The 218,379-nt window shown below is 64.0% G+C and carries 235 protein-coding genes, 1 tRNA gene and 1 pseudogene (2 of these 237 cut by a window edge); 129 read left to right on the top strand and 108 right to left on the bottom strand.

Translation table 11 applies throughout. From position 1 onward, the window contains the following. Positions 1–280: the 5' portion of a phosphopantetheine adenylyltransferase gene (locus tag DVK00_RS04605; RefSeq protein WP_101351085.1), read on the bottom strand. The gene continues 245 nt to the left of window position 1, outside the view; only the first 280 of its 525 coding nucleotides appear in the window; the start codon lies at positions 278–280; the stop codon falls past the left edge of the window. Between the two features lie 137 nt (positions 281–417). On the opposite strand from DVK00_RS04605, the gene DVK00_RS04600 reads away from it, so the two are divergent. The 3 genes from DVK00_RS04600 to DVK00_RS04590 all read left to right on the top strand — a co-directional run bounded on the left by DVK00_RS04600 (position 418) and on the right by DVK00_RS04590 (position 3,871). Continuing rightward, entirely contained in the window at positions 418–1,407 is a 990-nt protein-coding gene (locus DVK00_RS04600) for a VOC family protein (RefSeq protein WP_121577327.1), read from the top strand. Positions 1,408–1,489: 82 nt separating this feature from the next. Next, positions 1,490–1,861 (top strand): hypothetical protein, encoded by a 372-nt coding sequence (locus DVK00_RS04595; RefSeq protein ID WP_101351083.1) that lies wholly within the window; start codon positions 1,490–1,492, stop codon positions 1,859–1,861. A gap of 249 nt (positions 1,862–2,110) precedes the next feature. Next, entirely contained in the window at positions 2,111–3,871 is a 1,761-nt protein-coding gene (locus tag DVK00_RS04590) for an alpha/beta fold hydrolase (RefSeq protein ID WP_101351082.1), read from the top strand. Between the two features lie 84 nt (positions 3,872–3,955). Here DVK00_RS04590 and DVK00_RS04585 read toward each other — a convergent pair whose 3' ends face one another. Beyond that, the gene (locus tag DVK00_RS04585) at positions 3,956–6,238 is read right to left on the bottom strand and encodes a nitric-oxide reductase large subunit (RefSeq protein WP_101351081.1); all 2,283 of its coding nucleotides are present in this window, start codon (positions 6,236–6,238) and stop codon (positions 3,956–3,958) included. 175 nt (positions 6,239–6,413) lie between these two features. On the opposite strand from DVK00_RS04585, the gene DVK00_RS04580 reads away from it, so the two are divergent. After that, positions 6,414–6,986: a YbhB/YbcL family Raf kinase inhibitor-like protein gene (locus DVK00_RS04580; protein ID WP_121577326.1), complete on the top strand. Its 573-nt coding sequence runs from the start codon at positions 6,414–6,416 to the stop codon at positions 6,984–6,986. 196 nt (positions 6,987–7,182) lie between these two features. Beyond that, positions 7,183–7,362: an HVO_0416 family zinc finger protein gene (locus DVK00_RS04575; RefSeq protein WP_004515335.1), complete on the top strand. Its 180-nt coding sequence runs from the start codon at positions 7,183–7,185 to the stop codon at positions 7,360–7,362. A gap of 273 nt (positions 7,363–7,635) precedes the next feature. Here the strand turns inward: DVK00_RS04575 and DVK00_RS04570 are convergent, their stop codons facing one another. After that, positions 7,636–8,133, bottom strand: a complete 498-nt coding sequence (locus DVK00_RS04570) for a PadR family transcriptional regulator (RefSeq protein ID WP_101351079.1) — start codon at positions 8,131–8,133, stop codon at positions 7,636–7,638. A 132-nt stretch (positions 8,134–8,265) separates the two neighbouring features. Here DVK00_RS04570 and DVK00_RS04565 point away from each other — a divergent pair, with 132 nt between their 5' ends. From DVK00_RS04565 to DVK00_RS04555, 3 genes are all read left to right on the top strand, one after another. Beyond that, a complete protein-coding gene (locus DVK00_RS04565; RefSeq protein ID WP_004515333.1) occupies positions 8,266–8,616 on the top strand; it encodes a helix-turn-helix domain-containing protein in 351 nt (116 codons plus the stop codon). Positions 8,617–8,644: 28 nt separating this feature from the next. After that, a complete protein-coding gene (locus DVK00_RS04560; RefSeq protein WP_053967137.1) occupies positions 8,645–8,944 on the top strand; it encodes a hypothetical protein in 300 nt (99 codons plus the stop codon). Positions 8,945–9,025: 81 nt separating this feature from the next. Further along, positions 9,026–10,867: a UvrD-helicase domain-containing protein gene (locus DVK00_RS04555; protein WP_121535573.1), complete on the top strand. Its 1,842-nt coding sequence runs from the start codon at positions 9,026–9,028 to the stop codon at positions 10,865–10,867. 14 nt (positions 10,868–10,881) lie between these two features. Here the strand turns inward: DVK00_RS04555 and DVK00_RS04550 are convergent, their stop codons facing one another. Beyond that, positions 10,882–11,994 carry an RNA ligase gene (locus tag DVK00_RS04550; RefSeq protein WP_101351077.1) on the bottom strand — a complete coding sequence of 371 codons (1,113 nt, stop codon included), beginning with the start codon at positions 11,992–11,994 and terminating at the stop codon, positions 10,882–10,884. A 98-nt stretch (positions 11,995–12,092) separates the two neighbouring features. Here DVK00_RS04550 and DVK00_RS04545 point away from each other — a divergent pair, with 98 nt between their 5' ends. Then, on the top strand, positions 12,093–12,767 hold the full coding sequence (locus tag DVK00_RS04545; RefSeq protein WP_101351076.1) for an RNA ligase partner protein: 675 nt from the start codon (positions 12,093–12,095) through the stop codon (positions 12,765–12,767). Here the strand turns inward: DVK00_RS04545 and DVK00_RS04540 are convergent. Next, a complete protein-coding gene (locus DVK00_RS04540) occupies positions 12,764–13,015 on the bottom strand; it encodes a hypothetical protein (protein ID WP_101351075.1) in 252 nt (83 codons plus the stop codon). The genes DVK00_RS04545 and DVK00_RS04540 overlap by 4 nt on opposite strands. A gap of 110 nt (positions 13,016–13,125) precedes the next feature. Here DVK00_RS04540 and DVK00_RS04535 point away from each other — a divergent pair, with 110 nt between their 5' ends. Further along, positions 13,126–13,617 carry a metallophosphoesterase gene (locus tag DVK00_RS04535; RefSeq protein WP_101351074.1) on the top strand — a complete coding sequence of 164 codons (492 nt, stop codon included), beginning with the start codon at positions 13,126–13,128 and terminating at the stop codon, positions 13,615–13,617. A gap of 3 nt (positions 13,618–13,620) precedes the next feature. Here the strand turns inward: DVK00_RS04535 and DVK00_RS04530 are convergent, their stop codons facing one another. Beyond that, entirely contained in the window at positions 13,621–14,685 is a 1,065-nt protein-coding gene (locus DVK00_RS04530) for a type II glyceraldehyde-3-phosphate dehydrogenase (RefSeq protein ID WP_101351073.1), read from the bottom strand. Between the two features lie 192 nt (positions 14,686–14,877). On the opposite strand from DVK00_RS04530, the gene DVK00_RS04525 reads away from it, so the two are divergent. After that, a complete protein-coding gene (locus DVK00_RS04525) occupies positions 14,878–15,831 on the top strand; it encodes an aminopeptidase (RefSeq protein WP_121535570.1) in 954 nt (317 codons plus the stop codon). A 186-nt stretch (positions 15,832–16,017) separates the two neighbouring features. On the opposite strand, the gene DVK00_RS04520 is transcribed toward DVK00_RS04525, so the two are convergent. After that, positions 16,018–16,434: a DUF1648 domain-containing protein gene (locus tag DVK00_RS04520; RefSeq protein WP_121535567.1), complete on the bottom strand. Its 417-nt coding sequence runs from the start codon at positions 16,432–16,434 to the stop codon at positions 16,018–16,020. 110 nt (positions 16,435–16,544) lie between these two features. Between DVK00_RS04520 and DVK00_RS04515 the strand changes: the two genes are divergently transcribed. The 3 genes from DVK00_RS04515 (at position 16,545) to DVK00_RS04505 (ending at position 18,616) form a co-directional block, all read left to right on the top strand. Then, the gene (locus tag DVK00_RS04515) at positions 16,545–17,198 is read left to right on the top strand and encodes an HVO_0476 family zinc finger protein (protein ID WP_101351070.1); all 654 of its coding nucleotides are present in this window, start codon (positions 16,545–16,547) and stop codon (positions 17,196–17,198) included. A 1-nt stretch (position 17,199) separates the two neighbouring features. After that, positions 17,200–17,823 (top strand): protein-L-isoaspartate(D-aspartate) O-methyltransferase, encoded by a 624-nt coding sequence (locus tag DVK00_RS04510; RefSeq protein WP_121577325.1) that lies wholly within the window; start codon positions 17,200–17,202, stop codon positions 17,821–17,823. Between the two features lie 61 nt (positions 17,824–17,884). Next, positions 17,885–18,616 carry a protein-L-isoaspartate O-methyltransferase gene (locus DVK00_RS04505; RefSeq protein WP_121511354.1) on the top strand — a complete coding sequence of 244 codons (732 nt, stop codon included), beginning with the start codon at positions 17,885–17,887 and terminating at the stop codon, positions 18,614–18,616. On the opposite strand, the gene DVK00_RS04500 is transcribed toward DVK00_RS04505, so the two are convergent. Then, complete coding sequence (locus DVK00_RS04500) at positions 18,613–19,059, bottom strand: Ig domain-containing protein group 1 domain-containing protein (RefSeq protein WP_101351067.1); 447 nt, start codon at positions 19,057–19,059, stop codon at positions 18,613–18,615. The two genes, DVK00_RS04505 and DVK00_RS04500, sit on opposite strands and share 4 nt — an antisense overlap. Before the next feature lie 75 nt (positions 19,060–19,134). Between DVK00_RS04500 and DVK00_RS04495 the strand changes: the two genes are divergently transcribed. After that, positions 19,135–20,199, top strand: coding sequence for an ATP-binding protein (locus DVK00_RS04495; RefSeq protein ID WP_101351066.1), 1,065 nt, complete (start codon positions 19,135–19,137; stop codon positions 20,197–20,199). A gap of 12 nt (positions 20,200–20,211) precedes the next feature. Here DVK00_RS04495 and crcB read toward each other — a convergent pair whose 3' ends face one another. From crcB to DVK00_RS04480, 3 genes are read right to left on the bottom strand one after another with little or no spacing between them, the layout of a single operon-like run. Continuing rightward, the gene (crcB, locus tag DVK00_RS04490) at positions 20,212–20,571 is read right to left on the bottom strand and encodes a fluoride efflux transporter CrcB (protein WP_101351065.1); all 360 of its coding nucleotides are present in this window, start codon (positions 20,569–20,571) and stop codon (positions 20,212–20,214) included. Beyond that, complete coding sequence (locus tag DVK00_RS04485; RefSeq protein WP_121511357.1) at positions 20,571–20,954, bottom strand: CrcB family protein; 384 nt, start codon at positions 20,952–20,954, stop codon at positions 20,571–20,573. Before DVK00_RS04485 ends, crcB begins: the two co-directional genes overlap by 1 nt. A 2-nt stretch (positions 20,955–20,956) precedes the next feature. Further along, positions 20,957–21,304 (bottom strand): hypothetical protein, encoded by a 348-nt coding sequence (locus DVK00_RS04480; RefSeq protein ID WP_004590827.1) that lies wholly within the window; start codon positions 21,302–21,304, stop codon positions 20,957–20,959. A 305-nt stretch (positions 21,305–21,609) separates the two neighbouring features. Here DVK00_RS04480 and DVK00_RS04475 point away from each other — a divergent pair, with 305 nt between their 5' ends. The 4 genes from DVK00_RS04475 (at position 21,610) to DVK00_RS04460 (ending at position 26,924) form a co-directional block, all read left to right on the top strand. Next, a complete protein-coding gene (locus DVK00_RS04475) occupies positions 21,610–23,571 on the top strand; it encodes an archaea-specific SMC-related protein (RefSeq protein WP_121535562.1) in 1,962 nt (653 codons plus the stop codon). A gap of 44 nt (positions 23,572–23,615) precedes the next feature. Further along, positions 23,616–24,233 carry a rod-determining factor RdfA gene (rdfA, locus tag DVK00_RS04470; protein ID WP_101351062.1) on the top strand — a complete coding sequence of 206 codons (618 nt, stop codon included), beginning with the start codon at positions 23,616–23,618 and terminating at the stop codon, positions 24,231–24,233. A 218-nt stretch (positions 24,234–24,451) separates the two neighbouring features. Next, on the top strand, positions 24,452–25,555 hold the full coding sequence (locus DVK00_RS04465) for an aminotransferase class V-fold PLP-dependent enzyme (RefSeq protein ID WP_101351061.1): 1,104 nt from the start codon (positions 24,452–24,454) through the stop codon (positions 25,553–25,555). A gap of 73 nt (positions 25,556–25,628) precedes the next feature. After that, positions 25,629–26,924 (top strand): NUDIX domain-containing protein, encoded by a 1,296-nt coding sequence (locus DVK00_RS04460; protein ID WP_101351060.1) that lies wholly within the window; start codon positions 25,629–25,631, stop codon positions 26,922–26,924. 24 nt (positions 26,925–26,948) lie between these two features. Here DVK00_RS04460 and DVK00_RS04455 read toward each other — a convergent pair whose 3' ends face one another. Continuing rightward, positions 26,949–27,695, bottom strand: a complete 747-nt coding sequence (locus tag DVK00_RS04455) for an MBL fold metallo-hydrolase (protein ID WP_101351059.1) — start codon at positions 27,693–27,695, stop codon at positions 26,949–26,951. 97 nt (positions 27,696–27,792) lie between these two features. On the opposite strand from DVK00_RS04455, the gene DVK00_RS04450 reads away from it, so the two are divergent. Both DVK00_RS04450 and DVK00_RS04445 read left to right on the top strand, forming a co-directional pair. Then, on the top strand, positions 27,793–28,929 hold the full coding sequence (locus DVK00_RS04450; protein ID WP_101351058.1) for a site-2 protease family protein: 1,137 nt from the start codon (positions 27,793–27,795) through the stop codon (positions 28,927–28,929). Between the two features lie 97 nt (positions 28,930–29,026). Beyond that, positions 29,027–29,881 (top strand): ZIP family metal transporter, encoded by an 855-nt coding sequence (locus DVK00_RS04445; RefSeq protein WP_121577324.1) that lies wholly within the window; start codon positions 29,027–29,029, stop codon positions 29,879–29,881. Positions 29,882–29,887: 6 nt separating this feature from the next. Here the strand turns inward: DVK00_RS04445 and DVK00_RS04440 are convergent, their stop codons facing one another. The 5 genes from DVK00_RS04440 to DVK00_RS04420 form a co-directional block, all read right to left on the bottom strand. Further along, positions 29,888–30,187 (bottom strand): CPCC family cysteine-rich protein, encoded by a 300-nt coding sequence (locus DVK00_RS04440; protein ID WP_101351056.1) that lies wholly within the window; start codon positions 30,185–30,187, stop codon positions 29,888–29,890. Between the two features lie 68 nt (positions 30,188–30,255). Next, positions 30,256–30,540 carry a DUF6360 family protein gene (locus DVK00_RS04435; protein WP_058994208.1) on the bottom strand — a complete coding sequence of 95 codons (285 nt, stop codon included), beginning with the start codon at positions 30,538–30,540 and terminating at the stop codon, positions 30,256–30,258. A 34-nt stretch (positions 30,541–30,574) separates the two neighbouring features. Then, positions 30,575–31,735: a nicotinate phosphoribosyltransferase gene (locus DVK00_RS04430; protein WP_121577323.1), complete on the bottom strand. Its 1,161-nt coding sequence runs from the start codon at positions 31,733–31,735 to the stop codon at positions 30,575–30,577. A 154-nt stretch (positions 31,736–31,889) separates the two neighbouring features. Further along, positions 31,890–33,248 (bottom strand): Hvo_1808 family surface protein, encoded by a 1,359-nt coding sequence (locus DVK00_RS04425; RefSeq protein WP_121577322.1) that lies wholly within the window; start codon positions 33,246–33,248, stop codon positions 31,890–31,892. Beyond that, on the bottom strand, positions 33,241–34,698 hold the full coding sequence (locus DVK00_RS04420) for an Hvo_1808 family surface protein (protein ID WP_121577321.1): 1,458 nt from the start codon (positions 34,696–34,698) through the stop codon (positions 33,241–33,243). The genes DVK00_RS04425 and DVK00_RS04420 overlap by 8 nt, the downstream gene beginning before the upstream one ends. Positions 34,699–34,843: 145 nt before the next feature. Here DVK00_RS04420 and DVK00_RS04415 point away from each other — a divergent pair, with 145 nt between their 5' ends. Both DVK00_RS04415 and DVK00_RS04410 read left to right on the top strand, forming a co-directional pair. Beyond that, positions 34,844–35,416: a cysteine hydrolase family protein gene (locus tag DVK00_RS04415; protein WP_121511366.1), complete on the top strand. Its 573-nt coding sequence runs from the start codon at positions 34,844–34,846 to the stop codon at positions 35,414–35,416. Between the two features lie 3 nt (positions 35,417–35,419). After that, the gene (locus tag DVK00_RS04410) at positions 35,420–35,902 is read left to right on the top strand and encodes a DUF4385 family protein (RefSeq protein ID WP_101351051.1); all 483 of its coding nucleotides are present in this window, start codon (positions 35,420–35,422) and stop codon (positions 35,900–35,902) included. Here DVK00_RS04410 and DVK00_RS04405 read toward each other — a convergent pair whose 3' ends face one another. Continuing rightward, positions 35,903–36,757 (bottom strand): hypothetical protein, encoded by an 855-nt coding sequence (locus tag DVK00_RS04405; RefSeq protein WP_101351050.1) that lies wholly within the window; start codon positions 36,755–36,757, stop codon positions 35,903–35,905. 228 nt (positions 36,758–36,985) lie between these two features. Here DVK00_RS04405 and DVK00_RS04400 point away from each other — a divergent pair, with 228 nt between their 5' ends. Together DVK00_RS04400 and DVK00_RS04395 are read left to right on the top strand one after the other, a co-directional pair. Next, entirely contained in the window at positions 36,986–37,669 is a 684-nt protein-coding gene (locus tag DVK00_RS04400) for a lipoate--protein ligase family protein (RefSeq protein WP_121511367.1), read from the top strand. 24 nt (positions 37,670–37,693) lie between these two features. Continuing rightward, entirely contained in the window at positions 37,694–39,025 is a 1,332-nt protein-coding gene (locus tag DVK00_RS04395; RefSeq protein WP_101351048.1) for a dihydroorotase, read from the top strand. On the opposite strand, the gene DVK00_RS04390 is transcribed toward DVK00_RS04395, so the two are convergent. The 5 genes from DVK00_RS04390 to DVK00_RS04370 all read right to left on the bottom strand — a co-directional run bounded on the left by DVK00_RS04390 (position 39,017) and on the right by DVK00_RS04370 (position 45,917). Then, positions 39,017–39,382, bottom strand: a complete 366-nt coding sequence (locus DVK00_RS04390; protein WP_121511369.1) for a hypothetical protein — start codon at positions 39,380–39,382, stop codon at positions 39,017–39,019. The genes DVK00_RS04395 and DVK00_RS04390 overlap by 9 nt on opposite strands. Next, positions 39,382–40,311: an ABC transporter permease gene (locus tag DVK00_RS04385; RefSeq protein WP_101351046.1), complete on the bottom strand. Its 930-nt coding sequence runs from the start codon at positions 40,309–40,311 to the stop codon at positions 39,382–39,384. Before DVK00_RS04385 ends, DVK00_RS04390 begins: the two co-directional genes overlap by 1 nt. Beyond that, positions 40,308–41,390 carry an ABC transporter permease gene (locus DVK00_RS04380; protein ID WP_101351045.1) on the bottom strand — a complete coding sequence of 361 codons (1,083 nt, stop codon included), beginning with the start codon at positions 41,388–41,390 and terminating at the stop codon, positions 40,308–40,310. The genes DVK00_RS04385 and DVK00_RS04380 overlap by 4 nt, the downstream gene beginning before the upstream one ends. A 20-nt stretch (positions 41,391–41,410) precedes the next feature. Continuing rightward, positions 41,411–43,147 (bottom strand): ABC transporter substrate-binding protein, encoded by a 1,737-nt coding sequence (locus tag DVK00_RS04375; RefSeq protein ID WP_101351044.1) that lies wholly within the window; start codon positions 43,145–43,147, stop codon positions 41,411–41,413. Positions 43,148–43,244: 97 nt separating this feature from the next. After that, the gene (locus DVK00_RS04370; protein WP_121535541.1) at positions 43,245–45,917 is read right to left on the bottom strand and encodes an ABC transporter ATP-binding protein; all 2,673 of its coding nucleotides are present in this window, start codon (positions 45,915–45,917) and stop codon (positions 43,245–43,247) included. Between the two features lie 86 nt (positions 45,918–46,003). Between DVK00_RS04370 and DVK00_RS04365 the strand changes: the two genes are divergently transcribed. Further along, positions 46,004–46,522, top strand: coding sequence for a hypothetical protein (locus DVK00_RS04365; protein WP_101351042.1), 519 nt, complete (start codon positions 46,004–46,006; stop codon positions 46,520–46,522). A gap of 17 nt (positions 46,523–46,539) precedes the next feature. On the opposite strand, the gene DVK00_RS04360 is transcribed toward DVK00_RS04365, so the two are convergent. After that, positions 46,540–46,980: a hypothetical protein gene (locus DVK00_RS04360; protein WP_101351041.1), complete on the bottom strand. Its 441-nt coding sequence runs from the start codon at positions 46,978–46,980 to the stop codon at positions 46,540–46,542. Positions 46,981–46,991: 11 nt separating this feature from the next. Beyond that, complete coding sequence (locus DVK00_RS04355; protein WP_101351040.1) at positions 46,992–47,723, bottom strand: DUF5806 family protein; 732 nt, start codon at positions 47,721–47,723, stop codon at positions 46,992–46,994. Positions 47,724–47,846: 123 nt separating this feature from the next. On the opposite strand from DVK00_RS04355, the gene DVK00_RS04350 reads away from it, so the two are divergent. After that, on the top strand, positions 47,847–48,218 hold the full coding sequence (locus tag DVK00_RS04350) for a universal stress protein (protein WP_101351039.1): 372 nt from the start codon (positions 47,847–47,849) through the stop codon (positions 48,216–48,218). Beyond that, complete coding sequence (locus DVK00_RS04345; protein WP_101351038.1) at positions 48,215–48,736, top strand: GNAT family N-acetyltransferase; 522 nt, start codon at positions 48,215–48,217, stop codon at positions 48,734–48,736. The genes DVK00_RS04350 and DVK00_RS04345 overlap by 4 nt, the downstream gene beginning before the upstream one ends. Here the strand turns inward: DVK00_RS04345 and DVK00_RS04340 are convergent. Beyond that, positions 48,733–49,167, bottom strand: a complete 435-nt coding sequence (locus DVK00_RS04340) for a universal stress protein (protein ID WP_101351037.1) — start codon at positions 49,165–49,167, stop codon at positions 48,733–48,735. The two genes, DVK00_RS04345 and DVK00_RS04340, sit on opposite strands and share 4 nt — an antisense overlap. Before the next feature lie 123 nt (positions 49,168–49,290). On the opposite strand from DVK00_RS04340, the gene DVK00_RS04335 reads away from it, so the two are divergent. The 4 genes from DVK00_RS04335 (at position 49,291) to DVK00_RS04315 (ending at position 54,061) form a co-directional block, all read left to right on the top strand. Further along, positions 49,291–49,755 carry a universal stress protein gene (locus DVK00_RS04335; RefSeq protein ID WP_101351036.1) on the top strand — a complete coding sequence of 155 codons (465 nt, stop codon included), beginning with the start codon at positions 49,291–49,293 and terminating at the stop codon, positions 49,753–49,755. Positions 49,756–49,851: 96 nt separating this feature from the next. Beyond that, a complete protein-coding gene (locus DVK00_RS21580; protein WP_199722441.1) occupies positions 49,852–52,161 on the top strand; it encodes a PAS domain S-box protein in 2,310 nt (769 codons plus the stop codon). Between the two features lie 84 nt (positions 52,162–52,245). Then, the gene (locus tag DVK00_RS04320) at positions 52,246–53,337 is read left to right on the top strand and encodes a DHH family phosphoesterase (protein ID WP_101351034.1); all 1,092 of its coding nucleotides are present in this window, start codon (positions 52,246–52,248) and stop codon (positions 53,335–53,337) included. Between the two features lie 286 nt (positions 53,338–53,623). Beyond that, positions 53,624–54,061 carry a hypothetical protein gene (locus tag DVK00_RS04315; RefSeq protein ID WP_101351033.1) on the top strand — a complete coding sequence of 146 codons (438 nt, stop codon included), beginning with the start codon at positions 53,624–53,626 and terminating at the stop codon, positions 54,059–54,061. A gap of 7 nt (positions 54,062–54,068) precedes the next feature. Here DVK00_RS04315 and DVK00_RS04310 read toward each other — a convergent pair whose 3' ends face one another. Then, a complete protein-coding gene (locus DVK00_RS04310) occupies positions 54,069–54,500 on the bottom strand; it encodes a DUF5807 family protein (protein WP_121577320.1) in 432 nt (143 codons plus the stop codon). A gap of 104 nt (positions 54,501–54,604) precedes the next feature. On the opposite strand from DVK00_RS04310, the gene DVK00_RS04305 reads away from it, so the two are divergent. Further along, complete coding sequence (locus tag DVK00_RS04305) at positions 54,605–55,030, top strand: dCTP deaminase (protein ID WP_121577319.1); 426 nt, start codon at positions 54,605–54,607, stop codon at positions 55,028–55,030. A 24-nt stretch (positions 55,031–55,054) separates the two neighbouring features. On the opposite strand, the gene DVK00_RS04300 is transcribed toward DVK00_RS04305, so the two are convergent. The 10 genes from DVK00_RS04300 to cheB all read right to left on the bottom strand — a co-directional run bounded on the left by DVK00_RS04300 (position 55,055) and on the right by cheB (position 65,441). Beyond that, on the bottom strand, positions 55,055–56,950 hold the full coding sequence (locus DVK00_RS04300) for a hypothetical protein (RefSeq protein WP_121577318.1): 1,896 nt from the start codon (positions 56,948–56,950) through the stop codon (positions 55,055–55,057). Then, positions 56,947–57,429 (bottom strand): hypothetical protein, encoded by a 483-nt coding sequence (locus tag DVK00_RS04295; protein ID WP_101351029.1) that lies wholly within the window; start codon positions 57,427–57,429, stop codon positions 56,947–56,949. The genes DVK00_RS04300 and DVK00_RS04295 overlap by 4 nt, the downstream gene beginning before the upstream one ends. An 83-nt stretch (positions 57,430–57,512) precedes the next feature. Further along, the gene (locus DVK00_RS04290; protein ID WP_101351028.1) at positions 57,513–58,391 is read right to left on the bottom strand and encodes a CheF family chemotaxis protein; all 879 of its coding nucleotides are present in this window, start codon (positions 58,389–58,391) and stop codon (positions 57,513–57,515) included. 100 nt (positions 58,392–58,491) lie between these two features. After that, complete coding sequence (locus DVK00_RS04285; RefSeq protein ID WP_101351027.1) at positions 58,492–58,920, bottom strand: hypothetical protein; 429 nt, start codon at positions 58,918–58,920, stop codon at positions 58,492–58,494. 5 nt (positions 58,921–58,925) lie between these two features. Continuing rightward, a complete protein-coding gene (locus tag DVK00_RS04280) occupies positions 58,926–59,312 on the bottom strand; it encodes a 30S ribosomal protein S6e (protein ID WP_053967184.1) in 387 nt (128 codons plus the stop codon). A 66-nt stretch (positions 59,313–59,378) separates the two neighbouring features. Further along, a complete protein-coding gene (locus tag DVK00_RS04275; protein WP_101351026.1) occupies positions 59,379–60,242 on the bottom strand; it encodes a CheF family chemotaxis protein in 864 nt (287 codons plus the stop codon). 59 nt (positions 60,243–60,301) lie between these two features. After that, positions 60,302–61,534, bottom strand: coding sequence for a HEAT repeat domain-containing protein (locus DVK00_RS04270; RefSeq protein WP_121535529.1), 1,233 nt, complete (start codon positions 61,532–61,534; stop codon positions 60,302–60,304). A 6-nt stretch (positions 61,535–61,540) separates the two neighbouring features. Then, positions 61,541–62,350 carry a protein-glutamate O-methyltransferase CheR gene (locus DVK00_RS04265; protein ID WP_121577317.1) on the bottom strand — a complete coding sequence of 270 codons (810 nt, stop codon included), beginning with the start codon at positions 62,348–62,350 and terminating at the stop codon, positions 61,541–61,543. Further along, on the bottom strand, positions 62,347–64,329 hold the full coding sequence (gene cheA, locus DVK00_RS04260) for a chemotaxis protein CheA (RefSeq protein ID WP_121577316.1): 1,983 nt from the start codon (positions 64,327–64,329) through the stop codon (positions 62,347–62,349). The genes DVK00_RS04265 and cheA overlap by 4 nt, the downstream gene beginning before the upstream one ends. 2 nt (positions 64,330–64,331) lie before the next feature. Next, complete coding sequence (gene cheB, locus DVK00_RS04255; RefSeq protein ID WP_101351022.1) at positions 64,332–65,441, bottom strand: chemotaxis-specific protein-glutamate methyltransferase CheB; 1,110 nt, start codon at positions 65,439–65,441, stop codon at positions 64,332–64,334. A 170-nt stretch (positions 65,442–65,611) separates the two neighbouring features. On the opposite strand from cheB, the gene DVK00_RS04250 reads away from it, so the two are divergent. The 17 genes from DVK00_RS04250 to flaJ all read left to right on the top strand — a co-directional run bounded on the left by DVK00_RS04250 (position 65,612) and on the right by flaJ (position 81,087). Then, on the top strand, positions 65,612–66,046 hold the full coding sequence (locus tag DVK00_RS04250; RefSeq protein WP_101351021.1) for a chemotaxis protein CheW: 435 nt from the start codon (positions 65,612–65,614) through the stop codon (positions 66,044–66,046). Between the two features lie 88 nt (positions 66,047–66,134). Next, positions 66,135–66,860: an ATPase domain-containing protein gene (locus DVK00_RS04245; protein WP_101351020.1), complete on the top strand. Its 726-nt coding sequence runs from the start codon at positions 66,135–66,137 to the stop codon at positions 66,858–66,860. A gap of 156 nt (positions 66,861–67,016) precedes the next feature. Continuing rightward, on the top strand, positions 67,017–67,352 hold the full coding sequence (locus tag DVK00_RS04240; protein ID WP_101351019.1) for a helix-turn-helix domain-containing protein: 336 nt from the start codon (positions 67,017–67,019) through the stop codon (positions 67,350–67,352). Between the two features lie 83 nt (positions 67,353–67,435). Beyond that, positions 67,436–67,711, top strand: a complete 276-nt coding sequence (locus tag DVK00_RS04235; protein ID WP_004590763.1) for a hypothetical protein — start codon at positions 67,436–67,438, stop codon at positions 67,709–67,711. Between the two features lie 362 nt (positions 67,712–68,073). Continuing rightward, positions 68,074–68,679, top strand: coding sequence for an archaellin/type IV pilin N-terminal domain-containing protein (locus tag DVK00_RS04230; RefSeq protein WP_121577315.1), 606 nt, complete (start codon positions 68,074–68,076; stop codon positions 68,677–68,679). 90 nt (positions 68,680–68,769) lie between these two features. Then, entirely contained in the window at positions 68,770–69,345 is a 576-nt protein-coding gene (locus DVK00_RS04225) for a hypothetical protein (RefSeq protein ID WP_121577314.1), read from the top strand. A 129-nt stretch (positions 69,346–69,474) separates the two neighbouring features. Then, on the top strand, positions 69,475–69,957 hold the full coding sequence (locus DVK00_RS04220; RefSeq protein ID WP_121577313.1) for a hypothetical protein: 483 nt from the start codon (positions 69,475–69,477) through the stop codon (positions 69,955–69,957). Then, a complete protein-coding gene (locus DVK00_RS04215; protein ID WP_101351015.1) occupies positions 69,954–71,957 on the top strand; it encodes a hypothetical protein in 2,004 nt (667 codons plus the stop codon). Before DVK00_RS04220 ends, DVK00_RS04215 begins: the two co-directional genes overlap by 4 nt. 86 nt (positions 71,958–72,043) lie before the next feature. Beyond that, a complete protein-coding gene (cheY, locus tag DVK00_RS04210) occupies positions 72,044–72,403 on the top strand; it encodes a chemotaxis protein CheY (protein WP_004515265.1) in 360 nt (119 codons plus the stop codon). Continuing rightward, a complete protein-coding gene (locus DVK00_RS04205; RefSeq protein ID WP_101351014.1) occupies positions 72,404–73,621 on the top strand; it encodes a chemotaxis protein CheC in 1,218 nt (405 codons plus the stop codon). After that, positions 73,621–74,142, top strand: coding sequence for a chemotaxis protein CheD (locus DVK00_RS04200; protein WP_101351013.1), 522 nt, complete (start codon positions 73,621–73,623; stop codon positions 74,140–74,142). Before DVK00_RS04205 ends, DVK00_RS04200 begins: the two co-directional genes overlap by 1 nt. Positions 74,143–74,383: 241 nt before the next feature. Then, positions 74,384–76,015: a FlaD/FlaE family flagellar protein gene (locus DVK00_RS04195; RefSeq protein WP_121577312.1), complete on the top strand. Its 1,632-nt coding sequence runs from the start codon at positions 74,384–74,386 to the stop codon at positions 76,013–76,015. Further along, complete coding sequence (locus DVK00_RS04190; RefSeq protein ID WP_101351011.1) at positions 75,999–76,436, top strand: flagellin; 438 nt, start codon at positions 75,999–76,001, stop codon at positions 76,434–76,436. The genes DVK00_RS04195 and DVK00_RS04190 overlap by 17 nt, the downstream gene beginning before the upstream one ends. A 1-nt stretch (position 76,437) precedes the next feature. After that, a complete protein-coding gene (locus DVK00_RS04185) occupies positions 76,438–76,890 on the top strand; it encodes a CARDB domain-containing protein (RefSeq protein WP_121511387.1) in 453 nt (150 codons plus the stop codon). Next, positions 76,887–77,648 (top strand): ATPase domain-containing protein, encoded by a 762-nt coding sequence (locus DVK00_RS04180; RefSeq protein ID WP_053967200.1) that lies wholly within the window; start codon positions 76,887–76,889, stop codon positions 77,646–77,648. Before DVK00_RS04185 ends, DVK00_RS04180 begins: the two co-directional genes overlap by 4 nt. Before the next feature lie 14 nt (positions 77,649–77,662). Next, positions 77,663–79,336 carry a type II/IV secretion system ATPase subunit gene (locus tag DVK00_RS04175; protein ID WP_053967201.1) on the top strand — a complete coding sequence of 558 codons (1,674 nt, stop codon included), beginning with the start codon at positions 77,663–77,665 and terminating at the stop codon, positions 79,334–79,336. Positions 79,337–79,338: 2 nt separating this feature from the next. Further along, the gene (gene flaJ / locus DVK00_RS04170) at positions 79,339–81,087 is read left to right on the top strand and encodes an archaellar assembly protein FlaJ (protein ID WP_101351009.1); all 1,749 of its coding nucleotides are present in this window, start codon (positions 79,339–79,341) and stop codon (positions 81,085–81,087) included. Between the two features lie 261 nt (positions 81,088–81,348). Here flaJ and DVK00_RS04165 read toward each other — a convergent pair whose 3' ends face one another. After that, positions 81,349–82,446, bottom strand: a complete 1,098-nt coding sequence (locus DVK00_RS04165) for an aminopeptidase (RefSeq protein WP_101351008.1) — start codon at positions 82,444–82,446, stop codon at positions 81,349–81,351. 272 nt (positions 82,447–82,718) lie between these two features. Between DVK00_RS04165 and gnd the strand changes: the two genes are divergently transcribed. Next, the gene (gene gnd / locus DVK00_RS04160) at positions 82,719–83,618 is read left to right on the top strand and encodes a phosphogluconate dehydrogenase (NAD(+)-dependent, decarboxylating) (protein ID WP_121577311.1); all 900 of its coding nucleotides are present in this window, start codon (positions 82,719–82,721) and stop codon (positions 83,616–83,618) included. A gap of 54 nt (positions 83,619–83,672) precedes the next feature. Here the strand turns inward: gnd and DVK00_RS04155 are convergent, their stop codons facing one another. Next, entirely contained in the window at positions 83,673–84,119 is a 447-nt protein-coding gene (locus DVK00_RS04155; RefSeq protein WP_121535502.1) for a type IV pilin, read from the bottom strand. Positions 84,120–84,264: 145 nt separating this feature from the next. Here DVK00_RS04155 and DVK00_RS22365 point away from each other — a divergent pair, with 145 nt between their 5' ends. From DVK00_RS22365 to DVK00_RS04125, 6 genes are all read left to right on the top strand, one after another. Beyond that, positions 84,265–84,849 (top strand): 2Fe-2S iron-sulfur cluster-binding protein, encoded by a 585-nt coding sequence (locus DVK00_RS22365; protein ID WP_121511391.1) that lies wholly within the window; start codon positions 84,265–84,267, stop codon positions 84,847–84,849. Positions 84,850–84,894: 45 nt separating this feature from the next. Then, a tRNA-Arg gene (locus DVK00_RS04145) sits at positions 84,895–84,967 on the top strand. A 266-nt stretch (positions 84,968–85,233) separates the two neighbouring features. Beyond that, on the top strand, positions 85,234–86,118 hold the full coding sequence (locus DVK00_RS04140) for an NAD(P)H-binding protein (RefSeq protein ID WP_101351004.1): 885 nt from the start codon (positions 85,234–85,236) through the stop codon (positions 86,116–86,118). Positions 86,119–86,178: 60 nt separating this feature from the next. After that, the gene (locus DVK00_RS04135) at positions 86,179–87,081 is read left to right on the top strand and encodes an NAD(P)-dependent oxidoreductase (RefSeq protein ID WP_121577310.1); all 903 of its coding nucleotides are present in this window, start codon (positions 86,179–86,181) and stop codon (positions 87,079–87,081) included. A gap of 112 nt (positions 87,082–87,193) precedes the next feature. Beyond that, the gene (locus DVK00_RS04130) at positions 87,194–88,591 is read left to right on the top strand and encodes a selenium-binding family protein (RefSeq protein ID WP_121577309.1); all 1,398 of its coding nucleotides are present in this window, start codon (positions 87,194–87,196) and stop codon (positions 88,589–88,591) included. Positions 88,592–88,613: 22 nt separating this feature from the next. After that, positions 88,614–88,931, top strand: a complete 318-nt coding sequence (locus DVK00_RS04125) for a 2Fe-2S iron-sulfur cluster-binding protein (RefSeq protein ID WP_101351001.1) — start codon at positions 88,614–88,616, stop codon at positions 88,929–88,931. An 11-nt stretch (positions 88,932–88,942) separates the two neighbouring features. On the opposite strand, the gene DVK00_RS04120 is transcribed toward DVK00_RS04125, so the two are convergent. Both DVK00_RS04120 and DVK00_RS04115 read right to left on the bottom strand, forming a co-directional pair. Next, the gene (locus tag DVK00_RS04120; RefSeq protein WP_101351000.1) at positions 88,943–89,179 is read right to left on the bottom strand and encodes a hypothetical protein; all 237 of its coding nucleotides are present in this window, start codon (positions 89,177–89,179) and stop codon (positions 88,943–88,945) included. Between the two features lie 38 nt (positions 89,180–89,217). Further along, positions 89,218–90,285 (bottom strand): zinc-dependent alcohol dehydrogenase family protein, encoded by a 1,068-nt coding sequence (locus tag DVK00_RS04115; RefSeq protein ID WP_121577308.1) that lies wholly within the window; start codon positions 90,283–90,285, stop codon positions 89,218–89,220. 87 nt (positions 90,286–90,372) lie between these two features. Between DVK00_RS04115 and DVK00_RS04110 the strand changes: the two genes are divergently transcribed. Both DVK00_RS04110 and DVK00_RS04105 read left to right on the top strand, forming a co-directional pair. Continuing rightward, a complete protein-coding gene (locus DVK00_RS04110) occupies positions 90,373–90,705 on the top strand; it encodes a hypothetical protein (protein WP_101350998.1) in 333 nt (110 codons plus the stop codon). 57 nt (positions 90,706–90,762) lie between these two features. Continuing rightward, positions 90,763–92,091 (top strand): M28 family peptidase, encoded by a 1,329-nt coding sequence (locus DVK00_RS04105; RefSeq protein ID WP_101350997.1) that lies wholly within the window; start codon positions 90,763–90,765, stop codon positions 92,089–92,091. A 451-nt stretch (positions 92,092–92,542) separates the two neighbouring features. On the opposite strand, the gene DVK00_RS04100 is transcribed toward DVK00_RS04105, so the two are convergent. Continuing rightward, positions 92,543–93,232 (bottom strand): hypothetical protein, encoded by a 690-nt coding sequence (locus DVK00_RS04100; RefSeq protein WP_101350996.1) that lies wholly within the window; start codon positions 93,230–93,232, stop codon positions 92,543–92,545. 246 nt (positions 93,233–93,478) lie between these two features. On the opposite strand from DVK00_RS04100, the gene DVK00_RS04095 reads away from it, so the two are divergent. From DVK00_RS04095 to queC, 4 genes are all read left to right on the top strand, one after another. Then, positions 93,479–93,769 (top strand): hypothetical protein, encoded by a 291-nt coding sequence (locus DVK00_RS04095; protein ID WP_101350995.1) that lies wholly within the window; start codon positions 93,479–93,481, stop codon positions 93,767–93,769. A gap of 214 nt (positions 93,770–93,983) precedes the next feature. Continuing rightward, complete coding sequence (locus DVK00_RS04090; RefSeq protein WP_101350994.1) at positions 93,984–94,433, top strand: 6-pyruvoyl tetrahydropterin synthase family protein; 450 nt, start codon at positions 93,984–93,986, stop codon at positions 94,431–94,433. Continuing rightward, complete coding sequence (locus DVK00_RS04085; RefSeq protein WP_101350993.1) at positions 94,433–95,215, top strand: 7-carboxy-7-deazaguanine synthase QueE; 783 nt, start codon at positions 94,433–94,435, stop codon at positions 95,213–95,215. The genes DVK00_RS04090 and DVK00_RS04085 overlap by 1 nt, the downstream gene beginning before the upstream one ends. Positions 95,216–95,236: 21 nt before the next feature. Further along, complete coding sequence (gene queC / locus DVK00_RS04080) at positions 95,237–95,935, top strand: 7-cyano-7-deazaguanine synthase QueC (protein WP_101350992.1); 699 nt, start codon at positions 95,237–95,239, stop codon at positions 95,933–95,935. A 30-nt stretch (positions 95,936–95,965) separates the two neighbouring features. On the opposite strand, the gene DVK00_RS04075 is transcribed toward queC, so the two are convergent. From DVK00_RS04075 to DVK00_RS04065, 3 genes are all read right to left on the bottom strand, one after another. Continuing rightward, on the bottom strand, positions 95,966–96,349 hold the full coding sequence (locus DVK00_RS04075) for a methylglyoxal synthase (RefSeq protein ID WP_101350991.1): 384 nt from the start codon (positions 96,347–96,349) through the stop codon (positions 95,966–95,968). A gap of 58 nt (positions 96,350–96,407) precedes the next feature. Further along, entirely contained in the window at positions 96,408–96,686 is a 279-nt protein-coding gene (locus tag DVK00_RS04070; protein WP_121577307.1) for a HalOD1 output domain-containing protein, read from the bottom strand. A 206-nt stretch (positions 96,687–96,892) separates the two neighbouring features. After that, positions 96,893–97,552, bottom strand: a complete 660-nt coding sequence (locus tag DVK00_RS04065) for a helix-turn-helix domain-containing protein (RefSeq protein ID WP_101350989.1) — start codon at positions 97,550–97,552, stop codon at positions 96,893–96,895. A gap of 301 nt (positions 97,553–97,853) precedes the next feature. On the opposite strand from DVK00_RS04065, the gene DVK00_RS04060 reads away from it, so the two are divergent. Next, positions 97,854–99,725 (top strand): type IV pilin N-terminal domain-containing protein, encoded by a 1,872-nt coding sequence (locus tag DVK00_RS04060; RefSeq protein WP_158598758.1) that lies wholly within the window; start codon positions 97,854–97,856, stop codon positions 99,723–99,725. Between the two features lie 14 nt (positions 99,726–99,739). On the opposite strand, the pseudogene DVK00_RS04055 reads toward DVK00_RS04060, so the two are convergent. Then, a pseudogene (locus tag DVK00_RS04055) lies at positions 99,740–100,222 on the bottom strand (deoxyuridine 5'-triphosphate nucleotidohydrolase); the annotation flags it as partial. 141 nt (positions 100,223–100,363) lie between these two features. Between DVK00_RS04055 and DVK00_RS04050 the strand changes: the two are divergent. The 8 genes from DVK00_RS04050 to DVK00_RS04015 all read left to right on the top strand — a co-directional run bounded on the left by DVK00_RS04050 (position 100,364) and on the right by DVK00_RS04015 (position 106,922). Further along, entirely contained in the window at positions 100,364–102,337 is a 1,974-nt protein-coding gene (locus tag DVK00_RS04050) for an aconitate hydratase (protein ID WP_101350986.1), read from the top strand. A 580-nt stretch (positions 102,338–102,917) separates the two neighbouring features. Beyond that, positions 102,918–103,415, top strand: coding sequence for a ribosomal protein S18-alanine N-acetyltransferase (gene rimI, locus DVK00_RS04045; protein ID WP_101350985.1), 498 nt, complete (start codon positions 102,918–102,920; stop codon positions 103,413–103,415). Between the two features lie 152 nt (positions 103,416–103,567). Beyond that, on the top strand, positions 103,568–104,032 hold the full coding sequence (locus tag DVK00_RS04040) for a DUF5810 domain-containing protein (protein WP_121577306.1): 465 nt from the start codon (positions 103,568–103,570) through the stop codon (positions 104,030–104,032). A gap of 23 nt (positions 104,033–104,055) precedes the next feature. Further along, the gene (locus tag DVK00_RS04035; RefSeq protein WP_121535487.1) at positions 104,056–104,469 is read left to right on the top strand and encodes a DUF5809 family protein; all 414 of its coding nucleotides are present in this window, start codon (positions 104,056–104,058) and stop codon (positions 104,467–104,469) included. Then, positions 104,469–104,882, top strand: coding sequence for a hypothetical protein (locus tag DVK00_RS04030; protein ID WP_101350982.1), 414 nt, complete (start codon positions 104,469–104,471; stop codon positions 104,880–104,882). Before DVK00_RS04035 ends, DVK00_RS04030 begins: the two co-directional genes overlap by 1 nt. Further along, positions 104,879–105,421 carry an NUDIX hydrolase gene (locus tag DVK00_RS04025; protein WP_101350981.1) on the top strand — a complete coding sequence of 181 codons (543 nt, stop codon included), beginning with the start codon at positions 104,879–104,881 and terminating at the stop codon, positions 105,419–105,421. The genes DVK00_RS04030 and DVK00_RS04025 overlap by 4 nt, the downstream gene beginning before the upstream one ends. Before the next feature lie 38 nt (positions 105,422–105,459). After that, positions 105,460–105,846 (top strand): rhodanese-like domain-containing protein, encoded by a 387-nt coding sequence (locus DVK00_RS04020; RefSeq protein WP_121535484.1) that lies wholly within the window; start codon positions 105,460–105,462, stop codon positions 105,844–105,846. Positions 105,847–106,136: 290 nt separating this feature from the next. Next, the gene (locus DVK00_RS04015; protein ID WP_101350979.1) at positions 106,137–106,922 is read left to right on the top strand and encodes a hypothetical protein; all 786 of its coding nucleotides are present in this window, start codon (positions 106,137–106,139) and stop codon (positions 106,920–106,922) included. Positions 106,923–106,964: 42 nt separating this feature from the next. On the opposite strand, the gene DVK00_RS04010 is transcribed toward DVK00_RS04015, so the two are convergent. Continuing rightward, positions 106,965–107,969: a phosphate uptake regulator PhoU gene (locus tag DVK00_RS04010; RefSeq protein ID WP_101350978.1), complete on the bottom strand. Its 1,005-nt coding sequence runs from the start codon at positions 107,967–107,969 to the stop codon at positions 106,965–106,967. 331 nt (positions 107,970–108,300) lie between these two features. On the opposite strand from DVK00_RS04010, the gene DVK00_RS04005 reads away from it, so the two are divergent. The 7 genes from DVK00_RS04005 to thiE are packed head-to-tail and all read left to right on the top strand — an operon-like array spanning position 108,301 to position 116,637. Then, positions 108,301–109,455 (top strand): substrate-binding domain-containing protein, encoded by a 1,155-nt coding sequence (locus tag DVK00_RS04005; RefSeq protein WP_101350977.1) that lies wholly within the window; start codon positions 108,301–108,303, stop codon positions 109,453–109,455. Positions 109,456–109,507: 52 nt separating this feature from the next. Next, on the top strand, positions 109,508–110,629 hold the full coding sequence (gene pstC / locus DVK00_RS04000; RefSeq protein WP_101350976.1) for a phosphate ABC transporter permease subunit PstC: 1,122 nt from the start codon (positions 109,508–109,510) through the stop codon (positions 110,627–110,629). Then, positions 110,626–113,280 carry a phosphate ABC transporter permease PstA gene (pstA, locus tag DVK00_RS22375; protein ID WP_101350975.1) on the top strand — a complete coding sequence of 885 codons (2,655 nt, stop codon included), beginning with the start codon at positions 110,626–110,628 and terminating at the stop codon, positions 113,278–113,280. The genes pstC and pstA overlap by 4 nt, the downstream gene beginning before the upstream one ends. Next, positions 113,273–114,214, top strand: coding sequence for a phosphate ABC transporter ATP-binding protein PstB (gene pstB, locus DVK00_RS03990; RefSeq protein ID WP_121577305.1), 942 nt, complete (start codon positions 113,273–113,275; stop codon positions 114,212–114,214). Before pstA ends, pstB begins: the two co-directional genes overlap by 8 nt. 3 nt (positions 114,215–114,217) lie before the next feature. Then, positions 114,218–114,895: a phosphate signaling complex protein PhoU gene (phoU, locus tag DVK00_RS03985; RefSeq protein WP_121577304.1), complete on the top strand. Its 678-nt coding sequence runs from the start codon at positions 114,218–114,220 to the stop codon at positions 114,893–114,895. Between the two features lie 2 nt (positions 114,896–114,897). After that, complete coding sequence (locus tag DVK00_RS03980; RefSeq protein WP_101350972.1) at positions 114,898–115,959, top strand: phosphate uptake regulator PhoU; 1,062 nt, start codon at positions 114,898–114,900, stop codon at positions 115,957–115,959. A 42-nt stretch (positions 115,960–116,001) separates the two neighbouring features. Further along, positions 116,002–116,637 (top strand): thiamine phosphate synthase, encoded by a 636-nt coding sequence (gene thiE / locus DVK00_RS03975; RefSeq protein WP_121535478.1) that lies wholly within the window; start codon positions 116,002–116,004, stop codon positions 116,635–116,637. 50 nt (positions 116,638–116,687) lie between these two features. On the opposite strand, the gene DVK00_RS03970 is transcribed toward thiE, so the two are convergent. Together DVK00_RS03970 and DVK00_RS03965 are read right to left on the bottom strand one after the other, a co-directional pair. Further along, positions 116,688–116,987 (bottom strand): hypothetical protein, encoded by a 300-nt coding sequence (locus tag DVK00_RS03970; protein ID WP_121535475.1) that lies wholly within the window; start codon positions 116,985–116,987, stop codon positions 116,688–116,690. A 74-nt stretch (positions 116,988–117,061) separates the two neighbouring features. Next, a complete protein-coding gene (locus DVK00_RS03965; RefSeq protein ID WP_101350969.1) occupies positions 117,062–117,316 on the bottom strand; it encodes a glutaredoxin family protein in 255 nt (84 codons plus the stop codon). Positions 117,317–117,400: 84 nt separating this feature from the next. Between DVK00_RS03965 and DVK00_RS03960 the strand changes: the two genes are divergently transcribed. Together DVK00_RS03960 and DVK00_RS03955 are read left to right on the top strand one after the other, a co-directional pair. Next, positions 117,401–118,342, top strand: a complete 942-nt coding sequence (locus DVK00_RS03960; RefSeq protein ID WP_121535472.1) for an oxidoreductase — start codon at positions 117,401–117,403, stop codon at positions 118,340–118,342. Between the two features lie 191 nt (positions 118,343–118,533). Continuing rightward, complete coding sequence (locus tag DVK00_RS03955; protein ID WP_121577303.1) at positions 118,534–119,610, top strand: hemolysin family protein; 1,077 nt, start codon at positions 118,534–118,536, stop codon at positions 119,608–119,610. Between the two features lie 209 nt (positions 119,611–119,819). Here DVK00_RS03955 and DVK00_RS03950 read toward each other — a convergent pair whose 3' ends face one another. Next, the gene (locus DVK00_RS03950) at positions 119,820–121,052 is read right to left on the bottom strand and encodes a hypothetical protein (RefSeq protein ID WP_121577302.1); all 1,233 of its coding nucleotides are present in this window, start codon (positions 121,050–121,052) and stop codon (positions 119,820–119,822) included. A 152-nt stretch (positions 121,053–121,204) separates the two neighbouring features. Between DVK00_RS03950 and DVK00_RS03945 the strand changes: the two genes are divergently transcribed. Then, positions 121,205–121,384: a ribbon-helix-helix protein, CopG family gene (locus tag DVK00_RS03945; RefSeq protein WP_101350965.1), complete on the top strand. Its 180-nt coding sequence runs from the start codon at positions 121,205–121,207 to the stop codon at positions 121,382–121,384. A gap of 28 nt (positions 121,385–121,412) precedes the next feature. Here DVK00_RS03945 and DVK00_RS03940 read toward each other — a convergent pair whose 3' ends face one another. From DVK00_RS03940 to DVK00_RS03930, 3 genes are all read right to left on the bottom strand, one after another. Beyond that, entirely contained in the window at positions 121,413–122,648 is a 1,236-nt protein-coding gene (locus tag DVK00_RS03940) for an MBL fold metallo-hydrolase (RefSeq protein WP_101350964.1), read from the bottom strand. 409 nt (positions 122,649–123,057) lie between these two features. Continuing rightward, on the bottom strand, positions 123,058–123,363 hold the full coding sequence (locus tag DVK00_RS03935) for a hypothetical protein (protein ID WP_101350963.1): 306 nt from the start codon (positions 123,361–123,363) through the stop codon (positions 123,058–123,060). 306 nt (positions 123,364–123,669) lie between these two features. Continuing rightward, positions 123,670–124,533 carry a sulfurtransferase gene (locus DVK00_RS03930; protein ID WP_121535466.1) on the bottom strand — a complete coding sequence of 288 codons (864 nt, stop codon included), beginning with the start codon at positions 124,531–124,533 and terminating at the stop codon, positions 123,670–123,672. A gap of 264 nt (positions 124,534–124,797) precedes the next feature. On the opposite strand from DVK00_RS03930, the gene DVK00_RS03925 reads away from it, so the two are divergent. Next, a complete protein-coding gene (locus tag DVK00_RS03925; protein WP_101350961.1) occupies positions 124,798–125,592 on the top strand; it encodes a sulfurtransferase in 795 nt (264 codons plus the stop codon). Positions 125,593–125,619: 27 nt separating this feature from the next. Here the strand turns inward: DVK00_RS03925 and DVK00_RS03920 are convergent, their stop codons facing one another. From DVK00_RS03920 to DVK00_RS03910, 3 genes are all read right to left on the bottom strand, one after another. Then, on the bottom strand, positions 125,620–126,624 hold the full coding sequence (locus DVK00_RS03920) for an AI-2E family transporter (RefSeq protein WP_101350960.1): 1,005 nt from the start codon (positions 126,622–126,624) through the stop codon (positions 125,620–125,622). A gap of 64 nt (positions 126,625–126,688) precedes the next feature. After that, positions 126,689–127,771 (bottom strand): geranylgeranyl reductase family protein, encoded by a 1,083-nt coding sequence (locus DVK00_RS03915; RefSeq protein ID WP_121535460.1) that lies wholly within the window; start codon positions 127,769–127,771, stop codon positions 126,689–126,691. 54 nt (positions 127,772–127,825) lie between these two features. Continuing rightward, on the bottom strand, positions 127,826–128,251 hold the full coding sequence (locus DVK00_RS03910) for a DUF5518 domain-containing protein (RefSeq protein WP_101350958.1): 426 nt from the start codon (positions 128,249–128,251) through the stop codon (positions 127,826–127,828). 45 nt (positions 128,252–128,296) lie between these two features. Between DVK00_RS03910 and DVK00_RS21300 the strand changes: the two genes are divergently transcribed. Both DVK00_RS21300 and DVK00_RS03905 read left to right on the top strand, forming a co-directional pair. Beyond that, positions 128,297–128,443, top strand: a complete 147-nt coding sequence (locus tag DVK00_RS21300) for a hypothetical protein (RefSeq protein WP_157829434.1) — start codon at positions 128,297–128,299, stop codon at positions 128,441–128,443. 64 nt (positions 128,444–128,507) lie between these two features. Next, positions 128,508–128,894, top strand: a complete 387-nt coding sequence (locus DVK00_RS03905; protein WP_101350957.1) for a hypothetical protein — start codon at positions 128,508–128,510, stop codon at positions 128,892–128,894. Positions 128,895–128,951: 57 nt separating this feature from the next. On the opposite strand, the gene DVK00_RS03900 is transcribed toward DVK00_RS03905, so the two are convergent. From DVK00_RS03900 to DVK00_RS03890, 3 genes are all read right to left on the bottom strand, one after another. Further along, positions 128,952–129,926 carry a hypothetical protein gene (locus DVK00_RS03900; RefSeq protein WP_121535454.1) on the bottom strand — a complete coding sequence of 325 codons (975 nt, stop codon included), beginning with the start codon at positions 129,924–129,926 and terminating at the stop codon, positions 128,952–128,954. A gap of 41 nt (positions 129,927–129,967) precedes the next feature. Beyond that, positions 129,968–130,396, bottom strand: coding sequence for a hypothetical protein (locus DVK00_RS03895; protein WP_233560752.1), 429 nt, complete (start codon positions 130,394–130,396; stop codon positions 129,968–129,970). Positions 130,397–130,471: 75 nt separating this feature from the next. Next, complete coding sequence (locus tag DVK00_RS03890) at positions 130,472–131,239, bottom strand: hypothetical protein (RefSeq protein ID WP_121535451.1); 768 nt, start codon at positions 131,237–131,239, stop codon at positions 130,472–130,474. A 123-nt stretch (positions 131,240–131,362) separates the two neighbouring features. Between DVK00_RS03890 and DVK00_RS03885 the strand changes: the two genes are divergently transcribed. Both DVK00_RS03885 and DVK00_RS03880 read left to right on the top strand, forming a co-directional pair. Next, complete coding sequence (locus DVK00_RS03885; RefSeq protein ID WP_101350954.1) at positions 131,363–131,659, top strand: UPF0175 family protein; 297 nt, start codon at positions 131,363–131,365, stop codon at positions 131,657–131,659. Next, positions 131,656–132,183 carry a DUF3368 domain-containing protein gene (locus tag DVK00_RS03880; RefSeq protein WP_101350953.1) on the top strand — a complete coding sequence of 176 codons (528 nt, stop codon included), beginning with the start codon at positions 131,656–131,658 and terminating at the stop codon, positions 132,181–132,183. Before DVK00_RS03885 ends, DVK00_RS03880 begins: the two co-directional genes overlap by 4 nt. Here DVK00_RS03880 and uvrA read toward each other — a convergent pair. Beyond that, the gene (uvrA, locus tag DVK00_RS03875; protein ID WP_121577301.1) at positions 132,180–135,152 is read right to left on the bottom strand and encodes an excinuclease ABC subunit UvrA; all 2,973 of its coding nucleotides are present in this window, start codon (positions 135,150–135,152) and stop codon (positions 132,180–132,182) included. The two genes, DVK00_RS03880 and uvrA, sit on opposite strands and share 4 nt — an antisense overlap. A 135-nt stretch (positions 135,153–135,287) precedes the next feature. On the opposite strand from uvrA, the gene DVK00_RS03870 reads away from it, so the two are divergent. Beyond that, positions 135,288–135,866 carry an LURP-one-related/scramblase family protein gene (locus DVK00_RS03870; protein WP_121535445.1) on the top strand — a complete coding sequence of 193 codons (579 nt, stop codon included), beginning with the start codon at positions 135,288–135,290 and terminating at the stop codon, positions 135,864–135,866. Between the two features lie 45 nt (positions 135,867–135,911). After that, complete coding sequence (locus DVK00_RS03865) at positions 135,912–137,327, top strand: LVIVD repeat-containing protein (RefSeq protein WP_121577300.1); 1,416 nt, start codon at positions 135,912–135,914, stop codon at positions 137,325–137,327. Between the two features lie 24 nt (positions 137,328–137,351). Here DVK00_RS03865 and DVK00_RS03860 read toward each other — a convergent pair whose 3' ends face one another. The 3 genes from DVK00_RS03860 to DVK00_RS03850 are packed head-to-tail and all read right to left on the bottom strand — an operon-like array spanning position 137,352 to position 139,329. Then, positions 137,352–138,752, bottom strand: a complete 1,401-nt coding sequence (locus DVK00_RS03860; RefSeq protein WP_121577299.1) for a DUF402 domain-containing protein — start codon at positions 138,750–138,752, stop codon at positions 137,352–137,354. Then, complete coding sequence (locus DVK00_RS03855; RefSeq protein ID WP_101350948.1) at positions 138,749–139,123, bottom strand: hypothetical protein; 375 nt, start codon at positions 139,121–139,123, stop codon at positions 138,749–138,751. The genes DVK00_RS03860 and DVK00_RS03855 overlap by 4 nt, the downstream gene beginning before the upstream one ends. A 44-nt stretch (positions 139,124–139,167) precedes the next feature. Further along, positions 139,168–139,329, bottom strand: coding sequence for a preprotein translocase subunit Sec61beta (locus DVK00_RS03850; protein WP_053967263.1), 162 nt, complete (start codon positions 139,327–139,329; stop codon positions 139,168–139,170). Positions 139,330–139,444: 115 nt separating this feature from the next. Between DVK00_RS03850 and DVK00_RS03845 the strand changes: the two genes are divergently transcribed. After that, positions 139,445–139,711: a co-chaperone YbbN gene (locus DVK00_RS03845; RefSeq protein WP_101350947.1), complete on the top strand. Its 267-nt coding sequence runs from the start codon at positions 139,445–139,447 to the stop codon at positions 139,709–139,711. A gap of 1 nt (position 139,712) precedes the next feature. Here DVK00_RS03845 and DVK00_RS21295 read toward each other — a convergent pair whose 3' ends face one another. The 5 genes from DVK00_RS21295 to DVK00_RS03825 form a co-directional block, all read right to left on the bottom strand. Next, positions 139,713–139,883: a hypothetical protein gene (locus DVK00_RS21295; RefSeq protein WP_158598757.1), complete on the bottom strand. Its 171-nt coding sequence runs from the start codon at positions 139,881–139,883 to the stop codon at positions 139,713–139,715. A 112-nt stretch (positions 139,884–139,995) separates the two neighbouring features. Next, complete coding sequence (gene npdG / locus DVK00_RS03840) at positions 139,996–140,664, bottom strand: NADPH-dependent F420 reductase (RefSeq protein WP_101350946.1); 669 nt, start codon at positions 140,662–140,664, stop codon at positions 139,996–139,998. Positions 140,665–140,713: 49 nt separating this feature from the next. After that, positions 140,714–141,103, bottom strand: coding sequence for a hypothetical protein (locus DVK00_RS03835; protein WP_101350945.1), 390 nt, complete (start codon positions 141,101–141,103; stop codon positions 140,714–140,716). Positions 141,104–141,181: 78 nt separating this feature from the next. Next, positions 141,182–142,054, bottom strand: a complete 873-nt coding sequence (locus tag DVK00_RS03830; RefSeq protein ID WP_121511429.1) for a TIGR01548 family HAD-type hydrolase — start codon at positions 142,052–142,054, stop codon at positions 141,182–141,184. A 19-nt stretch (positions 142,055–142,073) separates the two neighbouring features. Next, on the bottom strand, positions 142,074–142,487 hold the full coding sequence (locus DVK00_RS03825) for a UPF0146 family protein (protein ID WP_101350943.1): 414 nt from the start codon (positions 142,485–142,487) through the stop codon (positions 142,074–142,076). A gap of 30 nt (positions 142,488–142,517) precedes the next feature. Between DVK00_RS03825 and DVK00_RS03820 the strand changes: the two genes are divergently transcribed. Then, the gene (locus DVK00_RS03820; RefSeq protein WP_004514915.1) at positions 142,518–143,039 is read left to right on the top strand and encodes an archaemetzincin family Zn-dependent metalloprotease; all 522 of its coding nucleotides are present in this window, start codon (positions 142,518–142,520) and stop codon (positions 143,037–143,039) included. 68 nt (positions 143,040–143,107) lie between these two features. Continuing rightward, the gene (locus tag DVK00_RS03815) at positions 143,108–143,323 is read left to right on the top strand and encodes a hypothetical protein (protein WP_121577298.1); all 216 of its coding nucleotides are present in this window, start codon (positions 143,108–143,110) and stop codon (positions 143,321–143,323) included. Between the two features lie 18 nt (positions 143,324–143,341). Here the strand turns inward: DVK00_RS03815 and DVK00_RS03810 are convergent, their stop codons facing one another. Next, positions 143,342–145,171 (bottom strand): ribosome biogenesis/translation initiation ATPase RLI, encoded by a 1,830-nt coding sequence (locus DVK00_RS03810; RefSeq protein WP_101350941.1) that lies wholly within the window; start codon positions 145,169–145,171, stop codon positions 143,342–143,344. 2 nt (positions 145,172–145,173) lie between these two features. Then, a complete protein-coding gene (locus DVK00_RS03805) occupies positions 145,174–145,470 on the bottom strand; it encodes a hypothetical protein (protein ID WP_053967272.1) in 297 nt (98 codons plus the stop codon). A gap of 125 nt (positions 145,471–145,595) precedes the next feature. Between DVK00_RS03805 and DVK00_RS03800 the strand changes: the two genes are divergently transcribed. Further along, positions 145,596–145,859 (top strand): MarR family transcriptional regulator, encoded by a 264-nt coding sequence (locus DVK00_RS03800; RefSeq protein ID WP_101350940.1) that lies wholly within the window; start codon positions 145,596–145,598, stop codon positions 145,857–145,859. Positions 145,860–145,974: 115 nt separating this feature from the next. On the opposite strand, the gene DVK00_RS03795 is transcribed toward DVK00_RS03800, so the two are convergent. The 4 genes from DVK00_RS03795 to DVK00_RS03780 all read right to left on the bottom strand — a co-directional run bounded on the left by DVK00_RS03795 (position 145,975) and on the right by DVK00_RS03780 (position 151,725). Continuing rightward, the gene (locus DVK00_RS03795) at positions 145,975–146,538 is read right to left on the bottom strand and encodes a cysteine hydrolase family protein (protein WP_121535436.1); all 564 of its coding nucleotides are present in this window, start codon (positions 146,536–146,538) and stop codon (positions 145,975–145,977) included. After that, a complete protein-coding gene (locus DVK00_RS03790; protein WP_101350938.1) occupies positions 146,538–147,359 on the bottom strand; it encodes a YqcI/YcgG family protein in 822 nt (273 codons plus the stop codon). The genes DVK00_RS03795 and DVK00_RS03790 overlap by 1 nt, the downstream gene beginning before the upstream one ends. Positions 147,360–147,443: 84 nt before the next feature. Further along, the gene (locus DVK00_RS03785) at positions 147,444–149,321 is read right to left on the bottom strand and encodes a PINc/VapC family ATPase (RefSeq protein ID WP_121535433.1); all 1,878 of its coding nucleotides are present in this window, start codon (positions 149,319–149,321) and stop codon (positions 147,444–147,446) included. Positions 149,322–149,514: 193 nt separating this feature from the next. After that, entirely contained in the window at positions 149,515–151,725 is a 2,211-nt protein-coding gene (locus tag DVK00_RS03780; RefSeq protein ID WP_121577297.1) for a histidine kinase N-terminal 7TM domain-containing protein, read from the bottom strand. Positions 151,726–151,846: 121 nt separating this feature from the next. On the opposite strand from DVK00_RS03780, the gene DVK00_RS03775 reads away from it, so the two are divergent. The 5 genes from DVK00_RS03775 to DVK00_RS03755 all read left to right on the top strand — a co-directional run bounded on the left by DVK00_RS03775 (position 151,847) and on the right by DVK00_RS03755 (position 156,950). Continuing rightward, positions 151,847–152,926 (top strand): M20 family metallopeptidase, encoded by a 1,080-nt coding sequence (locus DVK00_RS03775; RefSeq protein ID WP_101350935.1) that lies wholly within the window; start codon positions 151,847–151,849, stop codon positions 152,924–152,926. A 98-nt stretch (positions 152,927–153,024) separates the two neighbouring features. Further along, complete coding sequence (locus tag DVK00_RS03770) at positions 153,025–154,527, top strand: carboxypeptidase M32 (RefSeq protein ID WP_121577296.1); 1,503 nt, start codon at positions 153,025–153,027, stop codon at positions 154,525–154,527. 89 nt (positions 154,528–154,616) lie between these two features. Further along, positions 154,617–155,591 carry a methyl-accepting chemotaxis protein gene (locus tag DVK00_RS03765; RefSeq protein ID WP_101350933.1) on the top strand — a complete coding sequence of 325 codons (975 nt, stop codon included), beginning with the start codon at positions 154,617–154,619 and terminating at the stop codon, positions 155,589–155,591. Between the two features lie 82 nt (positions 155,592–155,673). Continuing rightward, entirely contained in the window at positions 155,674–156,489 is an 816-nt protein-coding gene (locus DVK00_RS03760; RefSeq protein WP_121577295.1) for a molybdopterin-synthase adenylyltransferase MoeB, read from the top strand. An 89-nt stretch (positions 156,490–156,578) separates the two neighbouring features. After that, positions 156,579–156,950, top strand: a complete 372-nt coding sequence (locus DVK00_RS03755; protein ID WP_101350931.1) for a DUF5658 family protein — start codon at positions 156,579–156,581, stop codon at positions 156,948–156,950. Here the strand turns inward: DVK00_RS03755 and DVK00_RS03750 are convergent. Next, positions 156,947–157,858, bottom strand: a complete 912-nt coding sequence (locus DVK00_RS03750) for a cobalamin-binding protein (protein WP_121577294.1) — start codon at positions 157,856–157,858, stop codon at positions 156,947–156,949. The two genes, DVK00_RS03755 and DVK00_RS03750, sit on opposite strands and share 4 nt — an antisense overlap. A gap of 91 nt (positions 157,859–157,949) precedes the next feature. Here DVK00_RS03750 and DVK00_RS03745 point away from each other — a divergent pair, with 91 nt between their 5' ends. Then, the gene (locus DVK00_RS03745; protein WP_101350929.1) at positions 157,950–158,474 is read left to right on the top strand and encodes an RNA-binding protein; all 525 of its coding nucleotides are present in this window, start codon (positions 157,950–157,952) and stop codon (positions 158,472–158,474) included. A gap of 22 nt (positions 158,475–158,496) precedes the next feature. Here DVK00_RS03745 and DVK00_RS03740 read toward each other — a convergent pair whose 3' ends face one another. Further along, entirely contained in the window at positions 158,497–158,916 is a 420-nt protein-coding gene (locus tag DVK00_RS03740) for a hypothetical protein (protein ID WP_101351482.1), read from the bottom strand. 145 nt (positions 158,917–159,061) lie between these two features. Here DVK00_RS03740 and sepF point away from each other — a divergent pair, with 145 nt between their 5' ends. The 3 genes from sepF to DVK00_RS03725 all read left to right on the top strand — a co-directional run bounded on the left by sepF (position 159,062) and on the right by DVK00_RS03725 (position 161,253). Beyond that, on the top strand, positions 159,062–159,421 hold the full coding sequence (sepF, locus tag DVK00_RS03735; RefSeq protein WP_101351481.1) for a cell division protein SepF: 360 nt from the start codon (positions 159,062–159,064) through the stop codon (positions 159,419–159,421). Between the two features lie 123 nt (positions 159,422–159,544). Beyond that, entirely contained in the window at positions 159,545–160,489 is a 945-nt protein-coding gene (locus DVK00_RS03730; RefSeq protein ID WP_101350928.1) for an ABC transporter ATP-binding protein, read from the top strand. Further along, the gene (locus DVK00_RS03725; protein WP_101350927.1) at positions 160,486–161,253 is read left to right on the top strand and encodes an ABC transporter permease; all 768 of its coding nucleotides are present in this window, start codon (positions 160,486–160,488) and stop codon (positions 161,251–161,253) included. The genes DVK00_RS03730 and DVK00_RS03725 overlap by 4 nt, the downstream gene beginning before the upstream one ends. 333 nt (positions 161,254–161,586) lie before the next feature. Here the strand turns inward: DVK00_RS03725 and DVK00_RS03720 are convergent, their stop codons facing one another. Together DVK00_RS03720 and DVK00_RS03715 are read right to left on the bottom strand one after the other, a co-directional pair. Further along, positions 161,587–161,979: a DUF5611 family protein gene (locus DVK00_RS03720; protein WP_053967287.1), complete on the bottom strand. Its 393-nt coding sequence runs from the start codon at positions 161,977–161,979 to the stop codon at positions 161,587–161,589. Between the two features lie 38 nt (positions 161,980–162,017). Next, positions 162,018–162,869: a hypothetical protein gene (locus tag DVK00_RS03715; protein WP_101350926.1), complete on the bottom strand. Its 852-nt coding sequence runs from the start codon at positions 162,867–162,869 to the stop codon at positions 162,018–162,020. A gap of 149 nt (positions 162,870–163,018) precedes the next feature. Here DVK00_RS03715 and DVK00_RS03710 point away from each other — a divergent pair, with 149 nt between their 5' ends. The 3 genes from DVK00_RS03710 to DVK00_RS03700 all read left to right on the top strand — a co-directional run bounded on the left by DVK00_RS03710 (position 163,019) and on the right by DVK00_RS03700 (position 166,088). Continuing rightward, complete coding sequence (locus DVK00_RS03710) at positions 163,019–164,350, top strand: PKD domain-containing protein (RefSeq protein WP_121577293.1); 1,332 nt, start codon at positions 163,019–163,021, stop codon at positions 164,348–164,350. A gap of 397 nt (positions 164,351–164,747) precedes the next feature. Beyond that, positions 164,748–165,422: a hypothetical protein gene (locus DVK00_RS03705; protein WP_121577521.1), complete on the top strand. Its 675-nt coding sequence runs from the start codon at positions 164,748–164,750 to the stop codon at positions 165,420–165,422. Positions 165,423–165,794: 372 nt separating this feature from the next. Beyond that, positions 165,795–166,088: a DUF6432 family protein gene (locus DVK00_RS03700; protein ID WP_101350923.1), complete on the top strand. Its 294-nt coding sequence runs from the start codon at positions 165,795–165,797 to the stop codon at positions 166,086–166,088. Between the two features lie 21 nt (positions 166,089–166,109). On the opposite strand, the gene DVK00_RS03695 is transcribed toward DVK00_RS03700, so the two are convergent. Beyond that, positions 166,110–167,288, bottom strand: coding sequence for an MBL fold metallo-hydrolase (locus DVK00_RS03695; protein ID WP_121577292.1), 1,179 nt, complete (start codon positions 167,286–167,288; stop codon positions 166,110–166,112). Positions 167,289–167,358: 70 nt separating this feature from the next. Here DVK00_RS03695 and DVK00_RS03690 point away from each other — a divergent pair, with 70 nt between their 5' ends. Next, entirely contained in the window at positions 167,359–167,961 is a 603-nt protein-coding gene (locus DVK00_RS03690) for a transcription antitermination protein (RefSeq protein ID WP_121535419.1), read from the top strand. Here the strand turns inward: DVK00_RS03690 and DVK00_RS03685 are convergent. The 4 genes from DVK00_RS03685 to DVK00_RS03670 form a co-directional block, all read right to left on the bottom strand. Further along, positions 167,958–169,568 carry a hypothetical protein gene (locus DVK00_RS03685; RefSeq protein ID WP_198560189.1) on the bottom strand — a complete coding sequence of 537 codons (1,611 nt, stop codon included), beginning with the start codon at positions 169,566–169,568 and terminating at the stop codon, positions 167,958–167,960. The genes DVK00_RS03690 and DVK00_RS03685 overlap by 4 nt on opposite strands. Further along, positions 169,565–170,305, bottom strand: a complete 741-nt coding sequence (locus tag DVK00_RS03680) for an ABC transporter ATP-binding protein (RefSeq protein WP_101350920.1) — start codon at positions 170,303–170,305, stop codon at positions 169,565–169,567. Before DVK00_RS03680 ends, DVK00_RS03685 begins: the two co-directional genes overlap by 4 nt. Before the next feature lie 69 nt (positions 170,306–170,374). Further along, positions 170,375–171,745 (bottom strand): ribonuclease R family protein, encoded by a 1,371-nt coding sequence (locus DVK00_RS03675; protein ID WP_121577291.1) that lies wholly within the window; start codon positions 171,743–171,745, stop codon positions 170,375–170,377. Positions 171,746–171,811: 66 nt separating this feature from the next. Beyond that, entirely contained in the window at positions 171,812–172,096 is a 285-nt protein-coding gene (locus DVK00_RS03670) for a hypothetical protein (protein ID WP_101350918.1), read from the bottom strand. Positions 172,097–172,225: 129 nt separating this feature from the next. Between DVK00_RS03670 and DVK00_RS03665 the strand changes: the two genes are divergently transcribed. The 4 genes from DVK00_RS03665 to DVK00_RS03650 all read left to right on the top strand — a co-directional run bounded on the left by DVK00_RS03665 (position 172,226) and on the right by DVK00_RS03650 (position 176,830). Beyond that, positions 172,226–173,806, top strand: coding sequence for a bacterio-opsin activator domain-containing protein (locus DVK00_RS03665; RefSeq protein WP_121535415.1), 1,581 nt, complete (start codon positions 172,226–172,228; stop codon positions 173,804–173,806). Between the two features lie 256 nt (positions 173,807–174,062). After that, positions 174,063–175,034 (top strand): phytoene/squalene synthase family protein, encoded by a 972-nt coding sequence (locus DVK00_RS03660; RefSeq protein WP_101350916.1) that lies wholly within the window; start codon positions 174,063–174,065, stop codon positions 175,032–175,034. Positions 175,035–175,082: 48 nt separating this feature from the next. Next, positions 175,083–175,808, top strand: a complete 726-nt coding sequence (locus tag DVK00_RS03655) for a lycopene cyclase domain-containing protein (RefSeq protein ID WP_101350915.1) — start codon at positions 175,083–175,085, stop codon at positions 175,806–175,808. Next, positions 175,799–176,830 (top strand): Brp/Blh family beta-carotene 15,15'-dioxygenase, encoded by a 1,032-nt coding sequence (locus DVK00_RS03650; protein ID WP_121577290.1) that lies wholly within the window; start codon positions 175,799–175,801, stop codon positions 176,828–176,830. The genes DVK00_RS03655 and DVK00_RS03650 overlap by 10 nt, the downstream gene beginning before the upstream one ends. Positions 176,831–177,021: 191 nt before the next feature. Here DVK00_RS03650 and DVK00_RS03645 read toward each other — a convergent pair whose 3' ends face one another. Then, a complete protein-coding gene (locus tag DVK00_RS03645; RefSeq protein ID WP_121577289.1) occupies positions 177,022–177,612 on the bottom strand; it encodes a 50S ribosomal protein L15e in 591 nt (196 codons plus the stop codon). A gap of 257 nt (positions 177,613–177,869) precedes the next feature. On the opposite strand from DVK00_RS03645, the gene DVK00_RS03640 reads away from it, so the two are divergent. Further along, positions 177,870–179,816 carry an aldehyde ferredoxin oxidoreductase family protein gene (locus DVK00_RS03640; RefSeq protein ID WP_101350912.1) on the top strand — a complete coding sequence of 649 codons (1,947 nt, stop codon included), beginning with the start codon at positions 177,870–177,872 and terminating at the stop codon, positions 179,814–179,816. A gap of 36 nt (positions 179,817–179,852) precedes the next feature. Then, positions 179,853–180,218 carry a hypothetical protein gene (locus DVK00_RS03635; RefSeq protein ID WP_101350911.1) on the top strand — a complete coding sequence of 122 codons (366 nt, stop codon included), beginning with the start codon at positions 179,853–179,855 and terminating at the stop codon, positions 180,216–180,218. On the opposite strand, the gene DVK00_RS03630 is transcribed toward DVK00_RS03635, so the two are convergent. The 3 genes from DVK00_RS03630 to DVK00_RS03620 all read right to left on the bottom strand — a co-directional run bounded on the left by DVK00_RS03630 (position 180,202) and on the right by DVK00_RS03620 (position 181,312). Next, complete coding sequence (locus tag DVK00_RS03630; protein ID WP_101350910.1) at positions 180,202–180,570, bottom strand: hypothetical protein; 369 nt, start codon at positions 180,568–180,570, stop codon at positions 180,202–180,204. The two genes, DVK00_RS03635 and DVK00_RS03630, sit on opposite strands and share 17 nt — an antisense overlap. Before the next feature lie 10 nt (positions 180,571–180,580). Beyond that, a complete protein-coding gene (locus DVK00_RS03625) occupies positions 180,581–180,835 on the bottom strand; it encodes a hypothetical protein (RefSeq protein ID WP_004591078.1) in 255 nt (84 codons plus the stop codon). A gap of 108 nt (positions 180,836–180,943) precedes the next feature. Beyond that, a complete protein-coding gene (locus tag DVK00_RS03620) occupies positions 180,944–181,312 on the bottom strand; it encodes a hypothetical protein (RefSeq protein ID WP_101350909.1) in 369 nt (122 codons plus the stop codon). 91 nt (positions 181,313–181,403) lie between these two features. On the opposite strand from DVK00_RS03620, the gene DVK00_RS03615 reads away from it, so the two are divergent. Beyond that, positions 181,404–181,805, top strand: coding sequence for a MoaD/ThiS family protein (locus tag DVK00_RS03615; RefSeq protein ID WP_101350908.1), 402 nt, complete (start codon positions 181,404–181,406; stop codon positions 181,803–181,805). Positions 181,806–181,829: 24 nt separating this feature from the next. Here the strand turns inward: DVK00_RS03615 and DVK00_RS03610 are convergent, their stop codons facing one another. Continuing rightward, positions 181,830–182,102: a ubiquitin-like small modifier protein 1 gene (locus DVK00_RS03610; RefSeq protein WP_053967310.1), complete on the bottom strand. Its 273-nt coding sequence runs from the start codon at positions 182,100–182,102 to the stop codon at positions 181,830–181,832. A gap of 164 nt (positions 182,103–182,266) precedes the next feature. Here DVK00_RS03610 and DVK00_RS03605 point away from each other — a divergent pair, with 164 nt between their 5' ends. Further along, positions 182,267–183,229, top strand: coding sequence for a C-terminal binding protein (locus DVK00_RS03605; protein WP_121577288.1), 963 nt, complete (start codon positions 182,267–182,269; stop codon positions 183,227–183,229). Positions 183,230–183,298: 69 nt separating this feature from the next. Next, on the top strand, positions 183,299–184,078 hold the full coding sequence (locus DVK00_RS03600) for a hypothetical protein (RefSeq protein WP_121577287.1): 780 nt from the start codon (positions 183,299–183,301) through the stop codon (positions 184,076–184,078). Between the two features lie 15 nt (positions 184,079–184,093). Here DVK00_RS03600 and DVK00_RS03595 read toward each other — a convergent pair whose 3' ends face one another. Further along, positions 184,094–184,495, bottom strand: a complete 402-nt coding sequence (locus DVK00_RS03595; RefSeq protein ID WP_101350905.1) for a hypothetical protein — start codon at positions 184,493–184,495, stop codon at positions 184,094–184,096. A 95-nt stretch (positions 184,496–184,590) separates the two neighbouring features. On the opposite strand from DVK00_RS03595, the gene DVK00_RS03590 reads away from it, so the two are divergent. Together DVK00_RS03590 and DVK00_RS03585 are read left to right on the top strand one after the other, a co-directional pair. Next, positions 184,591–185,376, top strand: coding sequence for a helix-turn-helix domain-containing protein (locus DVK00_RS03590; protein WP_101350904.1), 786 nt, complete (start codon positions 184,591–184,593; stop codon positions 185,374–185,376). A 230-nt stretch (positions 185,377–185,606) separates the two neighbouring features. Then, entirely contained in the window at positions 185,607–186,626 is a 1,020-nt protein-coding gene (locus DVK00_RS03585) for a transcription initiation factor IIB family protein (protein WP_101350903.1), read from the top strand. A 68-nt stretch (positions 186,627–186,694) separates the two neighbouring features. Here DVK00_RS03585 and DVK00_RS03580 read toward each other — a convergent pair whose 3' ends face one another. Then, on the bottom strand, positions 186,695–187,021 hold the full coding sequence (locus DVK00_RS03580) for a cupin domain-containing protein (RefSeq protein WP_121511453.1): 327 nt from the start codon (positions 187,019–187,021) through the stop codon (positions 186,695–186,697). 467 nt (positions 187,022–187,488) lie between these two features. Here DVK00_RS03580 and DVK00_RS03575 point away from each other — a divergent pair, with 467 nt between their 5' ends. Continuing rightward, positions 187,489–188,448: a S49 family peptidase gene (locus DVK00_RS03575; RefSeq protein WP_198560188.1), complete on the top strand. Its 960-nt coding sequence runs from the start codon at positions 187,489–187,491 to the stop codon at positions 188,446–188,448. Beyond that, positions 188,441–189,496, top strand: coding sequence for a DUF4350 domain-containing protein (locus tag DVK00_RS03570; RefSeq protein WP_101350900.1), 1,056 nt, complete (start codon positions 188,441–188,443; stop codon positions 189,494–189,496). Before DVK00_RS03575 ends, DVK00_RS03570 begins: the two co-directional genes overlap by 8 nt. Before the next feature lie 33 nt (positions 189,497–189,529). Here the strand turns inward: DVK00_RS03570 and DVK00_RS03565 are convergent, their stop codons facing one another. After that, a complete protein-coding gene (locus tag DVK00_RS03565) occupies positions 189,530–190,060 on the bottom strand; it encodes a hypothetical protein (protein ID WP_101350899.1) in 531 nt (176 codons plus the stop codon). A gap of 195 nt (positions 190,061–190,255) precedes the next feature. On the opposite strand from DVK00_RS03565, the gene DVK00_RS03560 reads away from it, so the two are divergent. Beyond that, entirely contained in the window at positions 190,256–192,601 is a 2,346-nt protein-coding gene (locus DVK00_RS03560; protein ID WP_121577286.1) for a PAS domain S-box protein, read from the top strand. 39 nt (positions 192,602–192,640) lie between these two features. Here the strand turns inward: DVK00_RS03560 and DVK00_RS03555 are convergent, their stop codons facing one another. From DVK00_RS03555 to DVK00_RS03520, 8 genes are all read right to left on the bottom strand, one after another. Beyond that, the gene (locus tag DVK00_RS03555; protein WP_121535403.1) at positions 192,641–193,957 is read right to left on the bottom strand and encodes an ABC transporter ATP-binding protein; all 1,317 of its coding nucleotides are present in this window, start codon (positions 193,955–193,957) and stop codon (positions 192,641–192,643) included. Then, positions 193,950–195,152: an ABC transporter ATP-binding protein gene (locus tag DVK00_RS03550; RefSeq protein ID WP_121577285.1), complete on the bottom strand. Its 1,203-nt coding sequence runs from the start codon at positions 195,150–195,152 to the stop codon at positions 193,950–193,952. The genes DVK00_RS03555 and DVK00_RS03550 overlap by 8 nt, the downstream gene beginning before the upstream one ends. Continuing rightward, entirely contained in the window at positions 195,152–196,189 is a 1,038-nt protein-coding gene (locus DVK00_RS03545; RefSeq protein WP_101350895.1) for an ABC transporter permease, read from the bottom strand. The genes DVK00_RS03550 and DVK00_RS03545 overlap by 1 nt, the downstream gene beginning before the upstream one ends. 3 nt (positions 196,190–196,192) lie before the next feature. Beyond that, complete coding sequence (locus DVK00_RS03540; protein WP_121577284.1) at positions 196,193–197,146, bottom strand: ABC transporter permease; 954 nt, start codon at positions 197,144–197,146, stop codon at positions 196,193–196,195. Between the two features lie 9 nt (positions 197,147–197,155). Beyond that, the gene (locus DVK00_RS03535) at positions 197,156–199,105 is read right to left on the bottom strand and encodes an ABC transporter substrate-binding protein (protein ID WP_121577283.1); all 1,950 of its coding nucleotides are present in this window, start codon (positions 199,103–199,105) and stop codon (positions 197,156–197,158) included. 356 nt (positions 199,106–199,461) lie between these two features. Beyond that, complete coding sequence (locus DVK00_RS03530) at positions 199,462–199,788, bottom strand: NifU family protein (RefSeq protein WP_121511460.1); 327 nt, start codon at positions 199,786–199,788, stop codon at positions 199,462–199,464. 168 nt (positions 199,789–199,956) lie between these two features. Then, entirely contained in the window at positions 199,957–200,373 is a 417-nt protein-coding gene (locus tag DVK00_RS03525; protein ID WP_121577282.1) for a metal-dependent transcriptional regulator, read from the bottom strand. Between the two features lie 644 nt (positions 200,374–201,017). Then, positions 201,018–201,926, bottom strand: coding sequence for a serine/threonine-protein kinase RIO2 (locus tag DVK00_RS03520; RefSeq protein WP_121577281.1), 909 nt, complete (start codon positions 201,924–201,926; stop codon positions 201,018–201,020). 739 nt (positions 201,927–202,665) lie between these two features. On the opposite strand from DVK00_RS03520, the gene DVK00_RS03515 reads away from it, so the two are divergent. Continuing rightward, positions 202,666–203,898 carry a DolP-mannose mannosyltransferase gene (locus DVK00_RS03515; protein WP_101351479.1) on the top strand — a complete coding sequence of 411 codons (1,233 nt, stop codon included), beginning with the start codon at positions 202,666–202,668 and terminating at the stop codon, positions 203,896–203,898. Here the strand turns inward: DVK00_RS03515 and DVK00_RS03510 are convergent. The 4 genes from DVK00_RS03510 to DVK00_RS03495 all read right to left on the bottom strand — a co-directional run bounded on the left by DVK00_RS03510 (position 203,895) and on the right by DVK00_RS03495 (position 207,804). Next, positions 203,895–205,079, bottom strand: a complete 1,185-nt coding sequence (locus DVK00_RS03510; protein ID WP_121535395.1) for an AI-2E family transporter — start codon at positions 205,077–205,079, stop codon at positions 203,895–203,897. The genes DVK00_RS03515 and DVK00_RS03510 overlap by 4 nt on opposite strands. A gap of 82 nt (positions 205,080–205,161) precedes the next feature. Then, positions 205,162–205,581, bottom strand: a complete 420-nt coding sequence (locus DVK00_RS03505) for a thioesterase family protein (protein WP_101350888.1) — start codon at positions 205,579–205,581, stop codon at positions 205,162–205,164. Continuing rightward, positions 205,578–206,102: a peptide-methionine (S)-S-oxide reductase MsrA gene (gene msrA, locus DVK00_RS03500; RefSeq protein ID WP_101350887.1), complete on the bottom strand. Its 525-nt coding sequence runs from the start codon at positions 206,100–206,102 to the stop codon at positions 205,578–205,580. The genes DVK00_RS03505 and msrA overlap by 4 nt, the downstream gene beginning before the upstream one ends. A 64-nt stretch (positions 206,103–206,166) precedes the next feature. Further along, positions 206,167–207,804: an NADH-quinone oxidoreductase subunit D gene (locus DVK00_RS03495; protein WP_121535391.1), complete on the bottom strand. Its 1,638-nt coding sequence runs from the start codon at positions 207,802–207,804 to the stop codon at positions 206,167–206,169. An 88-nt stretch (positions 207,805–207,892) separates the two neighbouring features. Between DVK00_RS03495 and DVK00_RS03490 the strand changes: the two genes are divergently transcribed. The 5 genes from DVK00_RS03490 (at position 207,893) to katG (ending at position 212,889) form a co-directional block, all read left to right on the top strand. Then, positions 207,893–208,570, top strand: a complete 678-nt coding sequence (locus DVK00_RS03490; protein WP_101350885.1) for a helix-turn-helix domain-containing protein — start codon at positions 207,893–207,895, stop codon at positions 208,568–208,570. 136 nt (positions 208,571–208,706) lie between these two features. Then, entirely contained in the window at positions 208,707–209,183 is a 477-nt protein-coding gene (locus DVK00_RS03485; RefSeq protein WP_101350884.1) for a cupin domain-containing protein, read from the top strand. 196 nt (positions 209,184–209,379) lie between these two features. Continuing rightward, positions 209,380–209,511 carry a hypothetical protein gene (locus DVK00_RS22200; protein ID WP_255410808.1) on the top strand — a complete coding sequence of 44 codons (132 nt, stop codon included), beginning with the start codon at positions 209,380–209,382 and terminating at the stop codon, positions 209,509–209,511. 155 nt (positions 209,512–209,666) lie between these two features. Beyond that, complete coding sequence (locus DVK00_RS03480) at positions 209,667–210,461, top strand: biotin/lipoate A/B protein ligase family protein (RefSeq protein WP_101350883.1); 795 nt, start codon at positions 209,667–209,669, stop codon at positions 210,459–210,461. A gap of 280 nt (positions 210,462–210,741) precedes the next feature. Then, the gene (gene katG / locus DVK00_RS03475; protein WP_101350882.1) at positions 210,742–212,889 is read left to right on the top strand and encodes a catalase/peroxidase HPI; all 2,148 of its coding nucleotides are present in this window, start codon (positions 210,742–210,744) and stop codon (positions 212,887–212,889) included. 21 nt (positions 212,890–212,910) lie between these two features. Here katG and DVK00_RS03470 read toward each other — a convergent pair whose 3' ends face one another. Continuing rightward, positions 212,911–213,660: a helix-turn-helix domain-containing protein gene (locus tag DVK00_RS03470; RefSeq protein WP_121577280.1), complete on the bottom strand. Its 750-nt coding sequence runs from the start codon at positions 213,658–213,660 to the stop codon at positions 212,911–212,913. Positions 213,661–213,874: 214 nt separating this feature from the next. Between DVK00_RS03470 and DVK00_RS03465 the strand changes: the two genes are divergently transcribed. The 3 genes from DVK00_RS03465 (at position 213,875) to DVK00_RS03455 (ending at position 215,978) form a co-directional block, all read left to right on the top strand. After that, a complete protein-coding gene (locus DVK00_RS03465; protein ID WP_121577279.1) occupies positions 213,875–214,189 on the top strand; it encodes a hypothetical protein in 315 nt (104 codons plus the stop codon). Positions 214,190–214,308: 119 nt separating this feature from the next. Next, positions 214,309–215,142 (top strand): deoxyribonuclease IV, encoded by an 834-nt coding sequence (locus tag DVK00_RS03460; RefSeq protein ID WP_121577278.1) that lies wholly within the window; start codon positions 214,309–214,311, stop codon positions 215,140–215,142. Between the two features lie 89 nt (positions 215,143–215,231). Continuing rightward, the gene (locus DVK00_RS03455; RefSeq protein WP_121577277.1) at positions 215,232–215,978 is read left to right on the top strand and encodes a methyltransferase domain-containing protein; all 747 of its coding nucleotides are present in this window, start codon (positions 215,232–215,234) and stop codon (positions 215,976–215,978) included. On the opposite strand, the gene DVK00_RS03450 is transcribed toward DVK00_RS03455, so the two are convergent. The 4 genes from DVK00_RS03450 to DVK00_RS03435 form a co-directional block, all read right to left on the bottom strand. After that, complete coding sequence (locus DVK00_RS03450) at positions 215,956–216,540, bottom strand: hypothetical protein (protein WP_101350877.1); 585 nt, start codon at positions 216,538–216,540, stop codon at positions 215,956–215,958. The genes DVK00_RS03455 and DVK00_RS03450 overlap by 23 nt on opposite strands. Continuing rightward, positions 216,533–216,964 carry a CopD family protein gene (locus DVK00_RS03445; RefSeq protein ID WP_101350876.1) on the bottom strand — a complete coding sequence of 144 codons (432 nt, stop codon included), beginning with the start codon at positions 216,962–216,964 and terminating at the stop codon, positions 216,533–216,535. Before DVK00_RS03445 ends, DVK00_RS03450 begins: the two co-directional genes overlap by 8 nt. Before the next feature lie 39 nt (positions 216,965–217,003). Continuing rightward, positions 217,004–217,819, bottom strand: a complete 816-nt coding sequence (locus tag DVK00_RS03440) for a hypothetical protein (protein WP_121577276.1) — start codon at positions 217,817–217,819, stop codon at positions 217,004–217,006. A gap of 348 nt (positions 217,820–218,167) precedes the next feature. Beyond that, positions 218,168–218,379, bottom strand: the end of a protein-coding gene (locus DVK00_RS03435) for a hypothetical protein (protein WP_101350874.1). 439 nt of this gene lie beyond the right edge of the window; the window shows 212 of its 651 coding nt (coding positions 440–651); its start codon lies beyond the right edge, outside the window; it ends in the stop codon at positions 218,168–218,170.

Here is a 218,379-nt window from a genome sequence, read left to right as displayed (position 1 = left end):
GGACAATCTCATACGTGGCGGTATACGGCTCACCCAACTGGTCCAGCTCGGACGCGAGCGCGCTTCGACGGTCATCGTACGCACCCAACTGTTCGACGTGTGTCGGGTCACTACGCGTCTCTGTGGCCAGTTCAGGGCTGGTCAGACCAACGATGACGTGACCATCGCCGCTCCCGTCGTGACTTGCGGTCTGAAACGCCTTATGCAGGAGCGCCCGGTGGCCGTTGTGAATTGGTGTGAAGGTCCCGCCGAGAATCGCTGTCCGGTCCGCGTCTGCCATACGCGAATGTCCCACCAGCGTCATATATAATTGCTGTCCGTCGCATAACTCCTCAGTCCCAACGGTCTCTACCGACAGTAACCCGGTAACACTCGCGTCAGCAGTCATTGAAGTAGTTTCGGCACGTATCGATACCAATGACTAACGTCACCCCGACACCGGGTATCCACCACGTCACGTGTATCGCGAGCGACCCACAGCAAAACATGAACTTCTGGGTCGAAACACTCGGTCTCCGGCTCGTCAAGCGCTCGATCAATCAGGACGATCCCAGTACGTACCACTTCTTCTTTGCCGACGCCGAGGGGAACCCAGGGACGAGCATGACCTTCTTCCCGTGGGAAAACCACGCACAGGGCAAAGTCGGCTCCGGACAGGTCTCACGCACAGCGTTCCGCGTGCCGGAGGGCAGCCTCGACTACTGGGAGGACCGCTTCGAGGAGTACGGTGTCGACTACGACGACCGCGTCGAGCGGTTCGGTGAGACTGTCCTCCCGTTCCGCGATCCGGACGGACTGCCGGTCGAACTGGTCGAAGTCGAGATTCCTGACGACGACCCGACCGAGCCGTGGACGGCGTTCGTCCCCGAAGACGCCGCCATCCGTGGCTTCCACTCTGTGACGCTGTGGCTGGCTGACCCCGAACCTACGGAGGAGCTGCTCCGGACGATGGGCCTCGAAGAAGTCGGTACCGAGCAGGCACAGGGCGACACGCCCGGCGACGAACGGACTCGATTCGCCGCGCCGGGGGCCGTTGGGACGTACGTCGACGTGTTGCCGACCATCGAGGGCGGGCGGCAGGGCCACGGCACGGTCCACCACGTCGCCTTCCAGACGCCGACCGACGAGGACCAGCAGTCGATGCGCGAGGCCGTCCGCGGGGCGGGGCTGCGCCCCACGTCGCAGATAGACCGCCACTGGTTCCGGTCGGTGTACTTTCGTGAGTTCGGCGGCATCCTGATCGAACTCGCCACCAGCGACCCCGGCTACGACAGCGACGAGCCACTCGACGACCTTGGTGGCCGGCTGGTGCTGCCCGGGAAGTTCGAGGACCGACGCGAGGAAATTGAGGCGGGGCTCACAGACGTGACGATTCCCCAGCCAGCGGCCGCCGAAGCCGGCGACTAACGCAGACGAGACGACTGGTATCCGCTTCATTCTATCTGTTAGCCTGCGAGTAAATATGCGTGCCCGGGGTGTCTCGTGTTATATGTCCACAGAGGGACAGGAGTACGTTATCGCGCCGTGGGGGGAGAGTAAGTGTGAGACGACCGACGTGACGGTCGACCTGCCGTCACGAGACATTGCGGCGCAACTGGAAGTCCCGACAAGTGTGCTAGACCGAATGGCACAGCTCGGCGACGAGCACGACATCCCAGTGACGCAGGCGCTCGGGGAGCGACTGGAGATTAACCGGGCGCGGGTGTCGCTCTATGCCGCGAAGTCGGTTGATGATGTGGTCGCCGTCAAGCAACACCTCACTGACGCCCGCGAGTACCTGTCCGGTGTCGAGGCGCTCGATACGGCCGACATCGAAGCCGACATCGACCACCTCTGGACCGACGAACTCGGCAGCGCGTAACCTCGTCGGTGGGGTGGGTACCGGAGTGAGAGCGGCTATCTGTTGCTCTCGTTGCATAGAAAGCCGGTTTATCAGCAACTCCCAATAGACGGTAATGAATGACGGTACGATACGTGATATAGAGAGCTTCTCCCCTTTTCAACGGGCTAGCGTCCTATTTCCAGCTGCTCTCTCAATTCTTTACCGTCAGTCCGGAGTTTACAGTAACTTTAATTCCCTGAGTGTCTCACCTGTTCCCGTGGAATTATAATGAACAATAACAGACAGCTGTGGATCGTAGCTGCAGTGTCGTTGCTCCTGATATTCGGCGGCAGCGGCCTCGCGTGGACAGTACAGACCGACGGCGGGTCCGTGGAGGTCCGCGACGTGCGGTTCTCTGGGACCAACGGAACGATGATGAGCGGAACGCTGTACATCCCTGAGGAAGCCAGCAGCGCGTCCCCGCAACCAGGGGTGTTAGCCGTCCACGGGTACATCAACTCGAAAGAGACCCAGTCCCCGTTCGCTATCGAGTACGCACGACGGGGTTTCGTTGTCCTCGCTATCGACCAGACCGGTCACGGCTACTCTGACCCACCGGCGTTCAAGAACGGGTACGGTGGCCCTGATAGCCTCGAATACCTCCGGTCGCTGGACTACGTCGACAACGAAAACATCGGCCTCGAAGGGCATTCGATGGGCGGCTGGACCGTCGTCACGGCGGCCGCGGCCCACCCAGACGGGTACGAGTCGATGGTTATCGAGGGGTCATCGACTGGATCGAACCGCGCTCCTGAAGGCACTGATTCGTTCCCACGGAACCTCGCCGTCGTGTTCAGTGAGTACGACGAGTTCTCCCCGCTGATGTGGGGGACGGCGAGTGCGTCCGACGTTGAGCAGAGCGACAAACTCCAGACGGTGTTTGGGACGGACAGCGCCGTCACGGAGAGTCGCACCTACGGGAGCGTTGATGACGGCACTGCACGGCGGCTATACACGCCGGCAACGACTCATCCCGGCGACCACTTCTCGACCGCAGCCATCGGCGCGTCCATCGAGTGGCTCCAGCTAACACTTGAGGGCGAGGACGAGATGGATCCGAGCAATCAGGTCTGGTACTGGAAGTCGCTGGGCACCTTTATCGCCCTCATCGGTGGTGTGCTGTCACTGTTCCCGGCTGGTGGTCTGCTCGTCGAACGGGCATCGACCGACAGACTCCGGCGCGAGTACCCTGAAGGGAAGGGGATGACCGGCGCGAAACGCTACGCGGCGTCGCTACTTGCCGCCACCATTCCGATTGTGACGTACTTCCCGCTACAGGACGCCGCACCGGCGATAATCGGGCTCAGTTGGCTGTTCCCACAGCAGATCAACAACGGCGTGATCGTCTGGGCACTGGGGAACGCGGTCATCACGGCGGTCCTGTTCGCGGTGTGGCATTACACGACCAACGCTGACGACCCGTCGGTTTCGCTGGCGAACTACGGGCTTGATACGGGCGACGGCGCGCGGACGGTCGGCGTCTCGGTCCTAGCCGGCGTCGCTACCGTCGCCGTGCTGTACCTGCTGGAAGCCGTCGTGGCGTTCCTGTTCCAGACGGACTTCCGCATCTGGGTGTTTGCCATCAAACTCCTCTCCCCGGCGCAGTTCCGGATCAGCTTCTCGTATCTCCTGCCACTGTTTGCCTTCTTCGTCGTCCTCGGCGCACTCTTGCACGGTCAGCTCCGTCCCGAGGGTGAGTCCCGGTCGCTCCGCCGTGCAATGGCGACGAACTGGCTCATCGTCGTCGGCGGGTTCGTCGTGTTGTTGGCGGTTCAGTACGTCCCGCTGCTGTCCGGCCGGCCACTGCCGCTTGGCCACCCGTTGCTGACAATTCTGGCGCTACAGTTCGTCGCCCTGCTCAGCATCGTATCCTTCGTTAGCACCTACTTCTTCAGGAAGACGGGTCGGGTCTGGGTCGGCGCGACGATCAACGCCGTCCTCGTGACGTGGGTTATTGTCGCCGGAACCGCGACGCAGTTCCCCGTCTAGATCCGGCGTTTCACTTTCTTCTCGGTTCTGTCCGCCAAGTCGTGTTTCGGTTGTGACGACGCACAGCCGAAATCCGACAGTGGTTCAGTCGTCGCTCATCACACCCTCGGCGACGGCCATGTCCTCGACTGTGGGGTCGTCCTCGGATGCCCGGAGGACGAATCGCTTGCGGATCAGGTCGGCCGCGTAGATGGCTGTCCCCAGAATGATGAGCGTGTCACCGGGGAGTCGCGCCCAGAACAGCGTCTGGACGAGCGGCTGGTTGTAGAACGCTACGCTCCGGGCTGCGGCATAGCTGCCGGTGAACGCCGCCTCCAGCTGGAGGAAGCCAACGGGCAGAACAGAGACGAACACCATCAGCGCCAGACCGACGTTCCAGCACCAGAACGCCGCCCGGAGCCAGGACCCGTCCCAGCGACCGGGTTTGATGGCGAGCTGGAGCATGTAGGTGACCATCCCCAGCGCGAGGAAGCCGAAGGCCCCGAACATCGCGGCGTGGGCGTGGCCGACGGTGAGGTAGGTGCCGTGCTCGTAGTAGTTGATGAGCGGGAGGTTGATGAAGAAGCCGAGCACGCCGGCCCCGACGAAGTTCCAGACCCCGCTGGCGATGATGAACATGAACGGGAGTTTGTAGGGGAACCCGCCGGTCTCGGACATCGCCCGGTACTGGCCCAGCGCCTCGTAGAGGATGAACACGAGCGGGAGCAGTTCAAGTGTCGAGAACACGCTCCCGATGGGGACCCACATGTCGGGCATGCCGACCCACCAGTAGTGGTGGGAGACGCCGATGACGCCCGTACTCATCACCAGCAAGGCCTGAAGCATGACTGCCTTCTCGGCGCTACGGCGGCTGAGCAGGTTCATCGACACTAGCGTCAGGCCAATGATGGCGACGATGAAGAACTCGAAGGCTCCTTCGACCCACATGTGGACGACCCACCAGCGCCAGAACTCCGTGACGGCGATGTTGGTCTCCGGAGTGAAGAAGAACCCGGCGGTAAACAGCAGTGCGATGGAGCCGCCAGCGTACAGGATCATATGTGCGAGGCCGAACACTGGCTCGCGGTCCAGCAGCGGCTTCAGACCGCGAATCGAGAGGACGGCCCACAGACCGAAGCCGACGAGCAGCCCGACCTGCCAGACCTTCCCGACTTCGAGGTACTCTAGCCCTTCGTTGCCGACGAGCCACCAGAGGTCGCCGAAGTAACCGTGCGAGCCGAGCCAGATGCCGCCGAGGCCGCCGACGGTGACGACGACAATCGCGACGAGCAACGCGTCGATGTAGGTCGACTGGCGTTTGGGTTCGTGGCCGGTCAGCAGCGGCGGGAGGAACAGGCCCGCGCCGAGCCAGGTCGCGGCTATCCAGAGGATGCCCAGGTCTATGTGCCATGTCTTCGCCATAGCGAAGGGCAGTAGCTGGAGGATGTGGACGCCGAAGATTTCCTCGATGCCGAAGAAGCCGGCCCGTTCGATGTAGAAGTGCGCAAGCAACCCACCGAGTAACACCTGCGCGAGGAACAGCCCGGCGGCGACCGGGATGAACCGCAGGGCGGCCCGCTGGCTGGGGAAAATGCTCACGTCGCCCGGCTCGGGCACCGAGAGGTCTCCGGCGGACGGCTCAGGGAGGCTGACGGCGTTGTAGAGCCAGATTCCGCCACCGGCAGCACCGACGAGGAGGACCATCGCGATGACGCTCCAAGTCATCGCCGCGCCGGTCGCATCGTTCCCGGCGGCGGGCTCGTACGGCCAGTCGTTCGTGTAGGAGTGTTCGCCGCCCGGACGGTCGGTGTGGGAGAACCACGCCGTCCACATGGCGAAGTCGGCGAACTGCCGGGCATCGGCTTCAGAGTCAATCATCTCCTCGGGGACGCCCCGCTCGTGGCTCCCCTCGTGATACCGCTCGACGTACTCCTGACGGACCTGCTGGTGGGCGTACAGTTCTGCGGCGGAGTACTCGATGTTCCCGCCGTCGTACTCCCCGCTGAGGTCCTGTTTGACGTCATCGTCGACGGCAGCCTGTTCAGCCGTCGACAGCGAGTCGTACTCGGTCCCGTAGCGTTCCTCGGCGTAATAGGTCCGCATGTGCTGGGTTTTCAACTCCAGCGCGTCGGCGGTGTAGTCCGCGCCGTAGTACGCGCCGTTCCCGAGAATCGACCCGTGGTTCATCAGTCCGTTCTTCTGGAACGTCTTCTTGCCCTCCCGGATGTCCGCACCCGTGAGAACGGTCTCGCCGTCGGGTCCGACGACTTCCTCAGGGATTGGCGGCGCTTCCTGGTACGCGATCCACGCGCCGGCCCCCATGACGACGAGGTTGAAGACGAACGCGGCGGCGATTACCTTCGCGATTGTTTTGCGTTTGAGCTCCATGTGGTTGGAACTCCAGTACCCCAAAATAAGAAGGGGGTAAGACGTTCCCAGTCGCTGGCGACGGGGGAGAACATGTTCGCCCTGACAGGGACCAGTGGTGTTCTGTCCCCGGATTCGACGTGGGACGTAGCGGGGTATCACAAGGCAGATTACTACCTGCCACTCTCACTCTGGTATGCGCCGTCGCCGCTTCGTCCAGACGCTCGGGGCGTCTGCACTGGTCTGGAGCGCAGGCTGTACCGAGCAGTCGGACGACACAACACCGGCCTTCGAAGTGTCGAGCCCCGCGTTCAGTTCCGGGGACACGCTTCCGCCCCGATTCACCTGTGACGGCGAGGGCGTTTCGCCTCCATTTGTCATAGAGCGTGTCCCGGAGCCGACGGCGGCGCTGGCGGTCACGGCTGAGTACGACGGCGGCGTGTTCAGCCAGCCGGTGTTCTGGACGCTGTGGAACGTCCCGCCGGAGACCGAGCGGATTCCGGCCGGACTCCCCCGCAAACCGACCCTCGATACGCTCGGCGGCGCTCGACAGGGAACACAGCCCCCAAACGAGCCGGGGTATGAGCCGCCGTGCCCACCGGCCGGACAGCCCTACGAACACCGGTTTCAGGTGTACGCACTCGGTGAGAAACTCTCTATCGAGGGCGGAACCGAACAGGAAGAAGCGTCAGAGACCATCGCGAACGCGCTTATCGCAAGCACTCGTCTCACTGTTGATTACACCCACCCGGCCGGGACCGACAGCTAACGTGTGAGTTCGCGGCCCACCCGAATCCAGTACATCGTCTGAACGACTGCCTATCTGCTGTCTGCCGTTTGGACGGCTCTTGAGTGACACGGCTCGCTGTGACCGACCAGTGCATGCTGTGTGGCGCGCAGCTAATTGTGGCAATGGTTCACAATACCATTAAACCTATATACTGATGTGTTATACCATATCATGTATGGCGTCCGCACCGAGTAGTGACGATATGTTCGACGAGTTCCTCTCCCAGCGTGGCCACGACGTGGACCAGAGTGGTTGGGAAGAGAGCTATAACAAGAAGCAGTGCCCTGATTGCGGCGGTCTTCACGAGTCGACAGCGGCACAGTGCTCGGTGTGTGGCTGGACACCGGTACGGTAAGGATACTCCGTTTTTCGGTCTTCCACCTTCATCCAGCAGCGGCAGTAGCGACCGGCAAAACCGGCAGTTTGCTCTCTGTCGAGTCGCACCTCACGCCGTCGCTTGTCGGGACAGCACCGGTACAGACAGTCGGAACTGCGCTACAGTGTAGAAGGAAATGGGGAGTCTTTGCGTGGCCAGCCGACGGTTGGGGGGTCGTGTGCCGGCGGGCCGACCGGTTCAGAACCGACAATTGGGGGGTCGTGTGTCGGCGGACTGACCGGCCTGTGGTGGTTACAGCGAATCAAGCGCCGCATGGAGGAACAGCCCGAGCGCGAGATGTTGGTACGCAGACGTCGCGATCTGCTCTTTCGCAGCCGCATCGTCCGCGATTCCGTACTGTTTCGTCTGGACGAGTTCGTGCATCTGGAGCGTGCCATCCGCTTCTAACTCGTGCAGCCGGGGGTACACTGTCCCCGGACTCAGTTCGGCACCGAACTGGGCGTCCAGTTCCTCCATCAGTCCGGTCCCGTGGGTGCCACCATCGGCGACTGCGATCATCGCCAGTAGAATCTCTTCCAGACTCTGTGTGACGATTCCGTCATCAACCGCGGTTTCGCCGTTGACGACGTCGTCAATGACCGGGTCCAACAACGACTCCGTGATGGCGTCACGACTGGGTGGGTCATGCGATTCCGGGCGCTCTGTATCGCCGAGAGGGGTCACTCGCTCATCGGCGCTCTGGCCCTGCATCTTGCCCGTCGTCACGCGACGGAGGTTGTCTCCGGACATCGTCTCACCTGAACGCAATCCGCAGTGAGTGCTACAGGGGCTATCATAATATAAACGGGGCAGTGTTTTCTGAGCGTGAAATCACCACAGTGCTCGAAAACGCTTATATAATATGACGCGAATCTTGGTGTAGTGGCTGAGGAACAGAGCATCGAGGAGATTCTCGATACGATCGGCGACCAGCACGCACGCCGTGTACTCGCCGCGATCAGCCGAGAACCGCAGTCGGCGAAGGAACTCGCGGAGGAGTGTGACCTCTCATTGCCAACGGTGTATCGACGTATCGAACTGCTCGACGAGTACGACCTCGTCACCGACCGGACGCTCGTCGCCGAGGACGGGAATCACTACAAGGTGTACGAGTCCAACTTCGAGTCGACGGTCATCTCGCTCGAAGACGAGGAGTATAAAGTACGCATCTATCGGGAAGAGAACCTCCCGGACCGGTTTAGTCAGCTCTGGGACGAGCTGAACCCGGAATGAGCGTGTCGACCAGTGGACGGGTGACCACATGACGACCGGCGTGACTATCGCACGTAGCGCGCTCATCCTGATGCGGATGGTGGTGTTCGGGCTGACACTCGGTATCACGCTGATTAGCTTCCAGGCCTACCGGAAGCGGCCGTCGGAACGCCTCCAGTACGCGTTTGTCGGGTTTGCGTTCATCAGTATGGGTGTCGCCATCTCCAGCGTTATCACACAACTGAGCGCCGGCGAGACCGGTGCCATCGTTCGCGTGTTCTTCCAGATGGCAGAGACGATCCCGTTCATCATCGGGTTCGCGATGCTGTACGTGTCGCTGTACCGGTGAGAAATCCGTTCGGGTGCACCGGTCAGTTGTCGTCCCGGTAAAGCACGTTGTTTATTTGGCCGCGGTTCCACTACATGTTCAATGACTGATTCGACCACCGAGGTTGTCCGCCTGTTCGGTGGGCCCGGTAGCGGGAAGACGACGGCGCTGCTCGACCGCGTGGACGAACTGCTGGAAGACGACGACGTAGACTTCCGTGATGTACTGGTTGTCTCGTACACGCGTGCGGCGGCCGCCGAGATCCGTGAGCGACTCGCGGACCGACTCGGCCTGTCTCCTCGTGCTCTCCGCGGGAACGTCTGTACGATGCACGCGAAGGCGTACGAACTGCTGAACCTCTCCCGTGGCGACGTCGTCGGCGAAGACGACAAGGAGGCCTTCTGCGAGGAGTTCGGTATCGACTACGAGGATGAGTACGAGGGGTCTCGGCGTCGGTCGGCCCGCTCGACCACCCTCGGGAACAAGATTATTGCGACCAGTCAGTGGCTCCAGCGGACCCGTCGCGACGTGGCCGACTGGTACGACGTCCCCTTCAAGTGGGACGACGAGGAGGTCCGGCTCCCGCCGGAAATCGACGACAACGCCCAGACCGGCAACAAGTACACGCCGACCTGGCCGACCGACGACGACCGCGTCGATGTCCCCAGCGCCATTCGCGGCTGGCGCACCTACAAGGGCGAGAACGACCTGACCGGCTTCGCCGATATGCTCGAGCGGGTCGCCCAGCGCTCGCTGCTCCCCAACGTCGATTACCTCATTATCGACGAGTTTCAGGACATCACGACGCTGCAGTATGACGTGTACGACGAGTGGAAACCACACATGGAGCGGGTGCTCATCGCCGGCGACGACGACCAGGTCGTCTACGCCTGGCAGGGCGCTGACCCAGACCTCCTGCTTGAGGAAGTCGTCACCCAAGACGAGGTGCTGCCCAACTCCTACCGGCTCCCCTCGCGCATCCTCAACGTCGTCAACCGCGAGGTCCGCCACATCGAGAAGCGCCAGGAGAAAGACCTCAATCCGCGCAAGGAGGGCGGTCGCGTCGAAGCGGTCCAGAACCCCTCGATGTTCGACCTCTCGCGGAACGTCACCCGGACCATCGAGCAGTCCGACGAGACGGTGATGGTCCTGTTCCGGGCCCGCTACCAGATGTTCCAGTTCATCGACGAGTTCATCGACAACGGAATCCCCTTCTCCTGTCTCACCGACCAGCGGATGTGGACCGACCGGCTCACCCAGTACGTCAACGGGCTCGAAGCCGTCGAGGCCGACGAGCCGCTGACGGTGCTTGAGGCCCGCCGCCTCGCCGACATGCTCGTCGACTCCGCGTTCGGCACCGGCGAGCGCGACGACCTCTTCGACGCGCTCGAAGAGATAGACGAGGCCCACGAGGACCAGGACATCGCCGACATCGAGATCGAACCCGACGTGGTCCATGAGCACGTTCCGTTCCTCCCCGACGCGGCCTCGGCGGGCGATATGCTCCGGAAAGTGACAAACTTCCAGGAGCGGACCGTCGACGCGTACTTCAGCGGAGACTACACCGGGATGGACGCCGACCGCGTCCGCGTGGGCACCATCCACTCCGCGAAAGGTCGCGAGGCCGATCACGTGTTCGTCGCGACGGACCTCACGGAGAAAGTCGTCGAGCAGATGGCCGCCACGGTCGACCAGCAGGGTATCGAGGTACCCGGTATGGATGAGTTCACGAAACACACCAGTCCCGTGCCGACGCTGACCGACAACGAACGGCGTGTGTTCTACGTCGGGATGTCCCGCGCTCGCGAGCGACTCGTGCTACTCGAGAACCTCGTCGACGGCGCGCCGACGCTCCCTATCGACGTCTTGCTGGAAAACGAGCCAAGCGACCGCTCCATCGAGCAACTGCTTGACGACGCCAGTGAGACCATCGCGGCCGACTGAAGCGGTCACTCTTCTCACTCGTCGATGGTCCCACCCTCTAGGTAGTATCGCGTCTTGTCACGCGTCGACTGGGCGACCTTGGTAAACGTGACAACCCGCTGGTTGCCATCCGTCTCGTCACGCTCGATATGGAGTTCCAGGCCCTGATCGCGGAAGTACGACAGCAGGTCGGCGATGGTTTTCGGGTCGCCACGAACGGTGTGTGTTTCGCCGACCGGGTCACCTCTGTCTACCGCCCGTATTGTTTCGACTGCAGGCTGAAGAATGGCTTCACCCAACTCCTGTGCCCGCTCGCGAATCGTTGCCGGCGACTCGCCGCGCTCGACGGCCTGGAAAGCCTCCCGTATGACGCGGGTGAAAACGAAGTCTCGCCCGTAGTCGAATGGTAGTTCGAACGCGTGTTCAAGATCGGCCCGATGGATCGCGCTCGTCGTGTACTTCAGCGCCGTCTTCCCGTCCGTCGATTTCAAGACAACGCCTTCCCGGTCGCGAGCGTTCAGATCATCGATCCGTTCGCGGGCGACGTCGACGGCCGCTGCCGGGGTGTAGGTCCCGTAGTGGTCGACGCTTTCGAGGCCGTAGGTCTCACACCGGTCGAGGCGCCGTTCGACGCCCATCGGCGTCCCGCTCTCGCGGTGGCGGATCCCAAACACGTAGAATCCGACCTCCTCGACCTCGCTGTACTCGTGGTCGGTGTAGGGGTTCTCCGGCCCGACGAGTTCGCCACACAGCATGTGCTCGGGGTGGTCGTCGAAGAACGCCTCGGCGTCGAGCAGCGCCTCGACCTTCCGCGTGGTGTAGGGACAGACGAACCCGCTCCGGGTGAACGCGAGTAGGTCCCCGTCGATTCGGGCGACCCTGACGTTGTAGCCGTTGAGTTTCTCCTCGATGGCGACGGGTCCCTCGAAGGTCTCCCGAACCGCCGGTTCGAGGACGAGCGCGCGCGGCATCGACGGGTAGCCCCGGACGACCACGTCGTCGACGAGCGCCGTCCCGCGCTCGATGCCGTGGCGCTCGTCGCTGAGGTGTCGGTACCGCTGGCCGCGGAACCACTCGGTGTCGAAGTGTTCCAGCAGGTCCGCGGGGTCGGCGTCGACGTCGAACAGCGACCCCCAGTCTCTCGACATACGTGAGGGTTGTTGACATGACACCAAAATTCTGCTGGCGCGTCCCGCCCGGCGGGACTCGCCAGAGGGCATTAGTTACCGGCTACCGTAGCGCCGGTATGGTCGACCGCCCGCTCAAACAACGGTTCGTCCTCGACACGTCGCTGTTTCTCACCCCGGAAATCAGGAGCGGCGACGAGGACCTGGAGGCGGCCTGCCTGGAACTGCTCGACCTCATCTCGGAGGCGAAACTGGTCCACAACATCTCCTGTTACATGCCGCCGTCGATACAGGCGGAACTGACGACGATGCTCGAAGACCGGGCCATCAGCGACGAGGTGCTGACGAAACTGGACACGTGGGTCATTACGAAGTCCCCGGCCCACCACGAGGTACGGATTCCGGCGGCCCACGTCTACGAGTTCATCGACGAGATGTCCGAGCGGGTGGACCGCGGTCTGCGCGTCTCCGAGAAGGCCGTCCGGAAAGCCGAGGAGTCGCGGGCCGAAACGGTCGAGGAACACGACCACATGACGGAGGTGGACAAGGTCATCTCGGACCTGCGCGACGAGTACCGGGACACGCTCCGGCAGGGCGTGCTCGATTCCCGCGAGGACTTCGACCTCCTGATACTCGCACAGGAACTGGACGCCGGCGTCGTCACGGAGGACCAGGGCATCATCAACTGGGCGGAGGACTTCGGCCTGCGGTATCTCAAGGGGCGGAACTTCCCGTCGCTTCTCAGGGAGTACCTCGCGGCCGACGACCCGGACCGCTGGCGCGACGAGACCTAATCGTCGTCACGGTCCGGCGAGTTACCGCCGGGGAGCGCGCTGCGCGCCCGTCCGACGATTGCGCCGGGGATGTCCGTCGGGGAGGGGGCGACCCACTCGATGACCAGTAAGGCGGCGGCTAACCCGAGAAAGACTGCACCGATTGTCGTCTGGCCGCGGGCGATGTTGTCGACGCCGAGGAGGGTGACCCGCGCGGCGAGTACGACCGCGACCATCAGCTCGATTGTCCCGATGAGCCCCCGTGCCATCGGTCGCTGTAGACGGTGCCCGAACAAAAGCACCGCGCCTGCGTGACGCCCGCGGCCACACCAGTTCGTGGGACATACGTTCAAGTCGCTGCCGGCTAAACGTCGCTGGTATGCTAATCGGCATCGTCTCGGACACACACGACAACGTGTCGCAGGTCGAAGCCGCAGTCGAGACATTCGTTGATGCGGGCTGTGAGACGGTCGTTCACTGTGGCGACTTCGTCGCTCCGTTCTCGGTGACGCCGTTCGACCGCAACTGGTCGTTCTACGCCGTCCGCGGCAACAACGACGGCGAGTGGGCGGTCCAGTCCACCGTCGCGGACTTCGGCACGTACTTCGGCGAGATGGGCGAGGTGACCGTCGACGGCCACGACATCGCGATGTACCACGGCACCAGCGGCGAGATCGTCGACGCGCTGGTCGAGTGTGGCACCTACGACTACGTGCTCCACGGGCACACCCACGAACGCGGCCACGAGGAGCGCGGGGGGACGGAACGAATCAATCCCGGCGGCATCTCGATTCCGCCGGCCCCTGAGCCGTTCTCGGTTGCGACGCTCTCGACGGTGACCGGCGAGGTCGAATTCCACGAACTGGGGTGAGAATCAGTCGTCGGCGTGACTGTCGACGCGCTGTGGGCTGCCGTCGTGTTCGACGAGGCCGCGACCGACGCCGAGAGCTTCGTCGGTGCGTCGGATGCTCTTTTCGGCGCTTGCGGTCCGCTCGGAGAGTGCGCGGACGGCGTCGATATTCTCGGGCACCACGTCGGCTTCCTGGTGGATGGCCTGGAACAGGTAGAGGTCCCGTCCTTCGACCGTGATGGATTCGGCCCAGATACAGTTCTCCCATACGTCACCGCGCGGACGACCGGCGTCGCGAGTGTACTCCTTGAGCTTCCCCGCACCGTCGATACCAAGCGTCTCAGGGATAAGGAACAGGCGCGACTCGTCGGCGAGGAGGGACGTGACTTCTTCCGTCGTTGGCTCGCTTTCCAGCGTGACATTGACGCTGTGGGTATGCATCTGCGTCGTCGGGACCTTCATTCCCATCGTGTCGATGTCGAGGTCGGGAAAAATCGTCTGGACGTCAGGACCGTGGTGGGAGGGGATTTCGACGGGGTCGGGAAGTGTATCGTTGATCGGGCCGCGACCGGTCTGGCCCGGGTCAGCACCACGCCGGACCAGTGTCACACGTGATTTTTCAACGCCGTATGATTCCTTGAGCGGTGCGAGGAGGCGTGACAGGCCTGTTGTATTACAGGAGACAACGCGGGCCGTGTCAGCCCCGACCGCATTTTCGTAGTTGGCGCGAGCATTGAAGCTCACATCTGCCACAGCAGCGTCTTCCCCACCTTGGAAGATGGCTGGCGTGTCGTGCTCGGTATACAGCGACGCGTTAGCCGCGCCGACGCCACTTGGCGTGGTGTCGACGACCACGTCGCTCGTCTCGATGAGGTCATGGACCGTCCCGGCCGTCGCGAGGTCGGCGTCCTCGAACGGTTCGCGGCCGTCCGCGGCGTAGAGGTCGTAGCCGCGGTCGTCTGCGATAGTTGCCTCGAAGTTCGGCGAGCGCTTTGCGACGCCCGCAACTGTCATATCTGGCTGGACACGCACCGCGTCAGCGACGCGTTTCCCGATGGTGCCGAAGCCGTTGATGCCCACGTGGAGCATACACGTCCTTTCCTCCGGGGAGAGTATATTCTTTGTGATTAATATACGGAGAAATTAACTCAGATAGTTGTACCTCTGGACATTGTGAACTTTTAACACAAATTATCAGAAAACACTGAGCTGTAGTGTGTTTCGGCGGCGTACGCCGGCAGTCTATCAAGAGTTATTCAGGCGGAGTACGCACTTAGTTGTATGGACAACTCGTCGCTTCGCGCGCCCGCCGAGACTGCCGTCAAACAGTGTCTGAACCTCCAGCCTGACGAATCGTGTGCGGTCGTCACTGATGACCAGCGGAACTCAATCGGCGAAGCGCTGTATCGCGTCGCCACAGAGATTACTGACGACTCCGTTTTCGTTCGCTATCCGCCGGGTGAGCAACACGGCGCAGAGCCGCCCGCGCCGGTCGCCGGCGCGATGAAGACCGCTGATGTCGTACTCGCGCCCACGACGAAGAGCCTGAGCCACACAGAAGCCCGAACCGACGCCAACGAGGCCGGTGCCCGCGTCGCGACCCTGCCCGGGATTAGTGAGGGCGTGTTCCTCATGGGGTTAGACGCCGATTACCACCGTATCGAACAGCACTGCGAGGACGTGCTGGCGCAGGTCGAAGACGCTGAGGAAATTCGCGTCACGTCACCCCAAGGGACCGATATCACGTTCGGCATCGGTGCGCGCGAGTGGCACATGGACACCGGCATTGTCCACGAGGCTGGCGAGATGTCGAACCTCCCCGCTGGCGAGGTGTTCCTCGCCCCTGAGACGGCCGACGGCACATTCGTCGTCGACGGGACGATGCGCCCCCACGGCAAACTCGACGGGAAGCGTCTCACCTTCGAGGTTGAGGACGGCTACGTCACGGACATCGACGACCCCGATATCCGCGCACAGGTCGAGGACGCTGCCGAGGAAGTCGGCCAAGACGCGTACAATCTCGCAGAGCTGGGTATCGGCACGAACGTCGCTGTGACCGAACTCGTCGGCTCTGTTCTTCTAGACGAGAAGGCCGGCGGCACTGTCCACATCGCTATCGGCGACGACCACGCAATGGGTGGCGACGTGCACGCGCCGATCCATCTGGACGGAATTCTGACGGAGCCGACCGTGTATGCGGATGGGGAGGAAGTGGAACTTCCTCGGGTAAAGTGAGCGGCAACGCCGCGAACACGGGGAGGTCGTAGACCTCCCGGAGCCGAGCGGTGAGTAAAATGAACCGCGAGGCAGATGTGGCAGTGACATTTCCTCGTGTAGAGTGACCGACCCGGGGCCAGAACGGAGTCACGACAGACAGGAATGGAAGCGTGGGTCGCCCATGCCGACCGCTGATGGTTTCTCCTACTCGTGTTCGTATTCCATCTTCACAGCATATCCGACGATGAGCACCGCCCAGACGAGAGATCCGACGAGGACGAGGTCGAACGGGACTTGGTAGCCGAGGTTCCAAGCGAGCACGAGTCCGTGTATCGCCCCCATGAACGCCATCGTTGCGACGGTGACCGTGGCCGCTACTTGCGGCACGTCCGGCGGGTCGTAGCGGAACGCCCCTTTCAACACAATGAGGGTTCCGAGCATCAGCGCCGGCATGAGAACGACACCGACCGGCTTCGAGACGTAGTTATCGGGCGTGCCCGACGCGGAGAAGTGAACCGCGACTTCGGCGGGGAGGCGAGACCAGACCGCCACACCGGCCATGGCTGTCAGGGCGATGATGGCACCGCTTACGATGTCGGCACGGCTCTGTCGGCGCGCCATACCTGTCGTTCGATCCGGCGGCTCAAGAAAGGCAGCGTGACTATGCGAGACAGAACCACGAGCAGCGCCGTGGCGACGACCATTTACGGGAGCGCAGTCAACGCCTGCATATGACAGACGCTACACCGGGCGACCGCATCGCCCTCCCGTGTCCGGCCTGTTCGCCGGACCTGGAAACGGTTCACGAGGTGCTGAAGCCGGGCGGCCACGTGACGGTCCGCTGTACGGACTGTGACCACGTCCACAAGGAGCAACTGCCAGAGGAGGAGACACTAGAGCGAAGCGTTGTCGTCTCACAGGACGGCGACTCCTTCACCGCAGAGGTCGACGTGCCGGCCGAAGAAGAGCTGTCCGTCGGCGAGGAGTTCTTACTGGAGACCGAAGAGGCCGTCGTGACCGCCCGCATTACCAGTTTAGAGACCGCGGACGGCCGCGAAGACGAGGCGGCCGCCGAGGACGTCGAAACCATCTGGTCGCGGGCCGTCGGCAACGTCTCGGTCAACGTCACGATGCACCCGAAAGACGGCACGCACGACGAGACCGAGAGCTTCAAGCTCCACGTCCCCGGCGACTACGAGTTCGTGGTCGGCGAAACCGAGGAGTTCGGCGAGGAGGAGTTCACCGTTGAGGGGATTCACGTCCGCGACGACGCCCACGGCTACGACCACGAGAACATGGACCACGACGGCGACATGGGTATCGCGAAGGACATCAACCGGCTGTACGTCAGAGACGAGTCGACCACGGCGTGGTCGGCGTGGTAGGATGGCGGACTGGGACCGACAGCGGTCGCGACTGTCTGACCGTCTCCGAGAGCGGGTCGCCGACGAGACCGTCCTCGCGGCGATAGCGTCGGTCCCCCGCCACCGGTTTGTCCCGACCGACAGGCGACACGACGCCTACACCGACCGCCCGCTCCCGATTGGGTCGGGCCAGACGATTTCTGCGCCGCACATGGTCGCAATCATGGCCGAGTTACTCGACCTATCTCCCGGGGATCAGGTACTGGAGATTGGTACGGGATGTGGTTACCACGCCGCGGTGACCGCCGAACTAGTCGGTCCCGAGAACGTCTACAGTGTGGAGTACCACGCATCGCTGGCTGACGAGGCCCGTGATACACTCGAAGTGACCGGTTACGGAGACGTCTCCGTTCGCGACGGCGACGGCAAGCAGGGGTGGTCCGAACACGCGCCCTACGACCGAACGTACCTGACCTGCGCCGCGCCGGAGTTCCCCGGTCCGCTCGTCGACCAGACCCGCGACGGCGGCGTCCTCCTAGCCCCGCTCGGCGACGGACAACAGCGCCTTATCCGGGCGGAGAAACAGGCTGACGGCACGCTCAACAGAGTCGACCACGGCGGGGTTCGATTCGTCCCGCTCCAGTAGCGGTTTCGACAGACGTGGCCGTTGTCGCGCCATTGATATAGCTCTGGCCGAATATAGTGATATGGATCCGGCGGTACTGCGGGACGACATGGTCGACAGCCTGCAACACGACAGTAAGGGTGTCGTCCGGAGCGCGTGGCTGTCGACAGCGATGCGCGCCGTCCCCCGCGAGGCCTTCGTCGGCGAGCAACAGGCCTACTCCGACCGCCCGTTCGAACGCCTTGGCACGCGCGTGCTCTCGCCCAGCACCGCCGGCCGAGTGCTCGAAGCCCTGTCGCCCGAAGAAGACGACGACGTGCTCGTGGTCGGTGCCGGCGTCGGCTACACGGCCGCGGTGCTGGCAGAACACGTTGGCGCGGCCAACGTACAGGCGATAGACATCACGCGGCGGCTCGTCGTCGAAGCGCGCCAGAACCTGGCCCAGGCGGGCTACGACGCCGTCCTCGTCGACCGCCGCGATGGGGCCGACGGACTGCCCGAGTACGCGCCCTACGACCGAATCCTGCTGGAAGCCGCCGCAATCGACCCGCCCAGGGCGCTCCTCCGGCAACTGACCGACGACGGGCGGCTGGTGATGCCGCTGGGAACCGGCGAGCAGTCGCTGGCCGTCGTCGACGCTGACGGGTCGGTCGAGCGACACGGCACCGTCGCCTTCCAGCCAATGCTCGTCGAGGGCGAGCAGGCCGACACCGTCGAGCGCAACCGGACTCACCGCGAGGACCGCGAGCACGCCCGCCGGGCGGCCCAGTCCCGCGCTGGCTGGGAGCAGGAGTGGATAGACTGGGACGGCTAGGGCGACCTGACGACGAGCAGGTCGGTGTTCGAGCGGGCGTCCTCGTAGCTGCTGCCCGCCGGCGGTTTCACCTCGAACGTGACTGTGCCGTCCTGTTGATTCGGCCCGAGCGACGGCGACAGCGAGAGGGTCGCGTTCCCTGCACTACCTGTTTCGCCGGTCTTGACTGACGAGAGCGTCGCCGTCCCGCTTTTGGCGACGACCGTTGCGCCGGAGACGGGTGACCCTTTCGAGTCGACGACAGTGACAACGATGTCCTGTGACCCCGGATTCGCCACTTCCGGGTGTGGCTCAACGTCGATCTCCGTCACTTGTAGCGTCTCGATTCCCGAAATAGTACTCATCATCACGGAGAGGCAGGCGACGCCGACCACCAGCGCGATAACGAGGCGAATCGGCAGTCCCTCGATAGCACGTTCGTCGCGCCACAGCGAATCTGACATGGACAGGCGTGGTTCCGAACTCGTATTTGAACCCTTGGACGAACGTTCAAATACCGGAAGGGGTCAACCGCCGGCATGGTCGTTCTCGGGCGCGGGGAAGCGACGGGGGCAACGACGCGGCTGGGCCACTATCGGGCCCGCGATGGAAGCAGCAGTGCTCCAGTCAATCTCGATGTCGACCGGCCACACGTCGGTCTCGTCGTTGGCAAACGTGGGTCGGGGAAGACGTACACGCTCGGCGTCTTCGCCGAGGGACTGATTGCCGCTGAGGGGGTCGCCCCGGTCGTCATCGACCCGATGGGGGCGTTCACGCCGCTCGGAACTGCGGATGTGTCTGCGACGGTCATACATCCCAGCGTTTGCGCGAACGCGCTTGACCCGCGCCAGTGGTGTACGGTGCTCGGCCTCGACCCGGAACGAGGTGCAGGCGCGCTTGTGTGGCGAGCGGCGAGCGAGTGTGTGACACTCGACGGGATGCGCTCGTGGGTAGCCGATGCGGATGCGGCGGCGAGTACCGCTCGCGCGGCAGCGAACCATCTCGCGCTCGCCGCGTCATGGGACATCTTCGATGCTGCGGGTATCGAGACAGAAACGCTGTGCAGCGATAGCCTGACAGTGTTCGATCTGTCGGGACTGGCCTCTCGACCAGCCAGCACGGTCCTCGCTGCTGTCGCGACTTCGCTGTACGACGTTCGGGTGGCCGAGCAGACGTGCCGACTGCCGTGGCTATTGGTCGACGAAGCCCACGCGTTTACTGACGGCGTTGCCCGGCGTCCGCTTCGCCGTCTCGTCACGCGAGGCCGCCAGCCCGGTGTGAGTTGTGTGCTGGCGACACAGCGACCCAGCGCGGTCCCGGCGACAATCGTCTCTCAGACTGATCTGCTCGTCGCACACCGACTGACGAGTACGGCTGACATCGACGCACTACAGGCCGCCCAGCCGACGTATCTCGACGGCGATTTCGCGGCCCGGCTTCCGGAGACGACCGGTGACGCGCTCGTTGTTGACGACGGCACCGAATCCGTCCATCACGTGACTGTCCGCGAACGGCGGACGCCCCACGGCGGCGAGACCCCGCGGGCAAGTGACCTCGGCGCAGACAGAGAGCAGGACTGCTCTGTGGCACGTTCTGAAAAATGACGACTCTATGAGTCACACGGCCCGCACGAGGCCCCAGGCCAGTCCGATTCCAGCCAGCGCACAGACGAGGTTCCCGACAGCGTTGCCCACAGCCAGCCCTACGTAGCCGTCCTCCCACAGTCGGACTGTCTCTACCGAAAACGAGGAAAACGTCGTGAACGATCCGCACGCACCGACACCGACAAGCAACGCCGCGTCACCGGTCACACCAGCGAACGTGACCAGTCCCAAAACGAAGCTTCCGACTGCGTTCACTGTGAGCGTCCCGAGCGGGACCGGTTCTCGCTGGACCGCTCCCGACAGATAGTGGCGACAGAGTGCCCCGAGTGCCCCACCGGCCCCGACCAGATGCGCCGATTCGATAGCGACCATCAGCGCTCGCCTCCGGTGAACAGCCGGACGGTTTCACGGCCGACAAGGACGCCGGTAAACCCCAACGCGTAGCTCCCAACGACGTTCGCAACAGCCCACTCAGGCGTCAATACTGTCTCTACCGCGAACGTGCTGTAGGTGGTGAACGATGAGAGGAAGCCGGTCGAAGCGGCCAGTTTCGTCTCGCTGGCCAGTGCACCGACCTGCAGTCCCTCGTACACGAGCACACCGAGCGCGAAACTGCCACAGACGTTGACCAGCAGCGTCCCCTGCAATCCCGGAAAAAAGAGGCCGACGAAGTACCGAAGGTTCGAACCGGCGAACCCCCCGAGGCCTACGAGGACGATAGTTTCGACCGTTACTAGCGGGTTGGTATCCGCCATTTTTACTCTCCGAGTATCTCCGCCAGCCGTGCTTCACCGAGTGTGTCGACGAGCTGTGCGAGTTCGATAACTCGCTCTTCGCCGAGCGTATCCACGAGTTCACGGATTTCTGCCGGGTCGAACGTCCGGGCGACGTAGCCGAGATTCTCTACCATTCGCGTGGTCCGGTCTAGCGTCTCTTCGTCGGGGCGTAGCGTTAGCGGTCGGTTCGTGAATTTCCCGTTTTCATTGAAGTAGCAGAACCGCAACTCGGCGGTGTCGCTGTCATCCGGATCGACAATCTGCAAGACACCGTACCCACTGTCCCACTCGTCCAGTTCGACCTCAAGTAGCGTTTCGTAGCGGGTCACAGGACTTGATTCCAAACACATCGACTTATAGATTGGCATGTCGAAAACAAAAACAAGCGATATAAGTTACAGATCATAACAAAACAGAAGATATTCGAGAACGATCCGAACTTCCTCGGCGATAACGCTGTACCGGAATAATATTGGTACAGATGTTATTCCGGAATCGCTGTCGGCGTATCGACGGTCTGGTGTATCCCATCGTGCCGAGTCTTCCGTAGTAACCCATCGTCGGAGACACCAATGGCTAAAATGGTTTTCGGCAATGAAATTATTTTTATAGCCGCTCCAACTACGGCAGAGCAATGCCAGAATCAAAACAGGGATCTAGTGTCGCCCATTTTGATGTCACCAATATCGGTGGGATCGATGAGACAGCAGTCGATATACCACCGGGCGTGACTGTCCTGACGGGGAAGAATGCCACAAACCGGACATCGTTTCTACAGTCTATTATGGCGGCGATGGGAAGTACGCAGGCCACACTGAAAGGCGACGCCGACGAGGGGAGCGTTGCCCTCACGTACGGCGATGAAGTGTACGAACGGACGCTCACGCGAGCGGGGGACGCTGTCCAGTTTGACGGTGAGAGTTACCTTGACGATCCATCGGTCGCCGACCTGTTCGCGTTCCTCCTCGAAACCAACGAGGCACGTCGGTCGGTGGCTCGCGGCGACGATCTCCGCGAAATCATCATGCGGCCGGTCGACATCGACGCGATCCGCTCGGAAGTCGAACAGCTGGAAGCGGAGAAAGGCGAAATCAACGACGAACTCGCCACGGTTGAATCCCGCCAGCGCGACCTTCCGGACCTCGAACAGCGCCGGACCGAACTCCGCGAGCAGATCGAAGAGAAACGCGAGAAACTGGCCGAGCGCGAGGAGGAGATAGACAACAGCAGCCGGGATATTGAGGAGAGCCGTCAGGAACAGGATGTCCTCGAAGAGAAGCTCGACGAGCTCCGCTCGACGCGGTCGGACCTCGAATCTGTCCGCCGGGACATCGAGGCACAGGAGGAGAGCATCTCCTCGCTGAAACGCGAACGGGCTGACCTCGAAGACGAACTGGAGGAACTGCCAGAGACGCCGATGGGCGACCAGCAGCACCTCGAAGACGAAATCGCAAGCCTGCGTGACCAGCGTCAGCGGCTGAACAGCGAGATATCCGACCTCCAGAGCCTGATCCAGTACAACGAGGAACGGCTCGAAGAGGAAGACTACGACGTCATCCAGTCGCTCGAAGACGCGCCCGAAGGCTCCGGAGGCGCGGTGACAGAGCAACTTCTCGAAAGCGAGGACGAGGAATCTGTCGTCTGCTGGACGTGTGGCTCGACGGTCGACCGCGAGCAGATCGAAGACACGGTCGACCGTTTGCAGGATCTCCGCCGGCAGAAAGTCGAGGACCTCAACGACATCAAGTCGGAACTCGACGACCTCAAGACCGACCAGCGCGAAGCCGAAAAGAAGCAGCGCCGCCGCGAGAACGTCGAACGGAAGATACAGGAGACCGAAACGGAGATCGAACGCCGCGAAGAGCAGGTCTCCTCGCTGAAAGACCGGCGCGAGGAACTGACCGAGGATGTCGAGTCGCTGGAAGACGAGGTCGACAACCTCGAATCCGAGGACTTCGACGAGATCCTCGCGCTACACCGGGAGGCGAACCAGCTCGAGTTCGAGATCGATAGTCTGGAGTCCGACCTCGATGACGTGTCCGCTGAGATTGAGGAGATCGAGGAGCTGGTCAATCGGGCCGACGACCTCCGTGAAGAGCGCGACGCCCTCGTCGAGGAACTCACCGACAAGCGGACGAAAATCGACCAGATCGAAGCCAACGCCGTCGACCAGTTCAACGAACACATGGACGCCATTCTCGGCATTCTGGAGTACGAGAACCTCGAACGAATCTGGATCGAACGCATCGAGCAGACCGTCCGCGAGGGGCGACAGAAGGTCGACCGAACGGTGTTCGAGCTCCACATCGTTCGAACCACCGAGAACGGTGCGGCTTACGAGGACACCATCGAGCACCTCAGCGAGAGCGAACGCGAGGTGACCGGCCTCATCTTCGCCCTCGCGGGCTATCTGGTCCATGACCTCCACGAGAGCGTTCCGTTCATGCTGCTTGACTCGCTGGAAGCCATCGACTCGGCGCGGATCGCCGAACTCGTCGAGTACTTCGCTGACTACGCTGAGCATCTCGTCGTGGCCCTCCTACCGGAGGACGCGCAAGCGCTGGACGACGACTTCAACCGCATCACCTCGATCTAACCCCGTAGTCTTTTATTTCCGGTTACCGTACGTGGGACCAACAGATGGCGAATACGACAGACGGCCGGCCGTCGAGCAAGGTCGCTCGACTTATCGACGAGTATGAACTTGATGGACTCGGTGCGGAGATGGAGGCTCGCTGGACGGGTGACGGTGAAGAGCGGATGAGTCTCCGTGATCTGGCGGAGTTTTTCAACAAGCGTCTCCTCGAACGTGAACTGGTTGATGCGGGCCTGAGCGCGCTTGAAAGTGACGTAGAATCGACCTACGAGAACCTCACTGGTGACGACATCAGTACGGGTGTTCGGACTGACACCGTCAATCGACTCGAGCGCAATGGCGTCGATGTCGACCGTCTCGAAACCGATTTCATCACCTATCAGGCCATCCGGTCATATCTGAAGGAATGGCGCGGCGCGGAGTATCAGGGGCTGTCCGACGACGAGAAGATCGAAAAGGACCTTGAAAGTATTCAGCGACTCTTGACCCGAACGCTGTCGGTCACCGACCAGCGTATCGAGAAACTGCGCGATACGGGCCGCATCGACATCGAGGACTTCGAGGTATTTCTGGACGCACAGGTGCTGTGCCAGTCCTGTGGCAGCCAGTACGCCGTCGCGGAGTTTTTCGACCAGGGCGGCTGTGAGTGCCACCAGGACTGAGTCGACACTTTGGACTCTCTCTGACTACGCCGAGGTACCCGCAACGACGCGTCGGCAGTAGAACAACCGATAGCAATTGTGATATCCAACGGAACAAACGATTCGAGGACACCGAGCTGCCGTAGAAATAGAACCGTACTGCCGTCCCGGGAATCCGCCGTCGTAGCTGCTTACTGGGGCACACAGGGCTGAAGACATCGGGGGCCATTGGAACGGTCATGGACCCAGGCGACCTCCGAGCGTCGATTCCGGCACTCGAACGGTGTACGTATTTCAACACAGGAGCAAGCGGGCCGACACCCCGCCCCGTGGTCAACGCCGCAACGTCGTTTCTCGAACGTCACGCTTTCGACGCGCCCGCGGCTGAGGGGCCCTATACGGTTGCGTGGGACGCTATCGCGGCGGCCCGCGAAGTCGTCGCCGATCATATCGGGACCGACGCCGCCAACGTCGCGTTCACTCGCAGTACCGCCGACGGAGTCAACACGGTCGCAGGGGCCATAGACTGGCAACCCGGCGACGTGGTAGTCCGGACCGACCTTGAACACCCTGCCGGCACGCTTCCGTGGGATCGACTGGCCGACACCCACGGTATCGAGGTCCGGGTGCTGGAAACAGACGGCGGACGACTCGACATGGCAGACGTGACCGACGCCGTGGCCGACGCCAGACTGGTGGCGCTGAGTTCACTCTCTTGGACTCACGGGACCAGACTCCCGGTTTCGGCCGTCGTCGACGCGGCCCACGACGCGGGCGCACAGGTACTCGTCGACGCCGTCCAGTCTGTCGGGCAACATCCCGTCGACGTGACGGAATGGGGTGCGGACTTCGTGGCCGCGGCGGGGCACAAGTGGCTGCTGGGCGTCTGGGGCGGCGGGTTCCTCTACGTCAACCCGGACGCGTATGACCGACTCCATCAGACCCGCATTGGCTATCGAAGCGTCGAAGACCCCGGCGCTGACGGTTATGACTACTACGAGGGCGCGCGCCGATTCGAGGTCGGCACCACCTCTCCAGCTCCCTACGTCGCGCTCGCACATGCCATCGAAACGGTCGAGGCCGTCGGGTTCGACACGATCCAGCCCCGCGTCGAACGGCTGACCGACCGGCTCAAGGACGGGCTTGGTGACCGACTGCTGAGTCCCCGTGACTACGAGTCGGGACTCGTGACGTTCACCGCCGATGACCCCGAGGCGACCGTCGAGCGACTCGCGGCTGAGGGCATTATCATCAGGTCACTCCCTCATCCTGAGGCGCTCCGGGCGTCCGTCCACGCGTTCAATACGGCCGACGACATCGACCGCTTGCTCGACGCGCTATAGCTTTCACAGCACCCTGTTGTGACTGGCGTTACAGCCCCGGACTTTCTTGTCTCGACCGGCCGTTCTTCCTCGCATGGCGACACGCCCCGTCGTGACGTGCTTCCTGCGTAGCGAAGGCGAGGTGCTGCTGTTGCGCCGGAGCGGTGCGGTCGGCTCGTATCGGGGCCAGTGGGGTGGTGTGGCGGGACACGTTGCCGACGACGCCGGGCGGGACCGGGACCCGGAGACGGCTGCGCGGGCTGAAATCGACGAGGAGACCGGGTTGGCCGACGCGGTGACGCTCGTCCGGCGCGGCGACTCATTGCAGGTCGCAGACGACGATCATGGGGTTCGCTGGCAGGTTCACCCGTTTCTGTTCGACTGCGAGGCCCGCACAGTCACGACGAACGAGGAGACGACCGAGACCGCGTGGGTCCACCCGCCTGAAATCCTGACCCGTGAGACGGTCCCGCGGCTGTGGACCGCCTGGGACCGCGTTCGGCCGCGAGCGGCGACCGTTCGCGAGGACCGAACCCACGGTTCGGCGTGGCTGTCGATCCGGGCGCTGGAGGTGCTACGCGACGAAGCTGCCCTGGCCGACGCCGGACGGAGTGACGACCTGGAGACGGCCGAGCGGGGCGGCGACGACTGGAGCGCGCTCGCCGCCCTCGCCGCCGAAATCCGCGAGGCCCGTCCCTCAATGGTCGTCGTCGCCAACCGGGTCAACCGAGCGATGGCTGCTGTCGCCGACCAGTCGCCGGCGGCCGTCGAGCGGGCCGTTACGGAGTCGCTGAACCACGCGGTTACCGCCGACCGCGTGGCCGCCGCCGTCGCCGCCGAACACGTCGGCGACCGCCTTGCCACGCTGTCTCGGTCTGGGACAGTCCGCGCAGTGGTCGACGCCACTGCGCCTGAGGCCGTGCTCGTCGCCGAGTCACGGCCCGGGAGTGAAGGCGTCGGCGTCGCAGAGACACTCGCTGGTAGCACTGCCGTGACACTGACCACCGACGCGGCCTTCGGCCACGAATTGGATGCGTGGAGCGCCGACACGCTCGTTGTCGGGGCCGACCGCGTCCTTCCGGACGGCCGCGTGGTCAACAAGGCCGGAACCCGCTCGGCGGCGCTGTCGGCGGCCGCCGCGGAGGCGGACTGCTACGCGGTGTGTGCGGCGGACAAGATCGCACCACGCGCTACGTGGGACAGCGAGGAGCGAGAGCCACAGGAGGTGTACGACGGCGACACAGACATCGCCGTATTGAATCCGACTTTCGACGTGACGCCGGCGTCGGCAGTGACGGTCGTCACCGAACGCGGCGTTCTGGAGACGAACGATATTGAGGCAATCGCAGACGCCCACCGGGAACGGAGCGAGTGGACCGAGCGCCGGTGACATCCGAGACCGAAAGTCGCTTGCTCAGTGCTCGTCTAGCACGACCGGCACACCAGCTTCGGCCACGTCGGCGGCGAACTCACGGGAATCGGCTTCGAGGTTCGAGAAGGTGTTGTAGTGGACTGGCATCACGAGGTCCGGGTCGATGGTTGCGGCAAGGGCAGCGGCCTCGTGGCGGTCCATCGTCGCCCGCGGGCCGATGGGCGGACACAGTAGCGAGACGTCGAGCGTTCGGTGTCCGGGCAGCACGTCCGAATCCCCCGGATAGAAGGCTCTGGTCTCCTCGACAGCGATCATGAACCCACAGCCAAAGCCCTCCGGGTGGTACGGGCTGCCATCTGGCCGCGTGTGTGGGCCGTCCGGTTCGTTGTACGCTGGCGTTGACCATATCGGCACATCCCCGACTGTCGTCTGTGATTTCATTCCGACTTCGACAACGTCGTAGGGCAGCGAGGACAGCGGCGGGAGGTCCCGGTCACCGACGCGCTCATCGATACCCTCGTAGGCAACAACGGTCGCGTCCTCGCTCGCGACGCGCTCGATACCATCAGGGTCATAGTGGTGGACGTGGGTCACACAGACAACGTCGCCGTCTTCCGCACGGTAGTCGCTGCTCGGTGGATGACCGATCCCGTCCGTGTGGGGTTCCCACTCGCCGGTGAGGACGCCGTAGCGGCCCGGGTCGACATACACCACCGTGTCGTCGCCGGCGAACCGGAGCGTCGCGTACCCCAGCCAGTCGACGGTCAGCCCGTCGTGTCGAACTGTCATTGACTGTCGATACGCGTTACACCCTGAATAAGTCAGCTACTCGTGGGCGTCGCCACTCGGCAGAAGATATACCCGAGCGCTGCCCGTCTGCTCGCCCGTGCGAAACTTCCACATCACGACGGTCTGGGGCATTCCGATACGGGTCAACATCTCACTGCTGATTTTCCTGCCGGTGCTGGCCTGGATTATCGGCAGCGGAGCACAGATATCTGTGTATGCCGGTATCGTGAGTGCCCTGTCGGGCGTGCCACTCGACCTTACGGTGCTGACCGCGGGCCAGACACCGTGGCTCATCGGCACCGCCGCGGCCGTGGGCCTGTTCGCCAGCGTCGCCCTCCACGAACTGGGCCACGCATGGGCAGCGATGCGCTACGACCTCCGGGTCGAGTCCATCACGCTCTGGATTCTTGGCGGTCTCGCCAACCTCGAAGCCATGCCCAAAGAGTGGAATCGGGAACTCGTCATCGCGCTGGCCGGCCCGGCCGTGAGTATTCTGACCGGGCTTGCCTGCTACGCCGCACTGTTTGCCTTGCCGGCGAGTGCGCAGGTGACGCTGTTCGTTATCGGCTGGCTAGCCGTCACGAACATCTTTCTCGCTGTGTTCAACATGCTGCCGGCCTTCCCGATGGACGGCGGCCGCGTGCTCCGGGCACTGCTCGCACGAAAGCGGCCGTACGCGACGGCGACCCGAATCGCCGCTCGGGTCGGGACCGGGTTCGCCGTGCTGTTCGCCGTCGTCGGCGTCCTCTCGTTCAGCCCGCTGTTGCTGCTGCTCGCGCTGTTCGTCTACGGCGCCGCATCGAGCGAATCCCGTACCGTCGCCCTGGCAGCGCTGCTTGAGGGGCTGACCGTCGATGACGTGGCTAGCCCACTCGACGCGACTATTGAGGCCGACGCAACTGTCGAGGATCTCGTCGACCGGATGTTCGCTGGTCGGCGGACCGAGTTCGCCGTCACGCGCGGCGGCGACGTAATCGGCGTCGTCACAGTTGGCGACTTCAGGGCACTCTCGAAGACTGAACGCGAAGCCGACACCGTCGCCGACCTGATGGACACTGACCTGCCGCGCTTTGCCTCAGAGACGGCAGCCTTCGATGCGCTCGTCGAACTCGACACCGCCAGAGCCACTGCCGCATTCGTCGACGGCCCCGAGGGAACCCGCGTTGTCTCCCGGGACGACTTCGCCAGCGCGATGGAGATGCGGCGGCTCGTCGGCTCGCCGGAACCGTTCTAGCAGCGTGGCTGAGGCATCGAGACGTTTTCGAATTGGGTCAGCGCTCCCGCTCTAACGGTCGGTACACACAAGAGGGGGCGACGTGCACTACTGGACAATGCAATCCGGGTTTGTCGACCTGTTTGTCGACCTCGTCGGCACCGACCCGCTGATAAACGGCCTCGTCGGCGGGGTCATCATCGCGACGATGAACCTCTTCGGCGCGTCGCTCGTGCTGGTCTGGCGTGACCCCTCTGAGCGGGCGCTGGACACGGCGCTTGGGTTCGCCGCCGGCGTGATGCTGGCCGCTGCGTTCACGAGCCTCATCATCCCCGGCATCGAGCAGTACTCGGGCGGCAATCCGATTCCGACGCTCGTCGGCGTCGCGCTCGGAGCGCTGTTTCTGGATCGCGCGGACGGGCTCGTCCCGCACGCCCACTACCTGCTGACGGGAAGCCGCCGGTCGGACGCGGCTAACCCCGGCCAGGACCTCCCGGTCGACGAGGCCAAACTGACCGGCGTCGTCCTGTTCATCCTCGCCATCACGCTGCACAACGTCCCGGAGGGGCTGGCCGTCGGCGTCGGCTTCGGCGCGGCCGCCGGCGACCCGCTCCAGTTGGGGAGCGCGCTCTCGCTGATGCTCGCTATCGGCATCCAGAACATTCCCGAGGGGCTGGCCGTCTCCGTCGCGGCGACAAACGCGGGGCTGGACCGCCGGCTCTACGCCGTCTTCTCCGGGATTCGCTCCGGCGTCGTGGAAATCCCGCTCGCAGTGCTCGGCGCTGTCGCCGTCGTGACCGTCGAGCCACTGCTCCCCTACGCGATGGGCTTTGCGGCGGGCGCAATGTTGTTCGTGATTTCCGACGAGATAATCCCCGAGACGCACCAGCGCGGCTACGAGCGGGTCGCCACGCTCGGGCTGATGGCCGGCGTCATCGTCATGCTGTACCTTGACATCGCGCTCGCGGCCTGAACCGCGTCACTCGTCGTAGGGCCAGTTCGGGTCGCGGTCGAGGTCCGTCGGCGTCTCGCAGTCCCCGGCTTCGTCGGGCGAACACGCCCCGTGTTCGCGGAAGTTCTCCCGCGCCTCGGTCAACGAGACGTGGTTCGTATCGCTGACGAACTCCGCGTCCCCGAACTGGATGGGGTCGTCGAGCCAGTGACACACCGGACACATCTCGTAGGACCCGGGCCGGCCCTCCGGGAGCGTCTGGTAGCCACAGCACGGGCAGTAGCCGAGCTCCCGTGCGGCTGGATTACCGGGCGTCTCGGTTGACATATTTCGTGGTATGTGTCTTCACACCATAGAATTATCGAACCGCGATGCATGACTATTGCCGTGACGGACTACTCCGACTGTGCGTCCTCGACTTTTTCGGCGTACTCCTCCAGTTCGGTGGCCAGTTCGCGGGCCTGGGCCGCCGACAGCGTCACCGAGTCAGCGTGGGGCTTCACCGCGTCGAGGTCGGTGTTGTCCATCTCCAGTTGGAGTTCGACGTGGTCCGGGTTCTTCCGCGGCGCGGTCACGTTCAGGACGGCCAGGGCCTCCTCCTCGAAGCCGTGGCCCTCTACCTCACCGTCGAGCAAGTCGAAGGTCGTGTACGCGTTGACCTTCATGATGCGGTCGACCATACGCCGCGTAGGCGGGCCGGCGACTTAACGCCCGTTACTCGTCCCCGACGCCCTCGTAGCCGACCCGCTCGGCGTCCGACGCCGCGCGCTCGATGGCAGAATCAAGATCGAACTCCCGGACGACTTCGCCGTCCCGAACCAGTGGCCTCATGAGCGACTCGGCCTCGGCCGGTCCCTCGCGGTCGGCCAGCCCGACGTGGTGGCCGCCCGATTCGGTCCGGTACACCGACTTCTTGCCGGTGAGCTTGCCCCGCTTTGCCGCCGGCTCGCCGTCCACCTCGACGATGTCCAGCGCGAAGTCCAGCGGGTCGGCGTTGGCGACGTAGCTCCCGACGCCGAAGCCGTCGGCCACCTCCCGGAGTTCCCGGAGCGTCGTCGGCGTCAGCCCCCCGGAGAGGAACAAGTCCACGTCCTCGTGGCCGTAGGCGTCCAGCGTCCACCGGACCTCGCGGACGATGTGCCGGAAGTCGCCGCGGCGGGACCCGGTGGTGTCCAGGCGGACGCCCGCGAGGTCGTCGATGGCCTCGGCCGCCCGCAGCGCCTCGTCGGCCTCGTCGCTGTAGGTGTCGGTCAGCGCGATGCGGGGCGTCTCCTCGGGGACTGCCTCGTCGAACGCTCGCCACGCCGCCTCCTGGTTGCCTCGGCCGAAACATATCATCAGCGCGTGGGGCATCGTCCCGCCGGCCTCGCGGCCGATGACCTCGCCGGCGGCGACGTTCGAGATGCCGTCGAGGCCACCCAGTAGCGCCGCCCGCTCGACCATCGCCCCTATCGAGGGGTGGACGTGGCGCGAGCCAAAGGATAGCACCGTCGACTCCGGCGCGGCGTGGCGCGCTTCTAACGCCCGCGTCGCGATGCCTGTTGGATGTGAGAGAAAACCGAGGAGCGCGGTCTCCAGCCGACAGAACTCCCGGTAGGACCCCTCGATTCGCATCACTGGACCGCCGTCGAACAGCTGTCCTTCGGGGAGCGCGTCGGCGTCGACGGCGCGCCCGTCGAGCAACCGCGCGGCGTCTTTCAGCCCGGCCAGCAGTTTCCAGGTCCCCGTCGCGAACTGGTTGGCCGTCACTTCGGCGACCACGTCCGGGTTCTTGCCCGCGTGCTCTAGCGCCTCCATCGTCCGGTCGAAGTAGGCGTCGGTCGCCCGCCCCTCGCGGATGGCCGCGGGCGTGACGACGTCGAACTCCTCGGTCATTGTCCCGTGTTCGGCCGTGCGAGGGAAAAAGCGGTCCGGTCGACGGTCGCGCGCCGGCGCTCGCGGGACGCGCCGACGGAGCGCCGTCCCAAACGCTTTCCACGCCGCCATCGACTTCAGCCGGTTCGCGTACCGACGGGTCGTCTGAGGCCCGCTACTCTTCGGCCCGGTGGATGTCGTTCAGGTCTCCCACTGTCGGTCCGTTGACGATGCGGACGGTCTTGCCCGACCGGACCACGCGGAAGGCGTCGTTGAACTGGTCGTCTTCTGGGACGACGTAGACGTTACTGCGGGGCTGGCTGGCGTCGTGCTCCTCTGTCAACGCCGCCCGGTAGGCCTGTTCGAACTCCCTCGCGTCTTCCTCGGTATCCCAGCGGGTCTCCCAGACGTAGCCGTAGCCGCCCGAGCCGTTGCGGTAGGGCACGACGAGGTCACCGCCCCAGCCGGCCGAGATATCGCTCTCATAGCTGTAGCGGTCGGCCTCCACCTGCCCGTTGTGGTACATCATCGCGTAAATCGAGGTCTCTCCAACCGTGTCGCCGACCGGGTCGTGGTCGAAGCGACTCCACTCGTCGGACGAACGGTCGGTGACACTGACGTTCACGGGCTTTTCGTCGGGGTACTTGTCCGGGTGGAGTACCTGCTCGGTGCTATCCGGGAAATCGTCGTGCAGCTCGTCGACAGCGCCCCAACCGCCGTCCGAACGCATCTGATCGACGAACCGCGGCCCGGTGACGTAGGGCTGGTAAAGGACGGTGAACAGCCCCTCGTTGTAGCTCGGCTCCTGGCTCCCGCCGTCGCCGTCGTCGCTGCCGCCCCCGCTGTTCGTCCGGTCGGGGAGCGCGATGCAGCCCCAGCCGTCGCCACAGCGGCGCTCGTAGAGGATGCGGACGTAGTTAGCCTCGCCCTCTGTGACACCCTGTCGTGACAGCTGCGTGTCCTGCGTCTTTGCGGAGCCGTTCAGCCCGAAGTGCTGGTCCTGCAGGGCGTGGACCAGTTCGTGTGAGAGCGTCCGCCGGTCGATCTGTGGCGTCTCTGTCGGGCTGACGATGACAATCTCGTCCCGACTCGGCGAGTAGTAGCCCTGAACAGTCGTCGACAGCGTGTTGTCGATTTCCTCGCTGCTGCCCGAGTCCTCACCGATGAGCAGGAGCGCCTCCCACACCTGGTCGTTCCAGGGGTCCTGTGGACGGCTGCTGCCGCCGCTGCCGTTGCCTCCAGAGCGATTCTGGTACTCGGCTCGGGAGATAACCGAAACCGGGACCGAGTCTTTGAACTCCAAGTCGCGGACCTGCTCGACGCGGGCCATTGTCCGGGCGACGACGGCCTCCCGCTCGCTCTCGTTTAGCCCGTCGCCGGTCGTCACCGACACCGGGTCGTCGTACCAGTAGCCGTTCTCGTAGCCGATGGCGTCCCCGCCGGTCGGCGTCTCGGGGTGGTCGCTGCCGCCGAGGGAGGGGACCGTACAGCCCGCCAGGACGACCGCCAGCGCAATGAGCAGTTCCTTACGCATCGTGGACCTCGCTCAGTTCGTCGGCTGTCGGTGCGTTCGCGACGGTGACGGTCTGCCCGTCGACCCTGACCGAAACAGCGTCGGTGTAGGGGCTGTCTTCCGCTATTATCCAGTGCCCCTCTCCGGTTCGAGTGCCGCCCCAGTGAGCGATGACCGCCGTCCAGGCATCGGCGAACTCGCGAGCGTCGGCCTCGCTGGCCCAGGTTGTCTTCCAGACGTACGCCGTCTCGTCGCCGCTCTCGTAGACGTGCATCCGACCGCCCTGCCAGCCGTCGGTGGCGGGCAGGTCGTAGTTGTACGGGTCGTCACTGTCCAGCGACCCGTCCTCGTAGTTGATGACATCTCGCGTCCGGACGACGCTCGACTCGTTGTAGTCATCGGCGATGGTGTACGCCATCGACCCCGCGATAGCTGACGGGCCGACGACGGCGTAGTCGGGACGGTTGCGGTCAGTCGAGGGTCTGACCCGCTCCCAGTCGCCGCTGGACTGGTCCGCAAGCGAGACTGACTCGGGTTCCCACTCGGGGTAGCGCCCGGGGTAGGTCACTTCGGCGGCCCCGTCGGGATAGTCGTCGTAGGCGTCGTTGACGGCGCTCCAACCGCCGCGTTCTCGAAGGTCGCCGACCAGTCCGGGCCCGTCGCTGTAGGGGAAATACTGCATGAAATTGATGCCGAAGTGGCGAGCACCGCCGCCACCGCCGCTCTGGGCAGGCCTGTCGATACAGCGCCATGCCTCGCCACAGCGGTCGGTGTAGGTCTGGGTGACGGCGACGGCGTCGCCTTCGACCACGCCGTTCCGACCCTGCACCTGATCCCGCGTCCGCGCGTCACTTCCGAGGCCAAAGTGCTGGTCCTGCAGCGCATGGACGAGTTCGTGGGCCAGCGTGCCCCGGCTAATCGTCGGCGTTTCGGAGTCGCTGACGATGACGATTTCACCGCGCTGGCTGCTGTAGTAGCCCAGCACGCTCTCCCCGCGATTGCTGTTCTGGACGGCGATGGAATCGCGGTCCTCGCCGATGAAAAACAGCGCCTCGAACTTCGCGTTGTCGAACCGGCGCAGCGAATCGCCGACCTCGCCGCCGCCCGTGTTGTTGCGGTACTCAGCCCGTGAGACGACGGAGACCGGGACTGTCTCTTTGAACTCTAGCCCGCGAAGCCGCTCGACGCGGGCCATCGTCCGGGCGACGACGGCGTCCCGCTCCGTCTTGTTCAGTCCGTCCTCGGTCGTTACCGACAGCGATTCGTTGTACCAGTAGCCGTTCTCGTAGCCCAGCCGGTCCGTCGCAGGCGCTGCCGGAGCGGAGCCGTTGTTCCCGTAGTCGGTCGCGGGTTCGATCGGCGTCAGATCGACGGTGCTCGACTCCGCCTCTGGCGACGCGGTGGGTGCCTGACACCCCGCAAGTAACAGCACAACGGCACAGAGAACGACGAGGGCGAAAGGGCGGCGCATCTACTTCCACGGTAGGTTACCACAGTGAAAAGTCACACGCTCACTGTGGACACATTCGTCCGGCAGAACGAATTTGTGCGTCTGTTTGCGCGTCTGAACTACCGTCGGAGTAACTTTCGTAGTCTCGCCCCGCCAAAGCTCCCGTATGGAACTCGACCCAGCACAGACCGCCCTGGTCGTCGTCGATATGCAGAACGGCTTCTGCCACCCCGATGGAAGCCTCTACGCACCGGACAGCGAAGCGGCCATCGAGTCCTGCACCGAACTCGTCGACCGTGCCCGTGACGCTGGCGCGAAGATTGTGTTCACCCGCGACGTGCATCCGCCCGACCAGTTCGAAGACACCCACTACTACGACGAGTTCGACCGGTGGGGCGAACACGTCGTCGAAGGTTCTTGGGAGACTGAACTCGTCGAGGACCTCGACCCGCAGGACGAGGATCTGGTCGTCGTCAAGCACACCTACGACGCCTTCTACCAGACGGAACTCGAAGGCTGGCTCGACGCCCACGGGGTCAAGGACCTGGCTATCTGTGGCACGCTCGCGAACGTCTGTGTGCTCCACACCGCTTCCAGTGCCGGCCTGCGCGACTACCGCCCGGTCCTCGTCGAGGACGCCGTCGGCTACATCGAGGAGGAGCACCGCGAGTACGCACTGGACCACGCCGAGTGGCTGTTCGGTGAACTGACTGACCGTGACGACCTCACGTTCGCCTGACCGATGGGCGAGGACCCGGTCCACGGCGACGTCGGCGAGGTCGATGACGGTCCCGAGTACGACCTGAATTTCCGCAACCACCCAGAGCACTACCGACACACGGCCGATGAGCAGGGCGCATTCAAAATCGAACCGTACAAGAGCGAACTGCTTCCCGACTGGACAGTCGCCGACCTCGACGGGGCGACGACGGCCGCCGAATCTATCCACGACCGCTACCGTGAGTACCGCGACAATGGAGAGTTCGTCGGGATGGACATGGCTCGCAAGTACCTCCAGATGGGGTGGACGCGGGCGATGCGCTACGCAAAATATCCGGGCGGGCAGAAATACGTGGACGGCGAGCAACGCGAACCGCAGGAGTGGTACGACCCGGAGAAACGCGAGATAGCGCTGGCGTACAAGGAGCACCTCGATGCGGTCCGCGAGGACCCGGCTTACGAACAGGCGAGGCAGGCCCACGCCGAGCGCTACGGGGAGTCGTAGCTACGCGGCGTCGTCGCCAGTCGTGTCCCGTTCGATACTCACCCGCACCTCGTCGCCGACGGCGAGGTCGACCTCCTCGCCGACGAGCTTCGCGCCGAAACGCTCGCGGCCACAGAACAGCGCGATACCTGTTATTGGGTCGCCGTTTGCCAGTACGGTCAGGTCGTCCCACGCGACCGTGCGGCCGTCGGCTGTCCCGACACCCGCTCCGGCGATAGCGGCGGCCGTTGTCCCGTCACTGGACAGCAATCCCCCGCCCGAGTAGTGTGGCAAGCCGCCGTCGAGGACGCCTGAATTGTCGCCGTCGATATCGTTAGCGATGCCAGCGAAGGAGTCACCGGGTGCTGGATGGACCGGCTCGTCGAGTCGGACCCACGTTTCGCCGCCGGCGACGACGGTCCCGGTCCCGTCCCACGACAGCGGCGTCACGTCCACTGCCACGTCGACCGGCAGCGACCCCGACGCCCGGTAGGGGTTCGTGCCGGGGTCACGGAAGCCGAGATGGATGTGGTTCGGGACCCACGGGGCGAAAAAGCCCGCCCGGACCAGTTCTCCGAGGTCGTCGCCGACGGTAACCGTCTCACCGGGTTCGACGGCCGGGTCGACGTGCAGTAACCGCGCTACAGTATCGCCAGTATCAATCACGATGAGGTGGTCGTGCTCGGCGGCGTAGGCCTTCGGTGGGGCCTGAACCGTCTTCGTATCGACGACCTCGCCGGCGACCGGCGACGGCGCGCGCTCGCCGTCGGGGTAGAGGTCGATGGCACACCCCTCGTCGTGGGCGTCGAACGGCGAGTTGTACAGGGAGAACCGGTAGTACTGGAAGAGCACGTCTCGCGATATCGTGACGACCATCGGCGGCGATTAGGCGTGTACCGGTATGGCTCTGTCGTCCAAGCGTTCAAGACGGATGACGTGACCACTGGTTCGTGTGCGCTGACGACCACCGCGGCGGGGGCAGCGGGTGTGCGACACGTCCCGCCGCGACGGCCACGTGTCGCCTGTTCGCTCTCTGCCGTCGAGAGAGATTCGTCTGCTGAACTGGCGGACCGTTTTAATCCCAAGGGTCCGTACAGTCTGCCTATGCGTCTGCTGCGGGGTCGCACTGCCGACCCCGAAACCGACTTCGAGCGGACCCGTGAGATGGCCGAGACGGTCGCCGAAGACCGCGAACCAGCCCTGCGAGCCTGGCGACCGCACAGACAGGTCGCGTTCGGCCGCCGTGACGCGAACAGCGACGGCTACGACCGAGCGTGCCGGGCTGCCCGCGACCAGGGGTACACCGTCATCGAGCGCGCTGTGGGGGGCCGCGCCGTCGCATACACCGGATCGACCGTTTCGTTCTCTCTCGCCGTCCCGACCGAGGACCCGCGAGGGACGATCGACGACCGCTACGAGTGGACCAAAGCCGCTGTAAAACGTGCCCTCGATGACTGCGGTATCACCGCTCGGACCGGGGAACCAGACGCCGCGTTCTGTCCGGGGAGCCACTCGCTTCAGGCTGACGGCAAAATAACTGGACTCGCCCAGCGCGTCCGCCAGTCTGTCGCCGTTGTCGGCGGCATCGTCGTCGTTCGAGACCACGAGGCCATCGCAGGGGTGCTGGCCCCAGTCTACGAGGCACTCGATGTCCGGTTCGACACACAGAGCGTCGGGAGTGTCGCTGATGCTGGAGGCACCGACGACCCTGACCGAGTCATCGCGGCGCTGGAGCAGTCGCTGGCTGACGGCCGCGAGGTGTCGGTGAGCGCTATCCGAGAGACTTAGGGGTGCGCCCGGCCGACAGGGCGTATGCTCATTCGTAACGCGACGCTGCCGGACGGCCGCCAACGCGACGTTCGGGTGCGTGGCGAGTCAATCGTCGAAGTCGGCCGCGATCTCGCCGCGTCCGACGAGCACGTCATCGAAGCGACCGGCAAGCGGCTGTTTCCGGGAATGATCGACGCCCACGTCCACTTCCGCCAGCCCGGCTACCCGCACAAGGAGACGTGGGAGAGCGGGTCGCGGGCCGCGGCAGCCGGCGGCGTCACAACCGTTGTCGACCAGCCAAACACCGACCCGCCGACTATCGACGGCGAGTCGTTTGACCAGAAAGCCGAGTTCGCTGCTGACTCTATCGTCGACTGGGGTATCAACGGCGGCGTTACGGCCGACTGGATTCCGAACGTCCTCCTGCGCCGTCGCCTGTTCGCACTCGGCGAGGTGTTTCTCGCGGATTCGACCGGCGACATGGGTATCGAGGCCGACCTCTTTGCCGATGCGCTGAACGCTGCCACCGACAACGACGTACCGGTCACGGTCCACGCCGAGGACGCCGACTACTTCAACGACGATGCCAAGGCCCGCGATGACGCCGACGCATGGAGCGCGTTCCGGACTGCAAAGGCCGAAGAGAAAGCCGTCGAGCGGGCCTGTGCAGTCGCGAAAGAGCACGACGCGACGATACACATCGCCCACACGTCCACGCCGGAGGGCGTCGACATCGCCAGCGAAGCCGGGATGACGACCGAGGTAACGCCACACCATTTGCTGCTTTCCCGGCGTGACCTCTCTGAGCTGGGGACCTTCGGGCGGATGAATCCGCCCCTGCGCCGCGAGAAGCGCCGACAGAAACTCTACGAGCGCGTCGTCGACGGCACCGTCGATATGATTGCGACGGACCACGCCCCACACACTCGCGAGGAGAAAGACGCCAGCATCTGGGACGCGCCCTCGGGCGTCCCTGGCGTCGAGACGGTCCTCCCGCTCCTACTGGCCGAAGCCCGTGACCCGGACAGCGGGCTCACCTACGAGCGCGTTCGCGACCTCACCGCACGCAATCCTGCCGACGTGTTCGACATCCAACAGAAGGGGGCCATCGAAGCCGGAAAGGACGCCGACCTCGTGCTCGTTGACACGACCGAAACGAGCGATATCAGCGGTGAGACGCTCCACTCGAAATGTGGCTGGACGCCGTTTGAGGGCTACGATGCGGTGTTCCCTGAATGGACGATGGTCCGGGGTACAGTTGTCTACGAGCGCGGCGACGCGCTGGACGCTGCCGACACAACAGCCCAGGAAGATGTGTTCTACGATCATCAGGGCGAGAACGTCCGGGGCGCGGACAGCGAACGACTAGAATAACGCCGCGACGACCGACGTCCCGACCATTATCCCGCCGCCACCGCCACAGAGTCGTGCCATCGCCCGCCGCGAATCGCGCTCGGTCCAGTTGCTCCGTGTGTCCATGTGTTCCTGCATAGCTTCGATGCCGCGGCCGGCGAGTATCGACCCTGACCAGCCCAGCAGGCCAAAGCCGAACACCAGTGCGCCGAGAGCGAACACCGTCGCTTCACTCGACCGTGCATCACCGGTGTACAGCGTCCAGCCCGCCATGCCGAGGCTGCCAAGCAGGAAGCCGACGCCCAGCCCACTCCCAACCAGTCGCGCCCGGGCCGCGACGTACTGCCGGAGCCGCGGTGGGTCACCGCGCTGGGCCATCAGTCGACCGCTTCGCGCATCCGTGGATCGAGTGCGTCGCGCATTCCGTCACCGAGCAAGTTGAACCCTAGCACGGTGATAGCGAGGAACAGCCCCGGGAAGAAGGAGAGCCACCACTCCCCTGTCAGGAGGCCGTTCTCGACACCACGGGATAGCATCAGGCCCCACGACGGCGTCCCTGCCTGCGCACCGAACCCGAGGAACGACAGCGCCGCGAGGTCGATGATGGCGAGTCCGAAGTTCAGCGTGGACTGGACGGTAATCGGCGCGAGCGTGTTCGGCAGGATGTGCCGGACGAGAACCCGCGGATCGGTCGCGCCAAGCGCGACCGTGGCGTCGACGTACTCGTCTTCGAGCACTTTGAGCGCGGCCCCACGGACGACCCGGGCGAACCGCGGCGTGTACACCAGCACGAGCGCCACCACGGCCCGCCAGAGACCGAGGTCCCGCGGGAAGATGGCGACCAGCGCAAGCGCGAGCAACAGCGGCGGGAACGCCAACAACACGTCCATCGTCCGCATGATGACGTTATCGGTCACGTCGCCGTAGTACGCCGCGATAATCCCCAGACCGACGCCCACGGTTGTCGAAGTCCCGACTGTGATCGTCCCGAACTTCAGGGCCAGCCACGCACCGTACAGGCTCCGCTTGTAGATGTCACGAGCCGCCGCGTCCGTGCCGAACAGCTGCTGGTTCGCGGGCGCTGGACCGAGCCAGCCGGGCGGCGCGCGGTCGGCAATCTCGGTGCCCAACTGCGAGCTCGTGAGCGCGCCGAAGTCGTATGTCACGCGGGCGTAGATGGCGACGGCCGCCATGCTGAGGATAATCGTCAGCCCGACGACGGCGAGGCGGTTCGTCAGCAGGTCGGCGAGGAACGGAGACGCTCGCAGGCGTCCCAGCGTGCCCCGTGTCTCGGTGTCCGTACTCATTGTTGAATCCGTGGGTCGAGGTAACTGTAGGTGACGTCAACGAGGAGGTTCACGAGCGTGAACAGCAGGGCAAAGGTGAGCACTGTGCCCTGAACCACCGGGTAGTCAGAGACGCCGATGGCGGTGACGATGGTCAGCCCCATCCCGTTGATACCGAACACGGTCTCGGTCAGGACTGCCCCGCCCAGCAGCGTGCCGAACTGGATACCGATGACGGTGACGACCGGAATCAACGCGTTCCGGAAGCCGTGTTTCATCAGCGTGATCTTCGCACCCTGCCCTTTCGCCCGCGCGGTCCGGATGTAGTCCTGCCGGATGACTTCGAGCATCGAGGAGCGCATCATCCGGGAGATGAGCGCCGTCGAGTAGACGCCGATGACCACTGCCGGCAGGAACAGGTGATGGATCGCCGAGAGGAACGCTTCGGTGTTCCCGAGCAGAATCGTGTCGACGGTTATCATCCCAGTCAGGGGCAGTTCACGGCCCAGCAGCGTCCAGGTATCGGGGAGGAATAGCGTCGATTTGATACGGCCGCTGGTCGGAAACACGTCGAGATAGGTCGAGAACAGTAGGATGAGCAGCGGTCCGGACCAGAATATCGGCACGGAGATGCCGGTCAGCGCACCGATTCGGGTGACGTGGTCCGTCAGCGAATCCTGCTTGACTGCCGAGATAATGCCCAGTGGCAGACCGAGCAGGATGCCTGCCGCCTGGCCGTATATCGCGAGCTCGAGCGTGATTGGGAGCCGGTCTGCGATGACCGAACGAACGCTGTTCCCGCGACTGATGCTGTAGGACTGGCCGAAGTCGAACCGCGCCGCGTCCCACAGGAAGCTCAGGTACTGCTCCCAGAGCGGCCGTCGAAGTCCCAGCTCAACACGTATCTGTTCTAGCTGTTCGGCCGACGCTCGCTGGCCGGCGATGACGATAGCCGGGTCGCCCGGGGCCAGGTGGAGAATCGCGAAGACGACCGACGCCACGCCGAACAGCACAGGGATGAGCAACAGCAACCGCTTGATGACGAACCGTGGCGGTACCACCGGCTCGATCAGCCTGAAAAGAAACTGTGTCCAGTTCATTCGAAAGTTCTCTTGAAGCGCTACTGCAGCTCGACCGTGTTAAGATACGGGCCACCGACGGAGCTGACCGTGTAAGAATCTTCGACGACAGCCTCGTTGACCGCCCGGAGCGTCTCTGCGTAGTCGATGAACACCCATGGTGACTCGTCGTAGGCGATCTGTGCGGCCTCCTCGTACATCGTCTCGCGGTCGCCTTCGGCGTAGGTCCGCTGGGCCTCGCGGACGAGCTCCATGTAGTCGGTGTTGGCCCACCCGGAGACGTTGAGCGTCGAGTACCCCTCGGTGTCGAAGCTGACCCAGTCCTGGCCGTCGGGGACGGCGTCCATCTCGACTTTCGGGTCAAGCAGGACGTACATGAAGTTGTCCGGGTCGGCGTTGTCGGTGTACCAGCCGAGGAAGCAGGCGTCGTGTTTCCCGGCGGAGGTGTAGTCTAGGTACGGTCCGAAGTTGGAGAACTGGTTGATGTTGACCGTCAGGCCGATGTCCTCCAGGTCGGATTTCACCTGGTTTGCGGTCTGGACCGGGCTGGGGTTGTATCCCCGGGGATTCGAGAACGTCGCGAGTTCGAACTCGAAGCCGTCACCGTAGCCCGCCTCTTCAAGCAGTGACCGGGCCTGGTCTTTGTCCGTCGAATACGGGTCGAGGTCGTCGTTGTGCCCGAGCACGTCGGGTGGGAGTGGCTGGGAGGCCTGCGTTGCAAAGCCCTGATAGATCTGGTTGACGATGGCCTCGGTGTTGACGGCGTGGGCGATGGCCTGGCGGACCTGCCGGTCCCGGAACGGCTCGAACCGGGCCATGTTCATCGCCATGTAGCCGTGGTTGATGCCGTTCTTCCGCAACAGCGTCGCCGTCCCGCTCTCCTCTGCGCGCTGGAACCCGGAGGAGTCGAGGTTGTCCGTGATGTGTGAGGCCCCGTTGATGACGTCCTGTACCCGCGTGCTGTTTTCGGTGATTGTCTTGAAAATGACCGTCCCGACGTTCGGACCGTCGCCCCAATAATCGCCGTTGGCTGTCAGTCGGATGCGCTCGTTCGGATTATCGAGCGTGTCGAACTGGAAGGGGCCGGTCCCCGCAGGTTCGGCTCCGAGGTCAGCCTGACTGTCGCCCATCGCTTCGATCTGGGCCTTCGAGAGGACGGCCGCGGCGAACATCGCCAGGTTCCGCAGGAACGGGGCGTACCGTTGCGTGAGTTCGATCGTCAGTTCGTAGTCCTGGCTCGCGTCGACGCTCTCGATCCAGTCGCCCAGCGTGAACGGGCCGTACCCCGACCGCGTCTCGTCGCCGAGGTAGTACTGGTAGTCGCTCTGGGTGAACCGCTGCCAGGTCGCCTTGAAGTCCGACGCGGTGAACTCCTCGCCGTTGTGGAACATCACACCCTCTCGGAGCGTCAGCGTCGCGGTGGTTCCCTCGAGAGAGTAGTCGGTTGCGAGCCCATCTTCTAGCTGGCCGCCGCTTCCGGCCGCAAACTGGATGAGCGTATCGAATATCTGGTTTGTGACTTTCGCGACTTCACCGCTAGTCGTCTGCTGTGGGTCGTAGTTCTCCGGGTGGTCGCCGCGGGCGTACACGAGCGTCTGGTCGCTGCCCCCGTCGCCGCCGTCGCCACCATCGCTTCCAGTGCCGTCGCCACCGTCTCCACCTTCGGTTCCGCCACCATCGCCGCCGTCGCCGGAACAACCTGCGAGCGTTGCGGCCGCCGCGGCACTGCCGGCCGCGGTAAGGAAGCTCCGTCTGTCCAGAGAATCACCGGATGACATGGGACTTTGTTCAAACAGATCTATTATAATTGTACCGGATAGAACAATGATTCTGTTATATATCTCCTGAGAGTTATGTGCAGCTAAGTAATATTACTCAGGTGCTGTCGCCGTCTTCCTGTTCGTAAAGGTGACAGGCTGCTGGGTGGGCGTCCGGCTGGAGTTCGGGATGTTTCGTCTCACAGACGCTCTCGAATCTATCGCGTAGCACCGACGCGGCGGCGTCCCAGTCTCCGTCCGCGAGATGCTCGATCGACGTTTCGACGACGCGACGATTCTCTCCGGTCAGGCTCGTTTCGAAGAACCGGTCGACCATTGTCTGTTTGAACGCTGCCACCGGCACCTGTTCTGTACCGTTTGGCGCTTCAGCGAGGTCCGCGCCACCGTCCGTCGCCGCTGTGGCGCTGTCGGCTTTGCCGGCCTGCTCCCGAACCGCATCGATGGCGATGGCCTCGTCCTCAACCCGCTGCCGGTAGTCCATTACCTCGCGGTAGGTCTCCTGTTCGATATCGATATCTGGCGGGATGACCTCGGGACAGCGAGTTCGGAAGTGACAGCCCGACGGCGGGTCAATGGGCGACGGGACATCGCCTTTCAGCAGTATTCGGTCGGCCTCGACGGTCGGGTCCGGCTCCGGGATCGCCGACATGAGCGCCCGCGTGTAGGGGTGTTTCGGGTCCGCGAACAGGTCCGGCGTGTTGGCGATTTCGACGACCTCACCGAGATACATCACGGCGACGCGGTCACAGATGTGGCGCACCACACTGAGGTCGTGGGCGATGAACAGGTACGTCAGGCCGAACTCATGCTGGAGGTCTTCAAGGAGATTGATTATCTGGGCCTGCACGCTCACATCCAGCGCCGAAACGGGTTCGTCACAGACGATGAAATCGGGGTCGACGGCGAGCGCGCGAGCGATGCCGACTCGCTGGCGCTGCCCGCCCGACAGTTCGTGTGGATAGCGGTCGTACTGGTCTGGGTCGAGCCCCACTGCCTCCATGAGGTCGGCCACCCGTTCGACACGCTGCTCGCGGCGGGAGCCGTCCCCGGTGTCCGCCGGGAGGTCGTGGATTTTCAGCGGCTCCATAATCGTCTGGCCGACGGTCATCCGCGGGTCGAGGCTCGACATCGGGTCTTGGAAGATCATCTGCAGGTCCCGACGGACTTCCCGCAGACCGCCCTTGTCGAGCTCCGAAAGGTCTTGTCCGGCGAAAACAACCGTTCCGTCTGTCGGCTCGAGAAGCCGGAGGATGGTCCGGCCGGTCGTCGATTTCCCACAGCCGGACTCGCCGACGAGTCCCAGCGTCTCGCCCTCGTAGATGTCCATCGAAACGCCGTCAACGGCTTTGACTGACTCCGGTTCGTTGCCGATGTACTTGTCCAGCAGGTCGTCGGCCCGCGAGAAGTGTTTTTTCAGCCCGTCGACCTCCATGAGCTGTCTGTCCGTTCGCGTCGTCTCCGTCGCGGCAACACCGGCGTCGCCGGTGCCGTATTCGTCCGTATCGAACGATTCGAGGATACATTTCGAGCGGTGGGTGACGTCGTCCGGCCCGTGCTGGAGATATGGAATTTCGCCCTCACGACACTCCGGCTGAGCCCACGGACACCGGTCGGCGAAGTGGCACCCTTCGGGCATGTCGATGAGGCTGGGGACGTTCCCCTCAATCGGAGTTAGCCGGTCTGTCCCCTCGCCGGGTATCGATTCGAGTAACGTGTACGTGTACGGGTGTGACGGGTTCTGGAAGATCTCCTCGACCGGTCCCTCTTCGACGATCTCGCCGGCGTACATCACAGCGACACGGTCGCAGGTCTCCGCGACGACGCCGAGGTCGTGTGTGATGAACAACACCGACATCCCGAGGTCCGCCTGCAGGTCGTCGATGAGGTCCAGAATCTGGGCCTGAATCGTCACGTCGAGCGCCGTCGTCGGCTCATCGGCGACTAGCAGCTTCGGTCGGCACGCCAGCGCGATAGCGATGAGCACGCGCTGGCGCATCCCGCCGGAGAACTCGTGGGGGTACTCGTCGACGCGGTCGGCCGGTTCCGGGATACCGACCTCTTCCAGCAGTGAGATGACATCCGAACGGATCTCCTCGTCCATTTCGCCGCTCCGGCTGATCGAGGGCGTGATTTCACGGACGGCGTTGAACCACGAGTCGTTTCGCTTGTTCCCGTAACGGTGGAGGCGAAGGCTCTCCGCGACCTGTTCGCCGACTGTTATCGCGGGGTTCAGCGATGTCATCGGGTCCTGGAATATCATTCCCATATCGCCGCCACGGATGTCCCGCATCACCCGCTCCGGGGCTGCCGTCAGATCGACGTAGCCGTCGGTAATCGTGACGGGCGCGTCGCCGCTCTCCGAGAGAGCTTTCTTCGGGGCTTCCCGGATGAACTGTGTGGCGAGTGTCCTGTCGTCGGCTGTCGTCTCAACCGATTCGGGGAGACGACTCCGGTCGACCGTCGCCGCGTCGATAGTGATGAAACCGCTGTCGCTGTCCTCTGTCCGTACGGCTTTGGGATACTGCCGGGACAGCCGCGTGACGGTCTCAACTGCGCCGAACCGGATCTCCCCACCGGCGATGTGACCGGGGTCATCGACGATATCCATCGCTGATAGCGCTGTGACGGATTTCCCCGATCCGGACTCGCCGACCAGACCGACGGTTTCCCCCTCCCTGACGGTGAGGTCGATGCCGTCGACGGCTTTGACGGTGCCGCGGTCCGTCTCGAACTGGGTTCGGAGGTCAGATAACGTTAAGAGGTCGCGCATCTGTCCCCCACTTCTCAAAATACCAGTAAAACTGTTGTGCCACTATCCCACCAACAATTTATCCCGGCCGCCGCCACACTCGACGTATGAACGACCCTGCCGACCCCGAATCTAACCCCTTCGGCCGTGTCGTCGGTCACTGGGAGCAGGTCATCGACGACATGGCGGCGACGGCAACACAGTACCGCGACGACGGCCGCGAGGCTATCGAACTCCACCCTGGCGACGTGACCGTGCTGACCGGTGAGCCGCGGACAATGGCCGAACAAACCGGCGAGTACGAGCCAGAGACCCGGCGACTCGGCTTCGATGTCGTGGTTTCCGGCGACGAATTCCGGCGGGTCGCCGACGCGCTCGAAGACCGAACCGTCGACCGCTCCGAGGTGTTCCGGGCGACCGGCGACGGGATGGTGTTCCTGCTCGTCGCGCTGGAATGTGGCGACGACCTCGCCGTGCTCGTGCCGCTGTACTACGACCAGACCGACCGCGCGGACCTCTCGCAGGTCGCCGACGACCACGGACTGTACTCACATATCCGCCCGCTTACCGACGACGAGGTGGTCACCGTCAGCCACGAGGACCCCGAGCCGTTTTTCCCAGGCTGAACCCCGTCCGAGAGCGGTCACCGACTGCGCGACGGCGACCTCTCTCGGACTCGGGTCAGCCGGTACGCCGGCACGTCGAAGACGATGCCATAGAGCAGTCGGTTGCCGATGACACCGACACCGAAGCCCGAGAGGACGGCCGAGAGTACGAGCGTTATCGGCGACCCGGAAAGCGTTACGAGGCCGGCGACAGCCCCGGCAAGCACGATGAACGACGCCAGTGCAGCGACCTCCGGGTAGACACCCGGGACCGCGTCGTGTTCGACGACCGCCATCGCGATTCCCGTCAGGAGTCCGAACCCGACAACCACCGCCAGTACATCGACCAGCGCTGTCCCTGCCTCCGCATAGCCGAGCACCGCGCCGCCGATGCCGATGGCCAGGTCCGTCCGTAGCACTTTCTGTGTCGCTTCGTGGGCCGACATCGACGGCTGTGCATCGGGGTCGATGTCGTCCATCTCAGCCCTGCCTACTCGTCGACCTGGAACTCATTGCCACACTCCGGACAACACACCTCGTCGTGTCGCAGCGCCGCCGACTGCTCGCGGACTTCCCGCATCACCGAGGAAATCCGGTCTTCAGCCTCCATCTCGTCCTCGACGGCGAGGTCGACGCCCTCAACTTCGAGGAGGAACTTCGCGACCTCGGTCGCCTCGTACATCACGTCGTCGAGGTCCTCAGCGGTGAAGAAGTCACACATCGCACCGTAGAGGAACGTCGCCCCGGCCTTCCGGACCTTGTCCTCGAAGGCCGCGCGGGCCTGATTGACAGCCTGTGGGGTGTACGTGTCCGTCATGAACGGGACGAGTTCGGGGAGGTTCTCTCCGATCTTCGTCATCTCGACGCCCGTTTCGGTCCGGAAATCGGCACAGAGACGGGCGATAGCCCACTCACGGGCGGTGATGTACGTCCGGTCCCGGAGAAAGTCGTTTGCGCGGTCGTAGGTCCCGCCCTCAATTTTCTTGAATCGGTCGTACTTCTGTACGTCCGACGGGATGTCACCGGCTTCCGACACCGGCGTCTCGCTGCCTTGATCGGACGGGTCTGACTCTTCAGTGGCCGACTCGGTGGGGCTGCTTCCCGTGGTGTCGCCATCGTCGGCCCCGTCGTCCGCGGCCGCCGCCTCGCCCGGCTGGTGGCCGGCCGAGCCATCGTCTGCCGCCTCGACATCCGTCTCGTCCGGCGGTGCGCCCTCAGTCATAGCCGAGCATGCGTGCCCGCGGCGAAAAAGGGTATCGCCGTATCGCCGCCGTCCCGCTGTCGTTGTCTTCTTCCAACAGTTCAGCCGGGTGGCTTTTTTACCGCTCCCATACATGGCCCGAGTATGAAAATACTGCTCGGTGTCGGGGGCAGCGACCTGTCCTACCAGGCACTGACCGAAACACTCGAACGCGTCGCCGAAACAGGTGACGAGCTGACTGTCGCTGTCTTCGAAAACGAAGACAACGACGCCGATATCGAGGCGGTCCAGCAGCGGATACAGGAGCACATCGACGAAAGCGGGCTCGAACCGGCGCTTCGACGCGTCGAAGGCACTTCTCCTGGAAGTGAGCTGGTGAACATCGCCGAGAGCGAGGGGTTCGATAGAATCGTCCTCGGTGGCGGCGGTCGCTCGCCGCTCGGGAAGATACAGCTCGGCCCCATCGTCGAGTTCGTCCTCCTGAACGCACAGACGCCGGTGACTCTCATCCGATGACTCGCACGTACCCAGACGAATCCGCCGAAGCGTTCCCACAGCCACCGCGGACGCTCACCGACCGTGAGGACCGTTCCATCGACGTCATCCCTGCCGACGACGCCGACACGCAGAGTCTCGTCGAGATGTATCTCGACTTCGACCCCGCCGACCGGGCGCAGGGTATCCCGCCGGTCAAAGAGGAAGCTATCCGCGAGTGGCTCGAAACGATTCTCGACGGCGACTGTGTCAACGTCGTCGCCAAACACGATGACACTGTTGCCGGCCACGCGACGCTGGTCCCGGACAACGAGGACGAGCACGAACTCGCTATCTTCGTGTTACAGAGCTACCAGGGCGCTGGTATCGGAACGGCACTGGTCGAGACGCTGCTGGGGTACGGCCAGGCCGAAGGTATCGACCACGTCTGGCTCACCGTCGAGCGGTGGAACGACCCGGCGATATCGCTGTACGAGAAGGTCGGGTTCGAGATCAGTAGCGCCGAGAGCTTCGAGATAGAGATGGCGATCCGGCTTTAAACTGTAAGGACCGGCTGGCTGGCGTACTCGATGACGTAGGTCGCCGCGCGCCCGACGGCCTCTTCGCTTCCCTCCTCGCGCGGGACGACGATGAAATCCGCGTTGACGTCCTCTGCCACGTCGAGGACGACACTGCCCGGTGTTTGCATCAGTCGCGTCTCCGAGAACGCGGTCGCGGACGACGTTTCGAACGCACCGTCGTGGGCGTCGCGGAACCGCTCTCGGATGCTCTCAGTGAACGCTCGATGCTCCTCGGCGATCGCGGTCGCGCTCACGTTGCCGCTGTCGATATCCCGGTGGAGCCGTTCGTCGATGACGAACAGCAGGTGGAGATCGGCGTCATACCGCTCCGCGACGGCGATCGCGTACTCGGCCGCTCGTTCCGACTGGTCGCTGCCGTCGACCGGCGCGAGTACGAGGTCGATGTCCATCACTCGCCACTGTGACCCCGGCCGGCAAAAATCCACCGAGGTTCGCGCCACCCCGCAGTGGCATCCGGAGCGTCCCTCGCCGTGACCAACAGTGTATTTAGTCGCGGCTTCGATGCGTGGTGTATGTTCGATACGGTGGTCATCGCCACGGACGGCTCCGGCAGCGCAGAGCGGGCCGTCGAAGCGGCGCTGGACCTGGCGGCGCGCTTCGACGCAACTGTCCACGGGCTGTACGTCGTCGACACCGGCGAGGTTGAGACGACTCCCGAAGAGGTTCGCGAGGCGCTGGAGCGCGCGCTGGCGACCACTGGCGGCCGCGCCCTCTCGTTTATTCTGGAGGCCGCTGACGCCGAGGCAGACGAGGAGCTCGTCACTGCCGTCCGTGAGGGCGACCCGGCCGACGAAATCTCCAAGTACGCGGTGGAACACGACGCAGATGTCATCGTCAGCGGGACCCGCGGCCGCCACGGTGAACACGGGTACCTGCTGGGGAGCGTCGCCGAAGAACTCGTGCGGGAGGCCCCGATGCCGGTGCTGACGGTCCGTCAGCTCGAAGGCGAGCCGAATCCCGAGCGAACCGAGGTCTGACGCGCTGCTCGAAGCGCCACGGCATAGGCCACACCGTCCGATCGACAGAATATTTGACAGTAAGGTTATTGTTATCTGCCGCGTATAAATGCTGAGATGCATCGGCAAGTCCGCGTACTCCACGTCGACGACGACCCGGAGTTCGCTGAGGTAGCCGCCACGTTTCTGGAACGCGTGGGCGACGGCTTCAGTGTCGAGACGGCGGCGAACGTGAGCGAGGGGCTCGCGCGTCTCGCCGAGGCGTCGTTCGACTGTGTGGTTTCGGACTACGATATGCCTGAGACGAACGGTATCGAGTTTCTGGAGGCCGTCCGGGCGGAGTATCCGGACCTGCCGTTCGTTCTATTCACCGGGAAGGGAAGCGAGGAGGTCGCCAGCGAGGCTGTCTCCAAGGGTGTCAGCGATTACCTCCAGAAGGGACGCGGCACCGAGCGGTACACCTTGCTCGCGAACCGAATCCAGAACCTCGTCGCGCAACACCGCGCGGAGGCGGGGCTGGAGTCACGTATCGAACAGCAGTCGGTCCTGGCGGCGTTGGGAGAGTCTGCCCTCTCCGGCTGTGGGCTACAGACGCTGTTCGAGGAGACAGTGGCACTCGTGTCGGACGCCCTCGGCACGGAGTACTCCAAGGTGCTCGAATACCGCTCCGACAGCGACGACTTCCTGTTGCAGGCCGGCGTCGGTTGGCAGGACGGACTGGTCGGGAACGCGGCCGTCGGGGCCGACGAGGAGTCCCAGGCCGGGCATACGCTTCAGGTCGGCGGCCCGGTCGTCGTCGAGGACCTGCGCACAGAAGATCGCTTCCGCGGCCCGCCGCTGTTACTGGACCACGGCGTCGTGAGCGGTATCAGCGTCGTCATTGGCGAGACCGACGACCCGTGGGGCGTCTTCGGCACTCACTCGACCGACCAGATCACGTTCACCGACGACGACGTGACGTTCGTCCAGAACGTCGCCAACCTGCTGGGGACCGCTATCCAGCGCCAGCGGTCCGAGCAGCGCCGACGCGAGAGCGAGCGCCGGTTCCGCGAGATAGCGGAGGTCAGCCCCGACACGATATTCCGTCTGGACACCGACGGCGTATTCACCTACGTCTCCCCGGTCATCGAATCGCTGCTCGGCTACGCCCCCGAGGACCTCGTCGACACTCCATTCCAGACATACGTTCCGGACGAGAGCATGGAAACGGCGTTCGACGGGTTCTCTCGGGTCGCGGCCGGCGAAACCGTCCGCGAATTCGAACTGCGTCTTATCGACGCCGACGGAGACTTGATTGATGTTGAGGTCAGCGCCAGCCCGGTCACGCACGACGGATCCGTTCGGTTCGTACAGGGACTCGTGCGGGACGTAACCGAGCGGACGAAACGCGAGCGCCGCCTCCAGCGACTCAAAGCGCAGTACGAGACGCTTATCGAGAACCTCCCCGAGATGGGTGTGTTCCTCTTTGACCGCGACTGCCGGTACACCGTTGCTGGCGGCGGTGAACTTTCGTCTGTCGGCCTCACATCTGCCGACTTCGAGGGAGCGACGGCACACGACCTGTTCCCCGAGGCGATTGCCGACGAACTCGAACACTACTACCGCGAGGCGCTGGACGGCCGCTCCCACCGGTTCGAACAGCAGTACCAGGACAGGCAGTATCAGGTGCAGACGCTGCCCGTCCGGGACGACGACGGCGAGGTCATCTCCGGGCTGGCGGTCTCGGAAGATATTACCGAGCGGCGAGAGCGCCAGCAGGCGCTCGAACGCCAGAACGAACGCCTCCGGGAGTTCGCTGGCGTTGTCAGCCACGACCTCCGGAACCCGCTGAACGTCGCCCAGGGGCGGCTCGAACTGGCCCGGACCGAGTCTGACAGCGACCACCTCGACGACGTCGCCGCGGCAATCGAGCGGAGCCACCGGCTCATCGACGACCTGCTGACGCTCGCCAGCAGCGGCGACGAGGTCACCGAGACGGAGGCGCTCGACCTCGGGGCACTCGCCGAGGGGTGCTGGCGGAACGTCCCGACCGGCGACGCGACGCTTTCGGTCCGGACCGAACAGACGGTCGTGGCCGACCGGAGCCGGCTCGAACAGCTCCTCGAAAACCTCGCTCGGAACGCCGTCGAACACGCACGCCCCCAGTCGGCGATGTCGTCGGACGACACAGACGGGAACGCAAACGACCTGACGGTGACCGTCGGTGCGCTTGCGGGCGGGTTCTACGTCGAGGACACCGGCCCCGGAATACCGCCAGAGGAGCGCGACGAGGTTTTCGAGGCAGGCCACTCGACTGCCGTGAACGGAACCGGGTTCGGGCTTCGAATCGTCGAGCAGATCGCCGACGCCCACGGGTGGACGGTCACCGTGACCGACAGCGAGTCCGGCGGCGCACGGTTCGAATTCCACGGTGTCGAGACGGCGTGACCGACGCGCCGACACACCGCCGTGGCAGCGTCCTGTCACGGTCGAACCCGACGGCTTCTTGACGCCACGTCCGCTTGCTGGGGCATGGACGATTGGCTCATCGACGACGACCGCCTCTCTATCGGCCGCAAATCCGTACTCCCCGGTGAGGGGTTCTTTATTCCGGATTCCTACGAGGAAGAGCAGGCCGAGGCCGAAGCCGCCGAGACGCTGGACGACGCTGGCGTCATCGTTATCGCCGACCCGGACGCCGACGGGCTGGCCTGTACTGCACTGATTCGTGAGGCACACGGTGAGGGCGCACTGCTGCCCGCCGGCCCGCACGAACTCACGGAGGCGCTCGAATGGACCGCCGAGTACGCCGACCCCGGCGCGACCGTCTTCGTCTGTGACCTCTGTCCCGACCGCGAGTCCGACATCGCCCCGCTCGGCTCGCTGGTCGACACCGCCCAGCGGGTCGTCTGGTTCGACCACCACCAGTGGCCCGATGACCTCGCAGACGACGTGGATGCGGCTGGTGTCGAACGCACCGTCGGCGACTCCGACGAGGTGTGTACTGCCGACGTGGCGCTGTCGGAGCTCGACTACGACTTCGACGACCAGTGGGCCGACCTCGCCGCCGTCACCCGCGACCACGACCTCTGGATACGGGACGACCCCCGAAGCGACGACCTCGCGGACCTCTCGTACTGGAGCGAACCCGAGGAGTACATCGAGGCAGTCCGCGACCACGGCCCCGACCTCTCTCCGGAGTACCACGACTTCCTCGACGAGAAGCGCGTTGAAAAAGAGGCGCTCATCGAGAAGGCCGTCGAGCGGGCGGAACTCCGCGAGGTCGGCGAGTGGACGGTCGGCGTCACCTACGGCCGCTGTTCACAGAACGAGGTCGCCGAGGCCCTGCGCGAGCAGGGGGCCGACGCCGCCGTCATCGTCAAGCCCGCCGGCTCCGCCTCCATCCGCGGCACGGAGAACTTCGAGCGCGCCCACGAGGTCGCCCAGCAGGTCAACGGCGGCGGCCACCCGAAGGCCGCGGGCTGTAAGCCCGACATCTACGACGACATGATGGACTACGCTCACCACTGGACGACACAGGGCGCGGTGGCGAAGCAGGCCATCGTGGACGCGTTCCGACGGCTTCCCGAGGAAGGGGAAGAAGGCGTAGACACCGACCGCTGAACCGCGCTCGAACATCGAGAGAGCGCGGCCTTTTTCGCCCACGTTTTTGCCGCGAGTGGTGGCCGGAGGCCACCCGAGCGGGAAAAAGGTGGACTCGGACGACACAGGGCGCGGTGGCGAAGCAGGCCATCGTGGACGCGTTCCGACGGCTACCGGAGGAAGAAGCGGAAGGCGTCGACACCGAGCGCTGAGTCGGTAGAACCCGACAGGCGGACCCGCGAGCGAAGTGCCGGTGAGTCTTGCCCGACGCAACGTTGATTTATCTCTCCGCCGTCACTGCCGGGTGATGCCCGAGTCCCTCCACACGCGAATCGTACGCGAGACGGCCCTGCGACGGCGACTCGGAAGCGCCGTCGCCGTCGGCGCGACGCTGCTGGTCCTCGATGGCTCGATACGGTACGCAACGGCCGTGGCCGCGATGGCCTTCTGTGTCTGGCTCGCCGCCGACTCCGCGCAGGTCGTTGTCGGCGACTACGCCGACCACGTGGTGTTCGGACTGCTCGTCTTCGGTTTCGTGGCGTACACGGCCGCGGCCGCCGGCCCAACGTGGGTCGTCGTCCCCGGGGCGCTGCTCGGCGGCTGGTTCCTCCTCGACGGTATCCAGCACCTCCGCCACGGCGTCACCCGCGACGAGGTCGGGGTGCCGTACTCACACGACGGCGGCCCCGTGACCGGCCTGCCCAAGGCACTGCTCGTCCGGCTGGCCGAACCGTTCCTGCTGTAACTGCCGGCTACTCCCCGACGACCCACTTGTCGCTGTACCGTTCCCCGCAGGCACACACCGCGTAGGCGTGAATCACGTCGCCCTCGGCGTAGAGGCCGCCCACGTCCTCGTTCTGTTCCTCGGCGAAGGCGAAGACAAAGCGGGTGGTGTGGTCGACGTCCGGTTCCTCCTCGCTGACCGGACAGACCGCGCCGGTCAGGTCGTCGCTGATGTCGCCCTCGGTGCCCATCGCCTGCTGGGCAAGCCCCATCGGGTCGATACCGGTCGCCGACTGGAACGCGTTCCGGCCGTCCTCGCCCGGCAGGACGAGGACGTGGCCGTCCTCGACCTCGTCGGCGTACTCTGCCAGCGCGCCGGGGTTCGAGACGGCGTCCTCGTGGAGGAAGAAGAGCACGTCTTCGGGCCGCTCGCCCGCCAGAAACTCCGTGTGTTTGGTCATGCAGACAGGGAGTCACTCGCCGGGCAAAAGTGCCGCGTTCCTCCCGCAGGCCACCGCCCCGTCGTAGCCTCACTTTTAGGCACACTCACGGCATACAGTCACACATGACCGACTTCGCGGAGTACGTCACGGACATCGTCCACGAACCGACCCAGACCGAGGGCCAGGGGTTCGACCTGACAGTGGCCTCGGTGTACGAAATCGTCGAACCGGGGCGCATCGACTTCGGCGGCGGCGAACTCGAAACGGCCGGCGTCGCGCCCCATTCGAGCGAGAAACGAGACCCGGCTGACGACTACGAGTGGTGGACGCTACGGGGTGGCCAGTACCTCGTTGAGTACAACGAATCGCTGACCGGCGAGGCGACGGTGACGCTCCAGCCGCGGACGGAACTGCTCGAACGCGGGGCGACCCATCCGACGCTGCACGTTGACACGCTTTCGCGCGTGCCGCTGTCGGTCGGCGGCGCAGGGCTGAAGCTCAAGGAAAACGCCCGAGTCAGCACGATTGTGGCGGCAGACGAGCAGTGACCCATCCGGTCCCGACTGCTGCTTCTACCAGTACGACGGCGTGCTTCCGTACAGCCGCATAAAGTGAAACCGTTCGCTCACGGCCCGCGAGAGCGGGAGGAGAAAGTCACCAGTATCGGGGAACAGCGTGACACCGGAGATGAGGAGATAGACCGCTGTCAGCCCAGCCGCGGCACCGAGAACGGCAGCTCCGGTTGACTCGAACCCGCCGACGGCTGTGTCGAGGAGTACCCAGAACCCGACGACGGCAGCGACCGTCAGCGCGGTGAGCGCGTACAGCTGGACGGCCTCGCCGAGGACTAGATCACCGACCGCAATCGCGCTGAGATAGAGCGGGACGCCGGCCAGGACCGCAGTACCGAAGCCGACCACGGCCGACCGCCCGGCGGTTTCGAGGGCGCGCCGAACTACCGGTATCCGTATCATCCAGTAGACGCCGACTGCGTAGAGCGGGTGGAGATACCGCATCGTGAACATATGGTGTAGCGGGAGTGTCGTGAGCGCCAGCCCGAGTAACAACAGGACGTACACCACGGTGAACGCATCGACGACAGTAACAGGGGCCGTCTGTCCGGCGAGACGTGGCCGCCGGAGACTGGCCCCGCGAGCGAGTCGACGGGCGGCGAGCAGGGGATAGACCACGACGGCACCGAGCAGCGGCATCGATTCGAGGACACTGAGATTTACCGCGGCGTCCTGTGGCGGCAACAGACTGTCGGTGTACCCGTGTCGAATGAATATTCGACCCATCCGTTCGGGGGCAAGTAGGACGGCGTAGGACGCGCCGAACTGGCCGAGAATTCGCGACAGCACGCTGCTGCCGGAACCGGACTGCCCGCTGTTGGCGTCGCTCCCGGCCGTCACGCCCGCTCCGCCGTCGCCGCTGAGCACGTCACCGCTGTATTCTGGCAGTAGCCGGGGTGGTTGCAGCGGCTCGCCGGAGATGGCCAGGTTCGTCAGGAAAAACGGGACCAGCGAGACAGACAAGGTGAGTCCGACCACCAGCAGCTCCCGGGGGTCGTTGGACCGGGCGGTCGGCAGGTCGACGGCCGCGATGGCCACCAGCAAGAAGAACCCCTCGGGTGCGTGAACCCACGTCACGGGGCCAACCCAAGCGTAGGTGAGCGCCCTGAAGCGTCTGGCGACGGTCGCGGACGCAGCCTCCCGGCTTCGGTAGAGAGTGTAGAGCACACAGACCACAAACAGCGCGGTGACGCTGTGGCGCTTCGGCAGGCTCGCCCAGAACCCTATCGGCGTCGCGAACGCGGCCGTCAGCCCGGCAACCACGCCCAGCCGGTCGGTGTACAGACGACTGACCAGCCGATAGAGGACGACGGTAGTGAACGCCGCTGCCAGCGCCGTCGTACACTGCAGCGCCAGTAGCGGGTACCAGTACGGCGACAGCGGCGTCGCAACGAGTAGGTTACCGACGAAGGCGACGGCTCCGACGGCGGTCCCGATTAGGATACATAGCCGTCGTCGGTCAAGCCAGACGCCGGCACCGGCCGCCGCTCCAATGACGACGAACGACCAGAGACCAACCACTACGACCCGGACATCCGCCACCAACGAGACGGCTTCGAGTGCAAGCAGCCAGGCGGCGGAGACGACCACAATGCCGTAGTTCCGGCCGTACACGCGGCCGTCGACGAGGTACGTTCCCGGTGAGGCCCCGGACGCGGGGCCGTACACTGCCCGATCGATGAACAGGTGGCCGTCGGCGACGCCGACGAGCGTATTCGCGAACGTGAACTGGTCGTTCGAGAAGAACCCGAGCCGCCAGTAGAGTCCGAACCACGCGAGCGCAGCGAGACAGAGTGTTGCCCCGATGTAGTTCCCGAATGCCACACGGAGCACTGCGACCCCGAAGGTGTCGGTATCGACGCCGGTGTCAGGCGTGAACCGCTCGCGGACGCTCATTGCTGGACCTCGATTGTTATTTGCTTCACTGTGATCTGGCGCTCCCTGTCGCCTTCCCGGATCCATATTGTCAGAACCGCGTCGTAGCTACCCCGGTTGATCCGTTGTGGACTGATGCCGATGGGCTTCGGCCGGAGTCCCATCCGCGTCCCTTCGGTCCCGGCCAGCTCGTACCGGCTCGTCGCGGTGATCCACAGCGACGGAATGTCGATGGTGTACCTGACGGCTGGGTTCCCAGCGACACGATCTACGGTCAGCACTGCTGGCGGTGCGTCCAGATGGTACCGGCCGGACCCGAACCGTCCCCGTTCGAGGGTAACCTGTTCGGTCGGCACAGAACCGACGGTCACGGCGGTGCTTCCGTCACCCACCGGCGGTCCCTCCTGTGTGACGTCCACCGCGCCAACGAGTGGTCCCGACGCGACGGCGAGAATAGACACGAAGAGCGCGAACGTGGCCGGCACCACCCACTCAGTCATGGCGTACCCGACATTGACTACCGTCGTATTTGACTCTACGGTAGTGATTATCGCTTTGGATAACGCGGCTCGGAGACAAGCAGTCAGGCGTTCACGTCTTCGAGGTGGCGGCTGGCGACGATCTTGCCAGTTGGCGTAAGCGTCGGGCCGTCAGAGCCGTCCTGTACGAGTCCATCGGCGGAGAGGTCCTGAAGAATCATCGACACCTGTGAGGAATCTTTGCCGAGAATACTCGCCAACGGCATCCCGTCCATCTCGCCGGTCGAGTACATGGCGACCAGCACCTCCTTCTTGTCCTTCGTGAGCTCGACGTCTTTGAGCTCCTCCATGAGCTCGGCGTACTCGCGGCGGAGATAGCGCCCGAGGATGGACATCTTTCGGTTCGACGCCATCGCAGCCAGCGTCGTCATGGCCGTGCCGTCTTTCATATGCCGGACTGTCAGTACCGGCCGGCTCTTGCCGTTAATTTCCCGCGTGTTCCGGTCGAAGTCCGACACCGTCTTGAGGTCGACAGCGAACGACCCGTCGCTGCGCCGGAACTCGACGTTACCGGGCGTGAGAAACAGCTTCGCCGTCTTGAACGCCTCGTCGGTGACGCGACCACCGACGCGGGCGCGCTCTTTGACCGTCGTTTCGGTGCCGTTGATGATCGCCTTGAACAGCACCGTCCCAAACTTCTCGATTTTTTCGTCGCCAGCTTCGATGGCTGCGACGAGTCGCTTCCCTTTTCGCTCGAAGGCAATGGTCACCGTCGAGTCGAAGAAATCGCCCAGGTCGGGCGGGACCTGCCCGATGGCGATATCGAAAATCGAATCCAGTGGGATCGTCAGCTTGTCGTCTTCGCTCGCGGCCAGCACCAGCCGCTTCTGGGAGAGGACGATCCGACCCTTGATTGGGTCGCCCCGACCGGCCACTTCGGAATTGAATTTGCCGACGAAATCCGCGATCACTGATTCCGACATTCGTCCGTTACCTGATGTACATCAGCACTGATATTGAGCGTTTCGCGCGAGTATCAGCAGCAAAAATCGGGTTCACTCGGGAAAACAGGGACCACTGACGTCAATTATCGAGATTTCGAGCGATATCTGACAGCGAGGCGTCCGGTCCGCCGGTCGCTGTATAGACGACGCGCTTGCCGGGCGTCCGGAGGCCGTACTCGGTTCCGTCGGTGACCACGTCGAGGTGCGCCGAGCCGCCGAGCGAGATACCGCTGTTAGCAACCCACTCCGCGAGGCGGTTCGTCCCGTCCCGTTCGCGAGCCAGGCGGCGGTTGTCGGCGACGTGTGAGATGACCGGCTCGCCGTCGAGGTTCGTCTCGACGACAGCGTGGTACCGGTCGCCGTCCAGTGCAAGACGGACGGTGTCGCCGTCGTCGAAATCGAGTTCGTCCGGGAGTACAACCCGCGGTCGGTCGGTTCGGCCGACCGACTCGACGGGAACGCGATGCGTCTCGACGGTTTCGTGGTCACTGGGAACGCGGTCCGGCACGTGACTTACTCGTCGTCGCCGAGAAGGTCGGCCACGTCGTCGCTGCCGCGGGCCGTGATCTTCGCGTTGATCTGGCGCGTGTCATCGCTGACCTCGCGGCCGCGGACGGTGATCCGCTTGCGCTCGCCGTCGGTGGTCGGCTCGAAGCCGACGCCGCCATCGGACATGATCTCTTTCGTCATGACGCCGCGAACGTCAGGTCGCATCGGTCGGCCGGAGGTGTCCGAGCCGCCGGTCAGTTCGAGCGTGTACCCGTCGAGCCCGACGGCCCCGCCGTCGACCTCGTCGCCGAGCTCGCGGCCGATGAAGCGATTTGCGTCCTGTCCGTCAACGTCGATCTGGTAGGTGTGGCCGTCCTCCGGGTCGGAGACGGCGACCGTGAATTCTGCCATACCTGTTCTCAATCAACCGCGCTTCAAAAACGCGTCGAACCGTCCGTCCCGGCCACACGGTCTCGTTTACTGGTCAGCCATCGCATCGCTCGCAATCGAGCGGCCACGGGCCTCCAGCTGTACCTCCCGGCGTGTCCGGACCGGTTCGAGGATATCGGCCTCGATCAGCCTGTCGTACACGGCTTCGACTTCCTCGATCTCCATGTCGACGAAGTCCGGGATCTTGAACGGTGAGATGCCGGAGTACAGCGCCATCAGCACCTGCGTCTCTTTGTCGGAGAGGTCCACGTCGTCGGCGATATTGCGCTGCTCGCCCTGCCGGACGAGCCCCTCGATGAGCGAGACGTGACGCGGCGTCCCCGAGATGTGGGTCTCGACGCTGGTGCCCTCGATGGTGTGTTCGACCTCCAGCAACGGTCGCTCGTCGCCCCGAATCGTCTTCTCCTTGGCTTCGACGGTCCCAACGTCGTCGATGTCCAGTTCGACGAACGTACCGCTGGCGATGGCCAGATTGATGCAGTCGCCGTCGAGCTTGAGCCGCCCCTTCTCCCAGCCGCCGTCCTGAACAACGCCACCCTTGACTGCGGGGTGGTTGACGAGGACAACGGTCTGGTCGAGCAGCGTACTGTACAGTTTCTCCTGGAACTCCTCGGCCTTCTTTGCCGAAATGAGTGTCACGTTCCGGCCAGCCTGCACCTTGATGTAGCTGTCGACCTGTGCGAGTGGCTGGTTCATCTGGCTGGCCGTGACGCTGCTGACCTTCGATAGCGGGATGGTCCGCTTGCCGTCGTTGGTTGCAAGGACGAGCCGCTTGTTCGAGAGCAAAATTCGACCGGGTAGCCACTCGATGTCGTTGCGTTTGCGCCCGTCCGAGACGACCTGGACGAACTTCCCCTTCGTATCGACCAGTGCGTGTTCTCCGTCACTCATCGGTTAGCCAGCTATCGCTCTCGTGTACGCCCCGCCGCGTCTTAACCCACTCGGCTGATTCATCCGCGGCCACCGAGCTTCGAGATAGCCGAGAAGGCCTTCTTCCGGACTACGTCGTGTTCCGTCTCGTCGATGAGTTTATCCAGCGTCTTCCGGGACCGCTCACCCCCGACCTTCCCGAGCGTGAAGATGGCCTGTCCGCGGACCTCGGGGTCGACGTCGTCGTCCTGCACGATTTTGAGGAGCCGCCGCTCCACCATGTTGTCGTCGCCGCCGAGTTCGGCGAGGCTCGTGGCGGCGAACTGCCGGAGCATCTGGTCGTCGTCGCTGAGCGCATCGACCAGCGATTCGATGACGCGGTCTCGTTCCTCCTGACTGGTGACTCGGCCAAGCATCCAGGCGGTGTTGCGACGCTGGGCGGCCTGCGTGCTCTCTTCGAGAATCTCGACCAGCGGCACGACGACGCTCCGGTCGTCCGTGTTCGAGAGCTTCTCGACGACGGTGTCCCGTATCTCGTGGCTCTGGTCGGTCGGGACGTTCGACAGGAGCTCGATGAGCGAGTAAACGGCCGTCCGACGGACTGCGGCCGAGTCGTCGGAGAGTGCTTCGATGAGATAGTCGACCGGCCGGTCGTTGCCGAAGTTCCCGAACGCGCCGACGGCGATACGCCGGACCCGCTCGTCGTCATCCTCGTACAGCGGCAACAGCGCCTGAAGCGCCTGGCGGTTCCCGATGTTGCCCAGTGCGTCGGCAGCTTCGCGCCTGACGCCGGCCTTCGGGTCCGACAGGACCGATTCCAGCGGTGTCGTTGCCCGCGAGTCGCCGATCTTTCCGGCCGACCGGGCCGCCCGCGCCCGTACTCGCGGGTCGGGGTCCTCGAAACGCTCGGCGAGCTTCGGGACCGCGTCGGCCTGGTCCAGGTTTCCGAGACCGTTCGCTGCTGCCATCCGGAGTTCCGGTACGTCGGCGTCGAGGACCTGCATGTACGCTTTCGCCTTCACCCAGTCGGCGGCGTCGTCTTCGAGGTCGACGCCGGCCATACTCCCGATGAGCTGTGTGATTGCGTCGCCACCGAGTTCGTCAAGCGAGTCGATAGCCGCGCCGGTGATCGCGTCGCTGTCGCTCTGGGCCGCGTCCACGAGTGCGTTGACAACGTCGCGCCGGTCGTCGTGGTCGTCGAAGTTTCCCAGTAGCTCCGCGGCACGGGTCTTGACTCGCTCGTTGTCGCTCTCTCTGAGGAGGCGGATGAGTTCCTGTGCCTTGCCGTCCCGTTCCAGTTCGTAGAGGCTCATTGGTCGCTACACACGCCGGTAGATGCGGTGTCGTTTGTCGACCGCGTCGAAGGAGTCTCGACACTCCGCGGGCAGCGTCTCGGTCATGCCGATCATGAGATATCCGCCCTCGCGGAGCGACCCGCGTATCGTCTCGAAGATGGGGACCTTGAACTCCGAGTCGATGTAGATGAGGAGGTTCCGGCAGAACACCAGATCGAAATCGCGCTTGGGGTCGCCCCGGATGAGGTCGTGTTGCTCGAACGTGACCATCTCCTTGACCCGGTCCCGAACCTCAAACGTGTTGCCGTCCTGCTCGATGTACTTCGTGTAATCGTCCAGCGGCTCCAGCTCGTCTGCGATGTCGGTCGTCTGGGAGGTCGCATACGTCCCATCGCGGGCTTCTTCGAGGATGTCGGCGTTGATGTCCGTCGCCGTGATCTCGACCCGGCGGGCGTCAATCTCGGGGTCGTCGAGTGCCAGCATCGCCGCCGAATACGGCTCGCGGCCGTCGGCACTCGGGGCCGACCAGAGCCGCACGCGACGGTTGTTCTCCGTGAGTTCTTGCAGGACAGGCCGCAACCGCTCCCACGCCTCCGGGTTCCGGAAGAAGCCGGTGACGTTGATCGACAGCGAATCGAGCAACTGCTCACGCTCGCCGTCGTCGCGCTCCAGCAGTCGCTGGTAGGACTGGTAGTCCTCGATGTCGGTCCGCCGCATCCGTGCGGTGATGCGTCGGTCGAGATACGAGTCGTTGTAAAAGCCCGACTCGAAGTCCATCTCTTCGCCGATGAACTCCACAAGGTCGTTGAAGGTGCGCTCGTTGCCTTTGTTCATAGCGTCACCACGTCGAGGATGTGGACGATGTTCCCGTCGCCCAGCACGGCCGTGCCCGAGAGGCCGGGCGTTCCCGAGAGGATGCCCTCAAGGGGCTTGACGACGACCTCTTCCTGACTGTTGACCGAATCACAGTGGAGCGCGACCTGCCGCTCGGACTCGCGGATGCGGACGAGCATCCCGTCGCCGTTGGCCGTCTCTCCTTCGATATCGAAGGTGTCGTCGAGGTGGATGACCGGGTAGATCTCGTCGTTGTGTTTGATGACCTCCTGTCCGTTGACCTGCTTTGCCTCCTCCGTCCCCGTAATCTCGTCGACGTTCTTGATGGGGACGCCGTACTCCTCGCCGCCGACCTTGACGAACAGCACCTTGACGATCGCCATCGTCACCGGGAGGCGCAGTGAGACAGTCGTTCCCTCACCCGGTTCGGAGTCGACGCTGACCGACCCGTCGAGCTGGGAGACCGTGTCGTGGACGACGTCCATCCCGACGCCGCGCCCGCTGGTGTCGGTCACTTCGTCGGCCGTCGAGAAGCCGGGATGGAACACGAGATCATACACCGCGGAGTCGTCCATCGCGTCCAGTTCCTCGGGCGAGCGGACGCCTTTCTCGATGGCCTTCTCTCTGATTCCATCCACGTCGAGCCCGGCCCCGTCGTCTTCGACTTCGATGATAACGTGGTCGCGTTCACGGGATGCCCGGAGCGTGATGTGGCCGGTCCGCGGTTTGCCCGCCTGCTCGCGCTCCTCTGGCGGTTCGATGCCGTGGTCGACGGCGTTTCGGAGGATGTGCATCAGCGGGTCCGAGATCTCGGTGAGGATCGTTCGATCGAGTTCGATGTCCTCCCCCTCGATCTCGAACTCGATGTCTTTGTCGAGTTCGCGTGCGAGGTCCCGGACGAGTCGCGGGAACTTCCCGACGACTTTCTTCAACGGGATGAGCCGCATGTCCATCACCGTGTTCTGGAGGTTCGCCGTGATCTTGTCCAGTTCGTTTAGTGTCTCACTGGTCGAGTCGAGGTTGTTCTGCTCAACGCCTCGCCGGAGCTTGATCCGGCTCGTGACCAGTTGCTCGACGAGGCCGTGGAGGTCGTCGAGCTGGTCGACGTCGACCCGCACGGACTTGATTTCGTCGACGCTGTGTTCCTCTTCCGCTCCGGGGTCGGGGTCCGCGCTTGCGTCCCCGCCCGAACCGCTATCGCCGTCGTCGGTGTCTCCGTCGCTCACCAGGTCGTCGGTCACGTCGGTCACGTCGAAGTTGTCGACCTTGCCGGTCGTCCCGAGTTCGGCGTCGACGGTTGCCGCATCGGGGCCGTCGAGATACAGAACGAACGTGTCCTCGAACTCGCCGTCCTCGATATCGGCGCGGCTCGGACTCGAATCGAGAACGTCGAATCGCTCCTCGATGGATTCGACGGCCAGCATCGAGTCGACGCCGAGCATGTCCGACTCCCCGACGCTGATTTCGGCCTGCAGGACCTGCTCGTCGACGGCATCGCCATCGATGTCGACATCGCTGACGCTCGCATCCGTGGTGAGCGACTCGTCGCTGTCCGACGAGTCGCCGTCGTCTCCCGCCTCCGTGCCGCCCGCGGCGGCGGCCCCCTCTTCGAGGACGGCGCGGAGCTCGTCGACCATCTCGTCGGTCTCCGTCTCCGATTCGCCGTGCTCTTCGATCTCACCGACGATGACCTCTATCTGGTCGACGCCGGCGAAGACGAGGTCCATCAGGTCCGGTGTGACCTCCATCTCGCCCTGGCGCATCTCGTCGAGCAGGTCTTCCATCGCGTGCGCGAGATTCGCCGCGTTGTCAAAGCCCATCGCTCCGAAGTTGCCTTTCAGCGTGTGGGCTGTCCGGAAGATCGAATCCATCGCCTCCGTGTTGGAGGGGTCGGATTCGAGTTCGAGCAGTGAGTTGTTGAGTTCGGTAATCGCTTCTTCACTTTCACGGATGAATGCGTCTAGATACTGGTCGTCCATTGTCAGGTCACCTCAGTAGTAATCGTGTCGATGATGCCGTCCGCAATGTCGTCGATCGGCAAGACAGTGTCCACACAGCCCGTCTCGACGGCGCGTTTTGGCATGCCGTACACCGCGGACGTGGCCTCGTCCTGTGCGATGGTCTTGCCACCGGCCTGCTTGATCCGCCGAATCCCGTCCGCGCCGTCCTCACCCATTCCGGTGAGGATGAGCCCGACGAGCGGGTCGTCGATTGTCTCTGCGGCCGTTCGCATCGTCACGTCGACGGCCGGACGGACGCTGTTGACCGGGTCGTCCTGTGTGAGCTTTGTCCGCAATCGCCCGTTCCGGTAGTTCTTGACCTCCATATGTTGGTCACCGGCGGCGACAAGGCCCTCACCGCCGCCGATGCGCGCCCCATCGGTGGCCTCCCGGACCTCGTACTCGCTTCGCGTGTTGATCCGCTCGGCGAACCGGCCGGTGAACCCCTCCGGCATATGCTGGATGATGAGCACCCGGAGGTCTGCCTCGATGGGGAGGTTCTCCATTACCTTCTCTACCATCTTCGGGCCGCCGGTCGAGGAGCCGATAACGAGCGTCGGGTTCGCAACGGAGGCTGTCTGACCTGACGAACCCCCGGTTTCTGTCCGGTCAGTAGCTGAACCGCCGGCTGTTGTCGCTGTCGCTCCACTGTCGCTACTTGTCCCGCCGTGGCTGCGCGTCGCGCCAACGTCGACCGCCGCGACGGAGCTGACCATCTCGACCAGCTGGTCTTTTAGCCGTGACATCTCCATCGACACCTCACCACCCGGCTTGGTGAAGAAGTCGACCGCACCCTTATCGAGCGCTTCGAACGTCACGTCGGCGTTTTCGTCGGTGTGTGCCGACAGCATCAACACCGGTGTCGGAGACTCAGACATGATGCGCTCCGTGGCTTCGATGCCGTTCATTACCGGCATCTCGACGTCCATCGTCACGACATCGGGTTGGTGTTCGACAACGGCTGACACTGCCTCCTCGCCGTCACGCGCCTGCGCAACAACAGTAATACCGCCATCACTGAGGATATCAGAGATGACACTCCGCATGAAGTGAGAGTCGTCTGCGACCACCGCGCGGACACCATCTGCCATATCACCAACGCTCCCGTCGGATAGGAGACATTGGCGAACGAGACATCCTCATACCTACTTCGAAATCCCGTTCGGCCCCGAAATAAATACTCCGCCCACGTAATCAAAGTTGATAGCCCAGCAGGCACCTTTATGCGCTCCTATCTGCGACAGTGTGGATAAGAACCGCAATGGCAGCACAGTCAGCCACCACCGGCCAGGTACTCGAGTTCCAGCTCGGATCGGAAACGTACTGCGTGAGTATCGACTACGTGACTGAGATCGTCGACATCGGCGAGCTCACGTCCGTCCCGAACGCCCCGGCGCACGTCCGTGGTGTCATGGACCTTCGCGGGCGCACGACATCGATCGTCGACCCGAAGGTCGTCTTCGGTATCGAGGACGAGGGTGCGGAGAAGCGTATCATCGTTTTTGACCCGGAAATCGTCGAAGAACAGGGCGCGGCCGGCTGGCTCGTCGACGAGGTGTATCAGGTAGTGCAGGTCACTCCGGAGCAGGTCGACCGGTCCCCTGCGAACGACGCGGGCTCGATTCGCGGCGTCATCAAGCGAGATGACAGTTTTGTTATCTGGGTGGACCCCGCCATCGTCCACGCTGGTGACTGATTCCGGTCTGTTTAGCGACACACCAGCAAGACTTTTTAACATTCCCGACAGAGAAGTATCTAATCAACTTCCAGTTCCTTCCGAAACTATGATTGAGCAAACCAAAACGGGGATCGAGGGCCTCGACGACATTCTGAACGGCGGCATTGTAAAGAACTCGACGACACTGGTGAGCGGCAACCCCGGCGCCGGGAAATCGATCCTCTGTCTCCAGTACATCTACAACGGCGTCGAAAAGTACGACGAAAAGGGCATCTACCTCTCTTTCGAGGAGGATGAGTCGGACCTCCGAGAGGCCGCCGAATCCCTCGGCTTCGAAAACTGGCAGGACCACGTCGACAACGGCGATATCAAGGTGTACGACAAGCAGGTCCTCCTGCGTGAGAACGACTTCACGTCCTCGCTGGATATTCTGCTGGAGGAACTCGAAGACGGAGACTACGACCGACTGGTGCTTGATTCGCTTGCCATGTTCGAACTGTTCTTCGAAAATGAAAAGGAAAAACGGACCTACCTCCTGAAATTCACCGACATTCTCAGTGACAGCGGCCTCACGACGCTGATGACCAACGAACAGGGGGCCGTCTTCCCGGATACCGAAATCGGACTCGAGAATTATCTGACTGACGGCAACATCTATCTCATCCAGACCCCGACCGACACCGGCGTGAACAGATACGTCTGGGTCGCCAAGATGCGAAAGCAGAACATTGAGACTGACATCTATCCGATGGAGATTGACCGCGGCGGCATCGATGTCCACCAGAACGCCAGCGCCTTCTCGATGATGAGCGAGGAAGAATCACCAATTTAACGATAGGATAGAGCCATTATTACTCCGTAGAACGACGGGTACAGCGACATAGAACGGCGTTTCTGTACGAACGCACTGCAGCGCGTGTTTGTCTCCCTTTCACTCGATATCACAGGCGATAGCTTTATTATCGACTGAATTTATTATTTGATAACGATGGATTCAGGGGAGATTCTTCAGACGCTTGGCAATAAATACAGTGCCGAAATCCTTGACGCGACAGATGAACCGGTCTCCGCACAGGAGCTCAGCGACGAACTCGGAATCCCCATCGCGACGTGTTACCGACGCATCGACGAACTGACCGAACACGACCTCCTGGAACTACACGACAACATCCTCTCTGACGACCGCCGGCGTATCAAGGTGTACCGGCGGAACGTCGACGAGGTCCGGGTCGACTTCGACGACGAACTGACTGTCCATATCGAAGAACGGTCGGAAGTGACCAACAAACTCGACGAGGCGTGGCGGACCCTATCCGAGCCGTAGAACGTCTCCTCTCGACGTTATCACGAAAGATATTTTCGAGCGTGGATTTAATAATGGGTTCGCTGTAGCACTGTACAGTGCTGATGATAGAACTTCTCTATGCCATATCGACGCTGGTGTTCGTCGTCGCCGGACTGACAATGGTGGGGATGGCCATGCGGGCATACATCCAGACGTCTCGGCAGGCGATGCTCCACCTCTCGGTGGGGTTTTCGCTCGCCATCGCGGGCGCGGCTGCGACGATGATTAGCGCGTTCATCAACGACTTCGAGGGTGTCCGCTCGTTGCTGTTAGTCAACAGTGGGTTGACGACCTTCGGCTATCTGTTCGTGATGTACAGTCTCGTCACGTACGAGTGACTACGCGTTTCGGCTACACCAACTGACCGACCAGCCTGCGACTGGAGCCTCTCTCTGTCGACGATGGTCTCGATGTACATTTTCTATCTACCGAGCCCCAACCAGGCCAAATGTACCACACCTCTCGACTACACACCAGACGACCATTTCCATCGCTGATACCAACTTACGGAAGCGATTAAATCTGATTCTTGCAAGCGACGTGGCTTGCCTATCTTCTTCAGGTCAAATGATAGGCGTTCTCTAGGCAAATCCCTCTCACAGCCCCTCAAAACCTCATTATCAGGTTGTATAATTTGGGGGGAGGTATTATTACTGGCGAAAAGAACGGTTGCATAGGGTCAGACAGACCCGGATCAACAATGCTAACGGAACTAACGAACGACGACGACCGCGGGCAGGTCGGTATCGGCACCCTGATCGTGTTCATCGCGATGGTGCTGGTGGCGGCAATCGCTGCGGGCGTCCTGATTAACACGGCTGGCTTCCTCCAGAGCAGCGCCGAGGAAACCGGACAACAGAGCAGTGACCAAGTGACGAACCGACTGCAGCTCGTCAACGCCGTCGGTGAAGACATCACTGATACTGGTGTCGGTACGGTGAACCTAACGGTCAAGCGTGCCCCCGGTGCAGCCAACATCGATATCGGAAGCACGATTGCTCAGTGGGTCGACTCCTCAGGCTCGTACGACCTGACTGTTGAGGATGGTGCTGAAAGGACGGCAGACGGAGAAAACTTCGGCGTCACCCAGGTACAGGACGACGACGGCTCCATATCTGAGAGCCAAGTGCTGAACGACCCGTCTGACCGAGCCCGACTCGAGTTCGATACGTCCGCCATCCGCGGCAGCAATCTTGCGGAAGGTTCAACGGCAACTGTCCGACTGAACACCCAGTCTGGTGGTACGACGACCGTTCGACTGGTCGTTCCGGAGACCCTGTCTGGTAACTCCGCAGTCAGCCTCTAAATTCGGTCATCTATTCGGTTTGACGCAGTTCTCTTTTCACCCACCCTGACCAGCGACGGAGTTATACGATAGCCTCACACACTAGTAGCTATGGCTCGGCGGTCAGACGAACCGAATCCGGAAGAGGGCAAGGTACTTTCGCCCGAAGAGCTCGATATCGCCGACGACGAGCACGTCACTGAAATCGACGAGGGTCGCTACGTTGTTTCGTCGGATGTCCGCACCGATGACACCTACGGGAACCAAGTTTCGTCGGATTCGGCGTCTGAATCACCGCCGTCTCCTGCACCAGACCCGGAGCCGTCGACGCCTGAATTCTCCGACGCGAACGTCCACGAGTGGCTTGCCGAACAGATGGCCGACTCGAACGCCAGATACGGCTTCGACGTGACTGCGAAGTTCGACGGCGACGTCGACCAGCAACAGCTTGCTTCCAACGACATCGTCACTGTGTTCGAGAGCTTCATGCTCTGGTACGGTCGGCAGATGGACGGGTCGACACCGGTCGAAGAAGTGCTGGGTATTCTGCTGTCGGAATCGAACGTTCCGGTTCGCTACCCGCCAGCGGTCATCAAGCAGCTCGTCCGGTCGACACAATTGACGCCGGACGATTCCATCGCTGATCTCTTAGAGGCCGTCGAAGATGCCGACGGTGCCGAACTCTGATACGGGCCGCCTATACGTGATTGCCAAACAACGACCTGCACTCGAGTAGCTGTCGCGGCGAACAGGGACAGCAGTCTGTCCAGCCGACGGGGGATTTAAATCCGGGCGCAGCAGTGTGTAGGGTAGATAATGGTCCTGCGTCAGCCGCCGACGGTCGTTGCCCTGTTTGTTCTGGTAACACTCGTCGTGACGGGGCCGCTCGTCGGCGTCGACGCTGTCAGAACGCAGCCGACGACTATCGGTGACGGGACGGCGGTCATCAGTTCCGTCCAACTTCCCACATCGGAGATACGGATTACGGACGGCCGGTTCGGCACGGACGTTGCGTATCTCCGGGTGCCCGATGCCAGCGTAACCGTCGATTCCGTCACGGGCCGCCCGAGGCTGCTGTATCAGGTCGCGGTCCCTGCGCTCGATATCTCCCGCGAAGACGAGCAGGTCCTCTCGGAGGGCCAGTCTGGAATATACCGACTCGCACCGGGTGACAGAGCGGTACGACCGTCGTCGCTGGAGCGGGACGTGTACAGGGGCACCGTTCGGCTTCGGGTCCAGAGCTTCGAAACTGCTGAGACAATCGTTGCTGAAAACGTGACAGTGCAGGTGAAGCGATGACCCGAGACACCGAGTGGTTCACCGGTCGCTGTCGACAGTTCGGAACGGTTGTGTTCGGTGACCGCTACGGCTATGTCCTCTGGCTCGGTCTGCTCGTTACGTTTGGGCTCTACTGGCGTGTCGGCATTTTCATCACCGACACGTACACCACTGCCAACGCGCTCGTCGCTGTGTCGAACGGGCAGCTCCACATCACAGAAACGCCGTACACCCTGACACTCGGCGCACAACCGGGCCTGCACGAGTCCGGCGGTAGGCTGTACGGCCGAAACTACGGCCAGATCCTGCTGGCTGTCCCGCTGGTCTGGATACTTCAGGCACTGTCCGCGTTCATAACCCCCCGGCTATTGCTTCTTGGACTCTGGTCGGGCACTGCACTCGCTTTCGTGTCTCACGTCAGCGTGCTCGGACAGCGCCACACCAATACCGCGAGACGCACTGTTCTGTGGGTCGGTAGCAGTGTCGTCGCCGTCCTGTTTCTGACCGGCGCGCTGACAGCGACAGCCCTTCCGGACACTGCGCTCCCGATAGCTGCGTTCCAGATTTCAACGATGCTTGCAGCGGCGACGACCAGTGTCGTTCTCTACCGCCTTGTCGGAATCTGGCACGACCGCTCGGTTGCTCTGGGGGCTGGTGCTGCAATCGGTATCGCCACGTCTGTCGGATTTTGGGCTTCGCTTCCGAAACGGCACGTCATGGTGGGACTGTTGCTACTGACGTCGGTGTACCTGTTCGCTCGGAGCCGACTTGCGTATGCTGACGCTATGTTTCAGAGGGGGCTCGGCTTTCGCGCCGGTGCGTACGCCACCGCTGGACTGGTCACCTGGACCCATGCCTTCGAGGGATTCTTCCTCGTGGTGACACTGGCCATCATAGACCTTGTCACCGCAAAGCGGAATTCGCTCGTCCACCTCGCTGGTATTGGCCTCGCGCTCTTCCTCGGATCGCTCCCGATGCTCGTGACGAATCTCCTTATCTCCGGTAACCCGGTCAAACCGCCGCGGTTGCTTTCCGCTGTGGGGGGTGCAAACGTCGAGTTTACACCCGGCGGTGATACCGGAACGGGTGGCAAGAGCGCCGCTGGCGGGACTGAGGGTGCTGGTGCGGACGGCGGGGCTGGCGGGACTGGCGGGACTGGTAGTGGTGGTTCCACTGTGACGGGCGGTGAATCCGGAACGTCGATACTCACCCCGATTCTCGGCCTGTTCGACCGGATCATGGGACCTGCGGCCCCCGCGATGGTGTTCGTCTCGGATGCGGTCAGTCATGGCCTTGACGTGCTAACTACGCCAAAGCGAATGTCCCAGATATTCCTGCGGAGCGGCTCCGCGCCACGGATCAACTACGCCCCTAATTCCTACGAAGCGATCGAACTCACGATGCTCGAGGCCGTCCCGCTTTTCGGCGCAGTCGCGGCACTCCCTGCGGTCCTGGTCCGGTCAGCTAATCAGCGCATGCGGCAATGGAGTGTCCGTCCGTCACAGTACTCGCCCCGAACACAGACTGATCTGCTCGTTACGGCTCTCGCCGCTGTGTTCACGCTCATCTATCTGAGCCGTCTGCCGCTGCACACACAACTCACTGTTCGATACCTGCTGCCGACGGTCCCGCTCGTCATGTACGGCGTCGTTCGGATACCCGCAGTTCACGAAACCGTCAGCGACGCGAAGGAGTGGCTTGCCGGCGGGTACGCTGCGAGTACAATCGGAGGTCTTATTTTCGGACTCGGTGTCGTTGCTGGACTCGATCTGGCGCTGGGAGAGTCGGTACAGTTTCACGCTCTCCTCAATCTCGGTGGGGCAGCAGTCTGTGGCGGGACTGTGCTGGGTCGCACACTCGCTCCTGAACGGGTCCCGTCCAGAGCGGTCGCACTGGGCTTGGCACTCCCGGCAGGACTAACGACAGCGTACCTCCTCCTATCGGGGCTCGTGTACTTCCAGTATGGCTCCTTCGCGCTCGATTTCATCCGCGTTCTCACACGCCATCTCCCTGCGGTGTAACTGGGTTTCGGGACCCACCGATATCACACGCGATAATTTACGGGACACCTTTATCTAACTCATCACGATATGTAGGCTTGATAGGCATGCCAGACGTACTGATCGCCGACGATTCAGAGTTTATGCGTAACCTCCTCCGCGAGATTCTCGAAGAAGACCACGAGATCGTTGGGGAGGTCGAGAACGGTGTCGAAGCTGTCGAAGTGTTCAAAGAAGAAGGGCCGGACCTGGTGATGATGGACATCGTGATGCCCATCCGGGACGGCATCGAAGCCACGGACGAGATCAAATCCTCCAATCCCGACGCGAACGTCATCATGTGTACAAGCGTCGGTCAGGAAGAGAAGATGAAGGAGGCCGTGAAAGCGGGGGCTGACGGGTACATCACCAAGCCGTTCCAGAAACCCAGCGTGATGGAGGCTATCGAGGACGTCGTTCCCTCATAGATGAACGTCGATATTCAGTCGCTGGGCACGTTCAACCAACTCGCTCACGAGGGGGCCGAACAGGCCACGCAGTCGATGGGCCAGATGACGGGCATCGACGCCGTCGTCGACGTAACCAAGATTACGCTGCTCGACAGAGCAGATGTCGGCGAGGAACTGGCCGGCCGGGACTTTGTCGGGGTCGAGTTCTCCTTCGATGGCGTACTGGAGGGCGATACTGTCCTTGCCTTCGACGTGGACAGCGCCGGAACGATCACCGAGGAGATGATGCCCGGCAGCAGCGACGATGAGGCAATGGCCAGGAGTTGCATCAAGGAGATCGGCAACATCATGATGAGCGGGTTCATCGATGGATGGGCCGACTACGTCGGTGCGACCATCGACCATTCGCCGCCAGAGTATATCGAGGAGTCTGGCGGTGGCGTGCTCCCTGATACGCCCGTGGACGCCGACCACCAGCAGGTGTTCGTGTTCAAATCGGAGATCGAATGGATCGACGAGTCGGTGAACTTCTACATCTACATGCTCCCTGAGTACGAGTCGCTCACGGAGATGATGGTGGAGCACGTCGACACGGACGGCGACGCGATTCCCATTGACAAGCTCCAGACGTTCAACGAGATGACGACTCGGGGCACTCAGAAAGCCGCTGACAACGTCGAAATGATGACCGGTATTCCGACTGAGTCGGAGGTGACACAGATCAGCTTCGCTCCCATCGAGGACGTGCCAAAGCAGATCGGGACGGAAACGTTCGTCGGGACGGTCGTTGAGTTCACCGGGACGCCCAGTGGCTACCTTATGGTGTTGTTCGATGAAGTCTCTGCAATCAATGTTGCGGAGGCGATGATGCCAATTGAGGTGGACAGCGACGAGCTAACCGACCAGCACAAGGCCGCCATCGAGGAACTGGGGAACATCATGACGAGCGGGTTCGTCGACGGCTGGGCGAACGTCCTTCAGACGTCGGTCGAACACACGCCACCACGGGTCGTCCACGACATGGGTCGGGCGATTATGGATCCGCTTGCAGCGCAGGTCGGACAGTATCAGGAGCACGCGTTCATTATCGACTCCCAGATGCAGACCGACGACATCGAGTTCCAGGCTGAAATTCACGCCCTGCCCAACGAGAAAGAGTTGCGCGCCGCCCTCAACGACCTCGATGTCGAGCGGGCGACCGAGACGGGCGCGGATGTCGAACAGATATTCAAATAATGAAAGTATACGATGGTAGCCAAACAGAGAGCCCCGAACAAGGTACGCCCGAACGTATCAAGGTCGGCATCGCCGAGTACAAGGTGGCCACGGAACCGGCCGTGCTGACCACGAGTGGGCTCGGCTCCTGTATCGGGATCGCGATATACGACACCCGCAAGACGGTGGCCGGGCTCGTTCACGTTATGCTTCCGTCGGCGGCTGATATCGACGGCGGGAACCATGCGAAGTTCGCGGACACAGGCATCGAAGCACTCATCGAGGCCATGGCGGATGCCGGGGCGTCGACGGAGGCGATGGAAGCCAAAATCGCCGGTGGGAGCGATATGCTCGACTTCTCAGAGAGCGGCTCCTCTATCGGGTCGCGAAACGCGAAGAAGGTGCGCGAGACGCTCGAGGAACACGGTGTTCCCGTTGTCGGTGAAGACCTAGGTGGTGACCACGGCCGGTCCGTCAAACTCGAAGCCGACACCGGTAATTTCATCGTCAAAAGCGCGAACACTGACTCGATAACACTGTGATGTCTGTGAGCAGTCTCCGTGCCTGACGGTCGGCGTCAGACGGACGACAGCCGCTCGTCTGCCGGGGGCGCACTGGGACAATCTGTTCTCCAATTGTCTGACCGGAATTAATCTGAAATGTAAAAGGCTAGTACTTGGTCTGTTAATTTACGCTATCTGAGCCGGGAAAATGGGATATTATTATCAAATATGATACGCTAAGGGGAATATTCAAGAGTAGAAACGGCCTGATATACAAGAGATGAGTAGTCCTGCTCTCGTGCCGCTGGCTCCAGCCGTCTCACCGGAACTGGTTGGACTGGCACCAGCCCTCTTTGTCTTGCTAACCGGCGGGCTGGTTGGTATGAGCATCAAGAATATGTTCGATTCGATTCTGTCGGACGACGAGAGCGGGGGCACGAGTGAGGACGACGGTGACGGTGAGATGGCTGACGGCGGTCTGATGGCCGATGACGGCGGTGGTGGTGACGACCTCGGCGGTCTCGGCGGCCTCGACGATGGCGGCGACGACATGGGTGGGTTCGGTGACGACGAGTTCGGCGACATGGAGGACGCGAGCGGGCCAGACACCGACGAACTGGAACACCGGCTCGACGAACTGGAAAACGAGGTCGGAAGTCTCTCCTCAACGGTCAACACTGTGCGGACGGAAAACGAGAGCATATCCGAGTCCGTCGAAGAAACTGAGGAGAACGTCCGGAAGCTGCTCGACATCTACGAGATGGTCACCCGCGGCGTCAACCCCTTCGCCGATGATGTCGATGGCGGCATGGGTGGCATGGCCGAAGGTGGCGGTTCTTTCGGTCTCTTTGACGACGACGGGAGCGACGACACCGAGGAGGATATCGACGACGATGTCGCCAACGCCGACGCAGAAGGGTTCTTCGACGAGGACCTGACTGAAGACACTGGCGGTGATATGTCGATGGACGACGGCGGCGTCGACGACATGTTTCCCGACGACGGCGACGACATGGGCGGCTTCGAGGACGACGGCGGGTCGTTCGACGAGGAGTTCGGCGACTTCGACGACACGGAGGACGACATGAGCATGGACGATGGGATGAGCATGGACGACGAGGAGAGTATGGACGACGACAGCGACGACGGCGACGGCGGCAAATCGTTCGCAGAGCTCAAAGACGAGTACGAGTCCGGCGACGCCGAGTGGGCCGATGGTGAGGAACCCGAGGACGAACCTGACGACGATGCTGACCTGCTGGCCGACGAGGACGACGATCTACTCGGCGAGGACGATTCGGATGACGATGCAAGCGGGCTGGAAGACGACGACCTCTTCGACGAGGTTATCGAGGACGACGGGCTCGACGACGGTGAGGCGGCGACGGAATCTGAACCGGAACCTGAGCCGGAACCCGAGCCAGAGCCAGCCGTAGAATCGGAGCCGGAACCTGAGCCTGAGCCCGAACCTGTGCCCGAGCCGGAACAGACCACGCAAACGGACACGGCAGCCGCCGGTCACGACGATGCAGCAGCGGTAGACGACGACTCGGACGCAAGCGCGGACGACGACGGGAAACCGTACCTGTCGACGATGCCGGAGGGGTTCGCGGCGGACCTCATTATCGTCGAATGGCTTGAGTTCCTGGTCCAGCACTCGGGCTACCGCGAGACGGCTCGCGCAATCGACTACTACGAAACTATCGACTGGATCGACGAGTCGGTCGCGGACCAGCTCAAGGCGTACCTCCGCGGCTTCGACGACGTGAACGACACCGGGGATGGGTTGTCTATCGACCACCACACCGAGAGCTTGCACTACATCTCGCAGCTTGACAGTGACAGCGGCGCTGACGCCGTTGCGCTCTCGAAACTGGTGGGTGGAGGTGGTTCCGATGGGATTCAGCGTTAGCGGCTCGGCAGCCGTCATCTTCGTGGCCGCGTTCATCGGCTTCGGGATGTTCTACTCCGCGGCCGCGAACAGCTTCGAGCGCGTCAACGATGCCCGCGAGGACCAGCGCGACCGACTGCTCGATCAGCAAAACACTGACATCTCGCTTGTCTCGGCGACGTGGAACAGCAGCGGGAACGACAATCTCGTCGTGACCGTCGACAACACCGGCTCGGAGACGCTGTCGGTCGACGCAACCGACCTGCTGGTCGATAACGATTACCGCGCAGGATACGGCACGACTGTCGACGGTGACGGGTCGACGGACATCTGGGCGTCACAGGAGCGGTTGACGATTACCGTCTCCTCGCTCAGTAATCAGCCCGACCGGGTGAAAGTCGTCACCGAGAACGGGATCGCCGAAACGATGGTGGTGAGCTAACATGGCGAGCGTCTCAGTCTCACACCTGATCCTGTTCATCGCGTCGATGGCCATCGCCGCGAGCGTGGCTGGCGTCTTTACGAGCAGCATCGGCGAACTGAGCAACGCGGTTTCGGAACAGGGACTGGACGTGAGCAGTGACGTCCGGACCGATGTGGAAATCATCTCTGACAGCGGCAGCGACACGATATACGATAACGGCGACGAAACGATCACTATTCACGTCAAAAACACCGGATCAGAGACGCTAGCGCCGGTTCCCGGACAGCTGGATCTGTTCGTGGACGGGACTTTCGCCAGTGACTACACGGTGACGCTGGAGCCAGACGGTGGCAACATCTGGCGGCCCGGTGAAGTCGTCCGCATCGATATCAACGACAACCTGAGCAGCGGCGACCACCGCCTCAAGCTCATCGTCAACGGCGACGAGGAGGTGTTCGAGTTCAACACATGAGTATCGCAAGTACTGACCTATTCTCTCTCGGACTGGACGATCACGACCGGCTGAACAAGGAACTGGGCGGCGGTATCCCGCCCGGCAGCATCATCCTCGTCGAGGGGGACTACGGGGCCGGGAAATCCGCCATGAGCCAGCGGTTCACCTACGGCCTCTGTGAGGAGGGCCACGAGGTGACCTACCTCTCGACGGAGCTGACCGTCGGGAGCTTCCTCGACCAGATGCACTCGCTGTCGTATGACATGGTCGACCATATCCTCGACGAGAACGTGCTGTTCCTGCACGCCGACATCGGCGAATCGAACGCCCTCACCGGCGGTGACGAACAGTCAGACCGGAAGGAACTCCTCAAGCGGCTGATGGAGGCCGAGGTGATGTGGGACGCCGATGTCGTCGTCATCGACACCTTCGACGCTATCCTCCGCAACGATCCCAAGTTCGAGGCCCTCGTCCGGCAAAACGAGGAGCGCCAGGCCGCTCTGGAAGTCATCTCCTACTTCCGGGATGTCATCTCCCAGGGCAAGTGCATCATGCTCACCGTCGACCCGTCGACGCTGGACGAGGAGGCTATCGGTCCGTTCCGGGCCATCGCTGACGTGTTCATCGAACTGGAGATGATCGAGGTCGGCAACGACGTGCGCCGGCAGATTAACGTCCTCCGCTTTGCCGGCATGGGTGAACAGGTCGGTGACACCATCGGGTTCTCGGTCCGCTCGGGGACTGGCATCGTCATCGAATCGCGCAGCGTCGCTTAGAGGTGAGCTAAGATATGACAGATCACGGACGTGCGAAGCCGTCGGACGAACTTCGACAGATGGCAGCGCGGCGGCCCCACCTGCGGGACCACCTGAAGAAGTTCAAGCAGATCACCGGTGAATTCCCAATGCTCATCGACGAGGCCGACGACGAGTACGAGACGAACCGGCCGAACGTGCTCTATCCGGTCGGTGGCCCCATCTTCTGTCATATCTACGGCGACGTGGGTCAGGACATGAAGTACTACGCTATTGAGCCGGAACTCGACGAGGACGAGCGGGCCGTCTTCGGGAAGGTCCGGAACCGCCTGCTACAGCGTAGCGTCAACAAGCCCGCACCGGAAAACGAGGCCCAGTTCGACGACCGCATCGAGGAACTCCTGCAGGAGACGACCAAAATCAGGGACGAGGACAGCGACAGCGGCGTCCTCACGCGCCTGTCGAACCTGACCGACGTGAGCAGCGTCGAGGTCACACAGGAGACCTACGAGAACATCCTCTACCGGCTGAACCGCGACATCGTCGGCCTCGGCCCGCTGGAACCGGTCATGCGCGACCCGGCCAACGAGGACATCCACGTCATCGGCCGTAGCGAGTGCCACGTCGACCACGGGGTCTACGGCATGTTGGAGACGACTGTCGAGTGGCAGAGCGAGGAGGCATTCGACCAGTGGCTCCGAAACATGGGCGAGCGGATGGGCGACCCGGTCTCCGACTCGGATCCTATCGTCGACTCGACGCTCCCGGACGGATCGCGTCTGAACCTCATCTACTCTGACGACGTGAGCCTCAAAGGGCCTTCACTCACGATTCGTCAGGGCGACGACGTTCCGCTCTCGATTTTCCAGATTACCAAGTGGATGACGCTGTCGCCGCAACTGGCGGCGTACCTCTGGCTCTGTCTGGAGAACGAACAGACGGTGTTCGTCGTCGGGGAGACGGCGTCCGGGAAGACGACGACGCTGAACGCCATCACCTCGTTCATCCCCGACGACGCCAAAATCTACACCGCGGAGGACACCGCCGAGGTGCTGCCCCCGCACAACACCTGGCAGCAACTGTTGACTCGTGAGGGCGAAGACGAGGGGACCAGTATCGATATGTTCGACCTCGTCGCCGCTGCACTGCGGTCCCGCCCCGACTACATCATCGTCGGGGAGGTTCGTGGTGAGGAAGGACGGATGGCGTTCCAGGCCGCCCAGACCGGCCACCCGGTGATGCTGACGTTCCACGCGAGCGACATCGTGTCGATGATTCAGCGGTTTACCGGCGAACCCATCAACGTCCCCGAGACGTTCATGGACGTGGCCGACGTGGCGCTGTTCCAGAACCGCGTCAAGCAGGGCGATCAGGTCCTGCGCCGCGTGACCAGCGTCCAGGAGATAGAGGGGTACTCGAAGGAGATGGACGGCGTCGTCACCCGGCAGGTGTTCAACTGGGACCCCGTCGAGGACGAGATCATCTTCCAGGGGATGAACAACTCCTTCGTCCTCGAAGAGCAGATCGCGACGCTGCTCGGCTACGAGGACACGCGTGACATCTACGACGACCTCGAGTTCCGCGCGAACCTCATCGAACGCGCCATTCAGGAGGGTATTCTGGGGTATCACGAGGTCAACGACTTCATTTCGGACTTCCAGCGTGACGGCGTCGAAGGGATCCCGTTCAACATGGCACGGCCCGACTAACGATGGCACAGGGTGAAGCCGAGAGCGACCTCGATCTGACGATATCCGAGACGATCCAGTCGCTCGTTGAGTCCTACCGCCAGATGACGATTCCGCTGGAGCGGTATCTCTTTCTCATCCTCCTGCCAGCCGTCGCCTTCTTCATTATCTCGACGGTCGTTGCCCTACTGCTGGAGCAGCCCTTCGCAGTCAGAGCACCGATCCCCCTGCTCGGCTTCCTCGTGATGGCGTCGGCGATTTTCTACCCGAAAATCCTCCTGAGCCAGCGCAAGCGCGAACTCAACAACCGGTTTCACCTGCTCATCACGCACATGACTGTGCTGGCAACGACGAAGATCGACCGGATGGAGGTGTTCCGAACGCTGGCCGAAGAGGACGAGTACGGTGAACTCGCGATGGAGATGCACCGCATCGTCCAGCTCGTCGACACCTGGAACCTGAGCCTCGACGACGCCTGCCGCCGCCGCGCCAAGCAGGTCCCGAGTCGCGCCGTGTCGGACTTCTTCGACCGTCTCGCGTACACCCTCGGGGCCGGACAGGGACTCGACGACTATCTCTTGACTGAACAGGAGCAGATCATCCAGCACTACTCGACGGTGTACAAGAGCTCGCTCGACAGCCTGGAAGTGATGAAAGACCTCTACCTGTCGATGATTCTGTCGATGACGTTCGCGCTGGTGTTCGCCGTCGTTCTCCCGGTGCTGACTGGGACGAACCCGACGATGACCGTCAGCGCCGTCATCGTGATGTTCGTGTTCGTCCAGACCGGCTTCTACCTCGCCATCCGCTCGATGGCCCCCTACGATCCAGTGTGGTTCCACCCGGTCGACTACCCGTCGCCGATTGAGTCAAAGCTCAACAAGTCGATGGCCGCCGGCGTGGGGCTGTCGATGCTGCTCGTGTTCATCACGCTGGGCGGGATGCTCGGCATCTCGCCGGTCACGCTGAACGACCTCTTTTTCATGTTCGACGAAGTGCCGTTGCCGCTGTATGCCGCCGCGCCGATCACGCCGATGCTCATCCCTGGTCTCGTCTTCCGGCAGGAAGAACAGCGCATCAAGGACCGGGACTCGGAGTTTCCAAACTTCATCCGCGCGCTCGGTGCGACCGAGGGCGCGAAGCAGTCGACCACTGGGGCGGTGCTTCGCACGCTCCGCAAGAAAGACTTCGGCGCGCTCTCACCGAACATCGATAACCTCTACAAGCGGCTGAATATGCGGATTGAGCCGACATCCGCCTGGCGCTTTTTCACCGCTGACTGTCGGTCCTATCTCATCCAGACCTTCTCCGAGATGTATCTTATCGGCCGCGAGATGGGTGGGTCGCCAAAGCAACTGGGCGAACTCATCTCCGAGAACATGAATCAGGTGCTGCAGCTCCGCCAGAAGCGCAAGCAAGCGACGACGACGCTCGTCGGCCTCCTGTACGGGATGACTGCCGCGTCGACGTTCGCGTTCTTCATCGGCCTGCAGGTCGTCAACATCCTCGCGGGCATGTCGCTTGACCTGAGTACCGGGAGCCGTCTTGACGCCGCCTCGCTTATCAACACGAGCGTCTACAACATCCCGCTCATCGAGTTCCTGCTCATCATCATCATCATGTTCGGCGCGATGCTATCGTCGCTGATGATCCGGACTGTCGACGGCGGTCACAACGCCAATACGTACATGCACTTCGTGATGCTCACGTGGATCGGCGCTATTACCGGGACGTTCACGAAGTGGCTGGTGTCGCAGTTCCTCGCAATCTGAAGTACCTTTTTACTGCAGGGGGTTTCCTCGCGCCTGCGGCGCTGCGGGAACCCCCTTTGTAAAAATCTACGCTAAAAACAACCTCCGAGTCGCGGCCTGCGGCCGCGCTCGGAGTGAAACCGCTCGCTCCGCTCGCGGTACAGTAACAGCGCTACAACCGCCGGCAAACCTGCCCTTCCCCGGGTCGCGCCACGCAGGGCGCTCCCGGCCCACAGAATCATAACATCTATTCCCGGCCCACAGCACCGCAGTCCCGCGACGCTACCCCTCGAAGCCGTCTTCCCACCGGAACAGCCCGTCTCGCTGGACGACCTCGCCGTCGACTTCAAGACGCGACCCCTCGCCCATCGTCGTGATGAGGTCCTCGTGGACGGCGCTGTCGTTGCCGGACTCGCCTTCGGGCAGGCAGGCGTCGTACGCGCGCCCGAGCGCGAGGTGGACGGTCCCGCCCATCTTCTCGTCGAAGAGGATGTTGTCGGTGACGCGGTCGACGCCGCGGTTCATCCCGATACCGAGTTCGCCAAGCTGGCGGGAGCCGCCGTCGGTGCCGATGATTTCCTCGATGACTGCCTCGCCCTGCTCGGCCGACCAGTCGACGACGACGCCGTCTTTGAACGTCAGCTCGACGTTTTTCACCCGGCGGCCCTGTATCGTCATCGGCACGTCGAAGGTGACGACGCCGGCGGTGTCGTAGGGTGCGGTGAACACCTCGCCGGAGGGGAGGTTGTGCGAGTCGTAGGCCACGCTGGCAGCGGAGTTGACGGCGAGACGGCCGTCGATGTACAGCGTGATGTCCGTGCCGTCAGCGACGAGACGGACCGTCTCGCCCTCGTCAAGAATGTCTTTTAACCGGGCCTGTTCTTCGGCCAGCGCTTCCCAGTCCCGCAGCGTCGCGTCGTAGACGAAGTCCTTGTAGTCGGCGTAGGCCATCCCGGCCTGCTGGGCCATCGCCCGCGTCGGGTGCTGGGTCGACACCCAGTCGGTGTCCAGGCGGGCCTCCCTGATTCCTTGCCGGGCCGTCGAGTACGCCTGCCGCCGGTCGCTGTCCACGTCGGCCGTCTCGGTGGTATTCCGCGACCCCTTCAGGAACAGCACGCTGTCGGCTCGCTCGTACAGCGCCAGTTCGTACTCGGGGTCCTCGGTGAACGGCCTGTCGTGAGCCTGCAGATAGGCCCGTGTGAGTTCGTCTGACTGGTACGTCGACAGGAGATTCGCGCCGCGGTCGCCAAGCTGCTCTGCTACGGCGACTGCGAGGTCGTGGGCTCCGTCTTCAACGGCCACGACCACGTCGTCACCCGCGTCGATGCGAGCGCTCCAGTCGACGAGAATCCGAGCGTGTTCGCGTATGCGGTCGTCCATGCCCTCATCAAGAGTGGCCGGAACAAAACGGCGGTGGTCCTCGGAATATCACGTATGATGTGATTGTATTCCGTAGATTTTTTTGGATTCCAGAGCCGGAGTATTCGGTGCAGTACGGGACAGCGCTACGTGGCAATTGCTGGCTTCCCACGGCCGCTTCCGAGGCAGTTGGGTGGCGATGGCGCTATGACTGACGACGGCACGGGTGGTGTTCGTGCCACGGTTTTCTGTCGAACCGCAACCCCTACCTGTTCGGTCGGCGACTCCTCGGTATGGAACTTGGCGTCATCGGACTCGGACGCATGGGCCGAATCGTCGTCGACCGCGTACTCGAAGCCGGCCACGAAGTCGTCGTCTTCGATATCGACGAGGAGAGCGTCGCCGACGCGGCGGACGCCGGCGCTCGGCCGGCGTCGTCCATCGCGGACCTCGCGGAGAAACTCGGCTCGGAGAAACGCATCTGGCTGATGGTTCCGGCCGGAGACCCAGTCGACGCTGCGCTGGACGAGTTGGCTCCGACACTCGACGGCGACGACATCGTGGTCGACGGCGGCAATTCCTACTTCGAGGACTCGGTTCGCCGCGCCGAGTCGACCGACGCGGCCTATCTCGACTGTGGAACGTCCGGCGGTCCGGCGGGTGCAGAACTGGGTTTCTCACTGATGGTCGGCGGCCCGCAGTGGGCCTACGACGAACTGGTTCCCGTCTTCGACGCCGTCTCGACCGGCCCCGACGGCCACGACCGGATGGGACCGGCCGGCTCGGGCCACTATGTCAAGATGGTCCACAACGGTGTCGAGTACGCACTGATGCAGACCTACGGCGAGGGCTTCGAACTGCTGGCCAACGGCCGTTATGACCTTGATCTCGAATCGGTCGCCAACACCTGGAACAACGGCGCGGTCATCCGGTCGTGGCTGCTGGAACTCTGCGAGGAGGCGTTCCGCGAGGAGGGCAACGACCTCGGTGACGTGGCCGACCGCGTCGAGGGCGGGTCGACGGGGACCTGGACCGTCCAAGAGGCGCTCGAACAGGAAGTCCCGGTGCCGCTCATCTACCAAGCGCTGGCCGAGCGGTTCGGTTCGCGGGCCGACGACGGCCGCTTCTCGCGCCGCCTCGCGAACCGACTCCGATACGGCTTCGGCCGCCACGAGGTCCCTCGCCGGGAGTAACGCGCTCGCTGTGCCGTGACTCTGCGGGACCTTCTCGCCAGCGCTCTACCTGACTCAGCGCTCGGGTGTCGGCACCTGTCCGCGGGCGAGGACCGCCGTCCCCTCTTCCCCGTGCCAGACCAGTCTGACGGTGGCTCCGTTGGGTGCGTTCATTCCGAACTCATCGCCCGCAGTCACGGTGCCGTCCTCGTCTTGCCACGTCTTCGTCGGCCGGTCGTCTGCTTCGAGCGTGAGTCGCTCGGCGGCGATGGCGTCACCGCCCTCGTGCCTGACGACGACTATGGGGCCAGTCATCGCGTGATCGTACTCGATAGAAAACGACGTCTGCGGTGCTCTCGGCTCCTCGACGCTGTCTCCGACTCCGAGAACGAACGACCCCAGAATCGCCGCAATGATGACGATGAGCACGACCGCTACCACCAGGGCGCCGAACCCGGCAACGATTCCCACGAGTACCTTCGTAGAGCCGTCCATCTCGGACCAGGACTCTCTAATTCCCATACCTCTCGAACAGCATTAGTATTAATATATTTTTTGAATAATTTAACACTAATATCTTCAAGAAATGACTAGTCCGAGACGTGCGACAGGAGGCCCTGCAGGCGGAAACAACAGCTAATTAAACCAGTATTCCATAGCCGTGCACATGGTAGAACTCGTTGGACTCGCCGCCGGGGCCACGCTTACCCTGATAGTGGTCGCGCTCCACTACGCCAAAGGGACCGGTTGGGAGGCACCGGAAGATATCTCTCAGGAGGTCCTTGAGCAGCGGGCCGCGACAGTCCCCGAGACGGACTTCCCGGAGCCGTACAACCGCTCTATCGGCGGTGGCGGTGCCACAGCGATTCCGGCCGGTGAGGCCGAAGGCGAACTCGGCGAAGGCGAAGAGGTCGAAGAGGAGGACGACGGCTTCGACCCCGACGACATCGCCGACGACGAGGTCGAGTACTACGAAATCGAATTCGCCAAGGAAGGCGAGACAATCGAGGTCGCCAACAACGAGACGATTCTCGATGCTGGCGAAGAGGAAGGCTGGGACCTCCCCTACGCCTGCCGTGAGGGCCAGTGTATCTCCTGTGCCGGCCATATCGAGGACGGCCCGGCCGAGGACTACATCCGTCACAGCAACAACGACTCGCTGATGGACGACGACATGGAAGAGGGGTACTGTCTGACCTGTGTCGCGTACCCGACCAGCGAGTTCACTATCGAGACCGGCGAGTCGCCCTGACGGGTTCACAATCGTTAAGACGCGCAGTCCGATAGCGTTTCTTGTGGGCGGCTAGTTCAGCGGACAGAACGCCTGGTTCCGGACCAGATGGTCGGGGGTTCAAATCCCTCGCCGCCCGTGCAGCGAACCCGAGTTTTACGAGCGGTGAGCGAACCGGAAGCGAGGATTTGAATCAGGGAGTGTAGCGGTGCGAAACGACTGTGGTTCAAATCCCTCGCTGCCCGCTATTCTGCGAGGAGCGGACGTGACGAGCGAATAGCAGTATCAGAGCGGTTTGAACCCGGGGAATCGCAACGCCCGTCCCTGTTTCTCACGGCCCCGGTGACTGTCACGGCACGGGAATCGCCGCAACGTCCTTGAGGTTCCGACACAAGGTACGAACACATGCGTGTGCTCGTCGTGGGTGCGACCGGATTCATCGGACAGCGACTGGTCCGTGCCCTGAACGACGCAGGCCACGACGTGGTGGCGTTCTCCCGGAGTGCGAGCGAAGAATCGTTTCCCGACGGGGTCGAGCCGTTCGAGGGTGACCTCGGCGACCCAGACTCCCTCGATGGACTCTGCGACGACATCGACGTTGCGTACTACCTCATCCACTCGCTCACTTCCGAGAACTTCGCTGAGCTGGACCGTCGCTACGCCCGTCGGTTCGCGGACTCGGCGTCGGCCGCGGGCGTCGACAGGGTTGTCTATCTCAGCGGTATCAGCGGTGACGAGGAGAACCTCTCGCCCCATCTGGCGTCGCGGCGCGAAGTCGAGTCGGTGCTGGCGGAGGGGTCGTTCGACCTGACGGTACTCCGTGCGGCGGTCATCATCGGCCCGGAGAGCGCGAGCTTCCGGATCGTCAACGACCTGACCGACCGGCTGCCGCTGATGCTCGTCCCCAAGTGGGTCAGAACGCCGTGTCAGCCCATCGGTGTCGACGACGCGATTAGCTACCTCGTGGCGTTGCTCGATGCCGACGAGACCCGTGGCGAGACCTACGACATCGGCGGGCCGTCAGTGTGGTCCTACGAGTCGCTGCTGAAACTCACCGCGGCAGAGAAGGGCAAGCGACTGTTTATCATCCCCGTGCCGGTGATGACGCCGGGCCTGTCCTCGCACTGGCTTCGATTCACGACAGACGTACAGTACGCCATCGCCCGGCCGCTGGCCGAGAGTATGCGGAACCCGGTCACGGTTGACCCGGCAATGGACCTGCAAGATGTCGTGCCAATCGACCAGACGCCAATCAAGGACGCTGTCCGGAAGGCGCTCGCTGCGGCGTGAGGACGGCCATCGACGTGTCCCGGCGGAACCCCTTTGAGTCTGTCTGGTGCATATCCTTGCATGCCCGAATCGGTCGCCGTCACTGGCGGTAACGGCCGTGTCGGCACGCACGTTCTCGAATATCTGGATGCAGCGGGATACCGGACGGTCAATCTCTCCCGCGGTCGGCGCGACGAGACACACTCGGACGTATACATCGAGACTGACCTGCTCGATGCGGGCGAGGTGTACGGTGCACTCGCAAAGAGCGATGCCGACGCTGTCGTCCACCTCGGAATGGTTCCCACGCCCGACCAGACGCCGGGATACCGGACCTATGAAAGTAACGTCATGTCCAGCTATCACCTACTGGAAGCAGCCGGCGAACTGGGTATCGACACGGTCGCTCTGGCGTCGAGTTTCAGCGCCATCGGCGGCGGGTTCGAACCGGACGCCATCACGCTCGACTACCTCCCAATTGACGAGGACCACCGCCTCACGCCGTCGAACCCGTACGCAATGGGGAAACAGGCACTGGAGATCGCTGCCGACGGGTTCGCCCGCCGGAGCGCGGACGCACCCCAGACCATTACGTCGCTTCGGTTCCCGTGGGTGGTCGACGATGACTTGGCCCACGAGACGTTTGTCGAGGCCGACCGTACCCTCGCTGGACTCCGGAACTCGGAGCATTTCCATACCCAGCGTAACACGCTCTGTGGATATGTCCACGCTACCGATGCTGTCACGCTCGTCGAGGCAGCCATCGAAGCGTCGTTCGATGGCCACGAGCGGTTCTGGGTGTCGGCCCCGGACACGAGTGCCGAGACACCGAGTGCCGAACTCGCGGCGGAACTGTACTCCGAGGCCGACTACCGAGGACAGACGGGTGAGGACAGCGACCCGTATGCGGCGCTCATCGACACCTCGAAAGCCCAGCAGCTGCTCGACTGGGAACCGACGTGGAGCTGGCGACAACTGGCGTGAAGCCGACGGTGGCCCGTGCATCGCGCCGGACGCTGCCATTACCACGCCGCATGTAGCGGCCGTTTCATCCGGAACACGTTGCTAAAATGTAATGTGTATGTAACTAACAAGCATGAGTGACGCCGAACAGCCGTCAGAGAGCGAGACACACGACCATCACGAGCATCACGACCACGAGGGGCCGGGCTATGCCACTCCGCAGGCGGCCATTGAGGAGGCCGAGCGCGAACGGACCGCCTACGTGATGGGGCTGCACGTGGGTCAGGACGTCGACGCGCCGGACTTTCTGGCTGTCGTCGATGTCGACCCTGACTCGGACACCTACAGCGAAATAATCAATCGAGTCAAAATGCCGAACAAGGGCGACGAACTCCACCATTTCGGGTGGAACGCCTGCTCCTCATCGTGCCACATGGACGGACTGGAGCGCCGGCATCTCGTCATTCCCGGCCAGCGGTCATCTCGAATTCACATCGTCGACACCAAGGAGCGACGCGACCCTGAACTGACGAAAGTCATTGAACCGGAAACGGTGTACGACCACGACCTCTCCGCGCCCCACACCGTCCACTGCATCCCCGACGGTGAGATCCTTATCTCCATGCTGGGCGACGCCGACGGCGACCTCCCCGGCGGCTTTCTGGAACTGAACGACGACTTCGAGGTGCAGGGTCGGTGGGACCCGCCCGGCGAGATAGAGATGAACTACGACTACTGGTATCAGCCCCGCCAGAACGTGATGCTGTCGACGGAGTGGGCGGCCCCGAAAACCTACTACCCTGGGTTCGACTTAGAGGACGTTGAGGACGGCAAATACGGCCAGCATCTCAATTTCTGGGACTGGGAGGCTGGCACCGTCGAACAGACCATCGACCTCGGCGAGGACGGTCTGATTCCGCTCGAAGCCCGCTTTCTCCACACACCCGAGAGCACGCACGGCTACGTCGGCGCGGCGCTATCCTCGAATATCATCCACTTCCACGAATCGAACGGTGAGTATCATGCCGAACCAGTCATCGAGTTCGACGACCGTGAACACGAGGGGTGGGACATGCCGGTGCCAGCACTGGTAACGGACATCCTCATCTCGATGGACGACCGCTACCTCTTCGGGTCGAACTGGCTCCACAGCGAGGTGTGGATGTACGACATCTCGGACCCGTCGAACCCCCGGAAGGCCGATTCGATCTCTATCGGTGGCTACTTCGGCGACATTCAGCAGGTACAGGGCCGTGACATCGTCGCGGGTCCGCAGATGCTTCAGCTCTCACTCGACGGCGAGCGGCTGTACTGGACGACCTCGCTGTTTTCGTCGTGGGATAACCAGTTCTTCCCCGAGGAGGCCGAGACCGGCTCGGTAATGCTCAAAGCCGATGTGGATCCGCGGACGGGGACAATGTCGCTGGACCGGGACTTCCTCGTGGACTTCGGCGACCTGCCCGAAGGCCCTGCTCGTGCCCACGAGATTCGGTGGCCCGACGGAGACTGTACCAGCGACGTGTGGCAATGACGGCGGTGCGGGTGGGCAGCTGATGTCCGAGGTCCAGCTGGACTGGCGGGACAGCGACCGGACGGAGACGATTTTCGTCCCGGACGGCAAGACGATACTCGATGCCGCGGCGGCCGCGGATATCGGACTGCCGTTCGGCTGTCGAACCGGTGCGTGCGGGACCTGTACCGCTCGGCTGCTGTCCGGTGACGTGGTGCATCACCGCTCGCCGCGGGCACTCAAGGACCGACAGCTTGCGGACGGCTACGTCCTGCTCTGTATCGCCGAGCCGACAACCGACACGCATCTCGCCGTCGGCGCGACGGTGCAGGCCGAACTGGTCCCGAACCCCTGGAAGTGACGGGGAGCCGGTCAGGTCCGGTGGTGACCCGACAGCGCTTGCTGGAGTACCTGTCCCAAGAACCCGATGGCCGGGACGACGAACACCGTCGCGTGGACCCAGGCGTCGTACGTGATATCGCTCGGCTTGGTGACCAGAAAGAGGCCGTAGAGGACGAGCATCACGATAACCCACAGGACGGTGATGACCAGAAACGGGAGCGCGTCCCGGGCTGGGTCGACGACAGCGTCACGCAGTATGTTGGACATGCTTGGGGTGTCAAGCTGAAGCGCTAAAAGCGTACCCGCTACCGGCCGAACTCCGTTACCAGTTCGATACCGTCGGTCCCGTAGTCTGTCATCGCGGCCAGCCGCTCCGAAACTGCCTCTAGTGCCACCCGGCGGGTGACGAGTGCGCCGGGATTGAGCGTCCCGTCAGCGACCAGACGGAGGAGGTCGTCGTACCGCGACGGCGGCATCCCGCGTGAGCCGAGCACGTCGATATCCCAGCGGGTGATCCAGTCGGTCGGCAGCGCCACCTCGCCGCGTTCAGCATCGGTCGTCAGCCCGACCTGAACGTGCGCTCCTCGTGGCCGGAGACACCGAACGCTGTTCCGGCAGGTCTCGGCCCGGCCCAGCGCGTCGACGGACACCTCCGCGCCGCCGTCGGTTTCGGCCTCGATGGCCGCTGGCACGTCTGCCACAGCGCTGGCGTCGACGACGGTGTTCGCGCCCACGTCGCGGGCCATCGCCAGCGGGTCCTCGCGGATGTCGACGGCGATGACGCTCGCACCTAGCGCCGACGCGATCTGGACGGCCGCCAGCCCGAGGCCGCCACAGCCATGCACCGCGACGCGGTCCCCGGCGGCGATGTCAGCCCGATGTGCCAGCGCGTGAAAGGCCGTGACGTACCGACAGCCCAGCGCTGCCGCGGCGTCGAAATCAACGCTGTCGGGCAGCCCCACGAGGTTGTAGTCGGCCTGCGGGACGGCGACTCGCTCGGCGAACGCGCCCGGAACGTCGGACTCGAAGCCCAGCGCCCACCCGCCCGTACAGACGTTGCCGTGACCGTTTCGGCAGTAGCCACAGGTCCCGTCGCCGAGGTTGAACGGCACGACGACGCGGTCGCCGGCCGACACTGTCGTTACCCGGTCGCCCGTCTCGACGACGCGGCCCGCCGGTTCGTGGCCCAGCACCTGTCCTATCGGCACGTCGTCGTCGGCCCAGTCGCCGTGGCCCTGCCAGGCGTGCCAGTCGCTCCGACAGATGCCACACGCCTCGACCGCGACGACGGCCCCGTCCGGGTCCGGGGTCGGCGGATCGCGGTCCCGGACTGCCAGCGGTTCGTCGTACGCCTCAAGCACTGCGGCGCGCATAGGTCTGCTTCGCGCGCTCCGGACAAAATACCGGAGGCCGCCGTCGCTCGGGAGTGACTTTATGACTCGGACCAGCGATATCCGGACATGACCCTCCTCCCGGTGCTCGCTGCCCTGTTCGTGTCACCGGTCGCGGTCGCGCTGGTGTATGCCGACGCCGGGCGACGCGACCTGTCCAGCCGGTATCGCGCGGTCGCCGCCGCGACCGTCGGCGTCGCCAGTTTCGGCGGGTTCCTCGCCGCCGCCGTCTTCGGGAGCGGGCTCCTTTCGGCGTACCGCCGCCTGCTGGACCAGCCGGCGGTCGCCGTCACGCCGCTGGAGTTTCTCCTCTCCCTGCTCCTGTTCGGCCTCGTCGGCACCGCGCTGGCTGTCCTGGGGTACGGAGTCGCCAGCCGGTTCGGTCCGCTCGCGCCCCGGTAATCGCCGCGCCGGCCGCCGACCCCTACCTTCAAACCCGGCACGACCCCACCGAGAGGTATGGACGACACTGACTGGATAGGCGAGACCTTCACCAGCACGGTCGGGTGGGACCACCTGGAGAGGCTGGTCGACATCGGGAACCGGATGGCCGGCAGCGACGGCGAACGGAGGGCTGCCGAAGCGACCCGAGACGCGCTGGCGGCGTACGCCCGCGACGCTCGACTCTCCGAGTTCGAGATACAGGGCTGGGAGCGGGGCGACAGCGCCGTCCACGTCGATGGGTCACCGGTCGCGACACAGGCGCACGAATGCATCGCCCTCCCGCGGTCGCCGTCCAGCGAAGTGACCGGCGAACTGGTCGACGTCGGCCACGGCCTCCCGGAGGATTTCGAGGACGCTGACTGTGAGGGCCAGATAGTGCTGGCCCGCTCTGACGTGCCCGACTGGTACGACCGGTATATCCACCGGCGGGAGAAGTACTACCTCGCCGTCGAGGCCGGGGCGGCGGGGTTCATCTACCGCAACCACGTCGAAGGCGTGCTGCCACCGACCGGGAGCGTCGGCACGGCTGAGACCCCCATCGGCGAGATTCCGGCAGTCGGCGTCGCCAGCGAGACGGGCGCGCGACTGGGTCGCCGCTACGCCGGTGATGATGTCGCCCTTAGCGTCGACTGCGAGACGCCCGCTGCGACGAGTCAGAACGTTCACGCCGAACTCGGACCGGACACGGACGAACGACTGCTGGTGACCAGTCATGTCGACGCCCACGACATCGCGGAGGGCGCGATGGACAACGGCGCGGGGACGGCGATGGTCGTCGAACTCGCGCGGGCGCTGGCCGGCCGCGAGCACGAACTGGCGACGCGCGTGGAGTTCGTCACCTTCGGCGCGGAGGAGGTCGGACTCGTCGGCTCGAACCGGCTGGCCGCCCACGTGGCCCCCGACGACGTGACGGCCGTGCTCAATCTGGACGGCGTCGTCCAGGGCCGGACGCTGAAGTGTTTCACCCACGGGTTCGACGCGCTCGCGGCCGCCGCCGAGGACGTGGCCGACCGTTTCGACCACCCCATCTCGCTCACGCCGGAGCAGGGTCCCCACAGCGACCACTGGCCGTTTGTCCGGCGCGGCGTCCCCGGCTACCACGTGACCAGCGAAACCGGCGGCGAGGGCCGCGGCTGGGGCCACACCCACGCCGACACGCTGGACAAACTGGAATCCCGGACGTTCCGCGAGCAGGCCGTCCTGCTGACCGAACTCGCCGTGACGCTCGCCGACGGCTCTGTGCGCGCCGACCGCAAGGACCCCGCGGAGATAGCTGCCGCCCTCGAATCGCAGGACCTCGCCGAGGGGATGCGGATTACGGGCGACTGGCCCTTCGACGACTGAGACCCACTGCCGCGGTGGTCTCCGCGACTGGCGGCGGATACATACCAGATTTCTAGTATATCGGACCCCTCTCGTGTTCGGCAGTCCTGGTGTCTGACGATGGATTATAATGATTTACTCGGTATAGAAGTAACATATTCCGTAGGTTATTTACCATATGGGGACATGGAAACCGATGGCAGGTTGATTGGTCTACGTACTGTAGCCCGTATGTGAACGCCGTTACCGGCGTTCGCTGCCAAGCTCCCATGCTCTATCGGCCTCGCGGAGTCCGAGGCCGAGTCGACGTGAGTAACCACACCTGCCGTCGTCAGTCAACACCAACACCAATACCTGACACAACGGCCGTCCACGTGCCAAGACGGCCGCTGTGTCCACTTTCGGACATACTACTCCAAACACCGACTGGTAACGCAGACTGAGCAAAGCGGCACGTAGCGGCAGGGCCACTCTATGAGTCGTACGCCTGCGCTACGTCAGCCTTCGCCGACGGAATGACCTGCTGTTCGGCGTGGCGCATCGACCGCAACGCCTCGTCGGTGAATTCGACGTTGAGCGTGGGCAGGGCCCGTGCGAGACCGCCCAGCACCTCGCCGGGGTCGATGCTGAGTTCGAAGGCGAAGGCGTTCTGGTCCTCCCGCAGCGGAACGGAAAACTCGAAGTGCGTCTGAACGATATCCGTCGCCGTCTCCTGGTCGTATGTATCAGTGACAGCCGTCCAGAAGTCGTCGCTGTCGGCGGCGACCAGCGGCGCGAGGTCGTCTCCAAACGACTGCTGGCGGGCCAGCAGCCGCTCCCGAATCTGGTCTCGTCGGTCGCCACGGACAGTGTCACGGAGCGCGTTCCAGTAGATATCGCGGGCCAGCACGTCGTCAGCGTATGCGTCGAACGCCGCGTCGGTGGCAGCGTAATCCAGCACCGGCTCCAGCTGGTCGAGTATCTGCTGCTGGTAGGACTGGAGTTTCGGCCGGATAACGTGTCGTTCCAGCGGGCGGCTGTTGTTCAGCAGTTTGCCCGCAACGCGGCCGCCGCTCCCGTTTGACCCGCGAAGCACGGCTGCCACATCGAACGCCGCGTACGTCTCGTCGACGAACTGCGAGAGGTAACGCTCGAACTCCCGTTCGACGGCACGTCGTGTCACACCCAACCCTGTGGGCTGCAGTGACCTATCCCTTACGCCGATATCCGCGAACGATAGTCGCCTGTGAGATGGGACTCCCGTCCATCGCTTTCGACCGCTGTGTTCCGAGATCACTGCCGGCCACAGCCCGCCCACCCACAGGCGTCCGCACGGCGAGGGTACCACAGGTGCTGTCCGGGCTTGCGCCTCGGGTCCCCGCTGGACATCTAACACGGCCGTTATCACTGTGCGTGCCTAACAGCGTTTGTGTCCAGTGACCTGCCCAGCGACGTACACGCGGTGCTGACACAACTCGCTGAAGAGGGCGAGACGGCGATCAGCGGCGCGGAGTTCGATACGGCTCGACAGGCAGTTGCGACAGCCGAGACGGTCAGCCAGCACAAGCTCCCGGAGTGTGAGTTGCGCTCGCAGTTGCTCCACGGCTGCGAGCAGGTACACACGGCGCTAGATGACGGCCATCCCGACGCTGCCGCCGAGTATCTCCGAGCGATGAACCGACGACTTGCGGCCGTCGCCGACGATTCACTCTCCGAGTGACTTGCCACTCCCACTAACACGTAGCGCGGTCTTCGATGGTCGTCGAGCGCCGTCCCACGGTGAACGCTGTCCGTTCGTTCCCGAGGGGTGTCTCCACTGCGCACCTACTGTCGGACAGTGACGACTCGCCCCCGCTCGTCTCAGTTCTGTGTTACCGAGGCACTGGCTAGCCAGCTCCCGTGAGAGTTAAGCCACCGACCGATAATACCGTGGTATGTCTCAGGGACTATCGAAGGCCGATGACACGCTCGCCGACGCTGGCGAACGGAACCTCGTCGTCGGCGGTGATCGGCCGCTCCGTATCTCTGCGGGCCATCGATTGCTACATCACGACGGGAAATGCTCGCGCCCGCACGGACACAACTACGAAATAACGGTCCGTGTCACCGGTGAACTCACCGACGAAGGGTGGGTCGTGGATAAGGGAGACATCACGGACGTGGTCGACGAGTGGGACCACCGCTTCCTGCTCGAGGCCGGTGACCCGCTGGTCGAAGCCTTCGACGCCAGCGGCGATGGCGATGCCGTGGTCGTCCTCGACCACCCGCCGACGGCCGAGGTCATGGCCGCGATACTGGAACAGCGCCTCGCCGACCGCCTCCCGGAGACGGTGTCGGACGTCGCCGTCTCCGTCCGGGAGACCAGCGAACTCTGTATCCGCTGATGCCGGTCGCAAACGACACGCCCGGGGTCGACATCGAGGGGACCGACGCCGACGCGGAGACGGGCGACCTCCCTATCAACGAACTGTTCCAGTCGCTTCAGGGCGAGGGCCGACTGGCCGGCGTCCCGAGCGTGTTCGTTCGAACCAGCGGCTGTAATCTGCGGTGCTGGTTCTGTGACTCCTATCACACCTCCTGGGAGCCGACCCACGACTGGTTCACCGTCGGCGACGTGGTCGCGGCTATCGACGAGTACGACGCCGACCACGTCGTCCTCACCGGCGGCGAGCCGCTGATTCACGATTCGAGCGAGACCCTGCTGGCGCGGCTGGCCGACCGCGGGTATCACACGACGGTCGAGACTAACGGAACCGTCGTCCCCGATGCTCCTATCGACCTTGCCAGCGTCAGCCCGAAACTGGCCTCCAGTACGCCGACGGCCGACCGCGACCCCGACGGCGACGGCGAGTGGGCGGACCGCCACGAGGACCGGCGACTCGACGTGCCGACGCTGGCCGAACTCGTCGAAAGCTACGACACGCAACTGAAGTTCGTCGTCACCGGCCGCGAGGACATGGCCGAGATCGAGCGCCTCATCGACCGACTCCGCGACGCCGCGTCCGCACGCGTGGATGACGACGACGTGTTGCTGATGCCGGAAGGCCAGACGCGCGACCAGCTCGAATCGACCCGAGAGACCGTTGCGGACCTCGCACTGGAGTACGGCTACCGCTACACGCCGCGGCTCCACGTCGACCTCTGGAACGACGCACCGGGAACGTAACTGCCTGCGATACCACTTAGCATGACTAACGACACCCGCGCTGTCGTGCTCGCCTCCGGCGGCATGGACAGCGCCACGGCGGCGTACGAAGCACAGACCCGCGGCTACGACGACCTGTACCTGCTGCACACCAGCTACGGGCAAAACACCGAAGACCGGGAGTACGAGTGCGCCAGCGCGCTGGCCGACCACGTCGACGCGGCGGACTTCCTCCACGTCGAGACCGAGCACCTCACCCAGATCGGCGCGTCGTCGCTGACCGACGACTCGATGGCCGTGGCCGACGCCGACACCGACAGCGACGAGATTCCGAGTTCCTACGTCCCGTTCCGTAACGCGAACCTGCTGTCGATGGCGGTCTCCTACGCCGAAGCCAACGACTGCGGGGCTGTCTTCATCGGCGCACACAGCGAGGACTTCTCGGGGTACCCGGACTGCCGGCCCGCCTTCTTCGACGCCTTCCAGGGCGTCATCGACGCCGGCACGAAGCCCGAGACGGACATCGACCTCGTCGCGCCGTTCGTCGAGTGGTCCAAGACAGACATCGCCGAGCGCGGCGTCGAACTCGGCGTCCCCTACGAGGACACATGGAGTTGCTACCGGGACGACGAACCGGCCTGTGGGACGTGTGACGCCTGTGCGTTCCGACTCGAAGCTTTCCAGCGCATCGGCGAACGGGACCCAATCGAATACGCCGAACGACCGACGTACGCCGAATAAGCAGATTACGGGCGGTCGTCCACCGAGGAATTAGTCGTCAGCTTGGTCCCGAGCCAGTCCGTCCAGCACGTACTCCGCCGAGGTTCGCGTCGTCGCCAGCGGCACGTCATGGACATCACAGATACGCAGGAGCGCCGAGATGTCCGGCTCGTGAGGCTGTGCTGTCAGCGGGTCCCGAAGGAAGACGATGCCGTCCATCCGGCCCTCGGCGACTTCCGCGCCGATCTGCGTGTCCCCGCCCATCGGCCCGCTCTCCTTGCGCTCGACCGTGAGGTCGGTCTCGGCCATGATGCGCTTGCTCGTCGTGCCGGTCCCGACGAGGTCGAACGCCGACAGCGTGTCCTCGTAGCTCTGTGCCAGGTCTATCATCTCGGGTTTCTCGTCGTCGTGTGCGATGAGCGCGACGCGAGTCATACTTGGGGCTCTCGGGCCATCGACTTATCTCATTTGGACGGGGGCGTGTCAGCGCCGGTTACCCGTCGACAGAAATCGCTCCGTCAGCGGTTATTGTCACGTCGTGTCCTTCGACAGCGAACGTTAGCGACTCCGTCGTCCTCTCGCCGACGACTGCACGGAGAGACTCGCTGTCGACGTACGTATCAAGCCTGTCAATATCATCCGCAGCCAGATCTGTCGCTTCAAGCACCGCATCGGCAATAACATCTTCTGCGGGCTCGGGGCTCACCCAGTCGTCGGACCCCTCCGTGGCCCGGTTCCGCAGCATATACACAGTCCCCTCGTTCGAGCTCATACGCCATCATACGCTCCCTTCTCTTATAACAGCGGATGAGCTATTTCACTGTCTGAAGTAACCGACGTGCCGATGACGAACAACTCTTCGACACTGTCAGCTCACACGCGGCTACTTACCACTGTGTCGCCACAGACCTGTTGCTCACAGCTGGTCGGCGTCCCACCACCACCGCGTTCTCCCACCCGGAAGTTACTCTCTTCCGGTCACTCTGGCGGTGAGCCGACAAGCGGTCGCTCAGGGGCCGCCAGCGTGTTCTGGACCAACGTCCGGGTTCCCCGCCGGAGCCGCTCCGAAGCAGCTTGGCTAGAGATACCGAGTTCGGCGGCGAGGTCCGAGAGAGAGGACTCCCGCGGGACGGTGAAGTAGCCACGATTGAGCGCGAGCAACAGCACTTCTCTCTGTGGGTCCGTCACGCCGAACTGCGGGGAGGCTTCCGTGTCGTCAGTGATGGTCTGAATGTCGATGGTGATATCACTGGACACGAGCGCGTCACGGAACGACAGCACCGAACTCTTCTCGGGGAACCGGGCCCGGAAGACCCAGTCTTCGCCGGTCTGTGCGGCGCCGAGCAGGAACCCGTCCGCGTTCAACAACGCTTCTCCGATCGTGTCGATTGTCGTATCAGTCGTATGTAGGATGTACCAGTGACCATCTCCTTCTGCCGCTACGTGGGCATAGTCGGTGATACTCTCGTCCTGGGCCAGATTCGCTTCAATGGCGGGCCGCTCAACGGGGCCAATCCAGGCGACGGCACGACAGTCGCCGCTCTCGCAGTGCAGTCGCTGTATCCGTATCGCTGCTTTACTCAGCGTTTCAGCTGTTCGCTGCAAGAGGGGGGCGTCGATGTGAAATTCTACTATCATGTCTCACTGTCACGCAGCAACGATGATAAACCCCGGTCAGACAGTTGTCGTACCTGAAAACGGTGCTTGTGTAATTTCCGGGTACTGAAGGCTGACGGCGGTATGGACCGGGGTATAGTCGATTCAAGCACCAATGGATAGCACTCGGGAAATCCACTTAAATTCACAGCATGGCCTACCATGTCTCAACCATCAGCACCCTTTTGACTGCGAACGAGTACTAGTACACTATCCGCTCTGCCGACGCCTGCTGACACCATGTGTCGACGGTTCCACACAAGGCGCTGCGGTCGGACTTGACATGACTGACTCATCCCGCGGTCAATCGGAGACGGTCGGCATCGTGTTACTGACGGCTGTTATCGTCGTGCTGGTCTCGGTGCTGGGTGCCGGTGTTCTCTCGTCCGGACCACAATCGACCGCGGAGCCGCTGGTGGACCTCGACATAGATATCACGAGCACTACCGTCTCGATCACACACAACGGCGGTGACACTGTCGACGGCAGGTCATTCGACGTTATCATCCGAAACGAAACTGCGAGTCAGCGCTACGAGTCAGCCGTCACCGGCCCGTTCGAACCGACCGATACCGTGCGACTGTCTCATTCCTACACCGGCACCGTCACCGTCCTCGCCGTTGCTGTCGACAGCAGTACGGTCCTCGGTCGGGAGAGCCGGACGGTGGCTACTGATCCGACGCCGACCACAGACACCGCGACGCCGACTCCGGAGACTGAGACACCGGCTACGGAGACTGCGACGCCAGCTCCGGAGCCACCGGCTATCGATTCGGCGACACTCCCCGGAACACCGATAGATGACACAGAAGCTAACAACAACGTCGAACGCACGCTGACGCTGACTTTCGATACGGAGATGGACCGGACTATCGCGCCGAGCATCGAACTCGACGGCGTCACCGAAAGCTCGGCGACAGTAGTGACCGCGGACGGGACCTGGACGACGGCGAAAACGTACGAGGTCCCGATCCGGTTCGCCGACAACGACGTGGACAAGACTATCGACGTGACGGTATCGGAAGCGCAAGACGCCGACGGAACCGAAATGTCGCCACAGACTGCCCTATCCTTCGTGCTCGACAGTCGCTCGCCAGGCGACGTGAACAACGTCGTTGTCGAACCCGACGCCATCACCCAGGCGAACCAGAACGCCGTCGACGTGACTATCACAAACCCGGATTCGCTGGACGGTGACGAGACGGCACGCGTCACACTGACCGACCAGACCGGGACTGACATCACGCGGTCGGCGACTATCGACCCGGCGACTGACGAGACGACGCTGACGTTCGACACGAGTTCACTCGCCGACGGGACAGTCACGCCAACGGCGGTCGTCGAAGACGACGTGGGGAACCGCGGCGATTCCGTCACAAATGACCAGACGCCGAAGGACACGACCGCTCCGGCGGTCGATTCCTTCACCGCGACCGAGACCGGCAGCCGAACGTTCACTGTGACACTCGAAGCGACAGAGCAGACCTCGATTCAAGCGAGTGACGTGACACTGGGCGTGTCCGGACCCGGCACTGTCGAAAACGTCGAGCAGTTGAACCTCGACAACAGCGGCTCGTCGTTTACCTACAGAGTCAAGTACACCGTGAGCCAGCCCGGCGAATACACGGTCACGCTGTCGGAGCTGACGGACGCGTACGGTAACGACGGCGCGACCGGCCAGACCGCGACCGTGGCGCTGGGCGACGCGGCTGACTTTGTCAGGTACACCGGCGACGCAGAGACGTTCGGTGGTGACGGCTCTGGTGTCGCGCTGTCCATTGAAAACACGGCTTCGACGGCAGTCAGCGTCAGGAACGTCACTGTCAGTACGGACGCTGCCAGCACGCTGTTCGAGAGCGGGTCCGGTAGCACCCGGACTGACCACGAAATCCGTGTCGTCGGCGCATCGACGGGGGTCTGGGACACGAACAAGGAACGCAACGCCGGGAAAGACGGCTACCAGATCGGGAGCACGGCGGTGCTATCTGACGCCGCAATGGTTTCCGGAAATTCGACGGCTGAGGTCACAATGTATGAATTCCTGACCTCAGGAAAGGGTAACTCCGGGAAGCCCGTCGACATGGCCGGGGACGAAATCACGGTTACGCTCGGATTCAGCGACGGGAGCGAACTCACGTTCACTGTGACGCCGTAAGCGGCCCGTCGCAACTACAGGTTCTCGCCCTGATACGACCCCTCGTACGTCCCCTCGTGAGCGGCGTCGGCGAGCACGAGCTGTGCGATCCGCGCGCCCTGTTCGAGTTCTATCGGGTGGTGGACTTCAAGCAAGCCCTCGCCCCGCCCCTCGTAGCCGGCGTCCCAGACGGCTGTATCGAGCATGCAGGAGTTGCGAAGCAACGACGACCGGGGAAGGAGAAAACCGATGTGTCCATCTGGAATGACGACGCGGTCGGCGTACTCGACGATGTACCCGCCACGGTCGAGCTGATAGACACCGTCGCTGGGTTCGACTTCCCGTCGGTCACCGACGGTCTTGCCGTCGCGCTCAATGCGCCCCGGTTCGACCTGTTCGTAGATTGCCCCGAGCGTGAGGTCGACGCCGTTCGGTTGCACTTGTGGTTCTCTCAGGTCGCCGAGGGCATCGGCGACGAACCGCCCACTTTTGAACATACCCGGTTCTGTGCGAGTATCGTGGAAAGGCCTGCCGGTCTGGCCAACCGCTGTTCTGTCTCGTTGACTCGCTTCCGAGTGACGGACGGCACGGGTTTTTATATGAAAAATACGACGGAATACGCGGGATTTATACCGCCGCGCCATCCATTGACGCACGTTATGGGACAGACGCTTACGGAAAAAATTCTCGACGACCATCTCGTCGAAGGGGAACTTACACCCGGAGAAGAGATCGGGATCGAGATCGACCAGGTGCTGACACAGGACACGACCGGGACGCTCGTCTGGCTGCAGTTCGAAGCGCTGGGCCTCGAAGAGGTACAGACGGAGCTGGCCGCACAGTACTGTGACCACCAGACCTATCAGTTTGACTTTAAGAATACCGACGACCACCGCTTCCTCCGTTCTGCGGCGGGTACGTTCGGGGCACACTTCTCGCGCCCCGGCAACGGTATCTGTCACAACGTCCACAAGGAGAACTTCGCCGCACCCGGCAAGACGATGCTCGGGTCCGACTCGCACACGCCGACGCCCGGCGGCCTCGGCGAACTCGCCATCGGGTCCGGTGGCCTCGATGTCGCCGTCGCGATGGGTGGCGGCGCGTACTACATCGAGATGCCGGAAGTCGTCAACGTCCGCCTCGAAGGCGAACTGCCCGACTGGGCAACCGCCAAGGACGTCATCTTGGAGCTGCTCCGCCGGCTTTCGGTCAAGGGCGGCGTCGGCAAGGTGCTGGAATACACCGGGCCTGGCGTCGAGACGCTGACCGTCCCCGAGCGGACGACTATCACCAACATGGGGACCGAGCTCGGTGCCACCTCCTCGATCTTCCCGACGGACGACCAGACCAAGGACTACCTCGAACGCCTCGGCCGCGAGGACGTCTTCGAGGACATCGGCCCCGACGAGGACGCCGAGTACGCCGACGAAATCGTCGTCGACCTCTCGGACCTCGAACCGCTCATCGCCGAGCCGTCCATGCCTGACAACGTCGTGCCCGTCTCCGAGGTCGAGGGCGTCGACGTCGAGCAGGTCATGATCGGCTCCTGTACGAACGGTGCCTACGAGGACATCCTCCCGGCCGCGAAGATGCTGGAAGGGCGCAACATCGACAAGAAGACCGAGATGATCGTCGCCCCCGGATCCAAGCAGGCCTCCGAGATGCTGGCCCGCGAGGGCTGGACCGCGGAGATGATGGCCGCTGGCGTCAACTTCTCCGAGGCGACGTGTGGTGCCTGTATCGGCATCGGGCACGTCCCGGCCTCAGATTCAGTCTCGCTGCGGACGTTCAACCGCAACTTCGAAGGTCGCTCGGGTATCGAGGACGACAACGTCTACCTCTGTTCGCCGGAAGTCGCCACCGCGGCGGCCATCAAAGGCGAAATCGTCGACCCGCGGGACCTCGCCGACGAACTCGGCGACCTCGAGGCACCCGGGCTGGAGATGCCCGACCAGTACATCGGCAACTCCGAATCGGACCTCATCGCGCCGGAGAACGCCGTCGACGACGAACTCATCAAGGGCCCGAACATCGGCGACGTGCCGCTGAAGGACCCGCTGGAGACCGAAGTCGGTGGTGAAGCCCTCCTCAAGATGGAGGACAACATCACGACGGACCACATCATCCCGGCCACGCAGGACATCCTGATGTACCGGTCGAACGTCCCGAAGCTCTCCGAGTTCACGCTCTCGCGCGTCGACGACACGTTCGCGGAGCGCGCACTCGAAGCTGACGGCGGCGTGCTCGTCGCTGGCGAGAACTACGGTCAGGGCTCCTCGCGTGAACACGCGGCCCTGTGCCCGATGTACCTGGGTATCGAGACCGTCCTCGCACAGAGCTTCGCCCGCATCCACAAGGCGAACCTGTTCAACTTCGGTATCGTCCCGCTCACCATCGACGAGGAGACCTACGAGAAAATCGAGGAAGGCGACGACATCGAGATCGTCGACGACGCGGCCGAGGCCGTCAAATCCGGCCAGACGGAGTTCACCATCCGCGTGAACGACGACTGGGAAGCAACCGGTCAGCTCGACGCCTCCGAGCGTGAACGCGAGATCCTCGCCGCCGGTGGCAAACTCTCGCACACGAAGCAGCAACACGACGAAGGCGGCGCTGCACCCGCAGACGACTAGAGCGAGGTTTTGCAGAAACCTCGTATTGGGAACGGGACCGCAGGTCCTGCGAGCAGAGCGATTCCGAGCGTAGCGAGGAATCCTTTCGAAGTCGAACAGCGCTTCGCGCCGTGAGACAGCAGATCGCTTTTCGAGCAGTGAAGCCACAAACAGCGCGGCATCCGCTCCGGTCGAGCGACACATTCCTCGGTCTATCGGGAAACACACGCACAGAGAGATGTGGTTCGGGTACCGGCACAGGACGACCGGTTAGCGACAGCGCGAGACTGTCTTTTTCGTTCTCCATACTCGTAGCCGACGCTGTTTCACGGGAATGAGTGTCCCGGTTACGGCATAGCGGTCCCCAAGACAGACCCAGGTGGCGATGGAAAAGTTTGGAAAGAGGGGTGGGGGTGGGGGTGGTGGCACCCAAATGGGTGCATGCATAGATACACTCGTCAGAGTAAAGAACCTTCCGCATTTCTAACCATGGCAGGGTCGTATCGATGCATGAATTATCAGTACCTATCGACAAACAGTCAGAACTCGGGTATCTTCGGTCGGCGGTAACACATATGTAGGTCCACACCGAAATGCGTACGTGACAACGGTCGCTCCAGACGGGCCGGAGACGCCGGGTACCCCGGCGGTTCGGCGCGCTGTCCGTGCGGACCTCATCGAGGTCCACCGCGTCGAGCAGGCGTCGTTTCCACAGCCGTGGCCGTTTTCTGCACTGGAGAGCTATCTCGGCGAACCGGGGTTTCTCGTCGCCGAAACCGGCAACGACGATGGCGACCCGCCCGCCGTCGCGGGCTACGTCATCGCGGACACGGTGCCGAACCACGGTACCCCGCTCGGCCACATCAAGGACCTCGCGGTTCGGCCAGCGTACCGTCGGCAGGGGGTTGCGAGCGCGCTGTTGACGCGCGCACTCGAGGTTATCGGCGAGACGGGGGCCGGCTCAGTCAAGCTGGAGGTCCGGGCCGACAATGACGGCGCACGAAAGCTGTACCGGCGGTTCGGGTTCGAGCACCGCAAGACTATTCCGAACTACTACAGCAACGGCGAAGATGCGCTTGTGATGGTCCGACTATTATGACTGTGTCGGCTACGTCTGGCATTGTCTGAGCGCTGTGGTCGCACTCCCGTCGTCTACTGCCGGACGCCCCTTCGCAGCCAGTTCTCTCGCAGTACCCACCGCTCCGAGACCCCGACTGCATATACGGCTCCGCGTCCACGGTTCGCACACTGATGGGATACGCCTGTCCAGTGTGTGACGACCCGCAAGCCGACGACGTGCATCTGGCGAATCATCTCGCGTTTACGGCGATGACCGGCGGCGACGACCACGAAGCGTGGCTCGACGAGCGCGTCCCCGACTGGGGCCAGCTCGGTGAGGACGAACTGTCCACCGAGGTCGTCGAGTACGCCGAGGAGACGGAGTTCCCACAGGTGTTTGAAGACACCGTCGACCGCAGCGACGGGGGCCACAGCCATAAACACGACCACGGCCACACCGACCTGCCGCAGGGGGCGGACCGCCACCGTGGGTCGAACGCGCTCAGCGACCACGACAGCGAGGTGCTGGCCGAGGCGCGCGACCTGACGCGGGAGATGCTACGCGAGAGCGACAACGAGAGCGATGGCGACGCCACCGACGGCGATACGTCGGTCGACGGCGACGACACTGCCACGAACGAAGACGAAACCGAATAGTCCCGCCGGCGGCAAGGGGACGTATGGACACTGAGGGGCAGTTCGCGCCGGCATCGGCAGCCGAGGCCAGTGAGCGCTACGACGCGTTCGGGCCGACGGCGCAGGTGGTCGTCAAGGAAGTCGCGAAGGCGATGGGTCTCGACCCGGAGACCTACGAGGAGCGGGTCACCAGTGAGGTCATTGAGACCGCCCGCGACGTACTGTTCGCAGAGTCGCTCGCAGTTCAGGTCGGTTCGATGGCGGAGTTCGAGGAGTGGCGCGAAGACACGGACTGTGAGGTGACGCTGGTCGGCGCGGAGAACGTCGACCACGTCGCCTGGCACGCCGCCCCGTTCGCAGAGCAGGCCGTCGCGGCGACGTTTCAAGATGAACGCCGGGCCGCCGTCGGGACGCTCCGTCGGCAGGCCTTCGGCCGCATCTACCGCGAGGTCGTCTGATGCGTCCGGTCACACGGAACACCTTGCTCGGAATCATCGCCGTCGTTGTGCTGTTGCTGGCGCTGGGTGCGCTCCCGGGCCTCCTCAAGAGCGGCGACCCGTACTACACTGTCGCTACGCCGAGCGACGGCGAGTACAGCGTCGACAACGGCACTGCCATCAACTGGAGCACCCAGTCCGAGCGACGCTTCCCGTACACGAGCGCGGCGCTGGCCGAGGCATCCGCGTCGGCGGCCGGGCAGTCCGAGCCGTACTGGCGCGGCCCGTTCGGACTCAAGGGCGCGTTCACCCACTCGCCCTTTGACGAACGCGACGCCTTGCGACAGCAGTACGACGGGGCTGTGACCGACGACGGCGTCGTCGTCCGGCACAACGGCACGTTTTACCACGTCGCGGTCCGACAGGACGTATGACCCGCGAGTCGGCCCACGAGTGGCCCATCGTCGAGAGCAAACGTGAGTACGAGACCGGCTGGTACACCGGCGGCTACGACCGAGTTCGCCAGCCCGACGGGTCCGAGAAAGACTACTACTGGGCTGAACTGCCCGACGCGGCCGTCGTGGTGGCCACGACCGGCGATGAACTCGTCATGGTCGACCAGTACCGCCCGACCATCCGCGAGCAGTGTCTCGAACTCCCCGCCGGCATCGTCGAGGACGACGAGTCCTACACGACTGCGGGCGCGCGCGAACTCCGTGAGGAAACTGGGTTCGAAGCTGCCGGCGTCTCACTCATCGAGGAGTTCTCGTGTTCGACCGGCGTGCTCCGGCACCGCCGCGGCATCGTCTTCGCTGAGGGACTGGAACCGGTCGACCGGGAACTCGACGAGAACGAATTCCTTTCAGTGACGACCGTTCCCATCGACGAAGCGCTGCAGGTCGCCCGCCGCGAACCGGCCAACGACGCAACCATCGAAGGCATCCTGCTGGCACAGGCCGACGGTTTGCTGTAGCCGGTGAAGGTTTAGGCATCGCCCGCTAGCGGCTGGGTATGGACGGCGAAATCGACGCCGACGAGCTCCGGTCGAAACTCGACGAAGAGACGGTCCGGGTGGTCGATATCCGCTCGCCCGGCGCGTTCGAGCGAGGCCACATTCCCGGAAGCGAGAACGTCCCGTTCCCGTCGCTCGTTGACGAAGTCGAACGGTTCGAAGGCGACGACGAGGTCGTGACAGTCTGTCCGAAGGGGAAGTCTAGCGTCCAGGCTGCCCGGCTTATCGCGTCGTATGAAGGCTTTGATGGCGATGTTGTAAGTTTTGAACCAGGCCTGAACGGCTGGGACGGGCCGCTGGAACGTGCAACCGCTGACGGGGAGGCGACGGCAGACACTGCGGCTGTTGACGGAGATTCCGACGAAGGCCCTGCTGCACCGTTTTAGCTGTTGTTCGGGGTGAAATGGTGGCTCAGGAATAGTGCATCGTCACAAGGGGCTCAGCGGGGGTAACATCTCGTCATCGCCACCAGCAGGTCGTAGTCTCCCACTCGGGAAAAGTGCATCCGTTGCGGACGGCGTGAGTCGACGGACTGCCGGCACCTGTTGCTGGCAGCGAAGTGTCGCGCTGATCGTAGCGGACCACTGCCGACTTCACCGGTAGGAATACGGTCGTCTATATAGCGAACATATAAAATACCTATACGACGAGAGCAAACACTCCGGCTGAGTGTTCCGTGTCTAACACCGAGACAAGCCAGCCGCGAACCGAGCAGGCGCTCGCTGTCGTTCAACGAGAAATCGACTGTGTCGAGGCTGAACTGACGGCGTTCCGGCGCTTTCGGACCCAGCTTGTGTCTATCGAGCCGCCGGCACGAGCCGCAGGCACTGTCGACACATCTGGGGGAGGGATGTCGGCGCTCAGTGCCCGGCAGCCGAAACCCGATACGAACCTGCGTGCCGTCAGGGAAGCCTACCGAGAGACGGTTATGGCTGTGCCACATTTCGAAGCCGAGTACGATGACTCGCTGGAAGCCAACATGTCGATGGAGTTCGGCCCGGAACTCGGCACGCAGATCGCCACGGGAACGCGCCTGACTCCACAATTGTACGAGGCGCTGCTAACCGCAAGTGAGAGAGCACGCGACGAGCGCGAGACGCTGCTCCCGGCGCTCGAACGCGAGCGGGAGTCGTTACAGTCAGTGCGAGCAACGCTTGACAACTGTGAACGCCGCGGGGCCGCACTCGGTGCGAACGCACGCAGAACGACTGACCCGGCCCGACTCGACAGCATCGACAATCAGCTCGCCGAGATCGAAAGCGAGTGCGAGGCAGTGGCAGCGACCCGCCAGCAACAGCTTCACGGTCGGTCGACCGCCGCTCTCTCCGGTGTCGACGGAACCAGTCTCGTTCGGTATCTCTACGACGACTGTCCGGTGACGTGTCCGGCACTCGCTGACACCGTCGCGTGCCTCGAAACGCTCAGGCGGCATCGTCGCCACTGCATCGTTTCGACACGCTAAGGCCGCAGGGTGGCTGCGCCTGATTTGTATACTGTCGAGTGGTCAGGATTGTGGCCGCGGTGCGGCTTTCTGGAGCGCGCTCTCGGCGATGTTGCCGCCGTAGTCGGCGGTCCGGGACAGTGAGTCGACGACGAGCCCGAGCACCTGCGCGCTCTGTGGGTCGAACTCGCGGATCTGGCCGTCGACTTCGCGAGCGGTCTCGTCGACGTCAGGGATCTGACTCCGGGCCTCGTTTGCCAGTTCGACGGCCTCGTCGGAGTCTTCGGTCAACAGTGCGTCCATCGCTGTTTCGGGGACGGCAATGGCTTCGGTTTCCAGCTGATCGAGCAGGTCGGCGGTTTCGCCAGTTATCTCCCCAATCTCTTGGGAGAGGCTAGCGATCTTGGTCGCGTGGTCAGCGATACGCTCTAATTGGCGGGCGCTGGACTGGAAGTCGAAGACGGTCTCGCGCGGGAAGCCGATCTCGTTAGCCGCCGTCGGGTTCCGGAGGACGGTTCGGAACACGCGCGAAACCATGTACCAGAGCCGGTCCACGTCGTCGTCGCGTTGCATCACGTCCGCTGCGAGGTTGTCGTCGTCCTCGATGAGCGCCTCGACAGCATCGGAGAGCATCGTCAACGAGACCAGTCGCATTCGTGTGATCGCGTTGTGGACCGACAGTTCCGATGAATCGAGCAGGTCCTGCAGGACGACCCGGTCCGTCGTCTCCTCGATCATCTCCAGACCGACCAGTCCCTGGGTCGCATCGCGGATGATGCGTCGCTGCTCGGCCGTGATCCGGGTCGCTTCGAGTTGGATGATGTCGAAGCCGCTGACGTACATCGTCATTACCGCCCGCGTGAGTTCGTGCCTGTTTTCGAGCCCTTCCACGTCGAGACTCCCTTCTACGCGGCCGTTGTCCCGCTGCGGAGCGAGCAACAGTAGGTCCCGTTCAGCGTGGAATTCGACGACGCTGCCAGCGCTCACGTCGTTCTCTGTTGCCCACTCTTTGGGGAGGGAGACGGTGTACGTCGACCCGCCTGTCACCTGGACCTTGCGTGTCTCCATGTGACTGGCACTCGTTCACGGGATGGTATAAATCCACTCATATCTATATACTGTATCGGAGCTCTAATATTTGAGGACATATTGTCCGGCTACACGCCGATGATACGACGATATTCGCCGGTATAGGTAATTCAAACCGGTGAAAATGCTATATCTGGCGGCTCATCAGTATCGGTCATATTCGGGGCTCTGACGGCATGATAGCGGCATATTCGCTGCTATATGTCTACCTGTTTGTGAGTTTTTGCCATACCATATCTATATAGTAATACACCAATAGATATAGCTATCTTAGCAGGTTACTTATTACCTGTCCCGCTGGGTTCTGGTGATGGCGCACGATCCAGACGGGCTGTCAGACCTCGTATCGCGGCGGAAATTCATCGCAACAACGGGTGCGACCAGTATCGCTGCAATCGCCGGCTGTTCCAGCGGCAGCGACGGATCCGATTCCGACGGAAGCTCCGGCGGGAGCGCGGACACCGAGGCGGCGTCGACGGAGATGGACTCGGCGGAGACGGAAGCGACCGAAAGCTCCAGCCAGGAGAGCGTCGGCCCGCTCGAATCGGGCGGCTCCTCGACGGTGTACCCCATCGCCAACACGGCGGCGTCCTACTGGAACGCCAACCGCCCGGCCAGCGACAGCGAGTACTGGCCCCACGGCGAGTACGACATCGACACGGACCAGAACCTCGCCGATTACTGGGCCGGCCTCTACGGCTTCGAAGCCGGCGGCGAGGAGGGGCCGCCGTTCCAGTTCACCGTCGGCCTCTCCCACTCCGGGACCGGCGTCGAGAAGGTCATGAACGGCCAGAACGACATCGGTAATTCTTCCGGGAACGTCGAGGACGAACTCCCGGACCGTGACTCCTACGAGCAGTTCGTCGACCACGTCGTCGGGGTCGACGGCCAGCCGCTCGTGGTCTCCCAGGAAATCGCCGACGCCGGCGTCGAGAAGATTACCGGGGACCAGCTCAAAGCCCTCTACAAAGGTGAACTCACCAACTGGAGCGAACTCGGCGGTCCGGACCGCGAGATTCAGGTCCTCGGCCGTGTCAAAGGCTCGGGTACCCGGACCTCTTTCGTCTCCAACGTCTTCGGCAACCCCGAGGAGGACACCTCTGTCGCCAACCGCTACGGCCAGAACCAGCGCCTCGCACAGGCCATCGCACAGGCCGACAACGCCATCAGCTACCTCGCGCTGGCGTTCATCGACACCGACGGCCTGGCCCCCGTCGCCCTGGAGTGGGAAGGGACGACCTACAGCTATCAGGACGACCAGAACGGTCTGGACTCGAAGGCCTATCCCCTCTCGCGTGACCTCCACATGTACACGTGGGAAGGCACCTCGAAGAAGGAAGCCGCGGTCATCAACATGATCCTGTCCGACTTCGGTCAGGACACCTTCGTCGCGCCGAACAACTACTTCAAGCTCGGTGCGCGCCGTCAGGAAGAACAGCGCGCCAAGCTCCCCGACCAGGTGTAACCGGCCGGACGCAGTCTGACGATTTCGACCGTCTCGGTCGATTTTCAATAATATGACAGAAGACATACCAACGACGGAGAGTGAGTCGGTGTCGGGCGGGGGCAGAATCGACGGCGCAGCGCTTGCGGTCGGCGCGATAGCGACGACGCTGGCGGCGACGATTCTCGTGTTCCTGTTTCGGCCGGCGATAGCGCTGCCGATGCTACTCGCGTTCGTGTTCGTCACGGCGGTCGGGTGGGTCACCTATCAGGCCGAGGTTGCACGCCTGCTCACGCTGGTCGCGACGATTTTGACGGTGCTGACCGTCGCGTTTATTACGTTCTTCCTGTTCGCGAGCGCATTACCAGCGTTTCTCGAACACGGGCTTGGACTGCTACTGATTCCAGAACAGGGCGGGTCGGCTCGCTGGTTCTTCTGGCTTGACGCCGTCCTGCCGTCGGATTCGACGTACTGGAACCCACTCAGCGGGGCGTACTCGCTGATCCCGATGATCTGGGCGACGGTAGTCGTCACTCTCATCGCGGGCGCAGTCGCCGGCCCGCTGGGTCTGTTCGGCGCGCTATTTATCGCCGAGGTCGCCAGCGACCGCCTGCGGGAACTCATCAAGCCCGGCGTGGAGATTCTGGCTGGCATCCCCTCCATCGTCTACGGATTCATCGGTTTCCAGGTACTCAACGGCTTCATCCAGACGAACTTCCTCGACGACGGGGCAAGCTTCCTCATCGCTGGGGTTGTCGTTGGCGTGATGGCGCTGCCGACGGTCGTCTCCGTCGGCGAGGACGCCCTCTCCAGCGTCCCGCAGTCGATGGGTGACGGCTCCGTCGCGATGGGTGCGACCGAGTGGCAGACGATGAAAAGCATCTCTATCCCGGCGGCGTTCTCGGGCATCTCCGCGGCCGTCATTCTCGGCCTTGGCCGAGCCATCGGCGAGACGATGGCCGTCGCCGCCATCATGGCCTCGGGGACACAGTTCGCCGACCCGCTGTTCGATATCTTCGACGCCAACGCGACGCTGACGAGCCTGATTGCGACCCAGTACGGCAGCGCCTCGGAGAGCACCGTCGACGTGCTGTTCGTCGCCGGTGTCATGCTGTTCGTCATCGTCGCCGGCATGAGCATCGTCTCGCAGTACATCGAGCGACGTATGCAACGGAAACTGAAGGGGCAACAATGAGTGACGCTTACGCGACAACGGATCAGCTCGTCAGTGCGGATTCGAACATTTACGACCGCGGACTCGATGCGGCGATAGCGCTCAGCGTCGTCGGCTTCACGCTCGGGCTCGTCACGCTCGTGAACCTCGTCCCGCCCGGGACCAGCGGCAGTGCCCTCACCACGGCCCTCGGAACGCTGCTGGCCGTCGTCGTCGGAGCCGTCGGCATCACTGGCCTTGCCTCTTTCCTCAACGTCGTCCCGGTCACTTCACAGCGAGTCCGCGGCATCGGGCTGGGCCTCGTTATCTCGACGGTGGCGCTGACTGCTCTTGCCGCGACCCTTCCGGTGACGATGGCGACACTGCTGGGCACCGTGTTGCTAGTCGAGGCACTGGCGATCACTGCCGCCGGTGTCTCCTCCCGGCTCGAACTCGTGGACACGGAACCGAACATGAGTGCCGGCCTGCTCTCTGGCGGCGCGCTCGGCGCGCTCGGCCTCGCAATGGGGGCCGTCGTCGGGGGTTCCCTTGCCGGATTCGGCTCGCTCCTGTGGCTTGTCACCGCCGCCGTCGCCGGCGTCGGCCTGTTCCTGCTGGCGATCCTCCCTCGTGAGGACCTTGGTTCGACGCTCCCGACGGCTATCGTCGTCGGCGCACTCGGGCTGACAATCGTGACCGGAACCATCGGCGTGGGCTGGCAGTGGAGCCCGCAGACGCTCTCCGGTGGCTTCACCGGCGGCGCGGTCATCCCCGTGTTCCTCCTGGTCGGGACGCTGCTGTCGGCTTGGTCGGCCGCGAAGTGCCGCGCCGGGTTCGGTGCCCGGGGACGCGAGTACGGGGCCTTCCTCGTCATCAACCTCAACGCCTTCCTGATGGTGGCTGTGATGGCGACAATCGTCGTGTTCGTGACCATCAAGGGCATCGGCTACGCCGTCCACGGACTGTCGATCGGTGCGCTGACGGCACTGGTCCTCCTGTCGCCAGCTCTTCTGGCTACAATCCAGTTCGCTCGTTCGCCTGCGGGCACGACTGACTGGAACACTGGCGCGCGACAGCTATTCCGGATCCTCCCACTGGCGGCGGTTGGTTCGCTCGCTGCGGTGTTTGCGAGCGTGCTCGTCACCGGCACCCCGCTGCGGTACGCCTACACCTACACTGTCCAGGTCAACCGACAGGGACGTGCGCTCGATACAGCGCTCGCAGTGACGCCCAGCACGACGGTCGGGACGCTGCTGCTTGTCCTCCCGGCACTATTGCTCGCGGTCACGTTCTTCCGGTCGTTCGGCTCGCTCCGCAACGTCGGGACCCAGTCTGACCGAGCCGGCTCGATCCGACAGGCCGTCCCGACGGCAGTTCTCGCGATGGTCGTCCTCATCGGCTTTTTCCTCGCCTTCGGCCCGACTCCGTTCGGCCTCCCACTCAACGAGACGGTTGCATTCGCCGCTGTCGTCGCCGGATCGGTCGCCGCGGGCGGTCTCGCAGTCTCCCCACTCGTCGGCGTGCTCGCAAGCGACGGGCCGACGCTGGCGGAGAGCGCACAGCGGGAGGCCCCGCTGTTCACGCTGGGGGTGTTCGGCGGACTCGGGCTGTTGCTGGCGACGCTGCTGCTCCAGCCAGTTGCCGGCATCAATCCGCGAGTTGGTCCGGTAAATCTCGTGCCTGCGGTCGCGCTCGGGGCCGCTGTGGCCTCGCTCGCGCTGGCGACGCTCACCACGGCTGCAAAGCGGTCCAGCGAAGAGACGATTACCCGCCGCCTGCTGACTGAGGAGACGCGACTCGGCCTCGTCGGTGCGGCCGGCTTCACCGCGCTAGTGGGCCTGCACGTAGCCGCTACCGGCACATCGTTCAACGTTCTCGGCGTCTCCATTGCCAACGAGGGGAGCCTCTCGTGGCCGATGGTGATGCAGGCCTACATTCCGCTGGGAGCCGAGCCCGGCGGTATCGTGCCTGCGATCATCGGCACGGTGTGGCTGGTGATCGGCGCAACGCTGTTCGCCGTCCCGCTGGGTGTTGGTGCGGCAGTGTTCCTCACCGAGTACGCCGAGCAGGGCCGATTCACTTCGGTGGTCGAAATCGCGACAAACGCGCTGTGGTCCACGCCGAGCATCGTCTTCGGTCTGTTCGGAGCAGCATTCCTGATTCCCCGGCTTGGCGGCGACGAGTCGCTGCTTGCCGGGATGCTGGTGCTTGGCTTCATGCTCCTGCCGCTGGTGCTCATCACCTCGCGGGAGTCAATCAAGTCGGTCCCCGACGAGTACCGCGACGCCAGCGCGGCACTGGGTGTGACCCAGTGGGAGACCATCAAAAGCGTCGTCCTGCCGGCGGCGATGCCGGGCGTCATCACCGGCGTCATCCTCGGCGTCGGCCGCATCGCTGGCGAGACTGCCCCGCTCATCCTTGTCCTCGGCTCGACGCTGAACGCGACGGCCGCCGTCGACGTCATCGACGGCTTCCGCTTCGTCTCGGGGCCACCGTTCATCGTCAATGACGCCTTGCTTTCGGCCTCGGCGTCGCTGCCGACGCAGGTGTGGGCCGTCATCGCGGCCGGGGTGTCGGGGTCGCCACAGATGGGATGGGCAACAGCGTTTATTCTGCTGATCGTCGTGCTGACGTTCTACGCAGTCGGTATCACGGCGCGGACATACTTCCGGAGGAAACTCAACTATGAGTGATAGCATCAACACGGAGCCGAGCACGGACACGCAAACGAACAGCGGACAGACAGTCGACACCACCTCGCCAAGCGCCGAGACGACGGCCGGCGAGAGCGACGAGCGGATCCGCGAGGCGTGGCGGCAGTACGACTTCGACGGCAAATCGAAGCTCTCGGTCGAGAACCTCGACGTGTGGTACGGTGATGACCACGCGCTGAAGGATGTCTCGATGGAGATCCCCGAGAACAGCGTCACGGCGCTTATCGGGCCATCCGGCTGTGGCAAGTCGACGTACCTTCGCTGTCTCAACCGCATGAACGACCGCATCAAGGCCGCCCGCGTCGACGGCTCGGTCGAACTCGAAGGGACCGAGATCTACGACCCCAACGCCAACCTCGTCGAACTGCGCAAGCGTATCGGGATGGTCTTTCAGTCGCCCAACCCCTTCCCGAAGTCCATTCGGGAGAACATCTCGTATGGCCCGCGCAAGCACGGCGACATCAACAAGGGCCTGCTCGCGCGCCTGTTCGGTCGCGACGACACCGAGGCAGAGGCTGAACTCGTCGAGCGCTCGCTGAAGCAGGCCGCGCTGTGGGACGAGGTTAGCGACCGACTGGACGACAACGCGCTCGGCCTCTCGGGCGGGCAACAACAGCGCCTCTGTATCGCGCGCTGTCTGGCCGTTGACCCCGAGGTCATCCTGATGGACGAGCCGGCCTCGGCGCTGGACCCCATCGCCACCTCGAAAATCGAGGACCTCGTCGAGGAGCTGTCGAAGGACTACACGGTCGTCATCGTCACCCACAACATGCAGCAGGCGGCCCGCATTTCCGACCAGACGGCCGTGTTCCTCACCGGCGGCGAACTCGTCGAGTACGACGACACCGACAAGATATTCGAGAACCCCGAGAGCCAGCGCGTCGAGGACTACATCACCGGCAAGTTCGGGTGACCCATGTCGCGCGAGTCGTACCAGCAACAACTGGACGAACTCCGGGACGGCGTGGTCGGGATGGGCGATCTGGTCGTCGAGCGACTCGAATCGGCGCTCACTGCGCTCCGGACCGTCGACCGGGAGATGGCGCAGTCTGTCATCGATGGCGACAAAGAAATAAACGAGCTGTACTTGACGCTCGAAGCCGACTGCATCGACCTCTTTGCCCTCCAGCAGCCTGTCGCCACCGACCTGCGCTTCGTCGCCGCCTCCTTCAAAATCATCACCGACCTCGAACGCGTCGCGGACCTCGCCACGAACCTCGCGGCCTACGCACAGTCGGCCGACCGTCGACTTGCCCCCGAGGTCGACGTCGACACTATCGGCCGCGAGGCCACCGACATGGTCGAGCGTAGTATCGACGCCTATCGACTGGAAGCCGTCGAGGACTGTCGCGCTATCGCGGCTGATGACGACGCGCTCGATGCGCTCTGCCAGCGGGCCAGCGAGACCGTCGCCCGGGACCTCATCGAACGGGAGGCCGACGGCGACGACGGCTGGGCGGTCGAGCAACTCCTCGACGACGTGTCCCGGCTCCTGTTGACGGTTCGGGACCTCGAACGCGTCGGCGACCACGCGGTCAACATCGCGGCACGCACGCTGTACATGGTCGAAACCGACTCAGAACTCATTTACTAGCTATGGAAACCCGAAAGATACAGACCGTCGGCGGCGGCACGTACACCGTTTCGCTCCCAAAAGAGTGGGCCGAATCGGAGAACTGTACGGCCGGAACGACGGTGAACCTCCACACGCACATCGACGGGCTCCTGGTAATCCAGACCCCTGAGTCACAGACGACGGCGCGGAACCGCCTCAGACTGGAAGTCGGCAACGACGACCCGGCGGAAATAGAGCAGCTGTTGCGGGCGGCCTACGCCGCTGGCGTCGAATCTGTCGTCCTTGAAGTCCCCGATGGCTACAGCGACGAACAACACCGGGCCATCGAACGCGTCACCCGGAACCTGACAGGTGTGACCGTCGCTGAGGCGACCGAGTCACAGGTCACGGTCCGGACGATGCTCGATGCTGGCGAGGTGTCCGTCAGCCAGTCGGTCCGCCAGCTCCAGTTCGTCGCCCTGTCGATGCACCGGGACGCGATGGCCGCGCTCACGACCGGGACGACCGGCGACCGGTGGGCCGACCGCGACGAGCAGGCCGACCGGCTGTACGCCATGATAGACCGCTACTTCGAGCGCGGGCTGGCCCGCCTCGACGAGATAGACGCGCTCGGGCTGACCCGTCCCGAACTGTTCACCCTCTGGGGGACCGCGAACGAACTCGAACGCGTGGCCGATCACGCCGAGCGCATCGGGACCGTCGCCGACCGACTCGACGGCCAACCCGACGAACGTATCATCACAGCCCTCGACAGCATTGCACAGGATGTCCACGCCGTCGTCGAGGACGCTGTCCGAGTGATCATTGGCGACGCCTGTGTCGACACCGCCCGACAGACACTGGCCACGCGCCGGGACGTTCGAGAGCGGATAACCAGTCTCGACCGACAGCTGTTCGAGTCCGGTGACGCCGACTACCGGCTCACGCGCGCCCTCGACAGCCTCGCTAGAACGGCGGAACACGGCGGTAATATCGCCGAGTTCGGGCTCCGGATGGCTGTTCGCGACGGCGCGCTCTCGGACCCGGCAACTGACACCGACGAGGCAAACGCGTCGAGTTCGACAGCTGAAACAGAGTCCTGACCAACGCACAGCACACAAGAGTCATCGGTTCCGAGACTGGCTATGGTTGACTGGGACGTGTATCTCGTCACGCAGGCGTCGCTCTCGGCAGGTCGGAGAACCGACGAAATCGTCGCAGACGCGATTGACGGTGGCGTCGGCGTCGTCCAACTCCGCGAGAAGGACCGGACCGCGCGCGAACGCTACGAACTCGGTCGGGAACTGCGGGACCTGACCCGCGAGGCCGACGTCGCGTTCGTCGTCAACGACCGCGTAGACATCGCACAGGCACTCGACGCTGACGGGGTCCACCTCGGCGACGACGACCTTCCTGTTCCGGTCGCGCGTGACTTGCTGGGCGAGGACGCACTCATCGGGCGCTCGGTCTCGACTGTCGAAGACGCCCGGGAAGCGGCGGCGGCCGGCGCGGACTATCTTGGCGTTGGTGCAGTGTTTGCTACCGGCTCGAAAGACGACATCGATGACGACGAGTACGCCATCGGCACCGAGCGAGTCGCTGCTATCGCAGAAGCAGTAGACATCCCGTTTGTCGCTATCGGCGGCATCACGGCCGATAACGCCGTCGAGGTCGTCAGAGCGGGTGCGGACGGGGTCGCTGTCATCACAGCAATCACGCAGGCCGACGACCCGACAGCGGCGACGGACGCGTTACACAGTGCCGTCGAGCAGGGGCGATAGCACTGGCTTGTTCGCGGTACCACCGAGACAGCCCGGTTTGCGGGCGGCGCTCAGATACCGAGAAGGTCGGGCGCGACGAGGGCGACGACGACGAGACAGAGAAACACGAGAATCGCGACCGAGCGGAGGACGCCGGCTGTCTGTCGTCTGCGCTTTGGCAACACCTCCGCAACGCCCGCTAATCCGGTTCCGACGACCATCGCGAGTAACCAGCTGTCCGGGACAGCACCCTCGGTAACCCAGGCGGACACGTAGAGACCGGCGAAGACAAGTGACCCAGCGAAGTGGACGAGAGCAATCCGTGGCCCGGACGGTTCGCTGAACACAGCGTTGCTGATACTGGAGGGCATCAGCGGTGAGATGCGTCCCAGAATTAATAAATTGCGGTGGTAGCCGCGACAGAGGGTCTGTCGTGTCCAGACCGCTACGCCGACTGCTGCAGCTTCTCGCGTAACTGTCGCTCGTCGACGTGGTACTTGAACGCCGGCGACTCGTCCACGAAGACGTAGGGAACGCGCTCGCCGTACTCCGCCTGAAGCTCGGGATCTTCGTCAACGTCGACGAGGTCTAGCGCGATAGCGACTTCCTCGTCGTCGGCGACTTGCTCGATTGTCTCGATGGCCTTCTCACAGAGATGGCAGTCCTCGCGCGTGTAGACGGTGATCGACACGTCGCTCATCACTGGAACACGGGGGCGACAGCATAAGACTCTCACTCTCCCGTCGGCGATGGGTTTCAGTGCTTCGCGCCCGTAGCTCCCTCAATGACAGGCTGGACTATCGAAGACATGCCCCCGCTGACGGACCGAACCGTGGTCGTAACCGGCGCGAACAGCGGGCTGGGACTTGAAGGCTCGAAGGCGTTCGCTCGCAGAGGCGCGACGGTTGTGATGGCCTGCCGGAGCGTCGACCGCGGTGAATCGGCCGCAGCGGAGATCCGCGAAGCCGTGCCGAACGCGACGCTCGATATCCGTGAGTGTGACCTCGCGGACCTCTCGAACGTCGAATCCTTCGCCGACGGCCTCCAAGACGACTACGACGCCGTCGACATTCTCTGTAACAACGCCGGCGTCATGGCGATTCCCCGGAGCGAGACGGCCGACGGTTTCGAGACGCAGTTCGGCGTCAACCATCTGGGTCACTTCGCCCTGACCGGGCACCTCCTTGACCTCCTCGGGGCCGCCGACGGCGAGTCCCGAATCGTCACGCAGTCCAGCGGTGCACACGAGATGGGCGAGATTGACTTCGACGACCTGCAGGGCGAGCGCTCCTACGGGAAGTGGTCGGCCTACGGCCAGAGCAAGCTCGCCAACCTCCTCTTTGCCTACGAACTCCAGCGCCGGCTGGGCAACCACGGCTGGGACGACGTGATAAGCGTCGCCTGCCACCCCGGCTACGCCGATACCGACCTCCAGTTCCGCGGACCCCGGGAGATGGGGTCGACGCTGCGAACCGCGGCTATGGGCCTCGCCAACGCTGTGCTCGCCCAGTCCGCCGAGCAGGGCGCGCTCCCGATGCTGTACGCTGCCACCGCCGACGACGTCATCGGCGGCGAGTACGTCGGCCCCGGCGGCCTGCTCGACATGCGCGGCCCGCCCGAGTTCCAGCAGTCCAACGCGGCCTCGCGCGACGAGGCGACCGCCGAACGGCTCTGGGCGGTCTCGACCGACCTCACCGGCGTCGAGTACGACTTCGAGCGCGCGTAAACGGTTATTTCTCGGGTGCGGACGTGCTATGCCAGCTCCGGGCCGTTCCTCCGCCTCTTCGCCTCGCGCTCGCCGCGGTCGCGGGCGCTGCCGCACTGGCCGTCGGTCGCTGGCTCGCCCGCCGTCGGGGGACCGGCGACTGACCCGATGTCACCACGCTTTCCTGTCCGGCTGGTGAACCCTGGCGGTACATGCAACCAGTCGAAATCGCGGCCAGGCTGCTTGCAGGGGTCGCCCTGATCCTCGCAAACGGCTTCTTCGTCGCCATCGAGTTCGCCCTGACCCGGGCCAGACAGTACTCGGAGTCGGAGTTCGACGAACCCGGCCTCCGTCGGGCCTGGGAGATGACCGACGACCTCGAAATCTACCTGACGAGCTGTCAGGTCGGCATCACCGCCTCCAGCATCGCGGTCGGTATCGTCGCCGAGCCGGCGCTTGCGGCCATCTTCGAGCCGTACTTCCAGTCCTCCGCGCTGGCCGGCGTCGGGGCCGGCGCGGCCATCGCCTTCCTCATCATCAACCTCGTCCACCTGACCCACGGCGAGCAGACGCCGACGTACCTCGGCGTCGAGCGCGCGAAGTTCGTCTGCCGGTACGGCGCGACGCCGCTGTACTACTTCGCGTGGGTCATCTCGCCGATTATCAAGGTCGGCGACGGCGTCGCCAAGTGGACGCTGGGGCTGTTCGGTGTCGAGATGTCCGGCGCGTGGCTCGAAGCGGAGGTCGACAGCATCGAGTCCCGGGCCGAACTACGCAACGAACTCGGTTCCGTTCTGGACCGCGGCGACGTGCCCGACGAGCGTCGTGAGGAGATTATTTCTGCGTTCCGCGTTGGCGACCGTGAAGTCGGCGACGTGATGGTGCCCCGCGAGGACATCGTCGCGCTGTCGCCGACCGACGACGACGTGACCAACGCCGAGCGCATCGCCGAGACGCCCCACACCCGCTACCCGCTCGTCGGCGAGACGCTCGAAGACTTCCTCGGCATCGTCTACATCCCGGCGCTGGTCGACGAGCGCGAGGAACAGGACGGGGCGGGCGGCCTGCTCGACGGCATCGACCTCGAAGCCGTCGCCTCGCCGCCGATGACGATGTCGCCCGACACCACCGTCAGTGACGCCATCGACCAGTTCCAGGCCGAGCGCCAGGAACTGGCCTTCGTGCTCGAAGACGGCGAAGTCGTCGGGCTGGTGACGGTCACGGACCTGCTGGAGGAGGTCGTCGGCGACATCCAGGACCCGATGGACGCCGAAGCCGGCGTCGAGTGACGCTGAAAGTACTACCGGTCGACGACACTGAGGCCTGACGGCTACCGCGGCGGCGTGTAGACGTTGACCGTCTCTAGGGGCGTCTCCGTCGTTCTCTATGCTGTGGCGTTTGCCGGCCTCCATGACCACTTCGAAGTAGCGGTCGAAGTCGAGTCGCGTTCGCTCCATACGCGCCGGTCTGTCGTACCGCAGCCCCACTCTCGGGACGCTCAGTCCCCGCCCGCGAGCCGCCCGACCCGGCCGGTGAGCCGGGCCGCGATGCCCTCGAAGTGGGCGGTGCTCCAGCCCGCGACGACGAGCGCGCCGACCGTGTTGAACACGAGGTCGTTCACGATGTCCCCCGTGCCGTACTGTGCCAGGACCGCCTCGCCGCCGACCACCGACGCGAGGCCGCCGCTTGCGAACTCAAGTATCTCCCACCCGACGCCAACCGCGAGGACAAACAGGACGACGAAGGTGGCGCGGAACCCGCGGTTGAAATCGACCGCACGGGAGTGGCGTTCGACCGCCCGCGCGACCGCGTACCCAACGCCGGCGACCAGCGACGCCGAGACGGCGTGGGCCAGGCTGTCGTACCAGCCAAACGCTTGGTACAGTTCGAGCGCGCCGGCCGCGTGCAGCGTCGACGCCACCGTGATCCACAGCACAAGACCGGTGTCCATCGCGTAGTCGTATTCCCGGCGGAACAGCGCCGGCAGGAACGTTATCGCCAGCGGGCCGGCGCTGTTGACGAACAGCGTCACGTTGCCCCGGACGAGCGCGAAGGCGGATATTACCCCGAGGACCGCCTGTAGCGTCCGGACCGCGATGCGGTGGTGCTTGCCGTCTCCGGGAAGGGACGTACCCGACTGGTCACGTTCGGATGGGTCTGCGCCCGAGACGCGCAGTCGGGCGATGCGCGCCGACCGTTCGAAGTACAGTTCGAACACGACACCGGCGATGATACCGGCGGTCGCTGCAGTGACGAGGTCCCACATCAGCTCCGTCTGCCCGTTGAGGAACGCGGTTCCCAGTAGCGTGTCGGTCGCATAGATACCGACCGCCCAGACGCCCGCGACGGCCATCGTCACGATGACGACGAACACCGTTGCGAACCGCGGCGTCATCGTCAGTGAGGTACACGCATCGAGGACAACGGCCAACAGCAGTGCGACCCCGGCGATTACGAGGAACGGGGTGACCTGCGGGAAACCGCCGACCGTCCGGACGAGTACCGGGACCGCGACCAGTCCGAGCAACTCCGCAGGCACCGTCGTTTCGAGATTCCGCGTGGCGAACGGAACCGTGACCGCGATACCGACGAGGAGTGCCGTGAGCACTGCCCACTCGAATTCGCCACCGGCCAGGAACCGTCCGACGCCGCCGATGAGAATTCCCGTTACCGTCCACGCGCCGAGCGCGTCGAGCCGGTGGGGACCGATAAGAGACTGTAGCGAGCCCATCACGACGTGAATACGACACGAGTCGTAATCAAAGCACGGCGGTTTCCTGACAGGCTTCTGGAGTTCATCGCCTCTATGGCCCCTGTCACGCGACTGACCGACGGCTGTCTGACGAGGATATATTTCTCTGGCCGTTCAACTCCCCGTAATCAATGGACGAAGCGTTTCTGGACCTCGAATCGATCGAGGTCGAACTGGACGAGGAGTTGCTCGATGCGATTGACGACAAGGCGTTCGCCGACCACCGCGACAACCGGGACGCCGCGATTCGCGACCTGCTCGATGAGTGGCTGAAACAGCGCGCCACCGAAGACGCGAACGAGCGTGACTGAGCGAGGCCGAGGTCGCCTGCGTGACAGCCTACTGGAGGGTGACGGTCTCGCCTAATTCGGGCGCGGTCGCGTCGTAGCCGTCTTCGCGGAGTGTGGTTGCAAACGCCTCGCAGCGGTCGCCGTGGTTCACGAGCACCGGCGTGTCACGATAGTCACCGAGGTACGCCAACAGCCCACCGCGGTCGGCGTGTGCCGAAAAGTCGTACTGCTCGACGCGCGCGCTGACAGGCATAATCCGCCCGTCTATCTCGGCACTACCGGTCTCTAGCAGGTCCCGGCCCGGCGTTCCCTCGACCTGATACCCGGTCATCGTGACCTTGTTCATCGGATTTCCACGGACCTCCGGGATATACGTCATCGCCGGGCCGCCCGAGAGCATCCCGCTGGTGGTGACGATTGCCGCCTTCTGGTCGGTGATACGTTTGCGCTGGCCGTCCTTGCCAGTCACAAACCGTGCGTGCGATTTCGCCCGCCGGAACGCGTCGGCGTCCCGGAGGAACTCGGGGTACTGGGCGAGCATCTCGGTCACCTCCTTACCCATCCCGTCGACGTAGCAGGGGATGTCGTGGGCCTCGCAGACGAGCAACATCTCCTGTGTTCGTCCGATGGCGAAGGCGGGGACGACGACGGTGCCGCCCTCCCAGAGCGTCGTTTCGACGCTTTCGACGAATCGACCCTCGACCGTTTCTCGGAGTTCGTGGTCGACATCGGAATAGGTGCTCTCACAGATGACCGTGTCCGCGTCCGGACGGGCCGTCGTCCCTGAGACGAGGCGCTGGTCGTCGGTGTGGAAATCGCCCGTGTACAGCAGTCGGGTGTCGCCGTCGTCAACGAGAACGTGTGCGCTTCCCGGGATGTGGCCGGCGTTGTAGAAGGTGACCTCGTAGCCGGCGGCCTCGAACGTCTCCCGGTAGCCGTGGGTCTCAGACACCTGCGTCACCCGCCTGACGTTGGTCTCGGTGAACGGACAGTTGACCGTCCCGCCGTGGAGCTTGAGCGTGTCACGGGCGAGCGTCATCGCCAGTTCGTACGTCGGCGGCGTCCAGTGAATCGGTGGTCGCGCGTCGCCCGATACCAGCGCCGGGATGGTCCCGACGTGGTCGAGGTGGCCGTGGGAGACGACGACGGCGTCCGGCGACGGCGTCCGAACCGGAAACTGTGGCGGCGAGTCGGTCAACATCCCGAAATCTAGCAGTAACGACTCGTCAATGAGGATGGCGCTCCGACCGATTTCACCCGCCCCGCCGAGAAACTGCACATCCATTATGGGGACAGACGCATCGCGTCCGTTTCCGTTCGTCGGTTCTGGCCGGCTCGTGTCGTCAGCCGCCGGGGCAGCGTAATATCTATGAACCAGAACACGACGATATATCGACGCTTAGTGGCTATGAAAGCTCAAGGAGCTATTTTGCGGTACTGTATTGTGTGTGGCTAACATATCTGGTGGGCAGTGTTACCACCCTAGCATAAACAATTATTATACTCGGGGCACATTGTTCACTTGTCATGGCGACACGCCAGCAATCCCCGACGACGTACCACACGTGCAGTTGCGGTGAGGAGTTCGACACGACGGAGGAACTCCTCGAACACGCACGAGAGGCACACGGGCTTAGCGTACACTAACTGGCGTCGCGCCGCTTTTCGCACACAGGAATCCCGACAGCAACAGGTCAGGACGTTTTGTCGATGTCCTGCCGAACGCTGAACCGCGCGTAGCCGCCGTGCGAGAGGTCAAGTGCACCCAGCCACCAGTTCCATCGCTCGGCGAGTTGATACTCCTCGGGCGCGTCCGCGAGGTTGTCGATGACATCTTCAACGGTCAGTTCCGCCCCGAAGTCGGTCACGAACTGGTCTGATTCCGAGAGGTCCCGCGCCTGTCTGGCGACGACCGTAACGATATCCGGGTCGGCGTCGAAGGCGTCGCGGAGTTCCCGTTCGAGTTCCGTTCGGTCCACACCCGCGTGTAGGATGCGCATCTGACTTGAATGTACGGTTGGGAACGCGACTGGCTTTTCGAGCCGTGCCGCCCGGAACAGATGTCACTGTCTCAGGGACGCCATCGCTCTCGAACAGCGCCACAAAAATCCGAAAGTAAGCCGTTACCGCTCCGATTTGACGCGTCGTATGCTGCCGCTTACTCAGCTTCGTCCTGCTTCACGGTTCCCGGTGGTCGCCGTTCCGATTCGAGGCCCCGCGCGCTTGCGCTTACTCAGCCTCGCCCTGCTCCACGGGTCGCCCTGCGGGCTCCCCGCTCCGCTACGAAGCGAACGCCTTCGCTATGCTCAGTCGTCCGCTTCGCCTTTCTCGATAGGCGCACCAACCAGATTGCCCCATTCAGTCCAGGAGCCGTCGTAGTTGATGGTGTCGTCGTAGCCCAGCAGTTCGTGCAGGGCGAACCAGGCGACCGAGGAGCGCTCACCGATGCGGCAGTAGGCGACCGTCGTGGAGTCGCCGTCGATGCCGTACTCGGCGTAGAGTTCTTCGAGTTCGTCGTAGTCCTTGAACGTCCCGTCGTCGTTGGTGACGGCCGCCCAGGAGATGTTCTGTGCGCCGGGGATGTGGCCGCCGCGCTGGGCGGTCTCCTGGAGTCCCGGGGGTGCGAGGATTTCGCCGGAGTATTCCTCGGGCGAGCGAACGTCGACCAGCGGCAGTTCGCGCTCGATGGCGTTCTCGACGTCCTCTCGGTAGGCGCGGATGGACTCGCGCGGGCCGGAGGCCTCGTAGTCGACTTCGGAGAACTCGGGGACCTCGTCGGTGAGTTCGTAGTCGTTCTCGACCCAGTACTCGCGGCCGCCGTCGAGCAGCTTCACGTCGTCGTGGCCGTAGTACTTGAACTGCCAATACGTGTAGGCGGCGAACCAGTTGGAGTTGTCTCCGTAGAGAACGACCGTCGAGTCCTCGCTGATGCCGTGACTGCCAAGCAGGTCCTCGAAATCTCCCTTGTCGAGGATGTCGCGTGTGGTCTGGTCCTGAAGCTGTGTCTCCCAGTTGAAGCCGATCGCCCCGGGGGCGTGGCTCTCGTCGTACAGTTCCGTGTCGACGTCCACTTCTACCAGTCGGTGGGCGGGGTCGTCGCTCTGGAACTCGTCCAGATGCTCGCTGACCCAGTCGGCCGAGACGAGCACGTCGTTAGCGTAGTCAGTCATAGTGCATCGAAGCGTAAGTCTACCAGACATATATTACTACGACTTTCGGCATGTTCGGCCACTCGTCCACCGTGTCGGCAGACGTTGCCTCTACTGAGCACTGTCGCTATTCAACACGTCCGCCGCCCAGCGGACAGGAGCCATGGCGTTCCATGTCCGGATGTGAGCCCTGCTGTGCGTGCGCGAAATGCGGCAGCATTTGCACCCACCTTCGACCGCACATGATGAGAGTTTTCAAGCGGACGGAGCGGTTACGCGTGGACGATGACTGATTTCGTCTCTGCGGAGTGGGTGTCGAGTCGGGGCGACGACCTCCGGGTGGTCGACGTGCGAGACGCGTGGGAGTACGACGGCCTCGGACACCTCCCGGGTGCGGTGAACGTACCCTTCGATTCGTTCCGTGCGGACGAACACGGCGCGGAGTCCGATGCTGGCGAGGGAATGCTGCCCGCCGAAGACGAGTGGGCACGGTTGCTCTCGGAGGCCGGCATCTCGCCGGAGAGCGAAATCGTGGCGTACGACGACCACCACGGCGTCTTCGCCGCGCGGTTTCTGGTCACCGCAGAACTGTTCGGCCACGACCCCGACCGACTCCACCTCCTTGACGGCGACTTCTCCAGTTGGCAACTCGAACGGGAGACCTCGAGCGAGACGCCCGATGTCACACCGACCGACTACGCCGTTCAGCGGCCGGCGTCGACGCCGCTGGTCGGCCCGGATACGGTCGCTGAGGCGGCGAACGACTCCGACACGGTGCTGGTCGACACCCGCGAGGACGAGGAGTACGACGCGGGCCACATCCCCGGTGCGGTCCTGCTGGACTGGCGGGACCTCGTCGACGACGAGACGCGAGGCCTGCTCGCGCGCGAGGAGGCGCTGTCCGTTCTCGAAAGTGCCGGCGTCGCCCCCGAGAAACGTGTCGTTCTCTACTGCAACACCGCCCGGCGCATCAGCCACACGTACGTCGTCCTCCGGCATCTGGGCTTCGAGCGGGTGGATTTCTACGAAGGGAGCCTCACTGAGTGGGAAGCACAGGGGCGGCCGCTGGAGACGAACTGAGGCGTCGTCGCGCTGGCATACTCTACATTACGTCAGTTTCTGCTGGTCGCCCTGCCGCTCGCTGGTCAGTAGCGACGACAGTTCGACCAGCAGCGCGATGACGACCGGGCCGGCGATGAAGCCGATGACGCCAAGCGTCAACACGCCGCCAGTGAATCCGACGAAGTAGAGGCTGGCCGGGAGACCCGTCGTGTAGCGGGCGAGCTTCGGTCTGATTACCGCATCGGGGAGGAAACCGACAAAAACGAGGCCGAACACGGTCACCAGAACTGCCCCGGTGATGTTGCCGTTGATAACATCCGCGACAGCGATGGTGAGGACGACGACGCTGGGGCCGATGACGGGAACGAACTGCAGAATACCGGCGACCACTGCCAGTGCGAACGCGCCCTGATAGCCCAGCAGCCAGAACACGACCCACGCCACGACGAAGGTCCCGAACGCCGTCGCCGCCTGAAGCACGTAAATCGCGTACAGCGTCCCCCGGAGTCGCTGATGGAGTCGGTTGACGACCTCGTGATACGACGCCGGGACCGTCCGATAGACGGCCGTTTTCGGAGCCTGCGGCTGCCAGAGCATCGCGTAGACGAGGATCGCAAACAGGACGGCCTTCAGCGCCAGCACGGGCGATTCAGCGGCTAAATCCACCGCGACGGCCGTGAGCGTCTCTCGGGCGGCTACTAACGTCGGATCTATCTCGATCGGGTAGCTGAACTCGCCGAATTCGAGGGTCACCATCGACGGGAGCTGCTGGAAGAAAGAAAACAGGTCGCGGCGGCGGAGATACAGCACGGCCCCGAGCGGGACGATGATGAGTGTGCCGCTGATGAAGGCGATACCTGTTGTCACAGCCGCCGACAGTCGCCTGTTGAGTCCGTGGCGTCCAAGCCATTCCGAGACGGGGAAAAGCACGTATGCGACCGTGATTGCGAAGAAAATCGTCGCTAGCACCCGCGCGAGCAGAACTCCTGTCAGACAACCGGTGAGGACAAGCAGGCCCGCGAGGACGTAGGTACGTCGGCGTGTTACCACGCCCGTCTTTTTCCATCGGCCGGTAAAAACGTTACCCGCAAACGCCAGCAGGGTAACACGTCTGTCAGGACCGTGAGAACAGCGCCGCTAGCTGTTCTCTGGAGAACAGCGTTGTCGGCCGGTCCATGTGGACGCCGATCTCGCCTTCGAAGGCTTTCATCCCGACTTTCTGTATCGGTTCCGGTGCGGAGTAGCCCGCCCGAACGGCGTGGCCGAGGCGGATCTCCTGTCGAAGGTCGTCGCGCCACGCGCGCTCGTACTCGCCCAGCGTCGCCGGGTCGTCGGGGTCGATTTCTCGGGCCGCGTGGTCGGCGGCAGTCATGCCGTATCGGATGCCACCGCCGGTGAAGGGCTTGGTCTGGGCTGCGGCGTCACCGATGAGAAACGACCGTCGACCGGTGACTCGCTTCGGCGGGCCGATCGGGATAAGTCCAGAACAGCGGTGGTCGGTTTCGACGCCGTAGCCGTCGACGAACTCCTCGAAACGGCCGCGAGCGTCAGCACCCGGTGGTACCGCCAGTCCGTACTCGACGCCGGCTTCGCCTCGTGGAATGCGCCAGGCGAAAAAGCGCGGGACGGTAAGGTGCACGTCGACGAAATCGCTGTGGTCGACCTCGTCGCTGAACCCGAGGACGCCGTGCAGTAGTTCGTCGGGTTCGGGCAAGTCCAGTTCCCGCCGGACGCGGCTCTTCGGGCCGTCACAGCCGGCGACCATCTTCGCGCGGTGGGTCTCGATGCCGTCGGGTCCGCGGACTTCGACGGTGACGCCATCTTTGTCCTCAGTGACGCCGACGACCGAGTGCTCCTCGCGGACCTCGGCACCGGCGCCACGGGCCACTTCGGCGAGATGCCTGTCCAGACCGACGCGGTCGATAACGTTCGATATGACCTCGTCCTTGTAGAAGGGATGGTCCTGACTGCTGGGACCGCCAGTGTGAAACCGAGCGCCCGAAATCTCGTTCTGGAACAGGTCGTCGCGGGCGTCTTCGGTGAACTCCCAGATATCCGTGCTGACGTGACCCGAGCAGGCAAGGGGCTTCCCGACCTCCCCCTGTTCGAAGACGACCACGTCAAGCCCCCGCTCGGCCGCCCGACGCGCGTACCGCGACCCGGCCGGTCCCGCCCCGACGACCACAACGTCATACATACACGTTCTCTCGGTGTCACGAACCAAATACCTTCTCGATTCGCTCGCTCCCGGTCAGCCGCCCGCGGCGGGGACCCGCGGATGGCCCTGCCGCTCGGCCAGCCAGCCGCCGAAGCGGCCGGCGAGCGCGCCGCCGAGCGCCGGAATGAGCATGGCGAGCGCTCCGACCGACAGCCCCATCGCGACGCCGACGGCCTGGAACCACAGCGGGTTCGCCACGGAAGGGATGGACCACACGAACTCGGCCACCCCCCACAGCGCCGGAAGGCCGCCGACGAAACCGGCTCGCAGTCCGGTCGCAGTGCCGTTTCCGCCGCGGCGCTTGACGAGGTAGCCGGCGAGCGCGCCGCCGACCACAACCATGTTGAACATGATGCTGTCCGGGGACTGAATCACCTGCAACGCGGTGAAGGGGGCGGCCAGCAGCCCGCCGAGCAGGGCGCACGTCCACGTATCCGAGCGGTCGAGTTGGAGGGACATCACGGCACGGTACGACGGCCAGGTGCATCAGTGTTCTCCGCTGATATGTCATGGAATCGTTGCGAACGGCGGCCGTGTGGCTGTCTGCGGGACGCCGCTCACCGGAGCACCGGCGAACGCGACGACGGCGAGCAGGAGCGGGCCAAGCGCCACCGCGATGCACTGCCCGTGACCGAGCGGTATGCGAGATAGCTGACACCGCCACGTCGCCGGTCGAAGCAGGGCGTATTTGTCGGTGTAGCCCCTGTCGTCGGCTATGGCAGAGTACCAGCCCGGGGTGTGTAACATCGGAGCGAACCAGCGCCGCGCCCGGCGGCTGTCGGCCGTCGGGTCGTTCGCCGTCGCTGCTGGCATCGCAGTCGCCGTCGGGGTCGGCGCAGTCCCTCGACTGTCGCTGTGGGCGACTGTCCCCTTCATTTTTGGCGGGTTCCTCGGCGCGTTTCAGGATTACTTCCAGTTCTGTGTCGCTTTCGGAGCGCTGGCCCGCTACGACCTCTCGGGGTCCGGTGGGGAAAGCGGACGCGTCGGCACGAGCGAGGCCGTTCGCGCTGATCGGCGAAAAGCGGCGAAAATCATCCTGCTCTCGGCTGTTGCGACGGTCGTGACAGCCGGCATCGGGTCCGTGGCTGTTACCGCCGTGTAGGGCTTCTGTCCGCTGTGTGTTCTGTTTGTCACCAGAGCCGCTCAGGCGGTGGCGGTATCAGATGACGGCCAGCCCGCTCGGGACTTGCTCGTAGTCGCTCGGCCAGTCCCCGCCGTCGAGGTCGTGTCGCGTCCACGCGTCCCCGCGGTTCGACTGGAACAGCCCGTGGTTCGTCAGTGCGAGGAAGCTGCCGTCCGGGTCGGCGGCGAGGACCGGGCGGGCCAGCCCACCCGGACCCGGCAGGCCGTCCATCGATTGTGTCCACCGCTCACCGTCCCACCGATACACGTAGCTCTCTCCGTGTGTGCTGTGCGCGGACTGTGGGCCGCTGGCAGCCGAGACGACGACGCGGTCCGGGTCGTCGGGGTGGACAGCCAGCCCCCATACGTACCGATGGGCCAGCCCGTCCTGCGGGTGGGTCCACGTCGCTCCCCGGTCGGCCGACAGCGCGAAGCCGTCGCCGGCGGCGGTGTACACCCGGTCCGGGGCGTCTGGATGGGTCGACAGCGTGTGGTTGTCCCGCCGAGCACCGTCGGGATGGTCGACCCACGTTTCGCCGCCGTCCGGACTGCGGATGAACGCGCCGGCCTCGATAGCGGCGTACACCTGCGCCGGGTCGTCTGGGGCGAGCGCGAGCCAGCGGACGTGGTGGGTGTGTGGCCGCGGCGGAAACGACCACCGCGACGCCGTATCGAGGTCGGTCAGCCCCGGCCGCTCCGTCCACGTCTCGCCGCCGTCGGTCGAGCGGTAGACGGCGCTCGGTTCCGTCCCGGCCCACACCATGTCAGGGTCCTGTGAGCTGACTGTGGCGCTCGTCACGCGGTCGCCGGCGTCGAGGACCGATTCCCACGTCGCGCCACCGCCGGTCGTCCGCTGGAGGCCGGCGTCGGCGGTGCCGACGAAGGCCCGGGCCGGCTCGGCCGCGCCCGCGGCGACACACTCGATGTCGTGGCCGAGCAGGCAGTCGTCCCAGCCGGTCCCGCTGCCTCCGACGAGGACGCGGTCGCCGAGCGCGGCGTAGACGGTGTCCATAGACGACTGTACGATGCCCGAGCGAAGAAAGCTGGTGGTGGTCAGCGGCTCACCGACCGCGTCAGCGCGAAGACGTACAGCGCGACGAAAAAGCCCCCGAGGAACGCCTCCGACTGGGCCAGCAGGCTCACGGTGGGGTCGCTGACCTCGCCGACGCCGCCGAGGAAGAAGGCGATGAACGACCCGAGGCTGAGCTGTGCGTACTGGCCGACGCTCCCGAACAGGTCCGGCGCGATAGCGACGTACAGTCCCGCGTAGGCGGCGATGAGCGCCGCGGACGCCGCGAGCGTGTACGACGCCCGCTCGCCGTAGCCAGTGGTCACGAACAGGAACGCATTCATCCCCCAACGGGCGAGCGCCCGACCGTCGATTGCGCCGTGTGGACACTCCCACTCCTGAGTCTCGCCGTCGGACTCCGTACGGTCGTCGGTGTACGTACAGCGACTCCCGGCGCGCCCCGACCAGGCCATCGTTGCCAGGAACTGTCTGCAGGCAGGCATAAGCGCTTCCACACCCGTCCGGCCCGTCTGTAGCCGCGGCCGTGCCTACGGCGTCCACCAGCGCAGCCCAACCATCACGAAGACGATTGCCAGCTGCATCAGGCCCTGAAGTCCCCCGAGCTTGGCGTTTCGCATCCCGATTTCCGAGACGAGGTCGACGTCCGGGTTCTCGGAGACGACCTGCCGGTAGATGCGGACCTCGCCGGGCAGGATGACGCCGAAGCCCTGCACGGACAGCAGCGTCACGATGGCCAGCGTGGCGACTATCCACCACGAGGTCATCGCGAACTGCGGGAGCGCGGTCGCCAGATACGCCCCGGAGCCGAGGACGGCCACGCCGAGGACGCCCAGCGTCTTCGGGTCGGTCAGCGCGTCGAACTGGTAGCCGATGAGGAGGACGACGGGGATGAGCGTCGCCGCGGTCAGAATCGCCAGCCACGGGTCGGCGTTGGGGAACTTCCCGAGCCGGAGCGCGAGCAGGATGCCGCCGCTGATGGTCACTGTCGCCAGCGTCGGCATCAGGAACGTCATCTTCGGCGTGAACGACGCGAAGAAGTCGGCCCGGGCCTCCGGCTCCTGGCCGCCCAGGACCGGGCCCAACACCAGCCCCATGAACAGGTCGATACCGGTCCACAGCACGCCGGCCATCACGTGCACGTAGGTCAGCGCCCGGATGTTCCCGCTGGCGAGCGCGCCCGCGAAAGCCAGCAGCGGGACGGCCACCGCCCCCGCGGCGAAGGCCGGGTTCGCCTGCCTCGCCAGCCCACCGATACCCCGTTTCCGCTCGACGCCGTCCGCTGTCGACTGTGCCATGGCTGGCTCTATCAGGTTCCGCCGTCGACTAAAACGTTGGTGGCCGCTTCGGATATCGCCGCTACACTGCTGACCGAACCGCCCGACCGCACGTTTAATGCAATGCGTTGCGTCGTATTACGCATGGAGAACGTCACCACCCGTATGAGCGACGAGGAACTCGACCTGGTGGCGCGACTCGCCGACGCCACCGACGCGAGCCGCAGCGACGCCATTCGACAGGCCATCCAGCGGGGGGCCAGAGAGGAACTGATTCGGGTCGCCCTCCAGCGGTATCAGGACGGAGAGGTCGGGATGCGCGGTGCGGCGGAGTTGGCAGGGCTCACCATCGCGGAGATGATGGCCGAGGCCAACGACCGCGGCGTCATGACGAACTACGACGAGGCCGACCTGGCCGACGACGTAGACGCGCTTCGATGACCGGCGGCGAGCGAACGGTCCTGGTCGACGCGAGCGTCCTCATCACGCTGGCCGATACCGGGAGCGCTGCCCTGCTCGCCGGACTCGACGGCTCGGTCGTCGTCCCGGACCCCGTCCGCCGGGAGGTTACCAGCGACCCGGCAGCGAAAGCCCTGTCCGACGCCATCGACGACGGCTGGGTCACCTGTCCGCAGTCCGTCTCCACGGCGGCCGTCGAGGAGGCAGCCAGCCACCTCGGTCGCTCTGACGGGGACCCGCGAGGCGATGCCGTACTGCTGGCTCACGCGCTGGTCGCCGCCGACCCCGTTGTTGTCACCGACGACAAGCCGCGCCGACAGACCTGCAAGGCGCTGTCGATACCGGTCGCCGGGTCGATTGGCGTCCTCGTACGGGCCGTCGAACGGGGCGACATCGAGCCCGACGACGCGACCGAGACGCTCTACGCGATGGACGAGGTCGGCGCGCGGTTCAGCGCGAGCCTCGTTAGAAAAGCGGAGCGGCTCATCGACGACGCGGCCGATTAGTCGTCGTCAGCCGCCGGCTGAGCCACGTCGCGGTCGGCGCGTGGCCCCTCCAGGTCGACGTTCGGCAGGAGGTCCCGGAGGTACTGCCCGGTGTAGGAGGCTTCGGTCCGGGCCACCTCCTCCGGGGTCCCCTCGGCGACGAGTTCGCCGCCGTTCTCGCCGCCCTCCGGCCCGAGGTCGATGATGTGGTCGGCGTTTTTCACCAGGTCGAGTTCGTGCTCGATGACGACCACGGTGTTGCCGTCGTCGGTGAGCCGGTGGAGCACGTCGATGAGCTTCCGTTCGTCCTCGGGGTGGAGGCCGGTCGTCGGCTCGTCGAGCAGGTACAGCGTCTCGCCCGAATCCTTCTTGCCGAGTTCTTCGGCGAGTTTGACGCGCTGGGCCTCCCCACCAGAAAGGGTCGTCGAGGGCTGGCCCAGCCGCATGTAACCCAGCCCCACGTCTTTCAGGAGTTCGAGGCGGCGGCGAATCCCCGAGTGGCTCTCGAAGAAGTCGTAGGCCTCCTCGACGGTCATCTCCAGCACGTCGGCGATGGTCGCGCCCTTGTAGGTCACGTCCAGCGTTTCGTCGTTGTAGCGCGCGCCGCCGCACTCCTCACAGGGGACGGTTACGTCGGAGAGGAAGTTCATGTCGATGGTGACCGTGCCCTGACCGCCACAGCCCTCACAGCGACCACCCTTGACGTTGAACGAGAAACGCCCCTTCTCGTAGCCCCGCTGTTTCGCGAGGCTGGTCTCGGCGAACAGTTCGCGGATGTGGTCGAAGACGTTGGTGTAGGTCGCCGGGTTGGATCGGGGCGTGCGGCCGATGGGCGACTGGTCGATAAGCCGCACCGTCTCGATGTCGTCGAGGCCCTCGATGGCGTCGTGCTCGCCGGGGTTCACGTCGGTGTCGTTCATCCGCCGGACCAGCCCCTTGTACAGCACGTCGTGCATCAGCGTCGACTTGCCGGAGCCGGAGACGCCGGTGATGGCCGTGAACGTTCCCAACGGGACGGACACGTCGAGGTCCGCGAGGTTGTGCTGGCGCGCGCCCCGGACCGTGAGTTCGCCGTCGGCCTCGCGGCGGCTCTCGGGCACCGGAATCGTCCGTTCGCCCGAGAGGTACTCCCCGGTCACCGATTCCTCGGTTTCGATGACCTCGTCCATCGGGCCGTTGACGACGACTTCGCCGCCGCGCTTGCCCGGACCCGGCCCCATGTCGATTATCTGGTCGGCCCGGCGCATCGTCTCGGTGTCGTGTTCGACGACGAGCAGGGTGTTACCGAGGTCCCGCAGTTCCTCCAGCGTGTTCAGCAGGCGGTCGTTGTCCCGCTGGTGGAGGCCGATAGAGGGTTCGTCAAGGACGTAGAGGACGCCGACGAGGCCGCTGCCGATCTGCGTTGCCAGCCGGATGCGCTGGCTCTCGCCGCCCGACAGCGTCGATGCTTCGCGGTCCAGCGTCAGGTAGTCCAGTCCCACCTCGGTCATGAAGCCAAGCCGGGCCCGAATCTCCTTCAGAATCTCCTCGGCGATTTTCCGGTCACGGGTAGAGAGGGTCGCCCCCAGGCCCTCGAAGTGTTCCAGCGCGTCGCTGATGGACATCTCGTTGACCTCGGTGATGGCGGTGCCGTCGACGAGCACCGCCCGGGACTCAGCCTTGAGTCGGGTCCCCTCACAGGCCGGGCACGTCGTCGTCGCCATGAACTCCTCGATGTGCTCGCGGGCGCGGTCGGAGTCCGTCTCGACGTGGCGGCGCTCCAGGTTGGGGATGACGCCCTCGAAGCGCTCGCTCTTCTCGCGGGTGCCGTTCTTGGTCCGCCACTGGAAGTCGACGATGTCGTCGGTACCATAGAGGAACTGCCGCCGAATGGACTCGTCCAGTTCCTCGAAGGGCGTCGAGAGGTCCACGCCGAAGTGCTCGGCGACGTTGTCCAGTTGCCGCGAGTAGTACGTCCGGTCGTAGCTCCAGGGTTCGAAGACGTGCTTGAGCGGCTTCGAGGGATCGGTGACCACGAGGTCCTCGCTGACCTCCTTGGTCTCGCCCAGCCCCTCACACTCCGGGCAGGCCCCGTGCGGGGAGTTGAACGAGAACGACCGCGTCTCGATTTCGGAGATGTCGATACCGCAGTGCGTGCAGGCGAGGTCCTCGGAGAGTTCGACGACGAGGCGGGTGCGTTCGTCCGCGTCGCCCTCGTCGCCGTCGGCCAGGTCGCCCGTGGCTCTGGCATCCGACCCGCCGAGGGTCTCGGCCGCGCCTTCCGGCGGGTCCGGGAGGATGACCTTCAGCGTCCCGTCGGCCTCGGTCAGCGCCGTCTCGACGGAATCCGTGATGCGCGAGCGGGCGTCCGGCGAAATCTTCACGCGGTCGACGACCACGTCGACCGTGTGGTCGTAGTTCTCGTCCAGTTCCGGCCGGTCCAGCGTGAGGTCGAACTCCTCGCCGTCGACCTCGACGCGGCTGTACCCCTCGCCGACGAGGTCGTCGAACAGGTCCTCGAAGGCCCCCTTCTGGTCGCGGACGACCGGCGCACACAGCTTCGCGCGGGTGTCCTCGGGGAGTTCCAGAACCCGCGAGACCATGTTCTGGGCGGACTGCTCGCCCACTTCGCGGCCACACTCGGGGCAGTGCGGCGTCCCGACGCGGGCGTACAGCAGGCGGAGGTAGTCGTGTAGCTCGGTGACGGTCCCGACCGTCGAGCGGGGGTTGTTGGCAGCGTTCTTCTGGTCGATGGAGATGGCCGGCGACAGCCCTTCGACGTTCTCGACCTGGGGCTTGTCCATCTGGCCCAGGAAGTTCCGCGCGTACGCCGACAGCGACTCGATGTACCGGCGCTGGCCCTCGGCGTACACCGTCTCGAATGCGAGCGAGGATTTGCCCGACCCCGACAGCCCGGTGACGACTGTCAGTTCCTCGCGGGGGATCTCCACGTCGACGTCCTTGAGGTTGTGTTCCTCGGCCCCTCGGACCTCGATTATATCCTTGCTCATCTTTGCATCTTCGTTGGCCGGCAGGAGGGAAACCCTGTCGGTTCGGGTGCCGACAGACGACGCCTCGCACCTGCCTGATTTTATTTTGGACAGTGTGGCGAAAGATTCACCACGAATATCTAATATGAGATTGGTATGGGAACGAGCGACTACGACATCGCGGGGATTGACCTCTCCGACGACAGCTACACGGTTGAACAGAGTCTGGTCCGAAACAAGTACAAAGCGATGGATGCCGCCGGGAACGTCGTCCTCCGCGGGAAACAGAAGATGCTGAAGATGAAAGAGGAGTTCCCGTTCGTCGACGCAAACGGCGACGAGGTGTTCCAAATCAAGGCTGGCGGCATCATCGACGTGGCCGGAAACTACGTCCTCACTGACTCCAGGACCGGCGAGGACATTGTCATCCTCGACAACGACTACTCGATTTTTCAGGATACGTGGAAGATTCGGGACGCCAGCACCGAGGCGAAACTCGCCGAAATCAACTCCCAGGGTGCGCTCGTGACTATCGCCCGCAACGTCGTCCCGTTCGGCGGTTGGATTCCCCACAAGTACGAGATCACCGATCAGGACGGCAACCACGTCGGCAACATCGACGGGCAGTTTTCGCTGAAAGACCGCTACGAGATTACCATCGACGACGCCAGTACGGTTCCAAAGGAGCCGATAATAGCCGCAGCGATGGTTATCGACGCGATTCAGGGGAACTGACGCCCCACCGGAATCCTTCTTGCCCTGGCTCTCCGAGGGACGGCTATGCGCCGCCGGACGGTCCTCCGACGACTCGCTCTCGCAGGAACAGGCGTCGGGCTGGCGACGGGAACGACCCGCGCACATCCGACGCCGACCGGCGACGGGACGGCCGAGCCAGCGGCCGCCGACACCCCGACCGGCGGGGACCCGCTGGGCGTGCTGGAGATGGAGACGGTGTACGAGGTCGTCACCAGCCCTGACGGGCACACGGCCTACGTCGCGACCGGGGACGGTATCGCGCTCGCCGACCTCGTCACGCCGACCAGCCCCAGACTGCTCGGTCGGCAGACGGGCCTGCTGGCAGAGAGCGACGACGGCCCGATACAGCGGGTGCAGGACCTCGCCGTCAGCGGTTCGCGGCTGCTGGCCGCCGGGCCGGCCCACCCCGCGGACGGAGCCCACGGGTTCGTCGTCTTCGACGTGAGCGACCGGCAGAAGCCGACACGAATGGCGGGGCTGGAACTGGACACGCGCATCCACAACTGCGACTTCGACGGCCGGTACGCCTACCTGACCGCGAACGACCGCGACGGCAACCCCCTGCTCGTCGTCGACACCGAAACCGAGCAGGAAGTCGGCGAGTGGTCGCTGTTAGACGCCGGCGACGCCTGGCACGACGTACCGACGAGCCTCTGGCCGCTCCACGACGTGTGGGTGCAGGATGAGCGGGCCTATCTGGCCTACTGGGACAGCGGGACGTGGGTCGTCGACGTGTCTGACCCGAGCGACATCTCGCTGGTGGCGAAAGTTCGCGGGCGCGACCCAGAAGATCTCGCTGCCATCGAGGACCCCGGCACCGAGCGGAGCGAGCCGCCGGGCAACGACCACTTCGTGACGGTCGACGAGGACGCGTCGCTGCTTGGCGTCGGCGGCGAATCATGGGACCTCGGTGACGACGACAGCGGCGGCCCGAGCGGCATCGAACTGTACGACATAAGCGACCCGGCCGACGCCGAACTGCTGTCGACGCTCGACCCGCCGCCGACCTCGGACCCCTCGCCGGGGGGCATCCTCACAACGGCGCACAATTTCGAACTGACCGACAACCGCTGTTACTCGGCGTGGTACAACGGCGGGGTCCGGGTCCACGACCTGACGGACCCGACTGCACCCGAACTCGCCTTCGAGTGGCGCGACACCGATACGACCTCGTTCTGGACCACCCAGCGGGCCGCCGGCTGTTTCGTCGCCGGGAGCACGAACGCGAGCCAGGGGACGGAGGTCCAGCCCGGGCTGTACACGTTCCCGGACCCGCGGATACGGACGCCGACAGCGGACCCGTCGGCCACGGGCGATGAGGGCGGCGGCACTAACAGCACTGATGGCACCTCCCTCGGCGTTGGCGGCCCCGGCTTCGGCGTCGGGTCGGCGGTCACGGCGCTCGCGCTGGCGGCCTGGCGCGCCAGCCGGCAAGACTGACGCCGCGCCGCTGACTGACTTCACTCACTCCAGCGCGCTCTTGACAGCGGCGGCGACGCTCCGGGCGCGCTCGGCCAGGTCTTCGGGGACCTGGCCGCGCTCGACCGCCGCGTCGAGTTCGTCGTCGTCGACCCGCTCGACGGTCCCGTCGGCGTGTTTCACCACGTCGACGTGGAGGTCGACGTAGCGGGCGGTGTCGGGGAATACCTCGACGGGCGTACAGACGTTGACGTAGGTCCCCTTCTTCTCGCCGTCGCTGTCGCGGTACACCGTCGGGTACCACCACCGCCCCTCCTTGACTTTCGTCTCGGCCACGTCGCCGGCCTCCTTCGGGACGCCCAGCGCGTCGTAGGTGCCGCCGGGGCTCATCTCCCGCTCGATGGTCACCGTCCCGTCGTCGTCGACGGCCTGTACCTCGCCGTTGCCCAGCGTGATGAGCCGGCCGTCGGGCTTGCCGTGGCCCAGCGACAGCGAGCCGCCGACCTGCGGGCCGAACTGCCGGGCCGTCACGGCAAAGGGGAAGTCCGTCTCGCCGGTCTCGGGGTCGTCACACAGCGCCTCGACGTAGTCGACGGCGGCGCTGGCGGTGCGGTCCCCGGCCTTCACGCGGTGGTGGCCGGGCATCGTCGCCGTCACCTCGCGGCGGGCCTCATCGAGTGCGAAGCGGCTCTCGCGGCCGAACCACAGCCACGTCGTCGCCAGCCCCCCGTCGTACCGGGCCGGCGCGCAGTCCGCGGGCGGGTCGGCCCCGTCGAGCGATGCGTCGATGGCCGCCGCGCGGTCGTTGGCGGCGTCGAGCGCGTCGGCCAGCGCGTCGAAGCTCGCGTCCTCGCTCGCGGCTTCCCAGGAGACGCCCCAGCCGTCCCGTGGGTCCGCGGCGATTACGTCAAGCATCGCCGGGCCGCCGGTCCCCGACGACGGGCCGCTCCCGCCCCGGACGAGCGAGAGGAGGTCGCCGCGAACGGCGACGGTCGTGTCGAGTACCGGCCGACCGTCCGTCCAGGGCGCGCTCGCTTCGACGACCTGCACGCGGAGCGCATCGCCCGTCTCGACGCGCTCGTCCGAAGACGAGTACGGGAGAAACCCCTCGCCGTCGCCGAGGTCGACGACAGCGCCGCTCCCGAGCGTCTCGGTCACGGTGCCAGCGTAGACCGCGCCCTCCGGCGTCGGGGCGTCCCAGTGGAGGGTGTCCCGGCCCACCGCAGTCAGGCGGTCGGTGACGCTCGCGGCGGCGTCGCGGTCGCCGACGACGCCGACGCCCTGCTGGTCGCCCGTCGTCGTCACGGTCACGGCCGCCCGCGCGTCAGCGAACTCGCCGTCGAAGCGCTCCTCGATGGGGCCCGAGGCCTGGACGATGTCGTGGCCGTCGTCGCGGAGGACCCGGGTCAGCGCCGTCGCGTAGATGCCCCTGACCCTGACGGTCATAGCGCGTCCTCGTCGGCGGCAAAGCGGACCCGGTCGTGGACCGTCGGCCCCAGCGAGAGCTCTACCTTCTCGTGGCTGAGGACGCGCCCGCCCTCGACCGGGACGCCCCAGGTGTCAAAACGTAGGTAGCCCCGGATGTCGTCGGCGTGGGTGAACAGGTCGCAGTACTCGACGGCGTGTTCCTGCACCTCGCTGGCGCTGTGGGCGAGGTCCATGTCGGAGTACACCGTCTCGCGGCCGTCGAAGAAGGCTTCCAGCGCCGCGGCCGCGTCGTCGGTCGCTTCCACGACGGCCTCGGAGGCGGCTTCGATGGTGTCCTGGTCGACGCCGGCCTCGCGGAGCGCCTGCTGTTCGCGTTGCGTGAAGTGCATACCCGCGAGTCAGTGGCGGAGGGAGGAAAACAGTGCGGAATCGCCTACACGACCATCGCGTTCAACACGAGCATCAACAGCCCGAACATGACGCCGGTCGCGACGATGGTTCGGGGATCGATACGGATGGTGTTCTGGTCTTCGGCGTCGAAATATCGGACCAGTCCTGCGCTGGACATCAGTCCGCCGCCGTCGCTGCCACTCATACTTCACGGTGGTGTGTGACCGACACTAAGCCTTTCGGGTCGCCCGCGAGTGCACGCCGCCGGTACATATGGATAACCCTTATCAGATACCGCGGACTAACGAAAACAGAGTACTATGACGGTTACACTGAAGGACTTCTACGCGGACTGGTGCGGCCCGTGCAAGACCCAGGACCCGATACTCGAGGACCTCGAAGAGGAGTGGACGGACGTCGAGTTCGAGAAGATAAACGTCGACGAGGAACAGGACGTCGCCAACGAGTACCAGGTACGCTCTCTGCCGACGCTCATCATCGAGAACGAGGACGGCATCGTCGAGCGCTTCGTCGGCGTCACGCAGGCCGACGACATCGACGACGCGCTGCAGCAGGCTTCGGCGTAATTCAGTCGTTTTTGCGGTTCGTCACGCCCGATAGCGGCCGCGCCAGCGTCTCGTCGCTGGCGTCGGGGAAGGGCAGGGCTGCCGCCGAAGCGGGACTAGTAGTAGCGCCGCCGGTGCGGTAGCTGAGCGAGTGGAGTAAAGTATACCGCGCGCCGGCGGCGCGCGGTTTCACTTCTCGCGACCAGCGGGAGCGAGAAGGTCGTTTTTAGCGTAGATTTTTGCGAACCCGCTCCCCGCAGCGCGCTCTGTGAGCGCGCGAGGAGAGGGGGTGACGTAAAAAGGTACTATTGGAACCGCACGCCGAGGTCGTGCAGGCCGTCGTTGTGGCGGGCAACGTTGATCAGAAGCGGCGTCAGTCCCTCGATCTCGGCGGCGTTGGCGAGCGGGCCGCCGTCCAGCGCGCGAATCCCCTCGATGCCCTCGGCGAGTTCACAGACGGTGTCCTTGGCGTCGGTGTCGTCGCCGACGACGATGGTGTCCCAGTCGAGGTCGGCGTCGAGGTTGGCCAGCCGGCCGGCCGCGAGGTTGTGGAACGCGCCGACGACGGCGGTGTCGTCGGGGGCGGCGTTTTCGGCCAGTTGCGTGACGCTGCCGGCCCCGGGGCGGTTGTAGTGGAAGCCGTCCTCGTCGCGTTGCATCCCGACCGCGGGGGCGACGAGCGTGGCGTCGTCGAGTTCGTCGGCGACGGCGTCGATGGTATCCGTAAGGTGGTATGCAGGGACGGCGGCAACGACCACGTCGGCGCGGGCGGCGGCCTCCTCGTTCACCAGACCGGCGATTGACGGGTCGTCGTGGCCGCGGCTGGCCAGCTCTGCCTCGTACTCCTCGGCCTTGTTCGCTGCCTTCTGTGCTTTCCGGGAGCCGATGATGATTGTGTGGTTGGTGTCGTCAGCCCAGCGGAGGGCGAGGCCTTGGCCGATGTCTCCAGTACCGCCAAGCAACGCGATGTCCATACCTACGGCGTAGGCCGACCACTGAATAAACGTTGTGTGACAGGTTCACTCAGGTGTAGGTCTCCCAGGCCCAATCGAACCCCCCGGCGAAGGCAATATACAGCGCGCTCCCGAGACCAACCAGATAGCTGAGCCACTGAGTCGCGACGCCAGCAACTGACGTGTCACCGAGCGCGAGGGCAAAGACTGTCGAGAGCGGGACCATCACGAAAAACAGGACGATGATGAACATCCCGACACGGCCCGGTCGATGCACAGATTTGAGGATGTGACTGTGTTCACGCATCGTCCAGTAGGCCGCAACGAGACCGAGTAACTGGCAGATAACGGCGTACAGCGGCACCAGGTCGACCGACGGCTCGCGGATGACTGCACCCCCGACGAGCCCGGCCCAGATGCTCACCAGAAACGCCCAGCCGAACGTCGGCAGTCGTCGCATACCCGGGGTCTCTGTCCCGGCAGTGAAACCGTTGCCGTTTGCTGCTGGTCGGGTAATAGCTGGCGACCCGCCTCTCGATTATGCCGCGTCGAGAAGCTCGGGCAGGTCGGTGACTGACTCGACGACGGCGCTCGCGCCGTTGTTGGCGAACGTCTGGCGGCCGGCGTCGCCGGTCAGCCCTCCGGTCAGGACGCCGATACCGTAGTAGACGCGGTCGTCGTCGGCTTCGTCGGCGTTGACTGCCGTCGCCACGTCGTCGAGGGTGTCCCCGGCGAAAGCGACCCGTTCGGCGTCGAACCGCTCGGCGAGCGTCCGCAGGGCGGCCGGGTGGGGCTTGCCCTCCTCCCAGTCGTCCATGGTGAAGCGGTGCTCGTCGGGCAGGTCGAGGCCGACCCGTTCGAGCGCGATGTCGGCTTCGGCGGCTGGCCGGCCGGTGACGACGCCGACGGCGAAGCGGTCCTGCAGGGCCGACAGCGTCTCATCGTCCACCAGCAGCGGTTCGTCGTGGATGTACCCCGGCGCGTCGAACGGCGGCTCGCCGCCCTCGATATCCCGGTAGCGGTCGGTGCCGAGATACAGCGTCTGGAACACGTCCCGGAGCTGTTCGGGGTCCCAAGTGTCGAAAACCCGGTCTTCTGCGGCGTCATCCAGCAGGTCACGAACCACCGCTTCGGCCGCGTCGCGGCCGCCGCCACGCTCGGCGATAGCGTCAGTGAATGCTGCTATGTCGGCGACAGCAGACTCGCGGCCGGCGAGAACGAACAGCGCGGCTGCATAGGTCAGCTCCCAGTCGTTGTTGAATCCGCCGGCGTCTTTGAACTGCTGGACCGCGGACTTCTCGATAGTGTCGCCGTACACCCGGTCGATGGATTCGACGATGGCTCGCCGATAGGAGTCGGCCACGTCCACCAGTACGCCGTCGATGTCGAGGACGACCGCGTCGACTTGCATGAGCGAGCGAAAGCGGGCCTCACTCAAGCGCCTTGCTATCTCTCGCCCGGTACAGCGTCTCCCCGCCGGGGAGTTGCTCGCGCTCGACGGCAACCGTCGGCTGGTCCCCGCCCAGCGTCGTGAACCAGAACGCCGCCCCGACGGCGTTGGCAACCGTCAGCGTCGGCCGGTGCAGTTCCGGCGGGAGGTTCCGGGCGAAGACGATGTCACATCCTGCGTACACCGCGTGGTCGGGGTCAAGCACGTCGTCGACGACAAACGCGACCCCGTCGGGGACCTCCCGCTCGACGATATCCGTCGCCGTCACGTCGATGCCTCGCTCGACCAGTCGGCCAGCTATGTCAGGGTGGTTTCCGACGCCGACCTCGACGACCGAATCGACGGACGCCAGTCGGTCAACGAGCGAGCCGGTAGTGTCGGGCACGTCGTACAATTTATGAGATGCGGGCGCATATGCGTTCCCATGCACGTCGACATCGTGCCGGTGGGTGAGGTCTCGGCCCAAGTCAAACGCGAGGCCTCGGACGGACTCCGCTCCGTCTACGACTGTGAGGTCTCGATGCACGAGCCACAGTCCATTCCCGCCGGCGCGTACGATGGGGACCGCGACCAGTACCGCGCAGAGGAGTTTATCGACCTCGCCCGCCGGGTCGGCTCCGGGGGCAAAAACATCGCGATCACGCCGAAAGACCTCTTCTACCGCCGTCGAAACTACGTTTTTGGACTCGCTTACCTCGGTGGCTCCGGCAGCGTCATCTCCACGTATCGGCTCCAGACCTCCTCCGACGGCGGCTTCTCGAACCGCTCAGCCGGCGAAATCTTCTCACAGCGGGTTCGAAAAGAGGTCGTCCACGAGGTCGGTCACACCCTCGGACTGGAACATTGCGATAACAAGCGCTGCGTGATGAACTTCTCCCCCACCGTCCGTCAGGTCGACGTGAAGGAAGTCTCGCTGTGTGGCTCCTGCCAGCGGAACGTCCTGTAGTCTGGGAACGGATACCAAACTGATTCGGTATAGCGGCTACATTTCTGTGGTACTTGTACACATGCACGATGAGCAAGAGTCAGTCCCCCGAGCGCGTCGCAGAACTGCGAGAGGTCTTCGTGGCGGTCACCGGTGATGAAGCGGTTACTGAGTCCCAGACAGACGAGCAATCCGACCGCGAACTCGACCCGGACGAGCAGTTCGACCCGGACGAGGTTGCCGACGGCCTAGACGATGCAGTCGCGGGGGCGGAGGCGGACGGCGACAGCGACCCGGCGGCCTGACGCCGTCACTGCGCGAGCCTACGGCGCGTAGTAGTACTCGCCGGCGTTTTTCTGTTCCCGGTCCAGTTGCGAGTCGGGCTTGTTGATGCGGGGCCGTGAGGTCCGCTCGTCCCGGCGGAAGGTAATGTCGAGGTTCTGCAGGAACTCGTTCATCCCCTCGCGCATACCCTGTGGCGGCGCGGCGTGGCCGCTTTTCGCCGGCTCGCCGTCGAAGACGAGCAGGCGGTCGGCCAGCAGGTCTATCATGTATATGTCGTGGTCGATGACCATTGCCGTCGCGTCGTGGTTCTCGGCGTACCGGCGGATGGCGGAGGTCGCCATGACCCGCTGTTCCACGTCCAGGTGCGCCGAGGGCTCGTCCAGCAGGTAGAGGTCGGCGTCCTTCGAGAGGCAGGCCGCGATGGCGACCCGCTGGCGCTCCCCGCCCGAGAGGTCGGTGAGTTGCTGTTCCATCACCGACTCGAGCTGGAGCGGTTGTGCGATTTCGGTGTTCCAGTAGGAGCTCCCGAAGTCGTCGGTAATCGACGCGAGGAAGGCGTCGACCCGCATCGGCTGGTCAATTTCGATGTACTGGGGCTTGTAGGCGATGTCGAGGCTGGTGTCGACTTCGCCCGCGGTCGGTTCCAGCCGGCCGGCGAGCATCTTGGCGAACGTCGACTTCCCGATGCCGTTCGGGCCGACGACGCCCAGGACTTCGCTCTCGCGGATGGTGCCGGCCTCTACGTCCAGCGAGAACTCGCCGTCGCCGTAGCTCTTCTGGAGGTCGGGGTACTCGATGACCACGTCGCCGGTCGAGGCCGTCCGGGGCGCGTGCTCCTCGAACTCGATTTCCGTCTGGCGGACGCGCATATTCTCGTTTTCGAGGTAGCCCGAGAGGTACTCGTTGATACCCTTCTTCGTCGATTTGGGCGGTGTGATGATACCGAACGCGCCGGGAGTCCCGTAGGCGACGTTGATGTTGTCCGCGAGCAGGTCGAGGATGGCGAGGTCGTGCTCGACGACGAGCATCGAACGGTCCTCCTCCTCGGCGAGTTCGCGGATGAGCCGTGCGGCAGTCATGCGCTGGCCGATGTCCAGATACGGCGTGATCTCGTCGAGGAAGTAGAAGTCGGCGTCCCGCGCCAGTGTGGCGACGAGCGCGACGCGCTGAAGTTCCCCACCCGAGAGGTCGTCGATGTGGTTGTCGACGACCGGCCCGATGCCGGTCCGCTCGATGAGGTAGTCCAGTTCGCCGCGCTCGTCGGTCTGGTCGAGTAGCTGCCGCGCCTTGCCGTCGAACTGGTCCGGAATCCGGTCGACGTACTGGGGCTTGCGAGCGACGGTCACGTCGCCGTCGCGCATCTGCTCGAGGTACTCCTGCAGCGCGGTCCCGCGGTACTCGTCGAGAATTTCGTCCCAGTTTGGCTCCTCGCCGTAGCGGCCCAGGTTGGGCTGCATCTCGTCGGCGAGGATGCGCACAGCGGTGGTCTTCCCGATGCCGTTCGGGCCGAGAATCCCGGTCACCTGTCCCTCGGCGGGGCTCGGGAGCCCGTACAGTGCGAAGGCGTTCTCCCCGTAGCGGTGGACCGGGTCGTCGGTCAGCTCCTGTGGGAGATTGATGATCTCGATTGCGTCGAACGGACACTTGTTCACGCAGATACCGCAGGACTCGCCCAGACAGATCTCCTCGGAGATGCGGACCTGGTCGGGCTGGCCCTCGAAGGGCTCGTCCTCCTCGTACTCGTCTTCGCGCTTGACGATGCACTCTTTCCCGCTGCGGTTGGGCGGGCAGTAGTTCATGCACTCGTAGTTACAGCGGTCGGGCTGGCACCGCTCTAGGTCGACGACGGCGATACTGTCCTCGGCCATCGTTACGCTCCCGTCGTCAGCAGAATGCCCCACGAGACGAACCACAGCGAGAAGGTCATGAAGCCGATATAGAGCACGTCCTTCGTCGAGAGGTCGTCCGTGTCGATGCCGATCACCCGCAGAATCGGGAACTGTGCTGCGATAGCGACCGCGAGGACGAGCACGCCTTGTGGGTCGTTCGGCGCGGTCGCTAATGCGTTGGAACCGAACGCGGCGGCGATGCCAGCGACGGCTGTCAGCGTCGTGACAGTGAGCCCCCGCATATGGGAACTCATTCCGTCCGCCGTTTCCGTAGCCATACCACACGTTCCACTACCCGCAACCAAAAGGTGCGCGGTTCAGGGCTGTGACGCGGCCGCGAATGCGTGCGCCGTCGAGACTGACTCCTCAATCTTTATGCGCCCGGCGCTTGTGATTACGGGTAATGACGGACTCTGATGGGGAAGCCATCGCAGACCTTCCGCCGAGCGCAAAGCTCGTGTACAAGGTTCTGGAGTACGACGGCCCGCTGACACAGAAAGGCATCGTCGAGGAGTCGATGCTTTCGGCACGGACCGTCCGTTACGCTCTGGAACGACTCGACGAAGTCGGTGTTATCGAAGAAGACGTGTACTTCGCTGACGCGCGGCAGAACCTCTACGAAATCACCGATCAACCGGCGGAAGCGGACGCCGCTGTCTCGGACTGACCGCTTTCTCGCTTGGCTGTTTCGCGACGCGACCACGCGCTATAGTTGAACCGATTTACACACCGATCGCACTGCAGTCGTGCGGGTGTGCATTGACTTTCAATGGCTACTATAGTTACAGCGATGCGACCACGTCGCCCGTCGTCGCAATGGCCGCGAACTCACCGCGTAGTTGCGCCAGCGCCGTCCGGTGGACCAGCGGCGCGTCGAACCGCTCGCCGTCGAGCGCGCGGCCGAACGTCGCCGTCGCGTCGCTCGCGACGACCACGTCGAACCCGCGGTTCTCGGCCATCCGCGCCGTCGTCGAGACGCAGTGGTCGGTCGTCAGCCCGCAGACGACGACGGTCCCATGGCCGCGCTCGCGGAGCCAGGCCTCCAGCCCGGTGTCGACGAACGCGCCGTTGACGCGCTTCACGAACGTCGCTTCGCCCGGTTCTGGTTCCAGTTCCGATTTGAACGCAAAGCCCGGCTCCCCCCGCCGGAGCGGCGAGTCCGGCTCCGTCGAGTCGTGCCGGACGTGGACCACGGGGAGGTCGCGCTCGCGCCACGCCGCGAGCAGGCGCGCCGCGTTCGCCTCGGCGTCGGAGTTGTTCCGGGTCCCCCACCGCGACTCGTCGAACCCCTGCTGGAAGTCCACCAGCACGAGCACCGGGGCCGAAGGAAGCGAGAGCGGTGCCATCAGTCGGCCGGCTCCGGCGCGGGCGTCTCGACGAGCCACTCCGATTTCGGATGCTCGCGCGTCACAGTCATCGGACATTCGTCGGGGGCCTGGGCCTCGTCCGAGGACAGCATGTACTGGGGCCACTCGCGGTCGCCCTCGACACCCCAGTCGCCGATGTCGGCGTGGGGGCAGACGCCGTCGTACTCTTCGAGGCGACCCTGGATGACCTCGCGGGCGTGCTGGCCGGCCTCGGTGTCGGCGGTGACGTTCAGGTCCTCGAACAGCGCCCGGGGCTGGAACGTAATCTCCAGGCCGACCGGACAGTAGCGGCTCTTCCGCGTGTCGTAAAACGGAGCGCGGCAGGTCGGGAACATCGGTTCGCCGCCGAAGCAAAACTCCCAGTAGGGGTCGTCGGTGTCGGTCGGAATGTCCTCAGGCCAGGGCTCCGGGTCGTGGACGTGCAGGAACTGGAGGATATGCCAGAGGCGGTCGTGGTACTCGGCCTCCGTCAGTGGCCGCTCGGGCGGTCGGAAGAACGTCACCAGCGAGGCCCGCTCGCTGTGGTCCTGATAGGTGTCCAGATATTCCAGGACCGTCCGGCCGAGGTCGAACAGCGCGTCGGGGTCGCTCATCGACGGGACGGCCGTGTACAGCGGCTCGCCGTCCCGGACCGACTCCGCGCCGAAGAAACAGGGGAACGGCGTGCCGTTTCGCTCGCCGGTCAGCCCCTCGCTGAAGGTCCGCCAGTGGTCGGCGACCCAGTCGGGCGCGGCCCCGCGCTCGACCCGGTCGGCCAGCGTCGCCTGGTCTACGAGCCTGCCGACGACTGTGTCGGTCATACACTGACTGTGGTGCTACAGCGGAATTTAGCTGTCGTTTTCGGCGGTTCGGCCCGCCGTTGAATGCTGTCCGCTCGCCGACCTCTACGACGGCACGACGGTAATCGTGCTGCCGCGGTCGATCGCTCGCTCTAGTTCCTCGGCGATGCCCGACCCGCGAGAGACCTGAATCTCGCCGCTGCGGGAGACCGTCGCGGTGAAGAGGTACTCGCCGTCGGCCTGCAGTTCGACCGTGTCGCCGGCGTGGCCGTCGAGCGGGACGATGACGTGCCGGGACGTGACTTCCGGCTGGACGATTTCGCCCTGCTTGCCGCCGGACTCGGTCTGTGGGCCGCCCGAGGGGCCGGACGGTCGTTCCTCGAAGGTTCGCACGTCGATGTCGATGCCGAGGCGATTCTCCACGTCGGAGATGCGGCCGCCGCCCTTGCCGATGACCTGCGAGATGTCGTCGTCCTCGACCCAGACGACGGCGGTGTTGGGCCCGCGCAGTTCGACCTCGACGTGGCCCCGCGCGATGGAGCGTATCTCGCGTTCGACCTCCTGCTTGGCGAGGCGGTCGACGCCGGAGTCCTGCTGGTCCTCGTCGTCGTTCAGCGGGACCGTGACGACCTGGCGGTTGAACGTGTATATCTCGTACTCGGGGCGACCGGTCTCGAAGTCCTTGACCATGATGACCGGCCGCGCGAGGTCCTCCTCCATCAGGCCCTGCGGGACCTTGACCTCGGTCGAGACGTCGTAGACGGTGTGGACCTCGCCGGCCTCGATGTAGACGACGGTGTCGACGATTTGCGGGATGAGCCCGAGTTCGACGCGGCCGATGAGCCGCTGGAGCGCGTCGATGGCACGGGTGGCGTGGACGACCCCGACCATGCCGACGCCGGCCAGTCGCATGTCCGCGAACACCTCGAAGTCGTCGGTCTTGCGGACCTCGTCGTAGATGGTGTAGTCCGGCCGGACCATCAGCAGGGAGTCGGCGGTCTTCTCCATGGACCCGCCGAGTTCGGTGTACTGGGTGATGTTCGGGCCGACCTGGAGGTCCCGCGGTTTCTCCATCGTCTTGACCGCGTAGTCGGCGTCGACGAGGAACTCGCCGACCGCCTGTGCGAAGGTGGACTTCCCCGCCCCGGGCGACCCGGAGATGAGGACGCCGCGCTGGTGCTCGGTGAAGCGGTCACGGAGTTCGTCGGCGTACTCGTAGTCGTCGAGTTCGGTCTTGACGATGGGCCGGACAGCCGTGATTTCGAGCGCGTCCGAGAAGGGCGGTCGCGCGATGGCGATGCGGTAGTCCCGGAACTGCGTGATTGTCATGCCGGGCTCGTCGAGTTCGAGGAAGCCGTCCGGCGAGGCGCGCGCGCTTTCCTCGATGTCGGCGGCGTACTCCCGAAGTTCGCTCTCTGTCGCGGGGTCGTCGCGGATTGGTGTGTACTGCATATCGCCGATAGACCCCTTCTTGGCGTAGGGCTGGACGCCGACCTTGAGGTGGACGCTCATCGTCCCCTCGTCGAAGAAGTTCTCGATCTGGAGCCGGTCGACCGTCCGTTTGACCGGCTCGACGAACTCCACGGCGAGCCCTTTCGCGCGGGCGACCTCGGCCTGTACGTCGTCGCTGGTCACGAGTGTGGCGTCGCGGTCACCGGCGATGTCCCGGATGAGCGCGTCAATCTGCCCTTCTCCGGCCTCCCGTTTCTCGATGGCGTCGGGCCGCCGACCGACGTACTCCACGTCGATGAGGCCGTCTTCGGCCAGGTCGACGAGCGTCTGGAGTTCTTCCAGTCCCTCCCAGCCCGTCTCGCGGCCGTCGTTCGCCTGTGCTTCGAGTTCGCCGACGACGGCCTCGGGAACGACGACCGTCGCGCCGGCAAAGCCCATGCCATCGACATCCGTGTCGGGGTCGGCATCAGCCTTCACTTGGTCGGACACGCGGCCGTCGATGACCACGCTCGTGTCCGGTACAATTTCCATACGCGAACGTTGGAGACTGCCGTTGATAAGGGTGTGGAGTCTGCACCGCTACAGGCTCCGTTCGCGGGTCCCCGGCCCTGAGTCGAGCGTCGACGCACTCGCTGGTCCCGAATCGCGTCCCGCGATTCGCTGTGGCACGTCGCCAACAGCATCACGGACATCTGTTGTGCGACACAGCGGAGCCGTTCCTGCATCACGCAGCCTCGTCGGCGGTCGGGAGTTCGACGACGGCGACGGCACCCCGGTTCCCGTCCGCACGGTCCTCGAACCAGACGTCGCCGCCGTATCGGTCGAGCATCACGCGGACGAAGTAGAGGCCGAACCCGACAGACCCGGAGCTTTCGGACGTGACCGCTTCCTCGAAGATAGCGGTTTTCTGGTCGTCATCGATGCCGGGACCGTTGTCGGCGATACGGAGAGTAACGGCCCCCGAGTCCACGCTAGCGGAGGCTGTGACTGTCGGTGCCTCGCTGTCGTTGTGCTCGACGGCATTCTGGAACAGGTTCTCGACGACCGACCCGAGCAGATTATCGGCACGGACGGCCGGCAGCGAGTCGGTCTTGACGGTGACGGTCAGGTTGTCGTGACCCTGCCGGAATTTCGCGGCCTTCTCGGCGAGGATCGATTCGAGGTCGACCGCTCCGAGGTCGCTGTCGTCCTCGCCCGCCACGGTTCGTGTCACCGATCGGACTTCCTGGGCCATCCGTGCGAGGTCATCCGTCCACTCGTCGATGGTCGCCACGCGGTCGGCAGCCTCCCCCTCGACGAGTCCGTCGAGTCGGTCGACGTGACCCTGGACGACCATCAGCCCGTTGAGCAGGTCGTGTCGTAGAGCACTGTTGAAAAACCGGAGTTGCTCGGAGCGCATCTCCAGTAGTTCACGGCTCTCCCGGAGCGCACGCTCCTTTTCGACCCGGTCAAGCGCGTTTTCGGTCGTCGTCGCAAGCGTATCGGCGAAACGACAGTCGTCCTCAGTGAACCCATCGTGGTCCGGGCCTGCACTGATCCCCAACACGCCATGGTCTCCAAGCGGGTACAGTAACGACCCGCCGATGTCGACTGGCAGTTGGGTGTCCGACGCTTCTATCGGTGCGCCGCATCTCGGTTCGCCCGATTCGAATACCTGCCAGACATCGCTGTCTCCCGGCTCAACGACAGGATTTTCAGGCACGTCCCCGCGTCTGTATGCGTCGGCGAGCGCGTCGGTGAACACCGCTGACTGAAGGGCGTTCGCGCCCTCGTCGTACATCATCGTGCCCGCGTATGGATACTCGAGTAATTCGTCGACGGTATTCACCGCAATCTCCAGCACTTCCTCGGGCGTCTCGGCGCTGAGGAACCGCTGGGAGACTGACTGAAGGCTCGCGAGCGTTCGCTCGCGCTGCTTCTGGAGCGTGATATCCCGTAACACCAGGACGTACCCCTGTTCGCGGTCGTACTGGTCACGGATCGGTGTCTTGTTGAGGTCGTACATCTTGGCTTCGCCGCCGTCCGTGCTGACTGTCCCGTCCTCCAATACGTGCTCTTCCCCGTCCCGCACGGCATCCAACGACCCGGGAAGAACACGGCGTATCGGCGTTCCGACCGGCGATTCGCCGTCGAGGAGCCGGAGCCCGGCCGGGTTCGCGTCGATGAGCCGTGCCGACTCATCGAGTATCATGACGGGGTCGTCCATCTCTTCGAGGACGATGTCTGGCGCGAGCGGTTCGACGCTGAGGAAGTCATACCGAAAGAGCGCAAGTGCGATGAGACCGGCCTCAACTGAAAAAAACACCGAGGTCAGATTCAGCCCCGGGTGTGGACTGAACCCGGCTTGGAAAGCGATGTTCCCGACGAGGGTAACCAACACCGCCAGCAGTATCACCGCGGTCTGGCGCCGAAAGATGTTCCGCGAGGAGATGAGAAACCGAGCGAGCAGGCCCAGAGAGACGAGGATAGGTGGGTACGCGAAGAGGAGCGGCCAGATGGCGGACGGTCCCTGTGACGCGACGACCGGTAATGTGAGGCCGTTGACCGTCCGAACTGGGATCCCACTGAAAGTCACTGTCTCCAGCACCGCTACCCCGCCGACGACTGCGTAGACGGCTACGAGTGCTCGTCGCCGTCGGCGGGTGAGCACCGCACCGTGACCGGTATAGACAAGAGTGAAAAGCAGGAAATACGCTGGTGCGAGGAAGAGCAGTCCGGCAGACGCGGCCAGCAGGACGCCTGAAATCGGTGACCGTGGAGCGACGACAGTCCCGGCCGCACAGAGGCCGGCCAGCCCCGGTGGAATCGCCATCATCGATAGCGCATGCGAGGCGGGGTGGTCACGATGCCGGCGAGCGAAGTAGCCGATACCGAGTCCGGCGAGGCCACCCCCGGACAGCACAGCGGCGACGAGCAAGACGGGCGTAAGCCGCATTACACCTCAATTGTCGATCGAATCCCGTGTATCTTCCTCCCCCGTTATCAAACTAGAAACTTACCGGTTCGATACCTGCCGGGTTCGGGGGACTCTTGACCCACCACACACTCCCGCTGGTATGAGCGTCATCGACCTCACCGAAGACCTTGTCGCGATTCCCAGCCATGCGGACGAGTCCACGGCAGGGGCGTTCATCGCTGAGTGGCTCCGCGAGCACACGACCGGCGCAGTAAACCGCGACAGCCACGGCAACGTCATCGCCTGCAAGGGGCAGGGCGACGACACGCTCGCCCTCGTCGGCCACCACGACGTGGTCCCGCCGGACGACTCGCAGGTCGACGCCGACGGCGAGTACGTCGTCGAACAGCGCGACGGTCGCCTCTACGGTCGGGGCACGGCGGACATGAAAGGGTGTGTCGCCGCGGCGATGCTGGCCTTCCGGGACGCCGACCCCGCCGGCGAACTGGTCTTTGCCTCCTTCGTCGGCGAGGAACAGGGCGGGGTCGGCTGCCAGGCCGCCATCGAGGATGGCTTCGCGCCCGACTACGCCGTCGTCGGCGAGGGGTCGACCGGCTACTCCGCCCCTGGCACCACGGATGTGGCCGTCGCGCACAAAGGTCGGCGCGGGTCGACGCTGGTCGCCGAGGGCGCGGCGGCCCACGCGAGCGAACCCGACGCCGGCGCAAACGCCATCTACCGCGCGACCGACGCCGTCGACGTGGTCCGGGACCTCGACTTTCCCGAGACAACCGTGCTGGGCCACGAGCTGAGCGGGAGCGTCGCCGTCACGGAGATCGACGGTGGCTCCGCGTGGAACGTCATCCCCGAGCGATGCGAGGTCACCGTCGACGAGCGGACGGTCCCCGGCGAGCGCGCGCCGCTCGACCGCGCCGAGGCCGTCGACGGCGTGACCTGGCGCGTCGACCAGGACCTCCCGCCGATGGCCTGCGGCGACGCCGACTTCGCGGATAGGGTGCTGGACGCCGCCGCTGATGCGCAGGACAGCACGCCCGAGCACGTCGTCAAACCGCACGCGACCGACGCCGGCTGGCTCGCCCAGGCCGGAACGGACTGTGTAATCGTCGGTGCGGCCGAACCCGGCGAGGCCCACACCGCCGACGAGAGCGTGTCGCTGGCCGTCCTACAGCGGTGCCGCGAGGTCTACGAGCGCGTCGCCGAGTCGTGGCCGTCCGAGTGACTGCCGACTGTGCCGTGTCGCCCTGATAAGCCCTATTCGCTCGTGCACCCCTTACCGGCGGCATCGGGTCTTTACCGTCGCCGGCCTAACCCCGCCGTATGGCAACAGCGAGCGAGGACAGCGAGTCCACGTACGAGCAGTTTCTGGATCACGTCCGCCGCCTCCACTACGTCCAGGACGCCGGCGGCGTCCTGAACTGGGACCAGCAGGTGATGATGCCCGACGCCGGGACGCCGGCCCGGGCGAAACAGACCTCTGCCATCTCGACGCTCCATCACGAACTGCTGACCGACGACGACCTGGCCGAGTGGCTGGACGAACTCGACGACGCCGACCTCGACGCCGAACAGGAAGCCGTCGTCCGGGAGGTCCGCCGGGACCACGAGCGGGCGACGAAGGTCCCCGCCGACCTCGTCGAGCGCCTCTCTGAGGCCTCTTCGAACGCCCTGCCGGTCTGGAAGGAGGCCAAGGCCGAGGACGACTTCGATGCCTTCGCCGACACGCTCGAAGAACTGGTCGAACTCCGCCGGGAGTACGCCGCGGCCATCGACCCCGACCGCGACCCCTACGAGGTCCTCTTCGAGGAGTACGAGCCCTACCTCGGCATCGACACCGCCGAGGAAGTGCTGACGGACCTCCGGGACGCGCTCGTCCCGCTCATCGACGACATCGCCGACAGCGACGTGACCCTCGCGGACCCGTTCGAGGGGACCTACGACGACGACACCCAGCACGGCCTCGTCGAGACCGCGCTGGACACGCTGGGCTACGACTGGGACCGCGGCCGACTGGACACCGCGCCCCACCCCTTCTCGATGGGGACGCAGTTCGACGCCCGCGTCACCACCCGTTTCACCCCCGAGGACCCGCTGGACGCGCTCGGGTCGACCATCCACGAGTTCGGCCACGCCACCTACACGCTCGGTCTGCCACAGAAAGCGTACGGCACGCCGCTCGGCGACAACCGCGACCTCTCGGTCCACGAGTCCCAGTCGCGCTTTTGGGAGAACCACGTCGGCCGCTCGGAGCCGTTCTGGGACTTCTTCGCCGACACCGCCAACGACCACCTCGGGACCGACGCGTCGCCCCGCCAGTTCTACGAGGCCGCAAACGAGGTGTACGACGACAACCTCATTCGGGTCGAAGCGGACGAACTGACCTACCACATGCACATCATCGTCCGCTTCGAAATCGAGCGGGACCTCATCCGCGGGGACCTCGAGGTGTCCGAAGTGCCCCAGGTCTGGAACGACAAGATGGAGGAGTACCTCGGCGTCCGGCCCGACACCGACGCCGAGGGCTGTCTGCAGGACATCCACTGGACGAACGGGGCCTTCGGCTATTTCCCGACCTACACGCTCGGGTCGGTGCTGGCCGCGCAACTGGACCACCACGCCCGCGGGGACATCGACGGCTTCGACGACCACGTCCGGGCCGGTGAGTTCGACCCCATCCACGACTGGCTCACCGAGAACATCCACCAGCACGGTGCTCGCTACCGGACCGACGACCTCGTCGAAGAAGCGACTGGTGAATCCTTCACCGCCGACCACTTCCTCGACTACGCCGAGGAGAAGTACCGTTCGCTGTACGACTGCTGACACGACGGTCGACAAACGTCGTTCCAGATATCGACTCTGATACTATTGGGCTATTCGTTTTATATTCCCCGCCCATTGTGGCGACTACTATGGCTGAGAGACCGACGGAAAACGTACGGGGTCAAACGGGTGCGGGGATCGAAACGGACATCGAAGACGAGGTCGCGGAGAACATCGATACAGAGGCCGGCTACAGCCACACCGCTGCGAGCGAAATCCAGACGATGCTGGCCGAGGTGGAGGGGTCGTCGGTCGGAATCGCGGAGGAAACGGCCGACATCCGCGAACAGGCCGCCGAACAGTACGAGAGCCTGACAGACATCGCAAACGAGGTGTCGAACCTCTCTGCGTCGGTCGAACAGATAGCGTCCTCCTCCGAGGAGGTGTCCGCGGCTTCCCGCGAAGCGAAGGAACTCGCCGAGCGCGGGCAGGGCAACGCCGACGACGTTCACGAGGCGATGGAGAACATTCAGCAGGCGGCCGACAGCGTCGCCGAGGATGTCAAGACGATACAGCAAAGCGTTCAGGAGATCGACGAAATCGTCGACGTCATCAACGACATCGCCGACCAGACCAACATGCTGGCGCTGAACGCGTCTATCGAGGCCGCTCGCGCCGGTGAGGCGGGCGAAGGGTTCGCCGTCGTCGCAAACGAAGTCAAAAGCCTCGCCGAGGAATCACAGGAGCAAGCGACGACTATCGAGCAGATGATCGACGGCATCCAAGACGATACCGAGAACGCCGTCGAGAGCCTCGAAGAGAGCAACGAAGAGATTGACGCGGGAATCGACACGGTCGAAGAATCGACCGAAATCCTCGAAGAGATCGACGACACCGTCCGCGAGGTCAACAACGGTATCGAGGAGGTCGCGACAGCCACGGACCAGCAGGCCGCCTCGACTGAGGAAGTGGCCAGTATGATCGACCAGTCCACGGGCGCAGCCAAGGATATCGCCGACAGTACGGCCGATATCGCCGAGGAATCCGACGAGCAAACAGACCTTCTCACCGACATCAATCAGGCGATGGACGACCTCGTCGCGGACCTCCAGCGCAACAACTGAACAGCCTGCACACCTCGGCCACACAGTTCGAAGCACCCGAGTCGAACCAGTCGTTTATTCGTCCGGGTGGCGTACGGCCGGTATGCGACCGGATCTGGACCCAGAACAGCTTGACCGCTACTCCCGGCACATCATCATGAACGACGTCGGGCCAGAGGGCCAGGCCGCACTGCTCGACACCGACGTGCTGGTCGTCGGGGCCGGCGGCCTCGGCGCGCCGGTGCTCCAGTACCTCGCGGCTGCGGGTATCGGTCGGCTCGGTATCGTCGACGACGACACCGTCGAGCGGTCGAACCTCCAGCGGCAGGTCATTCACGGCGACGACGATGTGGGGCGGCCGAAAGTCGACAGCGCCGCGGAGTTCGTCACGGGCCTCAACCCCGACGTGAGCGTCGACCGCCACGAACTGCGGCTGGCCCGGGAGAACGCTGCCGACCTGGTGGCCGACTACGACATCGTCGTCGACGCCTCCGACAACTTCGCCACGCGCTTTCTGGTCAACGACGCCTGCACGCTCTCGAACACGCCGTTCTCCCACGGCGCTATCTTCCAGTTCGAGGGGCAGGTGACGACGTTCTCCGGCGACAGCCCGTGTTACCGCTGTCTGTTCCCCGAAGCGCCGCCGGAGGGGACCGTCCCCGACTGCGCGACCGCAGGCGTGCTGGGCGTCCTACCGGGCACTATCGGCTGCATGCAGGCGACCGAAGTCGTCAAGCTCGCCATGGACTACGGCGAGACCCTGGAGGGCCGGCTCATCGCCTACGACGCCGCCGAGATGTCCTTCGAGGAGATTCCTGTCGCCGCTAAACCCGACTGCCCGGTGTGTGGCGACGACCCGGCCATCGCCAGCGTCGCCGACGCCAGCTACGAGGGCCGCTGTTCGCTCGCTGAGGACTGACCGGCCCGCGCTCCGGTACCGTTCTCACAGCTGATACTGCGGAACCGAGGTTTATGTCACGATAGCCACGAGTCGGGACAACGTCCCACATGTCCCGCCCCGACCACGCGCCCCACCCCTTTTCCGTCCGCCTCCAGAAGCCCGGCTACGTCGAACTGGTGTTCTCGCTGGTGCTCGTCTGGGGCTTCGGCGATGCGCTGTCGACGCTGTTCGCCGCGCAGTTTGCCGGGCCGGGACTGGAGGCTAACCCGTGGATACGGACCCTCCTCATCCACGAACCGCTGCTCGTGATTGCCCTGAAGATGGCTGTCGTCCTCTACGTCGGCGTCGTTCTGCTGGAGTGTCGCGACGTGGTCGAGCGAGTCCCGCTGTGGCGGGCCTGGCTCCTCGGCGTCGTCGCCGTCGGCGCGGTCGTCGTCCTCGGCAACACCTACGTCGGCCTGGCCGCGGCCGCCGCCTAGGCCCGGACGGTCCCGAGTTCGACAACGGCGTCCCGCGGCGGCGTCTCGAACAGGTCCGGATGGACGAGTGCCGCCAGGAACTCAAGCGTGTCTACGAGCCGCGGCCCCGACCGGTTGACGTAGTGGTGGCCGTCCATCACGTACGCCCGGCCCTCGCGGACGGCCGTCAGGTCGTCGAAGCCGGGGCGGTCGGTCAGGTCGGCGCGGTTCTCGCGAGTCTGTGCCACGTCGAAACCACAGGGCGCAGCCACCAGCACCTCGGGGTCGTACTCGCGGACCGCCGTCCACTCACGCGGCCGGGAGTGCGCGCCGGACTCTTCCATTCCGTAAGTGCCGCCGGCCGTCTCGATCATTTCCGGGACCCAGTGGCCGGCGACCATCACCGGGTCCAGCCAGTCCAGCACCGCCACGCGAGGTGTCGTCTTGGCCCGTGCTGCCGTCGTCTCGACGGCCGCGACCCGGTCCCTGAGGTCGGCGACGAGTTCGGCGGCGCGGTCGTCACGCCCGACTGCTGCACCGACCCGGTGGATGGAGTCGAACAGGTCGTCGAGGCTGTGGACATCGAGTGTCAGTACGTCGGCGTCCAGTCCCAGTTCCTCGACGGCCTCGGCGACCAGCACGTGATCGACGGCGCACACGTCACAGACGCCCTGGGTGACGATGAGGTCGGGTTCCAGTTCCGCCAGTGTCTCGCGGTCGATGGCGTAGACGCCGTCGCTCTCCTCGGCGGCCGCGACCTGCTCGTTTATCTCGCCGCTCGATGCTGTCGGGTCGACGCGCGAGCGGTTGACCGACGGCTTCTCGCGGGCCGCTGGCGGATGGTCGCACTCATGTGAGACACCGACCGGCTCGACACCGAGCGCGTAGACGATCTCCGTCGCCGAGGGCAGGAGCGTGACGACTCGCATACTCCGACCTTGGTCCGCGCGGACAAAAACCTGCGTCCGCCGCCTCGCACGCTTCGTTACGCTTACCCTCTGTCGCCGACGAGACGCGGGCATGGAAGTCAAGTCGCGACACCACCTCCGTTCGGACGAGGTTGACACCATCACGACGGCGCTGTCGGAGAATCTCGGTGTCGAACTCGACGCGGATAGCTTCGAGAAGGTCGAGTTCGACGACAGCGACTGGGACGTCGTCCTCGTCGACGGCGACCCGCTCGTCCTCTACCTAGATCGCGAGGGACCCCGTCCCTCGGATGGAGGCGGCGAAGCCGCCGAGAAAGAGCCGTTCCTCACAGTACAGGGCGCCAACCAGCACCCGCCCGAGAAACACGTCGTCACCGTCGACGCCGGGGCCGTCTCCTTTGTCTCAGACGGCGCGGACATCATGCGGCCGGGCATCACCGAGGCCGACGACGACATCAGTGAGGGCGATTTGGTCGTCATCAACGAGGAGTCCCACGGGAAGTTCCTCGCTGTCGGCCGCGCGCAGACCGACGGCGACGATATGGTCGGCGACAGCGGGAAAGTCGTCAAGTCGCTCCACCACGTCGGCGACGATCTGTTCGAGTTTTCGGTGTAGGGCAGTTCTGTACTCGCTTCAGTCACACCAGCGGCCGGAGCCCGAACCGGTCGAAGCCACGGTCTAACGTAACTCTGAGGAGCGCTTCGGCCACGCCAGCGCCCACGGCAACGCCGAGCAACAGGGGCCAGACGGTGAGATACGACGACAGCGGGTGGAGATGCGTCCCGTAGAGCCATTCAACCACCGTGTTGCCGAGTAGCCAGAACGTCACAAGCACCGGCGTGACGAGCGAAAGACGACTACAGAGATACAGCGGGACGGCACCCGTGAGGAACATCCCGACGGCGGCATAGCTGGCCCCGAACGCAAGGGTCGCCGTGTCGTGTGACGAAAAGTGGACGCCGTTCGCAAACAGCCACGACAGTACGCCGATGGCATAGAGGATGCCACCGACGGCTGCGACGGTACTGGGCGTTGACCTGATGGAGGGCAGGCGCATCGGTGTCAGTGTTCGTTCCATCACCTAAATAACATTTTGTGCAGCCCACGTCGTTCTCGGTCGTCACCACGGCCGATCAGGGTGTGCTGTGGCGATACGTTCGATGGACGAAAAGTTGAAACGGGTAGCGAACGCCGTGAGTGACATGGGACTGATGAGCAAGATCCTCGGGGAGTCTGGGTCCTCTCGGAACACCGAGGATTACGTCGAACTGAACGCGAACGAATTCGAGATGACCGGGACGGAACTCGAACGTCAGGTCCGTATCGCCCGCATCAGTGACAAGCAGGACGTCATCGAGATCAAAGACGCCGTCTACGACGGCGACGTGGTCGTCGCGGATATCACGCGCCACTCCACACAGGACCGCACGATGGAACACATCAGCGACGAGCTCAAGCAGGTCGCCAACGAGGTCGGCGGCGACATCGTCCAGAAGGACGACGACCAGCTCATCATCACGCCGGCTGGCGTCGGCATCTCTCGGGAACGACTCGGCCGATAGGCGTGTGCTAGTCGGGTCGGCGGGACCTCGCTGTTCGGTCGACCTTGTCAGCTTATCTCAGTCTAACTGCCGGTTTTCGGGGGCTTCAATGCGTTTTTCGGTGTCGCCACGCTAAGGGCGGCAATGACTGAACCGGCGATACGCGCTAGCGGGTTACAGAAGCGCTACGGCGATGTCCAGGCACTCGACGACCTGGAACTGACAGTCGAGCAAGGCGAGTTCTTCGGCCTGCTCGGCCCGAACGGGGCCGGCAAGACGACGTTCATCAACACGCTGGTCGGCCTCGTCCACAAGGACGGGGGAACCGCGGAGGTGTTCGGCTTCGACGTGGAGGACGACTACCGCGAGGTCCGCGACCGTATCGGCGTCGCACCACAGGAGTTCAACGTCGACCGCTTTTTTCCCATCATCGAGGTGCTGGAACACAAGGCGGGCTACCACGGTATCAGCCGGGCCGAGGCCAGAGAGCGGGCCGAGGACGCGCTGAAGACCGTCGGCATCTGGGACAAGCGCGACACGCGCTTCGACTGGCTCTCCGGCGGGATGAAACGGCGGTTCGTCCTCGCCCGCGCGCTCGTCTCGAACCCGGACCTGCTCATCCTCGACGAGCCGACGGCGGGGGTCGACGTCCAGCTCCGCCACGACCTCTGGGAGATTATCAACCGGATGAACGACGCCGGGACCACAATTTTGCTGACGACTCACTACATCGAGGAGGCCGAGCGGCTCTGTGACCGGGTGGCCATCATGGACGACGGGCGGAAAGTCGAGGTGGCGACCCCCGACGACCTGATGGCCCGCGGGACGGACACTATCGTCCTCGAGCTCGCCGAGATGCCGCGAACGGCCCCGCGACTCGACGTTGAGGGAATCACCGACATCGAACTGACCGACGAAGGGCTGGCTGTCACCGCGATGGGCGGGAGCCAGACTGCGCCCGCGATAATGCGTGAACTCGAATCGCAGGGCCACACCGTCACCTCGCTGGAGATCCGCCGCGCGTCGCTCGAAGAGGTGTTCGTCGACATGACCCGCGACGACCGCGAGTACGCGGAGGTGTCGGCATGAACCCGAACGCGACGCAGTTCCTGACACTGGCCCGGCGGGAAGTGCTGCGGTTCGTCCGCCGGCCGTACAACACCTTCCTCCCGCCGATTATCACGAACGCGCTGTATTTCTCTGTGTTCGGCGTGATTCTGGGGAGCCGAATCGGCGAAATCGCGGGCGTGAGCTACCTCCAGTTCGTCCTGCCGGGACTGGTCGTGCTCGGAGCCATTTCGGACAGTTTCGAGAACGCCTCCTTTACTATCTTCCACGGGCGCTGGAACGACTACATCCAGGCCGTGCTCACGTCCCCGATGTCGAACCGGAGCATGGTGGCCGCCTACGTCTCGGCCAGTGCGCTCCGTGGTATCGTCACGTCCTTGCTCATCGTCGGCGTCGGGCTGATATTCACGTCCGTCCCCGTCGCCAACCCCCTGTATCTCGTCTCGTTCCTGCTGGTGATTACCACGCTGTTCGGCGGGCTCGGTGTTATCGGCGGCCTCTGGGCGAGCGACTTCGACTACCTGACGGTGATGAACCAGTTTATCCTCCGGCCGCTGGTGTTTTTCGGCGCGGTGTTTTACTCGCTGGAAGTCCTCCCGGCGTTCTGGCGCAGCGTCTCGTTGCTCAACCCGATGGTATACATGGTGAACGGCGTCCGCTACGGGATGATCGGTGTCACCGAAATCGATCCGAACACGTCGCTGGCCGTCCTGACCGGGACGACCGTCGTCGTGTTGTCCATCGACTTCCTGCTGTTCAAGCGCGGCTACGGGCTCGCCGAATAGCGCCGTCGCTCGGGTCCCTCCGTGGCCGGTAAAACTGGGCTGCGGGCTCGATGCCTGACCTGGCCGCGAATGCCGGATTGGGTCCGCTCCGGCGGGCGGACAAACTATGACAGGCTGCCCCGGAATCCGCGTCCGTGGCAACACGAGGGGTGTCTCGTGCCCCGGATACTTGTGAGCGCCTCCGGGTGAGGCGTATGTGAATGTATGCCACAAGCGTATTTAGATGTGACGCCCGTCTGACGCTGTGTGATAATGGCGGTACTCGGTCCGGAAGAACCAGCAGCTACGAGCCACGTATCGCCGGCACTCACGACTCGCGCCCGACGACCGGCCTCAGACGTTGTCCGGGGCGTCGGCGTCGTCCTCGACCGAGCGCTTCAGCGAATCGCGGCGCGCCTTCGCGTCGCGGTCGGTCGCTTCCTCAAGGAAGTCGTTCTTGATGGCGACGGCGTCTTCGGCCGCATCGACGTTGCCTTCGGCTATGACCTCCTCCGCGGGCCGCTCGTCGATGTGCAGCGCGAGTTTGTCCTTCTTCGAGCCGTACTCGACGCGGCCCGCGACGACCCGCTCGAACACGGGGTTGTCCGGGTCGTCGACGACCAGCAGGTCGTTGCCTTCGTACTCTTCCGTATCGGTCACTTCGCCGAAGTACTCCTCGACGAACGCTTCCATGTCAGGGACGCGGTCTTCGAGATGCTCGCCCCGTCGCATCTTGTACTCTCGCATGGGCGAGTTTTTGCGAGGGGCTGTCTTACCCTTTGCGTTCACTCCTCGTCACGGGTGATAAGTGACCCCTTGTGACATTCCGGACAGAAGTCCCCGGCACGCAACGATGTCGACTCCACTTCGGTGGTGAAGCCACACTCTGGACAGGCAAACTCGCCCTCCGGAACCGTCACGGCGCTGTCGCTGGTCGGTTCGACGCTCGAATCGTCGTCCGTTCCGGTGTCGACCGGCATTGTCTCCGGCGACCAGCCGTCCCCGTCATCTCCCGGCTCATCGGGCCACTCACCGGGCTGTCGGTCGTCGCCAGCCGGCTCTGATTCCTCTTCCTCGCCGAGAATGAGTCCGTCGTCTTTCTCGGGGTCGGTCTCGTCTTCGGGTACCGGCTCCTCGCCTTCCGCGTCCGGCACGTCGACCGTCGTCGTCGGCTCGTCCAGTTCCACGTCGCCGCTCTCCTCCTCGCCGTCGTCCCCGTCGTCGATAATCTCGGCGTCGTCGGCGGACGGGTCGACCGACTCCCCGTCGTCCGCGTCGTCGAGTCCCGCGTCCCCCGGCGCTTCGACCGGGTCGTCGACGCTGTCCCAGCCGTCCGACCGCTCCCTTTCCTCGTCATCGGGACTGACTGTGCTCTCAGCCGGGTCGTCTTCCGGCTGTGACTCGGTCTCCGGCCTTTCGGATCCGGACTCTTCTTCGACGAGGTCGCTGGCGATGTCCGACGGTGTCTCGATAGCCGTTACCTCCTTGTTTTCCGAGACAATTCGCGTATTTCCACACCGCTCACAGGTCTCCCGTTCCTGGATGGTGATGACGACTTCGCTACCCTGCTCTTCGCGCTCGCGCTCGACGGTGGTCTCACCGTACTTGTGCCCGAGGACGGAACATTTGAGACCCATTGCCAGAACTTCCCACCGTGGCGTACTTAAACCCTGCCCGTTGGCTCCACCGCTCGTGACAGAACGCTACCCCGTTTCGCGACGCTGCTACATTAATTTCATCACGGCTTGTGAAATTTTATAACTGGAAGCGGAACTACGTTACGCCAATGCAGCGGATGACGACGCTCGTGGTGTCGGTCCTCGCCCTCTCAGCACTTCTCTGTGGAACAGCGATGGCGACCGAGAACCAGCCACCGCTTGCTGACGCCGGACTGGACCAGTCCGTCGAGCGAGGGACGTCGGTCCAGTTGGACGCCAACGGCTCGCGCGACCCCGATGGCACAGTTGAATCATTCGAGTGGACCATCGAAGCGCCGGACGGCACAGCACGCACACCCGACTGCCTGACCTGTGCCAAGACGACGTTCTCACCGGCTGAAACCGGCCAATACAACGTCACTGTCACCGTCACTGATGACGACGGGGCGTCGCGTTCGGACACGCTCCATGTCGACGTGGTGGCCGCCGGCGGGCCGTCAGTCTCGGTTTCGGCCCCATCTGCCGTTCCCGTTGGCCTCCAGCGGAACCTGACTGCCAATGTGACTGCCGGCGACGCTGACCTCCGAACGCTCGCCTGGGTCGTCAACGGCACCGCTCAGAACCAGACGCGACTCGCCGGCGAGAACGGGAGCTCGACCATCACGCATACATTCAACGAATCCGGCTCTGTCTCCGTCCGTGCGGTCGCCTACGATGCTGCCGGAGGGCGTGGCGTCGCTAACCGGTCGATTCAGGTGGCCGGCTCGTCCGGTACCGGTAGCAGCGCTGGTGGCAACAACTGTCCGGGCGGCAGCGGGAACTACTACGTTGACGGCGAAAACATGGGCTGTACGAGTGCCGCCATGACTATCGAGGATACCATTGTCGATACTGACGGCCGGGATGGTCTATGGCTGTACGTGGACAATGAACTCACCAAGATAATCGAGGAAGAGAACATGAACAAGTACTCCAAGGACGGGTATGGGGGCACGTTCAGCAAAGAAACTATTGATGAGCAAAAACAGGCCGCAAAGAGAGAACAAACTGCTCAATCAGAGGCCAGTGCCGATGGTAGAAGTGACGACGACGGAAGTGAAGGTAGGCCCAACGATGGGAGCACCCGTCCGAACTCTAGTGTGCCGAATAACTTAGGCGGAGAAAATGATGGTAACGATGATGATGAGTATGATTGGTCTTACGAGGACGACGATGCCAGTAGCAGTGGAGAGGGCGACGATGATAGCGAAAATAGCAACGGTGATGATGGCAGTAGTGACGACGACGGTGGCGGTGATGACGATGATGGTGGGATCCTTGGCGGCCTACTCGGCGGGGATAGCGATCATAATAGTAACGATGGCGGCGAAGGTTGGTTTGGTGGCGATAACGACGACGGCGACGGCAGCAATGATGACAGCACTGACGATAATGGCGGTGGCGGTTGGAGTTTTTGGTAATTTATTCTCATACTTATTTTATAGAATTAGATTTTATAATAGATAGCGAGCAAGTTAGAAATAGAATGAATCAAAAGTGCAAGCTTAGAGAGAGGGCAGGATGTCTGTTAGCGACTGCTGCAGGTCCTTCCCTACTATCAGTTCTCGCTCCGGTCATCATGTGGATAAACGACAGTGAGTATGGAAATGAACACTCAGCTACGTCCTGTACCCAGTCCAATGTTAGTTTCCTCAGCAATCCGATCGTGTTTGCCTCGTCATCAGGAGGAGTAAATCGGTGTGGGACAGCAGATGGCCTGGCTCCGGAACCGACGCCGATCGTGAATGGAATTTTGACACTCTCGTCTGTCGAAAAAGAAATAAACAATTCAGAACCTCATAGTGAGATTCAGGAATGATGTCCAATATTAGAAATATCGCCATCTCAGCCGCTTTTGTCCTTTTGATTATTTCGGTCGGTTGCTCTGCGTTCGTGGATGGAGATAGACAAGCAGATGATACATACACGTCGGCGCAGACTCCAGTCGCTACACTAGAGGATACCGAGACTACAACGCCCGTACCTACGGAGGCTAAAAATACGCCAGTAGCTACCGAGGTACCTGAAACAGAAACCGAATCTATTACCCGAGACGACCTCAGTAAGGCACAGAAGTTTGAGAAATTTGATGAGAATATGCAATATCTATATAATGCAGATGAAAAAAACCGTTCTGCCGAGATGGAGGCCTTCCCTGCAAATGACTCATACCACCTGACGGTTGAAATGCGAGATACTACGAACTTCACTAAGACCCGAAATGACCGGCTAAACCCGCTTTGGAAGTACTATGCCATTGTAGAGGACTACAATAATGATGATGATCACTTTCCAAAGAGAGACCACACGTATATCCCAGATACGGTCAATGTAACGTTCGTTACGGAAGATGGTGGAGTGTTCGAGACGACGTATATCAAGTACAATTGGGCGTACAAGTACTATACCGATGAATGGTCGATTCGGGTTCTCATGGCAAAGTATGGCTCTACCACCGAAGAGGGACCAGCGTACCACGAGAATGGTAGGTAGCGACACTCTCACATCTGTAGTGTGAGTCACAGAGTGTCTGTCAGTGACGACCGCGCTTCTCAGGGGCCCCGACGGTCGTTCGTCGAAACAACACGAGAGAGTTCAAACGAGTGAGGGGCTTCAATTGTTGACTGATTAACAATGGTGGAGTATGTTTGGTTTTTTGCTCGCATGCCATCGACACCCAGACAGGTAGACAGTTAGCCACACTGTCACCGGTAGAGACGAAAGCGGCGAGCACGGAATTCAGCGCCGAGCACGCGAAGCAGCGAGTCATATCGTCTGTTCTGTTGGTGGATGGTTCACTGCACAGGATAGTATATCACAATTCCGAGGGACAAAGATTAGACCCAGCCGGTTTTAGTAGGGCATATGAGAGCGAAGCCGGAGTATCGCGACCGGGACGACACTGAGGTTGCGGTGCTCGATGCGCTCGCTGACCGCCGCGACGAGGGGATGACTGTCTTCGAGCTTCGGTCGCGGACGGAAGAGAATATCGATCGTATTGAGGACGCGCTCGCCGCTCTCAAGGCGGACGACCTCATCGAGGTCGAGGACAACGGGGAGCGGACTGTCATTCTCCCGGGGGAGGACGTGGTGGGTGAATCGCTGCCGGACGAAGACGAGTCGCTCCTCGACCAGATTCGGAAGCGGCTTCCACTGTAACCGCTGCTGCCACACGGTGAATCACACCGCGTCCAACGGCGCGGCCGCGCAGTTGTTCGGGCCGAGTTCGAGTTCGAACGCCGTGCCGTCGTCGGCCGTCTCCGCTCCGAGATTGATCGCGATAATCCGCTCGAAGTTGGCGGGTCGCGCCGGTATGTCGTCACAGACGTACTCGACGAACGCCTCACGGTCCATCTCGAATCCTGTGAGTCGGCTTCGGAGCGTGCCCAGCGAGGCTGTGAACGTGCCACCGTTAGCCGACATCGTCGACTCGCTGTAGTGGCCTGGGGCGACGAGCGTTTCATCGGGTAGTACCGATAGCCGGTCAGTCAGCGTCCGATGGAGATCGCGGGCGAGGTCACGAGCGCCGTCGGCCCCGGCTTCGAGGTCCGGGCGGGCGACACTGTTGAGGAAGATGCTGTCGCCGGCCAGAAGCACGTCACCGATAGTGAAGCCAGTCATGCCGGTCGTGTGACCGGGCAGGGGACGAGGCTCCAGCGTGGCTGACCCGACCTGAAGCGATTCGTCATCGGCCAGTGCAGTCATGTCGTCGACACCGCGAGCAACCGCCCGTTCGGAAAGCATTGGTTTGGCATCGGTTTCTTCGGCGAGACGCCGGACACCGCTGACGTGGTCAGCGTGGACGTGCGTGTCGATAGCGTGGGTGAGCGAGGCGTCGCGGTCAGTAGCATCGGCGATATACCGGTCGGTGAACGCCCGCAACGGGTCGATGACAGCGGCCGAATCGTCGCTGACGACCATGTAGCCGAGACAGCCCGACGACGGACGACGGTACTGGAGGACGGTTGCGTCGTCGCAGGGGATCTCGCGGGCTTCGTAGAGCCGTGCCCAGCCCTCCATGCCGTCGCTGAGGTTCTGCGCCTCAATGTCGTGTTCAGTGAGCAATCCGGCAACGAAGGCGCTGGCCTCGCCGCGGCCACAGACGACCGTTATCGGGCCGCTGCCGGCTACCTCGTCGACGATATCGTTCACTTCGCCGGTCACCTTCGCTTGGAGGAACTTCGCAAAGGGCAGTTGTGTTGCTGTCACCGTCTCGCCGCGAACCCGCCACTGCTCGTACTCGTCGCGGTCACGAACGTCGAGTAACCGGACTGGTTCGCCGGTGTCGAGTTTCGTCTGCAACGCTGTTGCGGATAGTGACGGCGGGTCCGTCGGCGGGTCAGGGTAGTCTTCGGCCATACTGACTGTAGCGCTCCCCCGTGGATAAATCGGGCGGGGATTTCAAGCCCCTGCCGCGCCCAGCGGACGTATGGACGCCGAAGCCACTATCGACGCTGTCCGTGACCAGACCGAGACGGAGCGAGACAGACTGGGCTCGGACAAGGTGCTTATCGCAGCAACAGATGCGACACTGGAGACGGAGGCAGTCCTCACGGTGGCGGCGACCCGTGAATCAGGGAGTGCAGATATCCTCGGCCGGTGGGCAGCCGAGACAGACAGTGACGTGGCGGCGCAGTTCGAGGCAGCTGCCGAGGCCGCGATGGAGCGGGCGAACCGCATCGACGCAGACGCCGGTGACCCGGACGGGTTCGTCGACCATCTGGAAACGGTGAGCGGCACTGCACGGCGCGTTGGGGCCGGCCTCGTCGCCGCGCCGCTGGTCGCCGACCGGTTCTACCTGCAGGTGGTGAGCTTCTTCATCAACGAGGCGGACGAGGGGCGAGCCGATATGTTTCGTGGGATTCGAGACGAGGCGTCAGCACTTGACGACGGGGTGACCGCTCTCGCACACCTCTCGGAAGCCGAACGCGAGACGGCAGCGGCGGCCGCGACGGATGCTATCGGAGCGGCGTACGCCGACTACGCAGAAACGCTGGAGGGGATGGGACTGGACCCGAAGCCGATCTGCTAGTCGAGCCGGTAGGTCGCGACGCGGTTGGCGGCATAGAGGAAGCCGGCGACAGCGCCGGCGACGGCGATTCCGACGCTCGTTATACCGCCTCCGCCGAGGAGCCACATTTTGTCGAACGGGAGTGAGAACAGGTCACGGACGGCGAGCAGGTACGTCACGCTACCCGGCGCAACGGCCACGCCGAGGACGAGGAAGTACAGCCCGAACGCCCAGCCGCTCGGAACCACTACTTCGTGGCCCTGCACAGACGACGACTCGAACTTCGGGAACACGACGCCGGCCCCAACGGCGATAGCCGGTGCGGCCAGGGTTGCGACGAGTGCGACTGTGAGTCCGACGGCGAGCGTGACTGGCGGTGTTCCGGCGGCGACGCCGAGGCCGACAACCAGTAGCGTCGTCACCACGACGCCGGGGAGTGCGCCTGCGAGGACAAGTCCGGTGACGAACGCCCGACCGGAGACGTTGGCGGTCAGTGTTAGCGGCAGGACCCCCTCCTCGCCGCCGAGTGGATTGAGCGAAAACGCGGCCCCGAACGCCGCCGCGCTGGCCAGCCCGGCGCTGAGCGGGAGCGTCGGCGGGACCACTCGCTCCAGAATGACGATCTGGAGGTGATACACCAGGAAGAAAAACGGCATGATCGCGAACTGCACAGTGATGGGCGCTCGCCTGGCACGGAGCCACGATTTTTGGGCGACCACGCGGGTTGCCGTCGAGATCCGTCCTCTCAGCAGCCGGTCAGAGAGTGTTCGCTTGTCGGCGTCGAACTCGTGGTCGGGCTGGACCGGATCGACATACCAGGTCTGCGCAGCTAGCCACAGACACGCAACTGCGCCTGCCGGGAGCGCGCTGAGAATCCCTGCCGTGGCGACGGCGGCAGTGACCGGATTCCCGCCGGTCCCCAGCACGAGCAGGATCACGTCGGCGGGCCACGAGAGCGGGGAGTGGGTCGCTAACCGGAGCACGCGGAGCTGTATCGTCGGAACGGCTGTCATCGCGACCCAGCCAAGCGGCAGGATCAGCGAGACGGCGGCTCCGACACTCGCGCGATGACTTGCGATGAAGGCCGAACGGTTCGCGACCAGTTTCGTTACTAGCCCCAGACCGAAGCCGAGGACCGTGCCAAGCAGGGTAACCGCGACCGACCCGACGAGGGCTACGATAGCGACGAGTACACCGCCATCACCGACTACAAGCCCGCCTACCAGCGCCAGAATCGGGATAGTGAGTGCGCCCACTACTCGACTAGCCTCGGCAGCGAGCAGCCCGGCCGCCGCGTCCTCGTAGGGGACTGTCGTCAGCAGACCGTCGGCAGCGTCCGGTTTGCCGGCCGATTTCACCGTATGCTGAAGCGTGAAGAAGCCGACGAGTCCGAGCAGCCCGACGATACCAGCTGTCGTTGCAAGCCTGACCGTCTGGGGGTTGCTGTCGGTGAGAAAACCGCCGAGAAAGAACGCTCCCACGCCGATAACGAGACTGTAGATGATGATACCCACTCCCCCGCCGAGCAGCAAGAGCGTCCCGCGTGTCGTGCCCACGAGCTTGCGCCAGGTACGCCGCAGTTCCGTCCGCGCGACCAGCCGTATCCGCCGCCCGTTCGGGCGTCTCATCGGTCACCCGGGTGCTCGCTGGTCACGTCGAGGAACACGTCTTCGAGCGTGCTTCCAGACGCGACGCTGCCGGTCAGTTCCTCGGGCGACCCCTCTGCGACAAGGTCGCCGTCGTACAGGACGCCAACGGTGTCGGCTAACTCCTCGACGACAGGGAGGATGTGTGTCGAGAGGAACACTGTCGTCTCCGCGGCCGCGACCTCGCCGATGGTATCACGCACTGTCCGGGCCGCCCGCGGGTCCAGTCCCGAAGTGGGTTCGTCGAGAAAGAGCACATCGGGATCGTGCAACAGTGCCTGAATGAGACCGAGTTTCTGTTTCATCCCCTTCGAGTACGTCTCGACGCGCCGGTCGGCGTCCGCGTCGAGGTCGAACCGGTCGAGCAGTGACTCCACGCGGTCCCAGTCCTCGTGCCCGCGCAAGCCGGCGACGTACTCCAACTGCTCGCGGCCGGTGAGTTCGTCGTACAGCGGCGGCTCTTCCGGGAGGAAGCCGATGTGTTCGACCACCGCGGCGCGGTCGGCGACTGACTCGCCCGCGACTCGGGCAGTGCCGTTTGTCGGGTTCGTCAACGTCGTCAGGATGCGAATCGTCGAGGTCTTGCCCGCGCCGTTGGGGCCGAGAAAGCCGAAGACGCTCCCGCGCGGGACTGTGAGGTCGAGGTCTTCTATCGCCGAGACCCCGCTGTAGCGCTTCGTCAACCCCTCGGTGACGATTGCGGGTGCTGGAGGGCACATACGGGCAGTGCCGCACCGACTGTGAAAAGGTCTTCCCGTTGTCGGGGGCGGCTGACGGCGCTGCCGGCGTTACTCTTCGACGGCTGCGTCGGCGGCATCCGCGTCGGCATCGCCTTCGTCACCCGCGTCGGGATTCTCGACCACTTCGATACCGCGGTTGTTGACAGCAGACGGATCGAGACCGACCTCCTGTAGAAAGTTCTTGTACTCGCGCTCGCACTGTTCGGCGTCCTTCTGGCGGTCGCTGGCGCGGTCACACAGCGCGACGAGGTCCTCGGGCACGTCGTTGGTGTAGACGATCCAGTGGTTGATGAGGTCCGAGAGGCGCCGAATCGGCGAGGTGAAGTGGCCGTAAATCTCGAAGTTCAGGGCGTGGTGGCCGCCGAAGGGGTCGTTCATGTACTTCGCCCGGGGCATCACCTTCATCACGGCCCATTGGATCTTATCGAGCTGGCGACCGGGAGCCTGTTCGAGCGTGGCGTTGACGGCCTTCCGTGGGTCGTCCCAAGCGTCGCCGGGGATGGAGACGCCGTCGAGTTCCTGTATCTCGACCAGTGCCTCGTCCCACTCGTCGGGACTGGGCTGGGGATGGACCCGATACATCGCCTCGACGCCGCGGTTCCACATCAGTTCGTGGGTGACAGCCTTGTTGGCCTTCAGCATGCACTCCTCGATGATAGTGTGGGCGCGGTCGCGGGCGGGGTTGAGGACAAGCGACCCTTCCTCTTTGCGCTGTTCGTGCATCCGGTCGGCCAGTTCCCAGACGCGCTCGGTTTTCTCCGCGAGGTCGACGCTCTTGTCCTCCAGCACGTCGTCTGCGGTCTCGGGCTCGTCCAGCAGGCGCTCGGCCTCGGTGTAGGTCAGGCGAGCGTCCGAGCGGATGACGGACTTGTAGATGTTTATCTCCTCGTAGCCGAGGTTCTCCTTGTCGAGGTGCATCTCGACGGTGTGAGCCAGGCGGTCCTCGTTGGGGACCAGCGAACAGACGGTCTCGGCGAGGACGGGCGGCAGCATGTGGACGGTATAGGCCGGGAGGTAGACGGTGTTCCCGCGCTCGACGGCCTGCTCCCACATCTTCGTGTCGGGGTTGACGTAGTGAGTCACGTCGGCGATGTGGACCCAGAGGACGATTTCGTCCTCGCGCTCCTCGATGGAGATGGCGTCGTCGAAGTCCTGGGCGTCAATGGGGTCTGTCGTCCAGGTCGTCATCTTTCGGAGGTCCCGGCGCTCGTCGACCTCGTCCTCGATTTCGGCCTGCACGTCCTGCGTTCGCTCTTTGGCCTCCTCAAGTACCTCGGGCGGAAACTCGTCGGGGATGCCGAACTTCTCGAACAGTTCTTCGCGCTTGTTTTCTAAGTGTCGGGCCATCTCCGGGTCGATTTCGACGGGGCCTTGCCCTTCGGCGGTCCCGGCGGCCGCCTGCGCGTCCTCTGTAGTCATGTCACCCGGTACGAACAGGGCGTAGTTAGGGCTGTCGGGGTGGGACTAGACCGCAACTCCCCCGTCTCATTCCCTGCGAGCGTCGCCCTCGGAGAGTTCCCGGAACCGTTTCAGGAACGTCTCTTGATCGGCCTCGCCCGCTCCGGCGGCATCAAGCGTCGTTTCGAGGCCATCCCGTGGTTGCTGGCACAGCTCGGCAAAACAGGCTTTACAGAGGTGTTCGAACGTCTTGTCCCGGCGGTCCCACCGGTCGCCGTGTTTGTCGTACTCGCGGGCCTCGGATCGTAAGATGGACTCCCCACACGCGATGCAGGTGACTGACTCTCCCCGGGAATTCCGGGACCCGAACATACCTACGGGTTTCGGGCGATAGCGTTTAGAGGTTTTCGCACAGGCAACAGTCCCCCGTTTTCGGGCCACACGTTTATTCACCAGCCGCTATTACACAGGGTATCGGCTATTCCGAGCCAGGGACACTGAATGAAGCCACCAGAGACACTCGCTCACTCGACGTTGGACACGCTACCCATCAATATCGCTGTCCTCGACGACGAGGGAACGATCCTGTTCACCAACCGCGCCTGGCGGGAGTTCGCGGGCGACGAGGACGGGGAGATGGAGGGGACGAACTACTTCACGACAACTGATGTCGACGCGGACGAATACGCCGGACAGGCAGTCGGCGGCATCGAATCGGTTATCGACGGTGAGCAGGACCTGTTCACGATGGAGTACCCGTGTCATTCTCCGGAAGAGAAACAGTGGTTTCTGATGCGGGTCGCACCGTTACCCGACGACGAAGCCGGGAGCGCCGTCGTCGCACACATCGACATCACCCAGCGGAAGCTCGCCGAACTGGCGGCCGAGCGACGGAGCGAGGAGCTCAAAGCCGAACGACAGAACCTCAAACAGCTCGTCGACCGGGTCGACGGGCTGTTGAAAGCGGTGATGGGCGACGTACTGACCGTTGATTCGCGCGAGGCGATCCAGCAGACCGTCTGTGACCGGCTGGCCGAAGTCGACTCCTACCAGTTCGCCTGGGTGTCCGAACTCGACCTGCGCGATGAGACGCTGTCGTCGACGGCGCTCTCCGCCGACCACCCGACAACGCTGTCCATCCCGCTGGACGCCGACGACCCGGTTGCGGAGGCGGCCCGAACCGAGGAGATGCAGGTGGTGACCGGCGACATCGACGAGCAACACAGCCGGCTCGCCGACTCCGATGTGGCATCGGTCGCGGCAGTCCCGCTCGTTTCCGGCGAGTCGCTGTACGGCGTCCTCACTGTCTACGCCGACAGCGACGACGTGTTCGACCCCCGAGAGCAGGCCGTACTGGGGACCATCGGCCGGGCGACTGCTGCGGCTATCGACGCCCGCGAGACCAGCCGACTGCTGACCGCCGACAACGTTACCGAACTCGAACTGCAGGTCACCGACCCGGAGGTCTTCTACATCGACGTGGCGAGCGAACTCGGCTGCTCGATGGAGTACGGCGGGAGCGTTCCCGACGGCGAGGAGACGGTGATGTTCTTCCTCGTCGAGACCGACGACCCCTCTGCGGTCTGCGCCGTCGCCGCTGACCACCCACACGTCTCGGGTGTCTCGCACGTTTCGACGGCCGACTCATCGGCACTGTTCGAGTTCACTGTCTCGGACCCGCCGGTCGTCTCCGTTGTCGCCGACCGCGGGGCCCAGACGGGCGACATCTTGGTCGAACCCGGGCAGGCGACGGTCACTGTCGCGCTCCCGGCATCGATGGAAACTCGGAGCGTGGTCGAGCAGGTCCGCAGCCGGTATCCGGAGACAGAACTACTTTCCGTGCGGGAACGGGATGAACCACCGGTCTCCCGGCAGGCGTTCATCGCAAACGTCGAGGACCGACTGACCAATCGCCAGCTAACGGCGCTCCGGAAAGGGTTCCTGGGCGGCTTCTTCGACTGGCCGCGAGACGTGTCTGGCGAGCAACTGGCCGAGTCGATGGACATCTGCCCATCGACGTTTCACCAGCACCTCCGTGCTGGTGAGCGAAAGTTACTGGAAGAAGTGTTCGAAAACTGGTAACCCGTGCTTTTGAACCCCTCTCTCGACAGCGGACTCCTGACGTGGTTCCCGAAGCAGTTTGGTAGTCTACTTATACGGATAACAACCGTATATACATGTAGTGATATCGAACCAGTGTCCTCTCTGTCGTCAGCGAACGGACAGGACACACGACCCCGTGATAGCGGTGCAACCACGGGTCGACCGGACCAGTACGTACAGCCTCCAGACAAGCGCGCGACGAATCGTCCGCCGAATGACTTCCCGATAGCTTTCAATGCACTCCGATAACATTCAAACGAGCAAATCGATACAGCAGGAAACCGGACGGACGTTCCACCTCGCGACGCGTCTACTTCCGGAACGCATCCGCCACCCGACGTACGTCATGTACGCGTTCTTCCGGGTCGCGGACGAGGTCGTCGACCAGCCGGACGGCCCGCCACCGACCGTCCAGCACGAGCAACTGGAGGTAATTCGCGAGGCCGCGCTCGGGAACATTGACCCGGCTGAAACAGACCACGAGGCGGTTATGGCGGCGTTTCAGGACCTCGCCGAGCGTCACGACATCTCCGAGGAGACGATCAATGTCTTCATTGATGCGATGGAGATGGACATCGCACAGGCCCGCTACGAGACGTTCGAGGATCTCCGCGAGTACATGCGTGGCTCTGCCGTCGCGGTCGGGCACATGATGACAGAGGTGATGGATCCGCCACAGAAGGAAGAGGCGTTGCCCCACGCAACGGCGCTGGCAGAGGCGTTTCAGCTCTCGAACTTCCTGCGGGATGTCCGCGAGGACATCCACGACTACGGGCGGGTGTACCTCCCACAGGAGACGCTTGACCGCCACGGCGTCACCGAAGAGCAACTGGCCGACGCCGAAGTCGACGACGCCTTCCGCGCCGTGATGCAGGAGGAGCTGGCCCGGACCGACGAACTGTATCGCGAGGGCGTCGCCGGTATTCGGTACCTGCCGGAAGACTGCCAGTTCGGCGTGTTGCTGGCCGCAGTCCTGTACGCTGACCACCACCGGCTCATTCGCGACCGCGGTTACGACGTGCTGACGGAGACGCCGGATCTCACCCGCCGCCGCCGGCTCTGGCTCCTCGCCCGCACGTGGTGGCACTGGCGGCGCAACGGTGACCCCGAAGCGACGTTTTACACCGTGAGCGCGGTTTCCGAGCGCGGCCCCGGCGAGACGCCGACAGACGCTCACAGCCACGGGCAGCCTACGTGGCGTGGATGACACCCGCGCGTCGGGCGTCGTCGCTGACCCAGTGTCGCACCTGAACTAATGTTGCCCACGCCCACGTATCTCCAGTTCCACGCTCTGTTCGTGGTCCCGGTCGTGGCCGCACTGGTGCTGACGGCCACCTACCGCCTCGGCAGCCGCCGGGACGTACTCACAGCAACGGCTATCCTCACAGGCTTGGCGCTCGTCTACACGACGCCGTGGGACGGCGAGCTCATCCGACGCGGCGTCTGGTGGTACGGCGACGGCGCCGTACTGGTGCGGTTCTGGTCGATTCCCCTCGGCGAGTACCTCTTTTTCGTTCTGCAGACCGCGATGGTGGGGCTGTGGGTAGCCCGGTTTCGGGTGGACACGGCTCGCTCGCTGGCCACGCCGGTACGGACGCGGCTTGTCGGGTTCGCCGCTGCGCTTGTCGTCGTTCTGTCCGGCCTCGCGCTTCTGCGCTCCGACTCGGGGCTGTATCTCGGCTCTCTACTGGTCTGGAGCGGGCCGATTCTCGCCATCCAGTGGTTGTTCGGGTGGCACTTCCTCGCCGGTGAGTGGCGGACGGTGGCCGGTGGGACACTGGTACCGGCAGCCTACCTCTGTGGTATCGACAGCATTGCCATCCGACTCGGGATCTGGACCATCTCGAAACAGTACACAACCGGGTACGCGATTCCCCTGCTTGACCTGCCGATTGAGGAGGCGGTGTTTTTCTTCCTGACGTCGCTGTTCGTCGTGCAAGGGGTCGTGCTCTACGTCTGGCTCATCGACAGATGGAAGTGACCTACCGAAACGCCGTCGAGCCGTCTGTTCGCTACCGGATCGCCCTGATTCCCGGCTGGATTGCCAGCCTTGCCGTCGTCGCGCCGTTCCTCGCCGGAGTCTCGATACCGCCCGCGCTCCAGTATGTTCCGCTGGTCGTCAGTGCCGTCCTGCTCGGCCTTCCCCACGGCGCGGTCGACCACCTCGCGGTCGCACGCACCCGCGGCGAGCGCCCGGACTGGCGGGCTATCGCCCGCGTGTTCGCGCTCTACGGCGTCGTCGGCGGTGCCTACGCCCTCGTCTGGTTCCTCGCACCCGCCGCGGCCTTTGTCCTGTTCATCGCGGTGACGTGGTTTCACTGGGGCCAGGGCGACCTGTACGCGCTGGTCGCGCTGGCCGACGCCGACCACCTCCGGTCGCTCCCCCAGCGAGTCGGGGCCGTCCTCGTCCGGGGCGGCCTGCCGATGCTGGTCCCGCTGCTCGCGTTCCCCGAGTGGTATCGCCGCGTCGCCACGGACCTGGTGTCGCTGTTCGCGCCCGACGCCGCGGCCGCCATCGCTTGGGCGTTCCGGACCGACGTGCGAACCGGGCTCGCCCTCGCCTACGGCGCGCTCGTCGTGGCGACGCTGGCTGTCGGGTTCGCTCGCGCCGACGCCCGCCAGCCGTGGCTGCTTGACGCCGGTGAGACGCTGGGCCTGCTCGCGTACTTCGCCCTCGTTCCGCCGGTGCTCGCCATCGGCGTGTACTTCTGTCTGTGGCACTCGCTGCGCCACGTCGCCCGCCTGCTGCTGGTCGACGACGACGCCACTGCCGCGCTCGAAAACCGCGACCCGACAGCCGCGCTGGCGCGGTTCGCCCGCGACGCCGCACCCCTGACCGTCGCCTCGCTCGCCCTGCTCGGCGGGCTGTACTTCCTGGTCCCGAACCCGCCGGGGTCCGTCCCGGAGTGGGTCGCGCTGTATCTGGTGTTCATCGCGGTCGTCACGTTGCCCCACGTCGTCGTTGTCAGTATCATGGACCGCGAACAGGGCGTCTGGGTGTAGTCGGCTACCTCTATAGATGGCGCTAGGGCCGGATGTCTGGAAGAATTGAAGTCGAAAATCACGGAGGGGCATCCGCGCGAGCGAAGCAAGCGCGGTTCACCGAACGCGAGTGGAGCGAGCGTTCGGCCTTTTTCGCCCACGGTTTTGCGCCGAGTGGTGCGCTTCGCGCACCCGATGCGGAAAAAGGTGGGTTACTTGCCCTTGCCGCGGTTGCTGCGTAGCGACGGGCGGGTCTTCTCGCTCCCTTTGCCCTTACCACTGAGACCGCGGTTGCGGCGGCCGGCACCGGTCAGACCGCGGAAGACGCGGTCGGCCTGGTCGTCGGCACAGATCCACGACAGGTCGTCGTCGTTCTGGATGGCCGGGTGGTTCGGGTCGATGAGGATGACTTCGTGCCACTTCTGTCGGCCGTCCTGGCCGACGGAGTAGCTGTTGAGCACGCGCAGGTTCGGGAAGGTGCGGGAGGCGCGTTCCTCGGCGACGCGCTGGATGTCCTTCCGGCGGGTGATGCGCGTGACACCCTGGCGCTTGGAGCGACGGCCGGCCTTGTGTCGCTGTTTGCGTGCACTACCCTTCCGGACGGAGACGCGAGCGACGATAACGCCCTGTTTCGCCTTGTAGCCCTGCGAGCGAGCCTTGTCGAGGCGGGTCGGGCGCTCGATGCGTTCGACGGCCCCTTCGTCGCGCCACTCCTGCTGGCGCTGCCACTGTAGTTCCGCGAGCTGTCCGTCACCTGGGTTCTTCCAGGCGTCTCGAATGTACGAATATGCGCTTCGTGCCATGTGTATTCACCACGGGCGTTGCGTGGTTCAAGTCGCGTTTCGCGACTCACATCCCGACCTGCACACGCAGGTGCCCGCTGGTGCCCGTCGTCCAGCGAGTTACTCCGGAGTTTGCCGTTCGGACTCTTAAACGGTTCGGACCTGACCAACGGATGTGAGCTGGTCACGCAGGGACGCGATCGCTGAAAGCGTCGGATATCTGTGAGTTAGCAACACAAATCGTTAAGTTGTTCCCAGCCAGAGAGTCATGTATTACCATGACAGACCTTGGTGGCTTTCAGGACCACGTGGCGCGAATCGACCTTGGGGACGGGGACGTAGCCTACGAAGGTATTGACGAGGAAGACGCGAAAAAGTATATCGGTGCGCGAGGGCTCGGCGTGAAATACGTCTTCGACCAGGGGCCAGATGTGGACCCGCTGGGGCCGGACAACCTGCTGGCGTTCATGAACGGGCCGCTGACGGGGACACAGGTGACGATGAGCGGTCGTATCGCCATCTGTACGAAGTCGCCGCTGACGGGGACCGTCACTGATTCCCACCATGGCGGCTGGTCAGGCGCGCGGCTGAAGTGGTCGGGATTCGACGGACTGCTGTTCGAAGGGCAGGCCGACGAACCGGTGTACGCGCTCGTCGAAGACGGCGAGGTGGAACTGCGCGACGCCTCACACCTCTGGGGCCAGGGCATCCACGATACTATCGACGACCTCGAAGGCGAAATCGAGGGCGGCTCGCTGGGCAAGAACCTCTCTGTGATGGCAATCGGTCAAGGCGGCGAGAATGAAGTCAAATACGCCTGTATCGTCAACGAAGACGACCGCGCGTCGGGCCGCGGTGGCACCGGCTGTGTGATGGGCAACAAGAAGCTCAAAGCCGTCGTCGTCAAGTCTAGCACCCGGATGCCCAAGCCGAAAGATCAGGAGACGTTCCAGGAGGGCCACAAGCAGGCGATGCAGGTCATTCAGGAATCCGACGTGACCGCGCCCAACGAGGGCGGCCTGTCGATGTACGGAACGAACGTCCTGATGAATCTCACCGAGGAGATGGACGGCCTCCCGACGAAAAACGCGAAATACTCATCGACGCGGTCGTACTCGGACGCCGAGGGCGACGGCGAGCGCATCATCGACTCGGAGAACGTCTCTGGCGAGAACGTCCGGGAGAACATCCTTGTCGACGAGCCGACCTGTCACTCCTGTCCCGTCGCCTGCAAGAAGGAAGTCGAGGTGCAGGCGATGCACAAGGGCGAGGAGATGAACGTCCGCACCGAATCCTACGAGTACGAGTCCGCGTGGGCGCTCGGACCCAACTCCGGCCACGTCGAGCGCGACAAGATTGCGGTGATGCTCGAACGGTGTAACGACGTGGGAGTCGACACCATCGACGTGGGCAACACCATGGCGATGGCGATGGAGATGACCGAGGAAGGCAAGTTCGACGACCTCGGCGACGGGATTGATTGGGGCGACGCTGACACGATGATCGACATGATTGACATGATCGCCCACCGCGAGACGGAACTCGCGGACCACCTCGCCGAGGGGCCGGACCACCTCGCCGAGGAGTTCGACGCCCACACCAACTCCCTCGCGGTCAAGGGCCAGACGATGGCCGCCTACGACCCGCGCTGCATGAAGGGGATGGCAATCGGGTACGCGACCTCGAACCGTGGCGCGTGTCACCTGCGCGGGTACACGCCGGCGGCGGAGATTCTAGGCATCCCGGAGAAGGTCGACCCGCGAGAGTGGGAGGGCAAGGGCGAGCTGTGTGCCACCTTCCAGGACCTCCACGCCATCAGCGACTCCTTCGACATCTGCAAGTTCAACGCCTTCGCGGAGGGCATCGAGGAGTACGTTCTGCAGTACAACGGCATGACCGGACTGGACGTGAGCGAGGAGGAACTGATGGAGGCCGGAGAGCGCATCTACAACCTCGAACGGTACTACAACAACCTCGCGGGCTTCGACGGCTCCGACGACGACCTGCCAAACCGGTTCGTCGAAGGCGACGAGCACGCGATGCCGGCACAGGGCGGTTCCGAAGGCGAGCTCGCGGAGCTCTCGAAGATGAAAGACGAGTACTACGAGGTGCGTGACTGGGAGAACGGTGTCGTTCCCGACGAGAAACTTGACGAACTGGGAATCGACATCGGTCCCGGAACCGGCGTCAGTTCCGGCGGCGCAGCGGCACCGAGCGACGACTGAGGCGGTACCGGCTCCCGAACACATTTCAGTCCCCGAATGCGCAAGGAAGATATCGACGACTTCGAATTCCAGGTAGAGTCTCGACTGACCAGCCACGGCGTTTACGTCACCGAGTTCGCCGACGAGGGCGACACGTATCGGCTCACCTACGAGTCGATTTCGGCCGACGAGGCGGCCGTCATTCCACATCGGGAGATTGGCCGGGTCATCAACGTCTTCCGGGACCTCCACGCTGACGACTGGTCCGGGGTCGACATCGAGGCGACCGTGACAGACCTCGACGACACCGAACTCGGCGAGTGGGCGGTCGACAGCGAGTGGATCGACGACCTCGAAAACGGCGACCTCTCGGAGACGGATTTCTCCCAGCGGGTCTTGGAGACGATTACGGTTCGGCAGTAACTGCCAGCACGTCCCTGATTTCAAGCGTCGTCTCGAACTCCTCGCTTCTGTCCAGTCGCCGGCCGTCGCGCTCGAACTGGGCGGTGTGGGCCCGCCGAACCGCGTCCTGTTCGCGGTCGCCCAGTCCGAGCTCTGTGCCGATACTGTCCCAGTGGCCCGACTCGGCGCAGACGTAATCGGCTTCTCTGGGGCCGCTGATGCGTTCGTACTCCCTGTCATAGGTCGCGCGGTGCTCCCGGAGATACGTCTGGACCCGTTCCAACAGGTCGGGGAGCTGGTCGAGTGGAATGCTCGCACGCGTGCCAGCCAGCAGGACGATCTGCCCCTCGATTGGGTACGACGAGTCAGCCATCGCTGCCCGGTCAGCCGCCCGCTCGCATCGCTTTCTGTGCGAACTTCTCGATGAGCGGCTCCAGTGTCTCCGGCTCGCCATCGAACTCGATCGTCACCTCATTGAGCTGCAGGCTCGGGCCGATAGCGACTTTCTCCTCCGAGAGTGTCGCCGCCCAGCCGTCGCCTTCGACGGTCGCTTCGCCGCGTTGCTCGCCGCCGAGGTTCTCCAGATACCCGATAGCGGCTCGAACCGAGATGCCGCGAAAACTCCGTTCACGCTCCATCGTGTGGTCGTTACGGGTGCGGTCGTCTAAACCTATCGGCGTCCCTGTGCTGTTGTGACACACCCGCGCTATCTCGGCTGGGGGCCACCGCTCTCGGGTGGATACGGCCTACCCCGGACGGATACCGTCGTCGACGATGCGGGCGTTGCGCTCGCGGTTGATGCGTTCGTCTAAGTTCTCGTGGTCGTAGATCTGGGCGATGACGGCGGCGTGGAGGTCGCGCCAGGCCATCGCGTAGATAGGCGATTGGCCCCAGGCCCGGAGTTCGACGACGTACTCGTCGTAGGCCTCCCACCGACTCTCGAACTGTTCGATGTGGTCGACGACGGCACTAGCCGGCTCTTCGGAGTTGAGCGCGGCGTTGAGTTCCCGCTCCCAGCCACCGACAGCCTGTTCCATATCGCGTTTCGTGTCCTCGCTGTCCGGCGGCAGCGACTCAACAATCCCGGACGGAATCCCCAGTTCGATATCGTCCATATTGCCACACAGAGTTCGCCGCAAATAAACCCCATCGATGGGCGAACATGTTCGACTTCACTGATTTGTAGGAGCGGGGTGTAGCGCACGTATGAGCAGTGAGACACTGGAACGGGAGATGTCGGACCCGGATCTGACCACCGTTGAGGTCAGGTGTACCGGCCACGTTCGTCGGGTCGTCGGTGAACCGTCGCTATCATACACATTCGAAGGGAACACGCTACGTGACTTCCTTGACGCGTTCTTCCGGGAGTACGACGTGAGCGAGATGCTCATTGCGGAAACCGAAGCCGACGCCACCACCGAGGGCTGGGCCCCGGAGATGGCGGACCTGCCGGGCGACTGGGCGAAAAACCCCGAAGGCGAGCAGACCAGATGCTACGCGCGAGTGGCGGTCAACGGTGAGTTCAACGAACATCTCGACGGACTGGACACAGAATTAGAAGCCGGCGACCGCGTCGGATTGATGTTCCCGTTCATCTTCTGTTGTTGATTCGGGACCCGACTGCAGCAGGACCTAGCCCCCGGCGACTGGCGGAAACACACTGAGTTCGTCCCCGTCTTCCAGTGCGGTCTCTAGTCCGTCGAGATGCGTGATGTCCGTTCCGTTCAGGAGGATTGTCAGGTACTCCCGGAGTTCGCCGTCCTCGAACAGGTCCATCTCTGTGAACTCCTCGGAGAGCTGCCGGAGCACGTCGCCGGCCTGCAGGTCGCTTTCGTACTCGCGGTGAACCGTTTTCTGTCCGACGGCTTCCCGGAAGTTGGCGAAAAACCGCAGCTCGATTTGCATACCGCTGGGTTGGCGGTCGAGTGGCTTAAATCACAGCGCTCGGACCGCGTGCTTCGAACGAGCAACGGATTTACTCGTTGTATTCAATCGATCATGGACCTCGAATTCCTATTCGATGGGAACGACTTCGACCCGTTTTAGCGTCCCAGTCCATGACTCCGCATATGGAACGTGTGGTCGCAAGCGATGACCCGATGATAGATGTCGACCGACTGCGGGCGGACCTCGACGCCGACGTCGTCGCGGCGGAGACCGGCGACGAGGACTCGCTCCGGGACGCCGCCGCCGGGGCAGCGGGACTCGTCGTGGACGTGAACACGCCGGTCACTGCCGCGGTACTCGACGCACTGGACGACCTCAAGGTCGTCGCGCGAGCGGGCGTCGGTATCGACAACATCGACGTGTCCGCGGCGGCAGACAACGGCGTGACCGTCACGAACGTCCCCGAGTACTGTACCGATGAGGTCGCCACCCACACGGTGACGCTGCTGCTGGATTGCGTTCGGACGCTCACGGCGTACGACCGCGACGTTCGCGACGGCGGGTGGGGCTGGGAGCGAACCCGGCCGGTACATCGTGTCCGGGGCCAGACGTTGGGTCTCGTCTCCTTCGGTCCCATCGCACGGCGGGTGCGCGACCAACTGCGGGGCTTCGACCTCGACGTCGTCGCGTACGACCCCTACGTCGACGACGCCGAGATGGCCGCGGCCGACGTCGAGAAGGTCACGCTGGAGGAACTGTACGAGCGAGCCGACTACGTCTCCCTCCACGCGCCGCTGACCGAGGAGACGGCGGGGATGATAGACGCCGACGCGCTCGCGGCGATGCGCGATACGGCCATCCTGGTCAACACCGGTCGCGGCGGCCTCGTCGACGAAGCGGCGCTCCGGACGGCACTGGACGACGGAACGATTGCGGCCGCCGCCCTCGACGTGCTGGCCGAGGAACCGCCGGCGGCGGACCACCCGCTTGTCGGCCTGGACAACTGCATCGTCACGCCCCACGCGGCGTGGTACTCCGAGGAGGCCCGCGACGACCTGAACGACGCCGTCGCCGCGAACGTCGGGGCCGCGCTGGCCGGCGAGACGCCGCCGGACCGCATCGACCCGGAGACCGACTGGCTGTAGCGGCGGCCGCCAGTCCCCGCGTCGTAGCAACCGTACTAGCTTATCTCCTGTGACAGCCTTCCACCAGACATGACAACAAGACTACTTACTGTGCTGGTGGTGTCGCTAATCGTCCTTGCCGGCTGTCTCGGCGGCGGTCCGGCGGCGGGCGACGGGACCGACGCAGACGACGGTGGGGCCGCACCGGCAGACCGGGACGACCTCTCGGTCGAAGCGACGGACCGCCTCCTCCGAGACGCGGGCAGTTTCACCGCGACGTGGTCGTACTCGACGACCGAGGGCGGCGAGACGGCCACGATGACGAACGACTACCGGGTGGACCTGCGGGCGAACCGCTCGCTGGAGACATTCACGATGTCCGGGCCGGACGCCAGAACCGATTTCGAGACCTTCGTCGCCGACGGCTCGGCATACACCCGGTACGAGACCGGCGGCGAGGCGTTCTATCAGGTCAGGCCCCAAGACGACACGGCGTTCCAGTCCGCCATCGACCGCGGGAGGCTCAGCTCCGAGTCAGTCGACGACGCCCGGCTGGTTGGGACGGAAACGTTCGATGGCGTCACGGTGGACCGCTACGAGTACTCTGACCTCTCGACCTGGCGACAGATCGGTGCCGGCGCGTTCGGGTCCGGTGGGAACGTGACTGTGACCGACTTCACCGTCGTGATACTGGTCGACGGAGACGGGCTGGCGCGCCAGACAGCGTGGACGCTGACCGGCGAAACTGACGACGGCGAAACGGTCGCCGTTGAGTGGCGCTACGAGGTCACCGGCGTCGGGTCGACTGACGTTCCGGACCCGGACTGGCTTGCTGACGCGCGGGCCCAGCAGTCGAACGCGAGCACGTGAGCGGCGCGACAGGCCTCAGCAGCTGAGGAATTCCCGACGCTCGTCCCCGAGGGCGCTCTGACCGGTCCCTGCCGTTTTGATATCCCGAGCGAGATTCGAGAGATACGCGCGAAGCCCGGGCTCACAGGTCCCGAATTCCCGGGCCTGACGGTAATCACACAAGAGCGCGACCGGTAACAGCGGGGCCGCAAACAGTCCGGAAAGTGTGACGCCCAACTGGAACGGGTGACCAGTCGGGACAGCGAGCCACGCAGCGGCCACGACCGCCCAGAACACTACCCCGTAGATGAGGGTGTGCCGCCAGTTGTGCGTCGGCAGCTCATATCCACGAACACGCGACGAAGAGTCACCCGACGTGTTGCCGGGAACTGGCCCACCGGGCGACTCGCCAGTAGACGGAGAGAGAGGACACGACATACTCTGTGCAAAGCCTGCTTCGATAATGACGGCTGGTTTGGCATACGCCGAACGAGACAGTGCGTATAAACGGCTCGGCACGCAACGGGAGGTATATGCGAGAGTTCATTTTCACTATCGACTACGAGCGGAACGTCGACCCTGTGATGGACGTGTTCATCGACCATCCGGAGATGCACTCCCGGACGATCGCGTGCAACGTCACGCGGGACGGGATGTGGCGGCTCGAACGCGTTGCCGGTCCGGAGACTGCGCTCGAACAACTGGACGACGTGTACGACGACCCCGTCCAGTGTACCGAATGCATCGGAACCCGCAACTGCGAGACCGACTGGACGTACGAGGTCATCGGCTCGGACCCCGGCGTCCGGACGGTGTACAGCTACCGGTCAGAAGCCGGTGACTGTCACTCGATTCCGCGGCTGGCTATCGACCACGTCGGTCGTGGCGTTCTCGTCGAGACTGAACGCCGCGGGAGTCGGTGTGAGTGGCGGCTGCTCCTGTGTAGCGACGCCGGTGTCGACGGCCTGTTTGAGGAGATGAAAGCCGAACTCCGGGAGGGACTGACCGTCGAGTTCCGCCAGCTCAGTTCGCCCTCGTACTGGGTTGATGAGGCCGTGACGCTGGCGGAGCTGCCGCCTGAGCAACAGGCCGCCGTCGAGGCCGCTGTCGAACACGGCTACTACCGGACACCCCGAGACACGTCGCTTACCGACCTCGCCGAGACGCTCGACGTGTCGCGGTCGACGCTCCAGTACCGCCTCCAGCGGGCCGAGGCGTGGATCGTCCGGTCGTTCGTCACGCGGTCGATGGGGCCGGTTCAGGCCGACGAAGATGTCGCCGAGGGTGGACGCCTTCGTATCGGCCGCTCGGGTGTCTAAACGGCGATATCGCATCTGGAATCGGGACGAACTGCACTACCTGAGACCTGCCGTGTCGCAGGTCAGCACGGGATGACAGCGGATGGGGTGTCGTGCGCTGTGGCACGCGACCGTCACAGCTAGCTATCACTTCTCCTGAGTTCGGCATATGCCAAGCGAGTCGTCATGGGGGATGCACCCCTATAATTGGGTACGACCGCGGGCGTCCCACGCGCTCGCAGAGACACACCATGACGACACGCAGCATCTATTCCCCCGACGAACGCGGCGAGAGTGTGGACGAACAGGCCGAGTCCGAGGCGACTACCGGCCACGCCTGCCCGGACTGTGGCGGGAGCCTCGTCACCGACGACAGTCGCGGCGAGACCGTCTGCGAGTCGTGTGGACTCGTCGTCGACGAGGACGAGATTGACCACGGGCCGGAGTGGCGCGCCTTCGACAGTCAGGAACGCGACAACAAGCGCCGGGTCGGCGCGCCGACGACTGAGATGAAACACGACAGGGGCCTCTCGACCAACATCGGCTGGCAGGACAAGGACGCCTACGGCAACTCCCTGTCGACGCGCCAGCGCGAGAAGATGCAGCGCCTGCGCACCTGGGACGAGCGGTTCCGCACCCGCGACCACGCCGAGCGCAACCTCAAGCAGGCGCTGGGCGAAATCGACCGGATGGGTAGCGCGCTTGGCGTCCCCGAGAGCGCCCGCGAGACGGCCAGCGTCATCTATCGGCGCGCCCTCGACGAGGGCATGCTGCCCGGCCGCTCTATCGAAGGGATGGCGACCGCCGCGCTGTACGCCGCGGTCAGGCAGGCGAACCTCCCACAGACGCTCGACGACATGGCCGTCGTCAGCCGCGTCGACGAGATGGAGTTCACCCGCGCGTACCGCTATCTCAACCGCGAACTCTCCCTGCAGGTCGGCCCGCCGGACCCAGCAACCTACCTCAGCAAGTTCGTCTCCGAACTTAACGCCGATGACGCCCTCGAACGCCAGGCCCGCGCCCTCATCGAAGCGGGGAAGGAAGCGAACGTCCACAGCGGCAAGAGCCCCGTCGGCCTCGCCGCCGCGGCCATCTACGCCGCCGGCCTGCTGCTCGGCGAGGAGATGACACAGGAGACGGTCAGCGAGGCCACCGACATCAGCACCGTCACCATCCGCGAGCGCTACCGCGAACTGCTGGAAGCCGAAGCAGAGCTCGACGACAGCGCTGTCGACGCGGCCGGCAGCGCCGAACCCGGCGCGAGTGCCTAACCACGGCGCGCTGCTTCTTAGTCCCGTCCCTTTCCGAACCCTTTCTGCTGTTCCCCTGTCTAGATAGTCTATTGACCCGGGAGCGGACAGAGGCTCGCCGTCAGGACGACGATGTCGTCAGTGTGGTTGTGCGCCCCGTGGGCTTGCCCACGCTCGTTCAGCACGACGCCCGGCGCGGCGATTGTCTCCTCGGAGTCGTCCTGCTGGACCGTCACCTCGCCACGGACCACGTGGAACACGTTCGTCGCGTCACCGTGTTTATGCGGGTCGATGGTCGCGTCCGGCCCCAGCGCGAACGCTTTCACCAGCACGTCGTCGGTCACCGCTAGCTCTCCGTCGATGACTTCGTCTGCTGCTGGTTCGGTATCGAACGCTGCCAATCTGTCGAGTGACATACCGGCACGTGGGCCGGCGTCGCCTTAGCCGTTCGGCTGCTGGGAAATCTGTCGCCGTGTGATTGCGTGAGTGAACAACCAGAAACGCCTCGTAGCCGTGTAGCCAGCCGATGCGCTCCGGGAATCCCGACGACATAACCACCGCAGAAGGTGACACGACCGAGGAGCGTGGTTCAAGAGACCGAAGCTCTCTCGACATCACGAAAGACGCAGAGCGTCTTTCGACCGACAGCGAGCCGCGGGACCGGAACGTATCGGGGGCTTTCTGGCTGTTCAAACACCTTCACGGGACAACCAAGCATCTCACCTCTCCCGTCAAGTGTCGGCCAGTGCTCGGGTCTCACCGGTGCCACGGCCCGGAACCGATACCCGTTGGTTGCTGGCGTCTCAGCCAGTCTGGATGCCGGACTGCGGCGCGATTCCCCGACCGGGGTTTATTACTTCCGCAGTCCGAACGGGATGTATGGATGTTTAGGAGAGAACAACTGTTCTCGGCGATGACGGCGTCGTACGTAATCGCGGTCACGCTCGCCCTCGTCATCGCCGCGATATTCGCGCCGGTCATCTGGAACGGCGTGCCAAGCGGTGGTGACGACGACCCGAGCGTCGCCGTCATCACTCTTCGCGGCGGCACAACCGACGCGAACGTCAACGCCGTCAAGCAAGACCTCCGCGAGGCACGGACCAACGAGTCAATCGAGGCGGTCGTCCTCCGGGTCGACAGCCCCGGCGGTCCGGTCGATTCGAGCGAGGAGTTCTACCTCGCGGTGAACAGGACCGCCAGCGAGATGCCCGTTGTCGCCTATGTCGAAGGCACGGCCGCTTCGGGCGGCTACTACGGTATCGTCCCGGCCGACGAGATCGTCGTCAAACCGAGTTCGAACGTCGGTAGCATCGGCGTCATCGTTCAGGCCCCGCTGAGCCTCATCGAGCAGGTCGAACAGCAGGGCGAGACGTTCGTCCGCTCGGGGCCGGATAAGGCTCAGATAAGCAAGGACGGGCTCCGTGAGGACATCGAGGTCCTCCAGCGGTCCTTCGTCGGGACGGTCATGCGCCACCGGGGCGAGCAACTGACGCTCTCCCGCGAGGAAGTCGCCAACGGGAACACGTACCTCGGAGCCCAGGCGACGCAGAACGGCTTCGCCGACCGCATCGGCGACACTGAGCTAGCAATCGAGCGGGCCGCCGCGCTCTCGGATGATATCGAGGGCGACGGGTACGACGTGGTGTATCAGGGCAGTGGTGGTGCCGAATTCAACGTCATCATCGTCCCTGCCGGCGCTGAAACCGTCCAGGGCGCAAACAACGTGACCTATCTCGTCCACCCCGACGACAGCGAGACGACGTTCCGGGAACCGGTGAAGTACTACGCCGTCTGGGGAATCCCTGCCGACGACAACAACGCAACGGTGATCCGCAATGACTGAGGGCCGTATCGTCAAGCCGCTCGCCGTGTTTATCGTCGTTCTCGTGGCGATACTGGGTGGGACGTTCCTCCTCGCAGTCGTCAACCCGGGGTCATCGGGGCCGCCCGACGGCCAGTCCATCGACGGTCAGTCCCCGTCACAGTACCAGCCCGACGCTGTCAATGCGCCTGTCGACCCAGAAGAGGGACAGATATCGGTCGACGCTGAGGCACGTGGGCAGCGAATACTCGTCGACACGAGCCACGGCAATCAGGTGTCTGAATCCGAACTCGAGCCGATTATCGAGGCCGTGTTCGAAGCGGGCCACACCGTTGAGTACGGCACCGCCGGCACTGCTTCGTTCGCCGATTCGCTGGGCCAGTATGACGGTGTGCTCATCGTCCAGCCGCTTGGAAGCTACTCCGAAGAAGAGCGCGATGCGCTCCAGGAGTACACGGACGACGGCGGGCGTGTCGTTGTCTTGGCTGAACCGACGCAGACGCGGCTCTCAACTGGCTTCACCCAGTCGACGACGACGGTGTCGTTCGGAGCCAACAACGCCACCGAGCGCTACGGCGTTCGGATGGGGTCCGAACAGCTCTACAACGTCGACGACGCGGCCAACGACAACAATTTCAAGGCCATCTACGCGTCACCGAGTGGTGACGGCGAACTGACCGACGGTGTCGAGACGATCACCTTCGACACCGCCGGCTACGCGGTGGTAAACGGCGATGCCGAGACGAAGTTCACCGCTGCCGATGGCACCCGAACGCTGGAGACGCGGCGTACCGGAACGTACGCGACAGTCGTCCGCAACGACAACATGGTGTTCGTCACTGACTCGACGTTCATACGCAGTTCTGAAATATACGACGCCGACAACGAGGTGTTCATCGGAAACCTGCTTTCCTTCCTGCTTGACGGTGAAGCACCCGATCCCGGCGGTGCCGCGAGCACGGATCCCGGATTCGGGGCTGGTGGTGACACTTCCACCCCGGCCGGAACACCAGCGGAGTCGACCCCCAGCCCGACTCCGACGCCCGCACCCACCCCAAGTGGGTCCTGATTCGGGCTGCTCGGAACGCGATCGCCCGCGCCTTCACTGATTGGTGATGCTGATCGTCGTCTCGCTGTACAAGCCATGCTCGCCGGCGTTGGCAACGCTCAGTCCGGCGCTAATGGTGTACTCTCCGGCTGGCGCGGGTTCCCACTCGTCGTCGCTCACCCGGAACATCCGGTCCCACTGTCGCCTGAACTGCTTTCGCTCGCCGCGGTCAAACCGGAGGCTGCCGGCCTCGCTGGGCACGCTATCGACGTGGGACGCCTCGGGCACTCCATCGACGTACCACGTCCACGGCCGCGGCGAGTCCGTCGGGAGCGTTATCGGCACCGGAAGCCCGTTCCGAATCGTCACGACGAACGGCACCTTCGTTCCCGCCGGATACGACGCCTGTGGGACCTCGATATCGACCGACACTGCACGATAGCGGAGCCACGTCGGGAGCAGCAGGTCGCTCCAGGCCCGGCCGTTGATACTGCGTGCGGCCTGTGGCCGCCCTCCGCGCTCGGTAGGTGCCTGTGGCTCCTCGTCGTCGCGGTGGAGTGCCCCCGAGTCGTAGATGCGACGCATCGTCTGCACATGGGTCGGCGTGCGCAAAAGTGTTCGTCGGTCAGCGGGGCTGTTCGGCCGTGTCCGGCCGCGTCCATCTGCGAAGCAGGAGACGAGCAGACAGTTCGCAGGACTGTCACCACGCCACGTATGTGACAAATAGCCAAACACACTAAGTGGCCTGCCCTCTCAGGTGTCAGCAAGCCTCTTGTTCTGATGCTATCACCAAGTGACACGGTTCGGCTGTTGTACGTCGACGACGAGCCGGATTTCGCGGCAACGGCTGCTGCGTTTCTTGAGCGTGAGAACGACCGGTTCCGCGTCGAGACGGCGCCGAACGCGGAAGACGCGCTGGAGCGGCTTGCGGAGTCACCGGTTGATTGTATCGTGTCGGACTACGACATGCCCGGACGCGACGGTATCGAGTTCCTCGAAGCCGTCCGCAAGGAGTACCCCGACCTCCCGCTCATCCTGTTTACTGGAAAGGGAAGCGAGGAAGTCGCGAGCGACGCTATCTCGGCCGGTGTCACCGATTACATGCAGAAGGAAGGGGGCACAGACCAGTACACATTGCTGGCTAATCGGGTCCAGAACGTGGTGGCGGCGAAACAGTCGGCAACCGAGGCCAAGCGCCGGCGACACCGACTCGAACAGATACTCAAGACCGTCCCGTCGTGTGTCGTGCAACTCGACCGCGACGGCCAGTTCGTGTTCGCCAATCAGCGCGCCGTCGACGTTCTCGGACTGTCGCAGTCGGCGGTGAAAGACCGGGCCTACAACGACCCGAAGTGGGATATCCGGGACCTCGACGGGAACCCGATACCGGACGCGGAGCTCCCGTTTCGACAGGTGCTTGAAACCGGCCAGCCCCTGGCCGACGCTCGGCACACGATTCACTGGCCGGACGGCACGGAGAAGGTGCTCTCCGTGAACGGTGCGCCGCTGTTCGACGAGGACGGGGCTGTCGAAAGCGTGGTCTGTACGCTGACCGATATCACCGACAAGCGCGACCAGAAGCGGGACCTACAGGAAACCGAACGCCGACTCCAGCTGGCCCTAAAGGCCAGCGAAACGGGAGTCTGGGAATGGAACTACGAGACAGACAAGGTTGTGTTGAGCGACACGCTCGAACGGCTCTTGGGCTTCGAGCCCGGTGGGTTCGACGGGACGCTGTCGGCCGTGTTCGACCTGATTCACCCCGAGGACTCCCATGAAGTCCGCGAGCAGATAGAGCGAGCAGTCGAAACGGACAGCATCTACGACGGAGAGTTCCGGGTAATCGACGTGGACGGGAACGTCCGATGGGGGTCCGTTCGGGGACAGCCCCTATCAGACGACGACAGGACACTGATGGTCGGCGTCCACCACGACATCACCGAGCAGAGAGAACGTGAGCGTGACCTGCGGAGAGCAGAGCGACGGCTCGAAGCGATTCTGGAAAACACCACGACCCCGATGTTCATGAAAGACGACGACGGGCAGTACATCTTCGTCAACCACGGCTATCGGGAGATGACTGGGCTCACTGACGCGGAAATCGTCGGCCGCACCGACTTCGAGTTGTTCCCGGAAGAAACAGCCGAAACGGCGTGGACAAACGACCGTGCCGTCCTACACACTGGCGAACCGCTGGAGGTTGAGGAGCGTATCGTTATCGACGGCGAGGCACAGCAGTATCTCTCGACAAAGGTCCCGATATACGACACGGGGGAGCGGTCCGACCCCGATACCCCGGTCGCCGTGTTCGGCATCGCAAGCGATATTACCGACATTCGCGAGCAAGAACGGGAGCTACAGCGTGAGCGCGACCGGCTCGCCGAGTTTGCCAGCGTCGTCAGCCACGACCTTCGCAGTCCTCTGAGCGCCGCACAGGGACGATTGAAGCTCACCCGAACAACCGGTGATGAGAGCCATCTGGCGGGGATCGAGACTGCGCTCGACCGGATGGAGCGCATTATCGATGACGTGTTGCTTCTGGCTCGCCAGGGGCGAGACATCAAGGAGCCCGAGCCGGTTTCGCTCCGTGACGCGGTTGCGGATGCCTGGGAGATGGTCTCTCAGGACGCCGGGGACGGGACCCTCGGCTTCGCCGACACTGTCGGGCGGGACGTGACGATTACCGCCGACCGGCCGCGCCTGCTGCAACTGCTCGAAAACCTGCTCCGGAACAGTGTGGAACACGGTTCCACGAGCTGTTCGACGGGAGTCGATGACAGTGCGGAACACGGGTCGGTCGAGCCACGGTCACAGGACCAGACGGATGTGGACCACGGCGCTACCAGCAGCCAGACGAAGCCAGAGGACACAGCTAACGGCAAGTGCGTGACAATAACTATCGGAACCGCCGAAGACGGTTTCTACGTCGCAGACGATGGCCCCGGCGTCCCAGGAGCCGAGCGTGGGACACTGTTCGAGGCGGGATACTCGACCGACGACGACGGCACCGGGTTCGGACTGGCGATTGTCGACCGCATCGCTGAGGCCCACGGCTGGTCGGTCGACGTGTCGGAAAGCGCCGACGGCGGGGCACGATTCGAGATTACCGGCGTCGAGTTCGAATAGCGGCCGGGTCACACCGCGTCACGCATCGGTGGCTCCGGGCTATCCGGTCCGTGTCGGTGCATCCGGATACGCGTCGTCGTACAGCAGGCAGGCGATACGGTGGTCGTCGCCGACATCGAACAGCGCTGGGTCGGTTCGCTCACAGGGCGATTCGAAGGCGTCGTTCAGCACCGTCCGCGCGGCTTCGAACGCCCCGTCGTGCAGGTGGTCTAGCGTCGTCGCGAGCACGTCCTCGGCCTCGCGGTCGCCGACCGTGTCCGGGAGGCCGAACTCGGCTCGGACCCGCGTGTCGAGGGCCGACCGTGAGAGCTGACTGCGGTCCTCGTCCTCGACGCCCTCCTGCACTGCGGTCACCGCTTCCAGCGAGTCGGCTTTGCGGAGCCGCTGTTTCAGGTCCATCAGTGACCGCCACTCCGACTGTGCCATGTCTGTCCCCTCGGGCTGGATAACCTTCGGACAGCGGGTGTGGAACCGACAGCCAGACGGCGGGTTCAGCGGCGATGGAACGTCGCCAGAGAGGAAAATACGGTCGCCCTCCCAGCCGGGATCTGGCTCCGGAATGGCGGACAGCAGCGCCTCGGCGTAGGGGTGATACGGCGGCTGAAACACGTCTTCGGTCGGGCCGACCTCGGCGAACTCTCCGAGATAGAGGACACCAACGCGGTCGGCAATGTGTTCGACGACGCTGAGGTCGTGCGCGATGACGATATAGGAGAGGCCGAACTCCGACTGCAGGTCCGCGAGCAGGTTCAGAATCTGGGCCTGCACGCTCACGTCCAGTGCCGAGACGGGTTCGTCACAGACGATGACCTCGGGGTCGACGGCGAGCGCCCGGGCGATGCCGATACGCTGGCGCTGGCCGCCGGAAAACTCGTGGGGGTAGCGGTGGGCGTGCCGCTGATTGAGTCCCACGGTTTCCAGCAGATCGCTGACGCGCTCGGTCCGGGCCTCGCCCTCGGCGATGTCGTGGATGTCCAGTGGCTCACCGACGATGTCGCCGACCGTCAGCCGCGGATTAAGGCTGGCAAAGGGGTCCTGAAAGATGTACTGGATGTCCTTTCGGAGCGCCCGGAGGCGGTCGTCAGAAGCTGCCGTCAGGTCCTCACCCTTGTACCGGACCGTCCCGGCCGTGGGTTCGATGAGCCGCAGCAGGCTCTGGGCGAGTGTCGTCTTGCCACAGCCGGACTCCCCGACGATACCGAGTGTCTCCCCGGGGTACAGTTCGAGGTCGACGCCGTCCAGCGCCTTCACTTCCTGATTCCGGCCCAGCAGGGTATCGATGAGGCTCCCCCCGGATTCGTAGTACTTTGTGAGGTTCTCGACCTCCAGAACGGGGTTGTCCGCCGTCCTAGCCATCTTGCCGGCCTCCAGTCTCGTCGTCCACGTCGTCGCTCTGGTCAAGCAGGTCGGTATCGGCTCCAACCGGGTCGGAATCGGCGCGAAGCGGATCGGAGTCGGCCCGGCGCTTCTCGGCGTCCGACGCGTGGAGACGGGCGTTCGACTGTGGCTCGGTGGGCGGCGCGTCCCGGCCTTTCACTTCGACCTCGTAATCCAGTTCGCCGTCGAGGTCGCCGGTGTAGGCCAGACAGGCTGCTGCCCGGTCGGACAGACCGACACCGTCCCCGGTGTCGGGGTCGACGAGCGGCGGCTGTTTGCGCGTACACACCTCTTCGGCGAAGGGACACCGCGGGTGGAAGCTACAGCCGGAGGGCACCTCTACGAGGTCCGGCATCGTCCCCGGAATCGTCTGGAGGCGGTCCTGCCGGTCGCCGATGCGGGGGATGGCGCTCATCAGCCCGACGGTGTAGGGGTGTTTCGGGTCGTAGTACAGCTCTTCGACGGTCGCCGTCTCGACGGCGCGGCCGGCGTACATTACCATCACCCGGTCGCACAGCTCCGCGATGACCCCGAGGTCGTGGGTGATGAGCTGGATGGCCGTGTCGTACTCCTCGGCGAGCCGTTCCAGCCGGTCCAGAATCTTCGCCTCGATGGTCACGTCCAGCGCCGTCGTCGGCTCGTCGGCGATGAGCAGGTCGGGGTCACAGGACAGTGCCATGGCGATGACGACCCGCTGTTGCATCCCGCCGGAGAACTCGTGGGGGTAGTCGTCGTAGCGGGCCGCCGGCTCCGGGATGCCCACGTCGTCGAGCAGGCGGACGGCCCGCTCGCGGGCGGCCGCGTCGTCGTAGTCGAGGTGGTGGCGTATCGCCTCGGCTATCTGCTCGCCGACGGTGTAGACGGGGTTGAGTGCGGTCTGTGCGTCCTGAAATATCATCGCGATGTCGTTGCCCCGCACGTCTCGAACGTCGGATTCGGACAGTTCCATGAGGTCTTCACCGTCGAAACGGACGGTCCCGCTCTCGATGCGGCCAGGCTCTTCGATGAGTCGCATTACCGATAGCGCGGTGACGCTCTTGCCCGCGCCGCTCTCGCCGACGACGCCGAACTTCTCGCCGCGCTCAATGCGAAAGGAAAGGTCGTCGACGGCGGTGACGACGCCCTCCTCGGTGTAGAACTTGACCGTGAGGTCCTCGACTTCCAGCAGCGCCATCAGACCTCGCCCCCGCGGGCCACGTCTTCGCTCTCCTGTGCGTCCAGCGCGTCGTTGATGCCGTCGCCGATGAGGTTCATCGACATGACAAACAGGAAGATTGCGCCGCCGGGGAAGACGGTGACCCACCAGGGAATCGACCCGCCCGGTCCCTGGACGATGGTCTCGCGGGTCTGGTCCAGCATCGTGCCCCACTCGGCGGAGCTGGGTGGGAGACCCAGCCCGAGGAACCCAAGGGCCGCCACGCCGATAACGACAGTCCCGATGGAGAGGGAAGCCTGGACGACAAGCGGCGCGATGGCGTTGGGGACGACGTGTCTGAAGATGACACGGCGGTCCCGCGCTCCCAGCGCTTTCGCCGCCAGCACGTACTCGTTTTCTTTGACTTTCAGAATCTCGCCGCGTATCAGTCGGGCGTAGCCCGCCCAGCCGATAGCGGTGAAGGCGAGCACCAGCTCCCAGTACCCCTTGCCGAGCACGGCGACGATGATGAGCGCGAGCAGAAGGCCGGGGAACGCGAAGATGAGGTCGAGTATCCGCATCATCACCTCGTCGACCCGGCCGCCGTAGTAGCCGGCGACCGCGCCGTACACCAGCCCGATTACGGCGGTGACGAGGACGACGATGAAGCCGATAGAGAGGCTGAACCGGCCGCCGTACAGCACGCGGGAGAACACGTCCCGCGCGGAGCCGTCGGTCCCGAACGGGTGGGCCAGCGACGGGGCTTCGTAGGCGCTCACGTCGAGGCCCTGTGCGTACAGGATGGCGCTCGGGTCGTACGGCGCGAGCGAGAACGGCTGGACGGTGACGCCCGCGACCGTAATTGGACGGGCGAACACCGCGAGCAGCGCCATCGCCGTGACGATGTACAGCCCGAGCATGGCGCTGCGGTTCCGGCGGAACTCGCGCCAGGCGCGCGCCCACCGGCTCTCTGTCCCCGTGTCTCTCGTCTCTGTCCAGTCGGATAGCGGTTCGCGGGACTCGACGCGGTCGGCGTCGAACCCCGTTATCCGGATGCGTCCTCGGTCCGTACTCATAGGTCAATCATAGCGGATTCGTGGGTCAAGCACAGCGTACATGATGTCTGCAAGCAGGTTCGCGAGGATGATCGTCACGCCGGTAAACAGCGTGATGGCCATGATGAGGTCGACCTCGCGGCCGATGATCGCGCCGACGAAGGCCCGTCCCAGCCCGGGCCAGGCGAACACCTGCTCGACGACGACGGCACCGGCGAAGATGCTCGCGGTCAGGAACGCGGCGATGGTCGTCACCGAGATGAGCGAGTTCCGCAGGACGTGTTTCAACACGACCGTCCGCTCTGGAAGTCCCTTCGCCCGCGCCGCCGTGACGTACTCCTTGTTCAGTTCCTCGGCCATCGACGACCGCATCACGCGCATCAGCGTCGCCGACGACGCCGTCCCGATGGTGACCCCGGGGAGGACGAGATACCACAGCATGTCCGGGGAGAGAAGGGGCTTGTCCGGGGCCAGCACCGGCCACAGGTCCAGCCAGAGCGCGAACACGAGGATGAGCATCAGGCCGAGCCAGAAGTTCGGCAGGGAGATGCCCGACAGGGCGAACACCCGCGAGAGGTCGTCGCCCAGCGTGTCCTTGTTCACCGCGGCGTAGATGCCGGTCGGGATGGCGATGAGCAGGGCGATGGCCCAGCCGAACAGCCCCAGCGCGACGGTTTCGGGGAGCCGAGCAAGAATGTAGGGCAGGACCGGCTGGTCGACGCTGATGACCGTCCCGAGGTCGCCCTGCAGGACGTTGCTCATCCACGTGAGGTACTGCTGCCAGACCGGACCGTCGAGGCCGTACCTGGCGCGTATCGCGGCCTCCTCGGCCGCCGAAATCTGCGGATTCAGGGCGACCATCTGGTCGATAGGGTCCCCCGGCGTCAGGTGGACCAGCGCGAAGGTAAGCACCGAGACGCCGAACAGTATCGGCACCGTCGCCGCCACGCGAACCGCGACGAATCGTCTGAGGCTCATCGTACTGAGTCACTCCCGATCCAGATATGCGACCTGCTGGTCCGTCGGGTCGTGCAGCCCGTATGGCAGGATGCCGCTGGAGAACGTGTACGTGTTGTGTCCGACGTAGTCGGTCGACAGCGACGAGACGTTCGTCCCGAAGACGGTGTAGCTGTTCGGGGCCTGCTCGATGAGTCCGCGCCACACACGGTCGTACTGCTCGCCGCGGAACTGCGGGTCCTCGACGGCCTCGACCGAGAACCGCGCCTCCGTCGCAATCTCGTCGAGGTCTGGCGTGTCGACCCGCTGGAAGTTACAGCACTGCCCGAAATTGTCGATGGAGTTGACGGCGTCGTAGAAGCTCCCGGGGTTGAACGTGCCCGAGAGGCCGATGAGGACGATGTTGCCCTGCTGGTAGTACTCCGGCCCGAGGATGCGCTGGACGAAGGTCGTGAACTCGAAGGTCTCGACGCTGATGTCGAAAAACTCCGTGTTGCTCATCACCTGGGCGATGAGTTCGGCCTCGCGCACGCGGTCGTCGGAGGTGTTTGTCTCGATGGTCGCCTCGATGGGCGTCTCGACACCAAGGTCGTCGACGGCCTCCTGCAGGAGTTCGGTCGCGTCCTCGGTGTCCTGTTCGGTCTGGGGGCGCAGTTCCTCGACCAGCGCGTCGTAGTCGGCGGTCCCTTCGTCGGCAGCCATCTCCGGCAGCGGCGTGTACGCCGGGTTCCGGTAGCCGTTGTAGATGTTCTCAGCAATCTGGGCGCGCGGAATCAGCTGATTGACGCCCCGGCGGACCCGCTCGTCGTCCCACGGCGAGACGGTGACGGGGTACTGGAGGAAGTTGTACGCCCCGGCGTTGGTCACGCTGAGCCGGTAGTCCTCCGCGCTCCGGTACTCGCCGTAGGTGTCGCTCGTGAGCCCGTAGGTGAGGTCTATCTCGCCGTTGTTGAGCGCGGCCGCCCGGGTCGCGTCGTCTTGCACGATAGCGACCGTGACCGCGTCGACGACCGGGCTCGTCGGGAACCCCTCTGGCCCGTCCCACCACTCCAGCGCGTCGAGGCCAAGGTCGTCCAGCCAGTAGTCGTCGAACGTGCTGAACTCGGCGCGCTGTTCGGCCTCGTAGGACTCGAACTCGAAGGGGCCGGTCCCGATCGGCGTCAGGTCGTTTCGCGGGTCCGCGCCAGTGTCGGGATACTCTTCGATGTGCTCCATCGGGTACACTGTCGTCGGGAGCTGGCTGTCGGCCTCGGCGTCGGGCTCCTGTCCGTAGATGTCGACGGTGTAGTCGTCGACGGCCTCCGCGTAGAGAAAGGAGTCGAAGGTCTGAGCCGAAATCGAGGAGTTCTCAAGCACCTCATACGACCGGGCGACGTGCTCTGCGGTCATCTCCTCGCCGTTGTGGAAGGTGACCCCCTCGTGGAGTTCGGCCCGGTACTTGATCCCGTAGGTGCCGTCTGCAACGGCATCAGGCGCTTCATTGACCGTCAGGACCTCGCCGGCCTCGGGGTTCCTGATGATGATCTGGTCGTCGGCAACGAGGTTCCCCTCGTCGTCCGTCTCCGCCGACACCATGTACGGCTCGTAGGCCCCGTCCTCGACTTCTTTGACGTCTATCCGTTCCCACGTCTTCGCGAGCCACGGGTACACAGTCCCCGCGGCGTCCTGCGTGATGAGACTCTCGTAGATGAGTCCGTGGACGTTGCCGGCCGGCGCGCTGGTGCTGTATGACGGGTCGAAAGAATCGATACCCGCGCCGAGGCCGAACCTGAGTGTCCCGCCGTCCTGAATCTCGTCGACGGCGACCTCCGCCCGCTCCCGGACCGGGTCGAGGCTCTGTCCACCCTCGCTTTCGCCGTCTCCACCTCCGTCAGTGCCGGCGCTACAACCGGCGAGTGCCATTACTGTTGCCGCGCCCGCCGTCTTGAGGACGCGCCGTCGCGTCACTGTACTCGTGCCTGCAGCTGCGTCATGAGACATTCCCGTTGACCTCGAAAGTTATGCGTTATGTTGCCCTCCCACACACTTATAGCATAACGGCGCTCGGAGTCGGGCAGCATCGGTACGCGACAGGCCGGGAGCATACTACACGGCGCCGATACAGACCCCGCTGGTGAGCTTCACCTCTCGGCTGAACTGCGCTGGTGTATAGCCTCCGGCCAGAGATACGCCATCCTCTGACGACGCGCTGTCGAGACCGAGTTTAGGGGAGACGGCACGTAGGATTGGTCGTTCAACGGTGTCCTGATGCCGGGCGCTCCCGGTACGAACGACACTGCGCCCCGGTCAAAGCTGGGGCCGACACCTACAGTTGCGATTCGAGTTCGAGCGGCTGCTCAGAATGGCGGGCTGTAATCCTCGTACTCGTCCATCTCCTCCATGTCGTCGGTCTTCGAGGGCATGACCGCAGCGCGCGGCCCGCCGGACCGCACGACTTCGACGGCTTCGAGTCCGTCGACGCTCTCCGGGAGTCGGCGTTCGATTGCCTTCATCGTCATCGGAGCGATGCCACACCCCGAACACGCACCGCCGATGGCGACGGTGGCCGTGCCTTCGCTCTCGTCGATGTCGCGGACCTCGAAGTTGCCGCCGTGTTGCTGGATTTGCGGGACGTTGTTGCTCAAGTAGTTACGCGCCTGTCGTTCGAGTCCTTCAGCGCTCATGACGATTGTATATACGCACTAACCTATCATAAAAATGTCGTTTTTGGCGTACCTAAAATACCGTTCCTTAGAGCTTCAGGAGCAATAATTTTGGCCACCCAAACAATTAGTATACTAATTCTATTAATTTTCGCACGGCCTAAAACAAGCTTGCTGTGGAGTCCTCGTTCAGGCGGTATCCTCATCCGGCGCCGTCGAACCAGCCTCTGAACCGTCCTGTTTCGTCTCGGCGTTGCAGGGCAGTGTGGCGGCCAGTCGCTCCGCGACCATCGGGCTGACTAGACCGGCCAGCTCCATCGCTTCCGTCTCGTGATCGTCGAGATCGAGAACCCCCCGAAAGAACCACGAGACGGTCACATACGTCTCGTGTAACTCCGCTGCCTCCTCATGCCCTGACTCTGTCAGCGTCACCCCCTCGTACGGCTCATATGTGACGAGATTCTCCTCTGCGAGTCGCTGGCACATCTCCGTCACCGCCGCCGGAGACCGATCAAGCATCTCCCCCAACTCTCCCGGGGCGACTGGCGGTTCGTCCCGGTGCTGGGCGATGTAAATCGCCAGCAGATACTCCGGTGCTGTGCTCATCGCTCCGACGGATCCGTCCGATTCCCGCTTACTGCCGTCGACTCCCCTGTCGACTGCTCACCGGCTCCGAAGACCACCACGTATGCCCACGCCCACAGTCGGGCATGTGAGCGCTGCGGGCGTTTACCCATTCCCATCATCTCGATATTTCCGTCCCCACCCATCAGGCAGACGCCCCCAGTACTGTCGGTAGAGCACTGACCGAGCGGCCGCTCGTCGGTGGACGCTCAGCATGATGCCCACACCGTACGTCGGGACCACGCGAACGGTGTCGATAGCGCCCTCGACGATACGAAACGGTCCGCCATCGATCCCTGCGTGGGTCTCCCCCCGTTTGTGCTCCGAACTCAGTACCGTCGTCTGCCATATGTTTTAGGCTTGCCTAATAATATAAAACGTCTGCGGTTTTTAGGACTGCCTAATTCAATCAGCGAAGTCGAGCCTACCGTCCGAGACTCTCACCCATCGCGTGGCACTCCACTCACCATCGAGGCGTTATCTCTGCCGTAATCGCTTCCCGAATCGCCTCGATCAGTTGGTTTGCCGAATTTGATATCGCATTATATGCTTTATCGGGAAAACCACTGGTCACCTCCGGCTCGTCGATGAACAGGCAAATACGGGTAGTAGCGGCTAAAACACCGCTACTCAGTAAAATCGGTAATAGAATCGAACGTGTCGACCGCCAGCCGTTCAGCGACTGCGTCTCTGTCCACGTCACTGATTTCCTGCGGGTATTTTCGTTCGAAGTAGCTCACGATGTTCTCAACATCGCGAGTTAGCAGTTCCCGGGCGTTTTCGTGGTCGGTCGGGACAGCCTGTGGCCAATCGAAAACGACCACGCCTTGATTCGTGACGAAGACGTTGTACTCGCTCATGTCCGCGTGGACGTACCCTTCGCGGTAGGCCGTCTGCATCTCTTCGAGGACGAGATCCAGAATCGGCAGTACCTGTTCCGTTTCGAGTTTCGTTCGGGAGAGTTCGACGCCGTCTATTTTTTCCATGACAATCGCATGGCGGTTCGTGTCGATTGGCTGGGGAACCGCCACGTTCGGATACAGCGTTTCGAGGGCATCGTACTCCCGTTCGGCGGCCTTCCGGGCGGTGTAGAGCCAAGAAACGTGGTCGCGGTCGGCGGTATACTCCCGCTCTTTCATCACTTCACGGAAATTGGTGTACCCCTCGCGGTGGTATTTCAGTGCCACCGGCTTGTACGATTGAGCCTCGTACACGTCGCTTTCCTTGCCGACACCCAGTGGAGACCCGACTCCTTCGATTGTGTCGCGCTCGGCGAATGTATGCAGCGCAAGCGTGTCGTACCCCTCGAAAGTGAGTTTGAACCCTTCGTACTGGATGGTCTTGCGCTCGACCAGTCCCCGGTCCGCACACCGGTCGAGCCGGTAGTCGACGTCTTCCGACGTCAGCCGTGAGAACTCGGTCAACTTCTCGCGGGCGACGTACTCCGAGAACCGCATCCCCTGCTCGACGCCGGAGAGCAGATGGAAGTCCTCGGGTTCCAGCTCCGCCATCACTGAAGCCACGTTCTGGACCATTAGCGTTCTCTACTCGATGGACTGGTAAAAGGCCGACGCGTTCGCCGGATAGAGGTGATAAATCTGTAGCCGCTATACAAAATACACATCTGGTCTCAGGCTGGTTGCTGTATCGGCGGACGACGAGCGCTCTGACCGGGGCGGCTGGGCGCAAACTTAGACGGACTGCAGTGTTCGGACAGTCTGCCCAAGACAGCTACGCTCATATTTTCATCTGTCCGACTCGACCCGCTACTGTCGGCGTTTCGTGACCGAAACCGCAGTTCAGTCGCTTGCTCATCGAATAAGACCTCATTAACCTACATAATCACACGTTTTCAGCTTGGCATCATACATCTGCTATCGCTACTGTACTATCGTTTCAGTATCTCAAAACGCGGCTGATGTGGCTCGGAAACGGGCCTTTGCTGGTCGCAAGCGCTATTCACACATAATCAGCTATAGAAGCGAAACGTTAGGCATCAACTCGAAAATACGTTCCTAATCGCCGTGACAGTATATGTAAGGCGAACGGCGACTGCGTTCGCTGACTGTGTGGCCGTTAAGCTACTCTCTACTTTTGGTCATCTAAACGCAAGCGTGCCGTGTGAGCAGACAACATAAAGACCAGCTCAGGGACCTGCTTCGCTCACTCGCGTTTAATTCTCACGACCGTCGGCTCGCGTTTCCGGTGCTGTTTGCCGTCGGTTCGGAACTGTATTTCGTACTGACAATCACACTCGGTTCTGCCCGTCCCCCGATGGCTCCCGACGCTGGCATCTTCCAGCATCTCGGCTGGTATCTGACGCGGGGCGGTCGGCTGTACGTCGACGCCTGGGAGCCGAAGCTCCCGCTGTCCTACGAGACGACCGGCGTTCTGGCGATGCTCGCCGGCGGCGACATGTACCGGCTCCACCTCCTCAGCGTGGCGCTGATGAGCGCGGCGGTGTGTGGAATCGTCGGGCTCGTCGTGATACTCGTCTACGACATCACCGGCGACGACGTCGCTGCGCCGCTGGCCGGCCTCTCTATGTTCCTGCTGCCGGGGTTCGCCGTCCGGCCCGCGTACGGTTTCAAGGCGAAGTACCTCCTCGTCCTCTGTGGACTCCTGGCGATATACCTGTACACGCGCGAATACCCGGCACTGAGCGGTGTGGCCGCGGCGGCCAGCGTTGGGTACTGGCAGGCCGGGGTCATCTTCCCGCTCGTCGTGGTCGGGCTGGCAATCCAGCAACGAGACGTGCGGGCGCTTAAACGTGTTGTCGCCGGCGGCCTCGGGTTCACTGTGGTCATGCTTGCACCGGTATTTCTCGTCTGGCACTCGGTCTCGGAGATGGTCGTCCAGGTGTTGCTCGTGCCGCTACAGACCGAGGAGCAGGCGTCAGTACTCGCCCGACTCGTCGCCGGTGTCGTCCATTTCAAGTGGTCGTCGCCGTTCGTGGTGCTGGGCGGTTTCGGACTCGGACACACCGCTCGGTGCTGGTTCAGGGGCGACGACGGCGCGGTCGGGCGCACCGACTGGTGGATTCCGGTCGGCGCGGCGTGGTTCGCGCTCCTGATATTCTTCGTCGACTTCGAGACCGGCGGCTACACCGACCTCATTCCGGGGCTGGCGTTCGTCGCAATCGGCGTCGGGATAGTCGCGACGACGCTCCGTGACCGCCGACGGAAGCAGTATCTCGCCGCGGCGCTCGCGCTGGTTCTCGTCGTCAACGTCGCCGTCCTCGGTAGCGTCGGTCTCGTCTTCACACCCGTCGAAACGCCGGGACCGGTGCCAATGTCAGACCTCGAAACCACCAGTCTCCCAGAGACCTACGGGGAAAGCGAGTCGGTACCCGACGTCCGGTACATCTATTGGCAGCAGCTTGAACCGTCGGCGTGTCACTACCGGCTCTCGGTGATGGAGTTGCGGTGGCTCGACAGAGTCGACTCGTCGATAGACAGCCGCTGTCTCGGCTTGAGGACCGCCAGAGCCAGGCTCGCAAGCGGCTAGGACTCCGTGGAGTCGTAGTCAGAGAGCGAGGTCTGTGTCGTTTCGACAGAACCTGTGATGATGTAGGGGACGATAATCCGGAAGAACTGAGCGGCAAGCACCAGCAGGATCGGACCCAAAAAGATGCCGTAGAAGCCAAACGCGATGGGGCCGAGGATGTACGCGAACATCAACAGACCGACGTGAGTCAGATCACCGCTGACGTATGGCCGAATCAGGAAATCCGGGATGGTGTCGACGACGACCAGCGTGACCACAAGAAAGAGGACAACCCAGGCCAGGGCTGCCGTCTGTCCTGTGACGACCGCGGAGACCGCAAGCAGTCCAGCCACGGGCAGATAGACGATTTTCATTCCGACTACTGGAATGAGGCTGCCGATGCCGGTGAGCGCGCCGACGAGTGGTGCAAACGGAACCTGCACTGAGCCTGGCGCGACCAGATTGTACAGCGAGAACACGAAGATCCCGATAACGCCCGTCACCAGTGCGTTCAAAATGTTCCCGAAGAGAATCGAAGACAGTTCCTCGTCGACCGCCGCCGCGTAGTTGCGAAGGACACCTGACCCGTCGAAAGTGTCAAGAAACCAGCCGACAAGCCGCGGTCCGTCAGTAAGCAGGTAGTACGTCCCGGCAAACATGATGAACACGCGCAGCAGTAGCGCCGTAAGCATACTCACAGAGCCGATGAGCGTATCAGAGACACGTCCCAGCCACGACTGGACTGTCGCGTTTCGCAACAGGTCAATCACTTCGTCCGGCCCCATCGCCAGCACATCTGAGAATCCGAGGTCGGCGAGCGGCCCCGGAAGCGACCCACCCTGAAGATCCTGAAACTGCGAAAGGTACGCCGCGCCAAGGCCACCTTCGCCGAAGAACGACTGTAACTCGGGGACAATGAGGACGATCGTATAGCCGACCAGAAGCACGAACGGTAACAGAAAGAAGAAAATCGTGGCCGCCGCATGGAGCTGTTTCTGGTACGGGACAGCCCGACCCAGGAACGATTCGGGGAGCGGGAGCCACCCGAGCCGTCGATAAATCGGTCGGCTGGCGTAGTACAGAAAAACGGTAAACACGAGCGTCGGGAGGAACTGGGACAGGACGAGTCCGACCACGAGAAAAAGTGCTACGCCCGCGATAGCAAGCAGAACGCGCCGTCCGAGGTCGGTACTATATTCCATATGTTTTCAGTACAACATCTTGATAAAAAATAAAACCACCGGTCGGCCCGGTGGCTGTACGTGAGCGGGGTAACGCAGGTGACTACAGCCCTTCGAACTGGGTGATCGCCTCTCGCCAGTCTTCGGGGATCGAGCGCGAGGATTCCGTGTCGCGGTCGTATGTAACGACGGTTGTTTCTCCGGTCGCAGCCACACCATCTTCGGTCCGGACCTCGTACTCGAAGGGGAAGCTCTTCTCCCCAAGACGTGGAACCCGGACGCCAACGGCGACTGCATCACTGATTTGGACGGGCTGGATGTAGTCGACTTCGAGGTTCGCGATGACCATGCCAGTGCCCGACTCGCTGCCCGAGAGCAGCGCTTCGCCACAGTCGACCACGTCGTGCAGGTAGTCGATGCGAGCCTCCTCAAAGTAGGTCGCATACGTCGCGTTGTTGACGTGGCCATACGTGTCGATGTCCGTGTATCGGACCTCGACGTCCGTCGTGTACTCGAAGGTCATGCCAGTAATTCCGCGTGTTTCTGTTTGAGCTTCTCGATTTTCGGCGGGATGGTCAGCTGGCAGTAACTCTGGTCCGGATTCTTCTCGAAGTAGTCCTGGTGATACTCCTCGGCCGGATAGAACGTCTCCAGCGGTTCGACTTCGGTGACGATGTCGCTATCGTAGCCCGGCTGGACTTCCTCGATAAAGGCTTCCACGGTCTCGCGCTGGGACTCGTCGTGGTAGAACACGGCCGAACGATACTGCGTGCCAACGTCGTTACCTTCTCGGTCTTTTGTCGTCGGGGTATGGGTCGTGAAGTGGACCGCGAGCAGGTCCTCGTAGCTCACCTCGTCCGGCTCGTACGTAATCTGGACGCACTCGGCGTGGCCCGTCTCCCCGCGACAGACCGCCTCGTAGCTGGGGTCGGCGACGTGCCCGCCGGCGTAGCCCGACACAACGTCGACCACCCCGTCGATCTGTTTGAACACCGATTCCGTACACCAGAAGCAACCGCCCGCGAATGTCGCTTGGTCAGTCATCACCCGACGTACGTGCCCGGCATACAAAACTCACTGGCTGTGGTCCTCGCAGCTGGATGCCTACCTACCGGTCGACCTCGCCCATGATGGTGTCGAGACTGCCAATCGTCGCCACGAGGTCTGGGACGTATTCGCCGCGGGCCATCTCTGACAGTGCCTGCACGTGTGAGAACGAGGGACCGCGGATCTTGAACCGCGCCGGTGTCTCCGTCCCGTCAGAGCGGATGTAGATGCCGAGTTCGCCCTTCGCGGCTTCAACGGCGCGGTAGATTTCGGTGTCAGCGTCGGGCCGAAGTGTGCGGGGCACGTTTGCCTGTATCTCGCGGTCGTCCTCGGGCCAGTCCTCCAGCAGGTCGACGCACTGGCCGATAATCTTCGCGGACTCCTCCACTTCGCGCAGGCGCACGAGCAGGCGCGAGAAGTTGTCGCCGCCCTGCTCGGTGACGACCGACCAGTCAAGTTCGTCGTAGTAGCCGTAGGAGTCGTCCCGTCGGAGGTCGTAGTCGACGCCGGAGGCTCGGGCAACCGGCCCGGTACAGCCGTAGGCCTTCGCGGCCTCAGCCGAGAGGTGACCCGTATCGACCGTCCGAAGCTGGAGAATCTCGTTGCTGGTGAGCATATCGTGGTACTCCGTGAGCTTGTGCGGCAGGTCGTCGAGGAACGCGCGTATCTTCTCGAAAAACGCTTCCCGAGGTTCGGGCAGGTCCCAGGCGACGCCGCCCAGCCGCAGGTAGTTGAACATCAGCCGCTGGCCGGTCAGGTCTTCGAGAATGTCCTGAACGAGTTCCCGGTCCCGGACACCCCACTGGAAGGTAGCGGTGAACTCCCCGACCACGTCAAGCGCGTAGGTCGCGACTGCAAGCATGTGCGAGAGGATGCGCGACAGTTCGCCGCCCATCGTCCGGATGACCTGGGCGTACGCCGGCACCTCGATGTCGGCGAGGTCCTCGGCCGCCCGGGCGTAAGCCCACTCGTTCAACAGGCCAGCTCCGCCCCAGTCCCAGCGGTCCGGATAGGGCATGATCTGATGGCGGTAGGTGCCCTGCTGACACATCTGTTCCTCACAGCGGTGGATGTAGCCGATGTCGGGGTCGACGGCCGCGACCTGCTCGCCGTCGAGTTGGGCGTTCAGGTGGAGGACGCCGTGCGTCGAGGGGTGGTGTGGCCCCATGTTGAGATGCATCGTCTCCGGCCCTTCGCGGCGGTCTTCGAGCAAGCGCTCGTGTTCGCGGAAGGAGACGATCTGTGGCTGAGACTGATTGTAGTCCCGGCTCAGCGGGTGGCCCTGCCAGGTTTCGGGCAGGAGAATGCGCCGGAGGTCTGGGTGGTCCTCGTACTCGATGCCGACGAGGTCGTAGGCCTCCCGCTCGTGCCACGCCGCCGTCGAATACACAGGTGCGGCGGACTCGCTGCTCGGCGACTCCCTGGGTGTCGGCACAACGACCGAAAGTTCCTGTGTCGGGTCGTCGTAGCGCCGCAGGTGATAGATCGTCTCGAACCGGTCGGCGTACTCCTGGGCCGTAACACAGGCGCAGTGGTCCAGACCGGCCTCGGCTCGTAGCGTCGAGAGGACGGTCTGCACCTCGTCCGCGCGGATGACAACGGCCGGGGCGTTCTCGTGGCGTTCGGTGGAGAGGACGTGGTCGGCAATCGGCTCGATAAGCGGGTGGACGTCGTCGGCTCGGTGGACTGTCTGGGCCATCTCCGTGGTCGCCCGTTCGCCGGCTGCCGCCCTCGGGCTGTCCCCTCATGCCCGAGGTTATTTTAAATACCTCCTGGAACGGTCAGGCATGAAGTACGTCACGCTTTCGCTGTGGATGGCCCCGGAGGTTCGGCACCCGATGCACCAGTTCGTCGTCGACCACGACGGCTACGAGGCGAGCTATCTCCTTCGGGGCAACGACATCGGGGCCGATCCCCAGACGCTGCTGTTTCACGTCGACGGCTTTCCGCCGGAGCCCTATCGGGCGGCGCTGGAACAGGCCGACACCGTCCGGGAGTACGCCATCTCTACGTGCCCCGACGAGACGTTCTACCTCTACGTACAGGACTCGCCGTCTGCGACCGATCACGACCTCGTCGACGCGCTCACCCGAGCCGGTCTGGTCATCGTTTCTCCGGTCGCATACCGGGCCGACGGCACAGTCGGACTCACACTGGTCGGTCCAGGGGGGACGGTCCAGCAGGCAGTCGAAACGGTTCCCGACGGCGTCTCCGTCGACGTTCGGGAGGTCGGGGAGTACGACAGCCGGCGACTCGATACCGGGGCCGCGCTCACCGACCGGCAGTTCGAGGCCGTCGCCGCCGCCGTCGACTGCGGGTACTACGGTAGCCCTCGGGCGGGGAGCGTGGACGATGTCGCCGCCGAACTCGGCTGTGCTCCCGGAACTGCCGCCGAACACCTCAGGAAGGCTGAGGCCCATGTAATGGCTGACATACTCGAACAGCGCCCCGAATCGACGGCGTAGTCCGCTCTGTTCGGGAACTGCTGGAGCGGCCGACAACCGCCCCGAAAAACTATAAACTCCGGATAAGTGTCATCTAGTGCTGGGTTGCGAATATACTACAGGGCCAGCGGTGGTCCAACTCAGGACGATACTGACCATGGACACAGTAACTATCGACGACGTACCGGTCGAACGGAACCCGATGCAGGTGCATGACATCCGCAAGCCGGTTTCCAGAAAACTCGGGACCGAGCATTTCGCGGCGAACTACTTCGAACTCGAACCCGGCGACTCCTTCTCGGGGAGCCTCCACCGCCACCACGACCAGGAGGAGGTGTTCTACATCGAGCGGGGACAGACCACTTTCGAGGTCGGCCTCGACCGCGAGGAAGTCGACGTGTCGGGCGGGGAACTGATTCGCTTCGAACCCGGCGAGTTCCAGCAGGGGTACAACTCCGGCGACGAGCGCGTCGTCGGCTGGGCCTTCGGCGCGCCCGGCGCGACCCACGACTGGGACGAGCTAGAATCGAGAGCGCACTGTCCAGAGTGCGACGAAGAGACGACCCAGAGCGTCGCCCTCGCCGAGGGTCGGTTCGAACTCACCTGTACCGAGTGCGGGAACGTTCAGGGCTAGGACCTACTTCTGTCGCTCTCGTGATTGGAAACAGGTGTTTGTACAGCCAGAAAGCCCCGGCCGGCTGTACTCGGGGGGCTCGCTGCGCTCCTTGTCACTCCCTCCGGTCGTTCCTGTGGTGCTTACATCGCCCGCCTTCGTCCAGCCGGCCGCTCCTCTCAGTCCCGCCCAGCATTCTTTGTCCAACCGGCTATGGGTGGGACTGAAAGGGGCCGCTCGCTCGACGTTCGAGGCGATGAAAGCACTGACGAGCAACGTTGAGGAGCGAGGAAGCGCGCAGCGAGTCGCAGGTGTCGAGCGAGCGGGGGCGTTCTGGCTCTTTGCATAACCAACGACCCCGTCGGTCATTCCACCCGCTGCTATAGTAACAATTGAAACGATTTACACACTGATCACACTGCCATCGTGCGATCAGGTGTGCATTGATTTTCAATGGCTACTATAGCCCGCAATTCATATCGCATCGCGTCACGAAGCCCGGGTATGTCACTGGCCGACCTGGAGTGGCGCGTCATCGGCGAGGAAACACGACCCGGGCCGATGACGATGGCGCTGGAAGCAGCCGCTGCTGAAACCGTCGCAGAGGGCGGTCCGGCAACGGTGCGAGTGTACACTTGGCCCGATACGCTGTCGCTTGGCTACGGACAGGACCCCGACACCATCGACTGGGAGTTCTGCGAGCGCCAGGCCGTTGGGGTAACGCGACGACCCACTGGCGGCGGTGCGATCTACCACGACAGCGTGGCGGATATCTCCTACGGGATTATCGCGCCGGCCGACGCCGTTCCGGGCGATCTGATGGCGTGCTACGAGCAGTTCTGCGAGCCGGTTTTGAATGCGTTCGAGCGCATGGGCGTCGACGCGTCGTTTGCTGACGACGAGCGGTCGGCGGTCCATCAGCCGGCCTGTTACCTGCGGCAACTCCATCCGGCCCACGATATCGTCGGCCCCGATGGCCGCAAACTCAGCGGGAACGCGCAGTACCGCCAGAAGGACGCTGTCATCCAGCACGGCTCCCTGTCTGTCTCGCTGCGTCCCGACCGCCACTCCGGCTGTTTCACCGCCGACATCGACTCGGAGCAGTTCACCGAACGCGTCGGGGCGATAGGCGAATACACCGATATCGACCGCGCCGAAGCCGTCGAGACGCTCCGCTCGACGCTGGCTGAGTGGGTCGACGCCGACGCTGGCGGGTGGACGGACGATGAACTCGCACGCGCACACGAGCACGCAGAGAGAAAGTACGCTACTGACGAGTGGATTCGACGGTCGCCCTGACCCGAGGTAGCGACGGTTTGCCTCCACGGGACAGCCACCGCGACCTACCGGCGGCCCTCTCGAATTCGCGGCCTCTAGTATTTGACAACACTCTAACGGCCATTCGGTTTCGACTCACAGCGGCTGAGAACAGGCGTATCGTAGCTCCTGTCGCCGCGTCGGCTGTGGCTTGCGGGTATCATTCGCTCCAGAACACTCGTCCGAACCGCACCGCTGACTATCGAATATTCGCCTATTGCTAAACGTACTGCTAAGACCGTTACTCGGCAACTGTTCGGTGATGGCTAAGCGAGACCACTACCGGCCGCCTAACCAGTTGAGTTTGGATGTTCTCGACCAGAACGCCCGGGATGCCGACCCGCGGGGAGACGACTTCGACTACGCCGAGGAGTTCCAGAAGCTCGACCTCGACGCGGTGAAGGCGGACCTCGAAGAGATGATGACTTCCTCCCAGGACTGGTGGCCGGCCGACTACGGCCACTACGGGCCGCTTTTCATCCGGATGGCCTGGCACAGCGCCGGGACGTATCGAACGACGGACGGCCGCGGCGGCGCGTCCGGCGGCCGCCAGCGGTTCGCGCCGCTGAACAGCTGGCCCGACAACGCGAACCTCGACAAGGCTCGCCGACTGCTCTGGCCCATCAAGAAGAAGTACGGCCGCAAGCTCTCCTGGGCCGACCTCATCGTCCTCGCCGGCAACCACGCCATCGAGTCGATGGGGTTCGAGACGTTCGGCTGGGCCGGCGGCCGCGAGGACGCCTTCGAACCCGACGAGGCGGTCGACTGGGGCCCCGAAGACGAGATGGAGGCCCACCAGTCCGAGCGCCGCAACGAGGACGGGACGCTCAAAGAGCCCCTCGGCGCTGCGGTGATGGGGCTCATCTACGTCGACCCCGAGGGGCCAAACGGCAACCCGGACCCGCTGGCCTCCGCCGAGAACATCCGCGAGTCGTTCGGCCGGATGGCCATGAACGACGAGGAGACGGCCGCGCTCATCGCCGGCGGCCACACCTTCGGGAAGGTCCACGGTGCCGACGACCCCGAGGAGAACCTCGGCGCGGTCCCGGAGGACGCGCCAATCGAGCAGATGGGGCTTGGCTGGGAGAACGACCACGGCTCGGGGAAGGCCGGGGACACGATTACAAGCGGTATCGAAGGCCCGTGGACACAGGCCCCGACGGAGTGGGACAGCGGGTACATCGACAACCTCCTCGACTACGAGTGGGAGCCGGAGAAAGGCCCCGGCGGGGCCTGGCAGTGGACGCCCACGGACGAGGCCCTCGAGAACACGGTCCCGGACGCCCACGACCCGGACGAGAAGCGGACGCCGATGATGCTCACGACGGACATCGCGCTCAAGCGCGACCCCGACTACCGGGACATCATGGAGCGGTTCCAGGACAACCCCATGGAGTTCGGCATCAACTTCGCGCGGGCGTGGTACAAGCTCATCCACCGCGACATGGGCCCGCCCGAGCGGTTCCTCGGCCCGGACGCCCCCGACGAGGAACTCATCTGGCAGGACCCCGTCCCCGACGCCGACTACGACCTCGTCGGAGACGAGGAAATCGCCGACCTCAAAGCGGAAATCCTCGATTCGGACCTCTCCGTTACCCAACTCGTCAAGACTGCCTGGGCCTCGGCGTCGACCTACCGCGACAGCGACAAGCGCGGCGGGGCCAACGGCGCTCGCATCCGGCTCGAACCCCAGAGGAGCTGGGAGGTCAACGAGCCAGAGCAGTTGGAGACGGTCCTCGACACGCTCGAAGGCATTCAGGAGGAGTTCAACGGCGCTCGGGACGACGACACGCGCGTCTCGCTGGCCGACCTCATCGTCCTCGGCGGTAACGCGGCCGTCGAGCAGGCGGCGGCCGACGCCGGCTACGACGTGACGGTGCCGTTCGAACCGGGGCGGACGGACGCGACGCCGGACCAGACCGACGTGGAGTCGTTCGAGGCGCTCAAGCCGAGGGCCGACGGCTTCCGGAACTACGTCCGTGACGACGTCGAGGCCCCGGCAGAGGAACTGCTGGTGGACAAGGCCGACCTGCTGGACCTCACGCCCGGCGAGATGACCGCGCTGGTCGGCGGGATGCGCTCGCTGGGCGCGACCTATCAGGACTCCGACCTCGGCGTGTTCACCGACGAGCCGGGGACGCTGACCAACGACTTCTTCCAGGTCGTGCTCGGCATGGACACGGAGTGGGAGCCCGTCACCGAAGCCAGAGACGTCTTCGAGGGGTACGACCGCGACACGGGCGAGCAGACGTGGACGGCGTCCCGCGTCGACCTGCTGTTCGGGTCCCACGCCCGCCTGCGCGCCCTCGCCGAAGTCTACGGTGCCGACGACGCCGAGGCCGAACTCGTCGACGACTTCGTCGACGCCTGGAGCAAGGTCATGCGGCTCGACCGCTTCGACCTCGAATAGGCCTCCGCGTAGCGGTCGCGTTCAGAGGGTCTCTTCGACGAACTGGGAGACGAGGCGGTCCTCGGCGGTCCGGAGCTGGTACTGGACGGTCGAACGCGGCTCGTCCAGTATCGACGCGAGGTCTTTGACCGAGACCTCCCGCGGTCGCTCGTAGTAGCCGTGGGTCACGGCGGCTTTGAGTACCCGCCACTGCTGGGGCGAGAAGTTCGTCGCGACCCGTTCGGTCGCCTTCCAGTTCCCCGCGCTGGTGATGTGAGAGACCGAGAGCGTGACGCCCTCGCGGAGGGTCGACTCGATTTTGTCGTAGACCTCGCCGATGGGGGCAGACCCCGGATAGAGGACGCGCCAGCGGTACTCGTTGCCCGTCCGCCGAGATTCGAAGATAGTCCCCTCACTAACGTGCCGATGGAGGAAACTCGGTAGCGACTGACAGCCGCTGATTTCACGACGTAGCGTGTACACTGTCCGTGACGTCTCCCCGCGGTCCAGCACGTGGTACGTCCGCGCCGTCTCACAGCTCACGACGTCGAAACACTCGTTACAGCGGTTTTCGTCCAGAAAGACCTCGTCGAACGCACGCAGGGCCTCGGGTGTCCCCTTCGCGTGGTCGAGCCGCCACATATGGTCGTCGCCGACGAAGATGGCAGAGGACCACACGGAGAGGCTTTCATGCTGCCGGAACACGTCCATCAGGCTATCGGCTCCCGCGTCGAACTGCAGGACGAACTCGAACTCGCGTGTGTCTGCCACTGCTGGCTGTGTGTCGCTCATTTAGCTAGTACTAATTTAGGACAGTCGTTATAAATCGATTACTGGAACCACCAAGCCCACTCCACTTTATCTAGTTGGCTTTTGATTAAGATACAGCAGTCGGTTCGCCGTGAACCTCACGTCTGCGATGACGGGCTACGAGAATGGACTATTCGCCCCACTCCCGACAACGGAACGACACCACCGTTTTGTGGCAACCCGGCCAAGCAGTGGCATGGTCTCGTCCCCCGCTGATGACGACGCTGCCGACACCTCCGCCGACCCTCAGGCAGCCGACGGCAGCGCCGCAACGCTTTCTGAGGAAGAACTGTATGCGATTGTTCGGGTGGCTACCGAAGACGCGGTGCTCGGCGCGCTCGGCACGCTCATGTTGGTCGGTATCGGCATCGTACTAGCCTCCTGGGGCGCAGCGTTACTACTGTCAGCAACGCCGCTTCCAGCAGCTATCGGTGTGGTTCTCGTCCTGTTCGGTGCATACCTCGCGCTATCGAGCCTCCGCATGATCCCACCCGTCCGCGAGTGGGTCTGAGCCGGTCGGGTATCTCTGTTCACCGGCCTGTCGTCCCGCTTCGACGAAATCCTGACACGAGCTATAACCGACCGTAGCACTCCGGAACCTCTTTTGTCGGGCATCACCGACCGGTGTGCATGGTACGAGTCGGGGCACACACCTCCATCGCTGGCGGCGTCTACAACGCCGTCGAGGAACAGGTCGAGTACAGCGGCAACTGCGGGCAGATTTTCTCGCACTCGCCGCAGGTCTGGCAGGACCCGAACATCGACGACGACGAGGCCGAACAGTTCCGCGACCTCGCGGCCGACCACGGCGTCGGCCCGTGGGTCATCCACTCGTCGTACCTCGTCAACCTCTGTACGCCCAAAGACGACCTCCGCGAGAAGTCCCTCGATTCGATGCAGAAGGAGGTCGACGCCGCCGCCAAACTGGGCATCGAGTACGTCAACGTCCACCTCGGAGCCCACACCGGCGCGGGCGTCGACGGCGGGCTGGACAACGCCGCCAGCGTGCTGGACGACCTCGACATCCCCGATGAGGTCACCGTGCTGGTCGAGTCCGACGCCGGCAGCGGGACGAAACTCGGCGGCCAGTTCGAGCACCTGGCGACGGTCCGGGAGCGAACGGACCAGGACATCGAGTTCTGTCTTGACACGGCCCATATGTTCGCCGCGGGCTACGACCTCTCGACGCCCGCGGCCGTCGACGAGACGCTCGCGGAGTTCGACGACGTGGTCGGGTTCGAAGACCTCGCCTGCGTCCACCTCAACGACTCAAAACACGAGTGCGGGACGAACAAGGACGAGCACGCCCACATCGGCGAGGGCCACATCGGCGCGGACGGAATGCGCGCGTTCGTCAACCACGACGCCATCCGCGACGTGCCGCTGGTGCTTGAGACGCCGACCGAGGACGGCAAGAGCTTCGCCTGGAACATCGAGCGCGTCAAGGAACTCCGCCGCGACTGATTTCGACCGCGGTACTTTTGAGGGCGACTCGACTCTGAGAAACTGTGCGCAGGTTCTCTGCCGACTACCTCGAAACCACCCGCAGGGGAATGTGGGCCGACTCCCGTGCGGCGCTCTCGGACCTGCGGTTGGACGAGTGTGAGCGCGTTCTCGACGTGGGCTGTGGGACCGGCGAACTGACCCGCGTCCTTCGCGAGGAGACAGACGGGACCGTCGTTGGCCTCGACGCCGACACGGACCTGCTGGCCGCCGCCGGCGACCCGGCCGTCTGCGGAGACGCGACGCGCCTTCCGTTCCCCGACGACACCTTCGACCTGGTGGTATGTCAGGCGCTGCTCATCAACCTCCCTGACCCAGAACTCGCGGTTCGGGAGTTCGCCCGCGTTGCCACCGACCGGGTGGCCGCCATCGAGCCAAACAACGCCGCCGTCACTGTCGAATCGACCGTCGACGACGAACCGGTGCTGGCCCGCCGCGCCCGCCGGCTCTTTCTCGACGGGGTGCGGACAGACGTTACCCTCGGGAGTGATGCCGCCGACGTGTTCCGCGACGCGGGGCTGTCCGTCGTCTCGACGACGAAATACGAGCAAGAACAGCGCATCGAACCACCCTACGACGATGCGGCGATGCAGGCCGCTCGCCGGAAGGCGACCGGAACGGGGCTGGCCCACGACCGTGAGACGATTCTCAACGGCGAGGCGACGCCCGCCGAGTACGACGCACTCCGGGAGCGCTGGCGGTCGATGGGACGGGATGTCATCGAGCAGATGCAAGACGAGGCCTACGAGCGCCGCGAGACGGTGCCGTTCTTCGTCACCGTCGGCGCGGTTCCGTGACCCGCTCGTTACCGAGTTCGGGGAGCAGAGTGCCCGCCAGTCCGTAGACTGCGATGTCCAGCAGACTGGCGAGCAGGCCGACGACGCCCCCGACGACAGCGGCGACACCGGCCCCGATGAGCAGGACCAACAGCACCGACTGGGGGCGGGCCCCGCCGCTCTGGAGCGTCGACACGAGTGCCACCGCGAGCAGTCCCAGCAGGAACACGACACCAGTGACACTCCCGGCCGCAACTCCGTGGAGGACGAGCGTGCTGACTCCGGCTGAATCGAGCGATACCCTCCGGTGAACCCATCGAACCGCTAGGACGAACAGCGCCCAGAGGTAGCAGAAGACGGCCACGCCGACGAGGGTGTTTAGCCCGGCGAGCAGGTCGGCGAGACCACCGCTCGCGTGGACGGCGAGGACGCCGAGCAGGACGAACAGGACGGTGTCGAACGTCGCGAGCGTCCACGTCACGAGTGACACCGGCCGCGTGGAACTCTGTTTGCTGTCGCGCGCTGGCTCAGTCTCACTCACGTTGTCCGCCATACTCTCCTGCTCACGCTGGTCCTCAGCCATGCGCGAGGACCTCCGCGAGGACGACGATACCGAGAAAGACGGCCGCCGTCGCGCCGTACGCTCGCGAGAGCGTTCGCCGGTGGACTGGGTGCAGGTCGTCGAACGTGTTCACGCGGTCACCGATCTGAACGAGGAGTAGCGTCCGGACGACCGAACCCCCGAGGAGGGCGACGACGACGGCGAGTTTCACCAGTAAGGTTCGTCCCCAGTCGGTTCCGGGACCCGGCGGTCCGAGCGAACCGAGGTTCCCGACGCCGGTGACCACGAGTACGCCGACGCCGCCCCAGAACAGCCACTCGAACTGCTTTGCGGGCGCGAGCGAGGCGATAGTGCCGCACCGATAGCTGTACCAGAGCACGGTTGTGCCGCCGACGAGGACCGCCATCGCAAGGACGTGGAGGGTTCGAATCGGGAGGGCTGTCATAGCTGTCGGTTCAGCGGCACGTCGCAAAGAATCACGGGGTTACCCCGACGGGTCGATTGTCACCACGCCCTCACCCGTCGCCACGTTGTACCGCGTCGACGGGTCGACGGTCAGGCTGACGACGCCGCTGTCGAGGGTGTCCGGGCGCTCGAACCTGACGACCGTCGACCGAGCAGTGAAATCACTGGTGTACACACAGGGCTGCGTGTAACAGCCGAACGCGTGGATGCCGTCCGCTGTCTCCTCGATGCGTTTCAGATAGGGGACGATCGAACCGGACCCCCAGCCGGTCTGGACGACGAGCACGGCGTGACTCTCGAAGTCGGTGTCGGCGGCGAGACTGTACGCGTCACCGCTGTTGTCTTCGAGTCGCTCGATGTCGTCGGCGTCTGTCAACAGCGTCGCGTAGAGCTGGTCACCGTTGTCGTCCGGGGCGCGCGCTAGCCCTTCATCGGCAAACAGCGCCCCTCGGGTCGACGCCTGTTCGAACGACAACGATGGCTTGGCCGGCATATTCGCACAGAGATACAGCGGATTGCGGTCGCCCTCGCCGGAGTCAGCAACGTTGCACTCGACCTCTTCGACCTCGTATGGCGGTGTCTCGACTCTGTCTAGCCCGTCCAGCGCATCCGTCGGTGTTTCGTTGGTGGGAGTCTCCGTCTCTCCAGCGTCGGTCGGCGTCTCTGTGCCTCCGTCGTCCGTTTCGGTGCCGGGATCAGTTCCCGGCGACGGATGCGTGCGTGTTTCCGTGCTGCCATCGCCACTGCCGTTCCCGCCCGGCGCGAGGCAGCCACTCAGGGCACCAATCGCCACGCTACCGACCAGTCCAAGGGTCGCTCGTCGCGTCCGTTGCATACGATTCCCTTCCCGTGGTGTGGGTGTATCCCTTCCGTTCGCTCAAAACCGCGTTGTAGTTGTCATGGCCTGTGTTCGCGCCCAGAGTACTGTCGCCCGTCGATAGGCCCTTGCTGTGTGAGCGGCTACGGACGACACGTGCCGGCTCACGTCTCCCCATGATACCACCGCTCGTCCGCCGCTGTCCGGAGTGCCGTCATATGACCTGGAGCCGCCGGTTCACCGCGGTTTCGGACGGCGGGACCGGCTCGCGGCTCGTCGAATGTCCCGCCTGCGGACACCGGTTCTCGACGGTCGACGCGCCTTGGCTGCTGTAAGTCACCCTGTCCAGCGCCGGCACGGTGAGCGCTACACCACGTCGCCTCGAACTGTCGCGCCCTCCTGCTGTGCCCGGTACTCTTTGACCGCGTCGGCGGCGTCGCCGGCCTCCGTCTCGTCCATCCCGAGCATCGACAGCGACTGGGTCAGCGTCGGGAAGACGAACTCGTTGTCACGGAGCTTCTGGAACGCGTCGGGCGACCGTTCGCCGTCGAGCCACAGGCAGGCTCCCCGGGGGTCCA

Source organism: Haloarcula sp. Atlit-47R, assembly GCF_003665985.1.
GTDB lineage: Archaea > Halobacteriota > Halobacteria > Halobacteriales > Haloarculaceae > Haloarcula > Haloarcula taiwanensis.
The sequence above is the reverse complement of the archived record's forward strand: the minus strand, read 5'-3'. Positions and strand labels throughout refer to the sequence as shown.

Bases quoted from the DNA above. Each gene is read 5' to 3' on its own strand.
- DVK00_RS04600 (WP_121577327.1), top strand. From the start codon at position 418: ATGACTAACGTCACCCCGACACCGGGTATCCACCACGTCACGTGTATC.
- DVK00_RS04595 (WP_101351083.1), top strand. From the start codon at position 1,490: ATGTCCACAGAGGGACAGGAGTACGTTATCGCGCCGTGGGGGGAGAGT.
- DVK00_RS04590 (WP_101351082.1), top strand. From the start codon at position 2,111: ATGAACAATAACAGACAGCTGTGGATCGTAGCTGCAGTGTCGTTGCTC.
- DVK00_RS04585 (WP_101351081.1), bottom strand. From the start codon at position 6,238: ATGGAGCTCAAACGCAAAACAATCGCGAAGGTAATCGCCGCCGCGTTC.
- DVK00_RS04580 (WP_121577326.1), top strand. From the start codon at position 6,414: ATGCGCCGTCGCCGCTTCGTCCAGACGCTCGGGGCGTCTGCACTGGTC.
- DVK00_RS04575 (WP_004515335.1), top strand. From the start codon at position 7,183: ATGGCGTCCGCACCGAGTAGTGACGATATGTTCGACGAGTTCCTCTCC.
- DVK00_RS04570 (WP_101351079.1), bottom strand. From the start codon at position 8,133: ATGTCCGGAGACAACCTCCGTCGCGTGACGACGGGCAAGATGCAGGGC.
- DVK00_RS04560 (WP_053967137.1), top strand. From the start codon at position 8,645: ATGACGACCGGCGTGACTATCGCACGTAGCGCGCTCATCCTGATGCGG.
- DVK00_RS04555 (WP_121535573.1), top strand. From the start codon at position 9,026: ATGACTGATTCGACCACCGAGGTTGTCCGCCTGTTCGGTGGGCCCGGT.
- DVK00_RS04550 (WP_101351077.1), bottom strand. From the start codon at position 11,994: ATGTCGAGAGACTGGGGGTCGCTGTTCGACGTCGACGCCGACCCCGCG.
- DVK00_RS04545 (WP_101351076.1), top strand. From the start codon at position 12,093: ATGGTCGACCGCCCGCTCAAACAACGGTTCGTCCTCGACACGTCGCTG.
- DVK00_RS04540 (WP_101351075.1), bottom strand. From the start codon at position 13,015: ATGGCACGGGGGCTCATCGGGACAATCGAGCTGATGGTCGCGGTCGTA.
- DVK00_RS04535 (WP_101351074.1), top strand. From the start codon at position 13,126: ATGCTAATCGGCATCGTCTCGGACACACACGACAACGTGTCGCAGGTC.
- DVK00_RS04530 (WP_101351073.1), bottom strand. From the start codon at position 14,685: ATGCTCCACGTGGGCATCAACGGCTTCGGCACCATCGGGAAACGCGTC.
- DVK00_RS04525 (WP_121535570.1), top strand. From the start codon at position 14,878: ATGGACAACTCGTCGCTTCGCGCGCCCGCCGAGACTGCCGTCAAACAG.
- DVK00_RS04520 (WP_121535567.1), bottom strand. From the start codon at position 16,434: ATGGCGCGCCGACAGAGCCGTGCCGACATCGTAAGCGGTGCCATCATC.
- DVK00_RS04515 (WP_101351070.1), top strand. From the start codon at position 16,545: ATGACAGACGCTACACCGGGCGACCGCATCGCCCTCCCGTGTCCGGCC.
- DVK00_RS04510 (WP_121577325.1), top strand. From the start codon at position 17,200: ATGGCGGACTGGGACCGACAGCGGTCGCGACTGTCTGACCGTCTCCGA.
- DVK00_RS04505 (WP_121511354.1), top strand. From the start codon at position 17,885: ATGGATCCGGCGGTACTGCGGGACGACATGGTCGACAGCCTGCAACAC.
- DVK00_RS04500 (WP_101351067.1), bottom strand. From the start codon at position 19,059: ATGTCAGATTCGCTGTGGCGCGACGAACGTGCTATCGAGGGACTGCCG.
- DVK00_RS04495 (WP_101351066.1), top strand. From the start codon at position 19,135: ATGGTCGTTCTCGGGCGCGGGGAAGCGACGGGGGCAACGACGCGGCTG.
- crcB (WP_101351065.1), bottom strand. From the start codon at position 20,571: ATGGTCGCTATCGAATCGGCGCATCTGGTCGGGGCCGGTGGGGCACTC.
- DVK00_RS04485 (WP_121511357.1), bottom strand. From the start codon at position 20,954: ATGGCGGATACCAACCCGCTAGTAACGGTCGAAACTATCGTCCTCGTA.
- DVK00_RS04475 (WP_121535562.1), top strand. From the start codon at position 21,610: ATGCCAGAATCAAAACAGGGATCTAGTGTCGCCCATTTTGATGTCACC.
- rdfA (WP_101351062.1), top strand. From the start codon at position 23,616: ATGGCGAATACGACAGACGGCCGGCCGTCGAGCAAGGTCGCTCGACTT.
- DVK00_RS04465 (WP_101351061.1), top strand. From the start codon at position 24,452: ATGGACCCAGGCGACCTCCGAGCGTCGATTCCGGCACTCGAACGGTGT.
- DVK00_RS04460 (WP_101351060.1), top strand. From the start codon at position 25,629: ATGGCGACACGCCCCGTCGTGACGTGCTTCCTGCGTAGCGAAGGCGAG.
- DVK00_RS04455 (WP_101351059.1), bottom strand. From the start codon at position 27,695: ATGACAGTTCGACACGACGGGCTGACCGTCGACTGGCTGGGGTACGCG.
- DVK00_RS04445 (WP_121577324.1), top strand. From the start codon at position 29,027: ATGCAATCCGGGTTTGTCGACCTGTTTGTCGACCTCGTCGGCACCGAC.
- DVK00_RS04440 (WP_101351056.1), bottom strand. From the start codon at position 30,187: ATGTCAACCGAGACGCCCGGTAATCCAGCCGCACGGGAGCTCGGCTAC.
- DVK00_RS04435 (WP_058994208.1), bottom strand. From the start codon at position 30,540: ATGGTCGACCGCATCATGAAGGTCAACGCGTACACGACCTTCGACTTG.
- DVK00_RS04430 (WP_121577323.1), bottom strand. From the start codon at position 31,735: ATGACCGAGGAGTTCGACGTCGTCACGCCCGCGGCCATCCGCGAGGGG.
- DVK00_RS04425 (WP_121577322.1), bottom strand. From the start codon at position 33,248: ATGCGTAAGGAACTGCTCATTGCGCTGGCGGTCGTCCTGGCGGGCTGT.
- DVK00_RS04420 (WP_121577321.1), bottom strand. From the start codon at position 34,698: ATGCGCCGCCCTTTCGCCCTCGTCGTTCTCTGTGCCGTTGTGCTGTTA.
- DVK00_RS04415 (WP_121511366.1), top strand. From the start codon at position 34,844: ATGGAACTCGACCCAGCACAGACCGCCCTGGTCGTCGTCGATATGCAG.
- DVK00_RS04410 (WP_101351051.1), top strand. From the start codon at position 35,420: ATGGGCGAGGACCCGGTCCACGGCGACGTCGGCGAGGTCGATGACGGT.
- DVK00_RS04405 (WP_101351050.1), bottom strand. From the start codon at position 36,757: ATGGTCGTCACGATATCGCGAGACGTGCTCTTCCAGTACTACCGGTTC.
- DVK00_RS04400 (WP_121511367.1), top strand. From the start codon at position 36,986: ATGCGTCTGCTGCGGGGTCGCACTGCCGACCCCGAAACCGACTTCGAG.
- DVK00_RS04395 (WP_101351048.1), top strand. From the start codon at position 37,694: ATGCTCATTCGTAACGCGACGCTGCCGGACGGCCGCCAACGCGACGTT.
- DVK00_RS04390 (WP_121511369.1), bottom strand. From the start codon at position 39,382: ATGGCCCAGCGCGGTGACCCACCGCGGCTCCGGCAGTACGTCGCGGCC.
- DVK00_RS04385 (WP_101351046.1), bottom strand. From the start codon at position 40,311: ATGAGTACGGACACCGAGACACGGGGCACGCTGGGACGCCTGCGAGCG.
- DVK00_RS04380 (WP_101351045.1), bottom strand. From the start codon at position 41,390: ATGAACTGGACACAGTTTCTTTTCAGGCTGATCGAGCCGGTGGTACCG.
- DVK00_RS04375 (WP_101351044.1), bottom strand. From the start codon at position 43,147: ATGTCATCCGGTGATTCTCTGGACAGACGGAGCTTCCTTACCGCGGCC.
- DVK00_RS04370 (WP_121535541.1), bottom strand. From the start codon at position 45,917: ATGCGCGACCTCTTAACGTTATCTGACCTCCGAACCCAGTTCGAGACG.
- DVK00_RS04365 (WP_101351042.1), top strand. From the start codon at position 46,004: ATGAACGACCCTGCCGACCCCGAATCTAACCCCTTCGGCCGTGTCGTC.
- DVK00_RS04360 (WP_101351041.1), bottom strand. From the start codon at position 46,980: ATGGACGACATCGACCCCGATGCACAGCCGTCGATGTCGGCCCACGAA.
- DVK00_RS04355 (WP_101351040.1), bottom strand. From the start codon at position 47,723: ATGACTGAGGGCGCACCGCCGGACGAGACGGATGTCGAGGCGGCAGAC.
- DVK00_RS04350 (WP_101351039.1), top strand. From the start codon at position 47,847: ATGAAAATACTGCTCGGTGTCGGGGGCAGCGACCTGTCCTACCAGGCA.
- DVK00_RS04345 (WP_101351038.1), top strand. From the start codon at position 48,215: ATGACTCGCACGTACCCAGACGAATCCGCCGAAGCGTTCCCACAGCCA.
- DVK00_RS04340 (WP_101351037.1), bottom strand. From the start codon at position 49,167: ATGGACATCGACCTCGTACTCGCGCCGGTCGACGGCAGCGACCAGTCG.
- DVK00_RS04335 (WP_101351036.1), top strand. From the start codon at position 49,291: ATGTTCGATACGGTGGTCATCGCCACGGACGGCTCCGGCAGCGCAGAG.
- DVK00_RS21580 (WP_199722441.1), top strand. From the start codon at position 49,852: ATGCATCGGCAAGTCCGCGTACTCCACGTCGACGACGACCCGGAGTTC.
- DVK00_RS04320 (WP_101351034.1), top strand. From the start codon at position 52,246: ATGGACGATTGGCTCATCGACGACGACCGCCTCTCTATCGGCCGCAAA.
- DVK00_RS04315 (WP_101351033.1), top strand. From the start codon at position 53,624: ATGCCCGAGTCCCTCCACACGCGAATCGTACGCGAGACGGCCCTGCGA.
- DVK00_RS04310 (WP_121577320.1), bottom strand. From the start codon at position 54,500: ATGACCAAACACACGGAGTTTCTGGCGGGCGAGCGGCCCGAAGACGTG.
- DVK00_RS04305 (WP_121577319.1), top strand. From the start codon at position 54,605: ATGACCGACTTCGCGGAGTACGTCACGGACATCGTCCACGAACCGACC.
- DVK00_RS04300 (WP_121577318.1), bottom strand. From the start codon at position 56,950: ATGAGCGTCCGCGAGCGGTTCACGCCTGACACCGGCGTCGATACCGAC.
- DVK00_RS04295 (WP_101351029.1), bottom strand. From the start codon at position 57,429: ATGACTGAGTGGGTGGTGCCGGCCACGTTCGCGCTCTTCGTGTCTATT.
- DVK00_RS04290 (WP_101351028.1), bottom strand. From the start codon at position 58,391: ATGTCGGAATCAGTGATCGCGGATTTCGTCGGCAAATTCAATTCCGAA.
- DVK00_RS04280 (WP_053967184.1), bottom strand. From the start codon at position 59,312: ATGGCAGAATTCACGGTCGCCGTCTCCGACCCGGAGGACGGCCACACC.
- DVK00_RS04275 (WP_101351026.1), bottom strand. From the start codon at position 60,242: ATGAGTGACGGAGAACACGCACTGGTCGATACGAAGGGGAAGTTCGTC.
- DVK00_RS04270 (WP_121535529.1), bottom strand. From the start codon at position 61,534: ATGAGCCTCTACGAACTGGAACGGGACGGCAAGGCACAGGAACTCATC.
- DVK00_RS04265 (WP_121577317.1), bottom strand. From the start codon at position 62,350: ATGAACAAAGGCAACGAGCGCACCTTCAACGACCTTGTGGAGTTCATC.
- cheA (WP_121577316.1), bottom strand. From the start codon at position 64,329: ATGGACGACCAGTATCTAGACGCATTCATCCGTGAAAGTGAAGAAGCG.
- cheB (WP_101351022.1), bottom strand. From the start codon at position 65,441: ATGGCAGATGGTGTCCGCGCGGTGGTCGCAGACGACTCTCACTTCATG.
- DVK00_RS04250 (WP_101351021.1), top strand. From the start codon at position 65,612: ATGGCAGCACAGTCAGCCACCACCGGCCAGGTACTCGAGTTCCAGCTC.
- DVK00_RS04245 (WP_101351020.1), top strand. From the start codon at position 66,135: ATGATTGAGCAAACCAAAACGGGGATCGAGGGCCTCGACGACATTCTG.
- DVK00_RS04240 (WP_101351019.1), top strand. From the start codon at position 67,017: ATGGATTCAGGGGAGATTCTTCAGACGCTTGGCAATAAATACAGTGCC.
- DVK00_RS04235 (WP_004590763.1), top strand. From the start codon at position 67,436: ATGATAGAACTTCTCTATGCCATATCGACGCTGGTGTTCGTCGTCGCC.
- DVK00_RS04230 (WP_121577315.1), top strand. From the start codon at position 68,074: ATGCTAACGGAACTAACGAACGACGACGACCGCGGGCAGGTCGGTATC.
- DVK00_RS04225 (WP_121577314.1), top strand. From the start codon at position 68,770: ATGGCTCGGCGGTCAGACGAACCGAATCCGGAAGAGGGCAAGGTACTT.
- DVK00_RS04220 (WP_121577313.1), top strand. From the start codon at position 69,475: ATGGTCCTGCGTCAGCCGCCGACGGTCGTTGCCCTGTTTGTTCTGGTA.
- DVK00_RS04215 (WP_101351015.1), top strand. From the start codon at position 69,954: ATGACCCGAGACACCGAGTGGTTCACCGGTCGCTGTCGACAGTTCGGA.
- cheY (WP_004515265.1), top strand. From the start codon at position 72,044: ATGCCAGACGTACTGATCGCCGACGATTCAGAGTTTATGCGTAACCTC.
- DVK00_RS04205 (WP_101351014.1), top strand. From the start codon at position 72,404: ATGAACGTCGATATTCAGTCGCTGGGCACGTTCAACCAACTCGCTCAC.
- DVK00_RS04200 (WP_101351013.1), top strand. From the start codon at position 73,621: ATGAAAGTATACGATGGTAGCCAAACAGAGAGCCCCGAACAAGGTACG.
- DVK00_RS04195 (WP_121577312.1), top strand. From the start codon at position 74,384: ATGAGTAGTCCTGCTCTCGTGCCGCTGGCTCCAGCCGTCTCACCGGAA.
- DVK00_RS04190 (WP_101351011.1), top strand. From the start codon at position 75,999: ATGGGATTCAGCGTTAGCGGCTCGGCAGCCGTCATCTTCGTGGCCGCG.
- DVK00_RS04185 (WP_121511387.1), top strand. From the start codon at position 76,438: ATGGCGAGCGTCTCAGTCTCACACCTGATCCTGTTCATCGCGTCGATG.
- DVK00_RS04180 (WP_053967200.1), top strand. From the start codon at position 76,887: ATGAGTATCGCAAGTACTGACCTATTCTCTCTCGGACTGGACGATCAC.
- DVK00_RS04175 (WP_053967201.1), top strand. From the start codon at position 77,663: ATGACAGATCACGGACGTGCGAAGCCGTCGGACGAACTTCGACAGATG.
- flaJ (WP_101351009.1), top strand. From the start codon at position 79,339: ATGGCACAGGGTGAAGCCGAGAGCGACCTCGATCTGACGATATCCGAG.
- DVK00_RS04165 (WP_101351008.1), bottom strand. From the start codon at position 82,446: ATGGACGACCGCATACGCGAACACGCTCGGATTCTCGTCGACTGGAGC.
- gnd (WP_121577311.1), top strand. From the start codon at position 82,719: ATGGAACTTGGCGTCATCGGACTCGGACGCATGGGCCGAATCGTCGTC.
- DVK00_RS04155 (WP_121535502.1), bottom strand. From the start codon at position 84,119: ATGGGAATTAGAGAGTCCTGGTCCGAGATGGACGGCTCTACGAAGGTA.
- DVK00_RS22365 (WP_121511391.1), top strand. From the start codon at position 84,265: ATGGTAGAACTCGTTGGACTCGCCGCCGGGGCCACGCTTACCCTGATA.
- DVK00_RS04140 (WP_101351004.1), top strand. From the start codon at position 85,234: ATGCGTGTGCTCGTCGTGGGTGCGACCGGATTCATCGGACAGCGACTG.
- DVK00_RS04135 (WP_121577310.1), top strand. From the start codon at position 86,179: ATGCCCGAATCGGTCGCCGTCACTGGCGGTAACGGCCGTGTCGGCACG.
- DVK00_RS04130 (WP_121577309.1), top strand. From the start codon at position 87,194: ATGAGTGACGCCGAACAGCCGTCAGAGAGCGAGACACACGACCATCAC.
- DVK00_RS04125 (WP_101351001.1), top strand. From the start codon at position 88,614: ATGTCCGAGGTCCAGCTGGACTGGCGGGACAGCGACCGGACGGAGACG.
- DVK00_RS04120 (WP_101351000.1), bottom strand. From the start codon at position 89,179: ATGTCCAACATACTGCGTGACGCTGTCGTCGACCCAGCCCGGGACGCG.
- DVK00_RS04115 (WP_121577308.1), bottom strand. From the start codon at position 90,285: ATGCGCGCCGCAGTGCTTGAGGCGTACGACGAACCGCTGGCAGTCCGG.
- DVK00_RS04110 (WP_101350998.1), top strand. From the start codon at position 90,373: ATGACCCTCCTCCCGGTGCTCGCTGCCCTGTTCGTGTCACCGGTCGCG.
- DVK00_RS04105 (WP_101350997.1), top strand. From the start codon at position 90,763: ATGGACGACACTGACTGGATAGGCGAGACCTTCACCAGCACGGTCGGG.
- DVK00_RS04090 (WP_101350994.1), top strand. From the start codon at position 93,984: ATGTCTCAGGGACTATCGAAGGCCGATGACACGCTCGCCGACGCTGGC.
- DVK00_RS04085 (WP_101350993.1), top strand. From the start codon at position 94,433: ATGCCGGTCGCAAACGACACGCCCGGGGTCGACATCGAGGGGACCGAC.
- queC (WP_101350992.1), top strand. From the start codon at position 95,237: ATGACTAACGACACCCGCGCTGTCGTGCTCGCCTCCGGCGGCATGGAC.
- DVK00_RS04075 (WP_101350991.1), bottom strand. From the start codon at position 96,349: ATGACTCGCGTCGCGCTCATCGCACACGACGACGAGAAACCCGAGATG.
- DVK00_RS04070 (WP_121577307.1), bottom strand. From the start codon at position 96,686: ATGAGCTCGAACGAGGGGACTGTGTATATGCTGCGGAACCGGGCCACG.
- DVK00_RS04065 (WP_101350989.1), bottom strand. From the start codon at position 97,552: ATGATAGTAGAATTTCACATCGACGCCCCCCTCTTGCAGCGAACAGCT.
- DVK00_RS04060 (WP_158598758.1), top strand. From the start codon at position 97,854: ATGACTGACTCATCCCGCGGTCAATCGGAGACGGTCGGCATCGTGTTA.
- DVK00_RS04050 (WP_101350986.1), top strand. From the start codon at position 100,364: ATGGGACAGACGCTTACGGAAAAAATTCTCGACGACCATCTCGTCGAA.
- DVK00_RS04040 (WP_121577306.1), top strand. From the start codon at position 103,568: ATGGGATACGCCTGTCCAGTGTGTGACGACCCGCAAGCCGACGACGTG.
- DVK00_RS04035 (WP_121535487.1), top strand. From the start codon at position 104,056: ATGGACACTGAGGGGCAGTTCGCGCCGGCATCGGCAGCCGAGGCCAGT.
- DVK00_RS04030 (WP_101350982.1), top strand. From the start codon at position 104,469: ATGCGTCCGGTCACACGGAACACCTTGCTCGGAATCATCGCCGTCGTT.
- DVK00_RS04025 (WP_101350981.1), top strand. From the start codon at position 104,879: ATGACCCGCGAGTCGGCCCACGAGTGGCCCATCGTCGAGAGCAAACGT.
- DVK00_RS04020 (WP_121535484.1), top strand. From the start codon at position 105,460: ATGGACGGCGAAATCGACGCCGACGAGCTCCGGTCGAAACTCGACGAA.
- DVK00_RS04010 (WP_101350978.1), bottom strand. From the start codon at position 107,969: ATGGAGACACGCAAGGTCCAGGTGACAGGCGGGTCGACGTACACCGTC.
- DVK00_RS04005 (WP_101350977.1), top strand. From the start codon at position 108,301: ATGGCGCACGATCCAGACGGGCTGTCAGACCTCGTATCGCGGCGGAAA.
- pstC (WP_101350976.1), top strand. From the start codon at position 109,508: ATGACAGAAGACATACCAACGACGGAGAGTGAGTCGGTGTCGGGCGGG.
- pstA (WP_101350975.1), top strand. From the start codon at position 110,626: ATGAGTGACGCTTACGCGACAACGGATCAGCTCGTCAGTGCGGATTCG.
- pstB (WP_121577305.1), top strand. From the start codon at position 113,273: ATGAGTGATAGCATCAACACGGAGCCGAGCACGGACACGCAAACGAAC.
- phoU (WP_121577304.1), top strand. From the start codon at position 114,218: ATGTCGCGCGAGTCGTACCAGCAACAACTGGACGAACTCCGGGACGGC.
- DVK00_RS03980 (WP_101350972.1), top strand. From the start codon at position 114,898: ATGGAAACCCGAAAGATACAGACCGTCGGCGGCGGCACGTACACCGTT.
- thiE (WP_121535478.1), top strand. From the start codon at position 116,002: ATGGTTGACTGGGACGTGTATCTCGTCACGCAGGCGTCGCTCTCGGCA.
- DVK00_RS03970 (WP_121535475.1), bottom strand. From the start codon at position 116,987: ATGCCCTCCAGTATCAGCAACGCTGTGTTCAGCGAACCGTCCGGGCCA.
- DVK00_RS03965 (WP_101350969.1), bottom strand. From the start codon at position 117,316: ATGAGCGACGTGTCGATCACCGTCTACACGCGCGAGGACTGCCATCTC.
- DVK00_RS03960 (WP_121535472.1), top strand. From the start codon at position 117,401: ATGACAGGCTGGACTATCGAAGACATGCCCCCGCTGACGGACCGAACC.
- DVK00_RS03955 (WP_121577303.1), top strand. From the start codon at position 118,534: ATGCAACCAGTCGAAATCGCGGCCAGGCTGCTTGCAGGGGTCGCCCTG.
- DVK00_RS03950 (WP_121577302.1), bottom strand. From the start codon at position 121,052: ATGGGCTCGCTACAGTCTCTTATCGGTCCCCACCGGCTCGACGCGCTC.
- DVK00_RS03945 (WP_101350965.1), top strand. From the start codon at position 121,205: ATGGACGAAGCGTTTCTGGACCTCGAATCGATCGAGGTCGAACTGGAC.
- DVK00_RS03940 (WP_101350964.1), bottom strand. From the start codon at position 122,648: ATGGATGTGCAGTTTCTCGGCGGGGCGGGTGAAATCGGTCGGAGCGCC.
- DVK00_RS03935 (WP_101350963.1), bottom strand. From the start codon at position 123,363: ATGCGCATCCTACACGCGGGTGTGGACCGAACGGAACTCGAACGGGAA.
- DVK00_RS03930 (WP_121535466.1), bottom strand. From the start codon at position 124,533: ATGACTGACTACGCTAACGACGTGCTCGTCTCGGCCGACTGGGTCAGC.
- DVK00_RS03925 (WP_101350961.1), top strand. From the start codon at position 124,798: ATGACTGATTTCGTCTCTGCGGAGTGGGTGTCGAGTCGGGGCGACGAC.
- DVK00_RS03915 (WP_121535460.1), bottom strand. From the start codon at position 127,771: ATGTATGACGTTGTGGTCGTCGGGGCGGGACCGGCCGGGTCGCGGTAC.
- DVK00_RS03910 (WP_101350958.1), bottom strand. From the start codon at position 128,251: ATGTCCCTCCAACTCGACCGCTCGGATACGTGGACGTGCGCCCTGCTC.
- DVK00_RS21300 (WP_157829434.1), top strand. From the start codon at position 128,297: ATGTCATGGAATCGTTGCGAACGGCGGCCGTGTGGCTGTCTGCGGGAC.
- DVK00_RS03905 (WP_101350957.1), top strand. From the start codon at position 128,508: ATGGCAGAGTACCAGCCCGGGGTGTGTAACATCGGAGCGAACCAGCGC.
- DVK00_RS03900 (WP_121535454.1), bottom strand. From the start codon at position 129,926: ATGGACACCGTCTACGCCGCGCTCGGCGACCGCGTCCTCGTCGGAGGC.
- DVK00_RS03895 (WP_233560752.1), bottom strand. From the start codon at position 130,396: ATGGCCTGGTCGGGGCGCGCCGGGAGTCGCTGTACGTACACCGACGAC.
- DVK00_RS03890 (WP_121535451.1), bottom strand. From the start codon at position 131,239: ATGGCACAGTCGACAGCGGACGGCGTCGAGCGGAAACGGGGTATCGGT.
- DVK00_RS03885 (WP_101350954.1), top strand. From the start codon at position 131,363: ATGGAGAACGTCACCACCCGTATGAGCGACGAGGAACTCGACCTGGTG.
- DVK00_RS03880 (WP_101350953.1), top strand. From the start codon at position 131,656: ATGACCGGCGGCGAGCGAACGGTCCTGGTCGACGCGAGCGTCCTCATC.
- uvrA (WP_121577301.1), bottom strand. From the start codon at position 135,152: ATGAGCAAGGATATAATCGAGGTCCGAGGGGCCGAGGAACACAACCTC.
- DVK00_RS03870 (WP_121535445.1), top strand. From the start codon at position 135,288: ATGGGAACGAGCGACTACGACATCGCGGGGATTGACCTCTCCGACGAC.
- DVK00_RS03865 (WP_121577300.1), top strand. From the start codon at position 135,912: ATGCGCCGCCGGACGGTCCTCCGACGACTCGCTCTCGCAGGAACAGGC.
- DVK00_RS03860 (WP_121577299.1), bottom strand. From the start codon at position 138,752: ATGACCGTCAGGGTCAGGGGCATCTACGCGACGGCGCTGACCCGGGTC.
- DVK00_RS03855 (WP_101350948.1), bottom strand. From the start codon at position 139,123: ATGCACTTCACGCAACGCGAACAGCAGGCGCTCCGCGAGGCCGGCGTC.
- DVK00_RS03850 (WP_053967263.1), bottom strand. From the start codon at position 139,329: ATGAGTGGCAGCGACGGCGGCGGACTGATGTCCAGCGCAGGACTGGTC.
- DVK00_RS03845 (WP_101350947.1), top strand. From the start codon at position 139,445: ATGACGGTTACACTGAAGGACTTCTACGCGGACTGGTGCGGCCCGTGC.
- npdG (WP_101350946.1), bottom strand. From the start codon at position 140,664: ATGGACATCGCGTTGCTTGGCGGTACTGGAGACATCGGCCAAGGCCTC.
- DVK00_RS03835 (WP_101350945.1), bottom strand. From the start codon at position 141,103: ATGCGACGACTGCCGACGTTCGGCTGGGCGTTTCTGGTGAGCATCTGG.
- DVK00_RS03830 (WP_121511429.1), bottom strand. From the start codon at position 142,054: ATGCAAGTCGACGCGGTCGTCCTCGACATCGACGGCGTACTGGTGGAC.
- DVK00_RS03820 (WP_004514915.1), top strand. From the start codon at position 142,518: ATGCACGTCGACATCGTGCCGGTGGGTGAGGTCTCGGCCCAAGTCAAA.
- DVK00_RS03815 (WP_121577298.1), top strand. From the start codon at position 143,108: ATGAGCAAGAGTCAGTCCCCCGAGCGCGTCGCAGAACTGCGAGAGGTC.
- DVK00_RS03810 (WP_101350941.1), bottom strand. From the start codon at position 145,171: ATGGCCGAGGACAGTATCGCCGTCGTCGACCTAGAGCGGTGCCAGCCC.
- DVK00_RS03805 (WP_053967272.1), bottom strand. From the start codon at position 145,470: ATGGCTACGGAAACGGCGGACGGAATGAGTTCCCATATGCGGGGGCTC.
- DVK00_RS03800 (WP_101350940.1), top strand. From the start codon at position 145,596: ATGACGGACTCTGATGGGGAAGCCATCGCAGACCTTCCGCCGAGCGCA.
- DVK00_RS03795 (WP_121535436.1), bottom strand. From the start codon at position 146,538: ATGGCACCGCTCTCGCTTCCTTCGGCCCCGGTGCTCGTGCTGGTGGAC.
- DVK00_RS03790 (WP_101350938.1), bottom strand. From the start codon at position 147,359: ATGACCGACACAGTCGTCGGCAGGCTCGTAGACCAGGCGACGCTGGCC.
- DVK00_RS03785 (WP_121535433.1), bottom strand. From the start codon at position 149,321: ATGGAAATTGTACCGGACACGAGCGTGGTCATCGACGGCCGCGTGTCC.
- DVK00_RS03780 (WP_121577297.1), bottom strand. From the start codon at position 151,725: ATGCGGCTTACGCCCGTCTTGCTCGTCGCCGCTGTGCTGTCCGGGGGT.
- DVK00_RS03775 (WP_101350935.1), top strand. From the start codon at position 151,847: ATGAGCGTCATCGACCTCACCGAAGACCTTGTCGCGATTCCCAGCCAT.
- DVK00_RS03770 (WP_121577296.1), top strand. From the start codon at position 153,025: ATGGCAACAGCGAGCGAGGACAGCGAGTCCACGTACGAGCAGTTTCTG.
- DVK00_RS03765 (WP_101350933.1), top strand. From the start codon at position 154,617: ATGGCTGAGAGACCGACGGAAAACGTACGGGGTCAAACGGGTGCGGGG.
- DVK00_RS03760 (WP_121577295.1), top strand. From the start codon at position 155,674: ATGCGACCGGATCTGGACCCAGAACAGCTTGACCGCTACTCCCGGCAC.
- DVK00_RS03755 (WP_101350931.1), top strand. From the start codon at position 156,579: ATGTCCCGCCCCGACCACGCGCCCCACCCCTTTTCCGTCCGCCTCCAG.
- DVK00_RS03750 (WP_121577294.1), bottom strand. From the start codon at position 157,858: ATGCGAGTCGTCACGCTCCTGCCCTCGGCGACGGAGATCGTCTACGCG.
- DVK00_RS03745 (WP_101350929.1), top strand. From the start codon at position 157,950: ATGGAAGTCAAGTCGCGACACCACCTCCGTTCGGACGAGGTTGACACC.
- DVK00_RS03740 (WP_101351482.1), bottom strand. From the start codon at position 158,916: ATGCGCCTGCCCTCCATCAGGTCAACGCCCAGTACCGTCGCAGCCGTC.
- sepF (WP_101351481.1), top strand. From the start codon at position 159,062: ATGGGACTGATGAGCAAGATCCTCGGGGAGTCTGGGTCCTCTCGGAAC.
- DVK00_RS03730 (WP_101350928.1), top strand. From the start codon at position 159,545: ATGACTGAACCGGCGATACGCGCTAGCGGGTTACAGAAGCGCTACGGC.
- DVK00_RS03725 (WP_101350927.1), top strand. From the start codon at position 160,486: ATGAACCCGAACGCGACGCAGTTCCTGACACTGGCCCGGCGGGAAGTG.
- DVK00_RS03720 (WP_053967287.1), bottom strand. From the start codon at position 161,979: ATGCGAGAGTACAAGATGCGACGGGGCGAGCATCTCGAAGACCGCGTC.
- DVK00_RS03715 (WP_101350926.1), bottom strand. From the start codon at position 162,869: ATGGGTCTCAAATGTTCCGTCCTCGGGCACAAGTACGGTGAGACCACC.
- DVK00_RS03710 (WP_121577293.1), top strand. From the start codon at position 163,019: ATGCAGCGGATGACGACGCTCGTGGTGTCGGTCCTCGCCCTCTCAGCA.
- DVK00_RS03705 (WP_121577521.1), top strand. From the start codon at position 164,748: ATGTCCAATATTAGAAATATCGCCATCTCAGCCGCTTTTGTCCTTTTG.
- DVK00_RS03700 (WP_101350923.1), top strand. From the start codon at position 165,795: ATGAGAGCGAAGCCGGAGTATCGCGACCGGGACGACACTGAGGTTGCG.
- DVK00_RS03695 (WP_121577292.1), bottom strand. From the start codon at position 167,288: ATGGCCGAAGACTACCCTGACCCGCCGACGGACCCGCCGTCACTATCC.
- DVK00_RS03690 (WP_121535419.1), top strand. From the start codon at position 167,359: ATGGACGCCGAAGCCACTATCGACGCTGTCCGTGACCAGACCGAGACG.
- DVK00_RS03685 (WP_198560189.1), bottom strand. From the start codon at position 169,568: ATGAGACGCCCGAACGGGCGGCGGATACGGCTGGTCGCGCGGACGGAA.
- DVK00_RS03680 (WP_101350920.1), bottom strand. From the start codon at position 170,305: ATGTGCCCTCCAGCACCCGCAATCGTCACCGAGGGGTTGACGAAGCGC.
- DVK00_RS03675 (WP_121577291.1), bottom strand. From the start codon at position 171,745: ATGACTACAGAGGACGCGCAGGCGGCCGCCGGGACCGCCGAAGGGCAA.
- DVK00_RS03670 (WP_101350918.1), bottom strand. From the start codon at position 172,096: ATGTTCGGGTCCCGGAATTCCCGGGGAGAGTCAGTCACCTGCATCGCG.
- DVK00_RS03665 (WP_121535415.1), top strand. From the start codon at position 172,226: ATGAAGCCACCAGAGACACTCGCTCACTCGACGTTGGACACGCTACCC.
- DVK00_RS03660 (WP_101350916.1), top strand. From the start codon at position 174,063: ATGCACTCCGATAACATTCAAACGAGCAAATCGATACAGCAGGAAACC.
- DVK00_RS03655 (WP_101350915.1), top strand. From the start codon at position 175,083: ATGTTGCCCACGCCCACGTATCTCCAGTTCCACGCTCTGTTCGTGGTC.
- DVK00_RS03650 (WP_121577290.1), top strand. From the start codon at position 175,799: ATGGAAGTGACCTACCGAAACGCCGTCGAGCCGTCTGTTCGCTACCGG.
- DVK00_RS03645 (WP_121577289.1), bottom strand. From the start codon at position 177,612: ATGGCACGAAGCGCATATTCGTACATTCGAGACGCCTGGAAGAACCCA.
- DVK00_RS03640 (WP_101350912.1), top strand. From the start codon at position 177,870: ATGACAGACCTTGGTGGCTTTCAGGACCACGTGGCGCGAATCGACCTT.
- DVK00_RS03635 (WP_101350911.1), top strand. From the start codon at position 179,853: ATGCGCAAGGAAGATATCGACGACTTCGAATTCCAGGTAGAGTCTCGA.
- DVK00_RS03630 (WP_101350910.1), bottom strand. From the start codon at position 180,570: ATGGCTGACTCGTCGTACCCAATCGAGGGGCAGATCGTCCTGCTGGCT.
- DVK00_RS03625 (WP_004591078.1), bottom strand. From the start codon at position 180,835: ATGGAGCGTGAACGGAGTTTTCGCGGCATCTCGGTTCGAGCCGCTATC.
- DVK00_RS03620 (WP_101350909.1), bottom strand. From the start codon at position 181,312: ATGGACGATATCGAACTGGGGATTCCGTCCGGGATTGTTGAGTCGCTG.
- DVK00_RS03615 (WP_101350908.1), top strand. From the start codon at position 181,404: ATGAGCAGTGAGACACTGGAACGGGAGATGTCGGACCCGGATCTGACC.
- DVK00_RS03610 (WP_053967310.1), bottom strand. From the start codon at position 182,102: ATGCAAATCGAGCTGCGGTTTTTCGCCAACTTCCGGGAAGCCGTCGGA.
- DVK00_RS03605 (WP_121577288.1), top strand. From the start codon at position 182,267: ATGGAACGTGTGGTCGCAAGCGATGACCCGATGATAGATGTCGACCGA.
- DVK00_RS03600 (WP_121577287.1), top strand. From the start codon at position 183,299: ATGACAACAAGACTACTTACTGTGCTGGTGGTGTCGCTAATCGTCCTT.
- DVK00_RS03595 (WP_101350905.1), bottom strand. From the start codon at position 184,495: ATGTCGTGTCCTCTCTCTCCGTCTACTGGCGAGTCGCCCGGTGGGCCA.
- DVK00_RS03590 (WP_101350904.1), top strand. From the start codon at position 184,591: ATGCGAGAGTTCATTTTCACTATCGACTACGAGCGGAACGTCGACCCT.
- DVK00_RS03585 (WP_101350903.1), top strand. From the start codon at position 185,607: ATGACGACACGCAGCATCTATTCCCCCGACGAACGCGGCGAGAGTGTG.
- DVK00_RS03580 (WP_121511453.1), bottom strand. From the start codon at position 187,021: ATGTCACTCGACAGATTGGCAGCGTTCGATACCGAACCAGCAGCAGAC.
- DVK00_RS03575 (WP_198560188.1), top strand. From the start codon at position 187,489: ATGTTTAGGAGAGAACAACTGTTCTCGGCGATGACGGCGTCGTACGTA.
- DVK00_RS03570 (WP_101350900.1), top strand. From the start codon at position 188,441: ATGACTGAGGGCCGTATCGTCAAGCCGCTCGCCGTGTTTATCGTCGTT.
- DVK00_RS03565 (WP_101350899.1), bottom strand. From the start codon at position 190,060: ATGCGTCGCATCTACGACTCGGGGGCACTCCACCGCGACGACGAGGAG.
- DVK00_RS03560 (WP_121577286.1), top strand. From the start codon at position 190,256: ATGCTATCACCAAGTGACACGGTTCGGCTGTTGTACGTCGACGACGAG.
- DVK00_RS03555 (WP_121535403.1), bottom strand. From the start codon at position 193,957: ATGGCTAGGACGGCGGACAACCCCGTTCTGGAGGTCGAGAACCTCACA.
- DVK00_RS03550 (WP_121577285.1), bottom strand. From the start codon at position 195,152: ATGGCGCTGCTGGAAGTCGAGGACCTCACGGTCAAGTTCTACACCGAG.
- DVK00_RS03545 (WP_101350895.1), bottom strand. From the start codon at position 196,189: ATGAGTACGGACCGAGGACGCATCCGGATAACGGGGTTCGACGCCGAC.
- DVK00_RS03540 (WP_121577284.1), bottom strand. From the start codon at position 197,146: ATGAGCCTCAGACGATTCGTCGCGGTTCGCGTGGCGGCGACGGTGCCG.
- DVK00_RS03535 (WP_121577283.1), bottom strand. From the start codon at position 199,105: ATGTCTCATGACGCAGCTGCAGGCACGAGTACAGTGACGCGACGGCGC.
- DVK00_RS03530 (WP_121511460.1), bottom strand. From the start codon at position 199,788: ATGAGCGCTGAAGGACTCGAACGACAGGCGCGTAACTACTTGAGCAAC.
- DVK00_RS03525 (WP_121577282.1), bottom strand. From the start codon at position 200,373: ATGAGCACAGCACCGGAGTATCTGCTGGCGATTTACATCGCCCAGCAC.
- DVK00_RS03520 (WP_121577281.1), bottom strand. From the start codon at position 201,926: ATGGTCCAGAACGTGGCTTCAGTGATGGCGGAGCTGGAACCCGAGGAC.
- DVK00_RS03515 (WP_101351479.1), top strand. From the start codon at position 202,666: ATGGCTCCCGACGCTGGCATCTTCCAGCATCTCGGCTGGTATCTGACG.
- DVK00_RS03510 (WP_121535395.1), bottom strand. From the start codon at position 205,079: ATGGAATATAGTACCGACCTCGGACGGCGCGTTCTGCTTGCTATCGCG.
- DVK00_RS03505 (WP_101350888.1), bottom strand. From the start codon at position 205,581: ATGACCTTCGAGTACACGACGGACGTCGAGGTCCGATACACGGACATC.
- msrA (WP_101350887.1), bottom strand. From the start codon at position 206,102: ATGACTGACCAAGCGACATTCGCGGGCGGTTGCTTCTGGTGTACGGAA.
- DVK00_RS03495 (WP_121535391.1), bottom strand. From the start codon at position 207,804: ATGGCCCAGACAGTCCACCGAGCCGACGACGTCCACCCGCTTATCGAG.
- DVK00_RS03490 (WP_101350885.1), top strand. From the start codon at position 207,893: ATGAAGTACGTCACGCTTTCGCTGTGGATGGCCCCGGAGGTTCGGCAC.
- DVK00_RS03485 (WP_101350884.1), top strand. From the start codon at position 208,707: ATGGACACAGTAACTATCGACGACGTACCGGTCGAACGGAACCCGATG.
- DVK00_RS03480 (WP_101350883.1), top strand. From the start codon at position 209,667: ATGTCACTGGCCGACCTGGAGTGGCGCGTCATCGGCGAGGAAACACGA.
- katG (WP_101350882.1), top strand. From the start codon at position 210,742: ATGGCTAAGCGAGACCACTACCGGCCGCCTAACCAGTTGAGTTTGGAT.
- DVK00_RS03470 (WP_121577280.1), bottom strand. From the start codon at position 213,660: ATGAGCGACACACAGCCAGCAGTGGCAGACACACGCGAGTTCGAGTTC.
- DVK00_RS03465 (WP_121577279.1), top strand. From the start codon at position 213,875: ATGGTCTCGTCCCCCGCTGATGACGACGCTGCCGACACCTCCGCCGAC.
- DVK00_RS03460 (WP_121577278.1), top strand. From the start codon at position 214,309: ATGGTACGAGTCGGGGCACACACCTCCATCGCTGGCGGCGTCTACAAC.
- DVK00_RS03455 (WP_121577277.1), top strand. From the start codon at position 215,232: ATGTGGGCCGACTCCCGTGCGGCGCTCTCGGACCTGCGGTTGGACGAG.
- DVK00_RS03450 (WP_101350877.1), bottom strand. From the start codon at position 216,540: ATGGCTGAGGACCAGCGTGAGCAGGAGAGTATGGCGGACAACGTGAGT.
- DVK00_RS03445 (WP_101350876.1), bottom strand. From the start codon at position 216,964: ATGACAGCCCTCCCGATTCGAACCCTCCACGTCCTTGCGATGGCGGTC.
- DVK00_RS03440 (WP_121577276.1), bottom strand. From the start codon at position 217,819: ATGCAACGGACGCGACGAGCGACCCTTGGACTGGTCGGTAGCGTGGCG.